Here is a 230686-nt window from a genome sequence, read left to right as displayed (position 1 = left end):
TGCAAATCACCTACGATCCGGCTGTTGTAAGCTATGACGAACTGCTGGAAGTGTTCTGGAAAACCCATGACCCGACCACGCTGAACAGACAGGGCAATGACATCGGACCGCAGTACCGCTCCATCGTGCTCTACCACGATGACGAGCAGCGCGAAAAAGCCGAAAGATACCTGAAAGAGCTCGATGCCTCCGGTGCCTTCAATGACCCGATCGTGACCACCATCGAGCCATTGCAGGAATTCTACCCGGCCGAGGACTATCATAAGAACTACTTCAACACCCACGGCCACGAGCCTTACTGCAGCTTTGTGATTCGGCCGAAAGTTGACAAGTTCAGAAAGGTGTTTGCCGACAAACTGAAGCCCGGAGCGGTTAAGTAAGATAAGATGCTACAAACAAAAAGCGTCAGCTACCCCGAAAGGTGGCTGACGCTTTTTGTTTGCGGTACAGCTAAATCTACCCCTGCAACTGCACCCACTGCTGGGCAATAATCGTCTTGGCATCGGCAAAGCTTTCTGCCAGAAGCTCATCACGGGTATAGCTTACTAATTCAATGTGCTCGTGTTCATCATCCTTCCCACCGCCCTCGGCATGCTGGTGCGACACTTCAGCGTAATACAGCAGCACTTTCTCGGTAGTGCCACCCGGCGATGAGTAAAAGGTATGCAGATGCTGCAGGCCGTCTACGCTGTAGCCGATCTCTTCCTCTATTTCGCGGGCAATGCTGGTTTCCGGGCGCTCGCCTTCGTCCACCATACCTGCCACCACTTCCACCAACTCCGATTCAGAACCAACGCGAAACTGTCGGGTCAGGATGTAACGCTGTTTTTCTGTGTCATACACCATGGCAGCCACAGCCGTGCCCCGGTCAAATTGCTCCCGCGTGAAGGTATGGCCATTCTGGGCAACGGTCAGTTTATAAATCTTGAAGTAGCCGTCGTAGGCTGTTTCTCGCTTTTTGATTTCCATAAGGGCGAATATAGGCAAAGCCAGGGTATAGCCTGCCATCAGGTATAGGTTAATGTTAGTTGTTACAGTTCGTTGTTCCGGAAGGCAGCTTTCTGCGTGCGCTCCGTCAGGCCGGACATGGAAAGCGGCGTCTCACTTTCGTATCCCTTCTTGGCACGCTGCTCTCCGGTCGGTCCGGGCAACATGCGGTTAAGCACAGCAAATACATCGGTCGTGGTTTCCGGTGAGAGCCCGTGAATGAAGGCGCCGATCTTGGCGGGTATAGACGTCACCACTTCGGCGTCTCCATTCCGGCAGGCATCCAGAATCGACTTGGCCGAATCCTCTGCACTGATGGAAGTGAGCGGGCTTGAGTCGACGATCTTAAACAGTGTGTATTCTTCTTCGTGCTGCCCTTTGACGTTGGCATGACGCGGGCTGCCGGTCTGCATCAGGCCCGGCGATGCACAGGTAACGGTGATATTATACTGCTTTAGTTCAGCACGCAATCCTTCCGATAAACCGACCAGGGCGAACTTGCTCGCACTGTAAGGCACCAGGTGCGGTACGCCTAGTTTTCCGCCAATGGAAGCAATGTTGAGAATACGTCCGCCTCCTCGGGCTTTCATGGAAGGCAGCACGGCCAGCGTGGTATAAAGGGGTCCCCAGAAATGTGTCTGCATGGCCTCCTCAAAGTCTTTAATGGTCATCTCCTCCAGTGGCCCTGCCGTGATGATGCCCGCATTGTTGATCAGCACATCGATCTGCCCGAACTCCTGCTGTACCCGTTCGATCATCTGCTCTACCTGCGCCTGCTGTGTTACATCGCAGGGGAGCACCATCACATCGGCCCCATTGCCTGCCAGCTCCATGCGGGCGTCCTCCAACTGCATTTCGTCGCGGGAGCACAGTACCAGCCGGGCTCCTTCTTTAGCCAGTTGGCGCCCCATCACAAAGCCCAGTCCACGGGCGCCGCCCGTTATCAGCACCGTCTTGTTTCGGAAGCTGTAGGCATTCAGTTTGCGGTTAATGGCACGGGCTGCAAGCAAAGCGCCTGCTCCGGCCGCCAGCCGCCACAGGTTTCTTTTTTGTTCTGTTTTCATAGCATTGTAGGTATAGCAAATGTAGCCGGACACCGCCTTAAAGTAGCGCATCTGGCTTTTTTGTCTACGGGAAGGCAGGTGTTGTAGGTTCGAGGACTGGGATCAGACAAATAAGGCGAGGCTTATTTTTTCTTTTTAAAGGGGTTTACGCCCTGCCGCTTGCTGGTGAACACCTCGTTCTTGGGCATCGGGGTGTACATCAGTTTAACAGATACCACGCCATAGTGATCTTTGGTGTTCTCTACACGGGTCACGTTGTCGAGGTAGTCTGTAGTCGTAAGTTGATACATTACCTCGGGGGCCACGCTGAACTGATCGGAAAAACGGAAGCGTATACCTCCACCAAACGGAATTACCCCGGCTATGGCCGGATATGAACGAAGGCGGTCGTAGGTGATATCAGAGTTGGGGGCTCTGTTAGTAGGATAAGAGCTGGGGGTATAGTACACAAAACCCACCCCACCTTTTACAAAAGGGACGGCAAAGCGCTTACGGGTAGAGCGGTAGTTGTTGGAACCGGCGTAACTGTCCATCAGATTGTACACCAGCATCCCGGACACCTCAATCACCCTCGACTCAAAAGTGATATTGTCCTGATAAGTTTTCTCAGAGGCTCCCAGTTTAAGATATTCCACTTCCCCACTAAATGACCAGAATGGATTGTACTTGAACAAGGCTCCTATGCTGAAAGCGGGTCCAATGTCATTGCACCCGAAGCTGCCGCATATGTCGCTTTTCACTGCGGTAAATCCTATGCCAGCCTGAATGACCAATCCGCGCTCCGGCATCTTGCTTACACCCATGCGGCGAATAGCACTATCCTGCGCCTGGGCGGTAGTGCAAACTGTAAGGGCGATCGAAAATAGTGATAGAAGGAAGTATCTGCTCCTGCTCATGCTTTAGACAGGTTTCTCAATTAAGGTTTGGGTGGCTTGCAGCTTATATATGGGCTGTGTTGGGCCTGCTCCCCCTATCTACGCAAGGCTAAAAGAAAGGATCATTAAAATTTATGAATACATTATGATATAGCCATGATAATATAATCCGGGCTATACCTTCCTTTGTTGTGCAACCTGTTGAATTGGTGACAGCTGCTGTTAATAAGATTCAGTGGTTGAAGCACTTGCGCGAAGAGATGGACGTTTTTTGTTCAGCAACTGAACAAAATCGATTACAAGTGCGGCCGCATCCGGATAAAAGGTGGGGTTGATATTTTCATACACATCCGTCGGTTTGTGGTAATGCGGATGGTCCTCAACGCCAAAATAGATGAATGGGATCTGGCGCTTGTGGAATTGGTAATGATCCGATTGCCTGGTCCAGTCATCCTGACCTTGCTCAGGCCGGTCGTGGCCTGTTAGCAACCTGGCCAGCGGCCTCGCTTTAACCTGCTGCAGCAGCGGTAACAGAGCCGGATAATGGTAAGTGCCACTGGCGTAAATCTCGCCCTTGTTGTTGAGGCTGAGCATGTCCATGTTCACATTTAGCTGAATCAGGTCAAGCGCAAGCGGAGGGTTCTCCAAAAAGGCATTGGCGCCCTGCAAACCAAGTTCTTCGCCATCGAGTGCGGCGAAGATCAAGGTATAGTGAGGCTTGTTTTTCTTGAAATAAGCGGCAGCGGCCAACAGCGCTCCCACGCCAGAGGCATTGTCGTCGGCTCCATTATAGATCTCGCCCTTACGTACGCCCACATGATCGTAGTGCGCCGTCAGAACGATCGTTTTGTCTGTTTTGCCAGGTATAAAGCCGATCAGGTTCACGGCTGCTTCTACTACAACTCCCCTACCCTCCAGGCGGAAGGTATGGCGGTAGCTGTTGTTATAAGCCTGTAGCCCGATTTCGTTGAAACGCTTCTCAATGTACTCCTGCGCCATCCGGTTGCCCTCCGTACCGCTTAAGCGGCCCGCCATTGAATCGGCGGACAGTACCTGCACGTCGCGCAGCAGCACCTGTGGATCGAGCACCTTTTTTTGAGCTAATGCGGATACCTGCAGTGCACAGACAAATAGAAAGATTAAGGAGAGGTGGCGTTTCATAGGTTTCATTTAGGGCGAATTTACTATAAAATTGCAAGTCCGCCCCTAAAATATTAGTTGTTCAGGACAGGCCAGGAAATCCAGCTTTTCTGTCGTGCTGCTGTTCTCTTCTGCTGCTCGGCCACACGGCGCTCTACCTCCTGGGTATAGCTTCCGTCTTTCTCAAAAACCTCGCCTTTCAGCACCCATCCTGTTTTCACGTAGTCCTGTACTCTGTTTACGAGTGCCTGTAGGTCTTTTGCTTCAATTACGTCGAATTCCATGTTCGTTCCTGTTTTAATGGTCTTACAAATGGTTGTCAGATGTGATTTTAACAAGGAGCGTGCCACTTACGTTCATCAGCTGCAAATGTTACAATAATTTTAAAACAAACTACATTTCTGCCTCCAAAGGCCTCAGAATGCCCTCTAATCCTCTTAAAACCAAAACGGACCGGTCAGCAGACCGGTCCGTTTTGAAATATTAACTAATTGTATTCTAATTTTTTACGTTTATAAAAGCTGGCACTTCTACCGGGCCTACCGATGTTTGAATGGTCGGTTTGATTTGCAGTACCACATCCGGTCGGTTGGTGCCGTCGCTTTGAGAGAGCATGGTCACAAGGCGCAGCAGGTTGTTATACCCAGGTTTGCCATTCTCTTCAGCAATAAGTATAGGGGTGCGCACATTCAGGGTGTTGAGTCCATGCCGCAGCTCCACAGGCTCGTCTACCATGCCGCTCAGCGTTTGCTTGCCATCCAGCAGCAACTGCCATTTCAGTTTCGTCACGGTCATACTGCGATCCTGATTGCCTTCGTCAAGTTCCACATTGAGCCCCAGGCTGGAGTAAGCGGACAGGTTGTTATCGGAGAAAGCCGAAAGAAGCAAGGCCGCCTCACTGAATGAGAAATCCTCCGGCCGCTTCTTGTTCAGCACATTCACACCATTGAGTTTCACTTCATTTATACCTGACAGGCTATACTTTGCCTCCTTAAAAGCATCCACGTCGCTTTTGGTGCTGCACGAAAATGCCAGCAGGGCTATTCCCAGCAGTAGGGTGAAAGGAAATAGATTTGTCTTTTTGATCATATGCTTTATACTGCCCAGCGCTTTCGTAATTTGCCTAGGCCTGAAATGGTTGAGTTAAAAGTATGATTCTCCGGGTAGTACGCATCTCCGTTTCCAGAGATCGTATCAGTCGTTAATTGTAAATTCGTGGAAGCATTCCATTACCAAAATCAGTGGTTTTCAAATTCGCATTCAGCCTCCCAGGAGCTGCAAGTTAACTAATCCTGCTACAACCGCATTAAAACTGCCTGCTTTCACTACTCCATGCTTTGTGCATATTACTGCTTTTTAGCTGAAATGCCCTACCCGCTGCCCACGCTGGTTAACGAGCACCCCATCGTCTGTTACAAACAGGCCCTGCAGGTACTCACTCTCAAAGTAAAAAGGATAATCGCGGTTATTGGTGCGGGCCAGCTTGCCGATGATGCGGGCACCGCGTTCAGTCATGTGCACCAGTTGCAGACGTGTAGTCAGGAAGAACTGCTCATCAGGGGCATTGTTGAACACTACTTTGCGCAGCACCAACTGGCTGTCCAGCCGCTGCGAGGCCGCACTGGTTCTGGTCGGCTGCTGCCTCACCTGCTCCCTTGCCTGTTGCGGTGGCTGACTGTTGCTTGCCATAGGCTGTCGCTCGCGCTGTTGTCCGTTCGCGCTGGCCAGTAGTTGGGCGTCGGCATTGCTCCAGCCCCTGCTGATGGCCGCCAGCCGATAGCTGCGTCCCGGATGTGTGGCAGAGCTTCTTTCTTCAGACAGCACCTGTATGGCAGCCTGTGCTTCCTGCAGACTAGCGCCCATCTTGCGGAGCACAAAGCCTGAAAACTCATCGGCCTCCAGTTCATCGGCGTGGTTGCTGCCCTGCCGGGATAAGGTATGGCCGTTCAGGTGATGCCCGATCTCGTGCGCCAAAATGCTCACGCCCGCCCAGTCGGTATGCACGGCGTTGTTAATAGCATCCAGAAAATGTTCGTCGTACAGGATATAACGCTTGCCATTGTGGATCACAGCAGCGGCATTTTCAATGTTGGCGGAGCGTACCTCAAAACGCGGTTTCAGTCCAATCACATCGATGATCTCACCGATCACGTCACGTGGGGCGGCTTTGGCAGCCGTATACATTTCCGGACCAGGTACTGCTTCTGCCACAGCCACAAAAAGCGGTGTCAGGGCCAGCAACAGGGCCAGGCAATTCTTTTTCAATCGATTCATGTTGTTTCCCTTTCTGTAGATGGATGAACGCAGCATATCCAGAACGAAAAATGGAAGAAAGCTGGTATAGCCTTCAATGCAAGTACTTTGCCAGAATTAAGCTTTCCGGTCTTTCAGCGCACGCACTTCTACCTTATCTGAAGAACGCCATCACACCTGCCGGTTTGCTAACCGTGATAAAGGCTGGAGATTCGATGTTCCCTACCGGTGTTTTGAGCGTAGGCTTGATCTTAAGCTTAACCCGCTCCCTTATGTCCGCCTGCTGCCCCAGAAGCGTGATCAGTCTCGATAAACCAGTATAGTTTGGCATGTTCCCATCAGCGGCCAACCCGACAGGTGTGGCGATCGGCAGTTGATTCAGTCCTTCGTGCAGCACCATGGTTTCATCAATGGTACCGGTCAGCGCTTCCTCGCCGTCTACTTCCAGCAGCCACCTCAGGCGCGTGATGGTCAGGCTTCGCTCGTTTTCACCTGGTTCCAGCATATCTACATGTAGTGCCAGGACAGCACTCACCTCCAGCGAGTTACTGGTTACGGCTGTCAATAGACTGTCGCGCTCTTCATTCGAAAAGCCGCTCCGCTCCTGTATGCGCTGCTCTACATCGATGCCGTTGAGCTTTATGCCCCTCACACTATGCAGGCTATATTTTGCTTCCGTAAATGCTTTGATATCCTGTGCCTGCCTGCAGGATACACCCGCCAGCAACAGGGTCAACAGTAAAGCCACGTTCCATAATATATTCATTTCTAACCATTTGTTATCTATACCACTATGCAAATAACGCACCATCCGGCACTAACTGTTTCAGGTATAGTCTTAAAAAAAACAGGTATAGCTAACCGCTATACCTGCTCTTGGTGTGTGTGTCATTGCTGAGTACCTGATCAGGTTGCTCCGAGCGGCTGGTGGTGCTTATGTTTTTCCTCGCCGGTTTCCATGTAGCGTTTGAAGTAGCGCAGGTCCTTCTCCACCATGTTTTTGAGCATTGGGTTGATCATTTTGGCCGCTAGGCCTCCAACAGATCCGGCTGGCGGACTGTATGAAATAATCGCCTGCACAATGGTGCCATGGCCGTCAGGCGAATCTGAGAAGCGCACCTCACCGGCATTGTCGATGTCGGAGTTTGGCAGGGAGCGCCAGGCAATCAGCTCGTTTTCTTTTTCATGGATGATATCCGCATCCCAGGAAATAGTGCCGATGCCCCCTGGAATTTTGGCCACCCAGTGGGAGCGCTGCGGACCATTGGACTGCACGCTTTCGAGGTGTTCCATAAACTTAGGCAGGTTCTCGAGCATGCGCCAGAACTGGTATACCTCCGTGCGGGGCCGCTCAACGGTGATGGTCTTGATGATGTCCACCGAAATGTCTTCGTTCTCTGCCGTATCGCGCCCGATCATCTGGTTGATTGGGCAAAAGCCGGTAAAGCCTCTAAAGAGTAATGCACCGCCTGCTAAGGCTGTGAGTATGCCGGAAGTGCCGGATTGCCGCAATCCGACGAGTGCCAGCGCAGCACCTCCCACAGCGGAAAGCACCCGCTCCGGCCGGCTTACATTTATGTGGCTCGACCCGGAAGCCGGCGGGAATATATGCTCCGTGTGCAGCATTTTAGAGTAATTGGTGTTGTATGTATCCATAGCTTATTGGTTTTGTTCTATTTCGTTTTAATGGATACGTTGGTTAGGGCTATTATAGTTGCTAAGCCCGGTTTTTAGTAGGTCCAGGACTTGCCATTCGCCGTAAAAGCAAAAGGGGCAGCCTTTAGAGGCTGCCCCTTCCCTATACCTTCAGCAGGTTAGATAACTAGGCTGATTATTTTCCGAACAAATAAGCGACAGAAACACCGAGCACACGGTTTCTGGATTTGCTTTCGCCAGATTCCACCTCATAAAGGCTGGTCAGACCTAATCCGTAACGAATGTCCAGGTTAAGAGCGCCTGCGCCCAGGTTGTATCCTAAGCCCACGCCAAAGCTTGCGCCTAGTTCCACTCTGTTGTCTTCGTCCTCAAACTCATAGCTATCACTGGCTTCAGTACCTCCGTACTTCATAGAGCTTTTGCCACTCATCAAATAACCTGCAGTTGGACCACCGGTTACAAAACCTTGCAACTGTTCAGAGCCGAAGGTGATTTTTGCTAAAACAGGCACCTCAATGTAGTTGCTAGTTCCTTTGATGTAGGCATCATTGTCACCGATTTTGAAGCCTTTTTGTATAAAAAGTAATTCTGGCTGAATGGAGAGCAGCTCACCTACAGCAAAATTGGCCACTGCACCAACCTGCAAACCTGGTGTATACTTCAGTTCATCTTCCAGTTCGTCTCCGTCTCCATCCGATAAGCTAATTTTTGAGAAGGTAGCTCCTATACGGGGGCCAAAAGAAACAGATTGTGCCATTGAAGTAAATGCCATGCCTATAGCAAACAGCATCGTAAACAAAAATTTGATTTTCATAAAAGTGGTTTGGTTAAAATGTGCGCAAAACACACCATAAATATTCAAAATACAAAATATAACCCAAAACTAATGTTTATCCATTGACCGTAATCTATTGAGCTCATATTCATTATTCCTCAGCTTCAGTTTGTAAGAAAGTAGCTTGCACAAAAAAGCCCCGGCTTTCCGCCGGGGCTTATCTATACCTGTACCAGGTATATCTTATTTAAACTTTCCTTTCAGCATGGCCAGTTTTGCCGCAAAATCATTGGCTGGCTCCTCTTCGCGCTTGGCACCGGCTTTCTTGCCACCACCGCCTGCTGGTCGGGCTGCGGCAGGATCGCCTTTCATGCTCAGGGAGATGCGCTTTCGCGGCACGTCCACTTCCAGCACCGTCACGTCAACCTTCTGCCCTACCTTCACCACATCGTGCGGGTTCGTTACGAAGCGGTCAGACAAGTGGCTCACGTGTACCAGACCGTCCTGGTGCACCCCAATGTCCACAAATGCACCGAAGGCGGTGATGTTTGTCACAAGGCCAGGTAGTTTCATGCCCTCGCGCAGGTCTTTCATTTCGTTGATACCTTCCGTAAAGCTAAAGGCCTCAAACGTCTGCCGTGGGTCACGACCCGGCTTGGCAAGTTCGCTGATGATATCCTGAAGGGTTGGCAAACCAACAGTATCGGTCACGTAATTTTTGAGGTTGATCTGCTTGCGCAGTTCGTCTTTCTGCATCAGGTCCTGCACGGTTACGCCCAGGTCTTTGGCCATCTGCTCCACGATCGGGTAGCTTTCCGGGTGCACAGCCGAGGCGTCGAGTGGGTTTTTAGCATCGCGGATGCGAAGGAAACCTGCCGCCTGCTCAAAAGCCTTATCACCCAGACGCGGTACTTTCTTCAGCTCAGTACGCGTACGGAACGGTCCGTTCTGATTTCTATACTCCACGATGTTCTGGGCGAGCGATGGGCCCAAGCCAGAAACGTAGGTCAACAATTGCTTGCTAGCGGTGTTCACTTCCACACCCACGGCGTTCACGCAGCTCATCACCACATCGTCGAGCGAATGTTTCAGGGCGGACTGGTCCACATCGTGCTGGTACTGGCCTACGCCGATGGATTTCGGGTCGATCTTCACCAGTTCGGCCAGCGGGTCCATTAAGCGGCGACCGATGGAAACAGCGCCACGCACCGTCACATCCTGATCCGGGAATTCCTCCCGGGCTACGTCTGAAGCAGAATAAATAGAGGCACCGCTTTCGTTCACCATCACTACCTGCACTGAAGCTGGCAGTTTCAGGCTCTTCACGAAGGCTTCCGTTTCGCGACTGGCGGTACCGTTGCCGATAGCAATGGCCTCCACCTCAAAACGGGTTACCATATACCTGACCGCTTGGGCAGCTTCACTTTCCTTGTGCTGACCCGTGTGCGGGTAAATCGTTTCGTTGTGCAGCAGTTTGCCTTGCTTATCGAGCACCACCGACTTCACACCGGTTCTGAAGCCCGGGTCAAGCGCCAGCACGGTTTTCTGACCAAGCGGCGAAGAAAGAAGCAACTGGCGCAGGTTATCGGCGAATACGCGGATCGCTTCTTCATCAGCACGCTTCTTAGAGGTAAGACGCACTTCGGTTTCCATGCTCAACTTGAGCATGCGCTTGTAGCAGTCCCTGGCGGCTAGCTTCACCTGTTGCGCAGCGGCGTTGTTGCCCTTCACAAACATGCGTTCCAGTCTTTCAAGCGCCTCTTCCTCGTCCGGCTGGGCACTGAGCAGCAGTACCATTTCGGTTTCGCCACGGCGCATGGCCAGAATGCGGTGCGAAGGCGCTTTCTCGATCGGTTCTTCCCACTCAAAATAGTCTTTGAACTTCTGGCCTTCTTCCTCCTTGCCCATCATCACACGGCTTTTGAAGGTGCCCTTCTTCTCGAAAAGCTGACGCATGGTGGCACGCGCCTCGGCATTCTCGTTCATCCACTCGGCCATAATGTCGCGGGCACCGGCCAGGGCCTCTTCCGCGTCTTTTACCTCTTTTTCTTCCGAGATAAAATTGGCGGCCTCGGCAGCTACATCAAAATTCTCCTGCTCAAACAGGCGCTGGGCCAAAGGCTCCAGTCCTTTTTCGCGGGCAATGGTGGCGCGGGTGCGGCGCTTCGGCTTGTAAGGCAGGTAAATGTCTTCGAGTACGGCCATGGTTTCGGCGGCCATGATGCGCGCCTCCAGTTCCGGCGTCAGCTTTTCCTGGTCGCGGATGGATTTCAGGATGCTTTCGCGGCGTTTGTCGAGCTCGCGCAGCTGCTCCAGGCGGTCGCGCACGGCAGCAACCTGCACTTCGTCGAGCGAGCCGGTGGCCTCTTTTCGGTAACGGGAGATGAAAGGCACGGTGGCGCCTTCGTCCAACAAGGTTGCCGTGGCCTCCACCTGCTTGATGGTGATGGAAAGCTCGGTGGCGATCTTGATTAGGTGGTCAACATTTAATTCCATGTATTTGGGTAAAGAGTAATCTGACTATATGGCGGGAAAGCGCGCAGGGAAGGTATAAACGCAGCCCTGCCTGATTCAACCGCACATTTTCTCAGTCTTGAGGTATACCTCCCAGCCTAAGGAACGTCAAATTTAAACGATATTGCCTGAAAGCGAAACATCTGAGGCCTGTAAATTGACCAATGCTCCTAAGAGGCTGTCAGACTGTTTGCTAAATATTTTTATAACTTCGTAGGCTTGAGATTCCGGAAACACGATAAAATCAGCCTGTGGGCGCTGCTGAGCCTGTTGCTCTGCGCGATGCAGAGCTGCGTGGTGCAGCGCATCGACCATACACCCTATGCGCAAACGGACTATTACCGCCACACCTTACAGGCGCTCGAAGAGCAGCCTGCTGTTACCAGTAAAGAAGATTCGCTGCAGGTTGGCTGGGCCAAAGTAAACATCACCCCGCCTATAGGTACACCTCTGGCTGGTTACGGCAAACGCAAAGGACTCAGGTATAGCACCGTGCACGACTCGGTATGGGTGCGCACGTTCGCATTTGACAACGGGCAGGCAGAAGTCATTTTTGTGGCGCTGGACATGCTCATCACCCCTATGAAGGTAGCTGCTGCGCTCGAGAAAGAATACGCAGCACTTGGTTTGAGCCCCGGGCATGTATACCTGAGCGCCACGCATACACACAGTAGTTTCGGAGGCTGGGGACAGAGGCTGGTAGGCCGACTCATGGCAGGCAGGTATAGCAAGCAACTGGTACAGCAGACCACCGCCCAGATTGTGCAGAGTATACAACTGGCCAGGCAAAACAAGCAGCCCTCCCGACTTGGCTATGGTATAGCCTACGCGCCTCAGCTGGTTCGCAACCGACTGACAGGTTCTTTGGTAGGCAGAGATACAACCATCCGCTTCTTCAAGATCGAACAATCTTCCGGCAAAACGGCCCTACTTGTCACCTTTGCCGCCCATCCCACCATCCTGCCGTCCATGGACCCGGTGCTTTCCCGTGACTACCCGGGAGAACTCGTGGACCAGCTGGAAAAAAGCGTGGACTTTGGTGCTTTTGCGGCCGGTGCGGTGGGTAGCCAGGCTGTGGTGGCACCGCATGGCGAAAGCTATGAGAGCACGGCTGCTGTGGGGGAGGCGCTGGCAGCAGCCATACTGGAGCAGGCGCCGGCCGTTGAAATGAAGTCCACCGCCCGACTCGGCTTTGCCAGGCACCCCTTGCTGCTGCCCAAGCCGCAGTGGCGCCTGAATACCAACTATCGTTTTGCTCCCTTCCTGTTTCACTGGCTATTCGGCAAGTACCCTACTTATATGAGTAGTATGCAGTTGGGCGAGGCAATCCTGCTGGGCGTCCCGGCCGATTACTCGGGCGAGCTCCTACCCGCTCTCGAGCGACAAGGCCAGCCTGTCATCGTGACGGGGTTCAACGGTGGGTACATCGGCTACATAACACCCGACCAGCACTATTATCTGAGGAAGTACGAAACCCGGGCCATGAACTTTTACGGTCCGCAGTCCGGAAGCTATCTGACGGAGATTTTAAGCCGGATTATGCGTCAATACAAGCTGTCACAGCCTAAGTAGCCTGCCATTGATTATACACTCCATCGTGTATGCTGTACTGGTTAGTTTTTTATTTATATACCTGTCCAGCCAAATAAATACAATATACCGTTTCCATATAACCTATATTCATATCATTGTATTTAAATAGTTATAAACAAAAGGCATGGTATGCTGGTTTAACATAGTACAAGGCCTTCATACCTTAATTGTGTTACTTAAATCTTTGATAATGGAAACGTATTTGCCAGATATGGCTAGTCTACTCTTTTTTGCAACCTTTGCCATCTACTCCTTATTGGTCGTTTTTATGCTGGTGTGGACGTACCACGACGCAGAAAGCCGTGGTGTGATGGGTTGGGTTATAGTCATTCCGACTTTCATGACCGGAACCCTGTTGGGAGTTATTCTTTGGCTGATATTCAGACCGGCACCGAAACCAGAACCTGTATGGGTGAGGGTGCAGGAGTAAGTGATGGGATGATGTTAAGTTAAACAGCAGCCGGGTATTGTACCTGGCTGTTTTCATTTTATCCGTACCTCAGGGCACTAATCTGCGTTTTTTAGACTATCAACCGGATTAAGTTCGTTAATTTGCAGTATAGTCTAATGAACGTATGAAGGCAATTCGCTTACTCCTATACCTGTCGCTGCTCGGGGCTTCTTTGTGGCTCAGTTCCTGCAACGACTGCGAAACAACAGTGGCCCAGTTTGAGAACGGCGACAGCAACTGGACCGTGTACAACAGAGACGATTCTCTCCTGATGGTAGACAGTAACACACCGGATACTGTTCGCGTGTTTCTGAACACCCGCATTAACGCCGATCCTATACCTGGTGATGGCTTCGGTCCGGCCGATGTGTGCATTGAGCAGTACTACACCCGCCGCACCAGCGTGATGCAGCATAGCGCCCGACGCTATCCGGCCTTAACGGTTGTAGCCGTGCGCATGCCCGACTCCATCCGCGTGAGCCTGGTGGTGGCCGGCAAAACCGAACTCCGCATCCCGAACATCGACACCCCGGATCACGCGACTTACCAACTCGAAAGTGAGACCTACCGGGATGTATACGATGTCGTAAACCCGGACAGTAGCGCAACTGGTGTGAGCCGCATTCTGTTCAACCGCGAGTTTGGCTTTCTGCAGGTTGCCTATCTGAACAAGCGCACACTTACGCGAACTACCCGCCAACCTTAAGTAACCTGAAAAATATCAACTGTTATTTTTGCACCGGCTTGCAACGCTCCGCCACCAAAACGACTCTTACCAGTAGGTATAGCCATACCTAAGACATAGGAACAATTTACCATTACAAACAAATTCACCCCAATGAAACACAGTATTAAACTAGCAGGCGCACTTATGCTGGCAACCCTGCTTTTTACCTCTTGCAAAGATTGCGAAACTACAACCACCCAGTTTGACGAAAAGGATGTTGAATGGCTTGTTTACGACCGGGGCGACTCCACCCAATTCCTGAATGAGGCAGGCGATACCCTGACGTATACCAACACAGCGTTAATTGCGGAACAGGTGCCGGGGGAAGGATACAACATTTCTGACAATTGCATCGGCCATTTTGATGTACAGGCCTACAGCGTGATGGAGGATGTTGCCAGAAACAGCAACAGCACCAACAAAAACCCAGGCCTTGCCACCTATTTCCTGAAGCGTGAAAACAGCCTGGATGTGTCGGTGGCCGTGGATGGACGCGGAGAGTACAAACTAAACCTTGCCCAGCCTACCTACCCTTCTGTGGAGGTGAACGATGCGCTTTATACCGATGTGTACGAAGTGATAAACAACGACGCCAGCAAGGCGACCAATGTGAAGCGCATTCTGTTTAACAAGCAGCGCGGCTTCCTGAGCGTGGAGTTCTACAACGACAAAAAGTTGGAACTGCTCCCTTAATCAAAGGCTAAAACATAGCAAAGGCCCGGTGCGAACAACACCGGGCCTTTGCATTTAAAGGTTTATAAAACTTAGGCGTACTGGGCTACGCTATCGTGATTGATGTCGTATAATACATCCAGTACCTGCTGCACGTGCTCGGCTGGCTTGGACAGCGAGTTGAACACGTACTGCACATCTCCCTTCTTGTCGATCACGTAGAGGGAGCGGCCCGGCATGATACCGAACTTGCGTGGCACCCCATACAAATTCCGGATCTGGGCATCGCAATCGCTCAACAGCGTAAAAGGCAGGCGGTACATCCGCTCAAAGCGCTTGTGGGCGTCTGCCTTGTCGTAACTGATGCACACGATCTCGGTTTCCAGTTCCTGAAACGTGTCGTAGTGATCCCTGAACTCACAGGCTTGTTTGGTACAGTCAGTCGAACTGTCCTTCGGGTAGAAGTACAGCACCACATTTTTCTTTTTCAACAACTCGTAAAGTCGGAAAAAGCCGCCATCCAAACGCTGCAATTCAAAATCAGGGGCCTTATCTCCAATCTTAACTACATCTTTACCCATAATAAAAAAAAGTGCTATCCTCTAAAAGCCTTCCGTCTGCCGAAAGGTTCAATTTGCAAAGGTAATACACTTAGTACCACAAAAGCCATACCTGAGACTCAATAGCTTAGCAGAATATTTTTGCACAAATTTGCAGCATGCCCCGAATCAGCGTTATCATACCCGCCTACAACGAAGAGAAATCTATTTCACACGTTATCAACGACATACCTGCCGAACTAGTGCGGGAAGTGATCGTGGTGAACAACAATTCCTCGGACGACACCCCAAAAGTTGCCCACGCAGCCGGCGCCACCGTGCTCGACGAGCCCCGGCCCGGGTATGGCAATGCTTGCCTCAAAGGTATAGCCTACCTCGCATCTAAGCCGGTGCATGAGCAACCTGAAATTGTTGTTTTCCTCGATGGCGACTACTCGGACTACCCCAGTGAGTTGCCGCAGGTAGTGCAGCCCATTCTGGAGGGGAGGGCGGATCTGGTGATCGGTTCGAGGGTATTGGGCCAGCGGGAAGCAGGTGCCCTGATGTCCCAGCAGATCTTCGGCAACTGGCTCGCCACTACCCTGCTGCGTTGGCTCTATGGCGTCCGGTATACCGATCTGGGGCCTTTCCGGGCCATTCGGTTCAGCACCCTGCAGCAGCTGGGCATGCGCGACCGCAACTATGGCTGGACGGTGGAGATGCAGGCACGGGCGGCCAGGCAAAAGATCCGGTATGCGGAAGTGCCCGTAAACTACCGCAAGCGCATTGGCGTGTCGAAAGTGTCTGGTACAGTCAAGGGCTCCGTGTTGGCAGGGTATAAGATTATATTGACTATATTTAAGCTCCTGTAGCCTTAACCAGAGCAGCCGCATGACATTCCCCCAGCTTCTTCTTGTTGCCGTGTACGGTCTTTGCCTGGCCTTTATTTTCTGCTACAGCCTGGTGCAACTGCACCTCACCTACCTCTACTGGACCCGCCGGAGAACTTTGCCGGAGGTTATACCTGACGATAGCTATGCCTGGCCGGCCGTAACGGTGCAACTCCCCCTCTATAACGAGCGCTATGTGGTGGAACGCCTGATCGACGCCGTGGCCGCCCTCGACTACCCCCGCCACCTGCTGCAGATCCAACTCCTCGATGACTCGACAGACGATACCAGTGAACTGATCCGGCAAAAGATGGCCCACTATGCTGGCATCGGCCTGCGCCTGGAGCACGTGCGGCGACCTGACCGCAGCGGCTACAAAGCGGGCGCCCTGCAGTATGGCCTGCAGCAGGCTACAGGGGAGTTCATTGCCATATTCGATGCCGACTTCGTTCCAAATACCGACTTTCTGAAGCGCACGATACCTGCTTTTACAAATGACCGGGTAGGTGTGGTTCAAACCCGCTGGGGCCACCTGAACCAGGGCTATTCGCTGCTCACCCGTCTCCAGGCCTTCGGACTCGATGCCCACTTTACCATAGAACAGGTGGGTCGCAACAACGGCGGGCACTTTATCAACTTCAACGGCACAGCCGGGGTATGGCGCAAAAGCTGCATCGTGGACGCCGGCGGTTGGCAGTCCGACACGCTCACCGAAGACCTGGACCTGAGTTACCGCGCGCAGCTGCGTGGCTGGCACTTCCGTTACCTGCAGGATGTCACAGCCCCCGCCGAACTGCCCGCCGCCATGGGCGCGCTCAAGTCGCAGCAGTACCGCTGGACCAAAGGCGCTGCCGAGACTGCCCGCAAGCATCTGGGCAAAGTACTGCGAGCACCTATGCCTTTTACCACTCGCCTGCATGCCATTTTCCACTTGCTCAACAGTGGTATTTTTGTGTGCGTGTTGCTCACAGCACTGCTCAGCCTCCCCATGCTATACCTGAAACACAGTGTGCCGGGGCTGGAACTGCTTTTTGCCATGGGCTCATTGCTGATCGTCAGTCTGCTGGCTTTACTGGCTTTTTACTGGACTTCGATTTATCAGCAAACAGGCTCTTTCAAACAGACTGCTCAGCACTTTATACCTGAGTTTTTCCTGTTTCTATCCCTCTCGATGGGGATGTCGCTTCACAATACAGTGGCGGTGCTGGAAGGCTACCTGGGCCGTAAAACGCCCTTCATTCGAACACCCAAGTACAACCTGCAGCACCGCCGTGATTCCTGGCGCCAGCACACCTATACCATCACGAGCCTCCATCCGGTTACTTTGCTGGAAGGGCTGCTGACAGTTTATTTCGGATACGGCATCCTGGTGGGATTTCAATTGCAGGATTACGGACTGCTGCCTTTCCATGTGATGCTGACACTCGGTTTTGGCTCCGTTTTCGTATACTCGCTCAACCATAGCCGTCGCGCATGACCCTTGCCCGAAAGCATATAGCAACTTATGCCCTACTGGGGATATCGGCCCTGGTATACCTGGCGCTGGGCTACGCGACGCCCCGCGAGAACTTCACGCAGCTGCTTCTGCTCACTTTGCTAGCGTTTGGCATCTACGCCTATGTCACGAACCAGAAGCTGAACGTATGGCACGGCATCGGAGCCGGGCTGATTTTCAGGCTGCTGTTCCTTTTTGCCATACCTGCGCTGTCCGACGACTACTTCCGATTTGTATGGGATGGACGGTTGCTGCTGGCCGGTGAGAACCCTTACCTATACCTGCCGGCTCAGTTTATGGGCGAAGAAGCGAAAGCTATACCTGGCCTCACGGCCGAACTGTTTTTGCAACTCAATTCCCCGCACTATTACTCGCTATACCCACCGGTGCTGCAGGGCGTCTTCTGGCTGGCGGCGGCACTTTCGCCTGAAAGCCTGACCGGAAGCATCCTGGTGATGCGGTTGGTCATTCTGGCCGCCGAGGCAGGCTCTATTTTGCTTTTGCTGCGCCTCCTGCGGCGTATGGCCCTGCCTGACCGCTACGTGCACGTCTACGCCCTCAACCCCTTGGTGATACTCGAGCTGACGGGCAACCTGCACATGGAGGCACTGCTGATCTTCTTCCTGCTGCTCTTTTTGTACCAGCTCCACTACCAGCGCCACTTCATCGCAGCGGTGCCTTTTGCCCTGGCTGTTGGCAGTAAGCTTTTGCCGCTGATGTTCCTGCCTGTTGTGTGGCGCAAGCTGGGCTTGAATCGCTTTGCCGGGTTTGTAGTAGTAATGGCAGTTGTTTTGTTGCTGCTTTTTCTGCCACTCATCTCACTGGAAGTTTTGCACAACATCTGGCAAAGCATCGACCTGTACTTCCAGCGGTTTGAGTTCAATGCCAGTGTCTACTACCTGCTCCGCTGGCTGGGTTACCTCCTAACAGGCTACAACCAGATTGCCGTGATCGGTCCTTTGCTTTCCGTGGCAGCACTTGTCGTTATTTTGTCGATGGCGGCGGTGAAAAAGCTGGGCTCGGTACGCCGACTGGCCGGCTACATGGCGGCGGCCCTGACTGTATACTTGCTGCTGGCCACTACCGTGCATCCCTGGTACATCACCACGCTGGTGGCTCTCACCACGCTTAGCCACTTCCGTTATGCCATTGTCTGGAGTTGCTTGGCTATTTTCAGCTACTCCGCTTACCGCACCAGCGCCTATACCGAGAACCTGTGGCTTGTGGCCCTGGAGTATACCTTGGTCGGCATTTGGCTGCTGGCCGAGCTATACCTGTATCGCCAACAGAAAAAGCACGCCAATTTGCCCCGGCAAAGTGTCGCTCAACCTACATGATCCGCATACCTGTAAGCCTAGCTGCAACGATGAAAAACCTCTGTCAATCCCTGCTGAATATGTTACGCGAAAGAATTAAGATATCCTTGTTAGCCGGTCTGCTGCTCTCTTTTGGTATGCTCTCTTGCCAGCGTCCCGACAGCCCGGAGCGAAAGACAGAGGATGAAAAAGTCGCTACTTTTCCTACCAAAAAACAACAAAGCTATACCTCTCAAACACTGGAAGTACACAAAATAGCAGAGCAGGTATACCAGCACTTATCCTTTCTGGAAACCCAAAGCTTCGGCAAGGTACCCTGCAACGGGATGGTGGTGATCGATCAGCAGGAGGCCATCATTTTTGACACACCGACAACAGACCAAGCCTCACTGGAGTTGATCGACTGGGTGGAAAAAAGCTTGGGATGCAAGGTAAAGGCGGTTGTCGCCACACACTTTCATGAGGACTGCCTGGGCGGATTGCAGGCCTTCCAGCAGCGGGGTGTACATACCTACGCCAGCCACAGGACCATTGCCCTGGCCAAAGCCAACCACACTGCGGTTCCGGCATATAGCTTTGATACAGAGCTATATCTAGAGGTCGGAAATGAAAAAGTGCAGGTTCTATACCCTGGCAAAGGACACACGCACGACAATGTAGTCGGCTACTTTCCCAAGGCGGAAGCTATGTTTGGCGGCTGCCTGATCAAAGAGTTGGGAGCTGGCAAAGGCAACCTGGCCGATGCTGACACGGTCGCATGGTCACAGACAGTGGCAGAGCTGAAGGCCTCTTATCCGCGTGTAAAGTATGTTATTCCGGGACACGGCAAAGTGGGCGGGCCAGAGTTACTTGACTATACTATTCGTCTGTTTGAGTAACGAATCTGTGGCAATATTTCAAATTTCTTCCAAGGGTCGAATTACACACAAACTTCTTAAGCAGCAAGCATATCCCCTACTCCTCCCCAATATCCCTTAAAGGCTCTGTCAGGAAATCATTAAAGGGCTTCACAGCTTTAAAACCCTCCAGCAGGGTGTTCATGAATTCTTTGCTGAGCACTACTTTGTCGGGTAGCGGCATGGTGGCGTTCCAGCTTTTGAAGCGGAGGTACCCGATGGCGGGATTGTCTTTGTCGTAGCCTTTCGGTGTGGTTTTGAGCTGCTCACCCTGTATACCGCCGAAACGGTTTTTAAAATCAGGTTCCTGGATGATGCGCTCCAGTCCGTCGAGGTTGTAGTCGATCTCCTGGCGCACGGCTTTCAGGTAGTTGGCGGGCGGCATCCACAGACCTCCGGCCAGGAAGGAATTGTTGTTGGCGGCCAGGTGCAGGTAATAGCCCGGCAAAATGGACTTGCGGCCCCCTTCGGCTACATAGGCCCCGAAGTGGTCTTTGTAAGGCCGTTTGTCGTTGGAGAAGCGCACGTCGCGGTAAATGCGGAACACCAGGTCCTTGCCCTTCTGCCCAATCGCCACGGGTTCAAAAAGCGCCATCTCTTCGAGCATGTCATCCAGAAAATCCAGGTAGTTTTTGCGGGCGGCATCGTAGCGCTTCTTGTTTTCCTGAAACCACTCGCGGTTATTGTTCTGTGTCAGATCGGCCAGAAAGGCCAGCGTGCTTTTGTCTATCGTTGTTGCCATGGGCTGTTTTGTCTTGCTTTTAGCAATGCTTTGGGCTTTATACTGTCTGTCAGCAGGCTTTGTTTGTGGCCTTGCCAGATAAGGCAATTTATACCTTTCCGGTGAGCGAACCAATCGATGCTGCCAGAAGTTAGAACAGCCCGTAAATCACTTTAATTTAAGCAATTGCGTACATCTAAATACCACCGCTTTCCCAACAAACATGGCACGCCTGTTACTTCCGATTTTGCTGTTTCTGTACGCCCTGCCAGGTATAGCCGGCGACTCTACGGAGGTATGGCTCCTCGTGCCGGATCAAAAACAGCAACTCCGCCAGGCCATTGCCCAGTACGAGGATCTGAGCAACCGCACCTGGCATACTTTCCCCGGCAAGCTGCTGCTCCGCCCCGGCGACACCAGTCGCTATACCCCGGATTTGCGCGCCAACCTATTGCTGACCGGTGACCTGACCAGCACGGGTACCACTGAAAACACAACGCATTATACCCGGCAGCTGGCAGCGGCGGTTGCACAGTTTCAGGCAAGGCACGCACTCAAAGCCGACAGTATTGTAGGCCCCCTCACCGTGGCTGCGCTCAACGTCTCGCCCCTCCAGCGACTGCGGCAGCTGCAAAACAGTCTGAACCGCTGGGAAGCCTTCAGCCGCGACCTGCCACAGCCTTACCTCATCGTCAACGTACCGGACTATACCTTGCGGCTGATCGACCAAAACAGCGTACGGCTGCACATGCGCACTATTGTAGGCAAACCAGAACTGCCTACCATCGTCAACCACACCAAGCTGCATACCATCGTTTTCAACCCGTATTGGTACATCCCCAACTCCATTGCCTCCAAAGAGATTTTGCCTATCCTCAAACGTAGCCCCGGCTACCTGGCCAAACGGGATATGGAGCTCTTCAAGTCCACTGCCTTGGGCGGGTGGCAGAAGATCAGTCCCTGGAGCGTAGACTGGAGCGCTGTGACAGCCGCTAATTTCGATTACCGGATCGTACAGGTAACGGGCCAGCACAACGAGCTGGGGTTGATGAAGTTCCTGTTCGACACCCGCGTAAGCCAGTACCTGCACGACACCAAAGACAGACACCTGTTCGCACTCGGGCGGCGGGCCTTCAGCCATGGTTGCATCCGCTTGCAAAACCCCGAGGATCTGGCGCTATACCTGCTGCAGGAGCGGAGCGGCCTCTCGGACAAACGCATCGAAAAAGTGCTGGCATCGGACAAAGACGAGCAGTTCATCCGGCTCAAAAATCCCGTGCCCCTGATCATTGTATACCTGACGGCGTGGGCCGATGAGTTTTCGGTCATCCAGTTTCGGGAAGATATCTATGGCTATGACAAGCTGGAGGAAGTGGGGCTGGGGCAATGAGTTTTAGCTCAGTTCCGGCCAGTTTTCCTGCAGGTCTTCGAGCTTGTCTACATCCGACAGGTAGGGCAACAAGGTATGGCTAAGGTGCAGGCGCTCTATGTCGGCGATGGTGTCGGGAAAGACGTGCTCGGTGCTCCAGCGTTTGTCCTGAAAAAAATCTCGGTATAGGCGTTTCATGCCGAGCAGGTAATAGCCGCCGTCCAATGCCGGCCCGATCACGACTTCGTGCGTCTTAAGATCCTCAAAAGCCTGGCTGATGATCTCAGAACTAAGTTGCGGACAGTCGCTCCCGATGATAACCACCGAGGTATAGCCCTCCGCAAAAGCCGCTTCAAAAGCCTTTCTCATCTTCTCGCCCAGATCGCCTTCTGGGTGCTGAACCTTCTTTTGGTAGTGCTGTGCGGCCCAAAGGTCGTCTTGCTCCACCTTTTCAGAATAGTATACTACTTTGTCCAGGGGCAGGTGCTGGGTGATGTCGCGGGTATGACGGAGCAGGTGCAGGTAAATGTCGAGCGCCGTTTCAGGGCCCACACTGGCTGCTAAGCGGGTTTTCACCTTGCCCAGCTCCGGATTGCGGACAAAGAGCATCAAGAGGTTTTTCTCAGTCATATACTTTCTCTCCTTCGCGCAGCCATATACCCCAGGCACGGGTATAGCCATGCACTTTTGTTGTTTGGCCCTGCTCGTCATACACAGGCAGCCCCTGGTTTACCCACTCAAACAGGCCCCCATGCAGGTTATGCACGTTGGTATAGCCGGCTTCCTTTAACTTATCCCCTATCTTTTCGCTGCGGTAGCCAACAGCGCAGTACACCACAATATGCGTATTTGAGGGTACGTCTTTCAAGTCAGAAAGGTCAAAGTCTTTATAGCCCACATACCTGGCCTCGGGCAGGTGGCTCACCTCGTATTCATCTTTGCTGCGGGTGTCTAGGAGCAGTGGGGCTATACCTTGCTTTAGCTGTTGCTGCACTTGCACTACTGAAATCGTATCGACGTTGTGGCTGTACAGCTGCCGGAGCACCAGGTCATAAGCTTTGCCACCGGACTGTTTGCAGGCTGACAGCAGCAGGCAGAAAGATATAGTCAGGTATAGCCGATGATGCCAGGTAAAGCGCATAGGCGGATCAGGTAGTGGAACCGCCGCAGCTGGAACCGGCACCGGCCGTGCAGCCGTAGCAATGCTGGTTCAGCATGATCTGCCGCCCATCAAGCTGCGTCAGGTCAAAGTCGTGGATGTGCTGCGGTGTGCCGGGCTGTACCTTCAACTCGAGCATCTGGTTGAAGTCGCAGTCATACAAGGCGCCATCCCAACCCACCGAAATGGTGTTGCGGCACATCACATTGGCGGCAGCCGCCGGGTTGAAGGCTGTCACCAGCTTTTCCATGTAGCTGCTGTAATTGCCGCTCTCTACCAAGTAGTCGAGGTAGCGGCTGATCGGCAGGTTGGTAATGCAGAAGAGGTTGTTGAACGCAATGTCGTAACCACTCTTCAATCGCCGCTTAAACTCTGCCTCCAGAGATTTCTGACCCGCAGGCAGAAAAGCACCCGACGGGTTGTAGACCAGGTTCAGTTCCAGGCCGCTTCCCTCCTGCCCGTAGCCCACCTTGTTGAGCATCTGGAGTGCCTTGATGGATTTCTCGAACACACCGTCGCCGCGCTGGGCATCGGTTCTGGAAGCCGAGAAATATGGTAAAGAGGACACCACCTGCACCCGGTGTTTCTTGAAAAACTCCGGCAGGTCGTAGTATTTGGGATTGGCCAGGATGATGGTGAGGTTGCAGCGCACAATGACTTGCCGCCCCATCGCCGACAGTCGCTCCACAAACCAGCGGAAATCAGGGTTCATTTCTGGCGCACCGCCTGTCAGGTCCACGGTCGTGAGCTGCGGGGATTTGGCCAGGACATCGAGGCAGAGCTGCATCGTGTCGCGGGTCATGATCTCTTTGCGGTCCGGACCGGCGTCTACGTGGCAGTGGCGACAGGTCTGGTTGCACATTTTGCCCACATTCACTTGTAAAATGGTGGTGCCGGTGGGCCGCAGCGGGTACAGCTGATGCTCCAGCAACTTGGCTCCGAAGAGTGGGAAATCGCCTTCCTCCGTTCCTGCATGCTGCAGCACCTCCAGTTGGAAAGCCGGGTTGGCAAACTGGTGCTGCTGCGCCTTCAGCGATTTAACAGGTATAGGCATGGGCTACATGGTCAGGTCCTTGATCTTGTTCATCATCTGCACACCGTGCACCAACGCAGCACCTCCTTTTATGGCGGCGGCCACGTGCACGGCTTCCATCATCTGGTTTTCGTCGGCTCCTTTTTCGAGGCAGTTGGAGGTATAGGCGTCGATGCAGTAAGGGCACTGCACGGCATGTGACACGGCCAGGGCGATCAGGGCTTTTTCGCGCTCGGTCAAGGCGCCTTCTTTGAAAACCTCGCCGTAGTAATCGAAAAACTTGCGGCCCATCTCTGGCTGCAGCTCACTAATGTTCCCGAATTTCTTCAGGTCTGCCGGATTGTAATACGTATTTTCCATAGAAGTATAAAGTCTTATTTGCCTTAAAGGTAACAAGAAACCACAGACTCCTGTTTGGTTAGCTCAGAATAGCGCTCAGTTGCCTGTGCAGATGATGGTATACGGGGAGAATGTTTAGTTGGAGTGACAGGTCGGCTCCACTGCCTGCTTCGGTTTTTTCATCGAGTACCGTCAGGTTACCCATACTGGCCTGCATGCGGTAGCCATAAAGCACTAGTTCGTTCAGCAGTTCGTCGGTTTGCCAGTTAAGCATGGCCAGCGCCTCGGGGTCGAAGCTGTCGATGTGGAGGCCTACCAGGTATGCGCCGCCTTTTGTGCCCGGCCCTACAACCATACGCCCGGTGCTGAGTGCCTCCTGGGCCAGCAAAAGGTCAGTCGGGTTCAGGTCTACGCAATCGGCCCCGATGCAGATAACCCGCTGGTAGCCCATGGAGTAAACTTCCTGAAAGGCATTGGCCAGGCGCTCTCCAAAATTACTTCCCTCCTGCCGCTCCGGATAAATAACCACCAACGGAATACCGGAGCCCTTTGCCACAAACAAAGTATGCTGCAACAGCAGATCGGCCGCTTGCTGGTTCAGCTCGGGGCCCTGTTCCTCTGTGAACGTCTTATAGCGGACCTGCTGCTCAGGGGTCTGGGCAAACAGCAAAATAACTGTATCGTTTTGGGGCGTATTCAAGGGGGAAAATTTAAAAATCCAGAGCCTGCCTGTTAGCATAAAAGTCTTTTGGTGCTCTAAGAGCAGGCAATTTAGCAAGAAACACTATATATAAAAGGGAATATTTGCGATTGAAGTAACAAAATCCGCAAAATCCCGCAAATATAACTTTGGCAACACTTTATTTAACCGTTTTTTTACTCAGTTATTGCATTCATCAGCACAAATACTCCGACCTCCGTATATTTACAGCACATCCCAAGACACAAAATACATGGCCATACAAACAGTAAACCCCGCAACCAACGAAGTCATCAAAACCTTTGATGCGCATACTGCCGATCAGGTAGAACAGAAACTGAAAGCAGCCGATGAAGCTTTTAAGCAATGGAAAACCACCCGTTTTGAGGAAAGAGCCGGACTGATGAACCGCTGCGCCCAGATACTGGAGCAGGAAGCCGAAAAGTACGGACGCATCATCACGCTGGAGATGGGCAAACCGCTAAAGGACTCCATTGCCGAAGTGCAGAAGTGCGCCAAGGTGTGCCGCTACTATGCCGAGAATGCCGCTGATTTCCTCAAAGACGAAGAGGTTAAATCCGGAGCCAGCCGCAGCCTGATCGCCTACGAACCGCTGGGTGTGGTGCTGGCCGTCATGCCCTGGAATTTCCCGTTCTGGCAGGTATTCCGTTTTCTGGCCCCTGCCCTGATGGCGGGAAACGTGGGCGTGCTCAAACATGCCTCCAACGTGCCGCAGTGCGCCCTGGCCATTGAAGAGATCATCCACAAAGCCGGTTTCCCGAAGGATGTGTTCCATGCCTTGCTGGTAGAATCGAAGGCTGTGGATGCGATCATCGAAAACCCAATTGTAAAAGCCGTTACCCTGACAGGAAGCGAAGGTGCGGGCTCTAAAGTGGCTGAAAAAGCAGGCAGTGAGATCAAAAAAACGGTGCTTGAACTGGGTGGCAGCGACCCTTTTATCATATTGGAGGATGCGGACCTGGAGGAGGCTACTTCTGTTGCCGTTAAATCCCGGATGGTGAACACTGGCCAGAGCTGCATAGCTGCCAAGCGTTTCATCGTGCTCGAAGGTATAGCCGATGCTTTTCTGGAAAAGATGAAAGAGAAGATGCAAGCCCTCCGCACCGGCGACCCGCTTACCGATAATTGCAACTACGGTCCGCTGGCCCGTAAGGACCTGGCTGAGGAACTGGAGGAACAGGTGCAGCAGTCCGTCAAAAAAGGCGCTCAGGTAGTGCTCGAAGGCGGCCGTGAAGGCAAAGACTCCGCCTACTTCAAACCGATGATTATCCGGGATCCAAAGCCAGGCTCCCCTGCTTACGAAGACGAGCTGTTCGGCCCGGTTGCCATCGTGTTTGTGGTGAAGGACGAGGCGGAAGCTATCCGGATAGCCAACGACCATCGGTATGGTTTGGCTGGCACCGTCTTCACCGGTGACAAGGAGCGCGGTCTGCGCATAGCCCGGCAGGTTGAGACCGGCGCTATGTTCGTCAACGCCATGGTCGCCTCCTCTCCCGAAATGCCTTTCGGCGGCATCAAAAAATCAGGCTACGGCCGCGAGCTCTCTTACATCGGCATCCGTGAATTCACGAACCAGAAAAGTATTTGGGTGGGGTGAGAATGAGATGAGTGAGTTAGTGATTGAGTGATTTTAAAATTGTTGAATTGTTGATGGTTAAATTGTTTGATGCACGATTAACATGCTCGTGCGCCTGGTACCGTCAACTTAGGAGATTAGAAGAAGCTGATTCGGGTAGATATCCGAATATAAACTGTTGCGGGTCTCCAGACCCGCGTATATAGGCACACGGAGATGTGGACATCCTCAACAGTTGGGGGTAGGAGCCCTCTATAAAGCTTCGGGACATGGATGTCCCGAAGAGCATTTGGATGACAAACGTGCACCAGAAAGTAATGGCCACAACGCTTATACCTTGAAAAGGTAGTGGTAGAAAATCCCCTCTTGCGAGGGGCAGAGGTGGGTTAACCTTGCACCCAACAATTTAACCATCAACAATTAAATATACCCTACCACCTTATAAACCACATACCCGGTTACTTCGTGGATAAGGCGGTGCCAAAGCCGAAAGGCGTCGGGGTTTGGTATAAGCAGTTCATCAGGGGTGTAGCGGATTTCGGAGGTATAGAAGTCTGTCGGGAAAACGTCGGTGGCTATACCTGCTTTATCGAAACAGGCTTTAGAGCGGCGCATGTGGAAGGCGGATGTCACGAGCAGGCGGCGCTCCAGCTCGGGGTGCTTTTGTAGCAGATCGCCCGTGAAAATAGCATTTTGATAGGTATTGTCGCTGCGGGTTTCAATGATGATGTCGGCTTGCGGCACACCCGCCAGCAGCAGAATTTCCTGCAGCATCTCCGCTTCCGGTCGGCGGTCCAGGGCAACTGTGCCTATACCTCCCGTGATCAAAAACTTTTCCACCTTGCCCATGCGGTAAAGTTTGAGCGGATGCAAAAAACGATCGGCCCCTTTGTTGGTATGCACCCGGTCATCGGCAAAACCAATGGCCTGGGTCACCCCTGTCAGGATAATGGCTACATCGTATTTTTCCACCTGATCCAGCGGCACAGCTTCCAGTTCCCAGGCACGCATAGCAACGTTCGCCAGAAAAGGATTGGAGAAGACCAGCAAAAGCACCGTGGCTGAAACCAACATGATACGCCGCCACTTAGGTGATCGTAGGAAAATAGCCAGCAGGAGCAATACCGCAATCCAGATGATGGGCATCAGGAAGTACTGCAGCAGCTTGGAGAGCACAAAAAACATAGTGGTTACAGGTATAGCAGAAGCCGCAAAGGTATAAAAGATGGGCTATGCTTGCTGTCAAATTTTGTCAAAAGTCTTCCTGACACTAGGCATATGCTGAAGGGATGTTGAATTGAGTATGATTAAGCGGTTGTAGCATTTAGCAGCACATCAGGTATAGGATCATAATGTGCTGCTTAAATTTATTTGCATGAGATACCTTTGGGCAAGTTGACACGCTGCCTTTTATCAAAAGAACCGACGGAACACCCACAGCAGCAGCGAGAGCAGAATGCTCACCAGGATCATACTCGTGATGGGCATGTAAAACCTGAAATTCTCCCGCTCCACCCGAATGTCTCCGGGCAGGTTGCCGAACCAGCCCAACTTATCGCCCGCCAGCCAAACGATCAGCCCGATGACCACAATTACGATTCCAATGATAATAATGTATTTCCCAAATGGCTGCATAGTTTCTAAGATATAGAAGGCAATGGTAGTATTTACGACAAAGCTAGTGTAGGGATTTAGAGGCTAAAAGCGTAAATTTGAATGTTAGAGTCACCCTAAAATTTCCCTATACCTTGAAAGTCTGCATTGCTGAGAAACCGAGTGTCGCCCGTGAAATAGCCAACGTAATTGGTGCCAAAACCAGGAAGGACGGCTATTACGAAGGCAATGGCTATCAGGTAACGTGGACCTTCGGTCACTTCTGCACCCTGCGTGAACCCGACGACTATCGTCCCGAGTGGAAGCGCTGGAGCCTCTACGACCTGCCCATGCTGCCCGAAAGGTATGGCATCAAGCTGATGCAGGACAAAGGCGTGGTGCAGCAGTTCAACATCATCAAAAAGCTCCTTGACAATGCCGAGGAAGTGATCAACTGCGGTGACGCCGGGCAAGAAGGGGAAGTAATCCAACGCTGGGTGCTCACGGAGGCCAACTATCGCAAACCTTTCAAGCGCCTCTGGATCTCCTCGCTCACCGAGGATGCCATCCGGCAGGGATTTGCCCGGCTGCGCGAGGGCTCCGAGTTCGACTCGCTTTACCAGGCCGGTAAAAGCCGCGCCATCGGCGACTGGCTACTGGGCTTGAATGCCACAAGGCTTTTCACGCTCAAGTATGCGCAGGGCCGGCAAACGCTCTCTATTGGCCGTGTGCAGACCCCTACCCTTGCCATGATCGTGAACCGCCATCACGAGATTGCCAACTTTGTGCCGCAGGCTTACTGGGAACTCAAGACCGTATACCGCGACACGACCTTTTCGAGCACCAACGGACGTTTCCACAAAGAGGAAGAAGGCCAGCAGATACTGGAGGCCATCCAAAAGGATGAGCTTACTATCACCGACATCGAGACCAAGAAAGGTACCGAGAGTCCGCCTAAGCTCTTTGACCTGACCTCGCTGCAGATCGAGTGCAACAACAAGTTGAGCATGTCGGCCGACGAAACGCTCAAAACCATCCAGAGCCTCTACGAGAAAAAGGTGGTTTCGTACCCGCGTGTAGACACCGTGTTTCTGCCGGACGACATTTACCCTAAAATTCCGGGCATTCTGCAAGGGCTGAGCGGCTATCAGAGCGAAGTAGCACCTTTGCTGCAGAGCAAGATCCGGAAGAGCAAAAAGGTATTCAACAACAACAAAGTAACCGACCACCACGCCATTATACCCACTGGCGCACAAGCCATTCTGTATGGCCGTGAGGCGGATGTATACGACATCATCACACGCCGCTTTCTGGCCGCTTTCTACCCGGACTGTATCGTGAGCAACACCACAGTGATGGCGGAGTCGGCAGGCTATACCTTCCGGGTGCGGGGCAAGCAGATTCTGGAGCCGGGCTGGCGTGTGCTCTATGGCACTGAGGACGTAAAAACAGACAGCCCTACCGGCAAAGACAACAAAGAAGAAGAGGAAACAGCCGGCATACTGCCCAATTTCGAGAAAGGCGAACACGGCCCGCATGCGCCGTTACTCGATAAAAAATGGACGAACCCGCCCAAGGAATATACCGAGGCAACCTTGCTGCGTGCCATGGAAACAGCCGGCCGCCAGATAGATGACGAGGAACTCAAAGAGGCACTGAAGGAAAACGGCATCGGCCGACCTTCCACCCGAGCCGCGATCATCGAAACGCTGTTCAAGCGCCAGTACATCCGCAAAGACAAAAAGAAAATTATTCCCACCCAGATGGGCATCGACCTGATCGGTGTGATCCGGAACCAGACCCTGAAGTCGGCGGAGATGACCGGTCAGTGGGAACGCAAGCTGCGCCAGATTGAAGGCGGTTCTTTTAAAGCAGAGGCTTTTCTTCAGGAGCTACAGGAGTTTGTGGTGAGCCTGGTGCAGGAGGTGAAGTACGACAAAGCCACCGTGACCATGGAGGCGCAGCCAGAGCCCAACCCTGCCAAGAGCGGGCCTGCCAAAGCTGGCAAAGAAAAACCTGCCCCTAAAAAGCCAAAGGCCGCCGCTGCAGAGGTTGCTATACCTGGCAAAGGTTTCGGCGCTTGCCCTGCCTGTGGCGAAGGCCATATTCTGAAAGGCTCCAAAGCTTACGGCTGCATTCGCTTTAAAGAAGGCTGCCGGTTTTTGATTCCGTTTGAGCAGCAGGGCAAAACCCTCACCGATAAACAGATCACAGCCTTGCTCAGCAAAGGCAAGACGCCAGTGATCAAGGGTTTTAAAGACGAGCAGGGCAACAGTTTTGATGCCAGCCTGAAACTGGACAACAACAAACAGGTGGTACTGGAGAAAGCGGAGAAAGCCCCGGAGGCAGATCCCTTCGCAACCTGTCCACGGTGCCGGCAGGGCAGCATGCTCAAAGGCAAAACAGCTTACGGCTGCAGCCGTTTTAGGGAGGGCTGCCAATTTGTGGTACCCTTCGAGATGGGCGGCAAACAGCTCAACGAAAAGCAGATCGGCACCTTGCTCACCAAAGGCAAAACAGGCAAGATCAAAGGCTTTACCTCGGCCAAGACCGGCAACAGTTTCGATGCGGCCCTGACCATCAACGATAACTGGCAAGTCGTATACCTGCTGAACTAGCCCGCACCATAGTTCATGGCGTAGCCAGCAGGTATAGTCCTTACTTTACAGAGAAGATCACCTCGTTAGTCGCAACATTCGTTCGGAAGTCAGTGGCATTGATCGTCAAGGTATAGTCACCTTGTGGCATATCGTTCGCATTGAGCAGCGTATCGAATTCGAGTATCTTTTTATCAGGCAAAGTCGTGAAGTTGATGTAATCTGCATCGCCGCCAACAGCCCGCACACGCACCTGTAACTCCTTTACTTTGTCTTTGTCAGAAGCCGTCAGCTTTACACGGAGTCCGGACGATACAGAAAGCTTTTGATTATTAGAAGGGTTCCGGATCGTCAGCGCAGGCTTTGAACCATCCGGCTGCAGGCTCCCATCCTCAAACACATCTTCACAGGCTGTCAATGAGACAACCATCACCGCTGAGGCCAGCAATTTTGTAAATTTCATAAAGTAGTAACTAGAAAAAAATAAGCTAAAGGCCTGCAATTTACTAAATCAATGTAATTTACAAAAATCAAAAAAATTAAAATTATACAATTGTCAAAATAAAGACCACTCAATCTCCAATATCACAACCAGGCATAGCCATCTAAATTTCAACGACATAAATCAGCCTACCTCCGCAAGGCTAAAACAGCTTGCTATATATAATTCAAAATTAACTATATAAGCGAGCAATAAATATAAACATTTAAATACAATTTTAGGCTTTACCGATTCTGTTCATATGCTGTGTTATGCCCCTGGTATTGAGATACCTACCTTTCTATCGATTTCTTAAATAACTTATAAGCACTATGCCCGTAAAAAATACCGGCGCACCTTTTTAAGGGATGCTTTAATTTGTTCTTTTTTTAAAACCTAAAAATTTAACTAAAGCTATGAGAAGCTATGAAAATTCGGGTTCAAACCCATTCAATGACAACTATAGGACTGAGAGCAGAGGCTCCGGCAGAAATTACTATTCAGGAGAGTACGATCCAACCAGCCGACTTAGAGGCTCTTACGGTAGCGGATCTTCGGGTTCTTCCCGTTCGGGTGACTTCGGTAGCGGCCGCGACAGCTACTCTTCTTCCGGTTATGGTGGCACTTCCACATATGGCCGATCAGCTGGTTCCAACTACGGTTCCGGTTCATCTTATGGCTCCGGCTCAAACTATGGATCCGGCTCCTCTAACTACGGCTCAGGCTCAAACCGCCGCTACGGTAGCAGCGGACGTGATGCCTGGGATCGCGGATCGGACGAAGTAAAGTCATGGTTCGGCGACGATGATGCAGAACGCAGAAGAAGAATGGACGACATGCGTGACCGTGGCAGCGATAGCTATCGCTCAAACCGTGGCTACAGTGGTTCATCTAACTACGGCGGATCTAATTATGGTTCAGGCTACGGTTCTTCCGGCAACTATGGATCAGGTTCGTCTAACTACGGATCTGGCTACGGCTCATCGGGCAACTACGGTTCAGGATCGTCTAACTACGGATCATCTTCCAACTATGGCACCGGATCTGGCAACTATGGTTCTGGCTCCTCTAATTACGGCTCAGGCTATGGCAGCGGTAGCAGCTATGGATCTTCTAACTACGGAAGCAGCCGTGGCTCCAGCGACTGGGACCGCGATAGAGACAATGACAGAGGTTTCTTTGACCGTGCCGGTGATGAAGTAAGATCATGGTTCGGCGATGAAGAAGCAGAGCGCAGAAGAAGAATGGACGAAATGCGCGACAGGGATCATGACAGTGACTACAACAGCCGCTACAGATCGCATACTAGCTACGGTAACACCTACAGTGGTCCTCCGTACTCTTATGGATCATCTTCCCGCAGAGACTACGAATGGTAGAATTAAGGCAGTGGTTTATCAGCTACTTGCCTGATTTATACCTTTTCAGGATAAGAAAAGCCCGGTCAGTATTGGCCGGGCTTTTTGCATGAGAAAAATAGTACAATTTATATATTTCCTCCATTGACCTGTTTTCTGCTTCTCAGTAATTTCACCCCAATTAAACCAACCCCTAAAAACAGGTATTTCCTATGAAAAGACTCTTACTGGTTCTGTGCTGCGTGGCACTCATGTCAGGCACTGGTTTTGCTCAACAGTTGGGCTTTAAAGGTGGTGCGACCTACACAACGTTTACCGGCGCCGACACCGACAATTACAAATATCGGGTTGGGTACACAGGCGGTATATTCCTGCAAAAGCACATCAACAACCTGATGGGTCTGCAGTTGGAAGCCCTGTACACCTCCAAAGGCGCCCGTCGCGAAATCTACTCTGGCAGCAACCTGCAGACAGCCGAGGTGTTCAAGCTCAACTACATCGACATTCCGGTGCTGTTCCATGTATCGGCCAGTGGTGTGTTCTTTGACCTGGGGCCGCAGGTGTCCTTCATCTACAACGCCAGCCATGTACACGAGGCACACTCCAGCAGTGGCGATAAGATCGTGACAACCAGGCATAATATCACAGACAACCCTTATACGGTCGACTTTGCTTATGTAGGCTCCGTAGGATACCGCGCTACCAATGGACTGGGGCTTGAAGTGCGCTATACCGGCGGCCTCAAAAAGATAGATGACGAAGGTGCATTCGTTAACCGCGAGCGACGCAATGCCGGCTTCAGCCTCATGCTGAGCTATCTGCTCGGCGGTCGCTAACACTCCCCATCATGTATATCCTAAAGCCCTCTTTAACGGAGGGCTTTTTTATTGCTTCAACTACCTGGGACAGGTATAGAGCGGCCCATGTCGTTGCACACTGCTATACCTGTACATCGCCTTCCTGGCCAACCCTAAAACACAAAACCCTCACAATTGCGAGGGTTTCGTCCGATATAGATGAATCGGTAGGTATAGGTAGTAGTTGTCTCTTTGTTATTCTCAGGAAGCTTACAGCAGGCCGTAAATGTGCTCATAGCGCTTCATACTATTCTGCTGCTCCATTACATTCAGATCCCTCAGGAGGCCTTCCTTCAGATCGTAAACCAGGCCATACAGCTTAGGTGGATCTTCCGTTTGCATGGCGTTCTGTATGATCGAGGTCTTGGACAGGTTCAGCACCTGCTCTGTAATGTTCAGCTCCACCAGGCGACGATGGCGCTGGTCCTCATCCTCTATGCTCATCAGTTCCTGCTCGTGCAGGCGTATCACATCCTTGATGTTGCGCAGCCAGTTATCAAGCAGGCCAAACTGTTTGTTGCTGGCCGCCGCCGCGACACCGCCGCAGCCATAGTGGCCGCAAACGATGATATCCTTTACTTTAAGCACCTCCACGGCATACTGCAGCACCGAGAGTAGGTTCATATCGGTATGCACCACCATGTTGGCGATATTGCGGTGCACGAAAATCTCGCCCGGGCCTGTGCCTGTTACTTCATTTATAGGAATGCGACTGTCTGAGCATCCTATGTACAGGTAACGGGGCTTCTGCCCCATGGCCAGCTTGCTGAAGTAGTCTTTGTCTTCGATGAGCTTTCGCTCCACCCACTTTTTATTATTCTCAAATATTTTCTCCATAGTTATTTATTTCTAGTGCATATCCAGCACCTGTACTTCTTCTATATTTAACACTTCTACAAATATACCACGCTCGTGGGCTGTTTCCTTAAAAGCCTGTATCGCTTCCAGCACATCGTAGTCTATGAACTCTGAGTTAGCCCCGTCAATAATCACATGGCTGTCATTCGGCAATCTCTCGAGGGTCAGCACAATGCTGGCTTTGTTCAGGAAAGATACGTGTTCGCTGAGCTTAATGCGGATCGTTTCCTTATCGCGGTGTTCTTCCTTGTGGAAGAAGTAAGGCGACTTGTAGTTCGCTTTCAGGATGTAGAAGATGCCAACTGCCAGGCCGATCAGGATACCAACCAGCAGGTCAGTGAACAGGATGGCAACAATTGTTACCACAAACGGGATAAACTGCTCGTGTCCCAATTTAAGCTGTCCCTTGAAAAGAGTTGGCTTTGTGAGCTTATAACCCACCATCAGGAGTACGGCTGCCAGTGCAGAAAGCGGCACCTGGTTCAGGAAACCGGCCAGGAACAGCACAGCCAGCAGCAAGAACACACCATGGATAAAGGCTGACATTTTCGTTTTACCACCCGCCGCAATGTTGGCTGAGCTTCGCACGATCACGGCCGTCATCGGAATACCGCCCAGCATACCTGCAATGATGTTGCCTACTCCCTGCGCCTTCAATTCGCGGTTGTTGGGCGTACGGCGCTTGTGCGGGTCGAGCTTATCGACAGCTTCCACACTAAGCAAGGACTCCAGACTGGCAATGATGGCAATGGTAAAGGCCACCACATAAAGCGAGGGGTTTGTCAGCTGCTCAAAGGCGGGGAACCGGAGTTCATTCTGAAGCGCTCCCACACTCGAGATCTCTGGCAGCTTTACCAAATGAGAGCCTGCTATGGCCAACTCAGGGAAATAATTGATGAACAAATAGTTAATACCGACAGAACCAACCACCACGATCAGGGCGCCCGGCACCAATTTGAACAATTTTATACGCTTCATAAACGGCTGTTCCCACAGGATCAGCACTGCCATCGAAATAATACCAACAATCAGTGCGCCCAGCTGTATGGCACCAAAAGCGTGGAATATTTCAGAGAAAGTATTGCGGCCATCTGGCTGGAAGAAGTTCATTTCACCGAAGAAATCATCATCTGCTCCCATGAAATGCGGAATCTGCTTCAGGATCAGGATCAAACCAATAGCGGCCAGCATTCCTTTAATAACGGAGGAAGGGAAATAAAGGCCAATGACACCGGCTTTAAGAAAGCCCAGCGCCACCTGCAATACGCCTGCCAGTACAACAGCCAGCAAAAAGGCCTCATACGACTGCAGGGTTTCAATACCATTCAGCACGATTACGGTAAGGCCGGCTGCAGGGCCACTCACACTCAGGTGCGAACCACTGAGCCAGGATACGACTAAACCGCCTACCACGCCAGTTACAATACCGGCAAAAAGTGGCGCGCCCGAAGCAAGTGAAATACCTAAGCAGAGGGGAAGGGCAACAAGGAAAACAACGAGGCCAGCCGGCAAGTCCTTGCCGAGGCTAGCCATGTAGTTTGGCTTTAAAGAAGAGTCTTTCATAAAGTAGATGATGTAAGAGAAGGAGGAGGTTCCAACTCACATCCCTGCGCCAGCCAAAAGACTAGCAGCAGGAACATAAGTCAGATTACTCACCTTATGCTCACAAATGTACGGGGGAGGTATTAAGGTGAAATTAAAACTAAATTAAAAACGAATTAAAATGTGTTTTTTGCTGAAATTAATCCGATGGCCTGGGGGAGCCGCAACGTCACAATCGTCCCTTCGTCTACACGGGAATCTATGGAAATAGAGCCTTTGTGAAGTTTTATGATACTTTCAGTCAGCGGTAACCCGATGCCGTGCCCCGTAATATTGCGCACGTTGTTCGCCCTGAAAAATGGCACAAACACATGTCTCAGGTCATGCGGGGCAATGCCCACTCCCTTGTCTGTTACCTGTAGCACCACCTCCCGTCGGTCAGCCGAAAGCCGCACGGTGCTGTACTCTCCTTTGGGTGAGAACTTGGCCGCGTTTTCCAGCACATTAACAATCGCGATCAACAGTAAGGCATCGTTGCCTTTTACAATCAGGCGGTCTTCGTCATCAGGCAGGTTGTCAAAATCAATGTCAAACAGCGCACCCGGATGCCGCTTTAGCGCCTGCTCATGCGCCATCCACAGCAACTCATCAAAGCGCAGATGCGCGAGCTTTATTTTAGAGGTATCTACACTGGCCTGCGCAATTTGCAGCAAGCCGTTTGAAAGCTCAGCCAACAAACGGGCATCTTCGAGGGTGGAAGCTAGCACCCGTTGGTACTCTTCTTTCTCACGGGGTTTCATCAGGGCCACTTCCAGCTCGCCGATCATGGCAGTGAGCGGGGTGCGCAGTTCGTGGGAGGCGTTCGACACAAAGGTGCTTTGCATCTCAAAAGCCATCTCCAGGCGGTCCAGCATTTTATTGAAGGTCTGGGACAGGTGCGACAGTTCATCTTTGCCATCTGCATTGCTCAGGCGCAGGTGCAGGTCCGAGGCACTGATCTTCTCCACCTCGCCCACTACTTTGGTGATGGGGCGCAAAGCTTCGCGCGAAAATGCCCAGCCAGCCAGCAACACCACTACCATTGAGCCCAAAAAACCGACGATCAGGATAATTTTGAGATGCTGGAGTTTGCGCAGACTGTAGGCGTCTACAGAAGAGGAAAACACGATAAATTCGCCCTCATTGTCTTTGTAAAGCATCCCCACCACCTGGCGCTCTTCCTGTGTGTATTGCACCATACCTTCCTGCCGCACGCGTTCCAGCATATCAGGAGCCACCTCCAGTTGTCCGTCTCCGTCAGAGAAATGCAGGCTGCCATCCTGCCTGTAAATGCTCACCTTCTCAAAAGGAAGCTCCTGGTAATAGCGGATCTGATTGCTGCGACGGGCTTTTCCGCTTACTTCGTCTGCCTCCAACACATGGGCAGCCGTGTCGTAGGCGCGTCCTTCGATGCGTTTGAAAAAATCATCCTGCCGGTAAATCGAGGTGAAATAGTAGATCACCAGCGAAAAAAGGATCAGGATGAGGGCGAATATACCTGCAAACTGCAGGGTCAGTTTATTCCGGATGGTCATGCGTCGTCCTCCTTGAGCACATAGCCCATTCCCACCAGGGTATGGATCAGCTTACCAGGAAAGCCTTTGTCTATTTTCTTGCGCAGAAAATTGATGTACACATCAATTACATTACTGCCGGTGTCGAAGGAGGTCTCCCAGACGTTCTCCGTGATATCAATGCGGGAAACCACGCGCCCCCTGTTGCGAAGCAGGTAGTGCAGCAGGGCAAACTCCCGGGCAGTGAGATTGATGGGTTTCCCCCCCCGGGTCACAGTCTTGCTGCCCAGGTCCATCTCCAGGTCCGCGATCGAGAGCTTTTCCCCTCCCCCGTTGTCGCCCGACCGGCGGGTGAGGGCGCGGAGACGGGCCAGCAGTTCCTTAAATTCAAAGGGCTTGGTGAGGTAGTCGTCGGCTCCTGCGTCCAATCCGGTGATCTTGTCGTCGGTGGAGCCGAGCGCGGTAAGCATCAGGATGGGAACCTGCGATTTTTTCTTCCGGACAGCCTGGCATACCTCCAACCCGCTCATGTGCGGCAGTATGATGTCCAGTATAACCAGGTCGTACTCGTTTTGCAGCGCCATCTTCAAGCCAAAATTGCCGTCATAGGCCTGGTCCACTTCATAGGATTGCTCTTCCAGTCCTTTTTTGATAAAGGAAGCTACTTTGGGTTCGTCTTCTACCAGCAGTATTCTCATAATCCTGTCACTATTTACGTTTTTGCCCGCACAAGATACAATTTCTGCAGAACTGAGCCGTCCGCTAGTTTGCAGATGCGCCAAGATCTGTCTATTTTAGATGAAGAAAAGCACTTTATGGCACACGATCATCACCATCACGGAGGCCACGGCCATCAGCATCACCACGGAGGCGACAACATCAAGGTGGCTTTTTTCCTCAACCTGGGCTTTACCGTGATCGAGGTGTTTGGTGGGCTTTGGATCAACAGCATGGCCATCCTGTCAGATGCGCTGCACGACTTCGGCGACTCCCTTTCACTGGGTCTGGCCTGGTATTTTGCGCACCTATCAAGCAGGGGCAGCGATCAGCACTTCTCTTACGGGTATAAGCGTTTTTCGCTGCTTGGTGCGGTCATCAACTCAGTGGTGCTGCTGCTTGGCTCAGGTGTTGTGCTTTGGGTATCAATCCCGCGTCTGTTTAATCCGGAACCTGTGCATGCCCCCGGTATGATCGGCTTTGCCATCCTGGGTGTGCTGGTAAACGGATTCGCTGCCCTGCGCCTAAACAAAGGGGACTCGTTGAACGAACGCGTGGCGATGCTGCATCTGTTGGAGGATGTGCTGGGCTGGGCAGCTGTGCTGGTGGGGGGTATTCTGCTCTATTTTTTCGACTGGCCTATCATTGATCCCCTGCTTTCGGTGCTCATCACCGGTTTCATCCTCTACAATGTAGTGCGCAACCTGCGAAAAGGCCTCCAGATTCTACTGCAGGGCACTCCTTCCAACATCAGTCTGCAGGAGGTGCGCCGACGCCTGGAGCTACTCCCCGAAGTGCGCTCCGTACACGACCTGCACCTGTGGACACTGGACGGCATCAGCCATGTGCTGACCATGCACGCCGTTGTAGGAGATAACCTGAATCTGGAAGAGGCGCACGAAGTCAAACAGCGCATACGCAACGCCATGCAGGACGCGCAGATAGACCACGTAACGGTAGAGTTGGAAATGCCGGGGCAGGAATGCAGCCAGGAGCACTGCACACCGGATCTCTCTAATTCTGGTTAAGCTGCACCGCCTGGCGAACCAGGTCACTAAAATATTCTTCGTCTATGTCTTCGAGCGTGCGCAGTTTGATGTGCGGCAGTTGGCCGTTGCGGCTTACCAGGCGCCTGTGTGTGTCCGAAAGCTCTTTTCCGCGAAAGAAACCGAAGTGCAGTCCGCTGCGGGAGGAGGCAAAGTAGCAAACGGGACCGTAAAAGAAATAGCAGGGATTTTCCCAGCGCACACACTCTTCCAGGTGGGCAGCCGTCTGGTTGATGATCTGGCGTACTGCTTGCGCTAACAGCTGTTTCTCAGGAGTTAATTTGTCGATGTACTCATCGACCTGGTTGGTGGATATCTTGCTTCTCATACAGGGTATGTATTGGCCTGCGTGGCCTGAGCCGTTAATTTACAGCTAAATATACATATCTTTTAATATTGAAGCAAAAAATATGATGGGGCAGTTTAGGGGTTGCGACTTACCTTTACCTGTTCTCAGTTGCTGGCAGACGCTTAAGCCAATCGTTTACAACCATTTATACCTTGGTGCAGGCCTATACCATTTCCAGGTGCTGCAGCAGCCTTCCTTCAAGTTCGTCGAGCTGGCAAAAGCCGCTGGCGAGCAACTCGGGCCCCATGCCGCCTTCCAAGTACACGCTCGGGAGATTCTTAACACCCAGCATCTCCACAAACTCAAACTCCTTCTCAGTCGCGTCGTTGATCTCATCGGCCTCGAACAAGGTATAGAACAGGTTTTCCTGAATGCCAAAAGGGCGAACCACATGGGCCAGCACCTGCGGGTCTGCCAGGTTAAGGCCATCGGCGTAGAAAGCGGAGTGCAGCGCCCGGAGCACTTCGAGCGTGAGAGCAGGCCTCAGCCGGCGCACCACGTGCAGGGCGCGGCAGGCAGGCTCTGTGTCGTACACAAAACCTTCCTGCAGGAAAAGTCCATAGTTGAAGGGCAGACTGGTACGCTCCTGCACCCGGTGCCAGCTCACGGCTAGTCGCTCCTTTTGCTCCCGCGAAATAGGCTCCCGGGCATAAGGATTGAGACCACCGGCTATAACCTCGACAGTCAGCCGCCCGTGCCACAAAGCGCGCAAACGGCGGATCACGTGCGTGAAACCGTAGCACCAGGCGCACATCGGGTCTGTTACATATAGCAATACCGGGTTATAAGGACTATTGACCATAGGCATATTATACATTTCCTTAGAGGTTGTACCCCAATGCAGGTTGTTAGGTTCAGGTATAGATCATCTTTACGGTCATACCGCCGTCCACCACCAAATGCTGTCCCGTAATAAAACCGGCGTTCTCAGAACATAGAAAAAGCGCTGCTCCAGCTATATCCTGCGGCTCCCCTACCCGGCCAACCGGGTGCTGCTCTTTATCCTCACGTGTATGCTGCGGTTCGTAGCGTTCGCGTTCTTTTTGCCAGGGACCCGTCTCAATCCAGCCCGGCGCAATGGCATTGACCCGGATGCGATCCGGTGCCAGGCTCACGGCCAGGGAATGCGTGAGCGCCTCGAGTCCGCCTTTGGAGGCTGAGTAGGCAAAAGTATCCGGCTCCGACATGAAAGCGCGCGTGCTCGTGATGTTGAGGATGGCTGGATGTTTTGCTTTGCGCAGCAGCGGCAGGGCATATTTAGCACAGAGCATCGGTCCGCGCAGGTTCACAGCCAGTATCCTGTCAAACTCCGACATCAGCATTTCTTCCAGCTTGCCAGCAAAAGGATCGGCTATACCTGCGTTGTTCACCAACACATCCAGACGGCCATGTTTCTCCTGCACTTTCTCCATCAGGGCAGCTACTTCATGCTCGGCGCTTACGTCGCCAGGTATAAAGATAGCCTTCAGCTTCTGGTCCTGCAAGCGCTGTAAGGCTTCACGCCCAGCTTCCTCGTCGGCGTCTGTGAGTACAACCTGAGCGCCCGCCTGCCCGAAGGCCTGTGCCATACCTAAGCCTATACCTTGCGCACCGCCGGTAACCAGCACGACTTTGTCTTTGTAATCCCCTGTGGCCATATATCCTTTTATGATCTTATACCTGCTTACACCTAACAGCAAACCCGCTGCCGGCCGGTGCTATACCTGTCCTGCAGCGGGTCTGCTTTGCGGTGCCTCTCGGCTTATCTTTTCTCGAGTTGGCGCTTGAGTTTTTCCTCTACGTTTTTGAGCAATTCATACCAGTTGTCGCCGCTGTCTTCCGCGAAAGCATCGTTGCCAGGTATACCCACGCGCATGCTCAGTTTCTTGCTATCTGTAGCATGGTTGGCCTCTTCTTTAAAATACACGTCCACGGAGTCAATCTTCTTGGCGTGGCGCTTTAGTTTGGTGATGGCATTGCGGATATGCTGCTGCACGTCATCCGAAATGGAAATGTCTACAGCCTGTACATCAATCTTGATTCCTTCGAAATTCTCTGTATAATTCATGTTCTATCTTGTATGTATTTTCTGGTTGTGGAAAGCCTTTAATATGGAATCCCAATGCTGAATTTAAACGGAGGCAAGACATTAAAGTTTACCAGCTTAAACCCGCCTTCAGAAGCAACATAGCATCCGTCCGGTTCGTTTTTATGCATATTCACCCAATGCTAACCGTTATGCAAAACTTACCTATCAACTGGCTGACAGAAGGATTGCTTGACTTTGAATACAAGAAATATCGTTTGCTGGCCTACCTCCAGGCTGTTCGCTCCGAATTCGGGCAGCAGCGCCTCTACCCTGTTTTTTCTGACCTGATCATGCACTACCGCCACCTGCAGCAAGTGCGGGAGCACAAGAAACTAGTGTACGAATCCTTTCCGCAGCAAATCACCCGCGCCGACTTTGAGAAGCTGGAACTGGTATATGAAAAGATCGTGGAGGACGATGAAACCATGGCCCAGATCGAAGAGGTGATCCAGTATGCCGCACCGCTTTTCACGGAAGCCGTGAGCGAGGGCAAGGAGCTGTATGACTTCATCGAACGCCACCTTGAGATCAACCCGGTCGGTATTACGCCGATGTACTTCAACGAGGGCTACCTTTTCCTCGACGCCTTTCCGGGCAAGGAAACTCAGGTATACGTGTACCGCATCACCGTTTTTGAAAATACCTACGAGAAGTACCGGGGCATCAACACCCAACTACTGCGCACGGTGCGCCGCGGCCTGGCCCAGACTTACGAAAACCTGAAGGTAGAGCTGGTCAAAGAAAACCAGGAACTGCCCAACCCCGCCACCTTTGTAGTGGTCGCCAAAGTACCCTGTCCGCTCGACAGCGCGCTGTTGCCCATCGCCAAGCGCTCGCTGGTGAAGTATGTGACGCACCTCGCCGCCTGAGCCTGACTTGGTGTATAGGGTATAAATGTATACCTTAGGACCTCAGAAAACCAAAAGACCAACATGGAGATCAACCTCACCCGCGTAGACCAGGACTATCATTTTGAAGCCAGAGGCGCTGCCAATGTAGCCATTAACATAGATGCCAACCCCGAGATCGGGGGTCACAACCAGGGTGCCCGCCCAATGGAGTTGATGCTCATGGGCCTGGGTGGCTGCAGCGCCATCGATATCATCAGCATCCTTAAAAAGCAGCGCCAGCCGATCGAAAGCTTTGACATCAACGTGAAGGCCGAGCGCCAGAAGGTACAGGAGTTCAACCTGTTCAGCACCATCCACATTCACTTCAAGTTAGGGGGCCAGCTGGACGAGGACAAAGTGCGCCGTGCGGTTGAGCTATCGCTGGAGAAGTACTGCTCTGTGGCCGCTATCCTGTACAAGACTGCCACGATCACGCATTCTTTTGAGATAGTGTAGCTCTTCATACCTTATAAACAGAACGGGCCTTTTCTTCAAATCTGTGGGAAGGCCCGTTCCGCTTTGAGAATATCAGCAGCCGCTATACCTTCGACAGTGCCTGCTGCACATCCGCTACCACATCATCCACGTTTTCCAACCCGACCGATATGCGTACCAGCCCGGGCGTGATGCCGGTCGCCTGACGCTCCGCCTCGGTCAGTTTGGAGTGGGTGGTAGAGGCCGGGTGCGTGACAATGGTGCGGGTGTCGCCAAGGTTGGCGCTGATGCTCACCATGCGCAGATTGTCCAGGAAACGCTTTGCCGCCTCGTATCCGCCTTTCACGGCAATGGTCACAATGCCACCACCCCTTCTCATTTGCTTTCTGGCCAGTTCGTACTGCGGGAAAGATTTCAGGAAAGGGTAGCGCACCTGCTCCAGTGCAGGGTTCCCTTCCAACGCTTCTGCAAGTTGCAGGGCATTATCACAGTGCTTTTCCACCCGCAGCTGCAGCGTTTCCAGGCTCTTGGACAGCACCCAGGCATTGAAGGCCGACATGGCCGGCCCCGTATGGCGGGAGAAGAAGCGGATTTCCGCGATCAGGTCTTTACGTCCGACGGCTATACCTCCCAGCACCCGTCCCTGCCCGTCGATGTACTTGGTGGCAGAATGCACCACGATGTCGGCGCCGTAGTCCACGGGGTTTTGTAGGATCGGGGTGGCAAAGCAGTTGTCAACGATCAGCACCAGGTTGTGCCTACGCTTCAGTTCGCCCAGCCACTCCAGGTCGATCAGTTCCAGCCCGGGGTTAGAGGGCGTTTCAATCAGGATCACCTTGGTGGCGGGAGTAATGAGCCGCTCCCATCCGTCCGGGTCGGCCACATCGGCATAGGAGTATGAAATGCCCCACTTGGGAAGCACTTTGGACAGCAGTTGGTGGGTGGACCCGAACACCGCACGTCCGGCCAGCACGTGGTCGCCCGCCTGCAGCAGGGCCGCCAGGCTGGAGAAAATAGCCCCCATGCCGGAAGCAAAGGCAACGCCTTCTTCTGCTTTCTCGAGGTGGCACATTTTGGCCAGCAGTTCGTCTACATTGGGGTTGGAATAGCGGGAGTACACATTCCCCTCCTCTTCCTCGGCAAATACGGCGCGGGCCTGTTCGGCGCTCTCAAACACAAAACTGGAGGTAAGGTAAAGCGGCACCGAGTGCTCCCGGTGGTGCGATCTGTCGGCCTGTAGCCGGATCGCGTTGGTTTCGTTGTGAATGGACATGTATGTAATAATTTTATATTTCCCTTTTCTTGGGCAGGAATTGGCACCTTTCTATGCAGATGGTTGCCAGAGGATCACAGAGCCTGTTCTCTCACCTCTTCTTTATAAAAATTTGCCTGGGCAGGAATAATTATGCCGCTAAAATAAGGCGGATATCTGAGAATGCACAACTTCAGGTATAATTAAGTCTACTAAGCCGCCCCTGCTAAAGCATCTTTTCTGTTTCGCTCAAGCGAACGCCCATTTCCCTCCACCAACCTCCCCTATTTCCCGACGAAAGGCTAATAGGCTATATCAGGCTATTCATATAGAAATGCGGCGCCTTGGTATATTCTGTTTTCAGGACTCAGAAACTAGCTTTTCCTTTACTGAAGTAAGTTATTACAGAAGAACGGATACATGAATAAAGCACATTTACACCAACTCGAAAAAACTATGAAAAAGAGCCTGCTGCTTGCCCTGTTGGGGTTGAGCACCGTGCCGGCTCTCGCACAGGCGCCGCAGGCTGCCCCGCAGCAAGCTGCCACAGGTATGGCCGCGCCACGTGGCAACGCTACCATCGTCGGTATCGTGCAGGACGCTGATACCAAGAAGCCAGTGGAGTTCGCGACCGTTGCCCTGATCAGCCTGGCTACGGGCAAACCGATCGACGGGGCGATGGCTGATGACAAGGGTCGCTTTACCATCAGCAAGGTGGGCGTTGGCAAATACAGACTGCAGGTGAGCTTCCTGGGCTATCAGCAGAAACTGGTGGAGGATGTGACGGTGACATCTGACAACGCCAGTGTAAACGTGGGTGCAGTTGCCATTGCCTCTGATGCCAAAAAGCTAAGCGAAGTAGTGATCACAGGTGAAAAACCTTTGGTAGAAGAGAAAATTGACCGCACAGTGTACAACGCCGAAAAGGATATCACCAACTCAGGTGGCAACGCAGCCGATGTGTTACAGAAAGTGCCTTCGCTGGCGCTGGATAGCGACGGCAACGTGCAGCTGCGTGGCAGCTCCAACGTGCGCGTGCTCATCAACAACAAGCCATCGGCTATCATGGCGGGCAGCGTGGCCGATGCCCTCAAACAGATCCCGGCCGACCAGATCAAGTCGGTGGAAGTGATCACCAGCCCTTCGGCCAAGTATGACGCGGAAGGCACAGCTGGTATCATCAACATCATCACCAAAAAAGACGGTGGTCTGCATGGTGTGACCGGTTCGGTGGCGGCTACAGCCGGTACCCGTGGTAGCAATGCCAACGCCAGCCTCAACATCCGTCGCGGCAAGCTGGGCATCAACGGCACCTTTGGCGGCAACATGTTCTACAACCACGGCAACATGAGCAACACCATCTTCGCCGGGAACACCACCAGCTTCCAGTATGGCAAGACCCGCATCAATGGCAAGTTCATGAACGCACTGGTAGGCTTCGACTACGACCTCACGCCAAAGAACAACATATCGGGCAGCATCCGCAGCAATGGCGGTACTTTCAAAATGGAAAACGACCAGGAGGTGACCAGCCGCGAGGAAAACACCCTGATCCAGGACTTCCGCAACGAGATCCGCAACCGCAACCAGCGCATCGGTACCGATTATAACCTCGACTACACGCGCACGTTCAGCAAGCCGGGACAGGAACTCGCGCTCCTGTCGCTTTACTCGGTAACCAACACCGACAACGACATTCGCCAGGACTACCTCAATGAAGGCAACGATCCTTATCTGCTGAAGCGCAACCTGAACGAAGGCGCCAACAAGGAGCTGACGTTCCAGGCAGACTATACCCATCCGTTCGCCAACAAGACCATGCTGGAGCTGGGTGCCAAGTCCATTTTCCGCGATGTGGAAAGCGATGCCCTGTATCGCGACATCTTCAACTCCGGAAATGAAACCCGCCGCACCGATGCCTTCTTTTACGAGCAGGATGTGTACGCTACTTATATGACCTACGGCTTCATGCTGAAGAAGAAACTGAACGTGAAGATGGGCGGCCGTTACGAGTTTACCGACATACAGGCCGACCTGCAGGGAGACAACGACTACAGCCTGGACTACGACAACTTTATACCGAGCGTGGCTTTGTCTTATAACCTGAAGCAGAAGCACACCTTCCGCGCCAACTTCACGCAGCGTATCCAGCGTCCGTCGCTCTTCTACCTGAACCCCTACGTGCAGGAGCAAACTTCCAACACCCGCGTGCAGGGTAACCCGAACCTCGACGCTGAACTGACCGATTTGTTCGAGCTGGGCTACAGCACCTTCTTCAAAACCACCTCACTCAGCGTGACCGGTTACATGCGTCAGACAGATAATGCCATCGAAACAGTGGCGACCATCGATCGGGAGACAGACGCCAACGGCCTGCCGGTGGATGTTACCACCCTGACCTTCGACAACATTGCCAAAAACAAAACCTATGGCGTAAGCTTGTTCGGAAACACCAAGCCGACCAACAACTGGACGATTGGTGGTAGCTCTAACTTCTATTATGTAGACCTGAACGGCAAGTATGCCAGCAACAGCGGTTGGATGTACAACATCAACGCCAACTCATCCTATACCTTCGGAAAGGGAATTACGGCACAGTTTAACGGTGGCTTCAACTCCCGTCGCATTCAGTTGCTGGGTGAGTTCGCAGCCTTCTCATACCATACCATCGCTATCAAGAAAGAGCTGTTCGACAAGAAAGGTGGCATTAGCCTTGGCCTGGATAATCCATTCAGAGAGAGCATGCGCATGCGCAACGACGTGCGGGTGGAGGAATCGCCCACCAACCCAAGAGCCTATACCCAGGAGATCCGAATCAACAACTTCAACCGTGGTGTGCGTGTGAGCTTCGACTACCGTTTTGGTAAGATGGACCAGCAGCGTGCGCCAAAGCGTAAGCGCTCAATCCGCAACGACGACGCCAAGCAGGGCGATAGCAACGGCATGAACTAAAGATCAAAACCCAAAACCCCTGACCAGCAAAAAGCCCTCCTGACAGGAGGGCTTTTTGTTTAGGCTTTATATTGGGAGAGCCACTGAACGGCTTCCTCTTTGCTCGTGAACATGCGGGTGGGGTTCTTCGGCTTGTTCACGTGTATGTAAATATTAGCCGCCATTTTCACCATCGGCGAACTCACCAGAATTGCACTGGCTGTAACACCAACGTTACCTTCGTTGGCCAGGTAGTCACGCGCCTCTTTGGTAGAGTGCTTCACTTGAGTGATGTCAAATAGGCTGGGGTATACCTGCTCGCCAATGTAGTTTATGCGGTCCTGCACGCACTCACGGGCTTTCTCAATATCCAGCTCTTTTGTCTCCTTATAAATGCAATACAAGATTCCCTCCTTTAAATAAAGTTCGAGGCAATCTGTTTTAATAGGACTCTTTTCGTATTCTTTGTCGAAATTTGCCATTCAAATTTGAATTCGATCTATCGTTCGCATGTTAAGCCCTATCAACTATGCGAACCTGGCAAAACACATGGCAAAGATACGACATAATAATATTATAGATACGGTGGACTCCGTACTTTCTGTTTCCAAGAAAAAGGGAATCATCCACCTGCATGCTGAAGACCAAAGCCTTAGTGGTCAGCACTTAACACTGCATGGCAAGCAGGTGCTGCATTTCGGCACCTGTGGCTACCTAGGGCTGGAGCACCACCCGCAGGTGAAGCGCGGCGCCATCGAGGCCATCGAGCGTTATGGTACGCAGTTTCCTATGTCGCGCACTTACATTTCCAACCCTCTGTACAGCGAACTCGAGAAGCTGATCAAGCAGATGTACAACGCACCGGTCGTGATCTCCAAGAACTGTACGCTTTCGCACCTCACCGTTATTCCCAGCATTATCCGGCAGTCTGACCTGGTTATACTTGACCACCAGGTGCATGCCAGCGTGCAGGAGGCGGTTAAGAAATTGCTGAGCCAGGGCGTAACCGTAGAAATGGTGCGCCATAACAACCTGGAGATGCTCGAAGACCGCATCAAAAAGCAGCGCGGCAAGTTTGAGCGCATCTGGTACATGGCCGACAGCGTGTACTCCATGTACGGCGACTTTGCCCCGATCCAAGAACTGATAGCATTGGCGGAGAAATACGAACAGCTATACCTGTATGTAGACGATGCCCATGGCGCCAGCTGGGCTGGCAAAAACGGCACAGGCTATGCCATGAGCCAGATGCCGGAAGGCCTGTACCGCAAAATGATCCTGACCGCTAACCTGGGCAAAGCCTTTGGCGCCTGCGGCGGCTTGTCGCTTTTCCCTAATGAGGAGTGGTATAACAGGGTCAACAACTTTGGCGGACCGCTTACTTTCTCGGTGCAAATAGAGCCCGCAACCCTAGGTGCCGCCATCGCCTCTGCCAAAATTCACCTGAGCGACGATATCTATACCTACCAGCAGGAGCTTCAACGCAAGATAGCCTATTTCAACACCCTGCTCAAGCAAACGGATTTGCCCTTGGTGCATGAAAGCGAGAGCCCGATCTTCTATATCGGCACGGGCACCATGGAGATGGGCAACCACCTGGTGCAGGCTTTGTTGCAGGACGGTGTATACGTGAACCTGGCTACTTTCCCGGCGGTGCCTGCCAAGAACATTGGCGTGCGCATTACGATCTCGCTCACCAATTCGGACGAGGACATAGCCGAACTGGTACGCAAACTACAGCTGCACTTCCACCTGGCTTTGGCTGCCACCAACCAGACGCAGGAAAACATCCGCAAGGCTTTTAAAATGCCCGCACTGGCGCAGTCAGTCTCGCCGGCCGCAGCACCAACAGCCCCTTCCACCGCCATTAGCTTGCAGCGCTATACCTCCATCACTCAAATCGAGGCGGCACAGTGGAACAAATACCTCGGCCACCGGGCGATGTTCGACTGGGAAGGCATGCGCTTTCTGGAAGAATCCTTCAGCAACAACCCGGAGAAAGAGAACAACTGGGCATTCCGGTACTATACTGTACAGGACCCGCAGGGTAACGTGGTACTGATGACGTTCGCGGCCATCGCCCTGCTGAAGGAAGACATGTTTTCGCAGGCGTCTATCTCCAAAGCATTGGAACGCGAACGAGAGGCGAACCCCTACTACCTCACCACCACTGGCATCGTGCTGGGCAGCTTGTTCACCGAGGGCAACCACCTATACCTGGACCGCAGCAGCCCCTCCTGGAAAGAGGCGCTGAAGGCCCTGCTGACAGAACTCAACAAAGAGCAGGAAACGAGCCAGGCCAGCAGCATCCTGCTCCGCGACCTCGATGACATGGACCCGGAACTGGACGAGTTTATGGTGGAGCAGGACTTTGTGAAAATGCTCCTGCCCGAGTCATGCGTGGTCGAGGACCTGAACTGGACGGATGAGGAGGGCTTCCGAAAAACACTCAGCAAGAAAGGCCGCGAGAACTTCGTGCAGAAGATCAAACGCAACGAGCACTTTTATGAAGTGGTGGTGAAAGACCAGCTTGCCGTTGATGAACTGCAGTATGCCATGGCCTTGTTCCGCAATGTGAAGGGTAACAACTTTGCCATCAACAACTTTTTATTTCCCGAGAAGATGTTTCAGCTCCTCAACGAGAGCAAGAGCTGGGAATTTGTCGTACTCTATATAAAAGAAGAGTTCTCGATCAGCCGCAAACCGGTGTCGGTAGCCTTCTGCCATAAAAATGCGGCGAATGTGTACAGCTTTATGCTGATTGGGATGGATTATGACTACCTGATGACCTACGGTGTGTACAGGCAGACGCTCTATCAGGTGATAAAGCGCGCCAATGCCCTGCAATGCACCCAGGTGAACATGGGAATATCGGCCACCATCGAAAAAAAGAAAGTAGGCGCAACACCTTACCCGAAAGTCGGTTATTATCAGAGCAAAGATAACTTTGCCATGGAAATGATGGGGGCTACCTTTGCCGTCGAAAAAGAATAGCACCACACCGCTACAAGCGGTGCAAAAATAAAACGAGTGAAAGTACTGAAAGACAGAATAGAGGAGATCATGATACTGATCACCGAGGTTGCCAACGGAAACTTCGACTACCAGATCGAAACCTCCGATACAGGTGACGAAATGGATGCCGTGATCGCTGGTATTAACATGCTGGGGCAGGAGCTCAAGAGTTCTACCGTGTCCAGGGATTTCATGCAGAGCATTTACCGGGGTGTGGTGGATATGCTGCTTATTCTTAACCCAGACTTTACGATCAGGTCGGTCAATGAATCTGTGGAAGAGGCGCTGGGCTACCGGCAGGATGAACTGCGCGGCAAGCACCTTTCTATTCTGCTCACCAGCGAAGATGTACCAAAAATGGTGTCGCTGATGGAACAGTGCCGCTCACAGGACAAGTGCCTGAACAAGGAATTGCTTTTCAAGACAAAGCAGCACGGCGAGATTCCGGTTTCCTGTTCCTTCTCTCACATCCGCGACAGCCATCAGGAGATTGACGGCGTGATGATCGTCGCGAAAGACATCACTGAGCTAAAGCAAAACGAAAAGGCGCTGCGCAAGGCTAAACGCAAGGCAGAGGAGGCGAACGAGGCAAAGAGCAATTTTCTATCCAGCATGAGCCACGAGATCAGGACACCGCTCAATGGCATCATGGGTTTTACAGACCTGCTATTGAACACCGGCCTGACCGACACGCAGAAACAGTACATCAACCTGATCAAAACATCGGGCACCACCCTCACCAAACTGCTCAATGACATACTGGACCTGCACCGGGTCGAACAAAACAAGATATACCTGGAGGCCATTCCGTTCGAGTTGCGGGAAGGGCTGGAAGGCAGCCTGAGACCCTACCGGCACCTAGCCGAGACCAAAGGGCTGAAGTTCTCCTGTTCTTTTGACGCTTCCGTGCCGCAGTGGGCGATCGGTGACCCGACCCGCATCAGCCAGGTTGTGGTCAACCTTGTGAGCAATGCCATTAAGTTTACCGAAGAAGGCAGCATCGACGTCCTGTTCAAGTCGGAGCAGTTGCCTGAAGATGAATTCCTCCTTTACTGCTCGGTGAGCGATACCGGCATCGGTATACCTGCCGGGAAGCAGAAGATGGTGTTTGACTCCTTCACCCAGTCCGACCAGTCCACCTCCCGCAAATACGGCGGCTCAGGCCTTGGGCTGGCCATCAGTAAGAAACTGGCCCGGCTGCTACAGGGCGACCTGCAAGTGATCAGTCCGCTGCCCGGTCAGCAGAAAGGCTCTTTGTTCTGGTTCACCATCCGGCTGAAGCACATGCAGACCAGACAGCCTGCGCAGCAAGAGGTAGCAGACGACAGCAACTACCGCGTGCCCGAAGGCAAGCACCTGCTGATCGTTGATGACAACGAAATCAATGTGATGCTGCTCCAGACGGTACTCGAAAATCATGGGGCACAGGTCACCACAGCCTTTAGCGGACAGGAAGCCATTGACCTGGTGCATGCCCAGCACTTCGATCTGATCTTCATGGACGTGCAGATGCCCGGCATCAGCGGATTAGAAGCCGCCCGTATCCTGCGGCAGGAAAAATACGACACCCCGATCATCGCCTTTTCGGCCAGCGCCTACAGCACCGACATTGAGAACAGCCTGGCCTCGGGCATGAACGATTACCTCTGCAAACCTTTTGAGCAAAGCGACCTGCTCGGGCTGCTCAGGAAGTGGGTGTAGCCGCTGTTTTAAACGACTGCCCTGTTTCATCCGTATATCACGGTATAAGTTTTGTTTAATTTTAAGTCTAAAATACGATGCACGAAGCAGAATATAGAACCAGAGGAAACTGGAATGAAATGAAAGGCAAGATCAAGCAGCAGTACGGCGACCTGACCGACGACGACCTGACCTATAACGAAGGCAAGGAGGATGAGTGGCTCGGAAAGCTGCAGCAGAAAACCGGCAAGGCAAAGGGCGAGCTCAAAAGATGGATCGACTCATTGTAGGCTGGTAGCCTTTAAACAAGTAAAAACACCCCGCTCAGGCTACGGCCTGATGCGGGGTGTTTTTTTATAACTGCACAAATACGCATTATGTTATAACAATATTGCTTTTATATTAATTAAATATATCCTATATTCAACAAAACTAACCTATTCACACCTTTAAACACACTAGTTGAATTATGGGAAAAAATCTACTATCCATCATTTTGCCGCTTTTAATGCTCTGGTCCGCCAGCGCGGCTGCCCAGGATAGGGCAGTAAGCGGTAGAGTGACAGAAGCCTCGACGGGCAATGGCCTGCCCGGGGTAAGTGTCGCTGTCAAAGGCACCACGATTGGCATCGCCACCGATGCCCAGGGCAATTACCAACTCCGGGTACCTGAGGCCAATGCCACACTCGTTTTCCGCTTTCTGGGCTATACCACCCAGGAGGTAGCAGTGGGCAACCAAAGCACGATCAACGTAAGCTTACAAACCGACACCCGTCAACTCGATGAAGTAGTGGTAACGGCGCTGGGTATTGAGCGAAGCGAGCGCTCCCTGGGCTACGCCACGCAGCAGGTACAGGGCGAGAACCTGACTTTAACCAAAGAGCAGAACGTGCTGGGATCGCTATCCGGTAAAGTGGCTGGCGTGCAGGTGACGGGCTCTTCCGGCGCCAGCATGGGCGGTACCCAGAAGATCAAGATACGCGGTGTGAACTCCATTACCGGCGGCGACCAGCCCCTGATCGTGGTAGACGGCACTCCCATCTCCAACGCCAACTTTGCCGGTGCTGACCAGGCTGACTACGGTAACCTGGCACAGGACATTAACCCGGAGGATATTGAGTCGATCAACGTGCTGAAAGGCCCGGCGGCTTCTGCCCTCTACGGCATCCGCGGCCAGTACGGCGTGATCATGATCACGACTAAGAAGGGCCAGAAAGGACCGAAAAAGGTAGGCGTACAGATCAACTCCGCTTTCTCAGTGGAAAGAGCAGCCAACTTTATGCCGATGCAGAACCTATATGGTGGCGGTTCCAGCCAGACCTGGCGTACGCTTCCGAATGGCGATAAGTATGTGGACGTGTCGGTGGATGAGAGTTGGGGACCAAAGATGGACGGCACACCCGTTCGCCAGATCTTCAGCTTCTACCCACAGGACCCGGAATACGGCCAGCTGACGCCTTTCGTACCGCATCCCAACAACATACAGGACTACTACGAAACAGGCTATAACCTGAACAATGGTGTGACCATCACAGGTGGGAACGAGAACAGTACCTTCCGCCTGAGTGTGAACGACACCCGGCTGGAGGGCGTGGAGCCGAACACTTTCCTCAACAGAAACAACGTGGGCGTGAGCGGCAGCCTGGACCTCTCCAGGAAGCTGACGGTTTCCACCAACATTAACTATGCCCGCAACAATGCCCAGCGTCCTTCGCAAGGCTCGGAATACGGCGCCCGCTACATGGTGCAGTGGTTCCAGCGTAACGTGGACATGAAGCGCATGAAGAACTACCGCTACGCCGACGGCACTTTCCTGAACTGGAACCTGCGCCGCCCGAGCACCACGACAGGTGAGGTAACCAATTTCAACCCGCTGTACTGGAACAACCCTTACTTCGAGGCGTACGAAAACATCAGCAACGACAACCGTGAGCGTGTATTCGGAGACGTGGGTCTGACTTACCAGGTCCTGCCTTCACTGAAACTGAGCGGCTTTGTGCGCAACGACAGCTATACCCAGAACATCGAGTCACGCCAGGCTTTCGGCGGCAGAAGAGTGCCTTCCTTCAGCACAGGCAAGTACCAGGGTCGCGAAACTAACTACGAGTTGCTGGCGCAGTACAACAAAGAGTTCGGTGACTTCTCGCTCAACGTGAACGCCGGCGGCAACATTTTCGACACCCGCTATACCTACCTGTCTATGGCTTCGGTAGGCGGACTGGCTACGCCGGGCTTCTACCACATCGATGGCTCTATTGACCGTCCGAGCACGAACCAGTATTTGCGCCGCAAGCAGATCCGCAGTATGTTCGGTATGGCTTCTGTCGGGTATAAGGACACCTACTTTATCGATGCCTCTTTGCGTAACGACATCTCCTCTGCCCTGCCGCCAGATAACAACTCATACTGGTACCCATCCGTATCGGGTAGCATGGTATTCAGTGAGTTGATCGACTGGTCACCGCTGTCATTTGGTAAGATCCGCGCCAGCTACGCACAGGCAGGTTCCGACCTGTCGCCTTACGAAACCTCTCCGTACTATACCGTGGGCACTGTGTATGCAGGTGCTACAAACGTAAACACCCTGTCCGTTCCGGACAACCTGAACAACCCGTTCGTAAGACCATCCTTCTCGCATTCGTACGAGGCCGGTTTGGATGTGCGCTTCCTCAACGGTCGTGTAGGTTTGGACGTGACCCTGTACCAGCAGAAGAACAGAGACCAGATCCTGCGTCTGCCAGTTTCAGGTACCAGCGGGTATAGCTCCACCACCATCAACGCCGGTCTGATTCAGAACAAAGGTATAGAGGTCGCTTTATCCGGCACACCTGTTCAGTCGAGCAGCTTCACCTGGAACACTGTTTTCAACGCAAGCCGCAACCGCAACATGGTGGTAGAACTGCATCCGGAGATCGACGTGCTGACGCACTACTCCACCACCTACTCTTCTGTTACCTCTTACCTCAACTCCTATGAAGGCCAGCCTTTCGGTAGCCTCGTAGGCCAGGCTTACCAGCGCGACCCGGCCACCGGCCAGAAGCTGATCGGCGCCAACGGCATGCCGCTCTGGACAGACGCTACCCACAACTTCGGCAGTGTACAGCCTGACCTGACAGGTGGCTGGCAGAACAGCTTCCGCATCTGGAAGTTCGATCTCTCTGCCATGATCGATTACCAGTTCGGCGGACAGTTCTTCAGCCGCTCTAAAATGCTGGCCGTGCGTACCGGGCAGGACCCGATCACGGTGGCGACCAACGACCGCGGCGCTAACGTGCGCGACCCGCTGGAAGCAGGCGGTGGTGTGAAAGTAGAAGGTATTTACGCGCCGGGCACGATCGTGGGCGGTGTGGATGTGGGCGGTCAGCCGGCCTCTAACTACGTGAGCGCCCAGTCTTACTACAACACGGTAGTAGGCCGTCGCGTGTACGAAGAGTGGCTCTATGACGCTTCTTACATCAAGCTGCGCGAACTGCGCCTGGGCTATACCCTAGACAAGTCGATGATGGGCCGCCTGCCGTTCCAGAGCGTGGGTGTTGCCCTGATCTCCCGTAACGTGGCACAACTGTGGCAGAAAGCTCCGGAGGGCATCGACCCATCCGAGATCTCAACCGGTTCCCAGTCCATCAGCTGGTACGAGTCTGGTATGACCAACTCGGTGCGCTCTTACGGCATTAACCTAAACATTACTTTATAAGGAAGATGAGAATGAAGAAAATATATGCAGTGCTTTTGTCGTGCTTTCTGCTGGCAAGCTGCGATAAGTTTGACGAGGACATCAATTTGAACCCGAATCAGCCCAGTACCGCCTCGGGTACGCAGCTGATTGCCAATGCGGCGCTTTCGCTGTCTAGTCTGAGCGCCTCCCCTTCGGCCCAGTTTCATGCCCAGTACCTGTCCGAGACCCAGTATCCGGGTGCCTCTCTCTATCCGGATGGTGGTACCAGCTTTTACTGGATCTACCAGGGACCACTCATGAACCTGGAAACCGTGCTGACCACGGCTACCCTGAGCGCAACCGAAGGCCCGGTGAATAACCAGCTGGCAGTGGCCAAGATCCTGAAGGCTTACTACTTCTGGCATGTGACCGACCGTTGGGGCGATGTGCCTTACAGTGAGGCCCTGAAAGGTGCCGAAAACTTCACGCCGAAGTATGACACCCAGGAGTCGATCTACAACAACCTGTTCACTTTGCTGGAGCAGGCCAACAGCGAGATCACGGCCGGCAACATCTCCAACGACATCGTGTACAACGGGGATGTTAACAAGTGGAAGCGCCTCGGCAACACCATCCGGATGCTGATGGCCCTGCGCCTGTCAGAGGTAGACCCAGCCAAAGGGGCCGCAGAGTTCAACAAGGCCCTGGAAGCCGGTATTATGACCTCCAATGCCGACAACCTGGTGTTCCGTCACCTGGCCGACGCCAACAACCAGAACTACTGGTTTGGACAGGTATCGAACCAGAACCGCGAGTGGTGGGCTTTGACCGAAACGCTCGTAAACGAGCTGAAGCCGGTAAACGACCCAAGGCTGCAGGTATACGGCGCTCCAGCCCGTACATCCGGTGAGTACAGAGGCTTACCTTATGGCACCGTGGAAGGTCTGCCAAACGTGACCAACTACTCGCTGCTGGGCCAGGCCCTCTGGAAGCAGGACGCACACATACAGCTGGTAACTTACGCGCAGGCCCTGTTTGCCAAAGCAGAAGCCGCCAAGCGTGGCTGGATTGCCGGTGGCGATGCAGAAGCCGAGAGCAATTACAACAAAGCCATCGAGCAGTCGCTGGTGCAGTGGACGGGTAGCGCAGCCGGTGCTTCGTCCCTGTTGAGCCAGGAAGGCATTGCCTACGACCCGGCCAACGCCATCGAGCAGATTGCGACGCAGCGCTGGGTGCACCTGTTCATGCACGGCTACGAGGCCTGGGCTGAGTGGCGCCGCACTGGCTACCCAAACAACCTGGTGCAGCCAGACGGCAAAGCAGTACCCCTCCGCAACAGCTACCCGGCTAACGAATCCTTCAACAACGCCGCCAGCTACAACGAGGCCGTACAACGCCAGTTCGGCGGACAGGACAACCTCTATGGCCGCGTGTGGTGGGATAAGTAAGATTTTGTTTAGTTGAGTGTTAAATAAAACGCCGCTCTCCGAAAGGAGGCGGCGTTTTTTAGTTTTGGGGGGTGGGGAATTTGCTCGGGGTAGCTGCTGCGACGTTACAATGTAACGTCGCAGCAGCTACCCCTCAATACCCTTGGACAAAAGATTATCAAGATATATACCTTCTATCAAGCATAATTAAAGCTATGCTGGTTAAAGCGTTCACAAAAAATCGATGTTCACGCTCCGTGAACAGAACAAAAAAGTGAACAGTGACAGTTGCTGCTCAAACACCAAATACATCTATCATAAATCAGTAGCTAGGTCAAACACCTTTCGGTACGCCTGCTCCATTCTTTCGATTTCATCGTCGGTTAGCTTGGCAAAGTCTTTTCTCCGGCGCTTCGGAAAACTGCCTTTGTTCTGGTGCAGAAGCAGGATCATCAGATTCAGCTCCTTGTCGGGCATGTCCACAATTTGCTGCAGCTCCCTTTTTGCCTCGTCATAGCGCTGAATAAAGGCTAGTTCCTGCGGTATATCATCGGTAATTGTCGACTGTATCGTGTGGGCAAGAAAAATAGTTTGGTCCGTCAGATCCGGGTAGCGGAAATACCCCTCCACTTCGTTCTTGTTGATCACCTCCAGTTCTCCAGAGGCTGTTTTGGTGTACTGTACCAGCCTCATCAAAGGTATGGAGTAATTTTCAAGTGTTTTGTTGTAGTCGCGCATGTGGCTAAGCATGTGAGCTGATACTGGAATGATCAGCCCATCCGGCACCACTCTGTCCCTTACGAGCATGTCATGAATCAGAAAACGCTGCAGCCTGCCGTTGCCGTCTTCGAATGGATGTATAAAAACAAACCCAAATGAAATGACAGTTGCTCTTACCAAAGCGGAAGTTCCCTCCGATTTGGTGGCGGTTTCTTTCAGACCTTCCATCAGTGAAAGCACAAACTCCGGTGGTGGACAGATGAAATGAATCATTTCCACGCAGTTTGGGAGTGTTTGCCCGATGTAGTTCTGAAAGTCACGGTAACCGGAAGCAGCAAACCGGGGATCGACAATGGCATTTTGCAGTTGCGTCAGGTTCTCCTCGCCCAACAAATGTTCGCTTGGCTCCCTGCCGGCATGGCTGAGCAGCGCTATAAAACGCTCCATTCTTTCGGGCGGGGGCTTCTCTTTTTCGATTTCATAGGAAGAGCGGGTTTCCTTACTATACAGGTAATGTATCGCTCTGCTGAATGTATCCAGGTCGTAACTTTCTTTTAACTGGGCTACTTGCTGCCTCAGGTCATGTTGTAGCACATCCGCCAGCGCACTTGTCTTTCGTACGATGGGGCAAAAAGCAGCCGTACCCAGCAAATTGTTGTTGATGCGCCATTTCTGGACTTTTACCGCCTTGCCTGTAAAGTATTTACCCTCTTCCAGCAGGTCAACATAATTTCCCCCCACCGCTACAGCAAGCACTACTTGCCTACCGGTTAGGAATTCGTACAGAAAACCGATCTTTCGGGCATACTTACCTGTTGGGGAGGTTGCTACATAGTTTACTATTTCCTCTTCAGAGACGAGCACAAAAACAGCCTGCAGGAAAGCGAGATGGAGGTCATCGTACTTTAAAGAGAACTCCAGGTGCGCCATTACTGTGTTGGAAGCCGGAACATATTTCGGACCATACACCTGGTTCACCTCCCCGCTTGGGGTCAGCTCCAACCTGGCGTTCTGTCCGATATATGAACGGTGCGTCAGTACAAAGCGCGTCAATTTAAAGTGCTCCTGCAGCCACAGGCTACCGACTGTTTGTAATTTCATCTATCTCCTATATGTAAACTGATTAAAATTACTGTAAAATAGTTAAAAGGTATTAAATTAACAGTAAAACATTTAAAAATTAGGTATGGGGGTCATTAAATAGATTAGACTTACCGTAAAATGAATACAATTAGCAATGGCCACTGCAAAACAAATACATTATAGGTGAAACAGGCGGAGAAGCTTCATTAAAAAGAACTGATGCCAATATTCCGAAGAGAAGATGTGTCATTGATACTAAAGATGTGCGTATTTACACTATCTCCAAAGCAATCTTGCCTTTAGAAGCTTGTATGCAAATCGTATGCGAACAAAAAAAGCACCTATCTCTCTGCGAGATAAGTGCTTGATTTTCTGTGGGCCCACCTGGAATCGAACCAGGCACCTACTGATTATGAGTCAGTTGCTCTAACCGAATGAGCTATAGGCCCGTTCCCTTAAAAGAATGTGCTTCCTTTGATTTGGGAGTGCAATTCTACATATTTGTAGGGACAATTTCAAATACCAGACCAAAAAATTTCGTGGACCTGACTAGCGTTAAAAACATCATCTTCGACCTCGGCGGGGTCATCATCAACATAGATTACTTTAAAAGCATACGCGAGCTGGAGCAGTACTGCACCGCAGGCCATACCATCGAGTACAGCCAACGTGCACAGTCTCACCTATTTGACCTCTTCGAGACCGGTAACAGCAGCCCCGGGGAGTTTCGCCAGCACCTGCGCGAAGCCTACCACCTCGACGCCACCGATGAGCAAATCGACGATGCCTGGAATGCCATGTTACTCGACATTCCGGCCGAAAGAATTGAGTTGCTGCGCGAGCTGGGCAAAAAATACCGCATCTTCTTGCTCAGCAATACCAACGCCATCCACATGAAGCGCTTCAACGAGATGGTGGCCCACAGCTTTACCATGCCGAGCCTCGACTCGCTGTTTGAGCAGGCCTACTACTCGCACCTGATCGGGCAACGCAAGCCCGACGCCATCGTGTTTGAGCAGATACTGGAGCAGAACGAGCTGAAGCGCGAAGAGACGCTCTTCATCGACGACAGCATCCAGCACATCGAAAGTGCCCGAAAAGTGGGCCTGCAGACGCTCTTCCTGGAGCCGCCGCTCACCATCAACCAGGTGTTTGAGGATGCAGTTTCCTAAGCAGCAAAACAGGTATAGCCTGCACCTGCTGCTCTTTGTGCTCACCCTGATCACGACGACTATTGCCGGGGCCGAGTGGCGCTTCGGCAAGCTGTTCTTCTGGGGGCCGGAGGGCTTTTCGTGGACGGGTACTTTTACCTGGGCCGAGTTGGCGGCGGGGCTATACTTCTCTATACCTTTCCTGGGTGTGCTCACTGTGCATGAGTTCGGGCACTACTTCACAGCCAAGCATTACCGCACCAACGTCTCGCTACCCTACTATATTCCGCTGTGGTTTGGCATCACGTCCACCATCGGCACGATGGGCGCTTTCATCCGGATCAGGGGCCGCATCTTTTCCAGGCAGCAGTTCTACGACATCGGCATTGCCGGCCCGCTGGCCGGTTTTGTGGTGGCGATCCCTTTGCTATGGTACGGTTTTACGCACCTGCCCGACCCGGATTTCATCTTCACCATTCACCCGGAGTACCAGCAGTTCGGGCAAGACTATGTCCGGTATGTGTACCAGGGCGAAGGCAACTTCTCGCTCGGCAAGAACCTGCTTTTCCTGTTCTTTGAAAGGTATGTGGCGGACCCGGCGCTGGTGCCCAATGCTTATGAAGTGATCCATTACCCGTTGCTTTTTGCGGGTTACCTGGCCCTGTTCTTCACGGCGCTCAACTTACTCCCCATCGGTCAGTTGGACGGTGGACACGTGCTCTATGGCCTGATCGGGTATAAGCGCTTCAACCAGCTTTCGCCGATCTTTTTCACGCTCTTCATTGTGTATGCAGGTATGGGGATGATCTCGCCGCACCGCGAGCCCCTCTGGGACGACAGCCTTTTGGTTGTACTGGCCCCTTTCGTGTTCTTCGCCTTCCGGGGCATTTTGCACGACAACCGCCGTGGTCTGATGGCTGCGTTGGGGATGTTACTCTTGCAGTACAGCCTGGCCGAGACCTTCCCGGAGCTGACAAACTACATCTGGGCATGGCCGATGTATGTACTTTACCTGTTCTTCGTGCTTGAGCCCGCCACCCCAAAACTGCGCTTCACCGCCTACCTGGTGCTGATCGTAATGGTGGTGCAAGTCGGCATCGCCTGGCTATACCCTGCCGCCGACGGCTACAGTGGCTGGTTGGTGTTCGGACTTCTGCTCTCGCGGCTGATGGGCATCTTCCATCCTTCGTGTCCAAACGAAGCGCCACTTACGCCAGCTCGTAAAGTGCTGGGGATACTGGCTTTTGTGATTTTCCTGCTCTGCTTTAGCCCGACGCCGTTTGTGATTGGGTAAATGCCTGAATCACGATTTGCAGGATTTTAAAAGAAGTTCCCTACCCCCAGGATTAACAGGATTCTCACAGATGATTAGCATCCTTCTGCCCCTCCCGAAACAAGTCCGGGATCTTCGACTTCGAAGGGGGACTTTCTGAAACTGCTTTCCGGTCTGTCATCCTGGAAGGATCTTGGTTGCAGAGGGTTAAGGCATTTGCTATAACCTGCCCCTCTCTTTCATAGAGGCCCCTACCCCCAGAGGGGACTTTCAGCCCCTACCAATTGGGAGGTATAAGTTTCGTAGCTGTAGCAGTTTCTTTGCAGTACCGGGTCCAACCACCCCTGCCCCTCCTTGTCTAAGGCGGGGAACCGGTAACTGCCAATTTACAGGTATAAGCGCTGTAGTTTCCTCTATTATACACCATTGTCAGGTATAACAAGGCTTACTTGCACCTCAGCTACAAAGCAGATTACTTTAGTCCGGTGCACCACCGACGATTTTGTGTTGGGGGTGAAGGGGTCCCCCTGTCAAGAGCGGTCAGGGAGTGGGGGGAGGGGCCCTCGATTTTCATCAAGGAAAAAAGTGAGGCCCGCCCGGACAGGGCAAGCTATAATACAACACTAGTTGCTATACCTGCAACAGCAGCAGCTACGCCAGTTGCAAACTGGCTCCATGTGCCACCACAAGTTGTGCTAAAGCTAAACTTGCGGTATGTTGAGCTATACCTGCAAAACCGCAACTTTACTAGAATATCACTTAATAGAAAAAGGGGCCAGAGGCCCCTCTATAGTAGACACGAGCGAAGACGCTCGAGCTATACTCTTATACCTTAACCTTGGTACCCAGTAATACCACCAAGCAAATTTCTTACTTGCTTAAACCCCTGCTGCTGCAGGAAAGCTTTGGCAGAGGCAGACCGCATACCGGACTTGCAGTGCACGATCACCTCCAGGTCTTTGTAGTCTTCAATGTCGTCGAGGCGCTGCGGCAGCGCTCCCAGTGGGATGTTTTGTGCACCCTCAATTCTGCTTTCCTGGTGCTCCCAGTCTTCGCGAACGTCGATGATGATGGGCGTTTCGCCCTTGGCGAGTCTTTCCTTGAGTTCCTCGGCCGTGATGTCAGTTGTAATCATAATTTTAGTAGGATGCGTTTGGTAGTGAATGTATGATGGTCGGTTTCAATTCGGATGTTGTATAAGCCCGGTGAAAGTCTTGGGAGGCGCACGGGCTCCTGCCAGGCTGTTGCTTTATGACGCAGAATTTCCCGCCCGGTTGCGTCGTAGAGCGAAAAAGAACGGTAAGGACCTGAGAAATTAAGAATACCGGTATTGGGGTTCGGGTATACCTTAAAGCTTGCTTCAAGCGCCTCTTCTTCCAGACCCAGTGCCTGGCCCGCCATCACAGGGCGCAGCATGACGGCGCCTGCATTGACGGAGTCCTGTTGCCAGCCACTTACCACCGTATTGTAGAACAAGCGGCCAGTGGCTCCGGCGTTTCGGTCAAAGCCAATATTGAGGTATAGGGTAGCTGGCTGACTGAAGCCAACATAAAAAGTACCCTCAACCGGAACAGGCTGGTTCAGCTCCACTTCATAGAAGGTATTGAGCCCTTCATTTTGCTGCACCGGAAAGGATTGTTCATGCAGGGTACGGCCCGGACGTCCGTTGTCGTCGGCCCAGATGCGGAAGACGATGGATAGGTTGTTATGCTGCACACCCACCTGCGGAAAATGCACCCGGAAGGCGCGTACCTGGTCTGCTGTTGCCAACTCGAAGCGCTGCGCCACCTGGGTATTGCCGTAGGTATAGAGACTGCTGTAACCGGCTTCGGCTGTGCCATCGTCCAGGGCAAAGTAATCGTTGAAAGTGGTGCGTTGCAGGGTGCTGTCGTTGGCACGTTGGCGGACGTTCTGTTCTTTGGTGTCGAGCCAGAAACCGTGCTCTAGCACAAAGTTCTCCGGATTTAGGTTGAGGTTGCTGATGCGGGGTGTTGCGGTAATGGGGCGCTGCCGTGCCTGTCCAGGTATAAGGCCTTCTTCACGCAGAAAGGTATCGGTTGGTGCTGTACCGAACTGCCGTATAAAGGCACTCCAGGCGATGGCACCGGGCAGGTCGCCGAGGTTATTCAGGCTGGCAGAAATCTCGTCGCGTAGGTATAGCTCAGGATTGGCCAGAAACTGACGGGCGGGCACCGCACTGTAGTTCATTAATGGTGATACGCTCTCGCTGATGCCGATGTCGCGGGTAGTGTTCTGGCCACGTCGTCGGTTGCGGTCCAGCTCCACATAGTCCAGGTTCCAGACGTCGCGCATGGCGTTGCGGGTACCTTCGCTTCGGAAGCGGAACTGAAATTCGTTGTGCAGAAAACGCTGCTCCCGCACGGCCACCCAAGCCTGCGCAAACTCCGTTACCAGTCCGGGTGCGGCCTGCTGCCATACCTGTACCCAATTACCGTCGGCATCTTTGAACTCCAGACGCAAGAAGCGCGGGTTGTTATTGTTTCGCTCCGGCGCACTCCCCTGCCCTCCTGACTGCCAGTAGAAACTCAGGTATACAGAGTCAGCCGGCGTGAGTGCTCCTAATCGGATAGGCTGAGACGTAAGTGTATCGGTTGGGCCGGCAAGGCTGCTGCCATAGGGGTTGCCCTGTGCATTGAGTCCGTCGAATGTGACGACGTTGCGTGTGAGTGGCCGTAGGGCAAACCGGTTGTTTACATACGTGCCGCCATTGATCCAGTAGGCCGGATCGGGTGTGATGGTGGTGCCGGAAAAATCGTCGAAAAACGGCAGGGAGAGCGGGTCGTTCTCTGTGCGGAGTTGGAATGGGCTGTCGACAGGTATACGCTGCGGGTCCTGTTGCAAGGGCATCAGCACGCCTTGAGCTGAAGCAAAGGAGCCACAGCAAAGCAGTACGATTGTAAACAGAAACTGTCTTATACCCATACCTTGATCTATATGAAAGACGTCCGCCACTGTGAGCGGCGGGCGCATCTTTTAGTCTATACCTTGCACAGGCTCTTCGCCGGCTACCCAGAGGTCCACCAACTCGCCTGTTCGTATCTTGGCCTTCACATCGGCGATCGGACGCTGACGGACAATCGTACCGTCCGGCTTACCGCTGCCTGGCACATAAATGATGTTACCCAACTGAAGTTTCTGCCCTACCAACAGCACCGAAGCCTCGTCGAGCGGCATGCCTACCACATCCGGCACCTCAAACTCGGTATTACCCAGTCCGTCGCCCACATGCAGGTCTACCACAGCTCCTTTTGGCACCTCGTCCCCTGGCCGCACTTCTTTGCCATTCACAAACTGCTTCAGCACGGCACCATGCTGCAGGTCAGGCACGTTCGTAATCTTGCCCCGACGCAGGTTATAGCTTTTCAGGATAAGCTCCGCATTTTTCACCGAACCGTCGATCAGCTTGGGCATCTTGATCATCGGTGGGTTTTTCATGTTGATGCTAACGTAGATCTTGCGGTTCTCCTTTACTTTGGAGCCCGGTGAAGGGTCTTGTGTCAGGATCTCGAAAGGCTTGTACTCCGGGTGATAGCTGGAGTCGTTTACGAAATAGCGCAGGTTCTGTTCTTCCAGAAATGCCTCCGCATCCGGCAGCTGCATACCTGTGATCTTCGGCACCGAAATCGTCTCGCCATGGTTGGTAGCCGACGGCAGGTATAGGTAGAAGAATCCGAAGATCAACCCGGCCACGATCACTCCCATCAAAGCCAGGTGCACCAGCACCCCCACAAATGAATTCGTCTTTAACATTTATTTTATTGTTGATTGTTTGCCCCTGCAGGGCCTTTGTTGATTGTTTATTGTTGTTTGTGCACGATTGTCATCCCCATGCCCCCTTGGGGACTTTCCTACTGATATCAGCATACAGGTATTGCGTGCTAGTTACCGTACCTTGGTATTCACACTGATTGAATACACCCCTGCCCCCCGCAAGAGGGGAATTACACAGGAGATATTCCCCTCTTGCGGGGGGCAGGGGTGTATAATATGATCAGCTTAACCTCCCTTCAACCAGGATCCTTTCAGGATGACAGAGAAAAATAAAAAGTCTAAATCATCCCCATTTGAAGTCGAAGTTCCCGGACTTGTTTCGGGAGGGGCAGGGGGATGATTTTCCACGTTCCCCTTTAAATCTCAAACTCCTAAACTCTTCAACTCCCCAACTTACACATTCCTCGACTTATACCCCTGCAGTTCCTTCGCCCGCTCGTTTCGTTCCACCCCGAAAGTGAGGATGCGGTCGATGAACTCGTAGGGTTTGTAGCCGTTGATGGCGGTCTGGTGGAAGATGCAGGTGGCCGGGGTCATACCTGGTAGCGAGTTCACCTCGATGATGATGGTCTCCACCTCGTCATTCTCCAGCACGCGCACAAAGGCGTCGATACGGGCGTAGCCTTCGATGTTCAGTATCTGGGCCACACGCTTCAGGTCTTCTTTCACCTGGTCCGATATCTTCTGACGGCGCTCCGGGTCCTGTGCATAGCGGGCCGGGGTGATGTTCTGCCCCTCCCCTGCCAAAAACTTCTCTTCCAGCGACAGTACTTCACCCTCGGCCAGTGCCTCCGAAGCTTCAAATACCTCGTACGCCACGGTGCCGTCTGGCGCATACGTGGTCAGCAAACCACCGGTGATCTCCAGGAAATGCTTCGCGCCGTTTCGGCTGATAAGCGTTTCCACCAGGTAGCCCTGCTTGTTCGGGAATTCTTCTTTGAAGCCGAGCGAAAGTGTTCTGGCGCATTCTGCATCGAGTTCCTCCATCTCACGGAAGATCAGGGTCGTAAAAGCGTCCAGCTCCGCGCGGTTCTTGATTTTTTTCACAGCCGAGCTACAGCCATCATCAGCCGGCTTGGCAATGAACGGATAACGGAACTCGCTTTCAAGGCTCTGATAGAAAGCCTCTTTGTCTTTCAGCCAGTCTTCTTTCCAGGCCATGCGGTGATGTGCCACCGGCACACCATGTTTGGCGAGGATTTCGTTGGTATCGTACTTGTTGATCGTGATCTGCGAAGAGCTGATGCCCGAGCCGTTGTAAGGTATAGACAGCTTCTCCAGTTCCTGCTGCAGGGCACCGTCCTCACCCGGACGACCGTGCAGGGCGATGAACACCGCATCGACCATGTTCTGCAGTTGGCTGTACGTCAGGCGACTCGGCTCATCCAGACTCTTGCCCGTGTACTTGCGCGTAATGCCTTCGGCTTCGCTGATGATCTCCTGCAGCACCGGGTGCGGTTTGCCGCCCTCCTCAAAGTGATGTATTTTCTCTTTGATGTCGTCGGCATTGTCCTTGAGCATGATGTTAATCGGAATGCTGTACAGACGATGGGCCTCGTTGCTACCCGTTAGGAAGATCGGCAGCGGCTCGTATTTGGTTGAAGAAGAAAGCTTCTCGTAAATGTTACGTCCGCTCTCTACCGAAATATGTCTTTCAGAAGAATAACCACCCATGATCACCCCTACCCGGACTTTGTCGTGGCGGTGGGCGTTCTCCTCACGGATGGCTTCGTCCAGCTTTTTCAATAATTTTGTCAGCATCACGGTATCCTTTCCGGACTTCAGGCGCTCGGCCACCGAAGTACGAATGATATAAGTCAGGAACTGCGATGGGTTCAGACCAATCTCAGCCGCCTGGTGGAAGAAGAACGACGACGGCAGCATGCCTGAGGTCGTGTTCGGGTCGTTCAGGAAGATGTTGCCTTCCTCGGTGATGAAGCCGTCGAGGCGGGCGTATACGTTGAAGCCCAGATCGATGAACAACTTGCTGCAAGCCTTGCGGATTTCCTGAATCTGCTCACTTGGCAGGTTGATCGGTGTGATCTTGCGGGCAAGACCCGGCAGGTACTTCGAACGATAATCAAACACCTCACTGCCTTTCACAATTTCGGTTGGCGGCAAGGCAATTGGCTGACCAGCCTCGTCCTGCACCACGATGCAGGAGAACTCACGCCCTTTGATGAAAGCTTCCACCAGCACCTGCTGCTCATGCTCGACACTGGTCAGCACGATGGTCTCAGTATCGGTAGTAGTAAAGGTATGGTTGATGTGGTTCAACAGTTCTTCCGGGTGGTACAGGATGGTGCCATCTTCGAGCACGACTGGCATGCCGATGCCCTCGCGGATGTCCACGAGCTGCTTCATGCTGCCCAACTGTTTCTCCTCACCCAGCGCCTGCCATTGTGCCTTGTAAATATTCTTGGTAAAGAAACTGCGGTCCATACCCTGCTCGAACAGGTCATAATTATGCTCCTTCACGATGGAGACACCTATAGAAGAACCCTGATGCGGCGCCTTCAATACCAGCGGCAGTCCCAAATCCGCTACCAGCGACTCGAACAGCTGCTCACGGTTCTCCTGCTTTTTCCAGTCGGCGTATTGCACCTTGCGGTAATCCGGCGTCGGGAAGCCGTGCTGCTTGAGCATTTCCTTCTGCGCCGCCTTGTCTATACCGATGGCTGAAGGCAAGATGCCGGAGCCAGAATAAGGTATATGGTACCACTCGAGTAAACCCTGAATGCTACCGTCCTCGCCGTATGGTCCGTGCAGGGCCAGAAAGGCGAAGTCGAAGTGATTCTTAAATTCATGCGGCAACAGGCGCTTGCCCGCTTTTGCAATGATTCGGTCCTGCTCCTCGATGCTCAGCTCGCCCAGCGACTCCAGGTAGATCTGCAGTCCGTGCTCACTCTCTGGCAGGGCCTCCACCGGTGGGTAGAAGTCGCGGATGGTGCCTTTGTAGATGTACTGCCAGTCCAGCAAGATGAAATTGCCGAGGCTGTCGGCAAACACCGGAACGGCATCGAAAAGGGCTTTATCAAGGTTATCGTACACGGTGCGGCCACCTGCGAAAGAGATCTCACGCTCACGGGACGGTCCGCCAAATATTATTCCTACTCTCATGGTATGCAAAGGTAACAAATACACGCAGTATTTTAAGGGGCAAAAGATACAGGATGCTTTTGGAATTACATAGCAAAATCGGGATTTATGATGTCTTGTATAATCATAACGGTTGGGATGGCGAGGAAATTCAATGTTTAACCAGGGGATGGGGTTATTTGAAATGCTGCATCTGGTCTTGCTAGTGTAGTTGCTGTTTGTTGCAATCAGTAACTTACTTTGTTTTATAGCTTGGCTTGGCCAGCCGGGCCCTACTTTTTTTCTTGATAAAAAAAGTAGGCAAAAAAATCAAGACTCCCCAAACTCGCTGATCGCTCAAACAGTGGGTATTCGTTTCGTGCATCTAGCTAATGTGATCTGTTTCATTGCCTGCGTGCGAGTTAGTCTTGAGATGCGTGCCAGTGATATTTACCAGAAACTACAAGGCCTATACTTGCCAATTGGCAGCGGCAGAAGCTCCCCTCTTTAGTTAAGGAGGGGTAGGGGTGGTTGGATCCGGAATATGTAGCAGAAACTACAGCGCTGATACCTGTGAAAAGGCGGTAACAGTAATTCACCTCTGTGGGGCAGGGGTGGGTTAATCATAAACAAACTCCCTCTCCACTGTTTGAGTGTCGGAGTCAACAGGCATCTGAGAAAATCCTGTTAATCCTTAAATCCTCAAAATCCTGATTCAGACAAATACCCTTTTTCCTATATTTGTACAACCATTTAAGCATACCGGAAACAAAAACTCCGCAAAAACGAAAAACGAGTAAGACTAACGAAAAAGACAAGTACATGAGAACTGTAGACGCGTATAACTTTGCCGGCAAGAAAGCTTTGGTCCGGGTGGACTTCAACGTGCCACTGGATGCTGACTACCGCATCACCGACGACACCCGCATCCGTGCGGCCGTGCCGACTATCCAGAAAATATTGGACGACGGCGGTGCGGTCATCCTGATGTCCCACCTCGGTCGCCCGAAAGCCGGACCGGAGGAGAAATACTCGTTGCGCCACTTAGTGGGCCGTCTTTCCCAGGAATTCAACACCACGGTTAAATTTGCCGAAGACTGTGTAGGCCCTGAGGCTGCTCAACTGGCGCAAGACCTGCAGCCAGGCGAAATCCTGCTGCTCGAAAACCTGCGCTTCCACAAAGCTGAGGAAAAAGGCGATACGGAATTCGCAAGAGAACTCTCCACACTGGGCGATGTGTATGTGAACGACGCCTTTGGCACCGCGCACCGCGAGCACGCCTCTACAGCGGTGATCGCACGCTACTTCCCGAACGACAAAGTGATGGGCTATGTGATGCACGCCGAACTCGACAACGCCCGCCGTGTGATGGACAATGCCGAGCGCCCATACACAGCCATTATGGGTGGTGCCAAGATTTCGGATAAGATCCTGATCATTGAAAAACTGATGGACCGCGTGGACAACCTGCTGATCGGCGGTGGCATGAGCTATACCTTCGTGAAGGCAGACGGCGGACAGATCGGTTCTTCTCTGGTAGAAGAAGATAAAGTGGAGTTGGCCAGCCGCCTCATAGCAATGGCCAGAGAAAAAGGCGTGAACCTGATGATCCCGGTTGACTCGATCATCGCCGATGAGTTCAGCAACGACGCCAACGTGGATACAGCACTCAGCCACCACATCAAACCGCTGTGGATGGGCCTCGACATCGGACCGAACGCCCGCGAAATGTACGCTGACGTGATCCGCAACTCGAAGACTATTCTGTGGAACGGCCCAATGGGCGTGTTTGAAATGTCGAACTTCTCTGTAGGTACCGAAGCTGTGGCTGAAGCGGTGGTAGATGCCACTCGCCGCGGTGCTTACTCGCTGATTGGCGGTGGTGATTCGGCTGCTGCTGTAAACCAGCTCGGCTATGCTGACCGTGTGTCGTACGTGTCGACTGGCGGCGGTGCACTGCTGGAGTACATGGAAGGCAAAACGCTTCCGGGTGTAGCTGCTATCGAGCGTGATGATTATTAATCAGAGAAGGTAAAGGTATAGCGCACCGTCCCCCTTGTAAAGGCAGTGTGCTTCATTCTACTTTTTTGTCATCCTGAAAGGATCTTGGTAATGAGGGCTCCTACCCCCGCAAGTTGCATCGGCTTAACCTCCGGGGAAGGCTGCCTTATTTTAACTAGGTTTCTTAACAAAATGGCAGTAAGCTTGAGCTTGTTTTATTAGAATGAAGCGACCCTTCTCCCAAGAGTGGCAAGGGAATGACAACCGTGCACTTCATAAACAAGCCTATACAAATCCCCCGCTGCTATTCAGTAGCGGGGGATTTTACTAAACTGCATATAGTGCCAGTACCTATCATCCACTCAGTTTTTACACAAACCTATATCTGTTCTAACCGGTATTTTTTAAGCTCTGAAAACCGGAAGCATTCTTTAAGAGCCAGAGACTAAACATGAAGATTTATACCCTGTTGCTGGCGTTACTGCTGGCATTTCCTTTTACGGCATCAGCACAAACGACGGAAGGAAATCTGCCGCTGTTCAATTTAAAACGCGGTGTTGGCTTCGTTACACCCGATAGTGCCTACTCGATCAATATGCGCTTCCGAGTACAGAGCCGGGCCATCTACAACTCGATCTCAGAGAACGATTTTGGGGTGTCGGAATATGAAATGCGGGTGCGCCGCCTGCGTCTGCGCTTCGAGGGTTTTATGTACTCGCCCAAGCTGACCTACAACATCCAGCTCTCGTTCTCGCGCGGCGACATGGACTGGAGTATGAACGATCAATCCAACATTAACACCAGCCCCAATGTGGTGCGCGATGCCGTGGTATACTATAAACCAAACGACAGATGGCAGTTCGCCTTCGGGCAGACTAAACTGCCAGGCAACCGACAGCGTGTGGTCTCTTCTGGAGACCAGCAGTTCATCGACCGCTCCATCGTAAACATCGGCTTTAACGTGGACCGTGACTTTGGTTTTCAAGCGGTTTACAACAACGACATCGGTACCTTCCACTACATGCTCAAAGGAGCCCTGACAGCCGGTGAGGGTCGTAACGTGTTCTCAACAGACAAAGGCCTGGCCTATACCGGGCGGGTGGAGCTCCTCCCATTTGGTAAATTCACTAACGGAGGCGACTACTTTGAAGGCGACCTGGAGCGCGAACCAACACCGAAACTCTCGCTGGCGGGTGGCATGAGCCATAACGAACAGGCTCGCCGAACAGGTGGTCAGATTGGCCGTGACCTATACGAGCAAACCGACATACAAACCTACATCTTCGACGGTCTGCTCAAGTATAGGGGTATGGCGCTGTATGCTGAATACATGTCCCGCGAAGCCGACAACCCGGTAACGTTTAATGCTGCAGGGCAGCAACGCCATGTCTTAACCGGTCACGGACAGAACTACCAGCTGAGCTACATCTTCCCGAGCAACGTAGAACTGGCCGGTCGGTACTCGCGTGTCACGCCGAATAGCGAAGTACGCGCTTTTGAGAATACAGAAGAAGCTTACCTGTTGGGCGTAACCAAATACCTGCGTGCGCACCGCCTGAAGGTGCAGGGCAATGCAGGTTACCATTCCCAAAACCCATTCCTGCCCGTGAACAACGATTACCACTGGACGGCCGGCGTACAAATTGAACTCGGCATATAGACCGCGAACAGGTATAGCGGCCTTCGGCTAATTAAATTGCGTATTCATGATAATGTGCGGAACTTGCAGCCCTTATAAAGCGCGTATGGAAGAACAGAAAAACAACCCCCTTCATGGCAAAACACTCGAGCGCATCCTGGTGCAGCTCGTAGACTACTATGGCTGGGATGAATTGGGGTATAAGATCAATGTCAACAGTTTCAACATCAACCCGAGCATCAACTCCAGTTTGAAGTTTTTGCGCAAGACACCCTGGGCCCGACAAAAGGTAGAAGACTTGTATATCAGAACTTTTGCCAACAAATAGAAGCCCCTCAACAGACCAAACATGAAAGACTACAAAAAATACTTTATAGTGCCGGCCGACCCCGAAGAGGTATACGCGGCTCTTACCAACCCCAACACCATACAGCTCTGGTCAGGCGATCCGGCTGAGATGTCGACGGAACCGGGCTCGGAGTTCTCGCTTTTTGAGGGCAACATTGTGGGCAAGAACCTGGAGTTTGAGGAAGGCAAGATGCTGGTACAACAGTGGTATTTCGGTGAGCAGGAGCCTAAATCCATCGTCACCATCAAGTTGCACCCGCACAAGCACGGCACCTCAGCCGAACTGCGTCACCTCAACATACCTGACGAGGACTACGACGACATCGTGGAAGGCTGGAACGAGGCATATTTCGGTGCTTTGATCGAGTTTTACGAGGACGAGTTTTAGAGACTTATGCAGAAGTCGTCCTCCATCTCCCTCCTCCTGTCACTCGGCCTCTTGCTGCTCATGCAGTGTAGTCCGAAAGCTGATCAAAGTATGACCACGGCGGCTCCTTTTGAAATAGAGGAGACAACCATTGCCGACATTCACCAGGCTATCAAGGACGGCACCTGTAGCTGCGAGCAGTTGGTGACAACTTACCTGCAGCGCATCGAAACCTACGATCAGCCCACGCGGCTCAATGCCATTGTGGTCACCAACCAGGAGGCCATTGCTACGGCTCGGGCAATGGACCGCGAATACCAGCGCACGAAGAAGCTCCGACGGCTGCACTGCATCCCCCTTATCGTAAAAGACAATTACAACACCATCGGTCTGCAGACGGCGGCGGGCTCTGCGGCCATGGCAGGCTTTATACCTGAAACGGATGCCTACCAGGTGCGCGTGTTGAAGGAGGCCGGCGCCATTGTGCTGGCAAAGTCCAACATGGCTGAGTGGGCCTTCAGCCCGATGGTCTCGATCAGCTCCCTTGCAGGAGAAACGCTGAACCCTTACAACCTGGAGCACGTGCCGGCTGGCTCCAGTGGCGGAACCGCCGCAGCCGTAGCCACCAACATGGGCACCGTCGGCCTGGGCACCGATACGGGCAACTCCATCCGCGGCCCATCCTCTCACAATGCCTTGGTGGGCATCCGCTCTACTCTTGGCCTGACCAGTCGCCACGGCATTGTGCCGCTTTATTTGCGCAACGATGTGGGCGGCCCCATGGCGCGCACCGTCGAAGATGCTACCCGGATTCTGGAAGTGATTGCCGGCTATGACTCAAATGATTCGATCACCCGCTACAGTCAGGGAAAAGTGCCTCAGAACTATACCCAGTTTCTGGACAGGGACGGGCTGAAGGGCGCCCGTATCGGCGTGCTGCGCACCCTCAGTGACAAAGATCCCAACCCGCAGGTGAAAGCGCTGTTTGAACAGGCAATCGCCGATCTGGAAAGACTCGGCGCAGTGATCGTAGATCCAGTAGAAGTAGCGAACTTTGATAGCCTGCGAAAAGACCAGTGGTGCGATGTTTTTCAGGAAGATATCAATGCTTATTTAGCCGCTCAGGGAGAGAAGGTACCTGTTAAGAACTTGCAGGAAATTGTGGCTTCAGGTAAGTATTCGCCCTACATCGAGGCGAATTTAAAGCACTTCCTGGAGAACCAGCAAGATCAGGACAACCCGCAGCATACCTGCTCCGACCCTTTTAACGATCCGAAGAGAATTGCTTTCCGGGAGGCCATTGAGCGGGCCATGGACAAACACGAGTTGGGTGCCATCGTTTACCCGACCTGGAACCACCCACCTGCCCGTGTCGGCGACTTCAAAGGCTATAAAGGCGACAACAGCCAGATCATAGCACCGCATACCGGCCAGCCGGCCATTACCGTGCCCATGGGCTATACTTATAACAACTTACCGGCTGGTCTGCAGTTCCTGGGTCGCATGTTCGATGAGCCTATCCTGATCCGCTATACCTACTCCTACGAGCAGGGCACCCGGCACAGGAAGCCGCCGCTTAAATTCAGCAGGAAGGCAGGGGTTGCCGAATAAAAGCATCAAAATAAGAAGGTATGTTGACGTATAGATTTGCTGTCCTTCAGCTCCTTCTTTTCAAACCATTAATTTAATCGAATACTAGCCCTTCGTGTAATATGAGCTTTTTAGAGGTGTCCGGAATAAGTGTGCAGGAGGAAGGGAATACTGTTTTAGATAATATCAGCTTTCAGCAGGGCGAGTACGAGAAAATAGCCATTGCCGGGGAGACTGGTTCGGGTAAAAGCACCCTGCTGCAGACCATTGCCGGACTGGTACAGCCCAGTGCTGGGCAGATTACTTTCGAGGGCAAACGCGTGATCGGTCCGCACGATAAGCTGGTGCCGGGCCAAGAAGGAATTGCCTACCTGTCGCAGCACTACGATCTGCCCCAGTTTTTGCGTGTGGAGCAGGTGCTGCGCTACGCCAACACGCTGCAGGGCGACGATGCCGAAATGCTGTACGAGGTATGCCGCATCAGTCATCTCAAGCAGCGCAGAACCAACCAGCTTTCAGGTGGGGAACGCCAGCGTATTGCCCTAGCCCGGCTGCTCAGCACCTGGCCAGACCTGCTGCTGCTCGACGAGCCCTACTCTAACCTTGACAAAGGCCACAAGGAATTACTGAAAGAGGTCATTCACGATATTACCGAGCGGCTCGCCATCACCTGTATCCTCATCTCCCACGACCCGCACGACACCCTTTCCTGGGCTGACCGCATCCTGGTGATCGAAGGAGGTCGGATTGTGCAGCAAGGCACCCCCGAACAGGTATACCGCCACCCGGTGGATGCGTATACCGCCGGCCTGTTTGGCAGCTACAACCTGATACCAGCTGATGTAGCCTCGGGATTCGCAGGCAAGTTAGGTATAGACACCCCTGGCCGTAACCTGCTGGTGCGCCCGGAGCATTTCAATTTCGTGAGCAAAGCATCCGGTCCCCTAGCTGGCACCGTTCAAAAGGTTACCTTTAATGGCGGCTACTACGATGTGGAGGTACAGCTATCGGGCATCAGCGTGACAGTTAGAACACAGGCTATACCTCCCGCTACAGGCGAGAAGGTATACCTTACAGTTCAGGCTGGGGCTATCACTGTGTTATAACGTTTTTTTTTCTCTTCGAGCGCTAAATACACCTAATCCACCATATTCCCGTTCGACATTTCCCGTTCGCGCAGCACCCGCGCCGTGACGAGCAATTGCCCTACATGGCGCATGCTGTGTTCGGCGGCGTGAAAGAGTAGTCCCATCACTGTGGACTCCACTTGTGCCCGCCCTACCCTTCTGGATTCGGTCAGGGTGCTTTCGTCGGTCTGCCGCAACTGTTCCATGACCTTGTCCACCTGCTCGTTAAACTTCTGCACCAGGGTCTCGGACTGCTTGTCCTGCCCAACCGGTTTGCCTTCGGCATACAAATAGGCCAATTGCTGCTCGTTCAATTGTTCACCGCGGGCATAGGTAAAGAGGCGCTCCAGAATGCCGGTGAGGTGCTGCAGGTGGTAGCCAACCGAGGCCACGCCGGCAGGCCGTTCCCAGAGAAGTTCGTCCGGAAAATCCTGCATAAAACTTCCGACTTCTTCGCGTGCCTGTAGCAGCGCATGGGCGACCGGTTGCAGCATAGCGGGCACATCCGGCAGCGGTCCGCGCAGCCAGACTTCGAGGTTTTTGGTTTGTGTCATAAGTTGAAGGGCTTGTATATGAGCGATGTACGCAATCAAGAGATAAAGAGCCTATCTATTTCAATTTTTCAGGCTAAAGCGACTCGGTGCGTTTGCTCGAATTTCGGTTTGCACCATACACGGATTATCCCTAATATGCAGGCATCCTATTATTAACCCATACTTAACTGATATGCCAGCTTACATTATTGTAGACATAGACGTAACGAATGCCGCCACTTACGAGGAGTACAAAAAACTAACGCCGGGCTCCCTGCAGCCTTATAACGGCAAGTTTATCGTGCGTGGCGGTGCCGTATCGCCGCTCGAAGGCGACTGGAGCCCTACTCGTATCGTGGTGCTCGAATTCCCGACCATGGAGCAAGCCAAAGCCTGGTGGTCGTCTGATGAATATGCCCCAGCCAAAGCCCTGCGTCAGAGTGCTTCCAGCAGCCGCATGATCGCAGTAGAAGGCTTTGAAGGCTAGTTTGTAAAGTCTGAGTCGCGCGTCGTGGTTTTAGGTTGGAGGGCCCAGCTGTTCTTCTCCACTCCCGAAACAGGTCACGCGACTCAACTTCTTCAACTCCTGCACGTTCAGCAAAGGAAAAGCGTATGAAAAACCGCAGCACCATTGCTTTGCTCTTTCTGTTCGCAGGTATAGTGGCCTGCAACTCGCCGCAACAGGACCGGGAAGAAGACAAGGCCGGGACAGTAACAGCTTTGTCTGCAGAGCAGTTGGAACAGTATCGGCAGCAGGGGCGCTCCATTACCAAAACCAGTTTTGACACGCTGAGCCACAACCTGATGCGGGCCATGCAGCAAGGCGGCCCCCTGAATGCGCTGCAGTTCTGCAACATAGAGGCTTATCCGCTTACAGATTCCCTTTCCGCACAATTCGACGCCCACATCCGACGCACCTCGGCGCAGTACCGCAACCCGGATAACAAGCCCGATGCCCAAGAAGAAGCATTACTCACCGCATTTTCCAACTGGAAAGAACAGGGTCGTGACTTGAGTCAGGCTGACACGCTGGTGATGCTGGCGGATGATCAGGTGCTTTTTGCGAAACCGATCCTGCTGCAGCCGCAATGCCAGGCCTGCCACGGCGTGCCAGGCGAAACGCTCACCAAAGAATTGCAAGCCGAAATACAGAAGCTATACCCCGAAGACCGGGCCACCGGCTTCAGACCGGGTGACCTGCGGGGCATGTGGGCCATCCGCTTCCAAAACTAAACGCTATAATTTATTTTTATCCCGCTGGTTCAGGTAGCCGAGTGCTTCCTGCACTGATATGAGATCATTTTGGTCGTGGTAGCAGCGGATGCGCTCCATTTCGCCGGCGATGAGTCCGGCACGGGTATCTTCTACTTTGCCCTGTGAGTGCGTTACTTCCTCCTGCCAGGGCATCGCCTTGCCGGGCAGGCTGTATAGGTATATCTCCGGGTACTCCCGAAGAGCTGCAGTGATAGCCGTCATAAAAGCACGGGGCTGTTGGAAGGGAGCTGCCGTCACGGCCAGGCTTTTGTAGCCCTGCTCCTTCGCATAACGCACCGCCGATGTCGCCTCGATCAGGGTATGCAGCATGTCAGTATTGGCGGGTACAGGCGGAACAGGTATAAGCTGCTCCTCACCTATTCCGAGTTTCCTCATTTCCTTTTGCCATACCTCAAATCCGGGGTAGCCGCTCATGGCTTTGGTGCCGAGGCAGAGCACTTTGTGAGTACGGCCGCTCTGCAAAAACTGATGGGCTGTTTTAAAGGCTGCCTGTTGGTTGTCTTCGGTTTGACCGAACAAAAACAAGCCGTCTACCGGCTCGTCAGGTATGGTATCGCACAGTGTGCGAATGATGAGTTCTTCTATCATAGCTCCGCTTATACGCAACAGAAATGCGCAAGGTATATACCCGCAAAATTGCCTAATTTTGTGCATGATCAAAAAATTCCTGTTCCCACTCACCCTTCTTTTATTTAGCAGCACCTCCGCCATGAGTCAAAGCAAACCTGAAACACCTGCCGTTATAAAACCGGTAGAGCTGCAGCTGAAAGGCTACAACAGCCGCGACATCGACCTGTTTGCCAGTGCCTTCAGCGACACCGTGAAGGTATACCGCCAGCCCGGCGTGCTCACCTACCAGGGCCGCGATGAACTGCACAAGCGCTACGGGGCCATGTTTGCCAGCACCCCGGATCTGCACTGCGAGATCGTGAACCGCATTGTAGCAGGCGACGTGGTGATAGACCAGGAGAAGGTGCAGCGCAAAAAAGGGGAGCCGCGCACCGACGCCATCGCCGTATACCGCGTAAAGGATGGCTTGATCATAGAGGTAACTTTTATACCGCCTTACAATACCCAATAAATGACGAACCAGATAGACAGCATCATATTTGACCTGGACGGCACCCTGTGGGACGCTGCTGAAACGGTGGCCAAAGCCTGGAAAGCTGCCCGGGAGAAAGTTGATTTTGAAATACAGGAAATCACACCTGACAAGATTCGCTCCATTGCGGGCACACAGCATAACCTGATCTTCGACATGCTTTTCCCGCACCTGAACCAGGCGCAGCGCCAGGAGCTGATGGAAGTGAGTGGCCAGGAAGAGATGGCCCACATCCGGAAACACGGTGGCGACCTGTACGAGGGATTGGAGGAAACGCTGGAGTACCTGCACAACAAGTACAAGCTCTTTATCGTGAGCAATTGCCAGGACGGCTACATTGAGGCATTTCTGGAGCGGCACGACCTGGGCAGGTATTTCGGTGACTTCGAGTGCTCCGGACGCACCGGTGACTCAAAGGCCATCAACCTCAAAGCCATTGTGGAGCGGAACAACCTGCAGTCTCCGGTGTATGTGGGCGACACGCCCGGCGACCTGGAGGCAAGCCAGGTAGCGGGCGTACCGTTTATACATGCCGGCTACGGTTACCGGGAGGTGAGTGAGTACGAGCACCGCCTAGAGCGCATCAGCGACCTGACCACGCTTTTCTAACTGTTCCGCTATGATCTTCGAAGCCCAGCCGGATGATATTGATGAACTCTACGAGCTCTGGCGCCTGTTGCTTGATATGCAACAGGCCTACCACGTTGTGTTCAGGTATAAGCCGGGCAGTGAGCAGGCTTTGAAGGCAGAACTCCTCAACCGCCTCAAAGACAAAAGCACGAGGGTGTTTGTGTACGAGTCTGATGAAGTCTGGGCAGGTATGCTGGTGGCCAGTCTGCGGCCGGGCTCGGCAGGTTTCAAGCTTTCCAGCAAAGGCTACATTGGCGAAACGGTGGTGCGTGCGGAATTTCGCGGCAAAGGGATCGGCAAGGAATTGTTCGAGGCCGCCCGCAAATGGCTAAGCGATCAGGGCGCCGATCACCTCGAGCTACAGGTGTCGGTACACAACCCGGGCGGCATTCGCTTCTGGGAGTCACTGGGTTTTACGCCCTCTACGCAACACATGGTACTGCCGCTACAGCAACCCGGAAATTCAAAAAAAACGAAGTGAAAATTGTGAACAGAAGTCAGGAGACTGCGTAATTCTATACAGGCAGCATCCCATTCTGCATTTCCTTAACAGCTTCTATTTACGAGTATCATGGTTGTCTCTTTACGCGTCCTGGCGCCTTTTCTGGTGTTTTTGTTACTGCTCACGAGCGGCTGCGACAAAGAAAATGATACAGCACCTCCACTTGCTGATTCGAATGTGTATACCAAAGAGATTGCCTTCAAGATCTTCACAGAAACAGATTACAGTGAGGCGCGCTGGCAGCATTCTAAAATGAACCTAAACCTCAAGCTGCGCCGCATCAGCACCGCCCTGCCCAAAGAAGAAATCGTGTTTGACACCACCTTCGGCTGGATGCCCTTTCAGGAACTTCCGCTCAAGGATGCCCCCCTGCAGCTGAAAAAACAACTGCAGGAGGTGCACAAAGCACAGGACAGGCTCATGTTGGATGTGACTAAGGTCGTTTCCATTAACGGGTACGAAACAGTGTTCCAGCACGAGCAGACACTTGACCACAACAAACCCCAGGAAACCGTTGAAGTGAAGCTGTAGCCTGCGCTTACGTTAAGGACGCAGTTCGTATACCTTGTCGTACCAGGTTTCTGCCACTTTGCGGAAAAGTGAAAACCCAGCTGCCGTGGCTGCTTTCTGCAGTTCGTGCTCGTGTCCGTCAATGCCGCGCTCTACCCGGTAAACGTGCTCAGACCCTCCAGGTATAATTCTGGTAGAACGCAGGCGCTGGTATTGCTCTTCACTGACGATGTTGCTGTCCTTTGCCTCTGCAACCACTAACACGCCATCCGTTTTCAGCACCTGTCTGCATTCGGCCAACACATCCTGCAAATTGGCTCCCATGTGGTGCGCACTTTCGATCAGCGTGATCAGGTCGTACTGGTAGGCGTATACCTGTTCCTTTGTAGCCCACTCGAAGTGTGCGTTGGGAATGTGCTTCTGTTTGGCCAGCAGATTGGCCCGCTCGACAGAAGAAATATACCTGTCGAAACCAAGGAAGGTCGAATTGGGAAACACGCGTGCCATCACCAGCGTGGAAGCTCCGTGGCGACCATTACTCAGGTCTGCTACCAGTATGCCCGCCTCCAGTTTTTCAGGCAAACCCTGTACACCCGGTATCCAGCTGTGCAGGAGACTGGACAGGTATTCCTCGCTGAAAAACCTGCTCGATCCATCCGCAGGCAGCAGGCCCCGTCCTTTCACATGATTGCCTGCCACAGATGGTGCCACCTCCAAAGGCTTTCCGTTCGCTTTCATAAAGCGGTTGCCTACATAATAAGGGCTGGTTGGATCCGTCAGGGCAATGGCATGGGCCTCAGGCAGGCAGAAGGTATCAGCTTCCGGCTCGTGCACCAGGTAGCCGTCTGCAGCCAGACTGTCAGCCCAGTGCTTCACCAGTCTGATACTGGCTCCGGAGTTTCGGGCAATCTGGCCTACCGTCATCGGTCCGGCGTCGGCCATCGCTTTGTAAAGCCCCAATTGGCTGCCCAGGAAAGACATTCTTACACGCTCTGCAGCACTCAGGTCGTTCAGAACGTGGTGGGCAAAATCCTCTACCCTTTCTGGTCGGCCTCTTTTTCGTTGAATTGTATTCTCTTTCATTGTAGTAGTGTTTTGTGTGATGATAACAGCCTAAAATTAAAGCACTTACCACAAAGAGTATTGTATAAATTTCGGAATAATTTGTGCAGACTAGAAGCTCTTGCGAATTTCCAGCGGTGTCTGGCCGGTTTTGCGCTTCATGAAGTGGCTGAAGTGGGATTGATCCTCAAAATGAAGCGTGTAGGCGATCTCGGCCATGCTCATTTCTGTGTTACTGAGCAGCACACGGGCCTCCTGCAGCAGTCGGCTGTGTATCATCTCGTGAGGGGATTTGCCGGTGGTGCTTTTCACGACATCAGACAGGTGCTTGGGCGTGATGTTGAGCAAACTGGCGTACTGTTGTACCTCGTGCATTTCGCGGAAATGCTCATCCACCAGATGCTTATAGGCGCTTGTCAACTGCACGGCGCGGGTAGCCTTCTCTTTGATGTACACGGTATACCTGGCTTTGTAGCAATCGCGGATAAGCAGCAGCAGGATGTGGATGTAGTCGCGGAGCAACTGCATTTTTTCCCTTGAGTGGCCGCTGTGTACCTCCAGTATATTCTCGAAGGAGCGCTGCACCAGGTTGCTTTCGTTTGCGGTGAGGCTGATGACGTGCTCAGCTTCCAGATCGAAGAAAGGAAATTGCTCTGATAAGGTACCCTGCATGACGGGCTCTAAGAATGCCGTTGTAAACTCTATGCAGAAGCCCTTGCAGCCTCTGATATTGGTAGAGGCATAGAGTACATTGGCCGGAACAATCACCAGATCGTGCGGCATGAGCCAGCGGTGTTTGTCGTCAAGACGTATATCGTGCAGGCCATCGAGGAGGAGGTAAATCAGGTTAAAGTTTCTTCGCAAGGCTGGAATCCCCAGCTTTGGGTCAACATATTGGTGCCTTTCCTCCATACGTCCCGGCAATAACTGTAGGCCCGGATCATAGATGTGTTTATCGTGGTTTATTTTTCTTTCAAAGGCAGCAATTGTATCAAAGGTCAATATTTCATTTCTGGGCACAAATTTACTTTTAAACTTCCCTACATACCCTTCTGCGTCTGTTTCCCCCGTATTGCAAAGGATGCTTTCACTGCAAGAAGTTATTTGATATCACTTGAGTTGGTTAATCCCAAAACTTGCAGGGTTTCTCTACTTACTACAACAAGATATCACCCAAAAAAGTATCACTTTTTAAGCATTTAATTAAAATATATAACCTGTTTTGGGTAAACCCTATCGTAGCACTGATGTAGGGCTGCCTGTCATAAGTTAACAAAACCTATAGCGTGCCGGGAAGAAAAATTATTGGATTAAAATATGGCCAGAACAAGCCAGCCCAATGCGCCTGCCAGTGCACCAGCCAGTAGTGTAGGCAGCATGTTGGCGGCCATAATCGCCTTGTAGTTCTGAATATTCGCCACAGAAGCCGCTGCGATGATGTTGAACAAACAGATGGCGTTGCCCAATCCGGCGCCGCTCAGCTGGAGCGCCAGCACCACCTGGGGGTTGAGATTCAAAACCGTGGCCGTTTCCAGTTGCGAGGCCCCAAACACGACGTTGGAAATGGTGGTGCTGCCCGTGATAAAGGCACCCATGATGCCCACAAAAGGAGAGACAAAAACATACAAAGGCCCCAGACCGCTCAGCATTTCAGAAATATACCGCACCATGGAGGGTTGTGTGACACCCGAGTGGATCATCAACTGAGCGATGGCAATAGAGGGGAAAAGCACCACAAACACGGCCAGCATCTTTTTTAGCGGCCCGGCCAGGTAAAGCGACTTGCTTCGGTACAGCACCGCTACTCCCAAACCCACTGCCGCAAAAGGCAGCAAAGGCGAAGCAAGCGGTCTGATCGCAGCCCGAATGCCGGTATCGAACATATCTTCGAAAGCCAACTCCCAGCCTAGCCAGCCTTTTAAAACCGGTGAGAGACGGGGCAGCAGTAGCAGGATTGCCAGGAGCGCATAAGGCAGCCAGGGCTTCAGGTTGACCTGGACACCTTTCTGTTTCAGGTATAGCACGGAGAGCCCCAGCATGGTCAGGGCAGCCACCACAGTCGCCAGCTCGGCAGCCAGCCAGGCCAGCAACAAAAAGGGAATAGCCATGAACAGGTATAGCGACAACACTTGCCTGCGATGCTGCAGCTCACCATGGCTGTGCGCCACCATCCGGAAGACCAGCCACAGAATCAGCAGCCCGACGAGCACCGTTATACCTGCTGCCATCCACGCAATTTGGCGCACATCGGCATCAGACAGTCCCAACGGTATTTGCAGGCCGGTAATCAAGGGTGTGCCTACCGCTCCGAATATGGCAAACAGTCCGTCGAAGAGCAGTACCACCGCCACAGATAGCACGGCTTCAAAACCAAGGGCTACCAGTATCAGCGGCACAATGGCGCCTGGCGTACCGAACCCAGCCACGCCCTCAAAGAAAGCCGTGAGCCCGATGGCCAGCAAAAAGAAGCGGATCTCTTTGGATGGATGCAGCTGATCGAGAGAGTGGGTCATCTGGGTGATCAGCCCATTTTCAGACATCATGTTGTACAGAAAAGTCGCGCCCAGCACGATCATCAGGATGTTGATGGTAGTGAGCAGCGATGCCCCCATCACCGCCATAAAGTGCGCAGCCGTGGCACCCCAATAGAAGAAAAGCCCTGTGGTGACGGCTGCTCCCACCAGCACCGCTACCTTCACTCCTCTGGTGAGGGAGAGCACAACCAACAGCAAAATAGGCAGCAGGGCAAGTAAGTAGGGCATTTCGAGGATGTGTTGGAAGGTATAACCAGGTATAGGTATAATTTAGGCCTTTACTTCATTTTCCAGCTTTCGCCCCTGCTCAAAGTCTTCGATATTCTGGAGCGTAACGCTAGCGATGCTGTTAAGGGCGTTGCTGGTGAAGAAAGCCTGATGCCCTGTGATGAGCACGTTGTTGAACGAGAGCAGCCGCATGAACACATCGTCCTGTATTACGCGATCCGACAGGTCCTCAAAGAACAGATCGGCTTCCTCCTCGTACACATCGATGCCCAGGTATTTGATGTGACCACTTTTGAGACCGGCGATGACCGCCTTGGTATCGACAAGCGCTCCCCGGCTGGTATTGATGAGCATCACGCCCGGCTTCATTTGGGCGATGGTTTGTTTATTGATAATATGGTGCGTTTGCGGGGTGAGTGGACAGTGCAGGGAGATGATGTCGGAGTTGGCATAGAGGGTGGCCAGGTCTGAGAACTCAATACCGATCTCGTCAAACTCATCCCGTTTTTCAATGTCATAGCCCAACACCCGACAGCCGAAGCCTTTCAAGATCTTTGCCGTCACCAAACCGATCTTTCCGAGTCCGATCAGGCCGACAGTTTTGCCGTTCAGGTCGAAGCCCATCAAGCCGTTTAGCGCAAAGTTACCTTCCTTCACACGGTTGTAGGCGCGGTGGGTTTTGCGGTTGAGTGTCAGGATAAGTGCCAGGGTATGTTCGGCCACGGAGTAGGGCGAGTAAGCCGGCACCCGCACTACTTTCATTCCAAGAGCAGCGGCCGCCTCGAGGTCGACGTTGTTGAAGCCGGCGCAGCGCAGGGCGATCAGCTTTACGCCCTGTTCGGCCAACAGTCGCAGCACTTCCGAATTGGCCGTGTCGTTTACGAATATGCAAACCGCTTCGTATCCTTTTGCCAGCACAGCAGTATTCTTGTTGAGCGGTACTTCGAGGTAGCTGAGTTTGTGCTGGTGGGTAGCGTTGGCGGTATTGAAAAAAGTGCTGTCGTATACCTTGGAGCTGAAAAAGAGGACGTTCATAGCGAGGCGGTTTTGGTGATCAGGTATAGGGCTATACGCAAAACCTCCGGTCAGTTATACCTGTTCCGCCGCCAGGTATAGCTTGCCGTTCTCGCCATATTTCACGATGCCGGTGTCAACCAGTTCGCGTAACAGCTCGGTCACGGTCTCGGAATGCTTGGCTTCAAACTGTTGCACAAGTTCTTTTGGCAGAAGACTTTTGGTCTGCACTACTTGTAGTAGTTGCTGCCGCAAGGCCTGTTGCTCGTGTCCCTCACGCTCCTTTTTGCGCTGCGCCAGGCAGTAATCGCAAATGCGGCAGCTCTTGTCACTGACTTCGGCAAAGTATTCCAGCAGCAACTGCGTGCGGCAGCGGTTGGTGGTCTCTACATAATGCGCCATTTCTTTGGCCTGCTTTAAGGCACGGTCGCGCAGCTGCTCCAGCTTTTTGTGATTGAGCGGCAGGTTGGCGGCATCCAGGCGAGGCGCCGTAAAAACCAGTTGCGGTGCATCATGTTGTGGCTCGTACACCAGCACCTGTAGTTTGTGCAGATACTCAAGCTTGCGGCGCACTTCCTGTTCCGGCTTCTTGAGCTGCTCGGCCAGTTTGCGTTCCGATATCTTTACAAAGCCTGTAAAAGCCTCGCCGCCATACATACGCAGGATCAAACGTAGCAGGGCATCGTGCTCAGCATTGGCTACCTGAAACTCATAAAGCGCTATGTTGTCAAGCAGCAGGTATAGCCGCGACGGACTGTAATAAGCCTCATTGAGTTGCACGTAGCCTTCCCCTTCCAGCCGTTTGATGGCGTGGTGGGTTTCGAGTGCAGACAGTTTATAATTCTTGGATAAGGCAGCCAGGTCGAAATCGAAGCTGCCCATGAAGCCGCTGCCCACCGCGATCTGGTAGTAGTTGGCCAGGCACTGGTATACCCGCCGGATCAATTCCAGTGGTGGATGCGCCTCCTTCACTTTCTGCAGCAGGTCTTTGGTGTCGCTCGGGCCGTAAAGCAGGGTGGCATAGGCGTACTTTTCGTCACGCCCCGCACGGCCTGCCTCCTGGTAATAGGCCTCCAGGCTTTCAGGCAGATCAAGATGCACGACCAGCCGTACATCCGGTTTGTCGATGCCCATCCCGAAGGCATTGGTTGCCACGATTACCCGTACTTTGTCTTCGATCCAGGCCTGCTGTGTCTTGTTGCGCTCTTCAAACTTGAGGCCGGCATGGTAGGCCGCTGCAGGTATACGCCGGCTCTGCAGGAACCGGGCTATCTCAACCGTCTGCCGGCGGCTGCGCACATACACGATGGACTGCCCCGGCATGCGGTTCAGGATCTCGAGCAGGCGTCCCACTTTGTCTTCGGTGTAGAGGCAGGAGTACGACAGATTGGCCCGTGCAAAGCTCTTGACATAAACGTTCTGCTTTTTGAAAGCCAGCTTCTCCTGTATATCGACGCGCACCTGCTCGGTGGCCGTGGCCGTGAGGGCCAGCACAGGTATAGCCGGCAGCGTTTCGCGCAGGGCGGCCAGTTCCAGGTAGGGCGGCCGGAAATCGTAGCCCCATTGCGAGATACAGTGCGCCTCGTCCACGGCCAGCAAGCTTACTTTCATCCGCTTCACCCGCTCCTGAAACAGCTCAGTCTGCAAACGCTCAGGCGACAGGTATAGAAACTTGACGTTGCCATACACGCAATTGTCCATCGCAATGTCGATCTCGCGCCGGTTCATACCCGAGAAGATGGCCACGGCAGGTATACCGCGCTTTTTGAGCTGTTCCACCTGGTCCTTCATCAGCGCGATCAGCGGCGTGATCACCAGGCAAATCCCCTCCATGGCCATAGCCGGCACCTGAAAGCAGATCGACTTACCTCCACCCGTTGGCAGTAGCGCCAGCGTGTCCTGCCCTGCCAGGACCGAACGGATAATGTCCTCCTGCAAAGGCCTGAACTGGTCATAGCCCCAATAGGTGCGCAATATGTGGTGAATGTCCTGCAAGGATGCGTGTTTTACAAAGGCGAAGATAAGGTATATCGGCTAAACTAACTGCCAGTCATTCCTGAGAAAAAGCACGCCGAAGGTATACAAAAAAACCTGCCTCTTTCGAGGCAGGTTTTTAATAGTAGATTGTTGTTGTATTAAGCGGCAGCAGACTGACCATCTTCTCGGTCTTCGATCACCTTCTTCAGCTTCTCGATCGCCTGCGCGGCACGCTCTTCGTCAAATCTATTAATGTTGAGTAACATCTTAGTCTTCTCCTGGCGCGTGATCACCGGGTTGTTCAGCAGACGGATAATCTCCTCTTTCTGCTTGGCCGATGCATAACGCACACCAGCCGTGGCCGGCTCAGCATCCGCAGCGGCGGCTTCAGCAGCCGCTGTAGCCGGAGCAGCCTTCATGGTCGCCTTCTTCTCCGTAGGAACAGCTGGCTTGGCAGACGAATCATTACCTGCATAGTCCATCTCCTCTACCGGAGTCGGCTCGTAACCGGCTGCCCGGATAATCCAGGCCAGAATGTTGCGGTACGCCTTACCAATGGCACGGGTCTGCGCCATCGAGGCGATCGCGAACTCCTGGTAGTACTTCTTGCCCTGCTCTTTGTTGGAGCAGATCGCAAAGCCAGCACCCACCACCTGCTGACTGCGCAGATCGAGCAGGTTTACCTTCGCCTGGTACTTGATCTCGTCGTCGGTGCTGATGTTCACAACATGCTCTACCACCGGCAAGATACCCAGACGGGAACCGGCATACTGCCAGCCTTCCACGTTCACGTACTCTTTACCTTGTATGTTTTGATATAACCTGTTCTCTTTTATAAACTTAGCCAGGTCAACAGCTAAGTGAAGCGTCTCATCAGATTTCGCTATATCATAGCTCTCTACCTTCGGCTTCCTCTCCACTTTTGTCTCTTTATTCACTTGACTCATATCTTCGTTAGTTTTCATGTATTAGTACATATATCAAACATACCTGCTCCTGAAATGGTGCAAAAAATAACAAAAAATATGCATTGCAAATCGCTGATTATCAGCTATTTGTAAATTTTTTTCAGGAAAATATGTTCCCCGCTTCATTTGCCTCCGATTTAGCACAGAAAAGCAAAGGGGGGATATATTGTACGTGAAAATTACAATTGAGATAAGCGCGTGGAATTTGGAATTTGATTTCGAGGGAAGGCATTAGAGAAAAGCCAGCCAAATCTGGCCAGGTATTGCTCACAAAAGAATGATGTAGGTATAGCTTAGGCTTTTACCTCCTGCACGATCAGGCCGTCTTTCATGATTAGCTTGCGGTCGGCCATGGTGGCCAGTTGTTCGTTGTGCGTCACGATCACAAAGGTCTGGTTGAATTCGTCGCGCAGCTTGAAGAAGATCTCGTGCAGTTCCTGTGCGTTGTGCGAGTCCAGGTTACCGCTGGGCTCGTCAGCAAAGATGATGCGGGGCGAGTTGATCAGGGCGCGTGCCACAGCCGTGCGCTGCTGCTCACCACCCGACATCTCCGAAGGCTTGTGGTGCATGCGGTGCCCCAGGTTTAGCATGCTGAGCAACTCGGCGGCACGCTCGGTTACTTCCAGCTCCGGACGACCGGCCAGAAAGCCGGGCAGACACGCGTTTTCGAGGGCCGTGAACTCCGGTAGCAGGTTGTGAAACTGAAAGATAAAGCCAATATGCCGGTTGCGGAAACGCGCCAGTTCAGACGCATTGAGGCGGGAAATGTTCTTATCATCAAAAAGCACATCGCCGGTATCGGCGGAGTCGAGCGTACCCAGAATGTGCAGCAGTGTGCTTTTGCCAGCGCCCGAAGCGCCTACAATGGAAACAACTTCGCCGGCATGGATGGTGAGGTCTATACCTTTGAGCACTTCCAATGAACCGTATTTCTTGTGAACGTTAACGACTTGCAGCACGATCTGGCGGTAATGTGTTTGACAATGAATTATCTGTCAAAGCTACAAAACAAAAGTATAAGTGAGGTACCTGCCGTCCAAAATTTAGCAGTGCCCTCAGCTCCGTGCCAGCCCATCGGGAACAGGGTTAACTTCTGTCATAACAAAGATGCCTTGTGTTTACGTGTCTAGTTGCAGTACTCGATTTTCACATCAGGGGTATCGTCTTCCATATTATTATTACTTGGGTAAATAACGAATACTCCATTCCCATAATCCCATGTGTGCAGGCTATAACCGGAAGACTCAGCCAGGTATACAACGGGCTCCCACTCGTTGGAATTGTCTCTTTTTATGTAGACCTTTTGAATCTGGCTGTTTGCTGGAAGGTTTGAATAGAAATTGTAAATATCGATCTCCATGATCCAGGAATAGTCCCAGACAAGATCTTTGAAAATAAATTCCTTTGGATCAGAGCATGCGGGCACTTCTTTCGGAACAATGATTGTAACTGTCACCGTATCTTTTGCAGACAGCTTATCCGCATCGGTCACAATCAACTCAAAATCATAATTGCCAGCCGCAGTAAGCCCACTTGCATGAGCTTTGACATTTGAAAAGTGTTCTTGCGAAATTTTGACTGCGGAAGGTCCTGCAATTAATCTCCACTGATAAGAGACAATGTTACGATCCAGGTCTGTGCTGGCACTGCCGTTTAAAATGTAATCTTTATACGGGTGATAGATGGTTGTATCATTGCCGGCACGTGCAATTGGAGCAATGGGTTGGGGTGGAATGTCAGGGGAAACAGCACCTTCTTCTTTGTTACATGCAACGCATAGCAGGAGGAGTGTAAAAATTAGATTTCTGGACGAACAGAGGTGCCTTTTCATGCCCTTATTTGTGAAACTATTGTTTTGTCATATACCTTCCATTTTTAAATACAAACCATTCGTTTTCAGATCTGTAAACCTTCTATTGCTATTACGATTAGATGTACGAAATCCATATTAACTTAGAGCATCAAGTACTTGGTTAATTTGGTAAAACCATTGCAATCTGAGGTGAAGTCACAGAACCTTATACCTGATAAAAGGCCAGACCGGATATCTGGTTTAAGAAACCTCGTAAATACTCTTTGCATCATTCCCTTTACAACATTATCTGTAGATCAAGGTTCTGTTTGCCAAAGCCATAAGACAATGCTACACACCGACACAGGCCGCTTAGAAAACAAGTCCTGCTCGCAGGACTTGTTTGAAACATCAGCTCTCTACCTCTGCGCTTCCACCTTCCTGCACCGTGACTCCTTCTTCTTCCTTCTTGCTCTCCAACACGTCTTTTACATACAGTTCGTTTATCACGACAATCAGCACAGCCAGGATGGGGGCCGCCATCAACAGTCCTAATCCGCCCTGTAGTATACCCAGCAGCACCTGAAAGAAGAGTAGCAAGGCAGGAGGCAGATCCACCGTTTTCTGGAATATTATCGGGGTGATGACGTAAGACTCCACCATTTGAATGCCACCGTACACGATGATGACAAGGAGCGCCATATCGGGACCTACCGTAAGCCCGACCAGCACGGCAGGTATACCTGCTAACCAGGGTCCGATGTTCGGTATAAACGCCAGAAAAAAGGCGATCAGGCCAAGTGCTAAAGCCAGCGGCAGGCCGATGATCGTATACGCCAGGGCCGTGCTGACACCAATGATCGCCATGGCTGACAACATACCCAGTAGCCACATTTTCAAGGTATAGTAGCATTTGTGCAGCACTTCCAATATCCGGGTGCGCCGGTGCTCGGGAAAGAGCTTCACAAAGCCGTGGGTGTAGAGTGTCGGGTTTGATGCAAAGAATAGCGCCGTGATCACCACAATGAAAAAGTCAGCCAGAAGGCTCAGCGTAGATGAAAAAGCGCCCGTAACGCGTTGCAACAGCTCCTTTTGCTCAGGCATCATCCGGTTGTAGTCTTCGGGCAGCTGCTCTACTAACCGGCGGCCCCAGTTATACTGGCTCAGCCACTCCTGCAAACTGCTGAAAGCCTGTGGGATTGTTTCGCGCATTTCACCGGCTTGTTCATAAACAGTAGGCGCTACCAGCATAAAGGCCCCTATTAACAGGCCAAAAACCAGCAGCGTTACCAGCAACAGGCTCAGCCAGCGTTTCAGGCCAAGATGCCCCACCACCCAGTCTGTAAGTCCGCAAAACAGCACAGCCAGCAGAATACCGGCAAACACCAACAGGAAGAAGTAAGTCGCCTCGATCAGCAGGTAAAACCCAGAGACAATCAGCAACACGATAAAAGCGGCCAGCGCCACGCGTTTGGCAAATGAAAGTTTTGGAAGCATCGTCCGCTTTTTTATAAGTTCAGTTATAACGCTCGAATTGCCTATACTTACTGCAAACTACCTTTTACAGTTACTCTTCCTGCGCACGGTCAACAGAATGCCAGTATCTGACGGGCTGCCACGACGGAGATAAGCAGAAAGGCGCTGGTGGCGAAAGCCCAATATTTTAAAAACCTATTACTTGAATTTAAGCCGATAAAGGCTTACTTTCGTGCGTCCAATAAAACTGAAAGCATGAACATACACGAATATCAGGCTAAAGAGATTCTGAAAAGCTACGGCGTTCGCATACAGGAAGGCATCGTGGCGGAAACGCCAGACCAGGCTGTAAAAGCGGCTATGAAACTGACCGAAGAAACCGGCACAGGCTGGCACGTGATCAAAGCGCAAATTCATGCGGGTGGCCGTGGTAAAGGCGGTGGCGTAAAGCTGGCCAAAAACCTGGATCAGGTGAAGCAGATCGCTAACGACATCCTGGGTATGACGCTGGTAACGCACCAAACTGGTCCTGAAGGCAAACTGGTACAGAAAGTACTCGTAGCGCAGGACGTATACTACCCTGGCGAGTCTGATCCGAAGGAGTACTACCTGAGCATCCTGCTGGACCGCGCCAAAGGCCGCAACGTGATCATGGCATCTACTGAAGGTGGTATGGACATCGAGGAAGTGGCTGAGAAAACGCCTGAGAAAATCATCAAAGAGTGGATTGACCCGGCTGTAGGGCTGCGTCCGTTCCAGGCCAACAAAATTGCCTTCGCATTTGGTTTGCAGGGTGAAGCTTTCAAGGAAATGGTGAAATTCATCACCAACCTCTACAGAGCTTATGTTGACACCGACTCTTCTATGTTCGAGATCAACCCGGTACTGAAGACTTCTGACAACAAAATTCTGGCAGTAGACGCCAAAGTGGACCTGGACGACAACGCCCTGTTCCGTCACAAAAACCTGGCTGCCCTGCGCGATACTTCAGAAGAAGATCCGTTGGAAGTAGAGGCAAGCGAGTCGAACCTGAACTACGTGAAGCTGGATGGCAACGTAGGCTGTATGGTAAACGGTGCCGGTCTTGCGATGGCTACCATGGATATCATCAAGCTTTCTGGCGGCGAGCCTGCTAACTTCCTGGACGTAGGGGGTGGGGCAAACGCACAGACGGTTGAGGCTGGTTTCCGCATCATCCTGAAAGACCCGAACGTGAAAGCTATCCTGATCAACATCTTTGGCGGTATCGTTCGTTGCGACCGTGTTGCCAACGGTGTAGTGGAGGCTTACAAGAACATCGGCGACATCAACGTGCCAATCATTGTTCGTCTGCAAGGAACAAACGCCGAAGAAGGCGCCCGCATCATCGACGAGTCTGGCCTGAAGGTATACTCTGCTGTAGCGCTGAAAGAAGCCGCTGAGAAAGTGAAGCAGGTATTGGCTGAAGTAGGAGCTTAATCCGAGCAACATATATAAGCAAAAGGGGCTGCCAGTGATGGCAGCCCCTTTTGTTTATACAATCTCTAACTCCACATTGATGTTGCCCCGCGTGCCGACCGAGTAAGGACACACCTCATGCGCTTCGTCCACGAGTTCTTTTGCTTTATCCTTTTCAAGTCCCTGCAAGTGTACTTCCAACTTCACGCCCAAGCCATACTTTCCGTCCTCTGACTTGAGTAAGTCCACGTGCGCCTTTACAGTAGACTCCGGATTTAACCGGATATGCTGCTTACCAGCCACTAACAGCAAGGCGCTCTGAAAACAGGCCGCATACCCTGCCGCAAACAGCTGCTCTGGATTAGACTTCCCCTTCTCCCCTCCCAGACCCTCAGGCAATGAGAGTGGCATATCAATCACGCCATCTGATGATGTAACATGGCCTCTGCGGCCTCCTGTGGCAGTAACCTCTGCCGTATACACTGTTTCCATAGCTTCCTGATTTCGTTTGCTTGATTTGAAATATTATTTATTAACTCTCAAATTCTTCTTATTGTTTTAGGTATGAAGCAATTAAGAGTGCATTATACATTAATACCTGCCCGCTATACCTTTCTGAATTATAAATATCGATACTAAAATTTCCTTTTTAGCGCATTGTTTCTATTTTTGCAACACGATAAGCACCCGTAGTTCAATTGGATAGAATATCGGATTTCGGCTCCGAGGGTTAGGGGTTCGAATCCTCTCGGGTGCACCAGTACAATTTCAAGCGCTAGCTACTGCAAAGTGGTTAGCGCTTTTTTATTGCTCCATTGCCATGTATCAGCCATTTCATCATATGTCACCTTCATTATCTCACAGTACCTTAAGCCGGGGCAAAGGATGGACAAAACCGCTGTGACCAAAAGAAGACTGTCTCACTATCTTAGCCAGATATCTTGTCAAGTTCACTAGACTGCTGAACAAGCACGGGATATAACCGAAAACTGTAAACTGAACCCAAGGGAACATAAGGGGCTGCTGCTGACCTGTTGTAAGAATTGCATAGGAGCAGCGCTGAGCATTCACCTCGTGGCAGAGGAGGCTGAGTCATGAGTACGTGCCTGTTTTGTTACCAGCCACTGTCAGAAGGGGACGCAAACTTCCACCTGAGGTGTATCAAAAAACTCTTCGGCTAGGCTACTCCTCCTACCCTGCCATACACCGAAACGCAGCTGGAGGAACTGGCAGAGCAGATGGTCCGCAGCCAGATCGCAGTGACCGGCGTGCAGTCCAAGCTATCGCTGGAGCCGGCCCCCGGCATGAGAGAAGGAGATAGAGCTGGTGTACAACGACTGGTACCAGCGAAAGGACAAAATGCAGGTACTTCAGAAGTTTGAACGGCGGTAAACCGACTCACCTGCCTGCACACAGACGAATTACACGTATTCTTTGTGAGAGCCGTGTTAGATCTTGAGGAATTGTCCTGATGATGGCGCTAACGCAAAAGCGTTTCTTTCACATAGTCATAACTTTGTTTGATGCTTTCAAAGGGATCCATGGAGGCGGTAAAGTTCTCTTGCTCCACAAAGATACGCTCCACACCTGACTGTTGCGCCTGTTCGAAAATGGTTGCATAGTTTATACTGCCGCTACCAATTTCCGTGTTCAGGATTGGGGTGTTTTTATCCATATCCTTCACATGCCACATCACAAAGCGCCCCGGATGCTGCCTGAAATAAGCAAGCGGGTCCTGTGCGCCCCGCACAAACCAATACAGGTCGGCCTCGAATTTCACCAGCTCCGGGTCGGTTTCTTTCAGCAGTATGTCATACCCGGTGGTATCGCCGAAACGCTGGAACTCAAAATCGTGGTTATGGTAAGCGAGTTGCAGGTTCGAGGCCTGGCATAGTTCGCCTGCTTTGTTCAGCTTCTCGGCAATGGCTTTGTACGCATCGGCACCTTTCCGCACCTCTTCCCCTAGGTAGGGCACTGTAATGTAGTCTTGCCCAAGCTCTCTTCCAGCATCAATATAGGTTTTCACCTGGTCCGTGTTTCCAGTGGCGGCATACTGGCCAAAATCGTAATGGCCGCTGCTGGAGGTCAGGTTGTTGGCATTTAGCAACTCCCGGAACGCCTTGGGATGCAAGCCCCAAAAACCGTTTTCTTTTGAGTAGCCATAGGTTTCCACGTCACGGTAACCAGCCCTGGCCACCTTCCCTATCACGCCTTTCACATCGCTGCCGATTACCTCACGCAAGGTATAGAGCTGCAGGCCAATCGCGTCAAGAGTGGCCCGTGTGTTGCCTGTCACTGCTTCGCCAGAGGCATCTGCTATACCTGTTGCTTCATCGGTGCGCTGTTCGGGGGAGCTGCACGAGATTGCCGCCGGGGTCAGCACAAATCCTGCAGAGAGCATTCCCAGCTGCTGCAAAAAAGAGCGCCTGTTTTTCATGGTCTTATTTTGAAGTGAAGATTACGTTTTGCCTCCATACTGCGGCTATACCTTTGTTAAACATCACAAATCTGGATGGACTGTTTCAAGGAAGCCAGTTTGTCGGAGCGTGTCGGAATAAACTCCTGCGCTACGTAGCCTTTAAATCCGGTATCGCGGATGGCCCGCATGATAGCCGGATAATTTAGCTCCTGCGTCTCGTCTATCTCATTACGCCCCGGCACGCCGGCGGTATGGTAATGGGCAATATACTGATGGTTGTCGCGGATTGTCCGGATAATGTCGCCCTCGTCAATCTGCATGTGGTAGATATCGTAGAGCAGCCGGAAATTGTCGGAACCCAGCCGCTTGACCAACTCTACCCCCCAGGAAGTACGGCTGCACATATAATCTTTGTGGTCAACCCTGCTGTTGAGCAGCTCCATCACCAGTACGACCTTGTGCTTTTCGGCGAGCGGCAGAATTTTTCGCAGCCCTTCCACCGCATGCTGCAGGCCACTTTCGTCATCCATTCCGTTGCGGTTGCCACTAAAGCAAATCAGGTTCGTATACCCGGCCTTAGCCACCATCGGAATCATGTCCGAGTAGTTTTTGATGAGCGTGGCATGGTGCTGCGTATTGTTCCAGCCTTCTGTCAGGCTTATCTCAGCGCCATTGCACATCGTTGATTCCAGTCCATGCTGCTTTAGCACAGGCCAGTCTTTCGGACCAACCAGGTCTATTCCCCGGATGCCCATTTCTTTTGCCGCCTTGCAGAGCTCGTCTACGGTGAGGTCGCTAAAACACCAGCGGCTGACAGCATGGTTGATGTTTCCTTTCAGCTGCGTATTTCCTGCCGGTTGCTGGGCACAGGCTGTTATGGCTGGCAGCAGGCCAGCTGTTGTAAGCGCGGCAGTTCCGGCAACAATACCTTTCAGTGCGGTTCTTCTTTGTTTCTCAAATGACATGATAGTATCAGGTATAGCTAGGGTAGTTTTCCGACGGCTGGGGCTGCTTCGGCTTCCGGCGTAAGGGGGTTGCTGATTGGCTGCGCCGTGTTTCTATCTTTAAAAAACAGCACAAACAGCAGGAGCACTACCCCGGCAATAGCCGCAGGTATAAGCCAAATCGTTCTCCAGTCGTGGCCGCCTGAAGGGAGTTGGTACGCATCTACGATCACACCCGAAAGCAAAGAGCCGATAAGCATACCTACGCCATAGGTGGCCAGTGTAATCAGCCCCTGGGCAGAACTCTTAAAACGCTCACCAGCCAGGTTGTCGGTATAGATCTGCCCGGTCACGAAAAAGAAGTCGTAGCAGATGCCGTGCAGCACGATGCCGCCTATCAGCATCCAGTAGCCGCTTTCCACATCGCCGAAGGCAAACAGCACATAGCGCAGCACCCAGGCCAGCATGCCAATTGCCAGCATTTTCTTCACACCCAGCCTGATAAAGAAAAAGGGCATCAGCAGCATGAATAACAATTCCGAAATCTGCCCGAGCGATTGCTTGCCCGCAGCCGCCTCCATACCTACTTCGTTTAGGAAGGGGTTGGTAAAGCCATAATAGAATGCGAGCGGCACACAGATAGCCACCGACGACAGGAAGAAAAGCAGGTAAGAACGGTTCTTTAATATACCAATAGCATCGAGCCCCACCAAATCGGCAAACGTTGTTTTCTCCCCTTTCTTAACCGGCGGTGTGGAGGGCAGGGTAAAGCTGAACAAGCCCAGCAGCACCGAGGCTAAAGCAGCCATCTTAAAAGTCAGATCCAGTTGATTGGTCTGCTCCCAGTTCAGCCATCCAATGGTGAGGCCGGCCACTACCCAACCCAGCGTACCCAGCACCCGGATCGGAGGAAATTCTTTGCTGGGGTCCTTCATCTGGCGAAACGAGATGGAATTGACCAACGCTAATGTGGGCATATAAACAATCATGTAGACCAGGATAAACGGATAGAAGCTGTCGAAGTCTGCCACGACCGATGCCTGCCAGAGCAGCCCCGCGCCTATCAGGTGAAGTATACCCAGAATGCGCTGCGCCGGAAAGAACTTATCGGCTATTAGCCCGATGAAGAAGGGCGCCGCAATGGCCCCGATGGACTGCGTCAGGAATGCCATACCTACCTGCGTGCCGGATGTTTCGAGGTTGGCCAGCAGGTAGGTACCCAACGTAACAAACCATGCGCCCCAGATAAAAAACTCCAGGAACATCATGACCGATAATTTGATGCGGGTGAGTGAATGCATAAGGGAAGCGTTACATGATAAGGTTGAAACAATGGCAACCCCGGCAAACACTCGCCAAGGTATAGGTCTATTAGTTACAGTCTTTTAATCCGGATATTGCGGAACCACACATCGTCTCCGTGGTCTTGCAGGGCTATTTTGCCGGATTTGAACGCACCAAAGTCCGGCATATCCTTAAACTTACTTCCGGCTATCAGCTTTCGCCAGTTGTCGTCCCACATGGTAGTACTAACCACCTTCGTGCCGTTGAGGTAAAACTCCAGCTGACCCTGGTTGCTGATAATCTCGACTGCGTTCCACTCTCCTGCCGGCTTCACTGTTTCCGGGCTGCTGGCTATCAGGTCGTAAAGGTCGCCGGCGCGGTGTGTCTTTATCTTGGCATCCGGGTGGCCCTCATTGTCCAGTACCTGCATTTCGGGTCCGGTATGCCAGGCATATTCGTATTTAGCCGGATCTTCCTGCACATAAATCATGATGCCGCTATTGCCGTTGCGGGCGATGCGCCATTCGAGCTGCAGGTGAAAGTTGTCAAATTTCTGTGCCGTCACGATATCACCGCCCTCGCTGGTCTGCCAGTCTTTCTTGCTGGAGGCGTCGAGGCGCAGCGTACCGTCCTCTACTTTCCAGGCCTTGCCAATGCTGTCTTTGCCGTAGGTATGCCAGCCTTGCGTGGTCTTGCCGTCGAACAGGTTTTCCCAGCCTTCTTCTACAGGGGTGGCCTGTGCCTGCGTGTTTTCATTTTCGGTGGTAGCCATGTCGTTTTCTGATTGCGGGGACTGGCAGGACACCAGCACGGTGCTTAGGATTATACCAAGGAGAATGTTGCGTAGCATAGTTGTTTTTTATCGAAGGGATACAATGTAACGGGCCATTTCACGGGCGTCTTCTCTGCTGATGTTTGGGTGTGCCGCCATCGGGATCTCACCCCATACACCGGCACCGCCCTCTATTATCTTACTTGCCAGGTAGTCTATGTTTTTATCAGTGGCCTCATACTTGCGGGCTACTTCGGTATAGGAAGGCCCCACCAGCTTTTCGTCTACCCTGTGGCATGCCATGCAGTCAGACTGGGCAATCAGTTTTTCGCCTTTCACGGTGCTTTGGGTTGAAGTTGCGCCAGCCGTGCGGTCTGTGCCGATGTTCATGATACTTGTGTCTACTTCCGGCTGCCGGATGGCGGCGTTTACAGCCGCTGCTGCAGTAGAGTCTACTTCTGAATTCCCAATCTGCCTATCTTCTGTTGTGGTAGACTCGTCTCCGCTATTGCAGGCTGCCAGCAAAGCGCAGCATCCTAAAAGCATAATCATGTTTTTCATCTTGGTAGTCTTATTTTGGTAATTGCTATACCTTAAAATCAGTCCATTTTTTATCGGATTTCCCGGAGGCGATTACATTTTTGATAAAAGCCATTCCGCGTACACCCTCTTCTATACTTGGGTAATCCTGCCATTCTTTTTGTGGCTTCTCCCCTTCCATTTCTGCTTTGATGCACAAGGCGAAGTTCCGGTACAGGTTAGCGAATGCCTCCAGATAACCTTCCGGGTGACCGGCCGGTGTGCGGGCATTGTGTTGGGCGTAGGAACTAACGTAACCAGTGCCGGTGCGCCATAACTCGGTAGGGCGGTCCAGCCATTTTACTTGTAGCGTGTTAGCGTCTGCGTGCTGCCAGTCTACGCTGCCATGCTCCCCGTACACCCGTATGCGGAGGTTGTTTTCTTCCCCGGCCGCCACTTGCGTTGCTATCAGCACACCGCTGGCCCCATTGTCAAAGCGCAGCAGCACGGCGCCGTCATCGTCGAGTTTCCGGCCTTTTACCACAATGTTGATGTCAGCACAGAGTTGCGTTACCTGCAGCCCGCTGACGTACTCTGCCAGATTAAAAGCATGTGTGCCGATATCGCCCATGGATCCTGCTATACCGCTTTGGCTGGGGTCTGTGCGCCAGGATGCCTGCTTGTTGTCGCCCCCTTCCTCAAACCGGCTCAGCCAGCCTTGCGGGTACTCTACATACACCTTCCGGATGTTGCCTAACTTGCCGGAGGCCACCAGTTGGCGCGCCTCTTTTACCATGGGGTAGCCGGTATAGGTATGCGTCAGGCAAAACAACCTACCAGACTGGTCGGCTATGCTGCGCAGCTCAAGGGCCTCCTGCAGTGAGAAGGTCATGGGTTTGTCGAGCACCACATGGAAGCCATGCTCCAGCGCCATACGGGCCGGTTCGAAATGCAGGTGGTTGGGGGTGACGATGCTGATGACCTGCACGCGCTCATCTTCCGGCAACTGCGCCTCCTGCCGGAACAGTTCCTGGTACGAATCATACACCCGGTCTGGTGACAGGCCGAGCGAGGCACCGCAGGCACGGGATTTCTCGGGGTTGCTGCTAAAAGCGCCGCACACCAGTTCGTAAGCGCCGTCCAGTTGCGCCGCGATGCGGTGTACCGCCCCGATGAAAGCTCCCTTGCCCCCACCTATCATCCCTAAGCGTAATTTTTTATGCATATGTTCTGAATCTTTCAGGTATAGCTTAACCCGCTATACCTGGTGATGCTATTGTATACCTGTGCGCAAACAAAAAATCAAATCAGGTGGCCCAGGCCCGGTCTCCTTTTTTATAGTCCATGCAACCGTCGTATTTACCGGGTGTTTCGATGTAGCGCAGCGCCTGTGTAGCCCCGACTTCCGACGAGAAGAAACCGAGCATGGTGAGCTCTTTCATCATCCGGAAATAATGGCTCGGCTCCTCCGGCTGCTTGCTTGCCATGTACGCTTTCTGCTCCTCGTCAAGCTCCCGGAGCAGCGTAGTGCGCTGGCCAGTGTCCAGCTTCAGGAAACCTTTGTTAAATTTCTTTTCGCTTGCTTCGTCCAGTTTTTTGAGGCCATCCAGAAACACCTGCTGGTCTTCTTTCTTGTAACAGTCCTGCACCATAACGGCCATAAAGGCCCCCACGTTGGCAGCCTTGGCGCCCGGTGTGCTGGTCGCAGGCAGAATGGTCTCGCCTACTTCATCTAAAAAGATTACTTGGGCTTCGTCAAACAAGTCGTTTACCCTGGCAGGTTTGGAGGTGCAGGACACCAGCAGTTCGGCGCTGACGAGTGTTCCGCCCAGCACCCAGCCTACGGCGGCTATCGCTTCTCTTCTATTCATAAGGTATACGGGTTACAGGTTCTGTTTTTTCAATTCGCTCACGGCATGATCAACAGCGCGCGCGGTTAGGGCCATATAAGTCAACGATGGGTTCTGACAACCGCCGGAGGTCATGGCGGCACCGTCTGTCACATAGACGTTTTTGGCGTCCCATACCTGGTTCCATTCATTCAGCACCGATGTCTTGGGGTCTCTTCCCATGCGGGCTGTTCCCATCTCGTGTATACCCTGCCCCACGGCATAGCCGGCATTGAAGATTTTCACATCCTTTATGCCGGCGTTTTCCAGTATCTCCTTGGCGTCTTCCCCCATGTCCTTGCGCATCTTCAGTTCGTTTTCCTTCAACTCGCAATCGATATCAAGCACGGGCAACCCCCACTTATCCTTTTTGCTGTGGTTGAGGCTGACTTTGTTTTCATGATAAGGCAGGATTTCGCCAAAGGCGGTGATGCCCATTGACCAGTCGCCCGGCTCGCAGAGCGCATCTTTCAGGTCGCCCCCGATGCTCATTTCGGCAATTTCGCGGCCCCAGCCGCTGCGTCCCGCGCCGCCCTGGTAGCCGAATCCCCGGATGTAGTCCCGCTTGTCGCCGTTAACGTTTCGGAACCGCGGAATATAAATTCCGTTGGGGCGCCGGCCGAAGTAATATTTGTCATCGTACCCTTCGGCTCTGCCAGAGGCACCCACCCGAAAATGGTGATCCATCAGGTTATGACCCAAAACGCCGCTGCTACTTCCCAAGCCGCCTTCCCATACATCGGTGGCGGAGTTCATCAGCACCCAGGTAGAGTTGAGGGTCGACGCATTCAGGAACACGATTTTGGCGAAATATTCGTAGGTCTGATTTGTTTCCGCATCCAACACTTCCACCCCTTTTGCTTTGCGGGTATCTTTGTCGTACAGAATCCTGGTCACGATAGAGAAAGGGCGAAGGGTGAGGTTACCCGTGGCCATGGCGGCCGGAAGCGTGGAGGACTGCGTGCTGAAGTAAGAGCCGAACGGGCAGCCCAGCCAGCATTTGCTGCGGTACTGGCAATTGGCTCTGTTCTGGGTAGGCTGCGTGATGTTCGCCACCCGACCAATAATCATGTGGCGTTCCCCTTTGTAGTGTGCTTTGATGCGTGCTGCCACGTCTTTCTCGACACAGTTCATTTCCATAGGAGGCATAAATTCGCCATCCGGCAAATGCGGTATACCTTCCTTGGAACCACTGATGCCAGCAAACTTCTCCACATAGCTATACCATGGGGCAATATCTTTGTAGCGGATGGGCCAGTCCACGGCTATACCTTCTTTGGCATTGGCCTCGAAGTCAATCTCGGCCAGGCGGTAACTTTGCCTGCCCCACATGAGCGAGCGGCCGCCTACCTGGTAGCCACGGAACCAATCGAAGCGCTTGGTTTCGGTATAGGGGCTTTCCTGCTCGTTTACCCAGAAATCGAGGTTGGTTTCGTTGAGAGGGTAGTCGCGTTTGAGCACCGGGTAATTTTCAATCATCTCCTGTGTGCGGCCTCCTCTGTGCGGAAAGTCCCAGGGGTGCTTCTGGGCATTCACGTAATCCTTCACGTGTTCTATGTTTCTGCCGCGCTCCAGCATAATTGTTTTTAAGCCTTTCTCAGTGAGTTCTTTGGCAGCCCAGCCACCCGAGATTCCCGACCCTATAACAATTGCGTCATACACATTATCAGCCATATCAAGATATAATTACCAGTGTTGAAGGTTAAAGTGGAAATCTGGTTCCTTCTGAGTAAAAGTATCCGGAAATGGGTTTAAAACATATTTAAACACCAATAACCAGGTTTAAAAACAGTCTGGAGGTACCAGTAAGCAAGCGTAATGAATAACTAATATTATCCTTTTAAGACAGAAAAGCAAACATTATCGACTATTAAACAGGTATATAGGTATAAAGAGTTACTAACGTATATCTAGCCTGCCAGCTCCCGCATGGTCATGACCGGAATGTCCTTGTTGGACGGTTGCTTCAATTCCTGAAAACCTGTTGCGTCGTACTGGTAACCGTTCTCTGTCAGGGGCCATAGCATCGGGGCCAGGTATAAGGTGGCAGCTTTAAAGCCCTGTAAGATGGCTCCCATATTGCCAGTGCCTTTGGAGAGAGCCGCTTCGTTTTCAATTTCGAAGGGGCCAGTAAAATCTACCTCTTTGAGTGCGCTCACGAAGGCGCGCCAGTCCATACTGTCTGAGCCTCCAAAGCCGGGCAGCATGGCTTCGTAGTTGTGTCGGTCCCACTCGTGGCGGCAGGTGGGCACTCCTGCACGCCGGGCCAACTCCCCATCTACCAACTGCATCGGGTACATGTTACCCCAGTACACGTTGTTGCCGTTGCGCGTAGCTTTTACGTGAATGCGGTGCAGTCGCTTTACATCAGTATGTAGGATTACCTCAACCGGGTCTACGTGTTGCCAGACGTCGTGCGATGGGTCGTAGATTTCGCCGTGCGCGCTGCTCGGAATCATCTCGTACATCAGCTTTCGCGCGGCCAGCACGCCTGTCAGGTTATTAAACGTGGAGGTATAACCAGCAGAACGCCAACCCTCCATCGGGCAGTTCTCATATAGAACAGTCACGCCCAGGTCTTCGGCATACCGGATGATGGGACTGAAAATGCGGGCGTACTCGTCCAGATTTTTCTGAAAGCCGTTTTCCTGGTTACCAAGCTCATGGTTATAGCCGACAAATGTACCTACCTTTACATCGTTCTCGTTGCCCCCCAGCAGGTGAGCCATCCGGATAAGGCGCAGCAAATGGTTTTGGTTTCGGACACGCTGTTCCGGGTCGCCCCCAATCAGGTTGTCAAAAGCGCCAAGGGAAAGGCGGAGGCGGGCCCGGTTAAATTTGTCGAGCAGGGCGCTGGCCTCTTTCGGCCCGAAGTGCTCATAGTCCAGGTGGGTTGCCACGAAGTCGTCGCGGGTACCGTCTTTGCGGAATACACAAACATCCAGGCCTTGCACACCTATTTCGGCCGCCCTGTCCAGAATTTCATCTAAATTCAGCTGGTCAAAGGCTGAGGTCATCATCCAAATTTGATTATTCATAAGCATGCTGCCGCTTTAGGATTTACAGGATATTTGCTGAGTGGCTTCCCATGATACATACTAGCCATAGAAACACAGACAAATAATTAGAACGCAATGTGATAATAAGTTATAAGATTCTGGTTACAGCTCCAAATCAGCCGCATATTATATTGTATCGCTATTCAGCTTGGATGTCGCACGCATCAAGATTCTGCTCACCCCAGATACAACTTATACCTACACTCAGGCGAGAGGCCAAATGCTTTCGATCGGCTTGATATCTTTCCTGTACAGTTCCCTGCCTTTAGGTGCTGATGGCTATTTTTCACACTTCTTTTTCTGAAAATTAGTGGACAACCATAATTGACTCAGCGAATATAACATGCGTAAATCATCCACAAAATGATTCAAAATTCGTACTCCCGAGAGCACCAATACAATTTAAAGCGCCAGCTACTGCAAAAGTGGTTGGCGCTTTTTTGCTTGGTGAGCCCTTCTATAGAAAGAAACTGTTAATTGAAGAGATAGCGAGTGCAATCACATAGACCAGGATCAACCATCTAAAAAGCACTTTTCTGCTAATAAGCCGCTTTAAAAACGGATAAAACAGAAAATACGCAAAGCCTATGATGATCAGAATGTAGAGGAGCGCTTTTAACAATTTTAGATGTAATTTTATTCGATCGCAGCGGGAGCGACCGGGATTAGCTTGGATAGGCAAAGTTATAAAATTGGTCTGCCAATCCCTACCTCCGGGTGCTATCTTCTATTCGTACAGCCTGTTACAAAGTGAGATTTTTATACTTATGCAAGAAAACACCGTGGATAAACAACATGACCTGCTCCGTGTGCTCACGCTAAAAGATGCGGTGGGCGTTGGTCTGGGCGCCATCATTGGGGCAGGTATATTTGTCGTGACTGGTGTTGCGGCTGGTTTGGCTGGTCCGGCCTTTCTGCTCGGTTTGCTATTTGCAGGTATAATTGCGGCCTTCAACGCACTATCGTCTGCACAGCTGGCTGCCGTATACCCACACTCCGGTGGCACTTACGAGTATGGCTACCGGCTCCTAAACCCCACGCTCGGTTTCTCTGCAGGATGGATGTTTCTGATCAGCAAGCTGTCGGCAGCGGGTGTTGTCGCCATTGGTTTTGGCAGCTACTTCTACCAGCTTATCCCTGTCTTTTCTGCTCTGGCCCTCTCTGTGCTGGCCGTGCTCGTGCTTACTATTGCCAACTACTTCGGCATCAAAAAAGCTGGTGTGCTTAATCTTGCTATTGTTTCGGTAACACTTATTTCGCTGCTATCCCTGGTGTTTAGCGGCATACCTGCTGTCAAACAAGAAAACTTTCAGCCCTTTGCTCCCTTTGGTATGGCAGGTGTAGCGGAAGCTTCGGCTTTGCTGTTTTTCGCTTTTACGGGGTATGCCCGCATTGCCACACTGGCTGAGGAAGTCCGGGAACCTCACAAAACGATTCCGCGTGCGGTCATCATTACCATCGTTTCGGCCATTGTGCTGTATGCAGCCGTTTCGCTGGTAGCCGTCGGCGTGATCGGCACGGACCGAATGGCAGATAGCAAATCGCCTTTGCAGGTTGTGGCGGAGGCACTAAGCACGCCCGCGATCCGGACTGTGATCACGATCGGAGCATCTACTGCCATGCTTGGGGTGCTCCTGAGTCAGATTTTGGGAATAAGCCGCATGATGCTGGCCATGGGAAGGCGACATGATCTACCACCGGTGTTTGAGCAAATACACCGCCGCTTCCGGGTACCGCATGTAGGTATTCTCCTGACGGGCACAATCATTCTGCTTCTGACCTTGGCGGGTTCTTTCGAATTCATCCTGCGTTCGGCCTCCTTCACGATCTTGCTATATTACAGCATCACCAACATAGCTGCTTTAAAGCAACCGAATTCGGAGCAGCTCTACGGAAAGATCATACCAACTCTGGGTCTTATCGGCTGCCTGGCCATGTCTGTATCACTACCACTACAGGTAATGCTCTCCGGACTTGGATTGCTGGCGATTGGATTCGTACTGCGTTTGCTGTTTCATAAGGTATACGGCAAGTAACTTTCCCCAAACTCCTTAAACTAAACAGGTATCAAACCTGAAACAATTTGCGGTATAGATACAGGCCTGGTCTTGCTATGAAACAACGTTTTTGCTATGTTGCAGAAAATTTCCGGGGTGTAGCGTAGCCTGGTATCGCGCCAGCATGGGGTGCTGGAGGTCGTGGGTTCGAATCCCGCCACTCCGACAGAAAAGGGCCTTTACAATTTGTGGAGGCCCTTCTTTATTGAAGCTGAAGTGACACTAAATGACACAGGTTTTTTAGGCAAAGCAGCGCCTATGAACACCATAAGTTACCCTCACTCTTTTCAGACACATCTAGTGAACCTTTTTATACCGCCACTCTTGTAGAATTCCCAGGCAAGCCTATCCTAATTCACCTATTTCTTCCTATATTCATTCTCTTAAAGTAAGAGATAACCACACTCTACACATAGCGCAGCTAGTGGGAGCAGGCACTCCTACTATACACTAGTTAGCATCAATTTTGACATCAACACTATTAAACAAGACTACTGCTCTATGAAAATAATCAACAACGAACAGTTGCCTGCCGCAAATGGACATTACAGCACAGCCATAATCTCCAATAATCTTTTGTTTGTTTCTGGCCAATTACCTGTTTCAACAGATGGAACACACCATCATGACGAACCTTTTGAAAGTCAATTTGAAGTAGTTTTTGAAAATATCATTCAAATACTGCACGCTTCAGGTACGGTCAAGGAGAAGATAGTTAAAGTTACAGCCTATATTTCCGATGTCAACTTATGGCCGGAGTTCAATAAACTTTATGCTTCTTTTATGGGAGACCATAAGCCGGTAAGGACCGTGGTACCCGTGCCGGCATTACATTATGGTTACCAACTAGAAGTAGAAATAATAGCAGAAATTTAGGAATGAAAAATCAATTGGTCGAAGTACAGGAAAGGATAAACCCATACATCCATCGAACACCCGTTCTGACATCCAAATTATTAAATGAAATAGCAGGCTGTGAGCTGTTCTTTAAATGCGAGAACTTCCAGCGTATGGGTGCTTTCAAAATGCGCGGAGCAGTAAATGCTATTATGCAACTGACTGATGAGCAAAAACAGAAAGGTGTGGTGACGCATTCATCCGGAAACTTTGCCCAGGCATTGGCGCTTGCCGCTAAAAGTCTGGGAATAGCCGCCTATGTCGTGATGCCTTCCACAGCGCCCACCGTAAAAAAGAATGCAGTGAAAGGGTATGGTGGCATTGTAGTGGAGTGCGCCCCGACAAATGAAGCGAGAGAAGCATATTCTAATCGGCTGGTAGCGGAAAAAGGTTTGACTTTTATCCATCCTTCCAACGATTTGAATGTCATTCTAGGACAAGGAACTGCAGCCATGGAACTGCTTGAGGATTATCCTGATATTAGCTGTATCTATACTCCTGTGGGAGGAGGGGGTTTGGTGGCAGGCACCATTCTGGCAGCGGAAAATTTTTCGAAAAAAGTAAAAGTCGTAGGAGCAGAACCCGCTCTTGTAGATGACGCTTACCGCTCCTTGGTTTCAAATAAAATTGAAACGCACGATAATAAACCCACCATTGCAGATGGACTTAAAACGCAGTTAGGAGACGTTAATTTCCCAATCATTAAAAAAGGGATTGACCATATTGTTCTTGTAGAGGAAGACGAGATAATAGAAGCAATGCGTTTGATTTGGGAGAGAATGAAAATTGTAATAGAACCCTCCAGTGCTGTTGCATTCGCAGGATTATTAAAGGAAAAAGGAACATTGAAAAATCAAAAGGTGGGAATTATACTCTCGGGTGGTAATGTAGATGTTCAAAAATTACCGTTTTAATAAATCATGGGTGCTAACCGTTAAAAATCACCTTGCCTCAGTATCTGCGTCAGCTACAGGCAAAACATTGAAATTCTACCAGAAACTTTCTCTTAACCAACGCTTTTAAGACACTTTAACATAGGTGGTTTTTGCGTTCGAATCCCACCTCTTCAACAACAAAAGAGACCTAACATCTTGCTGTAAGGCCTCTTTTGGCTAAGTATCATCTTCACTTAAGTTGGGATCTCCCCTACCAACTGCTCTATACCTTTTTCTATTTGTTCGCGCAGCTTTTCGGGTTTATCCGAGATAACCCGCTCTGCCGTGCCCTGCCACACCAACTCGTTCTGCACAGGGTCTACCAAGTGCACCGAAACCGTGCCTACGCTATAGCGGCCTACTTCAACTTTTTTGCTCTGCCAGGTATAGCGACGCTGACCAATGTAGCGGGGCGGATCAGAAATGATATCGGTTTCTCTCGTCTGCACCTGCCTGTCCACTACAATGCCCAGGTTAATCAGCAAGTCGGCCTGTTCCTCAGACGGGGCCTGCCTAAGTCCGCGTTGCTCTAACTGGCGGGTAAGCTCCTGTTTCAAGAAGTGCACATGTCCCTGGTAGTCGGGCCCCGCATTCTCTACATCGGATTTCACCTCCATAAAGGCAAACTGACGATACGTGCTCAGGGCAAAGCCGGGTGCTGGCTCAGATTGAATGCTTGTAGCAGGAGTACAAGCCGATAACAGTAAAAGCAACAGAAAAGCAGTACTACACAACAGATTTCTCATTTCCGAAAGTCCTTGGTCTTTACATAAAATAAATTGTATATACGTAAGCGGTAATCCGGGATGTATGCTTTGGTTGCAATTTTTATACCTAACTTAGCACATGTCCTACTACAGGATACAATCTGCGATGTAAAATTTGTGCATCGTCTAAACCATACGTCTATAAGCTACGTTCTGCCCTACCATGAACACCACTGCACAAGTACTAGAAAAAAACAAAGAGCGCATCCTCGAAAAGTGGATGCAGAACCAACTGTCGGATGCCTCCCTCCGCGATGACCTGATGACGAATGATGAATTACAGCGTCAATCGAAAGAGATGTTGGACGGCCTGCTGCGAGCTGTAGCCAAAGGAAATTACAACAATATTTACGACACCGAGTTTGAGCAGGTAACTGACACACTTCGCGACATTTCCATTACCCGGGCCAGACAAGGTTTTAGCCCGCGCGAAACCGGCGCTTATGTGCTGAGCCTGAAGCAGTCCGTGATTGAGGTATTGGTTGAACAGCGGAAGGATGACACAAGCATGCTCTACCAGGAGATTATGCAGCTTAATAATCTGCTCGACAACCTGAGCATCCTCACCTTCGAAACCTTCATCAAAGGTCGTGAAGAGGTAATCCTCCGCCAAACAGATGAAATAAGCGAAATATCCACGCCAGTGATCCGGGTGTGGGACGGCATACTTGCCCTGCCTATTATCGGAACGCTGGATAGTGCCCGCACACAGGTTGTGATGGAAAACCTGCTGCAGGAGATCGTAAACACAGGTAGTAACATCGCCATTCTGGACATCTCAGGCGTACCTGCCGTGGACTCGCTGGTAGCACAGCACCTGATCAAAACCGTTAGTGCCACCCGCCTGATGGGCGCCGAGTGTATTATCAGTGGTATTCGGGCCGAGATCGCGCAAACCATTGTGCACCTGGGCATCGACCTATCCAATATCAAAACTAAGGCCAGTCTGGCCAGTGCACTGCACCTGGCCTTCAGCATGACTAATCTGGAGGTGCGCCGCACAGAGCGACACAAGGGCCCAAAATTAATGCGCTAGTACGATGGAGAGGATACCGATTTTAAAGATGGGGCCTTTTCTGCTGGTTACCATTCAGATAGACCTCTACGACAGGCTCGCCCTGACCCTGGAGAACGACCTGATCAACATGGTGAGTCAGACCGGAGCGCGGGGCGTATTGATTGATATTTCCACGGTAAGTATCGTAGATTCATTTATGGGCCGCATTTTAGGCAACATTGCCTCTATGTCGCGCATAATGGATGCCGAAACCGTAGTAGTTGGAATGCAGCCCGCTGTGGCTATTACACTTGTGGAGCTCGGCCTAACCCTGCAAGGTGTATACACTGCCCTGAATGTAGAAAAGGGTATGGAGTTACTTAACAATAAACTAGGCGATAACCTGGAACTAGACGACGAAGAGGAGGAAGACCAGGATGATCGTAATGACTAAAGACACGATGGAGATCGTGCGCGAACAGGATGTGGTACCCTTCCGCAACCGCGTGCGCGAATTTGGCACCCGTATAGGTATGAGTCTGGTGAACCAGACCAAGCTGATCACGGCAGCGAGCGAACTGGTGCGCAACATGCTCAAGTACGCCAGCGGGGGCAAGGTCATACTCGAAGTGATCAGCCTCAATGCCAAAACCGGCATCAGGCTGACCTTTAAAGACGAAGGTCCAGGTATAGCGGATATTGCCCTGGCCATGCGCGATGGCTTCTCTACTGGCAGAAGCCTTGGTCTTGGTCTGCCCGGCGCCAAACGATTAGTCAATGAATTTGACCTCAAGAGTAATCCGGGAGAAGGCACCACCGTAACTGTCATCCACTGGAAACATGGACGTTAACCAACATCACCGCTTCGCAGTCCCCGATCGGAGCTACGCGAGTCTCACAAAAAAAGACATTACACGCCTTGCCGAGAGTTTTGCCCTGTCGGAGGGAGCCGTGGGCAAAATCAACATCATTGTGTCGGAAATGCTCACCAATCTGGAGAAGCACACGGCGCATGGTGGCGAGCTGCTGGTGAAGGCCATCGGTAAACCCATTAAAGGTATAGAGATCATCAGTCTCGACAACGGCCCCGGCATGGCCGATCCTGAGCGTATGCTGGAGGATGGCGTATCGACCTTCGGCTCAGCTGGCGAAGGCCTCGGCGCTATCAAGCGGCAGTCGGATGTTTTCGATCTTTACTCTCAACCGCAGGTAGGCACAGTCATCGTGACCCGGGTGTACAAGCCAGGTAAGTCTATACCTGCAGCAAGGCGCTATGAAATTGGCAGCATCATGGTTCCCAAGCCAAAAGAGGTGGACTGTGGCGACGGTTATGCCATCATTCACCACGAAAGGGGCGCCTACCTGTTGGCCTTGGATGGACTTGGGCACGGCACGCACGCCCAGGAGGCGGCGCAACTGGCGGTCAAGACTTTTTGCGAAAACCCGGTACCTGATCCGGCTTTGGCACTGCAAACCATACACAATGGCATACGCCGTACACGGGGCGCAGTAGGCTTTGCTGCCAGCATCGACATCACGCAGAACAAATTCACGTACTGTGGCATTGGCAACATTGCCGGAAAACTTTTCTCTATGGAAAGTCCGCTGGGCAACATGTCTTACAAGAATGTGATTTCTTACAATGGGATACTCGGGCACAATGTGCCGGGCACTTTCAACAACCAAAGCCTGGACTGGAACCGTAACAAGTTGCTCATTGTGCACAGCGATGGACTGAAATCGCGCTGGGACCTGAGCCGCTACCCGAATCTGCACCGCCACCCGCCCACCACCATCGCGGCGGTTCTTTACAAAGACCATAGTCGCCAGACAGATGACACGCTCGTACTTGTATGCAAAGCTAAACAGTAGTCCATGCCCAGGAGTCTTCTCAAAATAAACATTGCAAACGAGCTGGACGTGGTGCTGGCTTACAGACGGGCTATGCAGCTGTCTGAAAAAACAGGTATGGCGCAGGCTAGTCAAACCAAGTTCGCAACGGCCGTGTCAGAGATATGCCGCAACGTGGTAGAGCATGTAGGCAATGGTACCATTCAGTTTGGCATTGTGCAGGAGAGCGGCCACAACTACCTGGAGGCCACGGTATCGGACCGCGGGCGGGGCATCGGAAACCTCGATCATATTTATGATAGGGCCAGGTATGCCAGCAGCGCTACAGCACGTGGCATGGGCATTGTCAACTCCCGCAAGCTCGTCGATTTCTTTGAGATCAGGACTGAGCATGAACAGGGCACTGCCGTGACCCTCCGCAAGCGTATACCTACACAGTCGCCTGTCGTGACCAAGAGTCTGAAAGAAGTCTGGCTGCAGGAATTTAACGATGAAGAAGGCATATCGCCGTATGCGGAGATCAAAAAGCAGAACATGCAGCAGCTCGAACTGCTCGAGAAGCTGCGGCTGCGCAACCTGGAGGCAGAGCAGCAACTACAGGAAATCAGGAGGCTGAACCTGCAACTCCAGCATTCCAACTTCGAGATACAGACGCTTTCAGAAGAACGGGAACGCCGCAACCTGGAGCTCCAGAAAGTGAACGCAGACCTGGACGCCTTTGCACATACCGTTTCGCACGATCTGCGGTCGCCCCTGCAAAACATCGGCGGCATCATCAACTTCCTTGAAAACAGTCTGCAAACCGGAAATAACGAAGACGCGGCTTCTCTCCTGCCGATGCTGCGGGAGCAGGCCAGCAAGATGGACAAACTCATAACAGGTATACTGGCCTATTCGCTTGCCGGTCACCACAGCCTGCACCGTCAGATCGTGTCCGTTCGGGTTGTACTGCAAAAAGTGCTGGAGTCGCTCTATATACCGGCGTCATTCAGAATAATATTGCCGGATGACATGCCTACCCTCTACACCCAGGAGATTTACTTTTACCAGATCTTCAGTAACCTGCTTGGCAACGCGGTAAAGTACCATGACAGGCCGGAAGAGGCCGTGATTGAAGTAGCATTCAGTTTTGAGTCTGACCATATCTTGTTTACAGTGCAGGACAATGGCCCGGGTATAGCCCCTGAAGACCAGGAGCAGATCTTCAGTAAATACGAAGCGCTTGGACACAACCTAACACGGTCCGACAGTTCGGGCCTGGGCCTTGCCATTGTGAAACGCATACTCGAAGAAAAGCATGGGGATGTGTGGGTAGAGTCGGCAGGGCGTGGCACCCGTTTCGTGTTTTCGTGGCCCGCCAGTGAGGTTGTAACCGAATCAGAAGAGGGTGAATAACAGCAAAGCCTGTATACCTTGCAGCGTACAGGCTTTGTTGTTTATAGTATGGCTTTCACTAGTTTTTGCGTTTCTGGAAAAACTCGGCCAGTATCTCTTTCACATCGTGGTTAGTGAGCGCTTTGGAGAAGTGTTTCTTCACTTTTTTGAAGCTCTTGATGCGCTCCAGGTCATAAAAACTCGCCGAGGAAGTTAGCATCAGAATGATCACATGGTCACCGGCATCCAGGCCTTTTCGCTGGTATTCCTCCAGAAACTCAAAGCCGTCCATCATGGGCATCTTGATATCCAGAAAAATAAGGTCAGGACATTTGAAAGCATCATCAGGCTTTTCGCCACAGGCTTTACTCAGATAGTCAATTGCTTCTCTACCGTTTTTCAGCACCAGGATTTCCTTGGATACCTTCATATCGGTCAACAAGCGTTTGTTCAGATAATTTGTGGTATCATCGTCGTCTACCAACAGCACTAGGTCAAGCATTTCGGATGCTTCCTTCATAGTTAGTTTTTTATCTCTCCTAAATCAACGGTAAGGTACAATCTACACTCCCGGATGATTTTCTACCCGGTTGAGCCACTAACATATCGTAAACAAGTAATGTTCAATATTGCGACTCTTTGTGTACTATATTGCAGTATTACGAAAGCGACATAGAACATGCTGTACAATAGCGCCGCAAAAGTACACTTTTGATTGTAAAGATTAAAGCTAATTCAGCGGTTACCTCATATAAGTTTTTCAGGCAACCATACCTCCCCTGACCTTTACGCCGCTTTTCTTATTCTTATTCTTCTTTTTGCTTTTGCCCCGCCACATTACAATGCCTGTCACCCATAGCATGGCCGGCGCCAGTCCCAGACAGAACCAGAGGACACGCGTAACCCAGCCTCCTATTTCCCCAAAGTGTATCGGCACGAACCAATTGCGGGTAAGCTGCCTGCCTATTGGAGCCGTATTCGGATTGTAATCATACACGGTAGCGCCGGAGTATTGGTCCAGGTATACCATCGGGCGGTTCTGCGGGCCAGCCTCCAGATCGGATGAGGCCAGGTAGGTCAGGTTGAGCGTTGCCACACTATCGGGGGCCATGACAAGGGTACGCCTCACGTATCCGGGGTATAAGGCATCCATCCGGTCGAGTGCCTGGTACACAGAGAGCGGTGCTGTTCTTGCCTGATAGGAAGACTGCAGTAACTTGACGTAAGGTGTCGGTTCCTTTGCCAGCGTAAGCTTATCAACAATGTTTTGGGTCTGCTCCTGAAAGCCAAAATATGCTCCGGTAATGGCGGCCAGAAACAGCGGTATGCTAAAGTAGAATCCAAACACATTGTGCAGGTCAAAATTCCTGCGCTTGAACGATGCATTGGGTTTGAGGCGCAAACGCTCTTTCAACTGCCGCCGCTTGCGAGGAAACCACAGGTATAGCCCCGTCGAGAGCAGCACAAAGGCCAGCAGAAGCGCACTTGTTCCCGTGATCAGGGCACCGGTATCTCCTACAGTCAGGTGGCGGTGCAAATCCAGCACTGTATCCATGACACCCCGCCGCTTCTCGAGCTGCCCTACATAGTCACCCGTTGCTGCATCAAAAAAGTGAAATTTCTTACTGCCTTTCACTTTGACAATGTAATTCTCCAACTCACGCACCGGGAAAAAGATACTGGTCACCTGGCCTCCAAACTGCTCTTCGGCATTTTTTACGACAAGGCGCACATCCACAGGGGCAGCTTCCGGCTCAGAGCTTTTGTAGTGCTCAGGGTATAGCGCCACCGTCAGTTCGGGCTGAAACACATAGAGCGAGCCCGTTAAGCCCATAAAGGCTAGCACGGCGCCCGCCGTCAGGCCGACCCAGAGATGTAACTGAAGAAGTAACTTGCGCATATACCCTAACTTTAAATCGGCGGCACTGCCCCTGTCAGGACAATGCCGCCGATACTATTTATCTCTGATCTGCTTTCTTAAAATCTAACTCCTACGGTACCCTGCACCGTAGTAGGCGCACCCGGCATGATCACGGTTACGGACTGTGAGCCTTCGTAGTACTTCACGTTGGTCAGGTTCTTGACGTTCAGGGCCGCATGGAAGCGCTTGCTGTTGTAGAACATGGTCGCATCGTAGCGTGTGTAGCCTGGCAACATAAAGCTGTTGGCGTCATCTACCGGACGATCCTCTACATACGTAAAGCCTCCGCCAATACCCAGGCCCTTCAGCAAGCCATACTGCAGTTCGTAAGTTGTCCAGAGGCTGCTGTTGTTATACCCCACCCCTCTGAAGCGGCGGCCTACAGTGCGTTTTGGATCGTCTCCACTCAGCGCATCCTTTGTCACGCGGGCGTCGGTATAGGTATAGGTGGCGATCACATTCAGGCCAGGCAGCACCTCCCCTGTGATATCGGTTTCTATACCTTTGCTCTGTACCTCACCTAGCTGTACACTGGCGCCGCTCTGTGTCGGGTGGGGAACCACCACATTCTGGCGCGTGATATCGAAGTAAGCAGCCGTCAGGTTCACGCGATCGTTCAGCAAACCGATTTTTGTACCGGCTTCATACTGCACCGAAGTGATAGGTTTAAAGGCTTCGCCCTCCAGCGTCTGTCCTATACCTGGCTGGAAGCCCTTGGAGTAGTTGGCGTATACCGAAACCGGTCCGTATACCTCATACAGCACACCCAGTCTTGGGTTAAAGGCCTTGTTACTTTGCCTGGTCGTTTCGTCTTTCATGCGGTTCTCTTTCTCCTGTTCCCAGAAGTCATAGCGGCCGCCCAGCAGCACTTTCAGGCGCTGGTTAATCGTGATGAAGTCCTGCAGGTAGAAGCCCAGCACATCCACACGGTCCTGGTAGTCCTGTGAGTAAGCGAGCAGCGAATAATCCTTTGGTTTAGGGTTATACTGCGGATTCGGGATGTCGAACACGTCGTAAGGAGCACGCTTCACCCAGATATCGAATATCGAACGCGAAATCTCTATACCTCCCACGGCCTTGTGCTCTACTAGTGCACCGGTGTTGAAATTGGCGTACAGTTCGTTCTGAGTCGCGATGTTGCGGTCATAGGTATCCTGGTCCTGGTGCTGGCGGTTGATGCGGAACGAACCATCCTTCAGGACAGTAGTTTGCTCCACCACGTCGCGCGTTTCGGTGGCGTAGTTGTAGTTGAAAGCATGGCGGAAGCTCAATGCCTCTGAGAATTTGTGCTGCAGGTTGTACTGCGCCATGCGGTTGGTGAACTCACCTGTATTGCCGGGCTCGATCACCACACGGCTTCTTGATACGGGAGCAATCTGGCCGTTGACCGAGAAGATACCGCGGTCGGATGGCTGGTCGTGGTTCAGGAACTCGGTCTCCACGGTCAGGGAGGTCTTATCGGAGAAATCGTAAGTGATGGCCGGGGCCACGAAAACACGCTTGGTCTTCACGAAATCGCGGTAGCTGTCGGCGCGCTCGTACACGGCGTTCAGTCTGTATTTAAAAGTCTTGCTCTCGTTAAAAGCACCACCCAGGTCTATGGAAGGCCGTACCAGGCCGAAGTTATTGGCCGTGATCTGGATATCCTGGAAGGTATGGGCTGTTGGTTTTTTGGTAGAGATGTTCACCATCCCACCCGGGTCGCTCACGCCGTACAGCACAGAGGCCGGGCCTTTCATCACTTCGATCTGCTGGATGTTGGCGCTCTCGCGGTAGGTGCGCACCGTGTTACGGAATCCGTTTTTGAACACGCTCTGCATATCCGTCCGGAAACCTCGGATCTGGAAAATGTCTGAACGACCGCCAAAGCCCGTCTCCATGCTTACACCACTCACATTGCGCATAGCGTCCTCCAGGCGCAGCACCTGCAACTGGTCCATGGCACGGCGTGACACTACCTGCACGGACTGGGGCACCGATTTGATGGGCGCCTCCATCTTGGTGGCAGTGGTAGCGGTGCGCTGCAGGTACTCCCCGCTGCGGTGGGCCGTCACCTGCACCTCGCCAAGCGAATGCGACGACGCAGACAGGTCCACATTTACAAATGAGGCCTTCCCTCCTGCTATCTCCAGCAGCTGCTTTTGAAGGGTGTACCCTATACCTGAAGCAACCAACGTATAGTTACCCACCGGTATACTCTTAATCAGAAATTTCCCTTCATCGTCTGTGGTAGAGCCGTAAGAAGTGCCCTCCAGCCCTACACTGATGCCGGCTATACCTTCGCCTCTTTCGGATTGGATGCGGCCTTCAATGCGGCCCGTGGTTTGTGCAAATACCTGTTGTGCCAGCAGCACAAGGGTACATACGATGGTGATTGCGCGTTGCATGTATCTTTAATTAGATCAATTCTAAAAAGTGATGCAAAAGTAAGCACCATATCCATAACAGAAAAGAGTAATTTAGATATCTTCTAAATAAGTGACAAAAATCATCGATAGCCAGTCAACACCTGCATACATACATCCTTTTCAGCCCTTTTTGAGTATTTAGAGTGATGCCTGCCAATAGCAAGCGGTATCGCTCAACATTGAAACAGAACCAAAGATATGGATACTTACAACCTGAAACCCGAACACATGCGTGCACCCAATAACCTCACTCGCGCGGAAATAGAGAAAAGCCTGGAAGAGCTTGACAGCAAAATAAAAACCCTGAAGGCACGCGCAAACGCCACCGCCGCGGACTCAAACCATACCTACCACGAGCATGTTGCCGCGCTGGAGGCCAAACGCGAACTGATCGCCAACAAACTAGGCGACCAGGAAGACAGCCAAAGCAAGTGGCAGGGCCTGAAGGACGGCCTCGACAACCTGAAAAAGGACATGGACAACCTGTTCAAATAAACAGAAAGCCCCGGCGCTAGGTATAGCACCGGGGCTTTCTGTTTCTATTCCATCTGCTGACTAGCCTGCCACAGGCTCACGGAAGCCTACCCAGGTAAAGCGCTTGATCACATACTCGGGGTTTGTGAACGAGGCGTTACCGGCAGGGTTACCGCCCGTCACGTGGAAATCAGAGAAAGCTGCATTCTGGTTCACATAAATGCCGCCCGTCAGATTAAAGCTCACCGGAGTGCCCGCCAGGCTCATCTCATCCATAATCTTCTCTTTAGTCTCTTCATCCGTGGTATAGGCACCGCAGGAGATGGCGCCGTAGTTCATAGCCATCTCTTTTGCCAGTTCGATTGACTGGTCTGTGTCCTTAGTTTTGATAACAAGGGCGATCGGGCCAAACAGTTCGCGGCTGAAGCTCTCTTTCTCCGTTGCGTCCACTTCGTAAATCACCGGGGAGCAGGTGCGGGCATTTTCGAACATCGGGTTGCTGATGTCGCAGGTGCTCAGCACTTCTCTGCCTTTTACGCTGGCTGCTTCTTTCACACGCTCCGCTGTGGCTGGGTTCTGGATAGCCCCTAGTATGTGCGGTCCGGCTTTCGGGTTGTTTACCAGGCCTGTTACGGCATCGGTCAGTTTCTTCACTACCTCATCATACGGAAGCATCTCTTCGCCAACCTTCACACCGGTTTCAGGCACGAAGAAGTTCTGGGGAGCCGTACACATTTGTCCGGAGTACAGGCTAAGCGAGAATGCCAGGTTCTGGGCTACTTTGTCGATGTCCTGCACCGAATCCAGGATGATCGAGTTCACACCCGTTTTCTCTGTGAAAGTCACTTTGCCTGGCAGGCTTTCCACATAGTTACCGAACTCTGTGCCGCCTGTGTAGTCGATCAGTTTTACCTTCGGGTTCTCGGCCAGTTCTTTGGTGATGAGGCGATCGTCCGCGTCTACACCCAACTGGCAGATGTAGGGGCTCAGGCCGTTTTCCACCAGCACCTTCTGCACCTCTGCCACTACAATGGCGATTGGCAACACCGCTTTCGGGTGCGGCTTCACGATAACCGGGTTGCCGGTAACAAGGCTTGCATACATGCCCGGCACCGTGTTCCAGGTCGGGAAGGTAGAGCAGCCGATCACCAGGCCTATACCTTTCGGCACGGCACGCCAGCTCTTGTTCAGTTTGAGGTTATACTTGCCCATTGGCTTCTCCCACTCCATGTGCTCCGGAAAGCGGGTCTGCTCTTCGTAACCTGCCGCGATCGCCTCCAGCGCCCGGTCGGCCGCATGCGGGCCCGACGCCTGGAACGACATCATATAGGCCTGGCCTGTGGTGTGCATTGTAGCGTAGGCAATCTCGAAGAACCTGGTTTTCATGCGCTCCAACGACTCTACCAGAATGGCAGCGCGGTCAACTGGTTTCACCTTGCGCCACTGATGGAAAGCCTCATCAGCACGCTCCACCAGCGTTTCTGCACTAAAATAAGGGTACTTTATACCTAGTGGCCGCTGCTCGTAAGGAGATTCTTCCTGACCTGCCCAATTTTCAGCGCTATCATGCACTAATTCTGTGAACTTGTTGTTAAGATGCTGCTTATACTTCTCACGCCCTTCTTTATCAGCAGTTTCGCCATAAATGTCAGGCATTGGGTTTTCGGGATATTGGGCAAAAAAACGACGCTCGTGCAAGGCCTTCACAGCGTTTTCTAGAATGGGAAGATGTTTATTTTTCAAATCCGAGGTCATAGTATTTATTTTATATAATTAAACACATATATTAGAATCAATTGTTGGAAAGTTACGTATTTTTTTATTAAGCACGGGAAGCATCTTTAAATTTCGCCGTGCTGTATGCACTTTACTCTATACCTCTTTCTGCTTACGTGAGGTTGTATCCACCTAATAGTTTAATATGATTTAAATGTTTACCCCAGGGCCAGTGGTTTACCACTGCATACTTTCTTTTCTGTGTATAGTCCTGAGTTCGGTCCTGTTGGCTGCGCAGCATCTACCCGCACCATCAGGTATAGGAACAACGACTAAACCACATACCGTTGTCTACAAGCTCAAGCCACAGTCCGGCAACCAGCTGCGCATGGCCAACGGAAACCCCATGCAAAAAGCCTTGCAAAAGGTAGGAGCCAAATCAGTAGAGCAGAAGTTCCCGGGTAAAGCCCCCGCTCCTTTCGCCCGGAAAGCCCGTGTGGACCTCTCGCTTATCTACGAGCTGAAATACGACCCTTCGCACAACCTGGAAGCTGTGCAACAAGCCCTGCTGGCAACCGGCATGGTGGAGTATGTAGAGCCGCTCTACGAACGGGTGCCCCTTTACCAACCCAACGACCCCGCCTCCGACTCCACTAAAACCTCGCAGGCTTACCTGAGAAACATACAGGCTTACGGCGGTTGGGCTGTGCAAAAAGGGGACACCAACATCATAATAGGTATTCTAGACACAGGATTCAGGCTTACGCACGAGGACATTCGACAAAAAATTAAATATAATTACGACGATCCTATTGACGGTATTGATAATGACGGAGACGGACTTATTGATAATTTCTTCGGGTGGGATTTTGCAGACCGAGATAATAACCCAGATGATGACAGCCCTTACCGTGGGCATGGGGTGGGTGTAGCCGGGGCAGCGATCGGTCATGCCGACAATGGAGTAGGCATTGCAGGAGTAGGTTTTAACACCAAATTTTTGCCAGTCAAGGTTTTCCCTTCTACTGATTATGGCAGCTTCGGCGGGTACGAAGCCATTGTATACGCTGCTGACAAGGGTTGTAGTATCATTAACCTGTCATGGGGTGGTGAAGGATCCTCTAAGTTTGAACAGGACATCATCAATTATGCTGCCCTTGATCGAGATGTGGTCATTGTAGCTGCATGCGGTAATACCAACGCAAAAGTTAATATTTATCCTGCCGCTTATGAGAATGTACTCTCGGTAGGAGGGACCAACAACGATGTAAAAACCAGTGGCCAAACCTGGAATTACAAGGTGGATGTAACTGCTCCCAGTTCTGGTATTTATACTACTGCTGTCTCAAGAGATGATGCTTATAGCAGAGGATATGGCACATCTTATGCTTCTCCTCAAGTAGCAGGTGCTGCTGCTCTGGTGCGTTCTCATTTGCCTCACCTAAACGCTGTTCAGGTAATAGAGAGGCTGAGAGCTACCTCAGATAATATCTATCACCTGTCTGGTAATGCACCTTACAACGAACTACTTGGCAGAGGCCGCCTCAACGTGAAGAGAGCACTTCGGGATACCCAGGCCAAATCAGTGCGCTGTACTTCTTTCAGTGTCGTTGACAACAAAGTGGCCCAGATCGGCGATACGCTGCTTATCCACCTCAGTGTGATGAACTACCTCGACCCTACTACTGCTCTGAAATTAACTCTCACCTCAACCTCCCCTTTTATCAAGGTCCTGGATGACAACGAACTCAACATCGGTGCCATGGGCACGCTGGCGTCAAGCAATAATCACAGCAAGCCGTTTCGGTTTGTGGTGCTCCCTGATGCGCCCCACAATGCCCAGGCAACTTTCAGGGTCGGATTTACAGATGGGGCTTATGAGGACTTTCAATACTTCCAGCTACCTGTTAATCCTGATTACCTGACCCTGACGGCTAATAACCTGCACATCACCCTGAACAGCAAAGGCAACCTCGGGTACAATGGCTATAATTTCGGCCAGGGCATCGGCATTACATACAAGGGCAGCACTTCCCTGGTTTTTGAAGGTGGATTATTAGTTGCCACCGCCCCAGACCGTGTGTCGGATAACGTGCGTAACGCGAGTTGGCAAACGGACAATGACTTTGTAGCCGTTAACGCCGCCCGGCTGCGGCACAACACAGGCGAGGCAGACCAGGAGATCAGTGGCGTGATGCGCGACAAATTCCCGGCCCCTGCCCAGGCAGGTGTGCAGGTGAGTTACAAAGGTATGGCCTGGAGCGATTCGTCCGACGCAGACTATGTCATTTTAGAGTACCGCATCCGCAATGTCACCCCCGATACGATCGAAACCCTGCATGCCGGGCTGTTCGCCGACTGGAATATAACAGACGCCTACCTCAATGTGGCCGACTGGGACGAAACGCTGCAAATGGGCTATGTGTATAACATGGGACAGGCCTCGCCTTATGCCGGTATCAGTCTGCTTTCCGTTACCCCTCCTTCCTATTACGCGATCGATAACCTGTCTGGAGGCTCCTCTACTTTTGCGATTGCGGACGGCTTTAGCACGCAGGAGAAATACAGGGCGCTGTCGGGTGGCGTGGCCAGAACAAAGGCATGGGGCAGCGGCTATGGCAATGATGTGGCCCATGTTGTCGGCACTACGGCCAGCAGACTAGCACCGGGTCAGAGCCAGATGGTTTCGTTTGCCATTGTAGCCGGTGACGACCTGGAACAGCTCAGACAGAACGCCAGGGCTGCCCTCACTAAATATCAGGTCATGAAAGCCGGCCCCGCCCCTTTGGCCATCAATGACACCGTCTGTGTTGGGTCCTCGGTGAGTCTGGCCCCACAAGGTGGAGTGCGTTTTAAGTTTTACGCTGACGAGGCCAAAACAAAGCTCTTGGGTACTGGCAACAACTTCAAGCTCGCCGCACTCGACACAAGCACCGTCCTGTACGTTTGCAATGCCGACTCGTTATTCGACAGTCCACTGGTACCCTTCCGGATCGAAGTGGCCAACTCTCCAGTAGCCGGTTTCAGCATTGTGCAGCAGAAGGAAGCATTGGAGCCCAACAAGAGCGTTGACTTCCGCAATGAAAGCGAGCACGGCAACAGCTGGCAATGGGATTTCGGCAATGGCGCCACTTCCACGGAACAGCACCCCAGCTATACCTATGAGCTGCCTGGCACTTACAATGTGTCCCTAATTGTGTCGAATGCCTACAACTGTAATGAAGACACCGTCACGCAGCGGATAGAAATAAAGCAAAGCGGAACGGTAATTCCGCCACTGGACGCTCCTCAACAGTTTCAGGTATACCCGAATCCGGCTGTGTATGAACTACACGTTGCCATGCCAGCGGCTGATGCCGCACTGACCCTGTTTATGACAGACGCCATGGGCCGACGGGTTAGTCCGAAGCTAAGCAGCCGCTTGCCGCACAAGGCTATCTTTGACCTGAGCGGCCTGGCAGAAGGGCTTTACATTGTGCAGCTTACCTACGAAGACAATACCAATACGAGCCGCCTGCTGATCATCAGGCCATAGTCGGAAAATTCACGCGAGCTATACCCTGACAAAAGTAAATCTGCATTCAAACAAAAACGCCCCACTCTTTCGAGTGGGGCGTTTCTATTAATTGGCAGCTTATACTAATTAAGCGTTAGTAGACTGCTTGCTCTGCAAACGGATCAGGTTAAGTGCTGAACCAGCCTTGAACCACTCGATCTGACCTTCGTTGTAGGTATGGTTTACCATGAAAGCATCCTGCGAACCGTCTTTGTGCGTAAGCACTACTTTCAGCGGCTGGCCCGGCGTGAAGTTTTCAAGACCCAGGATATCGATGGTGTCTTTTTCTTCAATCAGGTCATAATCGGCCTTGTTGGCAAATGTAAGCGCCAGCATACCTTGCTTCTTCAGGTTAGTTTCGTGGATACGTGCGAATGACTTCACGATAACGGCACGAACACCCAGGAAGCGCGGCTCCATGGCAGCGTGCTCACGAGATGAACCCTCACCATAGTTCTCGTCACCTACTACCACAGTACCGACACTGGCAGCTTTATAAGTGCGGGCAGTTGCAGGCACGGTGTCATAGCCACGCGTCATATCGTTGTATACCTTGTTGGCTTCGCCATTGAAGGCGTTGATAGCACCAATCAGCATGTTGTTGGAAATGTTATCCAGGTGACCACGGTACTTCAACCACGGACCAGCCATGGAAATGTGGTCAGTCGTACACTTGCCCTGTGCTTTGATCAAAAGCTTCATACCTTTCAGGTCGGTGCCTTCCCATGGCTTAAAGCCTTCCAGCAACTGCAGACGGTCAGACTTCGGATCCACCACAACCTCTACGCTGCTGCCGTCTTCCGCTGGGGCTACGTAGCCTGCGTCTTCTACGGCAAAGCCTTGTGGTGGAAGCTCTATACCTCTTGGCTCATCGAGCATTACTTCTTCACCATCCGAGTTGATCAGTTTGTCAACCAGTGGGTTGAAAGTCAGGTCACCGGCAATGGCGAAAGCCGTTACGATTTCTGGCGAAGCCACGAACGCGTGCGTGTTCGGGTTACCGTCGTTACGCTTGGCAAAGTTCCGGTTGAATGATGTGATGATAGAGTTTTTGCGGGTAGGGTCGTCTGTGTGACGCGCCCACTGTCCGATGCACGGTCCGCAGGCGTTTGCCAGTACCACGCCGCCCATCTGAGCGAAGGTATCCAACAAGCCGTCACGAGCTGTGGTGAAGCGCACGAGTTCAGAACCTGGCGTGATGGTGAACTCCGCCTGTGCAACCAGTTTCTTGGATATAGCCTGCTCAGCGATAGAAGCCGAACGGGTAAGGTCTTCATAAGAAGAGTTTGTACAAGAACCAATCAGACCTACTTCCAGTTTAGCTGGCCAGTTATGCTCTTTTACAACAGCGGCGAACTGAGAAATTGGCCAGGCAGCATCCGGCGTGAACGGGCCGTTTACGTGTGGCTCCAGCGTAGACAGGTCGATCTCGATCAATTGATCGTAGAAAGCAGCTGGGTCAGCGTATACCTCGTCGTCGGCGCGCAGGTATGCTGCTACCTCGTCGGCCATTTCCACCACTTCGTCGCGGTTGGTGGCGCGCAGGTAGGCACGCATGCTGTCGTCGTAAGAGAACACCGAAGTGGTTGCACCGATTTCAGCACCCATGTTACAGATCGTGCCTTTACCCGTGCAAGACATAGACTCAGCACCTTCGCCGAAGTACTCCACGATCGCGCCTGTACCACCTTTTACGGTCAGGATACCAGCCACTTTCAGGATCACGTCTTTTGGTGAAGTCCAGCCACTCATTTTGCCGGTCAGTTTTACACCGATCACTTTCGGGAACTTCAGCTCCCAGGCCATACCGGCCATTACGTCTACGGCATCAGCACCACCAACGCCGATCGCTACCATACCCAGACCACCAGCGTTTGGTGTGTGGGAGTCCGTACCGATCATCATACCGCCTGGGAAGGCGTAGTTTTCCAGCACCACCTGGTGGATGATGCCCGCACCTGGCTTCCAGAAGCCGATGCCATATTTGTTTGATACGGAGGCAAGGAAATCATATACCTCTTTGTTTTCGCTGTAAGCGTCCTGCAAGTCCTGGTCAGCACCCACACGGGCCTGAATGAGGTGGTCGCAATGTACGGTAGAAGGCACGGCTACCTGAGGCTTTCCAGCCTGCATGAACTGAAGCAAGGCCATCTGTGCCGTTGCGTCCTGCATAGCTACCCTGTCCGGAGCAAAGTCCACATAGGTCTTGCCGCGCTCAAAAGACTGTGTCGCGTTGCCATCGTAGAGGTGCGCGTACAAGATTTTCTCTGTCAGGGTAAGCGGTCTGCCTACTGCGTTACGGGCAGCATTCACTCGCTCGGCCATCCCGGCATATACTGCCTTGATCATTCCTAAATCAAATGCCATAGTTTTGCTATTGTTATTATTTTTAATGCTTCGTTGTGAAGTTTACAAATGTACGAAATATGCGTGTTTTAGCACAACATTAGCCTCGATGAATATAACATTTCCACCGCTGTCTGTGCTATTCACTCCCATGTTTCGTATTTAACGATTCCTTCTCGTAATTTTGCCGTATGATACGCACCTATTTTAATACCCCGACAAGGCTGATTTTGTTGTTGGCTTTGTCTCTCACACAGCTATTAACTTCTTGTGGCTCTATGACATCTACTGATAACACCATCAAACCGGGGCCGTGGCGCGTTGTGCTGCAGGCACAAGGCCAGGAGATTCCATTTATCATGGAAGCCGAGGAACAGAACGGCAACACCGTGCTATACCTGGTGAATGCTGATGAGCGTATTTTGGTGGATGAGTTTCACCAGGAGGGTGACTCACTCAGAATCCGACTGCACATTTTCGACGCCGACCTGATTGCCAAGGTAGAGGGCGACAAGATGGCTGGCCGCTTCACCCGCAACGACCTGACCAAGCCCTACTCTGTTCCCTTCACAGCCGAGCATGGCAAGACCAACCGCTTCAAGGAAAATCCCGCTCCAGCCACCTTTGACTATACAGGTAAATGGGAAGTGAATTTCACCAAGAAGGACGGCAACACCTACCCGGCTATCGGTGTGTTTGAGCAAAAGGACAATCACGTAACCGGCACGTTCATCACGCAGACCGGCGATTACCGCTACCTGGAAGGACAGGTGGAAGGCAACGAGTTGAAACTGTCTACTTTTGACGGCAACCACGACTACCTGTTCACAGCCACACCAGCAGCGGACAGCACACTTAAAGGCGAGTACTTTGCCGGCCTCTACGACTATGAAACTTGGACCGCCAAACGCAACGAAAACGCTCAACTGGCCAATGCCAACGAACTGACTTTCCTGAAGCCAGGCTACGAGTCGCTGGAGTTTACATTCCCTAACCTGGAAGGAAAAAAGGTGTCGCTGTCGGATGAGAAATACAAAGGCAAGGTGGTGCTGGTGCAGCTGCTGGGCTCCTGGTGCCCGAACTGTATGGATGAAACCCAGTTTCTGGCGCCCTACTATGCCAAGAACAAAGACCGTGGCCTTGAGATCATCGGCCTTGGTTTTGAGCGCACCAAAGGCTACGAACAAGCCGTGCCACGTCTAACCAAAATGAAGGATCGCTTTGATATCGAGTACGATCTGCTTTATGCTGGTCCGGCCGATAAGGAAGCTGCTGCTCAGGCTTTGCCAGCGCTCAACCACGTTCTCTCCTTCCCTACTACTATCTTCATAGACCGCCAGGGCAAAGTGCGCAAGATCCACACCGGTTTCTCGGGTCCTGGCACCGGCCAATACTACGAGGCCTGGTTAGCGGACTTTAACAAAACGATGGACGAGCTGCTGGCTGAGAAGATTTAATTGTTGATTGTTAATTGCTGATTGTTTAATGATCAGCAGGTATAGCGAAGGCCGCTACTGGTGAAGTAGCGGCCTTTCTATTTTTAGATTTCTACCTGGCAGTATCTCTGTCTAGCCTTTTCATTACCCTTGATTTTCCATAGAGTAATTTCACAGTTTTCCCTCCTGCTGTAGGTCTGTGTTTACTCAGGTTTCCTAAGCCGCACAATCCTGAATGTGCCTCCAAAAGCAGCTGGTTCTTTGAGCTCTACTTGCAGTGAGGTATGGCTGACGATGTCGCCAATGCTGCGGTTCACATCCGAAAAAAGCGTGCTGGCAGCCTGGTTGAAGAGGCGTCGCAGCAGCGAAGGTTGCTGACCATCCGGCAGAAATTTATCGAACACCATAACGGTGCCGCCCGGCTTCAGCACCCGCTCCACTTCGCGTATACATGCCACGGGATCAGGTATAACCGCAATAATCAGGTGCAGGATGACGGCATCGAAACTGTTATCAGAGTAACTGAGTTGCTGACCGTCCATCATGTGGGCATTGACAGGTATAGCCAAGCGTTCCGCACGCGCTTTTAGTTTGGTGATCATGCCGGGTGTAATGTCGTTGGCGGTGATGTGGGTATGGCCTTGCAGGTAGGGCAGGTCGAGGCCGGTACCGGCCCCGACGATCAAGATAGCATCGTTCGGTTTGGCTTGCAGCAGCTCAATGGAGCGCTGGCGGTACTTGCGGAAAATGCGATCGGCAATCAGGTCATAAATTGGCAGGTATACCGTGTAGCGCAGCCGGTTCCAGGCGTTTGTGTTGAGACTCATTTTTCATAGGTTATTTTGTGCTCCCAAAATTACCTACGCTCCTGCCTTCTAAGCTTACATTTTTCACTCCAAAGTTTACAGATATTTTCGCTCCAGGTAAAGGTATAGCAGGTAAAACAGCGATTAATATTTGTCATCCAGACTGGCGGGAGCCATCTGAGGTCTTAAGGCTGTAGCCTCCAGTTTTCTCACTAGCGTTCGAAATAACAAAAGAGTCACGAGTCAGATCCGTCTCTGCCAGTCAGGTATAGGTATAGCTGATACTACAGACATTCGTGAGAAAGTACGCGTATCGCGAGGTTAAAACAATTTAACCATCAACAATTCAACAATTTATTTTTCCCTCTCGATGGTATAAGCAATAAGTTGCTCCAGGGAGGTGCGGGATGGGGAGGCGGGGAAGGTATGGAGAATGGCGAGTGCCTCAGCGTGGTACTGGTTCATGGCCTCAATGGTGTATTGGATACCGCCGGAGGTTTTCACGTAGTCGATCACCTGCTGCACACGCTTGTTGTCGCCGTTGTTGTTCTTTACATTGTAGATCACACGTCGTCGGGTCATCCAGTCGGCTTCGCGCAAGGCGTGGATCAGTGGCAGGGTCATCTTCTTTTCCTTGATGTCGATGCCTACGGGCTTGCCAATCTCAGCAGTGCCGTAGTCGAACAAATCGTCTTTTATCTGAAACGCGATACCCACTTTCTCGCCAAACAAACGGGCCTTCTCGATGTCCTCTTTCGAAGCGCCAGCTGAGGCGGCGCCAACGGCGCAACAGGAAGCAATAAGCGAAGCGGTCTTTTGGCGTATGATGTCGAAATACACTGACTCATCAATGTCCAGGCGGCGGGCTTTCTCGATCTGCAGCAGCTCCCCTTCGCTCATTTCCTTCACGGCATTCGACACGATCTTGAGCAACTCGTAATCATCGTTTTGCAGGGAGAGCAGCAGGCCTTTGGAGAGCAGGTAATCACCTACCAGCACGGCAATTTTGTTTTTCCAGAGGGCGTTTACAGAGAAGAAACCGCGGCGGTAATTGGCCTCGTCCACCACATCGTCGTGCACGAGGGTGGCTGTGTGCAGCAGCTCGATCAGAGCGGCCCCGCGGTAGGTAGCATCACCGATGGCGTCGCCGCGGAAAAGCTTGGCCATGAAGAACACGAACATCGGCCGCATCTGCTTGCCTTTGCGCTTCACGATATAGCCCATGATCTTATCGAGCAGCAGTACCTTGGACTTCATCGAAGTCCTGAACTTTTTCTCGAACAGCTCCATCTCCTGGGCAATGGGCGCTTGTATTTCCTTTAGGCTAATGCTCATGTGATATTCCGCAATATTACTAGGTGTGGGGGTCGTTTCCAAACAAGTATAGCAATATCAGCGTTTAAATAATCTAAGTTTAGCTCGGTGGTATACTTTGCCAACAGCACAGCCTCGTGCTGGTTTGCCGCTTGCTTAAAATAACTATATTGCCTTCTGATCACACAGCACATCTCACCATGGCAGACACACTCAAAGTAGACTTCGTGGTATACCCGGAGCACGAGCGTCCTTTCACCGCTGACGCCACCTATAACCAGGACGGCAACAAAAAGCCGCTCGTACTCTATACCCACGGTTTCAAAGGCTTCAAGGATTGGGGACATTTCAACCTGCTGGCAGAATACTTCGCAAGTCAAGGCTTTGTGTTCATCAAGTTCAACTTCTCGCACAACGGCACCAGCATCGACAACGATTCGGACCTGCACGACATGGAAGCTTTTGGGCGCAATAACTTCAGCATTGAGTTGGAAGACCTCAAGTCGCTTATCGATCTGGTGCACGACGAAGAGGGACCACTTCCCCAGAATGAATTGGACCTGAACCGCATTTACCTGATTGGACACAGCCGCGGCGGCGGATCCGTTATACTCAAGGCCGCTGAAGACACCCGCGTACGGGCCCTGGCCACCTGGGCTGCCGTGAATAATTTTGACCAGCGCTGGGACGAGCTGGAAAAGGAATCCTGGAAAAAAGAAGGTGTGCAGTGGGTGACGAATGCCCGCACAGGTATACGCATGCCGCTCTACTACCAGATCGTGGAGGATTATCTGGCCAATGTGGAGCGACTCGAAATTCCGAAAGTGATCCAAAAAATGCAACAGCCCCTGCTGATCCTGCATGGTGAAGAAGACGAAACCCTGCCCGTGCAAATGGCCCACGACCTGCATACCTGGAAGCCGGATGCCGAACTGCACCTGTTACCAGGCGCCGATCATTCTTTTGGAGGACAGCACCCCTACGAACAGGAAGTTTTGCCCACAGCAGCCAAAGCCGCAGCCGACCTCAGCATCGCCTTTTTCAACAAACATGCCTAAGCTATACCTGCTCCTGGGCGGCAACCTCGGTGACCGCCCGCTATACCTGTCCCAGGCCCGCGAACGTATTGCCGCCCAAATTGGCCCGATCGTGCAAAGCTCCTCCCTTTACGAAACCGCCGCCTGGGGTAATACCGACCAACCCGCTTTCCTGAACCAGGTACTGGAGGTGCAGACCGCACTAAGTCCCGAGCAGGTGCTGCAAGGTATAAACCAGATCGAGCTGGATTTAGGGCGCATCCGTCACGAGCACTGGGGCGCCCGCGTCATCGACATCGACATCTTGTTCTACGACCAGCTGGCCATGCAGACGCAGCGCCTGACCATTCCTCACCCGCAGCTGCACCTGCGCCGGTTCACACTCCTGCCGCTAAGCGAGATCGCACCGCAGCTGCTACACCCGGTGCTGAACCAGCCGGTAATACAGCTCCTACAGGATTGCCCTGATAAACTCCCCGTTCACCCCTACATTTCGGCTGCAGACTAAGGGCATGTAACATGGCTGTGATTTTTTCTAAAAATACCTTACTTTAAGCCTTGGCTAAGCCGTAAAAACAAAATTTTACTTATATTGTGAGTTGACTATACTTAGGAAGTATACGTGATCTGATGCGTCTGTTTTACGCCTCTCCCAAACAGCATATGAACGACCTGCTCACCATCATCACCAATGAAAAGAAAAGCCTTTTGCGGGGCTTTCTGGTTGTGTTTATACTGGTCCTTCCCTTTACATTTATACCTGCCCTTTTCAGGCAGCGTTTGCCCATGGAAACGTTTAGCCAGCAAATACCGGAAAAAGCCCTTGTTGCGGCCTTTGTAGCGTTGGGCGTCATTATCCTGCTGCTGCTAAACAACTACGAGAAGCTCCTGAAGAAAAAGCGACTGTACGACTTCCCTGCTTTCACGTCGCTTCATTTTAATGGGGCTGTTGAAGGATACAATGCCATCGTGAAGGAGATCTCGACCTACTTGTTCGGCAAAGTTGGCGATTATTTTTTCAGGGTAAATATCATCAACCCGAAGCAGCAAAATGTTCAGATCGAGCTCTCGCCACTTATCTACATAGGCCAAAACCAGGCGTTACTGGACCGGCTTATGCAAGAGCTTCATTTAAAAGAGAACCTATACCTGTCGCGTGTGATCAGCCTTCCGGAACAGCAGCTGCAGCAAAGCGATATCATCAAAAACGAGCTCCTGAAACTATCGGACGAGTTAAGCCAAATGGGAGTGATCCCAATGGCCGTGGACGAGAATGGTCGGTAGTGTATACCTAGGTGCCGTCATTGAAAGAAAGCTCATAAAAAAAGACCATTGCAGCCGAGGCCGCAATGGTCTTTTTAAATTATACCTGGAGCATTATACCACAGAGCTTACCTCCGCTGTGCGTTCGATCTTTTTCACGAGTCCCTGCAACACTTTACCCGGGCCGCACTCTACAAAGTGCGTAGCGCCATCGGCCACCATCTGCTGTACCGATTGGGTCCATCGCACAGGTGCGGTCAGCTGGCTGATCAGGTTTTGCTTGATCTCTTCCGGATCGGTATGCGGCATGGCGTCTACGTTCTGGTAGATCGGGCAAATGCCCTGGCTGAAGGTCGTTTCGTTGATGGCCTTGGCCAGTTCCACTTCTGCCGGCTTCATGAGCGGCGAGTGGAAAGCACCACCTACTGGTAGTGGCAGGGCGCGTTTGGCACCGGCTTCCTTCATTTTCTCACAGGCAATCTCTATACCTTTGTTAGAACCGGAGATCACCAACTGACCAGGGCAGTTGTAGTTAGCAGCCACTACCACTTCCCCTTCTACGGCGGCACACACCTCTTCTACTTTCGCATCTTCCAGGCCAAGAATAGCAGCCATAGTGGATGGGTTGGCTTCGCAGGCCGCCTGCATCGCCATTGCTCTTTTATACACCAGTCTCAGGCCGTCCTCAAAACTCAATACTTTGCTGGCTACCAAGGCAGAAAACTCGCCAAGCGAGTGACCGGCTACCATATCGGGGTTGAATTCCTGTGCAACAGCGGCCTGCGCCACTGAGTGCAGGAAAATGGCTGGCTGTGTTACTCTGGTCTGCTTCAGCTCCTCATCCGTGCCACTGAACATGATCTCTGTAATGTTGAACCCCAGGATCTCGTTTGCTTTGTCAAACAGCTGACGCGCTGTCTCGTGCTGCTCATACAGGTCCTTGCCCATACCCACAAACTGAGAACCCTGTCCCGGGAAAACGTATGCCTTTTTCATTCTTTATTGTTGAGTGTTTATTGTCAATTGTTAAATTGATAAATTATTGATGGTTAAATTGTTAAACAGGTAAAAAACCAGGTGTATACTGCGAGGCCCGATCTATACCTGACCTGTGCCTATACCCGCCGACCTCTTTAAGTTTTCAGGTATAGCCAACGTTCACCACTGTCTATACCTGTTCTCACCTATACCTGTCTCCAAAGTATAGAATCCAACAACACAGCCAATAACCGTTCAGCCAGGCAAAGTCCCAACAACCATTTAACCATCAACAATTTAACAATTTAATAAGCCACAAACCGGGCCCTTTCTTCGGGGCTGGGCAGCATGCAGGCTTCGTTACGGCCGGCGATGCGGTAGCGGTGTTTCGCGATGAAGCGGTACACAAAATCGCGGAAAGATAAGGGAATAAACCTAAAATAGTAAAGCACCGACCACGGAAAATTGAGATGGCGGGCAATGCGAAGGGCGGCTTCTGACTCGGTGTAGAGCTGGCCGTTTTCAAAGAAAAGAATGGAATCGGGCAGTGGATCAGGTATAAGCTGCTGCGGCACGAGCTGCTCCACCAATCCGGACTGCAAGGCAGCAAAATACAGGTTTTGCTGCTTGTTATACTTCAAGACGATCTGAATGCTGGCCTGGCAAAAGCCGCAGGTGCCATCGTAAAACACGATGGGCAAACCCTGCAGCCGGACCAGTTCCTCTTTTGTCATTAGCGTACTATTTCTACCCAGCCTTTGTACTTACTGCGGCTGCGGTTCGGTTCAATGGATATAAACTCCACCTCGGCCTCGTAATAGTAAACCCCATCCGTGAGGCGCTTACCATCGTTATCGGTGCCCGGCCAGTTGATATACGCATCTGCACTGCTTTCGTATACCTTTACACCCCATCGGTTGAATACCTTAAAGGTTGTGGAACGTATAAACGCGGCCCTCGGATCTGGCTTGAACACATCATTTTTGCCGTCAGCGTTTGGTGTGATGATGTTCGGCAACTCGAAGAAGAAGCAGTTGTCCTTACACTCTTCGTTGCTCGGCTCGCTCTCCTCCCCTGTCATGCTGGTGGCCGTCACGTAATAGCAGGCTGCAAATGACTCCAGCCCGGTATGGGTATAGGTGGTTTCTTTGGTGGTAGCGATGGCGCGGTATTCCGTCTCGCCCGGCCCTCTGAAGTATACCGTATAGAAGTCGATCTCGTCTGTGCACCCGTCTCCGATCTTCGGCACCCAGTTCAGCACATTCTGGTAAGGCGGCCGGGTTGGGTTTGCAAAGAAGGCCTCACAGTTCAGCACATCCAGGGTCAGCTCCGGCGGACAGATAACGAGCGGTAATTCCACACATACTTCCTGGCTCAGGTTCTGCAGTGGCTCCGGCAGTCCATCTATCTGATAAGTGCCCTGGGTGCGCACCACGTAACAGTAAGTTTGCCCACGCTCCAATGGCGCCGCGGCAGTGCCCATGTCCACGAAAGTACCGCTGCTAGCCGATGCCGTTACGCTTCCAACCTGAACCAGTTCACCTTCTACTACCCTGAAAATCTGGTGCTCGAGCACTTCATTTCGCCATGGCACATTATAAGTCCAGTTGAGCGACACAGCCAGTTCATCGCCCGTACTCTGGGCCTCAGCTGCCAGTCGCACGCTGGAGGCCGAAGTCGAATCGCGCAGTACATTCGGTGTTGGGCCGCCCGGTGCACGCGTACTGTAAAACTCAAGTTTATACCGGTAGGCGTTTGCCTCGGTATTCAGCCCGCTGTTCACATATACCGTATCGCTCAGTCTGCGTGAGGAGAACACCTGCTGATAAGCCCCTCCCGACTCCTGCCCTACTTTGCGGTATAGCCTGTACTCAAACGGAGGATTCAGGCGCTCAATGCCTGCGCCAGGCTGCGTCCAGCGAACGGTGATCTGCCCATTGGTTGCATCGGTGCGGTCCACTGTTACATTCGTAATGTAAGGTATGTCACGCTCCAGCACGACACAGGCCTCCAACGATGCTATACTTTGTCCGCCGGCAGGTCTTGGGAACTCTGCATAAATTACATAGCAATACTCTGCCCCGGCGGTTAGTCCTTGGCCGTTGTTATTGTCTAAAAACTCCGTTGCTTCCTTGCCTACTTCGCCGATCAGTACAAAACCCGTACTGGCAGGAACACCGGTTTCGCAAGGCCCTGGTCGCCAGCCCGATGGCCCCTCCCGCCTGTAAATGCGGATGGTAGAGGCATTCTGGCAGATGTAGCTGTCCCAGGTCAGGCGAACAGAACGGTCTTCGCCAGTGGCCAGCAGGTTCTGCGGAGCCGGACCGATGACCGTGATGCGGTAAGGCTGCAAGTCAGCCAGTTGCCTGGAAGGTGGAGGCGGGTTATCTTCAGCTCTGAAAATTAGTTGGTATGGGTTAGCGCGCACATCGTTGCAGGAAGTGTTCCATACCAATTGCCCGGCGGCGCGCCCCGGTTGGTTGACAGTCCCTCTGAAAGTAGCCGGAGGCAGTATGCCACCCGTACCCGGTACCGTTAGATTGATCAAATGGCCATCCGGGTCGGTAGCCGTGATGGTGGTGCGCAGCGTTTCGCCAGCCACGATACAGGTGTCACGGGGCACCAGCACCGGTGGGCGGTTGCGGGCATCGACTACCAGGATCTGCATGTCGCGCACGACCGTGCTGATCAGCACAGGGGCAGCTCCTGTTGTACGCCATTCCTCTACCACAAAGGCCACGTTATATTCTCCCAGTCGGCAGGGGGCATCCCAGGTGAGTTGCCCGGTAATGGGGTCGAGGGTAAAAGTCGAAGGTCCGGTGTTAGTGGAGTTGCGGCAGTTATCAACTGTATGCGGATCGCGGTAGCCGGGCACGTTGGTGATCGTGCCGGTTTGCTGGTTGCGGTGCTGCGGCTGTATCAGGCGGTAGGCAAGGCTGTCGCCGTCAGCATCGATCGCTCCCGGGTTATGCACCCAACGCTCACCGGCAGTTGCTTCATCAATTGGGGCCACCTGCAGTATGGGTGTACTATTCAGGCCCCGGAGCGGGTTAATCGATATCGTCGTGGAGATGGCAAAGGTCAGCTGATCGGTTGGGGCGGCCATGTTCAGGATCCCCCCGTTCCGGTTCTCACCTACCCATGTTACGGTATAGGTACCGTTGGCCGGAAAGGTATACTCCCACTCAAAAACCTCGCGGTCTACATCTGGTTTAATGTTTGTTACGGACAGGCGTTCTACCCGAACTGTCTGCCCATCCCCCATCGTGATGAACACAAAGGGGTCATCGGCTGTGGAGGAGGTTTTGGTGTACATCACCATGGTGAAAAAGAACTTTCGGGGGTTCGGATTAGGGCCAGTGTCCCGACGGGCGGTGATGTCCCCTGCCCGGATGTGAGTAGCCTGCGCCTCGTTCGCATATCCCAACAACAACATCAATACCAACAGCACAAGGCGGCCAGGCAAGCAACAGCTCAAGCGTAAACTATTTGGCATAAGCGTAGAGTTAGATTTGGCGCTGAACAAAGGTAAAATGAAAACTGAATTTTTACCTTTTTATTATCAACAAAAGCGAGAAAAGTAGGTTTATAATATATGGTTTTCAGTCCTACGCATTGCAATTTAGATTGATTCAAAATATGCTATTTAATTGTTTTATACAGGCTCCGCTTGTACCTTTGGGCATTAAAAAGCATTCATTACTTAACCTTCTAACAAATACAGATGAATTGGTTTACTAAAACGTTTTCCAGTACAATCGGCCGCAAACTCATCATGTCTATCACAGGTCTTTTCCTGTGCTCTTTCCTGGTGGTGCACCTGGTAGGTAACCTCACGCTCTTCTACCAGGACGGTGGCGATGCCTTTAATACCTACTCCCATTTTATGGCTAACAATCCGGTTATCCGTACAATGGAAATAGTGCTGGTACTCGGATTCTTGTTCCACATCTACGACGCCATTGTGCTGACCCGCCGCAACAAGGCCGCGCGCCCTGTCGGTTACGCAGAGAATCACCCTCAGGAAAACTCTAACTGGTCTTCACGTAACATGGGTCTGCTGGGCACTATTATCCTTATTTTCCTGCTCGTACACTTATGGAATTTCTTTGTGCCGGCTCGCTTTGGTGAGTTAGAGGGTGTTCCGAATAAGGAGTATTTGAACCTGTACAGTGAAGTGGCCTATGCGTTTAAGAACCCGATCTACGTAGCCCTCTATGTTATCTCGATGGTCGCTTTGGCTTTCCACCTGATCCATGGTTTTCAGAGTGCTTTCCAGTCGCTTGGCCTTACGCACAGAAAATACACGCCGTTCATCAAGACGTTTGGCGTTGCTTTCTCTGTCCTCATCAGCCTGGGTTTCGCGATTATTCCGCTCTACTTCTTTTTCTTCGTTAACATGTAATTTAAGCTAGTAAAGTTACTATGATATTAGATTCAAGAATCCCCGAAGGGCCTTTGGCTGAGAAGTGGGACAAGCATAAATTCAATGTGAAGCTGGTGAACCCAGCCAATAAACGCAAATACGACATTATTGTAGTAGGTACTGGCCTTGCCGGTGCTTCTGCCGCTGCCACACTCGGCGAACTGGGCTATAACGTGAAGGCGTTCTGTTTCCAGGACTCCCCACGCCGTGCGCACTCGATCGCTGCACAGGGTGGTATCAACGCCGCTAAAAACTACCAAAACGACGGCGACTCGATCTTCCGTCTGTTCTACGACACCATTAAAGGTGGTGACTACCGCGCACGTGAGGCTAACGTGTATCGCCTGGCGCAGGTGTCAGTTGACATCATTGACCAGTGCGTGGCGCAGGGTGTTCCTTTCGCCCGTGAATACGGCGGATTGCTGGCCAACCGTTCATTCGGTGGTGCGCAGGTATCGCGTACGTTCTACGCCCGTGGCCAAACCGGACAGCAGTTGTTGCTGGGTGCATACTCTGCCCTGAACCGTCAGATTGCCTACGGTAAGGTGAAGATGTTCCCACGCACCGAAATGCTGGACCTGGTCATGGTGGACGGCAAAGCCCGCGGTATCGTGGTACGTAACCTGATCACAGGTAAAGTGGAATCGCACAGCGCACACGCTGTGGTGCTGGCAACAGGCGGTTATGGCAACGTATTCTTCCTTTCTACCAACGCAATGGGCTCTAACGCTACAGCAGCCTGGAGAGCGCACAAGAAAGGTGCTTTGTTCGCCAACCCTTGCTTCACCCAGATTCACCCTACCTGTATACCAGTATCCGGAGAGTACCAGTCCAAACTGACGCTGATGTCAGAATCGCTGCGTAACGACGGACGTGTGTGGGTACCTAAAACGGTTGAAATTGCCCAGCGTCTGCGCAAGGGTGAGATTTCGGTGAACGACATAAAAGAAGAAGACCGCGACTACTACCTGGAGCGTAAGTATCCTGCTTTCGGTAACCTGGTGCCACGCGACGTGGCTTCGCGTAACGCGAAACTGATGTGTGACGAGGGACGTGGCGTGGGTTCTTCTGGCCTGGCCGTATACCTGGACTTCGCTGACGCCATCAAGCGTGAAGGCCAGCCTGCGATCGCAGCCAAGTATGGTAACCTGTTCGAGATGTATGCCAAGATCACGGATGAGAACCCGTACGAAAAGCCAATGCGCATCTACCCTGCCGTACACTATACAATGGGTGGCCTGTGGGTAGATTACAACCTGATGACCAACATACCGGGTCTGTACGCAACGGGCGAGTGTAACTTCTCTGACCACGGTGCTAACCGCCTCGGTGCTTCGGCACTGATGCAGGGTCTGGCAGACGGCTACTTTGTGATACCTTACACGATCGGTGACTACCTGGCGCAAACGCCTTACGATAAAGTGAGCGTAGACCACCCTGCCTTTAAAGAAGCTGAGCAGAACGTGAAAGCCACGACAGACCGTCTTCTTTCTATTAAAGGAAACCGCACGGTGGATGACTTCCACAAGGCGCTTGGACTGATCATGTGGGACTATTGCGGTATGGCCCGTAATGCTGAAGGCCTTCAGTTTGCCAAGCAGGAAATCCGCAAGCTGCGCGACGAGTTCTGGCAGAACGTGAAAGTGACGGGTGTTAACGAAGAACTAAACCAGACACTGGAGAAAGCGCACCGCGTGGCTGACTTCCTGGAACTGGGCGAGCTGATGGTAGACGACGCTCTGCACAGAAACGAGTCTTGTGGCGGTCACTTCCGCGAGGAATACCAGACGCCGGAGAACGAAGCCCTGCGTGACGATGAGAACTTTGCCTATGTGGCAGCCTGGGAGTATGCCGGCACCAGCGGGCAGCCGATCCTGCATAAGGAAGAGCTGAAGTTCGAAAACGTGAAGCTGACGCAACGTAGCTACAAGTAATGATTAATTAATAATTAGGAATGAGTAATAGGCCTAGCAAAGGGCAATTAGAAATTCTTAATTCATGATTCTTAATTCGTAATTGATAAAGAAATGGCTGGAAGTAATCCAAATGCTAAACCAATGGACCTCACATTGAAGATTTGGCGCCAAAAAGATAAAAACTCTGCAGGTCAGCTGGTAACCTACCCACTTAAGAACATATCCCCGGATATGTCTTTCCTGGAGATGCTGGACGTGCTGAACGAAGAACTACTGGTAGCAGGTCAGGAGCCTGTTGCCTTCGACCACGACTGCCGAGAAGGTATATGCGGTATGTGCAGCTTGTTCATCAACGGCCGTGCACACGGTCCGGAGCGTGGCACCACCACGTGCCAGTTGCACATGCGTCACTTCAACCACGGCGATACCATCACGATCGAACCTTGGAGAGCGGCCGCATTCCCGGTACACAAAGACCTGATCGTAGACCGTTCTGCCTTTGACCGCATTCAACAGGCGGGTGGTTACGTGTCTGTGAACACAGGCGGCGTGCCAGACGCAAACGAGATTGCTATACCTAAGACAATCGCTGACAAGGCGTTTGACGCAGCTACCTGTATTGGTTGTGGCGCTTGCGTAGCGGCTTGCAAAAACGCCTCTGCCATGCTGTTCGTGAGCGCGAAGGTATCGCAGCTGGCCATGCTGCCTCAGGGCAAAGTAGAAGCTAAAACACGCGTTGAGAACATGGTGGCTCAGATGGACGTGGAAGGCTTTGGTGCCTGCTCTAACATAGGTGCTTGTGCTGCTGAGTGCCCTGTAGGCATTTCGCTGGATAACATTGCCATGATGAACCGTGAGTACCTGGGCGCAAAGGCTACCTCCGACAACGTATAGTTAACCTGATTCTACTAAGCTTTAAAGGCGAGACAGGAAACTGTTCTCGCCTTTTGCTTTTATATTCGCACAATTATTCTGATATCCACATCAACTTGCAAACAGTAGCAACTGGCGGCTGTTTATACGAAAACACCTACATCCAACCATGATCACCATTATAACGGGCACAAACAGACCATCCTCCAACTCCAGAGCCGTAGCTAACCTATATGCCAGACTGTTGGATGAACGCCGGATAGAAAGCCAGATACTGGACCTGGCCGACCTCCCCGCCGACTTTACGACTACCGCTCTCTACGACAACATAGGCACAAACCAGACCTTTAATGAACTAAGCGCTGTTATTGGTGATTCAGAAAAGTTTGTGTTCATCGTACCAGAATACAACGGATCTTTCCCTGGCGTGCTGAAGGCTTTTATAGACGGCCTCTCCTATCCGAACACTTTTCGCAACAAGAAGGCGGCCCTGGTAGGTTTGTCTTCTGGCGTACAAGGCAGCGGTCTGGCCATGAGTCACCTGACGGATATCTTTAATTACCTGGGGATGCACGTGTTGGCACTTAAGCCCCGACTCGCCCAGATCGAGAAAAATTTTGATGGTACTGCCATCACAAACGAGCTATACCTGGAGTTACTGAATCAGCAGATTGATCAGTTTATCCATTTCTAAGTGCATAGCTATACCTAATATTGAGCTACAAATGCACTACCATCTTTTACTCGTAGTACTGGTTAATCTGGCAGTTGTTGTTACGCTGGTTTACAAGGTATGGACTGGCAATGACAAGGCTCCAGTCCTATTTATAATTCGGCTATACCCTGCTTCTAATCGCAAACCTGGCTCTCTGGACTATACTTAAGGCCTTGCGACTGCCTGCATCTAGCATATACCTGCATGCTGTAAAGCTCCTGATACTTCTGCTTATACCTACTATTGTGGTTTCAAGCCTATTCTAGTCAAGCTGTGGAAGCACAGGTTAGAAAATTATGATTTTTTGTGAAGGCTAGGTATTTTAAGGATGCAGGTATAGGTATTGAACAAGTAAGGTCTAAAGCAAAAGAGCCCGCAATAGTTGCGGGCTCTTTACATTATTAGAAAACAGGATAAATGATTAGTCTACATTGTCATGCAGGAAACGGTTGTCGCCCAGTATCTCGTTGTCATCGTTCAGGTTGAAACGGGATATGTTGCGCTCGGAAGAGTGCGCCACTGAATCCAGAGCCACGTTGCGGCGCAGGTAAGCCGGCACATCCATTTTTTCTTTCATCGCTTCGCTCGTCGTCATATCAGTGCTCAGCATTTTCAGGCGCTCACGGCGCTCAATGGCTTTTTGCCTCATCAGCTCACGCTCAGCTTCCACGCGCTTGGCTTCCCGAGTCGCATAGTCTTCCTGCTGCTGCGCACCAGATCCGTTGCCGAACTCCTGTGTAGCAGAGCCCTCCAGGTTAAAAACGCGACGCTGCGGTTGCTGTGCTGGCTGCTGTGGCTGAGGCGCCTGTGGCTGCTGGTACTGCTGTTGCTGCGGGGCCTGTGGCTGAACAGGTTGTTGCGGCTGCTCCACCATCGGACGGCGAATCTCGAACTGCTGCTGCACAGGCTGCGGCGGCTGAGGTGTAGCGACAGGCGCTACCACAGGCTCAGGCACGAAGTTCACCATTTTAGGCTGCTCCGGCTTGGCTGGCTCAGCTACCTCAATTTTTTTTTGGCTCTCCAGGTCAAAGACTGTTTTTTTTGGCTCGATGATCGCTTCAGCAGTGCTGGCGAAACCAGTGGCGATTACCGTCACGCGGATGCTCTGACCCAGCGAAGAGTCGATACCGTGACCAAAAATTACCTCTGCCTCCTGGCCGGCTTTGTCCTGGATGTATTCAGTGATCTCAGTCAACTCATCCATTTCCAGTTCAGCCTGGTCACCAGACATAATAGAAAGAAGGATTTTCTGAGCACCGTGAATATCGGTGTTGTTTAGCAATGGAGAAGAAAGCGCCTCTTCAGCAGCTCGGAGCGCACGCCCCTCGCCTTCTGTCGTTGCAGAACCCATCACTGCAGCTCCAGAATCTTTCATAACCGTTTTCACGTCTTCGAAGTCGACGTTGATCTCGGCTGTAACGGTAATGATTTCAGCAATAGATTTAGCGGCTGTGGTCAGCACGTTGTCGGCCTTCGCGAAAGCCTCACGGATCGCCAGGTTACCGAACATCTCACGCAGCTTGTCATTGAGGATAACGAGTATCGTGTCGCAGTTTTCGCTCAGTTCTTTGATACCGTTTTCAGCGGCGATCTTTTTCTTTCTGCCTTCGAAAGCAAATGGTGCCGTTACGATACCTACCGTTAAGATACCCAGTTCTTTCGCAACTTTAGCAATAACAGGAGCCGCACCAGTACCAGTACCACCGCCCATACCGGCTGTGATAAACACCATTTTAGTATCGTTGCTGAGTAGCTCACGTATTTCTTCCTTGCTTTCGAGGGCGGCGTGCTTTCCTTTTTCAGGGTTGGCTCCGGCTCCCAGACCTTCAGTCAGGTTCAGGCCAATCTGGAGTCTGTTGGGCACACTGCTGCTTTTCAAGGCCTGCATATCCGTGTTGCAAATCACAAACTCTACGTCCTTGATACCTTGGCCGTACATGAAGTTCACCGCGTTGCTGCCTCCACCTCCGACGCCAATCACCTTGATGATGGACTTGCCGCTTGCCGGCAGGTCAAAACTGTACATTGATGTCATGCTAAAATCTCCTGCTATTATGGGTTTCTAATAATTATGCTTCTAACTAATCGATATCGTCCGACAAAAGTCCTTTGAGTCTGTCGAGCAATCTCTTGCTGCTGCCTTCTTTGTTGGCAGTTTTGGTTACTACTTTATTGTATACTTCCTGTTGCTGCACTTCCACATGCTTCTCCTCGCGCTGGTCAAGCGACTGATAGCCGGCCAGCACCAGGCCAACGCCTGTTGCGTGCATCGGGCTCTTCACCGCATCGATCTTCGACTTGCCCAGGTGCTCGTTCGGGTAGCCAATGCGGGTATCCATGCCGGTGATGTACTCTACCAACTGCACCAGGTTCTGGAGCTGAGCGCCGCCACCTGTGATCACGATACCTGCCGCCAGGCTGTTGCTATACCCTGAGCGAACAATCTCTGAGTAGATCAGCTCTACGATCTCTTCCATTCTCGCCTCAATGATATAGGCCAGGTTCTTCAAAGAGATTTCCTTTGGCGTACGATCACGCAGGCCAGGTATGGAAACGATCTCGTTATCGGAAGCCTCGTCAGCAATCGCCTTGCCAAACTTCACTTTCAGCTGCTCCGCCTGGTTCTGCATCACCATGCAGCCCTGTTTGATGTCAGACGTGATGATATTACCACCGAAAGGAAGAACTGCCGTATGGCGGATAATATTGTCTTTGAAGATAGCAAGATCAGTCGTACCGCCGCCAATGTCCACCAGTGCCACGCCTGCTTCCTTCTCCTCATCGCTGAGCACCGACATGCTTGAGGCAAGCGGCTCCAGGATCAGGTTGTCAATTTCCAGTCCGGCACGGGCAATGCATTTGTTGATGTTGCTGATCGCGTTGGATTGTGCGGTGATGATGTGGAAGTTGCCCTCCAGACGCACACCCGACATACCTACCGGATCAGTAATCCCTTCTTCATAGTCCACCTTGTACTCCTGCGGCATCACGTGGATGATCTCGCTGCCAGGAGGAGTCACCAAGCGGTACATGTCGTTTGTCAGACGATTCACATCGTCCACCGTAATCTCATCGTCGGTCATCTGACGCGTGATGCTGCCATTGTGCTGCAGGCTCTTGATGTGCTGGCCGGCAATGCCCACGTTCACTACCTTGATGTTGATGCTCGCCTGATCTTCGGCCTGCTGAACTGCTTTCCTGATCGCCTCCACAGTTTTGTCGATATTGCTGACAATACCGCGCACCACCCCTTCCGAGATGGCTTTGCCCATCCCAAGAATTTCCAGCTTTCCATACTCATTCTTCCGACCAACAAGTGCGCAAACTTTGGTTGTGCCGATGTCCAAGCCTACTACAATTTTGTCGTTCTGCATATGCTGTATATGTTATTCACAAATTATCTGATCTTCGTATTCCACATTGACTCTCTTATATTTATCCCAGCCCATCACGGGTAGTACTTCTTTATAAAAGACCATCAACTTCTTAAATTTCTGTTCCGCTTCGTCCGGTTTTCCAAACTCAATGGTGTGCTCCCCTACCTGTGGCAGGAAAGATATTCGGCCCTTCTCATCGATATGCATCTGGGCTAACTGGGCTTTCCAAAACTGATCGGTTTCAATGAAACGCAGCAAGGAAAGATAGGCCTGGCCTGTAGAGTCCTGAAAGAAATCCCGGCCGAACGGTCTGCTGGACTGGGTCTTCGTAATAGGTATGACACGAGCGGTGTATCTTTCGGAAAGGGGCAGCATATTACCCTCTGCGTCGATGTAGACATCCTGATCTGGTCGTATAATTCTAGCTATAGGCCTGTTTTGCTTTATGCTTACTTGTATGTTGCCGTCCAATGCTTTGAACACCTCTGCCTCTTTCACAAAGCTGTGCGCTTCAATGCGCTTCTCCAGGTTCTTGAGGTCGATCTGCTGGTTGGGCAAACCTTCCAGTTTTCGCTCTCCCTCCCGGGTTAAAAGGTCTCTTACTTCCTCTTCCCCAATAAAGTAATTATTGTACTCATTATCAATTGTTATTGACACTTTCTCACACTTTTTTTCATTTTGGCGAGAGGAAGCGAACCCTGCAAGTGCAGCGATGGTAACCACGCTACAACATGCAAAAATTAAAGATTTTATTTTACTATTCAAGCCCATATCAGTTATTTTCTAAAATATTTTTTATAGGCTTCACTAATGTATCGATATCACCGGCTCCCACTGTTGCAAGAACCTCAAAATCAGCATTCTCTGCTAAATAGGCCGCCACGGCCTCTTTATGCAAAAGTATTTTTTTCGGGCCGCTTACAAGGCCTAAAATCATTTCTGAAGTTACGCCTTCAATTGGCTTTTCCCGTGCTGGGTAGATGTCCAACAATATAAGTTCGTCGGCGGCACTCAGGCTTTGTGCAAATTCAGTTGCAAAGTCACGCGTGCGGCTGTACAAATGCGGCTGAAACACCACCGTCAGCTTTTTGTCCGGGTAAATGGCACGCAAAGATGTCATGAACGCATCGATCTCTTTCGGGTGATGCGCATAGTCGTCGATGTATACCTTGCCCTGCCCTTCATACACGATTTCAAAGCGACGTTTCACACCTCTGTAAGTCGCCAGCGCATCACGCAGTTTGTCTGCTGACACGCCCATGATCTGGCCCGCTATCAGTGCGGCCAGCGCATTCTCCACATTGTGGTATCCGGGCAAAGCCAGCTTCAGACGGGCTATGTTACCGAAGGGTGTATCAGCGTCAAAACAGAAGCTGTACCCCTGTATCTCAAGCTGTTGCACATGGCTCTCACCTTCGCTCAGGCTGTAACGGATCACCCGCACGCCGTCCTGCACTTTTTCCAATAGCCGCGGATCGGTGGCGCTTTGTAAAATCAGGTAGCCGCCGGGCTTCACCTGACTGATGAACCTCTGAAAGGTCCTGATCAGTTCCTCTTTGTCACCATAAATATCCAGGTGATCGGGATCAGCTGAAGTCACGATGGCAATGTCCGGGTATAGCGTCAGGAAAGAGCGGTCGTACTCGTCGGCTTCTACCACGATCGTCTCCTGATCAGAAGTTCCTCTGCCGATCAAAAGGTTCGAGTTCAGGTTGGTGGCTATACCTCCCAAGAAAGCGGAACAGTCCACGCCGCCTTCGTGCAGCAAGTGCGTCACAATGGAGGAAGTCGTCGTTTTGCCATGCGTTCCTGCCACAGCCACGGTATAGGCCGAGCCTGTGATAATGCCCAGCACCTCCGAGCGCTTTTTGATGGTATAGCCTTGCTCCTTCAGGTAAGCCCACTCGGTGTGCTCGGCAGGTATAGCCGGCGTGAGCACCACTAAAGTTGCGGCCTTGTTCTCCAGTATCTCTTTCGGTAACAGGTTCACATCGTCTTCATAATGTACCCGGATGCCCTCCTGCTCCAGTGCCTCGGTGAGCGGGGTGCGCGTTTTGTCGTAACCCCATACCGGAAGCTTCCGCGCATTGAACCAGCGGGCGATGGCACTCATGCCGATGCCGCCGATGCCAAGGAAATAGATATAGCTATAATCTTCCAGTCTCACTTGATCAACTTTAACAGTTCGTTTACAATATCGACAGCGGCATTTGGCCGCGCCAGTTTCAGTATGTTCTGCGACAGACGGTGCTGCTCTGCCTCGTTGCCGGCCAGTTCCAAGGCAGCAGGTATAAGCTGTTGCTGTGCATCGGCGTCGCGCACCAACAGGGCGGCCTCCTCCTGCACCAGCGACATGGCGTTTTTAGTCTGGTGGTCTTCGGCCACGTTCGGCGAAGGCACCAGTATACTTGGCTTCCCGGCCAGGCACAGCTCCGAGATCGAAAGCGCCCCGGCCCTGGATACCACCACATCGGCGGCGGCATAGGCCAGATCCATCTGCCGGATGAAATCGAAGGCGTGTATACCTGCGTTGGCAAATGGCTTTTCGAGTTCCTGCGCCTGCGGATAAAATGCTCTGCCCGTCTGCCAGATCAGTTGGTAGCCAGCATCTGCGATTTGCTGCAGCCCTGCGGCTATACTTTGGTTTATCGTGCTGGCGCCCAGGCTTCCGCCTATCACCAGGATAGTTTTCTTTTCAGAAGTCAGTCCGAAGTGCAGCAAGGCCTCACGGCGCTTGCCTTCGAGCTCCATAATATCTTTCCGAACCGGGTTACCCGTCAGCACCAGCTTATCAGCCGGGAAGAAGGCGTCCATGTTGTTGTAAGCCACGCAGATCTTCTGCACCCGCTTTGCCAACAGTTTGTTCGTGATACCGGCATAGGAATTCTGCTCCTGAACCAGCGCCGGTATACCTTGCTTGGTTGCCGCGTACAACAGCGGACCACTCGCATAGCCACCCACGCCCACCACCGCATCCGGCTTAAAATCACGGATGATCTTGTTCGACATCCGGATACTGGAGATCACTTTCCAGGGGAAAGAGAGGTTGTCCAGTGTGAGGCGGCGCTGCAGTCCGCTGATCCAGAGACCGACGATCTTATAGCCCGCTTCCGGCACGCGTGTCATTTCCATACGCCCGATCGCTCCCACAAACAGGATCTCCGCATCAGGTTGCACCACCTTGATCTGGTTAGCAATGGCAATGGCCGGGTAAATGTGCCCGCCGGTGCCGCCACCGCTGATGATGAAGCGATATGGACGCTGCGGATTAGGCATTGGCCGTCACTTTAGCAGTTGAACTAAATGACTCTTCTCCTTTCACGGTACGGCTCACGCTCAGGATGATCCCGATCGAAATACCCGTAAAGATCAGGGAGGTTCCCCCCATACTCAGGAGCGGCAGCGGCAGACCCGTGATCGGACCAAGCCCAACGGCTACGCCCATGTTGATCATACCTTGCAGCACCAGACTGAAACTCAGACCAGCCGCCAGCAAACCGCCGAAGGCACCGTTACTTTTCGTGACCGTGACCAATCCCCGGTAGAGCAAGGCCAGGTATAGGAACAGCACCAGGGCACCGCCCAACAAACCGTATTCTTCTAATATGATTGCGTAGATAAAATCCGAGTAAGGGTGCGGCAGAATATCGCGCTGGTCGCTGTTGCCAGGACCCTTGCCCACCACGCCGCCTGTAGCGATCGCGATGTAGGACTGCTCGAGCTGGAAAGCGGTTTCGGATTCATCGAAAAAGGCCTCTACCCTGCTGATGGCCGTACCCAGACGCTGACCCGCTGCCAGGCCAATACCACCCAACATGGCACCCGCTATCACAAAAACTGCCAGCGATTTCATCGGCACGCGACCGATAAACATCAGTAACAGACTTGTAAGGAACAGCAACACTGCTGTGGAGGTATTCGTCAAGGCGATCAGCGCACAGATAAAACCTGTCCAAGCGAAGATCGGCAACAAGTTGCGCTTCCAGTCATCAAAGCTGTTTTGCTTTTTCGAGAGCATACTGGCCAAGTAGGATATCAGGGCCAGTTTCGCCAAATCCGAAGGCTGGAAGGTCTGGTTAATGACCGGGATAGTGATCCAGCGGGACGCCTCGTTGATGTTCGAGCCGAAGAAGAAGGTATAGAGCAACAGCGGCACAGACAGAATAAGCGCCACCAGTGATAGTCGGGAATAGTAGCGGTAATCGATCTTGTGGGCCAGCCACATAAAGGCCAAACCGATGAAGATCAGGGAAGAGTGCTTGAAGAGGAAGTACTCCGTGTTACCGTCTTTTTGCTTGTACGCCAAGGTACCGGTAGCCGAATAAACGACTGCCATGCTGATAAGCGAGAACATCAGCACGATGCCCCAAAGCACCGCGTCCCCTTTCAGGTTCCGCTGCAACCACTGCTTGATCATAATACCTTTGGCTAAAAATTAAAAATCTTACTTTTTCAAAACTATCTTCTCCACGGCCTCCTTGAAGCGCTGCCCCCGGTGCTCGTAATTGTTGAACAAATCGAAACTCGCACAGGCCGGCGACAATAGCACCACATCACCCGGTGTCGACAGCAAGCGGCCCATCCGCACCGCATACTCCATCGAAGTTGTTTCCACCACCACTGGTACAATGCGCCCGAATGCCTGCTTCAACTTGTCATTGTCTTTGCCCAGACACACCAGCACTTTCACCTTTTCCTTGGCCAGTTCGGTCAGCACACTGTAGTCGTTGCCTTTGTCCACGCCGCCCGCGATCCAGATGATCGGCTGCTTTATACCCTCCAAGGCATAATACACCGCTTCCACATTGGTCGCTTTCGAGTCGTTGATGTAGGTGACTTCCTTTGAAACCGTGATCACCTGTAAGCGGTGCTCGGCATTCTCGAACGTCTCCAGACCCTTTTCAATCTGGCTGTCGGCTACGCCCATCAGCTTGGCGACCGCTACAGCGGCCATGGTGTTGTACTGGTTGTGCTTGCCGATCAGGGCAGAGCGTGAAGCGTCAATGTCGCCTTCAAAGAACTTGACGTTGACTTTTACATGCGTCCCTTCACATAGTACTTTCGTACCTGCCGCTCCTTGGAGCGAGAATGGGATTGTGGTTCCGCCAAAAGCCGCAGAATCGAACGCATTACGGATAATATCATCATCGTTGTTGTAGATAAAGTAGTCCGCGCCGCTCATGTTCTGCGCAATGCGCAACTTGGAGGCGGCGTACTTGTTTAAGTCATAGCCATACCGGTCGAGGTGGTCTGGCGTAATATTTAACAGTACTCCAATATGTGCTTTGAACTGGTACATGTTGTCAAGCTGAAAACTGCTCAGCTCCACCACATAGTACTCGTGCTTGTTATCAATTACCTTTTCGGCCAAGCTCTCACCAATATTACCGGCAAGGCCCACATTTACACCTGCGCTCTTCAGCAAGTGGTAGGTTAGCAAGGTGGTTGTGGTCTTACCATTGGTACCCGTGATGCAGATGAACTTCGCGTCGGTATACCTGCCGGCAAACTCTATCTCCGAAATGATTGAAATCTCCCGCTTGATAGCCTCCTGAATGATGGCCGCCTTGTCAGGTATACCAGGGCTTTTGACGATCTCGTTAGCCTCCAGTATGCGCTCGAAGGTATGGGTGCCTTCTTCGTAAGGTATAGCCGCTGTTGCCAGCTTGGCTTTGTATACCTCTTTGATCTGGCCCATGTCCGAAACAAACACGTCAAGCCCCTTCGCCTTGGCCAGCAATGCTGCCCCTACGCCACTTTCTCCCGCTCCGAGTATCGCTAGTTTCATGTTCCTATCGCAGTTTCAGGGTTGCCAATGTCAAAATTGCCAGCATAATGCCCACAATCCAAAAGCGCGAAACGATCTTGGATTCATGGTAGCCGTTTTTCTGGTAGTGGTGGTGCAGCGGCGACATCTTAAAGATGCGTCGGCCCTCCCCATACTTCTTCTTTGTATACTTGAAGTAGCTCACCTGCAGCATAACCGATAGGTTCTCGATCAGGAAAATGCCGCAAAGGATAGGTATAAGCAATTCCTTGCGCACGATCAGGGCCATCACCGCGATAATACCGCCGATAGCCAAGCTGCCCGTGTCGCCCATGAACACTTGGGCCGGATAGGAGTTATACCACAGGAAGCCCACACAGGCTCCCACAAAGGCCAGCGCAAAAATGGTTAGCTCACCCGAGTTGGGGATGAACATGATGTCCAGATAGTCCGCGAAAATGGTGTTACCGGATACCCATGCAAAGATCGCCAGCGTGAGGCCGATGATGGCTGAGGTACCAGCTGCCAGACCGTCGATTCCGTCGGTGATGTTGGCGCCGTTGGATACGGCTGTGATCACCAGAATCACGAAGGGGATGTACAGGTAGCACGACCAGTCTGCGAAAAGCGGACCGGCAAAAGAGAACAGATTGCAGTAATCGAGCTCGTTATTTTTGCGGAAAGGAATGGTTGTAATCATGGACTTGATGTCCACCCACTTGCTCGTGGCGTTCACGGCGGAGGTAGAGCCATCGGTGAAAATGTACTGTCTTACGACAACATCGTCACTAAAGTATAGAGTCAAACCCACAATAATTCCTAAGCCAATCTGACCCAGCACCTTAAATTTTCCGGCCAGTCCCTCTTTGTTCTTTTTGAACACTTTGATGTAGTCATCCAGAAAGCCGATCAGCCCCAGCCAGATCGTCGAAACGATCATCAACAGGACGTAAATATTGTCCAGACGGGCAAAGAGAAGCGTTGGCACCAGGATAGCCAGCAGGATAATCAGACCGCCCATGGTCGGGGTGCCTTTCTTCTCCATCTGGCCTTCCAGACCCAGGTCGCGGATGCTCTCGCCTACTTGTTTGCGCTGCAGCATTTTTATCAAGCGGCCGCCAAAAATCATTGCAATCAGTAGTGAGGTAAGCGTTGCCATACCTGCCCTGAAGGAGATGTATTGAAATACACCCGCCCCCAAAAGGTCGTATTCACGGTCAAGGTATGTAAAGAGATGGTAGAGCATTTAATCTATCGTCTGTTCCTGTTTCGTTTGTTTTCTATGGCTTATTTACCAAGCTGTTGCAGCGACTCCTGCAGTACCTGTTTATCGTCGAAGGGATACTTTACCCCCTTTATCTCCTGATAAGTCTCGTGCCCTTTGCCCGCCACCAGAATGATATCGTCTTTGCCGGCCAGCATGCAGGCTGTGCGAATCGCCTCTCTCCTATCCAGCACACTCAGGGTCTTCTTGAAGTCCAGCGGCTTTACACCTTTTTGCATGTCTTCAAGGATAGCCTGCGGCTCTTCAAAGCGTGGATTGTCGGACGTCAGTATTACCTTGTCGCTCAGGCGGCAGGCGATGTCAGCCATCACCGGGCGCTTGGTCGCGTCGCGGTTGCCGCCACAGCCGACTATTGTTATCACCTTCTGCAATGGCGTCCGGATCTGTTGTATTGTGTTTAGGACATTCTCCAGTGCGTCCGGCGTGTGAGCGTAGTCCACTATACCTGTAATTTGCTCGTTATCAGACACAATGTAATCAAAGCGACCTGCTGCCGTATTCAGACTCGAAAGTACTGTTAGGGCTTCTATCGGATCTTCGTCCAGCAAAACCGCCACGCCATAGGCACCCAGCAGATTATAAGCGTTGAAAGCCCCGATCAGCTTGGCCCAAATCTCGTGTCCGTCTATCTCCAGATGCAGCCCTTGCAACGTGTTGTCGATCAGGCGTGCTTTGAAATCGGTTATCTTGCGGAGCGAGAAGTAGCGCACATCGGCTTTGGTGTTCTGCACCATCACCGGACCACGCTTGTCGTCGGCGTTGATCAGCGCAAAAGCCCTCGCTGGCAGCATATCAAAGAAAGATTTCTTAGCCTTGATGTACTCGTCAAATGTGCCGTGGTAATCCAGGTGGTCGTGCGTGATGTTGGTGAACACGCCGCCGGCAAAAGTTATACCTGCCACACGCTGCTGCACCATGGCATGCGAACTCACCTCCATAAAGGCGTAAGCGCAACCTGCCTTCACCATCTTGTCCAGCAAGGCATTCAGCGACACGGCGTCCGGTGTGGTATGCGTCGACGGGATTACCTCCTCGTCGATCTGGTTCTGCACCGTGGAGATCATCCCTACATGGTAGCCCAGTTCACGGAACAGCTTGTGCAGCAAAGTCACTGAGGTGGTCTTGCCGTTGGTGCCCGTCACGCCCACCAGTTTCAGTTTCCTGGACGGATGGCCGTAAAACGAAGAAGCCATCAAACCCAGGGCCTGACCGCTATTTTTAACTTTGATATAAGTGACGTCACCTGCCAATTCCGCCGGTAACTCTTCGCAAACGATGGCATTGGCCTTCGCCTCCGCGGCTTTCGCTATGAAGGTGTGCCCATCTACCTGCACGCCGCGCATGGCCACAAACAGCACCCCTTCGCGTACCTGGCGCGAGTCAAACGTGATCGACTCGACCTGTACATTCAGCGGGCCGTGGCTTTCCAGCACGGTAACGTCTTTCAATATGTCCTGCAATAGCTGCATTAGCTCAGTACAATCGTAATTTTAGTTTCTTTGTTTATTTCAGTTCCCGGCTGAACCGATTGTTTTTGCACGCGCTTGCCCATACCTTCCACACTCACTTTCAAGTGCTGGTTTCCTAGAATGAACAGCGCATCGCGCAACGTCATACCCGTCACGTCCGGCACCTGGCCTCCTCTTACTGGGTGTGGCTCAAACTTTAGTGAGCGCATTTGCGGCGTCACACGCACCCACTCGTCGTCGTTTGTTGCCGTGGAGTGGTTGCTGACACCGATCTTGTTCAGGATCAAGCTCAGGTCATCGAAACTGCCAGCTTTTACCTGTGGCAAACTGTCTTTGTTCGGCGTTACGCGGGCGCGCAGCGGCTGGTGCATGGCCAGGTCGCGGGCATAAGCCTTGTCAGCCACTTCCTTAAACACCGGCGCGGCCACATCGCCGCCGTACACGTTCACCCCTCTCGGACTGTCGATGATCACAATGCAACTGTACTTCGGGTTGTCGGCCGGGAAATAACCAGCAAACGATGTCGAGTAGAGCTTCACGTACTTTCCGTCTTTTACCTTGCGGGCAGTTCCGGTTTTGCCGGCTACTTTATAGTCGGCACTGCGGAGATTCTTGGCGGTACCATTCTGAACCACACCTTCGAGCATGGCCCGTACCTTTTTGATGGTCTCCTCCGATGCAATGCGCTCGTTCAGTACACGTGTCTGAAAGGTCTGTACCACCTGATCAGCGCGACGGATCTCTTTCACAATAATCGGCTGTACCTTCACACCATTGTTCGCCACGGCATTGTAAAGCGCCAGCGTCTGCAGCGGGGCCAGCTTCATCTCGTAGCCGATCGACATGGAAGTGAGCGTAGTGCCATACCATGTTCTGTCGCTCGTATTCTTGATGTAAGGTCTCGCTTCGCCGTCCATCTGGAAACCCAGTGTGCTACTCAGACCGAACTTGTGCAGGTAGTCCACAAAAGCCTGCTGGTTGTCACCAAAGTTGTCCTGAATCAGCTTTGCTACTCCAATGTTGGATGACTTCTCAAACACCTCCTGTGCTGTGATCTTACCGTAACCGCCAATTTTCACGTCGGTCATGGTCGTGTTTTTAATGCGGTATCGGCCGTCACCGGTATCCACCGTATCAGTCAGCTGCACATTGGAGTGCTCAAACAAGGCCAGCATCGAAGCCAGCTTAAAGGTAGAACCCGGCTCCGTACGTCCCTGGTTACCAACCGCATAGTTGTAGTCTTCAATGTAACCACCCTTGGTTTTGCCCAGGTTGGCCATCGCCTTGATTTCGCCTGTCTTCACCTCCATCAGAATCACGCAACCGTAGTCGGCGTTCTTCTCCACCAGGGCTTTGTAGAGCGCATTCTCCGCTACGTCCTGCAGGTTGATGTCGATGGTTGTCTTGATGTCGTAACCGTTCTGCGGCGCCACTTCCGTGCCGTCGTAGATCGGTTTGTTGCCGCCTGCTATTCGCTCAAAAAGTGCCTCTCCATCGGTTCCCGCCAATTCGCCGTTGAAGCTGAACTCCAGACCGGCGCCGTTCTTATCCTCGTTTATAAAACCGATCGTACGCTCGGCCAGCATCCCGAAGGGCTTGAAGCGCTTCTCCACTTTCTCGAAGATCACGCCGCCCTTGTTCTTGCCAGCCCGGAAGATCGGCCAGCTCGCCATCATCTTCTTCTCCTGGTAGTTGATCTGACGGCTGTTGAGTCGTATATACCTTCTTCCGGCATGCCGCGCATTTTTGATCTTGCGGCGGTAGTGCTCCGGCGACTGGTCTTTGTAAAAGCGCGAGAGCAGCATGGCCAGCGAATCTATACCCGAATTGAAGGTTTCTGCCTGGGCAATGGCCGGGTCAAAGGCCACACGGTAAAACGGCAACGACGTGGCCAATATGCTCTCGTTGTCGGAGTAGATATTGCCACGGGTAGCCGGCACCGGCTGGTAGCGGATGCGGCGCTCTTTCGATATCTGCTTCCACTTGGTACCGTCCAGCACTTGTATCTGCACAATCTTGTACACGATTGCACAGGCAAACAGGCAGACCAGCAAAAACACGATCCGTACACGCAGTACGATTTCCTTTTTAATATTCATCTGCCGCTACTTCAACTTGATAAGGTGGAGATGAACTTTCAACCAACCCTAGCGGGGCCACGTTGCGGGCCACTTCAGACTGCTTGCTGGCGCCCATATAATCAGACTTCAGGGTGGTGTAATCCGCTCTGAGGTCTTCGGTCTCTACTTTGATCTTAGCTATTTTGCGGATGGTCTTCTCGGCATAGTGGGTGTTGCCGATGTAGAAGAGCGTAATGCCTGTTAGGAAAAGCACGTGCGGGAGGTACTTGGTTGGCACGCCCTCCTGAAACAGAAAATCAACGTTGGTGTATTTGTCCAGCCACTTGAACAGGCTGAACCCTTTCTTTCTAGCCTTTACCTCCGGCTTTGCCTCTTCCTCGTGCTTCACGCGCAGCGTGTTGCCCTTGGGCGCGGCAGCTGTCTTAGTCATAAGGTTAGGAGCCATAGTTAAGTTTAGGTTACTACACTGTTGTTAATTTTATTTCTGCATTCGCTATCTCTTCTCTGCGATTCTTAGTTTGGCGCTGCGTGAGCGGCTGTTCTCTAGCAACTCCTGCTCGGAGGCTGTGATCGGCTTGCGGCTAACGGCGTCGAGCGGTTTTTTCTCGTTGCCGAACAGGTCTTTCTCCACTTCGCCGAAGAACTTGCCTTTGGCGATGAAGTTCTTCACCAGCCGGTCTTCGAGCGAGTGGTAAGACATCACCACCAATCTTCCGCCAGGCTTGAGCACTTCAGCCGCCTGCTCCAGCATTTCCTCGAGCGCCTTCAGCTCGTCGTTTACTTCTATGCGAAGCGCCTGAAACACTTGCGCCAAATATTTGTTCTCCTTTCCACGGGGGGTACAGGAGCTGATGGCTTGTTTAAACTCCCCGATCGTCTCGATCGGTTGGCGGGCTCTCTGCGACACGATCACACCAGCCAGCGTCTTGGCGTTTTTCACTTCGCCATAAATCCCGAAGATCTTGTGCAGCTGCTCCTGGCTGTAGGTGTTCACTACCTCGCTTGCCGGTATACCTGTCTCCGGGTCCATGCGCATATCCAGCGGTCCGTCGAAACGGGTGGAGAAACCTCTTTCGGCTTCGTCAAATTGGTGCGACGATACGCCCAAATCAGCCAGAATGCCATCCACTTCTTTCACGCGGTACAGGCGCAGGTACTTTTTCAGGTCCCGGAAATTGGCGCGCACAAACGTGAAAGCCGCGCTGTCGATCTTCTTCGACTGCTCCTCGGCGTCGCGGTCCTGGTCAAACGAGTAAAGCTGACCTGTTGTCAGTTTGCTCGCGATTACCCTGGAGTGCCCGCCGCCTCCAAATGTCACATCCACATACACGCCATCTGGTTTGATGGCCAGTGCGTCGATGCATTCCTGCAGCATGACCGGTCTGTGGTACTCCATTAAATCAAAGGCGCTTCCGCCGGTTTATCCCCTAAAAACTTCTCGGCCAGTTGCGAGAAACTCTGCTGGTCCTTGATCAGGAAGTCCTCATACCTGTCCGGGTTCCAGATCTCGACACGGTTGCCCAGACCTACCACAATCGCCTCCTTCTCCAGATCGGCGAAGCGTGCCATGGTACGAGGCACAATGAAGCGACCCGTGCCGTCCAGTTCGATCTCCGTGTTGCCGCGGAAGAAGTTGCGCTGAAACTGGCGGTACTCCTCGTTAAACTCGTTCAAACCCGCCACCTTGTCGTAAATCGTCTTCCACTCGGATTTCGGGTAGAGCACAAGGCAAGGTTCGAAGCCTCTTGTCAGCACGACATGATTGCCAGACGCCTCCGGCAGGTTGGTTTTTATCTTTGCAGGTAAAACCAGCCTCCCCTTCGGATCGATCTTGCATTCGTATTCGCCAGACAGGAAGTTCATGTATATGACAGTTGAGTCCGTATAGTTTTCGGAGTATACAAATGTAACGATTCACCAAAAGACCGCAACCACAATCTCCCACTTTTTACCACTTTGTGGATAAATTATGGTTATCCACCCCACTTATCCACATTATCCACATTTCGGACCTTCATTTTGCGGATAAGTTTATTTGCAGAAAATATCACCTTTCGTTAATATACGAGAGACTGTATATTATAATATACTGAAAATCAATTAATTAATACCATAAATAGGTGTAGCTAGTACACGTCGCATCATGTTTTCAGCAAAAGTGGGACAAAGTGGAGAATGTGGGACAAAGTGGGGGGCTATCCCGCGAGTGGATAAAGTTTGTGGTAAAAGTGGGAGGTTTATCCGTATATTTGTGATGTGAATCAGACCATCCGCCATACGGTTACATTGCTGCTGACCTTAAGCATTTTAATGGGCTCTTTTGGCGTGGCCTTGAGCGAACAGCTTTGCTTGATGACCGGCCTAAAGATGACGGCCGCGCAGGAGCAAGCGGATGGTTGCTGTCAAGCACCTGACACACAGGATAATCAAGAACAGAAGGCCGCTGAAGACGACTGTTGCACAACGGAGCTTTCTTTCGAAAAGCTGGAACCGGTTTCTTCTATTAAAAGCCTCTCATTAGAGGTTCCGGTATTCTTTGCGGCTGCATTCACGCCACTTTTTACCACCTGGGCACCGGCAGTAGCCACTGACCAGCGCATCCTCACCTATTCCGACAGCTCTCCACCGCTGTACGGACGCCAACTGCTGCATTCCCTGCACATCTTGATCGTCTAGACTCTCAGTTTGCCCCAACGGCAAGGCGCTAAGCCTGTGTCTATACCTGCATTCTGAAAATTTAAGCGATTACGATTTATGTGTTTCACCATACCTGCGCGGCAATTCTACCGGATCTTCGGGACGCTCGCACTCTTTATAAGCATCCTATACCCTGCCGCTGCCCAGCGGTTGTCCGGCAAAGTGGTAGACAAGACCAACAATTCCCCTTTGATCGGGGTCAGCGCTGTCTGGAGGGGCACCACAAAAGGCACCTCCACGGATGCAGCCGGCAACTTCACACTGCAACTGGCAGATGCCGCTACCTCCGAAATAATTGTCTCCTACCTGGGCTACAAGGCCGACACCATCGATGTGAGCGGCAAAACCGCTGTCACTGTCGCGCTGACCTCCACGGGCTCTCTTAAAGAGGTCGTGGTGGAAGGACAACAGACGCGCTACTCCGCCCTTACACCTACCAACTCCCAGATCATCACGAACCGCGACCTGGAGAAGTCCGCTTGCTGTAACCTGGCGGAAAGCTTTGAGACCAATGCCTCGGTGGAAGTCACAACGACCGACGCGGTATCGGGTGCCAAACAGATCCAGATGCTGGGGCTGGACGGGTCCTATACCTTGCTCACCACCGACAACGTACCCGCCCTGCGCGGCCTCTCTACCCCCTACCGCCTCAACTACCTGTCCGGCACTTACATCGAGTCGATTGATATTATTAAAGGGATGGGCTCGGTGCTCAACGGCTACGAATCGATTTCGGGACAAGTGAACGTAAAGCTGCGGGATCCTGAAAAAACCGAACGCCTATACCTGAACCTGTATGGTAACAGTCTGGCTAAGTTTGATGCCAACCTGAACGTGTCGGCGCAAGTGAGTCCGAAGTGGAGCACGCTCCTGATGCTACACAGCGACCACCTGGGCAACCGCGTGGACCGCAACAAGGACGGCTTCATGGACCTGGCGCTGGGCACGCACCATAACGTTTATAATAAGTGGAAGTATAAGCATGGCGACACCTGGGTATCGGAGTTTGGCTTTAACGCCCTGCGCGAGACAAAGCTGGGCGGGCAGATGGACTACACAAAAGGCGAGCCCGTGAGCCCGACTCAACGTTACGGAACGGAGTCCGAGACAGACCGCCTGTCCTTCTACAACAAGACATCCTACACCTTCCCGGGCAAGCCGTACCAGAGCTTGGGTTTCATCTCCTCAGGCGTGCACCACAAGTTCAGCTCCCTCTATGGCCGCCGCCACTACAACGGAGAGCAGAACACCGGCGACCTTCGTTTTATCTTCCAGTCTATCATCGGGCACACCGGCCATACCTATAAAGTAGGTGCCAGCTTTTTGTATGATGACTATACCGAGCGACTGGAGCAAACCAGGTTGGCACGTACCGAGCGTGTGCCAGGTATTTTTGCGGAATACATCTTCAACAACGCGGAGAACCTGACCATTGTGGCCGGCGCCCGCACCGACTTGCATAACCTCTATGGCACAGTATTCACCCCGCGTTTGAATGTAAAGTATGACCTCACGCCCAACACTATTTTCCGCGTGGCGACAGGCAAGGGCTTCCGGGTCGCCAACCCGATTGCAGAAAACACGGCTGCTTTGGTCAGCAATCGTGTCTTTGCGTTCCGGGAAACCTTGGAACCAGAAAAGGCCTGGAACCTGGGCGGTTCCTTTACGCAGTACTTTGAGTTGGGCGGACGACCGGGCGCTTTCATCACCGACTACTACTATACCACGTTCCAGAACCAGGTGGTGGCCGACATGTACAGCAGCGCCAACCAGGTGGAGTTTTACAACCTGCAGGGCCGCTCCTTCTCCCGCAGCTTCCAGGCGGAGCTGCAGTACGAGGTGCTGAAAGGCTTTGACGTGAAGACGGCCTATAAGTACTTCGACGTGCAGACTACCTACAACGGCAGCCTGCAACAGCGACCGATGATTCCGCAGCACCGCTTCTTTGTGAACCTCGGCTTTGCCACGCCATTCGACAAGTGGCGCGCCGACCTGACGACGCAGTACTTCGGGCAGATGCCACTGGCTTACATGGAAGACCACAGTGGTGCAGCAAATGTACGGAAGTCGGATGCTTTCTATACTTTGAATGGGCAGGTATCCCGAGCCTTTAAGCGCTGGGAGCTTTATGTGGGCGGCGAGAACCTGTTGAACTTCCGACAGCCGGACGCTATCAGGGGAGCTGACAATCCCTTCGGCGCTGATTTCGACGCCAGCATGGTGTGGGGACCGATCACCGGCAGAGTTATTTATGCAGGTATCCGCTTTAAGATTGAGTAACGGCACATCCTTTGCACAACTACACCAGCTTCAGTATAAAAAATCATTATCATATATTTAACCTTAAACAATAGTAATTCACATTATGAAAATCTTCAGAAACCTTAGTTTAGCACTCGTGATGTTCTTTGCTACGCTCAGCGCACAAGCTCAAAATGGCAATGAGAAAACCATCCAGATCAAAACCTCGGCTGTGTGTGGTATGTGCAAGAAGAGCCTTGAAAAAACCATGGCCTACGAGAAAGGCGTTAAAAAATCAAACCTGGATGTGGATTCCAAAATGCTGACTGTGTCCTATGATCCGAAGAAGACCAATGAAGACAAGATCCGCAAGGCTGTGAACGACACAGGCTACGATGCAGACGACAAACCAGCCACGCCGCGTGCCTACAACAAACTGGACGATTGCTGCCGCAAGGATTCTAAAATGCACTAAGGCGCTTATACCTCAAAAACAGAAAAAGGTAGCTGATTTATTTCGGCTACCCTTTTGCTTTGTACAACTGCCACCACGGCAGGTATGGTTTGTCGTGGTGCTCGTAGTGGTAGCCAAAGAAGTAGCAGCTCACAAAGGCCCACACATGGTTTTTGGACTGCGTGCCGGACTTATGTCGGTTATCTGGAGCATGTTCACCGCGGTGCGGCAGGTAGGTACCAAAGTAGAATAGCTGGAATGTAGCCAGTATAGCCGGCACCATCCAGAACATGATGACATTCTCAATCGGGAAAAACAGCTGCAGCACATTATAGGTAATGGCCATCAGCACGATCTGCCACCAGGTGATGTAGTTCTTGAGAAAGCTATAGTACCAGGGCCAGAAGGAACCGTGATGGTAGTCCGGGTCTTCCTCAGTGGCGACATGCCTGTGGTGTTGGTGATGCTTTGGCAAAAGTCGCGGGTACCAGTTATAGGCAAAGAGAAAAGCGGTAACAGTGCCGATAAAGCGATTTAGTTTGGGTCGACCGGGAGCCACCACGCCGTGCATGGCGTCGTGGGCGGTGATAAACAGGCCCGTGTACAGGTGCATCTGCAACAACAGGAACAGGTAGGGCAGCGGCGAAGCGAAGTCAACTGGGAAGCGCAGCAGGTATGCAAGCAAGCCAAACCAGCACGACACGATGATGGCGGCGATGGCTATTCCTCTGTTATCTCGTTTGATTGTTTTCGCCATTAGATTTTTGAAACGGCTGTACCTTGCCAATACTTATACCTGAACCATCCATGTGTCAGAAAGTTCAGTTTATACTATACCTGCCTAGATTCTAAGCTTAATATCACCTATTTCCCTCGGCATATTTTAAAATGGCTACAACTGCAGTATCTCTGCCTAGGCCTGCAATCACTCAGACTTTTATTCCTATTATACCTTAGGCTATACCTTATACTGCTTCCCGCAGCAGAATATCGCGCACCTCCTCCATCAGCCACATCGGCGTTGAAGTTGCGCCGCATATACCTACTTTGTCGCCATCAGCAAACCACTCAGGTTGCAGCTCTTCTACCTTTGACACAAAGTACGTGGCAGGGTTGGTATCTTTGCATACCTGGTAGAGCACTTTGCCATTACTCGACTTGGTGCCCGACACGAAGATAATCTTATCGAATTGAGCGGCAAACTTCCGAAGGTCTTTGTCTCGGTTCGATACCTGTCGGCAGATGGTGTCGTTGGCGTCTACTTCGTAGCCTTTTTGCTCGAGTGTGCCTTTTATATTGTAGAAACTGTTGGTGCTCTTGGTCGTCTGGCTGTAGAGCGTGATTTTCGACGGCAGTTCGTGCTGCATCAGCTCATCCAGATTTTCAAAAACGACTGCCTTGTTGCTCGTCTGCCCTAACAGGCCCATCACTTCGGCATGCCCGTGCTTGCCGTAGATAAAAATGCGCTCGTCTTTGTCATACGACGTCTTGATGCGGTTCTGCAGTTTGAGCACCACCGGACAGGAAGCGTCTATCAAAGTCAGGTTATTCTGCATGGCGATGTGATAGGTAGCAGGCGGTTCGCCGTGCGCACGGATCAAAACAGCCTCTTCCCGTAGCTCCCTCAGCTGGTCGTGATCGATAATGCGCAGGCCCCGCTTCTGCAGGCGCTCCACCTCCACGTCGTTGTGCACGATATCACCCAGGCAATAGAGATACCCTTGCTCGTCGAGCAGGTCTTCGGCCATCTGGATGGCATAGACCACGCCGAAGCAAAAGCCTGAGTTAGAATCGATCGTGACTTGAAGGTTTCGCATATTCCTTTATACAGCCAAGGGTTGATAATGTTTAACAGCGAAGCGCTGTTTTAAGCCTTCGTATATCGAAATCGTAAGTAAAAGCATCAACATCGAGTACATGGTGTCCTCCACCGGTATAGACACAATGCGCAAACTTAGGTTGTGACTGTTGTTATACCACACGATCGGCAAATAGGTCAGTACGCCGTTCACGAGCAGGAATGGCACAAGATGCACGATGTAGGCCAGATAGAAACGACCCAGCCGCTGTGTGTTAAAAAAGTAGTAATGCACCCCCAGCATCACTGCCAGCAAGGTGAAGGTGATGGAAGTATAGAGTTTCTCGAGATTGAAAACCGCCAGAAGCAAAAGCACAGGTATAAGTGCAAAGGTTATCGCTTTGGTATAAGGCTGCAACAGGTCTTTGGTGATGTACGCGTTCAGGCATTCATAGATGAACACACAGGCGTAGGGCACTGTGATGAAGAAAAGCACCTCTTCAAGCGGCAAATTGAAGAGGTAGATGCCTACCAGGTATTCCGGATTAAAGCCCCATATACCTGCCTGCGTGAAGAGCTCGTCCCAGATCATGAACAGTACTGCGTTGATGACGATGGCCGGCCACAGGCAGGGCCAGTTCTTATAAAAAGCCACTTTCTTGTCGAAAGAGAGCAACAAGGGAAACAGAATGGTGAAAATGTTCAGGTACAGGTAGAGTGGCATCGGGTTTTAAATCGGTATGCGTTTAAGTCTTTGCTTTTCTTGTTCAGTGCAATGGTCCTTCGTCAGCATGAATGCGCGAATATCCCGGGCCATATCATGAGAGAGGCCCGACTTCGGGTGTCGCTCCAGACCGGCGATGATCTTGGCTTTGTCCTCCTGCAGGTTTTTGCTCATGTTCAAGTAGCGTGGCACGTAGTGCTCTACTGTGAAACGCAAAAACCGTATTTCGGGGCTCGTGGCGTCTAGCTGTACCGCCTCTTCAAATATCGCAGAGGAATTCTGCAGATGTTTCATCTTCATATAAGGGTTCCAGACGTGTTTGGCCATGATGGCCTCCGAAACCGCCTTATAGGCTAGCACCACGGGATTATTGTCCTCGTAGTTGCTCATCAGCTTATGGAAATCGCGCCCAACCTTGCTGTCTTTGCTGGCCTCCAAAAACTGCACGCGTAGCTGCGACAATTTATAATCACTGGATTTGTCGGCCAGTGCCGTAAAACAAAACAAGAGTAATGCGGAAAGTAATGCTAAGCTATTCTTCACGATTTTTAAATGGCGTTAAGTTGGTACCTGACGTAGGAGCCCAAAAGTAAGGCAAACTTTGTGTTATCAGGTACTCTTACGCGCTCATTTAAGATATGGGTTGCCGGCAGCCCTTTGATTTTCCGGAAAAGCTTCTGGTAATAGACGTAGGCAAGGTATACGCCCATACGTGCCGAACGGGGCAAAGCCAGTATACCGGCATAGGCATCTTCAAAGTCTTTGGCAATGTCGGCCTCTATCTGCGCTTTGCATACATTGTTAAAGGTATGGATGTCCACGGCCGGAAAGTATACTCTGCCACGGTCCTTAAAATCACTCTGCATGTCGCGCAGGAAGTTCACCTTTTGGAAGGCCGCACCCAGACTGCAGGCCGGCTTCTTGAGTCGCTCATACTGCTCTTCATCTCCCTCGCAGAATACCTTCAGACACATCAGCCCCACTACTTCGGCCGAGCCATAAATGTACTCTTTATACAAGGCCGGGTCGTACACATGATCATCCAGATCCATGGCCATGCTCTTTAGAAAAGCCTCGATGTAGGCTCGGTCAATCTTATATTCGTTCACCACACACTGGAAAGCGTGCAGCACCGGATTCAGGCTGATGCCTTGCTCAATGGCCTCGTAAGTCTGTCGGCTGAACTCGTCAAGCAGCTTGCGCTTATCGAAGTCGTGGAAGGTGTCTACGATCTCGTCGGCGCAGCGCACAAAACCGTAGATGGCATAAATCGGATCATGAAATTTGCGATGCAGCGTCCTGATGCCGAGCGTAAAGGAGGTGCTGTACGCCTCGGTAATCAGCTTGCTGCACTTCAGGCAGGTGTCTTTAAATAAATCCATAGTCTTACTCGGGCGTTAATTGCTCACTGGTAATCGCTGACCCGGAGCCAACGCATAATCTTTCGCCACTTCCTTTGCCACGACCTGCCCCGAGATAAGGGAAGGCGGCACCCCCGGCCCCGGCACAGTCAACTGACCGGTATAGTACAGGTTCTTCACTTTTTTACTTTTCAGGCTCGGTTTCAACAGAGCTGTTTGCATCAGCGTGTTGGCCAGGCCATAGGCATTGCCTTTAAAGGCGTTGTAATCAGCTATAAAATCGCGGTGGGCGTAATTGCGCCTGAACACCACGGCACTGCGCACGTCCTGTTTGGTCAGGTGCTCCAGCCGGTCCATGATCAGGTTATAATAGCGCTCCCGCAACTCCTCAGTATCTTCTAAGTCTGGAGCCACTGGCATCAGCACAAAAAGGTTTTCACAGCCTTCCGGCGCCACGCTGGCATCTGTCACACTCGGCGCAGACACATAGAACAGCGGCTTGGCAGGCCACTTCGGGTCGGTATAGATCTCGTGCGCATGCGGACCGAAATCTTCGTCGAAGAACAGGTTGTGGTGGCGCAGGTTTTCAAGCTTCTTGCTTATGCCCAGGTAGAAGATCAGGCAAGAAGGCGCCATCACCCGTTTATCCCAATATCTGTCAGTGTAGGTTTGATAAGCCGGAGCCAATAGGTTCTTCTCCACATGATGGTAATCGGCGCTGCCTACCACCACATCAGCCTCAAAATTACCAGTTGCGGTGCGTACGTGCCGGGCTATACCTTGCTCCACTTCTATTTCCTGCACATCCTGATTGTAGAGGAAAGCAACACCCTTCTCCTCGGCCAGCTGCACCATCCCTTCGATGATTTTGTACATACCCCCCATCGGGTACCACGTCCCGAGACTGATATCGGCATAGTTCATCAAACTATAGAGTGCCGGAGTGTTTTGCGGCAGCGCTCCGAGAAACAGCACCGGAAACTCCATCAGTTTGATAATCTTTTCATGTGAGAAGAAGCGGCGAATGTGGGTGTGTATGGATTGAAAAACATCCATGCGAAGCACATCCAGCAACAGGCGCAGGCTCATAAACTCGCTCAACGAGCGGCCAGGTTTGTATACCAGTTGGTTTATACCTACTTCGTATTTGTAAGCGGCCTGTTCCAGAAACTTGTCGAGTCGAGTGGCACTACCCGTCTCCCATTGCTCAAACAAGGCTTTCAGTTCATCTAGTGACGCGGGAAGATCTACAAAGTCATCTTCACCGAACACCACAGTATAAGAAGGGTCGAGGCGCACAAGGTCATAGTAATCGGATACGCTTTTGCCAAACTTGTTGAAGTACGACTCAAACACGTCGGGCATCCAGTACCAGCTCGGGCCCATGTCAAAGGTATAGCCATCGGCCTCGAAGCTGCGGGCGCGACCGCCAGGCGTGGCATTCTTCTCGAGCACCGTCACTTCATACCCTTGATCAGCCAGGCTAGTGGCAGCCGAAAGGCCCGAGAAGCCGGCACCGATCACGATTACTTTTTTTGACTTCATCTAGAAATTTACTAAAAAATCTGGTTTAAGTTGTAGCTAATCGCCATAAACCTGCAGCATCTTCTTCAATTCCTTGCGGGCGATGTGAATGCGGTTCTTCACTGTTCCGACCGGAATATTCAGTTTTTCAGCAATTTCTAAGTATTTGTAACCGATGTAGTACATCATAAAAGGGGTGCGGTGCTCTTCATTTAATTTTGCGATGGCCGCTTTTATATCACTCATCACGAAAGCGGCTGTGCCTTTGTTAACCGTCACAAAGCTGTCGTCTGTGTTGAGATATTGGAGATACTCCGAGCTGTCGATGTTACTGCTGCGCTTGGTTATCTTGTTGTAGTTATTGATAAACGTGTTGCGCATGATCGTGTAAAGCCATGCCTTCAGATTAGTACCGGCGTTAAACTTCTCGCGGTTTGAGAGTGCTTTAAGCAAGGTTTCCTGCACCAGGTCTTTGGCATCGTCCGCATTGCGGGTAAGGTTCATGGCTACCGGCTTCAACGAACCAACTGCCAACTGAATATGATTGGAAAATTCTACTGCCGTCATAATGTTTAACTTTTAACTTGAATAACTAAACAATTATACGGCGTTATTAAATTTAAGTCAAGTTTTGTTTAATATTTTTTCGGTTAAGTTAAACAATATAAGCTATATATAAAATTTGATTTTTGAACTTTAGGCATCAAAAAAGGCCAAACCCAATTGGATTTGACCTTTTTTGTTGAACTATCCCTATTTCGGTGAGCTGTTTAACTTCTAGCTATTTTTTTTCAACACCGCCTCAAAATCGGCAATGCAACTCAGGCGTTGTGTGTTTTTTGGGAAGTTTAGGAAACTATGCTGCGCCTGGTAGCCATAAAAATAGATCTGTGCCTCCGGAAATGTGAACGCCACCCGCTCAATATACTCCTGTACAAATTCACGTTCGGGCACTATCGTGAGCACCGTGCAGATAATGGCAGGCTTCAGTTGCTCATAGGTTCGCTTTAAATCTTCGAAAGGCAGGTTTTGACCCAGGTAGATCACCTGGTAGTGGTGTGCCCGTATCAGGTAATTCATAAAAAGCAGCGCAATCTCATGCAGTTCGCCTTCTGGTAGGTATAGCAGGTAGGTAGGCGCGTCTTCTGTACGCTTCACCACTTGCCCGTCTATGGCTACAATCAATTTCTGACGCACCAGGTTGCTTACAAAGTGCTCGTGCGCAGGACTGATGTTATTGGTCTGCCACAAAATGCCAATCTTATGAAGGAAAGGGTATAACACTTGCAGCATGGCATCCTGGAAGCCCAGTTGTAGAGTCACGGTAGAGAAAGACTTATCGAAACGCTCCTCGTCCATATCAATCATGGCTGTCACCATGTTGTTGATGTGGTGCGAAAGCGTTGTGTTCTCATGCTCGGCCAGTTGCTGCACCGTCAGCTTCAGCTGCTCGGGGCTCATTTTAGCAATTTTAGAGATCTTATACCCTTGCTCATTGAGAAGCGAGATGTTCAGAAGTGTTTTTAAATCAGCATCGCTGTAGTAGCGGATGTTGGTGTCGGTGCGCTGAGGGCATAGCACATGATAGCGCTGCTCCCAAATGCGGATCGTGTGAGCTTTGATACCTGACAGGTGTTCTAGCTCTTTGATGGTGTATTGCGCCACGTCTGTTTCCCTTGTTGTCGTTTCTGTAAAATTGAGTATGCGGACCTGAAGTACCTTGGCGCCACCCACAGCATGCCATAAGACTCAGAGCCATCACGGCCCGTGTGCTTATGATGCACTTTATGCGCCATGTTTAAGGCTTTTAGGTAAACATTAGACGTATTACCAAAAAGCTTGATGCGCCTATGGATGAAAACATCGTGTATCAGGAAATAAGCCACACCATAAAGCGTAATGCCTGCGCCTATCCAGAACCTATAGTCAATGGGCTCGCTGCCGAAGACAAAGAACAACATGGCTAGCGTTCCATAATAGGCAAAAAACAGGTCATTCCACTCAAAGGCGTACTTATGATGCGTATGATGGGATTTGTGCAGGAACCACAGAAAACCGTGCAGCACATATTTGTGCATGGCCCAGGCCACACCTTCCATTGCTACAAAAGTAATCAACATGATTCCAAGGCCCATCAGCATACTCATCAAACAACAAGTTTAACAAATGGTTTTGAAAGTTTAACAGAAATCTACCAGGTTAAGGCCTGTTTATTTAGGAAAGCGTCGATTCCGCGCTGGCAGTCTTCACTGCCTCGGGCTACGGCATTCATTTCCGCCGCATACTGCAGACCATCTTCCAGGGACATCTCCTGCACACGGGCAATCATTTCTTTGGTCACCTCCATGCTCTGGCGGGAGTTCTCTTTGCAGAGCTTCTGGGCGAAACCGAACACCTTGCTTTCCAGTTCTTCGGCAGGCACCACGTAATTCACCAATCCGTAAGCTTGTGCTTCTTCGGCAGAAATCAGATCGCCGGTAAGCAAGAGCTGCTTGGCGCGGGCCTCCCCTATTTTGCGCAGCAGAAATACCTTTACGATGGCAGGTATAAAACCAATCTTCACCTCAGTATAGCCAAACTTGGCTTCCGGCACTGTAAAGGCAAAGTCGCAGATTGCCGCCAGTCCGCAGCCACCCGCTATGGCATGGCCGTGCACCTGGGCGATCACCACCTTCTTCAAGGTATAGATCAGGCGGAAGAGCTCCATTAAGTGAGTGGAGTCAGCCAGGTTGTCATGGTAGTCGTATTGCTGCAGGCGCTGCAGGTACTCGAGGTCGGCGCCGGCGCAGAACACCTTGCCCTCGGCGCGCAGTACGATCACTTTGCAGGTTTCATCGTCCTCGGCGGCAGCAAAGGCGCGCTTCAGCTCCGTTACCATTTCAGCATTCAGAGCATTGCGCTTTTCTGATCTGGTTAGGGTGATGTACCCCACACGCTCCTTTACTTCGTAGTGTACGAAATCCATGGTTTGCGTGATCGAGGGTTGTGTTGTATCAGTCATGGTAGTGTCTTCTAAATTTTGGTTGCATGTACCGGCAAGCCGGTTTCAAGTATACGCGTGTAAATTGGTAATGCTCGAAAAAGATAAGCAAAATCAGTGAATGTCGCAGCAAAATGGGCATAAAATCTTAAACATACGTCGAGGCATTTTCACTTATCTGTACTTGCTTTACTACACATGTATAGAGCTCCCGGTCAGGCGAAACACTCCCACTGTTGATTTTGGCCCAACTCAATCATGCCAACTTCGTAAAAATTACTTGCTAACGAACGTTAGGTTGTTTACATTTGTTGTTAGCTATATAAGAAGTATACATTGAGCAGGAAAGAACAGATAGAGCAAACGGCGACGGCCTTATTTAAGCGCAGAGGTTTTTCGGCTACGTCCATGCGCGATTTAGCCAATGCCTTAGGTATAGAGGCGGCCAGCATTTACTCCCACATCCGTTCTAAGGAAGAGATTCTGCAGCGGGTGTGCTTCCGAATGGCGGATGAATTTTTCGGGGCGATTGAAGCTGTGAAAGACGAGAACGCCAGTGCTACGGAGCAATTGAAACGTGCCATCTCGGCCCACGTGCAGGTGCTCACCCGTAACACGGAGGCCTCTGCGGTTTTTTTGCAGGAGTGGCGTCACTTAAGTGAGCCTCACCACACGGAATTCCTGGCTCTGCGCGACCGGTATGAAAACTATTTCCGCGAGATCATCCGCCTAGGTATAGCCAGCGGAGAATTTCAGGTGCCGGACGAGAAGTTTGCCGTGCTCACCATACTTTCTGGCCTCAACTGGATTCATACCTGGTACAAGCCGGAGGGAAAGATGAAACCAGCGGAGATTGCCGAGAACCTGTCGGCCATGCTGCTGAGTGGATTAAAGAAGAACCTTAACTAGTTTACTATACCTAACCCTAGCCAGACTGTCCCACCTTAACAGTCTGGCGCCTTTTACTGAACCTTAAAACTGAAAATATTATGTACGGAGGAGGAAACGTTTTTGAAGCTACCAAATTCGACGACCTGCAGACCGAAGACCCTGCAAAGCTGGCCGAATTTGAAGCGCGCATCGCCCGTGGCGAGAAGATAGAGCCGAACGACTGGATGCCGCAACTTTACCGCAAGCAGCTGATTCGCATGATCGAACAGCACGCGCACTCTGAGATCATCGGCGCACTGCCGGAAGGTACATGGATCACCCGTGCCCCAGGCTTCCGCCGCAAAATGGCCCAGATGGCCAAGGTGCAAGATGAGGTAGGACACGCACAGTTGCTATACTCTGCCGCCGAGACCTTGGGCAAAACACGCGAGCAAATGCTGACTGACCTGATCAATGGCAAGAGCAAGTACTCGAACGTGTTCAACTACCCGGCCTTTACCTGGGCAGATTCCAATATCATTTCCTGGCTGATTGACGCAGGCGCGATCGTGAACCAGATGGCCAATGCCAAAGGTTCTTACGGTCCTTACTCCCGTGCTTTGGAGCGTATCTGCGCCGAGGAGGCTTTCCACCTGAAGTACGGCCACGACGCCGTAGTGCACATGGCAACCGGTTCCCCGAAGCAGCGCGAAATGATCCAGGCAGCCCTCAACCGCTGGTGGCCGCCGATCATGACGTTCTTCGGTCCGTCGGACAAAATGAGCACGCATACCGAAACACTCATGCGCTGGAAAGTGAAGATGGCTTCGAATGACGAGTGCCGTCAGCAGTTCCTCGACATGTATGTGCCGAAGATTTGGGAACTAGGCCTGACTGTGCCGGATCCGAACCTGAAGAAGAACATGGAAACGGGCCAGTGGGAATACACCGAGCCGGACTGGGATGAGTTCAAGCGCGTGATCAACGGTGATGGCCCGTGCAACGCTGAGCGCCTTGCCGTTCGCCGCACCGCCGAAGAGCGTGGTGCCTGGGTGCGCAGAGCCCTCCTCAACCCGAAAGCAAAATATGTGAAGCCATTGGCGTAGCCAGTGGAAGTTAAAAGTTGAGAGTTATGAGTTCAAAGTGGTTTCCCATTCAACTCTTAACTCTTAACTCATAACTCTTAACTAACAAAACTATGTCTCTGACATCTTTAGACCCAAGAGTAACCCGACTGAACCTGCCGGAAGGTGAGGTGCCAGCCATTGAGCCGAAGCCGGAGCTGGACCAGTTTGAAACATACGAGGCCTTCCACCAAAAGAAAGAAGGTGCTGCCCATACTTATGTAGGCCCTGTTCATGCCCCCAACGAGGATGTGGCCTTTCTGTTTGCCAAAGAACAGTACAGCCGCCGTTTTGCCTGTGTGGGACTGTGGATCGCTCGCACCGAGCACATTCAGGTAACCCCTTATGTAGGCGATGGTGAGAATGTGTACGACATGATGCGTATGGAAGAGCCAACAGACCGTAGCGAACAGCCGGAAGCCTACGAAATTTTCCATCTCAAAAAACGTGGGAAAGCCCATACGCACGCTGGCCGTGTGATGGCGACTTCCTATCAGGAAGCTTTGCAGGAAGCACGTAAGCTATTCGGCGAGAAAGGCCCGATCGTGAACGTGTGGGTGGTGAAGTCGAAGCATGTGCTGCAGTCAGCGGAAGAGGACAAGGACATGTGGACTACCATACCTGATAAGAAGTACCGCGAAGCCATCGCCTACAAAGTGATGGACAAAATCACAAAGTATAAAGAAGAACACAAAACCACTGCCTCCTAATGAACGAGCTAGCGATAAAAGACCTGTTATATAAACTGGCCGACGACCAACTGATACTTGGCCACCGCAACTCTGAGTGGACCGGCTTCGGCCCGATCCTAGAGGAGGACATTGCTTTCTCGTCAATGGCGCAGGACAAGATCGGCCACAGCCTGGCTTTCTACACCTTGCTGCAGGAGCTCGGCGAAGCCGATCCGGATACGGTGGCCTTCACCCGCAACTCCAATCAATTCCACAACAGCCAACTGGTGGAGTTGCCGAATGGCGAGTACGACTTCAGCCTGATCCGCCACTTCCTGTACGACAATGCAGAAATAATTCGCTTTGAAATGCTGAGCCAGTCGAGCTACGAACCGATAGCCAAAGTTGCCACTAAGCTGAAAGGCGAAGTGAAATACCATGTGCTGCACGCCAACACTTGGATCAAGAAATTAGGCTCGTCTACAGAAGAAGCCATCCTGCGTCTGCAGACTTCCCTGAATGAAGCTTTGCCTTACGCACTGGGCATGTTTGAACCGTCTAAGTACGAGCAAGAACTGATCGAGGCTGCTGTATATGCTGGCGAGGAAGCCGTGAAAGCCGAATGGCTGAAGCGCATACAGGCGGTGATCGAAAAGACAGATCTGAAACTGACTGACCTCGCTACGATAGAGCCAAAACTAGGAGGCCGCTATGGCGAGCACACCGAGCACCTGCAACCGCTACTTGACGAGATGGCCGAGGTGTTCAAGATCGATCCGACGGCGGAGTGGTAAAAAATATAATGGAGTTGACGAAAGAAAACATATTGGCCCTGTTGGAGGAGGTGAAAGACCCTGAGATACCAGTGTTATCGCTGGTAGATCTAGGGGTGATCACGGGTGCGGAGATTTCTGACCAAGGCCACGTGACAGTGAACATGACACCCACCTTTGCCGGTTGCCCTGCCATGGACTACATGAAGAAGGACGTGGAGCGTACCTTGGAGAAGCATGGCATTACTGATCATACCGTCATTATGTCTTTCGACAAACCATGGGACAGCAACAAGATTTCTGAGAAAGGAAGGAAGCACTTGAAAGAGTTCGGTCTAGCACCGCCACCCAAGTACGACCTGATTCTGGACCTAGACATACTGGAGCACGTAAAGTGCCCTTATTGTGATAGTGAGAACACAGATATGCGTACGCCCTTCGGTCCGACACTTTGCCGTTCCATGCACTACTGCAATGACTGCCGGCAGATGTTTGAGCAATTTAAGCCGTTGTAGAAGCCCCTTGATAAGAAAATGAAAAATGCCTGTTGTTTCCAACAGGCATTTTTTCTGAATCGCTACACCTACTCCACCCTCGCAAAAACAGCAATTTCCATGCCGCCTAACATCAATTTTAACCGCTCCTCACTTACGCTATACCTTAGTTCTCCATCCCTTAACACCTCCAAAAACTGATTTTCTAACTCCATACTCGGACATGCCATTCTTGTGCTGGCGAGGGGCCCAAAATTGATTCTATCGCCTATTGGCTCGAGTGTGCCTGTAATTCTGTTGCAACCTGCACTGCCTGACACCCTGCCTTCGGCTAATGCTATAATCAGAGATGGTTGGTTTCGGTCGAAATCTTTCGGGTTAATCGTCTTTCCTTGTAACTCTACTAAATTCCAAGTGCCATTTAACCGCGAGTCGCGGAGGTACATGCCGCAGCCTTTGTATTCCATGTCGTCTTTCAGCACCGTCACGGTATAAGGAAGCTCACGGCCTGACATGGTATTGACACAGGTATCTTTCATCAGTCGAATTTCCAGGTTACCCGTTACAGTCTGAACTCTGTAGACTGTACCTTCCCCTGTTTCAGGTTTTTCGGCGATAGGTATAGGCGTAAGCACACTACCATCTTCCTCATCCAGCAGCTTGAACTCAATCATTTTTTCCAGGTCAATTTCCAACGACCAAAACGGTTCGTTGCCGATGGCTGCAAAGTCTATCCCGCGCTCGTACTTCTCGCGCCAAAGGCTAGGGTTGTCCTCTGGTTCATCCGGATTTTTCTGACGCAGGCGGTAGGCGTCAGCAAGTTCTGATTCGATACGATTTCCGTCGCCATCCAGCATCACCAGCGCTTCGCCGTCTATGAGAAACTGATTATTGCCCTTGCCTTGTTTGTTGAGCTGTACCCTGCCATTACCCACACCCCATGTGCCCGTTTGCACGAACGGCGTTGCACTACGGCCCTGGTAGACCATCCGCTCCCGAAAGGTGCTATCTGCGTTAAGGTCTAAGGTATAGCCTATGCCTGGGCAGTCGGCGCAGGGGATGGTGCCCACCCATGTACCCACAGCCGCCCGCGCGACCTCAGCATTCGACATGGGCGCGTTCGACTGCGAGACAGAAGTTGGCGCAGTGGAACAGGCTGCTGCGATACACAACGAGAGAATCCCAATGGGAAGCAATAGTTTAAGCAGGTCCATTTTCTTTTGAACAGGTATAGGAATCTCTACGATAAAGGTCTTGATACAGGTACTCGGAGTTCCAGAAATCGGAACGAACGAGAAACTATACCTGCCAAGCCGCTGACAGCAACAGAATATATATACCAAAGCCCCGCCACTACACTGGGTAATGGCGGGGCTTCTGCACAGGTATAGCTATACCTTATATGTTGGCCATTTCGCCTTTCACGAAGTCTACTAGACTCTTGATGTATTCGGTACTGAAATCGAATTTGATGCCGGCGGCTTCGTATACCTCGCCAATCGATACGGTATAGCCCAGACTGAGGGCCCGCTTGTAAGCGGCCAGTCCTTCGGAAGGATTCTCTTTGTAGTTCTTCCAAACGGCAATAGCACCAAGTTGGGCCATAGCATACTCTACATAGTAGAACGGCACCTCATAGATGTGCAACTGTTTCTGCCAGATGAACGGTTTGTACTTCTCGAGTCCGCTCCAGTTTACCTCCAGGTGGTTGAAACGCTCAAAAATATTGAGCCACTCCTGGTGGCGTTCTTCCTGTTTGTGCTCTGGATGTTCATACAACCAGTGCTGAAACTTGTCCACAGTGGCTACCCACGGAAATGTCTCGAGCACACTTTCCAGGTGCGTCCGTTTGGCGCGGCGCAACTCGTCTTCGTCGCTGAAGAAAGTGTCCCAGTAATCCATTGAGATCAGTTCCATGGACATGGAGGCTAGCTCGGCTACTTCTGACGGTGGGTGTTTGAAAGCGCTCAGGGTCAGGTCGCGGGTTAGGAACGAGTGCACGGCATGGCCGCCTTCGTGCAGCATCGTAATCACATCGCGCAGGCTCGAGGTGGCATTCATGAAAATGAACGGCACGCCAATCTCGTCCAGCGGATAGTTATACCCGCCCGGGGCTTTTCCTTTTCTGGATTCCAGATCCAGATGGCCCATCTCGCGCATGGTAGCCAGACAGTCGCCCAGGTACGTATCGAGGTTGTAGAAAACCTGTATAGTTTTCTCCAGCAGCTCTTCTCCTGACTTAAATGGTTCCAGCGGTACTCTTCCGCTCGGGTCTACATCCAGGTCCCAGGGGCGAAGGTCGGCTATACCTAGCTTCTCTTTGCGCTCACGGTCTATACCTGTCAGCAAAGGTACGATGGTTTCCTCTATGGATTGGTGGAAATCAAAGCAATCCTGTGGGGTATAGTCGAAGCGGCCCATGGCAGCGAACATGTAGTCGCGGTAGTTGTTGAAGTCGGCGTTTTGGGCTACCTGTGTGCGCAGTTTCAACAGCTCGTCGAACAGGTCATCGAGTTTCTGACGGTCGTGAGAACGGCGTTCCTGTATGGCACGCCAGGCTCCTTCACGTACTGCACGCTCGTTGCGCTTGAGGCGGTCGGCGGCACGCTGCAGAGTCATCTCCTCCCCGTCCAGCGTCACGGTCATGGCGCCTGTTATGGCAGCGTACTGTTGCTGTTTGGTGCTGATGTCGGTGTTGAGCGGAATGTTCTCCTCGCGGAAAATCTCCAGCGCACGCTCCACACCGCGCAGGTAAATGCGGTATTTGTCCTTGTCGAGCCCGTTCACATAAGGCGAGTGCATGAGCTTCAGGTTTAGCTCGTGGTCGTAGGGGGCGATCTGGGGTTCTATCTCTGAGACGAAATACTGGAAAGCCTTTGTGATGTCCTCGTTCTGGGTGTCGCAGGTCATGCGGATGTATCGCCAGCCCAGGTCTTCGGAGAGCACGCTCTCCAACTCGCTGCGGTCTTTCATCCACTTCTCCAACTCCTCTACCGAAGTGATAGGACGGCTTTTCAGTTCTTCAAAATATGGTTGTATGGTCTCCCAAGTATCTATTTTAAAGTCTTCGGACAGGTAAACCCGTTTCTTTCGTTCGGGTACTTGTATCATAGCTTCTGTTTTACTCATAGATGGTTCTGTATAAGAAAAGGTAATATAGACACTTCTCCTGAAAGTGCAAAAAAAAGCTGCACTATATATGCAAAATATAGTGCAGCTAAAATGAAGTTATAACAGTTATTTTTATCCTATTTCGATGACCACATTGGCCGTCAATGGATGACCCACGCAGTTCAGTACGTAGCCTTCATCCAGTTCAGCGTCAGAAAGGCCTTCGCGTTCGTCCAAATGCACTTTTCCGCTCAGGCATTTGCCACGGCAGGCGGTGCACAAACCAGCCTGACAAGAGTACGGCAGATCCACGTCCTGATCGAGGGCAGCTTCCAAAATAGTCTGGTCCGGCTCTACCACTACGCTGTACTCGGCTCCTTCGTAAATGATGGTCACGGTCTGGGTCGTAATCTCTCCATCGTCGTCTGAAGAAGAAACGTCGCCATGGTGCTCCTGCTCCTGTTGCTCCACCAGTTTGTTGCTCACAAAGCTCTCCCGGAAAATGCGATCGGCAGGTACGTGCAGCATGTTCAGCGCCTTGCGTACCTCATCCATCATCCCCTCAGGTCCGCACATGTAGTAGAGCGCATCCACCGACTTGGCTAGCTGCCGGCGCTCGAGTATTTTCAGTATCACGCTCTGGTTCATGCGGCCGCGATAGTCACAGGCATGCTTGGGCTGACTGTAAATGTAATCCACGCGCAAGCGCTCTGGGTTCGCATCCTGTAGTTCCTGCAACTGTTGCTTGAAGATAACAGAGTCCTCGTCGCGGTTGCCATAAAGCAACGTCACCTTCGTGTTAGGCTCATCGCGCAAGGTTGCTCTGAGCATCGACATCAGCGGGGTAATGCCGCTGCCGGCCCCAAAAAGGATGATATGACGGCTTTTGTCAGCTTCCGGCACAAGGTTGAAATTACCGAGCGGCTCCATCACTTCTATCTCCTGCCCAACTTGCAGATTATCAAGCAAATAATTGGAAACCAGACCGCCTTCTACACGTTTAACAGTTACTGACAGGCGACTGCCCTCGTTCGGGGCGCAACACAATGAGTAAGAACGGCGGACTTTCTTTCCGTCAATCGGGAGGATAAGTGTCAGGAACTGCCCTGCCTTGAATGGAATCGGTTTTTTATCGGGATGTTCTAAATGTATCGTTATCGCGTCTGAAGTTTCGCGGGTTATCTCCACGACTTTCAGCATGAAATAAGGGCTACTCATATCGTTTTTATACTAGTCTTTTAGGGGGAAACATGGTTTCAAACTGAAAGTTACGACAATCTGACCTGTTCAGTGAAAATTTCGGTGAATTTTTAAAACCGAATTCCTGAATCACGTATTATAACCAAATCATTAACAGAAAGAACGCTGAATGAAAAAAAAACTGCACATTTGTAACATAGTACATACAAGTGCTGTAGTCGGGTAATAACCAACCCCCGCATTCCGTTCTTTACCATACAATTACTGAAAACACCAATGCTCTACAAACTAACTCTCAAAAACTGTGAAAAAACCGTAGTGGTGGACGACCGCACCTACGAGTACATTCAAAACAATGCTTACCTGCAGCAAATTGATTTTTTGAAGCACCTGCGCATTCACTCTAACGGTTACGCCTTCTTCCAGAAGAACTGGCCGCTGAAAAACGGCAAGTACCGCAACGAAACCATTTACCTGCACAAAATGATTGGCGAACAGCTGATCGAGAAGCCGGAAAGTAATATTAAGCTTTACGTGCACTTCAAGAACGGCAACAAGCTCGACTGTCGCCTCGAAAACCTGGAATGGGCCCCACTTTGCAAGATTGTGCGCAACACAGCAAAAACGGAGAACAAACTGGGCGTACGAGGGGTGCACAAAGAGGCACAGAAATACCGTGCCATCATTCACCACAACAAGCAACGCATCAACCTCGGCACGTTCGACACGCTGCAGGAAGCGGCTCAGGCTTACAGCAAGAAGTCCGAAGAGCTTTTTGGCAAGACCAAAAGCCTGAAGACACTCTCCAAGTATGTGGAAGAAGTAGCATAATTCTTCTTATACTTGCGTGGCGGCACATCCCCCGCCTTAATCACACATGCTGAATACTGAAAAGAAACTTAGCGATATTCTAAGACGGCACACTGTTGCTTTTGGGCCCGTACTTGATGCGGACCTGAACAGCGACCAAGTGTGCCGTCTTGATTTTACGGCAGCTAACCAGCTGTTGCAGCAAACCGACCTGCGCGACACCGAGGCTTTTAACGAGGCGGTGAACCGAATGCTCCAGCAACAAAACGCCACCATTGGCGTGGGTGGCTACATGGAGAACCGTTTCATTTACCGTCGCAGTCAGCACTTCGACATGGCCGAAGAGAGCCGCGACCTGCACTTGGGTGTAGACGTGTGGCTACCCGCCGGCACCGCCGTGTTTACCCCGCTCGACGGCAAAGTGCACAGCTTCGCCGACAACGCCAACTTCGGCGACTATGGCCCCACCATTATTCTGGAACATGAATTGGAAGGCGTGACATTCTATACCTTGTACGGTCACTTAAACATTGCTTGTCTGGAAGGGCTATCGGTTGTGAAGCAATTTCGAAAGGGCGATAAGATTGCTGAAGTAGGTCCCTACCCCGAGAATGGCGACTGGCCTCCGCACCTACACTTTCAGGTAATGTGCTCAATGGACGGAAAACAGGGTGATTATCCGGGCGTAGCCAGATTATCGGAACAGGCGGTGTATGAAGGCCTTTGCCCAAACCCTAATCTGATTTTGAACTGCAGACATTTGCCCTAGTTTTGCCTTTACACCAAAAATTGACCAAATTTGAACTCTGGTACCTTCGCATAGGTGCCAGAGTTTTTCTTTTTAACACAAACCTAACCCCATGTTTGACCTTTTTAATTTCGAAGCCTATAGCGCTAACATCACCAATTTTGTGATGGTGTACGGCATGCGCCTGGTAGCCGCCATCATCACGCTTTTGGTTGGCCTTTGGGTGATCAATTGGCTTAACCGTATGGTGTTTAACCTGATGGTGAAGAAGGATGTGGACGTCTCGCTGCGTCCGTTCCTGAAGAGCGTGCTGGCCGTTGCCATGCGTGTGCTCTTAATCATTTTGGTAATTGCGCAGTTGGGTGTTGAAATGACTTCGTTCATTGCTATACTCGGTTCGGCTGGTCTAGCCATCGGTCTGGCCTTGCAGGGTAGCCTTTCTAACTTTGCTGGTGGTGTGCTCATTCTCACGATCAAGCCTTTCCGCGTAGGCGACTACATCGAAGCACAGGGACAGGGAGGTACTGTAGACATGATCAATATCTTCAACACTGTGTTGAAAACACCCGATAACAAAACGATTTTTATACCTAACGGTCCGCTGGCGAACAGTGTGGTGGTGAACTATACCATCGAGAAAACCCGTCGTGTGGAGTTGAAGTTTGTGGTATCGGTGAACAACGACATCGGCAAAGTGCGTCAGATTCTGCAGGACCTGATACAAGCCGACGAGCGTGTACTGCCCGAGCCAGCGCCTGTGATTGTAGTAACCGAATTTGCGGAGCACTCGCTGACGTTGAGCGTACGCACCTGGGTGAACAAAGAGAATTACTGGGCCTTTTTCTGGGACATGAACGAACGCGCCAAGTCCGCCTTTGAAGAGCAAGGTATACAAATGCCTGTGCCGCGCAGAGAGATGGTGGGTAGTGCCAGTAATGGGCAAGCTCCTAAGGCAGTGGCGCAGTTATAGGTATAGAGTCTAACGAAATGGGAAAGGCGGCTCAGGTATGGGCCGCCTTTTTTTTATTTTTGGATCTAGAAGTTTTCTCTGTTTACTAATAATAATTTAAGCTCCTGCGCCCAAGAGGTATTAGGCCTAAGCGCTTTATCTTCTACCACTTCCATACCCTTTTTCAATTCTTCGTACTGCTTATCTGTAAAGTTTGCATCAAGAAAGGCGTCTTCACCATTGACTCCAATGACATCTTCAACAAAGCTCTTGTACAGCGTTAGAAACTGAAACAATTCAACTACTGAAGAGTTCATAAATGTTGAACTAAAGTCCTCTTCATGGTTCAAGACAACGACCTGACAATCATTCTTAATGTCTATACATATTGGATTACCAGCACCGTCAGTACCTATGCTTAAAAAGTACTTGTGGCCAACTTCTCCCGTTTCATAGGTGTCGAACACGCTCCTCAGCTCCTTTTCTAAATCCCCTACAAATGACAGGTACGGTGCAACTGATGTTGGTAGTCCGACATTTGATAAAAAATCTGTTGTCTCTTGATTTAATCCTTTACTAGTAAGGTCATGGACATCAAATCTGAATAAATCCTCAGATTTCCAATCTTTCATCAACTCTTTATAATCCATGGTTTGTATACTACCTCCACCTAATCAAACTTAATCGCCCGCACGGGTTTAATGCGCGCCACCATGGCGGCAGGTATAAGGATGGCGAGCATGGTCATTACTAGGGTAATTACGTTGAGGGCGATGATGATCCCGAAGTTCCAGCTGATGGGAACGGTATCCATGTAGTAGTTTTCGGGGTCGAGTGGGATGACCTTGAAATAGTACTGGATGACGCAGAAACCCAGGCCGATAACGTTACCCCACAGCATACCTTTGAGCGTCAGACTGAGGCCGCGGAAGTAGAAGATTTGCCGTATCTGGGCGTCAGTGGCCCCAATGGCTTTGAGCACGCCAATCATGCTGATGCGCTCGATAATCATGATAAACACCGTGGACACCATGTTGAACGTCGCCACGAAAATAATCAGCACCAGAAAGATGACCACGTTCTTGCGCAACAGCTGCAGCCAGTCGAAAAGCTGGGCATGGCGGTCGGTTATTTTTTCAAGCTGCAAGTCGTAGTTCATCTGGTCGAACACCTGGTCAGCCACCACATCTATCTGGTTGAAATCCTTGAGCAAAATCTCCACACCGCCCACCAATGTATCGGGCCAGTTGTTGAGCTCGCGAATAAGCTGCAAATCACCGATAACGAATACCTCGTCAAACTCCTCCAGACCTGTGTTGAACACGCCCGCCACTTTCAGTTTTCGGGCTCGCGGCGGATTCTGGATGAAATAGAAAATCGCCTCGTCGCCCACTTTCAGGCGGAGTTTGTTGGCAATTTTCCGACTAAGCATGACGTCTTTAGACGAAGCCGTGTCGGTGAAACTCACTACGCCGCCCTCATCTAAATTGGCCTGCATGGCGGTCATATCGTAATCGGGTCCCACTCCTTTCATCACTACGCCCAGCACTTCGTCTTCGGTTTTGATGATGGCCGTTTTGCGGGCGAAGCCCTGAATGTGTTGTATACCCGCTATTTCTTCGGTGCTGTTTATACCTGTGGCCGTGCTGATGGGAGCGCCCTCGAACGAATTGTTGGTATCGTACTTGCTGATTTGCAGGTGCGCCCCGAAGCTGAAGATCTTGTTCCGTATCTCGTCACGGAAGCCTTCCAGAATCGCAAACGACACAATCATGATGGCAATGCCTGCAGCTATGCTTATAATTGCTATTTTTGTCACAGACGTGGTGAAAGAACCAGCCTGTACTTCGGAAATCTTATCAGATATGAATTTGGATACGTTCACTCGATTGCGTCTAAACTGCCTTAAAGATAGGTATGAATTTTGACTTAGAGCCTGTTAAAGTTTCGTTTTTGTGAGCGAATCTCCAAACAAGGCCCCGAAAAATTAACCATGATGACACAACCACTTGCTATACTTTGCAGCGCCTTGATGCTTAGCTTCAACAGCTGCGCACCGAAACAAGCGCCAGCCACTTCTGCCGAGCAAAACGCTCCAGCCACCGAAGAAACCACCCAAGCCCCTGCCCAGAATCCACTGGCCTTGGGTGCCGAGCAACTCGACCGCTACCTCAAGCACCTCGAGGGCAAGCGTGTAGGTATGGTCGTGAACCAGACTTCGATGGTGGGCAACACCCACCTCGTGGATACGCTGATTAGCCGCGGCGTGCAAGTAACGACTATTTTTGCGCCAGAGCATGGTTTCCGTGGCGAAGCCGACGCTGGAGCGCACATCAAAGATGCGAAAGACACCAAAACGGGCCTGCCGATTATCTCGCTTTACGGCAGCAACAAGAAGCCGTCGAAAGCGCAAATGCAGAACCTCGACGTACTGGTGTTCGACATTCAGGACGTGGGAACGCGCTTCTATACCTACATCAGCACGATGCACTACGCCATGGAAGCCTGCGCCGAAAACGGCAAATCCATGCTCGTACTCGACCGCCCGAACCCGAACGGCCATTATGTAGATGGGCCTGTTTTGGAGATGGAGCATAAGTCCTTTGTGGGCATGCACCCGATTCCGATTGTGCACGGCCTCACGGTGGGTGAACTGGCTGAGATGATTAACGGCGAGAAATGGCTCGAGGGCGGCAGAAGCTGCGACCTGACCGTGATTAAGATGGAGAACTACGACCACACCATGGCCTACGACCTGCCTGTGCGTCCCTCTCCGAATTTGCCGAATGCCCAGTCCATTGCGTTATACCCATCCATCTGTTTCTTTGAGGGAACGAACGTGAGCGTGGGCCGTGGTACACCTACGCCTTTTCAGGTGATTGGCTCTCCGTTTTATCAGAAGAAAGACTACTCCTTTACCCCTGTGAGCACCCCAGGCGCCACTGACCCGCCGCACAAAGGCGTGAAGTGCTACGGCATGGACCTGACTGATGTATCGCATGCACAGCCTTTTACTTTGAAGTACCTGTTGGAGATGTACAACAACTCGTCGAACAAAGACAAGTTCTTCAACAACTTCTTCGAGAAGCTGGCGGGTACTTCGGAGCTGCGCAAGCAAGTGATTGCTGGCAAAACCGAAACGGAGATAAGAGCCAGCTGGGAGCCAAACTTGTCGGACTACAAAGTGCTCCGCAAAAACTATTTGCTATACCCTGATTTTGAATAGAACCATGCCCGAATTGCGAATCGTGTTTATGGGTACACCCGACTTTGCGGTGCCTACCCTGCAAGCACTCGTCGAACATAACTATAATGTAGTAGCCGTGGTTACGGCACCCGACAAACCAGCGGGACGCGGACAGAAGATACAGCAATCGCCTGTAAAGGAGTACGCCGTGTCGCAGGGTATACCTGTGCTGCAGCCGACCAACCTGAAGTCAGAGGCTTTTCTGGAAGAACTGCGCAGTTACAAGGCCAACCTGCAGATCATCGTGGCTTTCCGCATGCTGCCCGAAGCGGTGTGGGCTATGCCCGAGTTGGGTTCTTTCAACATACATGGGTCCTTACTACCCCAATACCGAGGCGCGGCGCCTATCAACTGGGCCATCATCAACGGCGAGAAAGAAACGGGTGTGACATCCTTTTTCCTGAAGCACGAAATCGACACAGGCGACCTGATTTTCCAGGACCGCGTGCCGATTTTAGAAGAAGACGACTTTGGCAGCATGTACGAAAAGTTGAAATACACAGGCGCCGAGCTGGCCGTTCGCACGGTGCAGGCCATCGAGCGCGGCGACGTGCAGCCACAGCCGCAGCAAACGTCTGCAGAGACGAAGCATGCTCCGAAAATATTCAAAGAAACCTGCGAAATCAACTGGAATCAGCCAGCCCATCAGGTACGCGATTTCATCCGTGGCCTCTCCCCTTACCCTGCCGCTTGGACACGTTTTGACGGCAAAACCTTTAAGATTTTCAAGACAGTAGTGCTGGATAATACCACCTATACCTTAGCTCCGGGCCAGCTTAAAACTGACGACAAAACCTACCTGCACGTGCAAACTGCCGATGGAGCTCTTTCTATTTTAGACCTCCAGATGGAAGGCAAAAAGCGCATGCCAGTGCAGGATTTACTGCGGGGCTATACCTTTAAAACAGAGCAAGTATGATCGCCATCGTCGTTGCTATAGCCGAGAATAATGTCATCGGGAAAGATAACCAGCTCATCTGGCACCTACCCGCCGACCTACGCCACTTCAAACAAAAGACCATGGGCCACCCGATGATTATGGGCCGTAAAACGTTTGAGTCAATCGGCAAACCCCTCCCTGGCCGCACCACTATCATCGTGACGCGACAGGAAGATTACCAAGCCGAAGGTTGTGTTGTAGCGAACTCTGTGGAAGAAGCTATTGCAAAAGGTAAAGAGCTGGACAGCGAGCAAGTGAGCATTGTAGGAGGCGCTGAAATCTATAAACAGGCGCTGCCTTATGTGGATACGCTATACCTGACGGAGGTGCACCACGCTTTTGATGGTGATACTTTCTTCCCTGAGTTAAAAGATGAGGAGTGGCAGGAAGTAATCGCAGAAAGCCATGAGCCAGACGAGAAGAACAAGTATGCCTATACCTTTAAGGAGCTACGCCGCAAGGTATAGCCGCAAGGTATAGCCGCAAGGTATAGCCGCAAGGTATAGCCGCAAGGTATAGCCGCAAGGTATAGCCGCAAGGTATAGCCGCAAGGTATAGCCGCAAGGTATAGCCGCAAAAAGGAGCGCTTTCAGGCGCTCCTTTTTTATTTATGGTGTATTGTTTGGGTTGACTTATCGCAGGATATAAATCTTGCCGTAACCATTCACGAAGCCCTTATCACCTTTTTTCCAGATGTGCTTCATTTCTTCGATATCTTTCGGCATAACCACTCGGTACAGGTATACACCATTGGCCAGTTTGTCGCCGTATGTATCCGTTCCATCCCAGGCATATTCCGTCTTATTGTTACCAATGCGGATCGGCCCAATTTCCTCCCGCATAATCTCCTTTACAATTTTGCCTGTCACCGTCATGATCTGGATTTTAAACTGATCCGGAATCACGCCACCAGTTAAGGTAAATATAAACTGTGTCTTGGAAGAGAATGGGTTCGGGTATGGGTAAAAGTTCGTGATTTTTGATTCGTTTTCTACTTCGAAGTTGATTTTGTAAGAAGAAGCACCAGAAAATTTGCCCGTTGCATCTTTCCCATTTACTGTGAGAGTATAGATCCCATTCTCTAAACGTTCTGGTTTATATTCAAAACGAAAATCATTTTTTTCGTCAGCAGGACTTATACGAAGTTCACTTGGCTTAGCCTCTTTTATAACATCATATTGACCCTGAATATTAGGTCCCTCTAGATAAACCTCCATTGCATCAGCATTCTCAAGGTAAACATGCTTGTTTTCGTCTTTCATGGTAATACTGATAAGCGGACTTGGTGCCACCAGTTCCCCATCCATGATATGCACCCCGTCGAAAGCCACATCCATTATTGGGTGCAGTTTGGACTTCACCCCGAAGTTAATTTCGTAAATGTTATTCTGGTACTGCTGCTCAGGTTGTAACTGGGGATTCACATACATCAATAATCGATAATTACCGTCTAAGTCAGAAGTTGACATCGTGTAATTGAATGTTGCTGTTTTGTTTCCCTCTAATGCCTCAATCTTGAATCGTGACACACGCGGCTCTACCCCGTCACCCGTTAACGTTACTTCTACTGTAATGGAATCCCTAAATGCATAAGGCGTCACATTTTGGAAAGCCATCGGCATTTCAATACGTCCACGATTTGCTTGTTGCACTATCAACTCCTCGCTCACTTCAACCAAGTCAGGCCTTATAACCCCTTCAGGTGCCGCTTCATAATATACCATCCACTGCCTAAGCTGAGGGGCCGTTCGGTCTTCTGTATCAGTCAGTGTCGCTGATAGCTGTAAGTTAGGATACTGGTCAGCACTTAAATTGCTTAAGTCGAAAGACTTAGTCGTAATATTATCGTTAAGCAATTCGCGCTGTCCTTGCGCATTAATCCCAAACAGACTCAACTTATAACTATCGTTGCCTGCCTTATACTTTTCGATGTTATGATGTAGACTTTTCCAGCTTATGGCTGGACCAATTGTGGTAGAGGTCACAAACCCTTCTTGTAATTTAGATTGCAGTGTAGTCCTAATAAAGATTTCCTGACTCGTGGGTAATATATTAGTATCATTGGGGTTAGCTGTGGCTTCCAGAGCAGTAGTAGCACCTTTTTTCCCAATAATAGCAAAAGGATAGCCATTCTTTACATCATTATTGGGAATCAAAATTGATCCAATGCTACCGAATGCAGATTTAAGTTCTGGTGAAAATATTTCAAAAGGCACTCTATTCATGCTAATTGCTAACACATAGTTCCCTTCAGGAATACCTTCTAGGAATCGCTGCATATTTGCTCTAACAGTGGGGTTATTCAAATCCCCAAACTGATACATATCTGGTATCCAAGAACAGCCCTTAAATCCTGGCACTACAGTTCTTTCCAATGTTTCCTTATCAAGCATGAAGAAGTACATACGTGGTGCTGAGGAAGCTTCAAAATTGCCGCATGCGTTATGTGATGCCACTGTTCCATTTATAAAAATACCAAATGGTGGCTGCCCATACCTTACGTCCCCACCTACTGTTCGAATCTCAATATTTGCATACAGTGGATCAAATTCCCAATTACCAGACTCTTTCCCAATCCTTGCACCACCAAACTCAGACTCTTTAAACTGCCCTTGATGACTTTGCGACCATCCTCCATTAGTTTCAGGTATATACCTGAAAGAGCTCTCTACCCATACTGTATCCTCTCCTTTAGCATAACTTTCAAAACGAGCTCTCCAGTAGAAAACCGTACTATCCCCCGTATTCTGTTGAATAGGAAGTGTTACTTCCCAAGAAGGAATAACCCCAGCAGCAGCAGTGTGGGATTTCTTAAGGGTAGAAGAAAAAGTTGTGGTAGTATCAAGCTCAAAGTATACGCCTTTAGGTTCTGCACGCATTTGAGTTGATTGCACAATAAGATTTACATTATTGCTATTTACAATAGCGTAATTATTAGGAGCTAAAATCGAGATTCCTGATTTAGGAAGAAAGTGTTGCACTTGAAGTAGATTGTTACTTTCATTGAGTTCTGCAATTTGATCTGTAGCATCCAATTTAATTTCAAACCTATTCATCCCTGATGCAGTAGTATCAGTATTTGGTAATATGAGTTCTAATTGATCACTATTGTAAATAGGCTTTACTTTAATAACATGAGGTTCTAATGCTGCACCATTAGGGATAGTTCGTTTAACAGATACATTTATAGAATCTAGGATTGCTTTCCCATAATTCACAGCATTTACTTTGAGTACCAGCGGGTTCGAATAAGAAATAGCATTGTCCCCTTTATTATCCTTTAAGGAATAGGTTGGGTTATTAAAAGCATAATCTGGCTTACTAGGTGCGTAAGGTCTGATAGCGGGATCGCTTTGAAGCACCATCTGGGTCATCGTAGCAACATATTGTAGATTGGAAGAACCTGTAGCTGAATATCGTTTAACAGCTTCTTGCTGGATTTCACCAATTGTACCTCCATAAAACTTTTCATCCTTAAAAGCTACTTGGTGGTAATGGAGAGAGTACTCATAAAGAGGCCTGTCACCCCCTGTATGAGCGTGAGCAATGAATGAAATTGCTCCTCTATCTGGTGTAAGTAACCAGTCTTCTCCAAAAGATTTAAAATTATAGATAAAAGCATCTCCGGTTCCACAACCATTCATTAAAATAACTGGATATTTTCCCTTATTTCGATAACCATAAACATTTTGTGATACAAAGCCAATTTCAAGGTCACTTGTTGAAGCTGAACTATGCCCAAAAAATGTTATCATGGACAAACCGGCATTTACTTCTGTTGATACATTGACAAGGTCTTGAACGGCACTCACTCCCTGTCGGTATTTACCTATTATATTAGCTCCTAAAAATGGTCCCTCAGCAATGCTTTTATAATCATCTAACCAACCTTTTAATTGTCTTATTTGGGGGTCTGTACTTCCTCCACCAAGGTGTAGAATATTCTTACGCCATGCTAGCCCTTCAGGGAGAGCTTCGTATTCTTTGACTTTATTAAGATAATCAATAATTGCCTCTGGTTTTGTTACTGGTAAACGTCCTGTAGGAACACGGGGTTCATGCTTATTATTTCTAAAATCAGCAGTAAAGAAAACATCCGAAGATGGAAACATGCCTGTAGGTACCAAATCTACCTCAAATGCTTTACTATATCTTAAACCAACGTGGTAAAGGCTAGCTCTACTGCTTTTATCGACATTTCTAAAGTCCGACGAAGCATACTTCATCCCTTTACCAATAATGAAAAGGTGCTTTTGACGACTAGAAATCATCATATAAGCCATGAATTTACGTACAGCATTTGAGGAATACTCCCCATAGTGGAATTGGTCCACAATTTGGTCCATATGGACTAGCAAGGTATCATACCCCCCTCCTTGAACTGATGCTCTATAGGAAGTATACTCAATGGGACCTGACCTCATCGAGCCCGACACTGGTTTCATCAATCTCTTGTTTGTAAGCACAATGTAATTGTGAGCATCTGGGCTGATTTGTCTAAAAGTAACTTTATCAACTTTACCTCTCGGTTTTAAAGGAGATGATGAGTTTGCAAGCAAGATTTTTCGGCTTTTACCTTGTGTATTGATTACAAACCCTTTAGACTGCCCTATAGTGTAGCCTTCAATTTTTATTATATCGTTAGGATTTGTAACATCTAAAGAAACTAATGAAGTATTGTTATTAGCAAATTCAAAATAAGGATCATTAACACGCGATGAATCAGTATAATAAAACATTGAGCTACCATTATAGATAGTTCTCTGGGGGAAAGTTACTGTTGCGTATGAAAAAGCTATCAGATTTCGTTTGTCTTCATCTCCACTTTGATGAGGTGGGAGAGGATCTGGAACTGCCCGAAGTGTTATTTTATTTTGAGAATATATTTCGGAAAATTCAAGTATAGTTTGCCCCTTTATATAACCAGCCCCTGTTTTAGAAAATTCTAATAAGGTTCTAACACCTCCAGCAGGCAATACTAAGTTAATTTTGCCTTTATGGGTAATTGGAGAAGAGCTGCTTACAGTATTAATTGTGTATTCCAATTGTGGCTTTGGTCCACTATCTGCAACATTAACAATAGAGTTTATATCATAATCAGTCGATACATGTCTAGCGGAAGACACATATCCCTCTCCCTCATCCATCCATGACAACAAAGCATCTCCATGATATTTTCCGCTATTATATGCTTGCGTAAAGAATCGAGTCACCTTCTGCAAATGATACGGCTCCGGAGTCTTCCCCACCGGCGAAGGATTCACCTGCTGCATACGCTTACCCCCTGCAGGATTCACTGTTAGAAAATAGGCAGCAGTATCAGTATAAAGACTATAGAGTTGGTGCGGCTGATGCGCTGGGTTCTTGTACAGATCCTGATCCAGCCTACCGTCGTTGCGCTCGCCGTAGAATTCGATAAAGTCTTCTCTATCCAATCGACCATCGGCTTCACCGGCTATGTGAATAGCGACTTCTTTGCCTCTTCTGAAAAGCTGGAAGTGCTGTGGGTTGGTATCGGCCAGGCCAAGACTGTCCAGAAAGCCGTGGCTGAGGCGGTGGAGGCCTGTGTTTACTACCTTAAGTTTATAGTAGGTTTTGTTGTAGTCAATCCATTCGTTGCCGTAGGGCGTGGGCGACTGTGCTTGCGTAGCTGCCTGCAGGCCGAGCACAAGCACGCTAACGAGTAAAAACTGCTGGAAGAGTCTGTTTATTTTCATCGGCTGTAAAACTTGAAACCGTATGTTTTTAATTGAAAGAATAACCTAAGGAAATGATAATGGAGTAAAGCCCCGCAGCGTTGGCCGTGTTGCCGTCGCGTCCGTTGATGCTCGACATCGCCAGGTCGATGTTCAATCCATTATTCTCAAAGCCTACTCCAAAATTTGGTTGCACCTTTGAGGACATGCCCCCGTCAAAATTCCGGAATTGCTGATAGTTGTTTATACCTCCGCGCACAAACACAGTTTGGGCATAGGCAAGCTCCATCCCCACACGCGGGTCCACGGAGGCAAAGTCTGACTTGAGGAGCACGTTGCGCCTACCATCGAAAGTGAAGTCAACGTCAGTGGCCAGTATACCTGTGATTTTGTCAGAGAAAGTGAAGTTCTTAGCCGCTCCCAACACCAAACGTGGCAACGTCAGCTCTGCTGTGCTTTCGGGGAGGTCGTTGCCGGTTTGCTGGTAAGTGGCTTCCAGCGCCTCTACGTTGTGCGTCCAGGCAGTGAAGGTAGTGGTCACGTCTTTAGCCATGACTCCAAACTGCCAAGTGCCGCGGCGCAGTTGGGCGCCTGCATCAAAACCGAAACCCCATGCATTAGCGAACTCTCCCACGTTACGGTAGATGATCTTCGCGTTCACACCCAGTGTTAGCCCCTGTATCAAATTACTTTTACGCGCATAGGAAAGGAGCATGGCATAGTCTGCCACTGAAAAAAAGCGAATGCTATCGTATTGGATGTAGCCATACTCGTTTTGCAGGCGACGGGTGTCCACAATGTCATCGACGCCAAGGCGGATAACCGAAACGGCCAGCACACTGCTGGAGTCGATGGGCATGGCAAAACTGCCGAAGTCGTTTTTGGCTATGCCTGCAAAAAGCTCCGAGTGCATCAGGGCGATGTTATACTTGTTCTGCAACTGCACAAGGCCAGCCGGGTTCCAGAAGCCAGCCGTGGCATCATCGGCAAAGGCGACCTGCACGTTGCCCATGCCGAGCGCACGGGCTCCCACGCCAATGTTCAAAAACTCGTTACTGTACTTCGGCGTGGACACCTGCGCCTGCACAGCCCCACTCACAAAACACAACAAGACAATAAGTATAGAAAGGGTAAATCTGTTCATAGGCACAGGTATACTGTAGCTTCAGGGGTCTTTAAAAGAATTTATTCGCTCGGTCTTAAAAAAAATTTAACGCTCTCCAGGTATGGCAATTTGCCTCCTAACACTTCAGAAACTGAATTAGTTGACTTTATGCGACATTTTTTCGCATTCAAAAATAATCATTTTTATCCACAATTAACTGCCACTTAAACCCTTTGGAAAAAGTTTCGTAATTATTTTTAAACAGTACCTTGTTTTACATAGTACCTTTTAATAACTTTGCTTCAACATTAAACGGAATCATCATGAAAGTAGAAAACACACAAGTGCAGATGAGGAAGGGAATTCTGGAATTCTGCATACTGGAGATTATCTCTCGTGGTGAGGTATATGCGTCCGATATGTTGGAGGAGCTAACAGCTGCCAAGATGATAGTAGTGGAGGGCACCCTTTACCCCCTCCTTACTCGCCTCAAGAACGCGGGGCTTCTCGACTATAGTTGGGTCGAATCTACCTCTGGGCCACCCCGCAAGTACTACACGCTTACCGAGACCGGACGCACATTCCTGGACCAGCTCCGGGACACATGGGGCGAACTGGTAGCTTCCACCGAATTCATCATCCATAACAAGAAAGCGCAGCAATTATGAAAAAGAACATAAATATCAACCTGCAAGGCATCATCTTCCACATCGAGGAGGATGGGTATGAGCAACTGAGCCGCTATCTTACCTCTATCCGCAACTACTTTTCGAGCTACGAAGGGCACGAGGAGATTGTAGCCGATATCGAGGCACGCATTGCGGAGATCTTTTCAACGCGCCTTTCTCCAGGCAAACAAGTGATCACGCTAGAAGATGTGCAGGCTCTGATTGCGCAGATGGGTGAAGTGACTGATTTCGAGATACTCGAGCCGATGGAAGAGGAAATGCCGCACGCAAGACAAGCATACAGCACTGGTGCTCCTGAGCCTGAGTTTGCTGATGCCGGAGGTGCCGCCGCAGCTGCGGCAGCAACTGCAGCCCGACCAAGACGCCTGTACCGCGATGTGAGCCGCAAAGTTGTAAGTGGTGTATCGGCAGGTATAGCCAATTACCTGAATGTAGATCCAGTATGGATTCGCCTTATTTTCGTGTTCCTGGTAATCGGCACCCCAGTCACCGAGGGTATCTCAGGTTCTTTTGGCCTGATTCTCTACATTATCCTCTGGATTGCGCTGCCTGTGAACTACTCTTTGCCTGAAATTACGGTGAAAAAGCTGTTCCGCGACCCCGACGACAAGAAACTAGCGGGTGTGGCAAGTGGTATCGCGAAGTATTTCGGTGTGGATGTAGCCGTTGTTCGCATCCTGTTTCTGGCCCTGATTTTTGCGGGTGGCTTTGGTATACTGGCCTACATTATCCTCTGGGTAGCGGTCCCGGAGGCGGCCAGCCTAACCGAACGTATGCAAATGCAGGGAAACCCCGTTACGCTGGCCAGTATTGAGCACACGCTCAAGGAAAACCTGAATATGAAAGACCAAAACGGAGAGGAAAGCACTGCCGCCAAAGTACTGTTACTGCCTTTTCGCATCATCTCGCAGGTGATCAACTGGCTGGGCCGTGGCCTGGGACCTATACTTGGTGTCTTAATTACATTGATCAGAGTAGCTGCAGGTGTCACCCTATTGGTTATTTCACTTGGCCTGACAGTGGCGCTTTTCACATCTTTGTTTGTGACGCTAGGTATAGTAGATGGTGATTCGGCCTTCATGATGGGTGATTTTCCGGCCTCCGTGCTTCTGGAGGGCTTTCCCCGGCTCGGACTGGTGGCAGGTTTTTTTGTAGGCCTTATACCTATACTGTTCCTGATCCTGCTTGCCATTGGCTTGTTGGCGAAACGCTTCTTTATGCGCCCATTGGTTGGCTGGTCATTGTTCGGCATCTGGCTGATCAGTTTGTTCACCATGATCGCCTTTATTGCGGCGCACGCTGAGAACTTCCGTCGCTCAGGCGAAGTAGTGACTTCGCAATCCTTCCCGGTGGGTCCATACCCTACTATCACGCTGGACGGGTATAACACGAACTCTTCGCATGAAAACCGCATTTACTTTGATGTGCAGGGCCACAGCGGCTCCAACCTGGAAGTGCAACAACGCCTGCAGGCCAAGGGCAAAACCGAAGCTGAAGCACAGCAGAACGCCCGCATGGTAACCTACCGCGTGGTGCAGACCGACTCTACGATCCGTTTCGATGACGGCTTTGAGTTTGCTTCCGGGGCGGCTTACCGCAAGCAGCGCATGGACGTGACGTTGATGATTCCGCAGGACAAGCAACTGCGCATGACCAACAACTTCCTGCGCATGGTGCCGAGCAGTGCTTTTGAAGAAGAGTATAGCCGTGAGAAAACCCTGCGTAACCTTTGGCAGGTAAAAGGCAACCTACTTGCCTGCATCACCTGCGCCTCTGACACGCTCGACGTAGCTGACAGCGATTTCACTTACAATGCCGCTGCTACCATGGGCGCTGGCGGAAGTGTGCTGATGAACGAGGCTGAGTACAGCTCGAACAAACAGACCTACGACTTCAGCGACTTCGATGCGATTACGGTGAACGGTGCATACCACGTGCAGATTACGCAAGGCAGTGCCTACAGCGTAACAGCCAGTGGCGACGCCGATGACCTGAAAAAAATGGAAATCAGGAAGAACGGAAACGAACTGGTGATCGAGCACGAAGACCGCACCATTAAGCTGTTCGAAAGACAGAAAACGGTGTTGATCCAGATTACAGCGCCAGACCTCCGCAGCATCGACCTGAGCGGTGCCATCAAAGCGGATATCGGGCACATTAAGTCAAACAATCTCAATCTCGGCTTGACGGGTGCTACGCAGGCTTTTGTGGATGTGAATGTGAGCCGTTTGAAAGCCGATATCGCAGGAGCTTCTAAAAGCACTTTTACAGGTCGCGCCGATAACGTGGACATGGATATTGCAGGCGCTAGTAAACTGGACGCCAGCAGACTAGTCGCTAATACGGTAGAGATAGAGGCGGTCGGTGCTTGTTCTGCGGATGTGCATGCCACCAACACGTTGCGTGCCGATGCAGCGGGCGCTAGCAAGGTACGTTACAAAGGCAATCCAAGCAATGTCGTGACCGATGTTGCCGGTGCCAGTAAGGTGTCTAGGCTGTAATAAGTTTACAAGAAAAAGGGATAGGCCGTTTGGCCTATCCCTTTCCTATACCTGCTCTTAGTACAAAATAAAACTTTATACCAAATTGCAGGTTCTATACCTGAGTGATTTGTTTGTTTAGTTGTTTGGTGAGTTTACCTGGCGAAGTCCCAATTCTTCCCCTTTCTTGAGGAGGAATGCGAAGGCTTCGCCAAACTCGTTTTTAACGGTCCCTTCCAATATTGCCTCCGTCAAGGCCTCTTTCAGCTCCCCCACTGTTTTAGACGGCTTTAAGTCGAACGTCTCCATGATGATCTCACCAGTAATTACGGGCTGGAAGTTGCGTAGTTTGTCACTCTCCTCTACCTCTACCAGTCGCTTCTCCACCTTATCGAAGTTCTGCAGGTAACGCTTCACCTTGGTGTCGTTTTTGGAAGTGATGTCGGCACGGCAAAGTTTCATCAACGCGTCAATATCGTCACCCGTTTCAAACAGGAGTCTGCGTATAGCCGAATCAGTTACAGTATCTTTCACCAGTGCGATGGGCCGCAAATGCAGTCGAACCAATTTCTGCACGAATTTCATGTGTTCGTTTAGCGGCAGTTTCAGGTATTTGAACAGCTTGGGCACCATGCGGGCGCCTCGCTCCTCGTGTCCGTGAAAGGTCCAGCCTACTTTTTCATGGTAGCGCTTGGTGTCAGGCTTCGCAATGTCATGCAAGATGGCGGACCAGCGTAGCCACAGGTCTTCCGACACTTCTGCCACATTGTCGAGCACCTGCAGGGTATGGTAGAAGTTATCTTTGTGCGAGTTACCTTTCACCGTCTCTACACCCTGCAATTCTGCCATTTTCGGGAAGATCAGTTGCAATAGGCCTGATGCAAAAAGCAATTTAAAGCCATAGGATGGCTTCGGAGAAAGCACAATCTTGTTAAGTTCGTCGGTGATGCGCTCCTGCGACACGATCTTGATGCGCTCCTTGTTATCGATGATAGCATCGAAGGTCTCGGGGGCAATATCGAAATTGAGCTGGGAGGCAAAGCGGATGGCGCGCATCATGCGTAGCGGGTCGTCGGAGAACGTGATGCCTGGCTCCAGCGGCGTGCGGATAATCTTGCGCTTCATGTCTTTAATGCCATCAAAGCGGTCGATCAGCTGCCCGTAGCTGCCCTCGTTCAGGCTTATACCTAAGGCGTTGATGGTGAAGTCGCGTCGTTTCAGGTCGTCTTCCAGCGTACCCGTCTCAACCTCAGGCTTGCGGGAGTGCTCCACATAAGACTCTTTTCGGGCGCCTACAAATTCCACTTCCCACTCACCCGAACGTAGCATAGCCGTCCCGAAATGTTTGAATACCGACACTTTGGGCTTGTGCGGCAGCTTATGCGACACGCGCTCGGCCAACTCGATGCCATTGCCCACGCACACCACGTCAATATCTTTAGAGGGTCTTTTCAGAACCAAGTCACGCACAAAGCCGCCTATCACGTAAGCGTCTACGCCTACTTCGGCAGCGGCAGCGGCCACGGTATCGAATATGGGGTGCTCTGGTAATTTTATCGTATCCATTCAAAAAAATCAAAACCTCGGGCAATGCAGAACCGCAGGCCCGAGGCACAAAAATAAAGAGATAAATTCAGAGCGTGGGTAAAATTTGGTGTGGGGCTCTGGTTGAAACAGGTAAAATAAACATCTCCATACCTGTTATACCCTGTAGTTATACTTTATAAAATGCACTCTCAAACTGAGGCAACTTGCTTTTGTAGTTCATTAACTATTGATTCTCATTCAACCCTACCTCCTAAGTAGAAATCAATTTCAACTTTTTCATTTGGTAATAATGTTAGGTCTTTTATCGATTCGGTAAATTCATCCGCGCCAAAATCTTCTTTGCAATAAATGGTAAATATTCCGGCAGGTATTTTTAAAATGTAAAGCCCATTCAAGTTCGATTGAGTGCTTTTTGATAGCTTATCAACCCATATTCTGGCATCCGCCATTGGTGAAAGAGTATCGATAGCACTAACCACTTTTCCATAAATCAAGACGGAGTCAGCCAACGAATTATCAATTTCTCTACTATTGATTCTGAACTTCCCTTTGTAATCAATTACTTCTCTGCACGACTCTATTGCTAAAAGTATGCACACTAAGGCCGCTGAAACCAAAATAAACCTCACGGTCTCATTCGATGACGTTTTTTCCAAGAAATTCATACAGTTTTTATTTTTCACTCCATCAAGCTTTCTGATATATCGCAATAGATTGTTGCTGGTGCAGTCATCTTAGTCGATTAATTGCTCAAATAATAATTTTTCACCAGTTGAAGCGAGCAGTGGCTCTTCGCTATACCTACACCTTACTCCCTGATTACCGTTTGCTTCCCGCTTTCATCAATTTTAATAATACGCGAAGGTCGCGCTTCCACGTCTTCATCCTGCCTCCACTGCACCACATAATCAACCCGCTCCTTTATGGTATCAGATACCTCAGAAAAAGCTTTAGGTGCAGGTTCTCCGCTCACATTGGCCGAGGTAGACACTAGCGGACGACCGATTTGCTGCATCAGGCGGTGGCAGAACTCATCTTTGGCGATGCGCATACCAATGCTGCCGTCTTCAGCAATCAGTTCCTGGGGCAGGTTCTGGGCCCCTGACAGCACAAAGGTCGTAGGTCGCTCCTGTGCGTTGACCAACTCTTCAAAATCCTCTGGCAAATCACGCACGTAGCGGCGCAGCATTTCCACATCGCTTACCAGCACGATCATCGACTTGGACTCCTCCCGCTCCTTTATCTTAAAAATCTTCTTAACAGCCTGGGCATTTTCGGCGTCACAGCCAATGCCCCAAACCGTATCGGTCGGGTATAAAATGACGTTGCCAACCAGCAACTCATCTTCTGCCGCCTGTACCGCTTTCAGTAAGTGATTCATTTTTTTGATGGTTAAATTGTTTAATTGTTAAATGGTTGTTTCTCTAAGAGTTTACACCCAAACAGAAATAATAGCTGAGTTCAACAATTCAACAATGCAGCCATTCAACAATTTACCTAATCTCCTGCGTCAGTTCTACCAACACCCCGTTGGCGCTTTTAGGGTGCACGAAGCACACCAGCTTGTTATCGGCACCTTTTTTGGGTGTTTCGTTCAGAAGTATGAAGCCTTCTCCTCTCAGTCTGTCCATTTCAGCAAGTATATCTTCCACTTCAAAGGCAATATGATGTATACCTTCACCGCGCTTTTCGATGAATTTGCTGATGGCACTATCGGGTGTGGTACCCTCTAAAAGCTCTATTTTAGTGCCACCTACCTTGAAGAAAGAGGTGTTTACTGCCTCTGACTCCACAAACTCTGTTTTATAGGGCTCTACGCCCAGCAGTTTAAAATACAGGGCATTTGCCGCACTGAAATTTTTAACCGCTATACCTATATGTTCTACGTTTACCATTTTCAATTTGTAATTAGTCTAAGTAACCTTTTTTTGTTAATTTTGCAGGGAATTCAAAACTAATAATTTCTCACAACTGTTATTACAACAGTACAAAAAGAGATAAAAAATAGTGATATGCTAACATTCCCGATATACTTAGACAACAACGCCACTACACCGCTTGACCCGCGCGTGCTGGAGGCCATGATGCCGTACTTCACTGGCAAGTTTGGCAACGCCGCTTCCCGCAATCACGCGTTCGGCTGGCATGCCGAAGAGGCTGTTGACTATGCCCGTGAGCAAATCGCCTCACTCATCAACTGTTCACCAAAAGAAATCATCTTCACTTCTGGCGCTACCGAGTCTGACAACCTGGCGATCAAAGGCGTGTTTGAGATGTATGCATCTAAAGGTAACCACATTATCACGGCAACTACCGAGCACAAAGCGGTGCTGGATACCTGCAAGCACATCGAGAAAATCGGTGGCAAAGTAACGTACCTGCCAGTAAACGCAGAGGGTCTTATTGACTTGAAGCAACTGGAGGAGTCGATTACCGACAAGACCATCCTGATCTCGATCATGTATGGCAACAACGAAGTGGGTGTAATTCAGCCGATTCGTGAGATTTCTGCCATTGCCAAAAAGCGCGGTGTGCTGTTCTTTACAGACGCAACGCAGGCGGTGGGCAAGATTCCTGTAGACGTAGAGGCTGACGGCATTGACCTGATGGCTTTCTCTGGTCACAAAATGTACGGACCGAAAGGTGTTGGTGCCTTGTATGTGCGTCGCAAGAACCCACGTGTGAAAGTTACTGCCCAGATGGACGGTGGCGGACACGAGCGCGGTATGCGCTCTGGTACACTGAACGTGCCGGGTATCGTTGGTCTGGGTAAGGCCTGTGAGATTGCCAAGCAGGATATGGAAAAAGATACTGCTCGTCTTTCAGCCATGCGCGACAGATTAGAGAAAGAGCTTCTGACCATCGAGGAGTCTTATGTGAATGGTTCACGTGAGCATCGTCTGCCGCATGTAACGAACATCTCCTTCAAATATGTAGAGGGTGAAGGCCTGATGATGGGCGTGAAAGACATCGCCGTTTCTTCGGGTTCTGCCTGTACATCAGCATCTTTAGAACCTTCTTACGTGTTAAAAGCGTTAGGACTAAGTGACGACCTGGCACACTCTTCGTTGCGCTTCGGTTTGAGCCGCTTCACAACTGAAGAGGAAATCGACTATGCCATCAACCACACGAAAGAGGCTGTTGCCAAACTGCGCGAGATGTCGCCACTTTGGGAGATGTTTAAAGAAGGTATCGACCTGAACTCAATTGAGTGGGCAGACCACTAAGATTTAATTAATAATGTATAATGAGGAATGAATAATTGCTCGGTATATATTAATCATTAATCATTAACTAATCAGTAATTATAAATAGCTATGGCTTATTCAGATAAAGTAATCGACCATTATAACAACCCACGCAACGTTGGTACGCTTGACAAAGCGAAGAACAACGTGGGTACTGGCCTTGTAGGTGCGCCTGAGTGCGGTGACGTAATGCGTCTCCAGATTGAAGTGGACGAAAACCAGATCATCACCGACGCGAAGTTCAAGACCTTCGGTTGTGGTTCTGCGATCGCTTCTTCATCGCTGGCTACCGAGTGGCTGAAAGGCAAGTCTGTTGATGAGGCACTGTCCATCGACAACATGGACATTGTAGAAGAACTGGCTTTGCCTCCTGTGAAGATCCACTGCTCTGTGCTGGCCGAAGACGCAATTAAGTCTGCCATCAACGACTACAGAGTAAAGAACGGCCTTCCAGCATTGGAAATGCCGAAGTCTCACCACTAAGACCTGGACTCACGCATGGAGTCAACGACCGAGGTGCACGTTGAGAGTGCACGCATTCAAAAGCAGATTGAAAACCACTTAGGCTTAAGTGGCGACAGTCTGCTTTTCGAATTCAGAAAGCTGGACAACAAAGTGCGTCTGGACCTGATTACGGTGAACCCGCGCCACCACCAGTCGTTCCTCTTCCACACAGAAGTAGGATACGATAAGGTAGACGTGCTCCGTAAAATGCTGGACTACGTGCAAAGTTACAAGGAAAAAGAGAGCCCCTATACCGTGCAGTGGATGGCCCGTGGTGACAAGGAGTTGAATACTTCCTACTTCCGGGCGCGTAATATGTACGAGGCACTCGACAAGTTATACTTTGGCCGGGACATGAACACAATCACTGTTTTCAGTGTGGTGCTGAATCCGGTATCTTAAAGAAAGAATCGTTATGATAACAGTATCAGATAAAGCAAAAGAGAAAGTATTGAAGCTGAAGCAGGATGCCCAGCTCGACGATACGTTTCGCCTGCGCGCATCTGTAGCCGGAGGCGGTTGTTCCGGGCTTTCCTATAACCTCGACTTCGACGACGAGGTGAAGCCAATGGACCAGGAGTTCGAAGATAAAGGCATCAAGGTAGTGGTAGACATGAAGAGTTTCCTATACCTGGCCGGTACTGAACTCGACTTTTCAGACGGTTTGAATGGTAAGGGATTCTACTTCAACAACCCGAACGCCTCCCGTACCTGCGGTTGCGGCGACAGCTTCTCCGTTTAAAAGACAGCAGCTTATACAGAGCAAAAGAGCCCGCTATTAGTAGCGGGCTCTTTTGCTTTTCTATCTATGCCGTAGCTACTCTTCAGGTATAGCTACTTCTTCAGAAATCTTAGCGACTGCCTCTCCCCCATTTCATTCGAGAGAACCAAGGTATAATTGCCATGCCCTAGACGGCTAACATTCAACGAGTGGGTATAGCCTTTCAGACTTTGCCGAAGTACGATGCGCCCCATCTTGTCATACACAGCAGCATCGTAGGTTACGTGAGCAAGCGGCAACTCTACCTTTAATTCCTGTTGAGCAAGTGTCGGGTATGCTGTGGCTACCTTGGCCTGCTGGTTCGAAACTGCGATTATATTGGTATAGGTATAAGTCAAGTCTTCGTCAACTTGCTTCAGTCTGTAGTAGGATGTGCCTAAGAGTGGCTCCCGGTCGTGAAAGGTATAGTGTGTGGTCAAACTCGTAGTACCTTGTGAATTCACAATGCCTAATGTTGTAAAATGCTTTGCGTCAGCGCTTCGCTCTACTTCAAAGTGTCGGCTATCCTGCTCCGAAGCTGTTGTCCAGTTCAGCTCAACTGCTTTGGCTACTACCCGGGCAGTAAACTTAGTAAGCTCAACTGGAAGCGGGATATAATCAGGTTCGAAATTCCAGGTGACTTTCACGTCATCGATCGCCAGTCCGTGGTCCTGGTGCAACTCGTCGGGGTCATACCAGCGCAGCATGACGTAGTAGCCGTCAGGTATCACTTCGGGTAAGGTATAGGTGAACTCTTTTCGATTTACAGGTGCGTTACCGTCAATATTCCCCGTATTTCTAAGGGCCGGACTATTAAATTGCATTGATGGTACAGTAGTCCAGCCAAGTGTATTGAGACTAACGGTCAAGTTGAAATAAGAAGGGTACTCGGCTATAGCGTAGCTGAATAACAACCGTTGCACATCAGTATTGGCGCTGCCCACGCGCCATTGTTCTGCTATGTAGGCTATATCTAGCTCAGTAATTGTTCTTCCAGATGTATTTTGCAGGAGCAGATTATACGTTACTTCTCCTGATTTTGCAGCGGTTATAGCACCAAGTGCCCTCTCGGAAGAACCATTATGACCATAACTGAATAATGCACCTGTATTGGAAGAACCATTATTTACCAGCATTGCATAGCTAGCAGTAGAGCTATATACTGCCCAACCATCTGGCAAGAAAATATTCGTGCCCAGTTGATAGTCGCCTGAGACTGAAGGAAGCGTATTAAAATCCTGGGCATAAGTCGTTACGAACCTCCCCATCTCTATTGCTTGTCCTCGAGCGGGCATCATAGAACCAACTGCAATCCACAGGACTCCCAGCACCGCTAAATTTGCGGCATGGGCAATGTTCATTTTCATATTAATGACTAAAAGTAAAGTTATAAATATCTATAGTAAAACTATGTTATTAAAAAATATTTATACTAACTCTTAACCATATACCTAAAGTTCAAAAAGGGTAGGAAATATTTGGAAAATTCAAACAATGTTCAAACAACGGAATAATCAAAACCATCACACTGATTATCAGTTGATAGAGCCTTACTAGCGACGGCTAAAAGTAAGACTAGGGAGAGTGAAATGTAGTAAACAGAGAAGTTTGGCCACTTGTAAAAGGTATAAAGAAGATACTGCTTCTACCCCTCCCTACTCACAATCTGATTCAGATTAGCCGTTTTGAAATGCTGGTATACCCTTAGCACAATGGCAAGTGCCACGGCAGCTTCTGCAGCTGCGACCAGGATAACGAAGAGTGAAAATAATTGACCCTGCATCAATTGGGGGTCGTGACGGCTGAAGGCAACCAAATTGAGGTTGGCTGCATTAAAGATCAACTCTATACCCATCAGCACCACCACCGCATGTCGCTTGGTAATGACAGCCAAGACGCCGATCGTAAACAGGGCAGCGCTCAGCAGTAGGATATGTTCGAGGGGTATCTGAGTCAGCATTATACTTTCTGTTTGTCAGTGGCGATGTAGGCAGCTCCTATAAGCGCAATAAGCAGCAGCAAAGAGGCTATTTCGAAAGGCAGCACAAAGTCGGTCATCAGTTTTATACCAATCATCTGCACCGTGCTCTTTTGCCCAGCCAGTACATTAGTATCAGCCTGTTGGATCCATGGAAGCGAACTGAAACCAACCTTCCAAATGGTATAACTTAACCCGATCAACGTGAGCATAGAGATCGTAATGCCCCATCCAACATTCACATTTTCTGACATCACGGACTTATCGTGCACACGGCTGCTGAGCATGATGCCGAAGAGGATCAGCACGAGCACACCACCTACGTATACCATCAGTTGCGTGACGGCTACAAAATCGGCGAAGAGCAGCACATAGATAGCAGCAACGCTTAAGAGGGTGAGCAGCAGCGAGAAACCGGCGTATAGCAGATTACGCGTCAACACCATATAGGCTCCCGATAGTACAGCTACCGCTGCGAAAATGTAAAAAAGCATTTATTCGGTTCCGGTTTTTAGTTACGGCTTAATTGGTAAAAGCGAACAACAACATGTTTCCTCCCTAACGAATGTATCCAACCTTTCAGCAATCTAACGATTTTATTTATTGCTGCTTTCGGGCGGCGAGTGCGGCTGCTTTGGCTGCGGCCATTTCTTCTTGTTGCTTGGCCAGAAGCTGTTTTTTCTCCTCCGCCTGCTCAGGCGTCAGGTCCGTGAAGTGGTAGATCATGTTCTTAATGTCTACTTCAGCAAAGTCGTACACAGGCGTCATGGTCAGGCAGTCGGTTGGGCAGACCGTGGTGCAAAGGCCGCAGTAGCAGCACTTGGCCATGTCAATATCAAACACGGGAGCATAAAGGCGCTTTTTGGTGCCGTCTGAAGTCATCCCGATCTCCTCAGTTGCCTTCACCGATTCGATGGTGATGCAGTTGACAGGACAAATTTTGGCACAAAGGTCGCACACAATGCAATCGTCTATCTCGTTGTGCAAACGGTAGCGGCCATTCTCCGGAACAGGTATAGCCTCGTAGGGGTAAGTAAGCGTTACGAGTCCCTCTGGCTGCTTAAAGTAGTTCTCGTCCATCACCGGCACAGGCGCACGTCGCTTATCGGCATTTCGGAAATGCCGCCAGGTCAGCCTCAAGCCACTCAGCAGCGACTTCACTACTTCCCAGAATCCGGTTTTATGTGTAACAGACGATTTTTTCATATTATTTGTGTCTGAATAAGCTAGAAGCCAATTTGATACTTCCCAGAAGGAATTAGCAACCTAATTTTCAACACTTTACTCTTTCTTACGCTTAAACTCCTACACTTTCTGATATCTAAACTTACACCATTAGCAGCCGCCAGATACCTGCCAGCAGCACAATGACTAAAGCTACAGGCGTAAGCACTTTCCAGCACAGGTACATCAACTGGTCTACACGCAAACGCGGGTACGTCCAGCGGATCTGCAATTGCAGGAACAGCAGTACAAAGGTTTTGCTGAGCAGCCAGAAGCCACCCCACAGTATACCTGACAGCTCCCCTACCGTGCCGGTTGTCCAGTTGGCCAACTTCAGCGTGGTCAGGTTCGGCAGCGGTGTATTCCAACTCCCCAGAAAGAGGATAACGGCCACCAGACTGACCAAAACCATCATGCTGTACTCTGCCAGAAACAGGATTGCAAACCGGAAGCCTGAGTACTCCACGTGAAAACCCGCCACCAGTTCCGATTCTGCTTCTGGTATATCAAACGGTGCACGGTTACTCTCGGCCAGCGATGCGATAAAATAGATCACAAAAGCGACCAGCAAAAGCGGCGCGCGGAAAATATTCCAGGTTGTGATGCCGCCTATGTTCGTGGTATTTATACCTAAGGCTTCGATACCGAAGAGCCAGTTCTTTTCAAACTCAAGTCCGGGGAAACGGTTGAGCAGGACACCTTGCTGGTAGCTGATCTCCTGAAAATCGAGTGACTGGCAGATCATTACAACAGATAGAATGGCCAATCCGGCCGGTATTTCATATGATACAATTTGCGCCACGGAGCGCATGGCACCCAGCATGGCGTACTTGTTATTGGAGCCCCAGCCGGCCATAAGCAAGCCCACCACATCCAGTGAAATGATGGCCAACAGATAAAAAACGCCAATGCCTATACCTGCAGGTATAAGATCCGGCGTGAAAGGGATAACGGCAAAGCCTGCGAACACTGCGGCAAAGATGAGAATAGGTGCCAGCTTAAAAAGCTTTTTGTCAGCGGCGGCCGGCACGATGTCTTCTTTCTGCAGCAGCTTCAGCACATCCAGCACCGACTGCAGGGAGCCGTAAGGTCCGGCTTCGGTTGGCCCCATACGGTCTTGCATAAAAGCAGCCACCTTACGCTCCGCATACGCCAACACAATGACGATACCCAGCAGTAGCATAAGTGTCAGCAAAAAGGCAAGCATAGGCAATCAGGGTTTAGGAACGCGCAAAGGTAGTTTTTAATCTGCTAATGTGCTAAACGCACCGTCCGGTTAAATGCCATTAGCGGCTGTCAGGATGATCGGCTCTCCGTCTGTTATCAGGATCGTGTGTTCATGCTGTGCAACGTAAGCTCCCACATCCGCCAGCAGTGTCCAACCGTCGCCTTGCTCATGCACATAGCTTCCTTTGGTTGAGATGAAAGTTTCTACGGCTACCACGGTGTTTTTCCGAAACCTGCGGGTCTCGTGCTTGTCATAGAAACAAGGTATCTCGTGGGGCTCTTCGTGCAGACTACGCCCTACGCCATGACCAACCAGATTCTTGATTACTTTGAAGCCATTCTTCTTTGCTTCTGTTTCTATAACACGGCCTATTTCAGCTATTTTTACACCGCCTTTTATTTCCTGCAGTGCCTTGTGCAGTGCTCTAACAGAAGTATCCACTAGCTTGCCCAGGCTGTTGATGTCCTCTCCCAGGATAAAAGAGCCACCATTATCGGCGTAATAGCCATCGAGCTCAGCAGACACATCAATGTTCACCAGGTCACCATCTTTCAGCACTGTTTTATCAGACGGTATACCGTGTGCAGCCTCGTTATTGATGCTGATACAGGTATAGCCGGGAAAATCGTAGGTGATCTTCGGTGCCGACTGCGCCCTGTAAGACTGCAGGATACTATAACCAAATTCGTCCAGTTCCTTCGTCGTCATACCGGGCTTGGCATGCTCGCGCATTTGTTTGAGGGTAAGCGCCACGGCTTCGCTCACCTTTTTTATACCTACCAGATCCTCTTCTGATTCTATTGACATCGCTATACCTTTCTCAACTTGAATAAAACACTATCCCTCCACCAAATGGGGCACAAACTGCGAAAGGTTGGTGATGATGCCTTTCTCGCGGCGGAAACCGATGGCAGCCCCTTCGCCTGACCAAAACACCCCGGCCTGGTACTGGTAGCCTTTGGTGTCTTCTGGCAGTTCGCACCAGCGTTGGTATACCTGCTGCTGCTTATCGTACTCACCCCGAACTTTTGTCACACGTCCACGGTCCATTACCTCCACGCTCTGTCCTTCACGCCCGAAGTACGGTTTCTTGATGTACTTACCCGTCAACGGCTCGATATCGGCCTCCAGCAAAAGCGGGTGGTATGGGAAAGCCTTCCAGAGCCAGGCCAGCATGCCTTTGCTTTGAAACAACAAGGTATAGGCAGGGTTGGCGATGGTAATGGTGCGAGAGCGGGCCAGCAAGGTCAGAGTTTGCAAGAGTTCGGGCTCTTCCCAGACAATCTGCTCCCAGGGCAGGAGCTTGAACAGGAACGGAAAGTGGCGCCACTGCTCCGACTCTACCTGCGCCCAAACGCCTTTTTCTTCGCCTTCTGTTGAGAAGCTTACCTCTTCGATCGGGCAAAGGTGGGCATCGAAACCCGCTTCATTAGCGGCTTGCGTAATAACGGAGCAGTTAGCCTCGTCCTCGGCGCTAGCCCCGATATAAGTAACCAGTAAGGCAGGCGCTAAGTCTTCATTTCGCTCACGCCATACCCTGAGCTGCTCTACCAAAGCTTCGTACAGACCAGAATACTGCAAAGCATCATGCTTACCAGCTGCAGCCAGACTTGCCCACTGCACCACGGCAGTTTCAGGTATAGAGGTGGCAGTATCGGCATTAAACTCCAACATCTTGGGTCCATCCGGTGTCATGGCCAGGTCAAATCGGCCATACAGATGCACCTGCCGCTCGTCGTTCCAGGAGAGGCGCACCAGTTGCCAAAGGTTTTCCGGTATACCCAGCACTTTCAGGAAAGCATCCGGAAGATCATTCGGAATGGCCTGTGCCATCATGGTATAGAGGGAGCTGGCGGCATCGAGCAGCTCCTCGGCTTCCTCTTCCGTGATGACGACCGCTTCGCCGGGCACATAATTGGCGCAGCCGTCTTCCACGCACCACTCCCAGCCCAGACCGCGCACTGCCTTCTCCACATCCCCTTTATGGGGTTTCACCTGTATGCTTGTCTTCGAATTTTCTGACATGAAATGCTTTGAACTAAAAGGTTGAAACGCGAAAGAAGGTATCGGCACAAGCATAGCGGCTTATACAGATACCTTCAGAATAAGGTATAACACCTTCGAAACAAGCCGTTATACCTGCAAAATGTTTATACCTCCGGGAGGTCCTGCTTGTCTTATCTGCTTAGGCTCCCGCTCCGCTGCTGCGCCCACGGAAGTAGCCACGCTGGCCTGAGCGCGGCGCGGTAGACTGCTGACGATACGTTTGCACGTTCTGACGCCAGGCGGCCGTGTTATTCATTACAGCAGGGTTAGCGTAGTAAGCAGGTCTAGGTGACATCATGCGGCCCGCCATAAAGCCCATGGCGCTCCACCACAATACGTTGCCCATACCGAAACCGCCTTGATTGTACTGCTGCTGATTGTTGGCAATATCACGCATCTGATTTTCGAGCGCCAGCCCTTGCAGCGTGTCCACGCGGCCGTCGTTGTACTTCAAAATGGCCATGTTCTGGCCCGGCGCTGTAGTGCGCTCATCGGTGATCTTCCACTGGTCGGGTGCTTCTTCAGTCAGTTCCGTTACGACCCCATCCGGCACTGGCACCTCTGTGCCGGCATTCCATTCATCGTTGGTTTGCGTATTGGAGTCACAGCTGGTCAACCCCATTGTAGCGGCGGCCGCTACAATAAAGGCATTGCGCTTAAAGTCCCCTATGGTCAAATATCGCTTTTTCATAAGATTTTCTCGGTTGCAGTATAAAGGTACTCATTTTACGGGATTTTTGGAAGGATGGGGTTTGGGTTTGCTTGTTGAATTACTGAATGGTTAAATTGCTGGGTGCACGATTGACCTACTCCTCCAGAGAGCAGAGCCGTTTGACTCTACTGTTTTGTCATCCTGAAAGGATCTTGGTAGCAAATGGTATTGGCTCAACCTTCCCGGGCTAAGGGCCCTCTATTTTAACCAAGTTTCTTAACTGAATGACGGTAAATTTGGGTGTGCCTCCTTAGATTGAAACCATTTTCTCAGAAGGTATTAACTTACACGCTTGCAAGAATTGCAAATGGATACAGACTTCAACAACTCTATGGTTTAACGTCGCTACATTATAACTCTCTAACTCCTAAACTCTAAAACTCCCAAACTTCCCCTACTCCCACAGCGGGTAATGCTCCAGGTGCACTTTCCGTTTAAAAAAGATGCGGGTGCTTTCTTCAAATGACCTGGTAAAATCCGACACATAGAAGGCATGGTCGCTTAGCAGCTCCTCTGAAACCAGGTCATTGGTTTCCAAAAACCTGCGGACGTGTTTTGCCACGATCTGGCTGGCGTCGAGCACATCCACTTTGCCTTGGTAGTAATTTTCGATCTGTTTCTTGATGAGCGGATAGTGCGTGCAACCCAGTATCAGTGCCTCTATACCTTGCAGTTCGTGGGCCGACAGGTAAGTGTGAATCACATTCTCAGAGATGGAATCATTGAAGAAGCCCTCTTCGATCATAGCGGCGAGCAACGGCGTGGCGTAAGATTTCAGCGTAATTTCCAGATCCAGTGCATCGATCTTTTTGAGGTACACATTCGAGTTGACTGTTTGCTTCGTGCCGATAAGCCCAATGGTTTTGCCCGCGTAGGTCTTGCCAATATGCTCCACCACCGGATCGATTACATTGAGCACACGGGCCTTACTGCCCACGTATTCCTTCACGAGTTCGTAAGCAGCTGCAGAGGCCGAGTTGCAGGCTATCAAAATCACTTTACAATGTTGGCGGAGCAGCAAATCACATATCTTAACGGCGTAGGCCTGTATCGCGGCGGTTGACTTATCTCCATAAGGCAAGTGGGCTGTGTCGCCGAAGTATACCAGCCGTTCATTGGGCAACTCCGCCACAATCGCTTGGGCTACTGTAAGTCCGCCAATACCACTGTCAAAAACCCCGATTGGGTATGTTCTTTTTCTTTCTCCCATAGGCGCTAAGTTATGCTAAAAACAACTAAATAAGATGTTCACCATGATTTTAAGATCATTCACTTATTTTAATGCTTGCATTGAATTTTTCAAACTTATTATTGAGTTGTAAATCAGCGTAGGGACTGATTTAAAATAGATAAATATTATTTTTACAATATATTTTTTAAAATAATTTTAATCATTTATATTTAACTACCTTATACTAAAGTGAATACCAATATTCACCTTTAGCTACCACAAGCAGCACCACGTTGGCTTTATCAACAGAGCAGATAAAGCAGATTATCCACCCCTCAGCCTAACCCTTATGCCAACAGCTATCACAGACTCTGCATTTATCATTTCGACCGCTTCACCAGTTGTGAAACGCGCTCCTCTGTATGGTAGTTTTATTAGTCGCTTTGTAGCGTTCCTTATCGATACGACCATACTCGTGTTCTGGTATTCGATCATCCTTTACTCTATGGCTGAGCACTCAATGCAATTCAATACATGGAAGCAGGTGGTGTACAATGGCGGTATAAGCTTACTTGAGTTTGAGGCGGTGCTGCAGCTGTTCTTCTACAGCCTGTATTTCCCTGTGCTACACTGGCTCTACTATACCCTGCTGGAGGCTTCACCGAAGCAGGCAACCGTTGGCAAGTTTACCTTAGGCCTGAAAGTGACGGACCTACGCGGCAAGCGCATTTCTTTCCTGCAGGCAAATGTGCGCTATTTTTCCCGTATCCTTTCAGCGCTGCCACTCCTGCTGGGCTTTCTGCTCATACAGTTCACCCGCCGCAGGCAGTCACTGCACGATTACGTGGCCCGCACCCTGGTAATGACGGACCAATAAATTGCACTATTTTTTCACTATATACCCAACACCCCTTTTATCCGAACGTATATTATACCTTGTAAAACAACAAGAAAGGAGGCAATGATGCGTTTTATCCCAACCCGTTTTCATGGAATACTGGACTATTTATATGGTGTTTTACTCATCGCATCGCCCTGGCTGTTTGACTTTGCCGCCGGTGGTGCCGAAACGTGGGTACCTGTTGTAATTGGTGCGATTGTGCTTATGCAAACGATCTTGACGGACTTCGAAATGGGTCTGGTGAAAAAGATCCCGATGCAGACGCACTTGATGCTTGACTTTGGTATAGGCGTTATCCTGGCGCTATCACCATGGCTGTTTGGCTTTGCTGACCGCGTTTATACGCCACACCTGATCTTCGGTGTATTCTCGATACTGGCTTCGCTGACGACACACCGTACGCCAAGCAGGGCTTACAAGACGAATGCAGTACACGAAGATCCTTTAAGATAAACCACATAAACCATGTGTAACGCAACAGGCTGACTCCATCAGGTCAGCCTGTTTTATTTTGCCTGCTCCATAGCGCAGAAATGCCTAAATTTGCCTTATGAATTACCTATCCGCAGATAATATATCGAAAAGCTTTGGCGAACGCTGGCTTTTCAAAAACCTGAATTTTGGCCTCAGCCAGGGGCAGCGTGTAGCGCTAGTAGGCGTGAACGGCTCCGGCAAAACCACCCTGCTGAATGTGCTGGCAGGCAAACTGCCCCCCGATGAAGGCAGCGTGAGCGTGCGCAAAGAAGTCACGATCGGTTTCCTGGGCCAGAACCCTGAGTTTGACGAGGAACTGACCGTACAGCAAACCATTTTTGGCGGACAGGGCGAAGTGCTCGATACTATACGCGACTATGAAGTGGCCATCTCTCACCCTGACACCAGCGCGGAGGTCATGCAGCAACTGATGGAGCGCATGGACGAACTGCAGGCCTGGGATTTTGAGATCAAAGTAAAGCAGATCCTCTCCAAACTAGGTATACACAACCTGGAGCAGCAGATCAAGCACCTTTCAGGTGGGCAGCGCAAGCGCGTAGCCATGGCGCGTGTGCTGATCGAAGAACCCAGCATGCTGATCCTGGATGAGCCTACCAACCACCTGGACCTGGATACCATTGAGTGGCTCGAAGGCCTGCTCTCCACGCAGAACACCTCGCTGCTGATGGTGACGCACGACCGTTACTTCCTCGACAAAGTGGCCAACGAAATAGCCGAGCTCGACAACGGCGAACTCTATACCTACAAAGGCAACTACAGCTATTTTGTGGAGAAAAAGGCCTCCCGCGAGGAGATGGCTGCAGCGGAAACTGAAAAGGCGCGCAACCTGATGCGCAAAGAACTCGACTGGATTCGTCGTCAGCCAAAGGCCCGCGGCACCAAAGCCAAGTACAGAGTAGACGCCTTTGAGGAACTGAAAGAAAAAGCGGCCAAAAAAACAGCAGGTCCACAACTGGAGCTCTCCGTCAAGACCACGCGTCAGGGCGGCAAAATCATCGAGGTAGATCATATTTCGAAATCATTTGGCAACAAGAAGATCGTAGATGATTTTTCTTATGTGTTCAAGAAGAAAGACCGCATCGGTGTGGTGGGCCCGAACGGTGCAGGCAAGTCTACTTTCCTGAACATGCTCACGGGCAAACTGCAGCCTGACAGCGGCACCATCGACGCTGGCCAGACTACTGTGTTCGGTTACTATACCCAGGACGAGTTGACCTTTAAGGAAGACCAGCGCGTAATCGACATTGTGAAGGAAATCGCTGAAGTGGTGGAGATGGCCAATGGCGAGGTAATCACGGCAAGTCAGTTCCTACAGCACTTCCAGTTTGCACCGCCGCAGCAGTATACCTTTGTGAGCAAGCTGAGCGGTGGCGAGAAGCGCCGTCTGCAGTTGCTGCGCGTGCTGATCAAGAACCCCAACTTCCTGATCCTCGACGAGCCTACCAATGACCTCGACATCATCACGCTCAACATACTCGAAGACTTCCTGCTTAACTTCGGTGGCTGTCTGCTGATGGTATCGCACGACCGCTACTTTATGGACCGGCTGGTGGAGCACCTGTTTGTATTCGAAGGCGAAGGCAAGATTCGCAACTTCCCGGGCAACTATACCGACTACCGCGAGTGGCTCAAGGAGCAGGAAAAAGTAGTGCAGGAGCCAAAACCAGCAGCTCCCGTTATGGAACAGAAACAGGAAAAGCCGGAAGGAAAGCGCAAACCGACCTATCAGGAGAAAAAAGAGTTTGAAGAGCTGGAAAAGGAAATGCCACGACTGGAGTCCCGCAGAACAGAGCTGATAGAAACCATGAACGCTGGCACCTCTACTGATCACGCACAGCTAAGCACCTGGGCCAAAGAACTGGAGCAGCTGAACGAGCAACTGGAAGAGATGGAAATGCGCTGGCTCGAGCTATCCGAAATCATGTAAAGTATATGATAACGCTATACCTTAAAACCGCCGGAGCAGCCTGTCTGTTTCGGCGGTTTCATTTCAAGCCCCTCACCGTTACGTACGCTTTCTCGTTGCGCTCACCCACCTTCACGATCTCACGCTCAAACTTGCGCGGGTGGTTAATGATCTCGTAAAAACTATCCAGGTAACTGAGCGACTGCCGCAAACCTGCTTTACTCAGGGGCTCACACTGCCTGTATACCGCATAGATCGGGGTACGATAGGAGTTAAAGGTATTAACCACTTCACGGTGCACATTTTCCGGAAAACTGTAGGCCCGATATAGGCGCTGCTTTACTGAATTTAGACCCAGTTCAGGCGGAGGGGAAGCATAAGGCGTTCCGACTATACCTGCGTAGTCGAAGTCGAAAGGCACGGGGGTGGGCGCAGAGAGGGAGTCGGGTGCCAGCAGGTCGATGTTGTGGCGGTAGGGCACCGACCAGTCGGTGTTGCCGATCATGTACTGAAAGAGTGCCAGCCGGGCCATGGCTTTTTGTTCCATGTGGTCCATCCCTATGACCCTTTTGCCAGGTATAAGCTTCATGTTGGTACGCTTGGCCATGGCCTTGTCATCCTCAATCAGAAAGGCATAACGTACTTCCTCCTTTCTCCTTCCGGTACTGTCTTCGTAAGTTACCTGGCACAAACGCACCCGAAAGCTCTCTTCCGCCAGAATGTTGTACACCTTATACACGAGGTACTCTCGCAGCACAAATTCATCACCGATGCAGTGTGTCACCAGTTTCAGTTTGTTCTGCCCTTCGAAAATAGAGCCTTTTGGCATCTTCTTTCGGATCAGGTTGAGCATGAGCGGCGGAAAACGGCAGACGTTGGCATCACGACGACGGTTCCCCCGCACCATAACCCGAAGTGGCATATGCACCGCAGTTCCGGCACCGTCGGCATAAGAAAGTGTGGCTGTGTGATACTGTCTTTCATCGCCACGGTCTTTTAGCAGCCGCTGGTAGTTCACCACCAGCGTAAACTTCAGCACTGAGTCCTCCGAAAACAGATCCTTTGGTTTAGCTGATTGCCTGTTTTGCCGTTCGGTTGTGCTTAGTTGCTCAATTGGATATACCGGCGCTTGCCCCTGCAAAGGCAGGTATAGCACCATGGCAAACACCAACGGGTATAACCGCCACTTGAAGCCATCAAAAATCTGGGAAATTGCCATTGGACAAGAGAAAAGATGATGCTGCCCGTAGCACTAAGAATCAAATAAAAGCCATACCCTGAAAGCTCAATTCAGGTATAGGCATCAGGGAACAGGTACGGTTGCGGCTGGCAACCTGCGCAAACTGCGACGTGTAAACAGTTCAGTCATAAGTGTACCTTCCGATTGCGGAAAAGCCATACCTAGCATCGGAGCCACTGTTGCCGAAATATCCACCAGGGTATGCGTTGTTTCCACGAACCCGCCTTTCCGGAAGTCAGGGCCCAGCGCCAGCAGGCTGATACGCCGGCAGCCCTCGCAATCGTCGCCGTGGTCTATCCAGCCGTTCTCCACCGTATCCAGGTGACGGCCGTGGTCCGTGGTGATCAGTAGAGTCGTTTTTTTACGGTAGTGGCTGTCTTTTTGCAGAAAATCCCAGAGTTGCCTGGCGTAGCGGTCGCCACGGGCGATACCGCGCAGGTAGTGCTCCCAGTTGCCGGCATGGGCATAGCCATCGGGCTCCATGAAGTTGATCAGCATCAGGTTAGGCCGGTGGGTTTTCAGCACGTTCAATACCTCTACCAAAGTCAGCGAGTCGGCCCGGTAACCACTGCCGGGTCCGCTGACGCCGCAGTTGAGCGAGGGCAGTGCCTGGCCTTGCCAGTCAGGGTGCAGGGTGTTGCCCAGGATATCCAGCTTGTCTTTGCTCGACACGATCCAGGCGGCGGTGGCGGGTTTACCTGTCTGCTTGAGCCAGAGCTGTAAGAAAGAAGGATTAGCGGGGAGTTCGGTGCCGTAGTTATCGATGGGCTGGTTTATACCTGTCGTGATGGCGGTATGGCCGGAGTTGGTGTAGGTATAGCCCTCGTTGCGAAAGTTGTTGCAAAAGGTGCCCTGCGGCATCAGGCTTTGCGACATGTTGGGAATAATACCCGGCACAGCTCCCCAGGTTTCAGAATAGCGTACCCCGTCGATCACCAGGATAATCACATTTTCAGAATGCAAACCACCGGCTCCTCCCCCTACATCAGATGCGGCGCAGGAACTGAGCAGCGCTGTAACTGACAAAATCAGCAACATTCGCTGCCAACCTGTTTGCCACTGCTTCAAAAAACCCGGGAGCGCACCCATATCTGACACAAATAAAAGAACATAAAATCCTATACCTTGGTATACGATTCCTGCGGAACTTCAGGCACACAGCTAGGAAAACCTCATATATTCGAAAAACTCATCAGCATAATTTGCGTTTACGCTCAAGAATACTCTAATTGCGAACATCAAAAGATAAATGCATACACCAGCAGCCATAGCGACCCTCCCTTTGCCTTTGCCACTCGGCACTGTGCTGCTGCATGCTATTTCCACTGATTGCTATCGTGCCGCTTATTATTGCTACGGTTATTATTACCGCTGCTCTACTGCGCTCTCTCAGGCAATCAGACGACTCATAAACCGCACTTAAACAGGAAAAGCCCCCGGCATACCTGAACTGATACAACTGAAGCAGAGCTTTCGCTCTGCTTTTTTCATTTTATACCTAATCCAAAAATTTAAAACAAAGCCATACGCTAGCCATGAACCTGACACAAAACTACAGCAGCTACACTTCCGAGAACCACCAGGTATGGGCCATCCTCTACGATCGCCAGTTGCGCAACCTTCCCGACAAGGCTATACCTGAGTTTCTGGAGGGGCTGGAGAAAGTCGGCTTTAGCCGCGACCGCATTCCTGATTTCAACGAGATCAATCAAAAACTCAAGCCCCTGACCGGATTTGAAGTGGTGGCTGCCCCCGGCATTGTCGACGATGCCCTTTTCTTTCAGCTGATCGCCAGCAAGCGCTTTCCGGCCACGGTGTGGGTGCGCCGCATGGACCAGCTCGACTACCTCGAGGAGCCCGATATGTTTCATGACGTGTTTGGCCATGTGCCCTTGCTTACCATACCCGTATACTGCGAGTTTCTGGCTAAGCTGTCCGAACTGGCCCTCAACCACCTCGACCGCCCTGACATCATTGACCGCCTCACGCGCATCTACTGGTATACCATTGAATTCGGTTTGTTTCGAAAGCCGGGCCAAAAAGCCAAGATCTATGGTGCCGGCATTTTGTCATCCGTAGGCGAAAGTAACCTGTCTGTTTCAGACGAAAGCGTGAAGTTTGACTTTGATGTAAACTACATCCTGGATACGCCTTATATAAAAGAGACTTTCCAGAGCCAGTACTTCTGTATCCAGAGCTTTGAGCAGTTGCTCCATAGCCTGCCGGCCATAGAGGCTGCCCTACACAAGCTACGCACCCAGGATACCCTGGCCACTACGGCTTAACCTAAAATAAACCCCGCCTGCAAAAGGTATGGATTACCCATTGCAGGCGGGGTTATTAAGTTATACCTGTCAGGCTAGTGCGTGAGCTCGTGGCTGACCATAAAGCCCAACTTGCGCGGCCTCGACAGCTGGGAGTTTTCGAGCTTCTGCTTATAGGTGATGCGTTCAATATCCGACACATCCTGCCCCATCAGGTCATTATTGACAGCTGCGATCATGGCACTCTCCACGATCAGGCGCAGCATGTCGTCGCTGATTACGTTGCGGGCAATGCGGTCGTACGGCAAATCCATCTGCTTCACCCCCTCTATCACGAAGTGGTTTTCGATGTTGATCAACATGCGGCCAACCAGGTAGCCCGGGTCGTCGAGGCGGTTGTATTTGATGGTGTCGGCCATGAAGTTGTAAGCCATGATGTGCCCGAAAAAGCGACGGCGGAAGTCCTCGTCTACATAATCGTTACGCATGATCTCGTAGTCATCCGGGAAAGTAACAATGTTAGAGTGCATTACGAATACGAGTAAATCGCCTGAGAATTTAATTTGAAACTCCAGGTCGCTAATGGCCTTATACTCGATTACCACATCGGCATTGTGCGTGGTGATCCGGTTGGTCAGCTCGTCCACAATTTCCTGGGAGAGCTCCTTCATGCGTGTAAATGTTTGGTAGGTGTTGCGGTAAATTGCCTGCTTGGTGGCCGATTTTTGCTGCAAGCCCTGTATTATATCGTCGAGTCTATCTTTCATACTTGTGTTTCTTTCGGGTGCTGTATTTTTTACTCTAATCCTTTAGAAATGGTTTTTCAGCTCAATTTCTGGCTTGCCAGCCGACTACAAACCAGTCTGGTTGCTGATGCATAAGTACTCGTCTTACTCGCCAGGGTTTCCAAGCATGTCCAGTATCTGGGCCTGGTGCTGTGCAAAGGCTGGTGGAGGCGCTACTTCATCTGCTTTCGTACCCTCTACCACAAATGCTACCTGCCTGATGCCCCTCGGGCCATTGGGCTGATTAAGCAACATGCGCCCGGCCTGCGGCTGTTCAAAAACTTCAGGCACACTGTTAACTGCGCCTGCCGGCACATGCAGTCTGTGCAACTCCCGCAGTAACCCATCGCGCTCAAACTGACTAACCAGCTGTCTCAGTTGTTCATTTACCGCATTCCGGTGCCGCACTCTTGCGCTGTTGGTGGCAAAGCTAGGGTTATCGGCCAGGGCAGCATCTCCCAGCACCTGGCACAGGCGCCTGAATTGCCGGTCGTCGCCAATGGCGAGCACGAGCTGGCGGCCGTCCCGGCAAGCGAAAACACTGCCATAAGGTACAATATTGGGATGCTCCGACCCCATACGCTGCGGACTATGCCCCGCCACCAGGTAGTTCGTCCCCTGATTGGCCAGCGCCGAAACGGCTGCATCAAAGAGCGAAACCTGCACATAATTTCCCTGGCCAGTGCGTTCACGCTGCAACAGAGCCGTCAGGAGGCCCTCCTTCAACTGGTGCGCTGCCAGTATATCCATCAGGGCCACGGGCATTTTAGTGGGAGGACCGTCCGGAGAACCGTTCATGTACATGAACCCGCTCTCTGCCTGGATCACGGCATCGTAGCCTGCCCGCTGGTCTTCCAGCCCGTAGCCGGTGATATGCCCATAGACGAGTCTTGGGTTGAGCAGAGTTAAGGTTTGGTAGTCTACCTGCAGTTTCTCGGCGTCCCCGGGCTTGTAACTGGCAATAACCACATCTGCATTGGCAGCCAATTTGTGCACAACCTCCAGGGCTGGTAGCTGCGAAATATCCAGCCCGATGGAGAGCTTTCCCCAATTAGCAGCCGAAAAGTACGCTGACACCTTATCGCTCCCCTGCTCTCCTGCCAGTTTCCAGGTGCGCGTTACATCGCCTCCGGTCATGGCATTTTCCAGCTTCACCACCGTAGCGCCCAGCTCTGCAAAAAACTGCCCCACACTCGGTCCTGCCAGCACACTGGCCAGTTCAAGTACCAGCATATCTTTAAAAACAGGTTCTGCCATTGTCATTAGGTATAAGGTATTGTGCGCACCACTGCCTCAGGCTACAGCGCTGAAAACAAAGCTACCAAAAAGGGTATAAAAAAAGCAGCCCTTCCGAAGAAGAGCTGCCAGTATGTTTTCGCTATGATTTATAATTAGGTTCCGATCAGGAGGTGTGCTATATCAAAATAAAGATAGCATTGATGATGTTTACACCCAGTAGAAGATAGAAGTTCGGAGATTCTTGTATAGCTTTTTTCATTTTAATTTTAAATAAATCTTTCTTTTATATGTTTTAAGATGATTGATTATATCACTTTGAGCTTGTTTACGCCTTGCTTTTACAAATGTTACGGCGTTAATATAAAAAAATCTATGTAAATAAAATTAAATATAATTTAAGTACTATAATGTAAAAAAGTATTCTTTATTTTCACTAAAATTTAAAGCATTACCTCTATATAGCGTTTTTTTAATGCTTTGAACTTTTCGAATGCCGTGTCAACTTTTTAAATGTATTGTTATATTCTCTGCTGATTGACGATGCAATATTAATATAATTTTCAATATAAATAACATCAACTTTTAAATTTTTCTCAAATAAGGTATAAAAATCGTATCTTTACCCCTATAAATGCGGTTTAAAGGCCGCTAGGCCATAAAAATAATTTTAAGGAGATAACTTTGGATTTTCATTCATTCAACCTTCACGAAGACGTGATCACCGGAATTGAGTCGATGGGCTACAACACCCCGACCCCGGTACAGCAACAGGCGATTCCGCTTATACTAGAGCAAAAGGATATTATTGCCTGCGCGCAGACAGGTACTGGCAAGACAGCCGCCTACCTGTTGCCGCTGATCGATCGTATTTCGCACGCTAACTACGACTTCACCAGCACCCTTATACTGGTTCCTACCCGCGAGCTGGCAAAACAGATAGATGAACAGGTGGAAGGCCTGGGTTATTTTGCCCCGGTAAGTTCTATCGCCATCTATGGTGGCAGCAAAGGCGATGAGTGGGAGCAGCAGAAGCGCGCCCTCACCGGCGGTGCTGATATTATCATTGCCACGCCAGGCCGACTGATGTCGCATATGGCACTGGGCTACGTAAGGCTGGATCAACTTAAGTACCTGGTGCTCGACGAGGCTGACAAGATGCTGGACATGGGCTTTATGGATGATATCCTGAAGATAGTGCGCGCACTGCCTGCCCAGCGCCAGACGCTCCTCTTCTCGGCCACCATGCCAAAGAAGATTCGCGATTTGTCACAGCAGATCCTGCAGCAGCCCGCTGAGATCAACCTGGCTATTTCGAAGCCGGCAGAAGGTATAGACCAGCGCCTATACCTGACCTACGATAACCAGAAGCTTCCTTTGCTGGAGCACTTGATCCGCGAATTGGAGGTGTCAAACATGATCATCTTCACGTCCCGCAAGTCGAATGTAAACCAGATCGTGCGCTCGCTGCGCAAAATGGGCTTTGAGGCCGAGGGCATTATGTCAGACTTGACGCAGGAAGAGCGTGAGAAGGCACTACAAGGTTTTAAGAACAAGAAGTACCAGATACTGGTAGCTACCGACATTCTCTCCAGAGGTATAGACATCGACAGCCTGAGCCATGTGGTGAACTTTGACATGCCGCAGGATGCCGAAGACTACGTGCACCGTGTGGGCCGTACGGCCCGGGCTGCCTCTACAGGTATGGCCATCACGTTTGTGAACGAGAACGACATGTACCGGGTGCGCAAGGTAGAGCAGCTCATAGAGCGCGACCTGCCGAAACTGCCGCTTCCGGAGGGCTTTGGCCCGGCTCCGGTTTTCGATCCGACACGCCGTGATTTTGGCCGCGGAGGCAAGGGCGGCGGAAGAACCAGTGGTGGCAGACAGGGCGGCGGCCAGCGTTCCGGCGCAGGTGGCGGCGGAGATCGCAACCGACGCAGAGGACCAAAGCCGGAAGGCACTGCCCCGCGACCTGACGGAAACAGCCGCCCGATAAAAGCAGCCTCTCCGCAGCCTAGAGCGGAGCAAGGCGCTCCGAGAGCCGAGGGGCAGGAAGGCGACCAGAAACCAAACCGCAATCGCAACAGGAACCGAAATCGCAAAAAGCCGGGTAATACAAACCCGCAGAACAGCAACCCGCCGGTTCCGCAAGACAATAAGTAAAGAGAAAGGCCACTCCTAGCGGGGTGGCCTTTCTCTTTAACAGGAGTCATACCTGTTTAACAGTACCCCAACTCCAACTAATGCTAATTTGCGGCTTTGTAGATACCAACCCCTATTTTCATCTATAGAAAAGGCGGCTTTATATAATATTTGCAGATTAATATATATTATTTTATACCTTTCTAATCAATACTGAAACTCTCCACAGCATTTACTGTCAGTTTAAGCTAAAACGAAGTGTAGAGAAGGGTTTTTGCAGCCTGCCGGTACTGATAGTGTTACCCAAACAATTCTACTTCAAAATGAAACAAACTTTACTCCTGGCACTCCTCTGGTGCCTGGCTTGCACGGCTTTTGCCCAATCCCCAACACCGACAGGCACCATCAAAGGTATCGTAACCGACTCCACAACGCAGGCTGCCTTGGACTATGTGACAGTAGTAGTGCAGGAGGCAGGAAAAAACCAGGCTATCAAAAGTACTTTCACAAAAGACAATGGATCTTTTGAACTCACGGGCCTTGAACTGAAGCAGTATCAACTGGTGCTCTCCTATGTAGGCTACAAGCCCAAAGTGCTGCCACTCCCGGCCTTTACCGGCACTACCATCGACTTAGGTAAACTCTCGCTTGCCTCATCGGCAAAGCAACTGAAGGAAGTGCAGGTCGTGACAGAGAAGCTGCTGGTAGAGCAGGACATCGACAAGATAACCTATAACGTGGATGCCGACCCCGAAAGTCAGACCATGACGGCTCTGGACATGCTGCGTAAGGTACCGCTGCTGAGTCTGGATGCAGAAGACAACATTAAACTGAACGGTAACAGCAACTACCGCGTGCTTGTTAACGGCAAAACCTCCTCGCTCTTTGTGCGCAGCCCAAAAGATGTGTTCAGAAGCATGCCGGCCAGCACCATCAAAAGCATCGAAGTGATCACCAACCCGCCGTCGAAGTACGAGGCTGAAGGAGTGGGCGGCATCATCAACATCATCACGCATAAGAAGAACATTGGCGGGTATAACGGCTCGGTGCATGCACAGGCCTCCAGCCCCAGAGGCTCTAACTTTGGTGGCTACCTGACGGCGAAGGCTGGCAAGGCAGGCTTTTCGGGTTACTTTGGGACTGGCACTTATAACAGTCCTGCCAATAGCAACAACCTGTACAGAGAAGACAAAATACGCCAAACCGTACTAGAGCAGATGGGTGAAAGCCGCAACGATAACACCTACCAGTATGCCAGCGGGGAGTTCAGCTTTGAAATGGACACGCTCAACCTGTTCACCGCTAATTTCGGCATGAACCTGAACACAGGCAACAACCTCCTGACCCAGCGTGTCGACCTTTACAACGCTGACGGAGCGCTGACGCAGGCCTATACCCGTCTGAACAACGGCGATTTCAGATGGAAGGGCAGCGACTTCGGGGCAGACTACCAGCGCACGTTCAAGAAAAGCAAAGACCAGTTGTTCACGCTTTCCTACCGACTCAGTAACAGCGTCAATGGTAGCGGCTCAGATTTCATACTAGCCCCTGTGCTCAACTTCAATGGTCAGATAAGCCAGACGGATAACGAAGGTAGCTCCGTGGAGCATACTATGCAAGCTGACTATGTGCAGCCGATCAAAAAGCACACGCTTGAACTGGGTGTGAAAACGATCTTCCGACTGAACAGCAGCGACTACTTCTACAGCAATCAGAACCCTGAAACGGGCAACTTTGTAATCGACCCGAACCTGAGCAATAACTTTGAGTACCGCCAGGACATCTACGCGGCCTATACCTCGCTGAGTCTCAAAAAAGGCGACTGGGGTTTGAAAACCGGTGCTCGCCTGGAAGAAACCAAGCTTGACGCCAACTTCAAGTCATCGGGCACAGTGGCTACTCCAGACTATTTCAACCTGATCCCAAACATCACCCTGTCGCGCAAGTTGAAGGGAACAAGCACCATGCGTCTGTCCTATACCCAGCGCATTGAACGGCCGAGCCTTTACTACCTCAACCCGTACGTAAACCAGATCGACCCACTCAACATCAGCTACGGCAACCCGAAGCTGGATCCGGCCACGAACAATGTGTTTAACCTGGCTTACAGCACCTTCGTGAAAGGGACGTCTGTCAATGCGAGCATCTTCCACAACTTCACCAACAACTCTATCCAGAGCTACACCACGCTTGGAACTGATACAGTGGCCCGCACCACTTACGGCAACATAGGCCGCAACCAGACATACGGGCTGTCTTTGAGCGGTAATACCACGCTGTTCAAAAACCTGAGCATCAACCTAAACTCTACGGCCAATTATGTGAAGCTGACCAGCGTCATTGACGGCTTGCCTCAGAACAACGAGGGCTTCACTTACAATGTATTCGGCTACTCGAGCTACCGCTTCGAGAAAGGCTGGCGTGCCAGTGGTAACATTGGCTACTACTCTTCACGCATCCTGTTGCAGGGTCGCTCCGCCGGGTATGTCTGGAACAGTATTTCGGTGAACAAACAGTTCCTGAAAGACAACAAGGCGACGATCAGCTTTTCGGTGAACAGCCCGTTTCAGAAGAACCGCCGTGCCCTGAACGAGATCAACGACCCACGCTTCACCCAGAACCAGGAGAATATCTTTTTAATGCGCCGCTACAGTCTAGGCTTTAACTACCGCTTCGGTAAGCTAAAGGGAGATATTGCCCGCAAGAAACGCGGTATCAAAAACGACGACGTGAAAGCTGGAGAGCAGCAAGGCGGCGGCGCCAATTAAGAATTTGTTAGGTTAGCTCCGGGAGTCGCTCTATGAGGTGACTCCTGGTCTTATCTTACATACCCCAACAGCAGAGCCACACGCTCAAACCAAATAACACATTGAGCGTCGAGCATTCCTAGCCAAACCTGCGCTTTTGCACGTTTAAGTACTCATCACTTTAAACGAAAGTTGTTATGCGCATCCTCTACATTTTCCCGCATCCCGATGATGAATCCTTTGGCCCGGCGCCGGTGATGTGGCAGCAGCTGGAGCAAGGCCACCAGGTATACTTGCTCACCCTTACCCGGGGAGGCGCTACCAAGGTGCGGCACGAACTGGGGCTGAGTGTAGAAGAAATGGGAGATGTCAGGTATAGGGAGATGCTGGCTGTGGAGCGGGTGCTGGAGCTGACCGGTATGACGGTGCTCGACCTGCCCGATAATGGCCTGGCTGAGATGGATCCACGGGAAATAGAGCGTGTAGTGAAAGCGCACATTCGTCAGCTAGAGCCGCAGTTGATTGTGTCGTACCCGGTGCATGGGGTGAGCGGCTTTCACGACCACCTGGTAATGCACGCGGTCATTAAACGTGTTTTCCTGGAACTGAAAGATGGTGGTGCCGATTACCTGAAAAGACTGGCCTTTCTGACCCTACCCAACAAAACAGAACAACCGTTGCAGCAAGGTACTTTTGTGATGAAGCACAGCAGCCCAGACTTGATCGACTGCGAAGTGAAATTGCGCCCGGAGGACATTGAGATACTGAAAAAAGCGCTGAGCTGCTACAAAACGTATCAGGATGTGATCAAGCAGGCAAATGTGGTAGAGTCGATCGGCGACACCGTATACTTTGAGATTTACCGGGAGGAACACGAGCCTCCCCTGGCAAACCTGACCGACAAGCTGTAGCTATTAGACGAAAGAGTTCCGGACGAATGCATCCCGGACCAGGAATGCATTGCAGCTTCGGCAGAGTTTCTCGGAAAAAACAGGTATAGGTTACCTCCGGAACAGGTATAGCTGAAGGCTGTCGGTGAATTACTGTATTGCAAAACTCGGCGTATACCCATAACTTGTTGCTATACCTGAGAAATACCCCATGAAAGCGCTACTTCTTATTGACATCCAGAACGATTTTTTGCCCGGTGGCGCACTTGCTGTGCCGGAAGGCGACCTGATCATCCCTATCGTCAACCAACTGCAGCCGGAGTTTGATCTGGTGGTGGCCACGCAGGATTGGCATCCGGCCTCCCACAAAAGCTTTGCCTCCAACCACGAAGGAAAGAGTCCTTTCGAAATGACAGAGCTGCTTGGGTTGCCGCAGGTGCTCTGGCCGGACCACTGCCAACAGGGCACACCCGGAGCAAACCTGGCGCCTGCTCTTGAAGCAAATAAAATAGAAGCGATTTTCCGGAAAGGGACCAACCCCGAGATCGACAGTTACAGCGGCTTCTATGACAACGGACGGCTTAAGTCGACAGGACTGGCGGACTACCTTCGCGGCAAAGGCGTAAGGCAGCTATACCTGTCCGGCCTGGCTGCCGACTATTGTGTGTACTACTCTGCTGTAGACGCGCTGCAGGAAGGGTTCGACACCTTTGTCATAGAAGATACTATTCGCGCTATCAGTCAGGAAGGCTATGCGGCTGCACGAGCGGACATATTGGAAAAAGGCGGCAGGATCATCCAGAGCAGTGCCTTGGCAATGCGCGATTAGCCTACCACCTGGCCTATACCGAAGAGCAGCACAAAGAGCATGGTCGTGATAGCCATTTGCTTCAGGTATGGGTCGAGTTCAGCGGAAGTTTGCTTCTGCCATACCTTCACACCATTTACAATCACCAGCGGCACCGCCAGTAAAAACAAAAACTGCCATACGCTGTAGAAGTTTAGCAGCACATAAGCCACAGCACTTATCACGCCGCCGGCCAAAAGCATGAGGTGGTACATACGGGCGCGTTTCGGACCGAGCCGCACAGGTATAGAGCGTTTGCCCGCCAGCACATCCGATTTAATGTCACGGATGTTGTTCACGTTGAGCACCGCCATCGAGAAAAAACCGCAGACCATGGCCGGCAATACCATCAAAACTGGCAGCGACTGCGCCTGCAGAAAAAAAGTACCCAGCACGCCAACCAGACCAAAGAACACAAACACAAAGATATCGCCCAAACCAGCATAGCCATAGGGATTGGAACCCGCTGTGTAGTTGATGGCTGCCCAGATAGAGGCCAACCCCAGCCCCAGAAAGATCAGAAACAGGTATAACCCCTCCGTTCCGAAAGCCACCCAGAGCAGCAACAATCCCGTCACCAACGACAGCAGACTGAACACCGCCATGCCTTTCTTCATGTGCTCGGCCTTGATGTGCCCCGCCTGCACCGCCCGCTGCGGTCCCTCGCGGTGCACGCTATCAGCTCCGTGTATAGAGTCGCCATAGTCGTTGGCCAGGTTGGAGAGTATCTGCAGAAACAGGGTCGTTAGCACACAGAGGAGAACGACTGTGGCATTAAAGGCATCGTAGGCAGCGGCCATAAAGCCGCCCATCCCGATGCAGGAAAAAGCCAGCGGCAAGGTGCGCGGCCTAAAAGCGGAAATCCAGGCCTTTACCAAGCCTGGATTCTGCGGAATGTGTTGTGTTGTATTCAAGGTATTTCTCTAAAATCAGGTTTCGCTATACCTGTCACATTACTTCTGAATCGCCGCCAGGATCTCCTCTCCCATCGGCTTCACTTTGGATGGATAAAAAGCAACCACCTTTCCATTCTCGTCGATCAGGTATTTGCTGAAGTTCCAGCTCGGCTCGTCGTTGTTCGGGCTGTTTTTCGCCAGCCACTGGTACAGCGGGTGCTGATCGTCGCCTTTCACCGATACCTTCTCCATCATCTGGAAAGTCACACCGTAATTCTTCTGGCAGAAGGCCGCGATCTCTTCTTCTGAGCCTGGCTCTTGTCCGCCGAAATTGTTAGCCGGGAATCCCAGGATCACCACTTTGTCGCCATGTGTTTCGTGCAGCTTTTGCAGGTCGGCGTACTGCGGGGTATAGCCGCACTCCGAAGCCGTGTTCACCACCAGCACTTTCTTGCCCTTGTACTTTGATAAATCGATTTCCTTCCCTTCCAGGCTTTCTACTTTGAAAGAATAAAAATTGGAGCTCTGCGCCGTTTGGGATGCTTGTGTTTCCATGGTGTTTGTCGTCGTATCAGTTGCTGGGTTGCTTGTGTTAGAACCACCTGAACAGGCAGTTGCTATACCTAGTACAAGGCCAGCGGTTAAAAGTTGTGCGGTGCGCTTCATGTTTTTTTTTGCTTAAGGTATACGTATATGCGGCTTAACCGAAAAATCTTGTATTTGTTTCTACTCACTATGGCGCGAGCGTCCTTACTATACCTTACATCCGCTCTGGCACCTCAATCCCCAGCAGGCTCATGCTCTTGCGCACGAAGCGGGCTACCATGGCTGACAAAGCGATGCGGAAGTTACGGGCCTGCTCGTCCGTTTCGTTGAAGATGGAGATCTCCTGGTAAAAACGGTTGTAAGACTTGGCCAGTTCGTAGGCGTAGTTGGCGATCACGGACGGAGCGTATAATTTGCCTGCTTCCTGCACCACTTCCGGATAGCCTACCAGCAGCGTGATCACATCCTGCTCTGCTTCGTGCAGGTTGTTGAAGTCGCTAAAGGCAGTTGCATCTACGGCTATACCCATTTCAGTAGCCTTGCGCAGAATAGCCGAGATACGGGCGTGCGTATACTGCACAAACGGACCGGTGTTGCCACGGAAGTCGATGGACTCCTGCGGATTGAAGAGCATGCGCTTCTTCGGGTCCACTTTAAGCAGGAAGTACTTCAGGGCGCCCATTGCCAGGGTATGGTACAGCTTCTGCGCTTCTTCCGGCGTGAAACCTTCTATCTTACCCAATTCCTCAGTTTGCTGACGCGCTGTGTCGATCATCTCCTGCACCAGTTCGTCTGCGTCTACCACGGTCCCTTCACGGGATTTCATTTTACCCGAAGGCAGATCCACCATGCCGTAGGACAGGTGATAGATGCCCTCGGCGTACGGCTTGCCCAGTTTCTTGAGCACCGCTTTCAGTACCTGGAAGTGGTAGTTCTGCTCGTCGGCAACTACGTAGATGGACTGATCGTACGGGAAGTCATTGTGCTTCAATTCGGCTGTACCCATGTCCTGGGTGATGTATACTGAAGTGCCGTCAGATCGAAGCAACAGCTTCTCGTCCAATCCTTCGTCGGTCAGGTCCACCCACACAGAACCGTCCGGCTTTTTGAAGAACACGCCTTTCTGCAGTCCTTCTTCCACGCGCTCTTTTCCTAAGGTATAGGTCTCAGATTCGTAGTAAAATTTATCGAAATCAACACCGATGTTGCGGTACGTGGCATCGAAGCCTTCATACACCCAACCGTTCATGGTTTTCCAAAGCGATACTACTTCCTCATCGCCCTGCTCCCATTTCTGAAGCATCGTTTGCGCTTCCAAGATCAAAGGAGCCTTTTTCTTGGCTTCCTCTTTTTCCATACCACCAGCTACCAGCTCGTCGATCTGCTCTTTGTAAGCCTTGTCGAACAGCACGTAGTACTTACCGGCCAGGTGATCGCCCTTGATACCGCTGCTTTGCGGTGTTTCGCCGTTGCCCATTTTCTGGTATGCCAGCATCGACTTGCAAATATGGATGCCTCGGTCGTTCACCAGGTTGGCTTTCATCACATTATGGCCATTGGCTTTCATGATCTCCGACACGGAGTAGCCCAGGAAGTTATTGCGCAGGTGGCCAAGGTGGAGCGGCTTGTTCGTGTTTGGCGAAGAGTACTCCACCATTACTTTTTTGCCGGAATCGGCTGCCTGGCCGTGGCTCGGGTTGGTCATCAGCTCGCGGAACAGGCGTACCCATACCTCCTCCTCTATCTCCAGGTTCAGGAAGCCCTTCACCACGTTGTAGCCTTTCACCTCGGGGGCGTGCTCTTTTAGGTAGGCGCCAAGCGCCTCTCCAATTTGCTCAGGCCCTTTGCCGGCCTGCTTGGTGTAGGGGAAGGTAACGAACGTGAAGCTGCCGGCGAACTCTTTGCGGGTAGGCTGCAGGCTAATGGAAGAAGCGTCAACGGTAAGGCCGAACGAAGCCTCTAATGCTTGGCTGATGCGCTGGCTGATGGCGTATTGAAGTTGCATTAAGTAGATTAATGTATAGCTGTTTTGTTAAATTCTCGGTGTAAAATGGCGTCAGTGGCGGTCTCCAGTATGTCGAAGGCGTTCTCGGCCATGGTGTTTTCGGTGTCGAGCGTCGGGTTGATCTCGGTCATCTCGTAGCACACAATGCGTGGGTCCTGCAGCAGGTGGTAGTTGAGCACCTTGGCTTCCTCCACGGTCAGGCCAATCGCAACCGGGGTGCCCGTTCCTTTAGAGAACTTCGAGTCGAGGCTGTCCACATCGAACGACACATAAATAATATCGCAATCTTGCAGCCGCTCCAGTGTCTCGGCAGCTACCTTCTCTGGCCCCTTCTGGCTAAGTTCGGCATAGGTGAAGTTTTTAATGCCGTGCTTCTCAATCAGGTAGTCTTCCGGCTCTTCGGTGTCGCGCACCACAATGTATACCAGGTGCTCTGGCTTGAGTTTCGGACCGTCATAGCCCAGCTTCTTAAGCGAGTTCCAGAAGAATACCGTTTCCGGTGCCGGGTCATTGATCTGACGGTCGAGGTTGTCGAAGTTCAGGGCCATGGCCAGCGGCATGCCGTGCACATTGCCCGAAGGTGAGGTATACGGTGAGTGAATGTCGGCGTGTGCGTCTATCCAGATCACACCCAATGTTTTGTCGGGGTAGGCGGCTTTTATACCTGCTATGGTACCGTGCGCGTTGGAGTGATCGCCTGACAGCACCAGCGGAAACATGTCGAGCTCTAGTGTTTGCTCTACGGCATTGGCAATATTTTTCTGAACGGTCAGGATGCTGTCGATGCGGTGCGCATTCGGAAACACATCCTTGTCGAATAAAGTGTAGTTGAGGTCAGGTACGCTGATAGAGTTGAAACGCTTGAAATAATCGCAGCCCTTGTCCCAGCAGGCTACCCGTAATGCGTCTATTCCCATGTTGGCTCCGCGCGTGCCTGCGCCGAGTTCTGAGCGTACTTCTATCAGTTTAATCTTTTTCATAGGCAAATTGGTAGTCTCCTATAGTTCTATGTAACCTCGCTTACAAAAGTTTACTCTCCTGCTCTGTCAACACCCGCTCCAAAGCGGGATTTTTCCGCCATGGCCCGGTGGCAAGGTATAAGCCCTGGTGCAAGAAAGGTCTGACTTCGCAGGGTGATGACAGTCGTGCACGAAAATCTTCGTGTCGAAAATTATTTTCCCGCTATAAAGAGCGTGATTGAAATAATTAACTGAACGATTCTTATAATTTAAACAAAGTTTTTGCAAAGATGGTAAATAACGAACAATATTGCATGTTTTCTTAAGCCCACAAGCACCAGAATGGATAAATACACCGACCTGATTCACCAGACTTTTGATTTTCCTACAGACGAATTTACCGTGGAGAACAACGAGTTGTTTTTCAATGGCATTCCGCTCATGGAACTCATCGAACAATATGGCACTCCATTAAAATTAACATACCTGCCCAAGATTAGTTCGCAGATCCAGAAGGCAAAACGTCTTTTCAACGACGCTATCCAGAAGCTGGAGTACCAGGGCACTTATACCTACTGCTACTGCACCAAGGCCTCGCATTTCTCTTTTGTAATGGAGGAGGCGCTCAAAAACGACATCCACATCGAAACCTCTTCTGGTTACGATATGCAGATCGTCAAGGCGCTTTACAAAAAGGGCAAAATCAACAAAAACACCTATATCGTTTGCAACGGATTTAAGCGCCAGCGCTACCGCCAGTGGATCACGGAGTTCATCAACGACGGCTTTGTGAACTGTATGCCGATACTCGACCACATAGGCGAGATTGAGTACTACAAGGAGCACGTAAACGTGAAGACCAAGGTAGGCATGCGCCTCGCGTCTGATGAAGAGCCGAAGTTCCAGTTCTATACCTCCCGCCTGGGTGTACGCTACAACGACGTGATCGACCTGTATGAGCAGCAGATCAAGCCGGACGATCGCTTCGAGCTGAAGATGTTGCATTACTTTATCAACACAGGTATAAAGGACACTTCTTATTACTGGTCAGAATTGAGCCGCTTTGTGCACAAGTACTGCGAACTCAAGAAGGTATGCCCGGAGCTCGATACCATCGACATTGGCGGGGGCTTCCCGATCAAGACCTCTATTCAGGCGGACTACAACTACCAGTACATGACCGAGGAGATCCTGCGCACGATCAAGCGCATCTGCAAGGAGGAGGGTGTGCCTGAGCCAAACATCTTCACGGAGTTCGGCATCTTTACAGTGGGCGAAAGTGCGGCCAACATCTACTCTATCCTGGATGAGAAGCTGCAGAACGACAAGGAACTATGGTACATGATTGATGGTTCGTTCATCACGAATCTGCCGGACGCCTGGGCGCTGAACCAGCGCTGGCCGCTTTTGGCAATCAACCATTGGGATAAAGAGTACCGTAAGATACAGCTCGGTGGCATGACCTGCGACAGTCAGGATTACTACAACTCAGAGATGCACTCGTTCCAGGTGTTCCTGCCGAAAGCACCGAAAGACAAACCTTTGTACATCGGTTTCTTCCACACGGGCGCCTACCAGGAACAGCTGAGTGGGTATGGTGGCATTAAGCACTGCCTCATTCCGTCGCCGCAGCACATTTTGGTTGACAAGCAGGAAGACGGCACGCTCAAGAGCTGGCAATTTGCGCCGGAACAGAGCTATGAGTCGATGCTGAACATATTGGGATACGAAATATAACAACAGACGCGTTTATTTTTCGTACAGAGTTTTGCATTTATAGTAAAAATTGTATTTTTGGTTTACCATCGTTTATTTAAATATTTTACCATGAAGAAATTAGCAGCATTCGGCGCATTCATCCTGGCACTGGGTATGACTTCCTGCAAGACATACTGCCCAGCCTACAACTTTGCCAGCGTTGAGGTGTCCGAGCAGAACGCCCCAGCAACTGAGCTTGTGAAGGAAACTGAAGTAATCAAGGGCTAATCTGGAAAGATCGGATCGCCTGATGAAATAAAAAAAACCGGCCTTGGAGCCGGTTTTTTTTTGTTTTTATACCTTCATCAAACTGTGATACCAACTGCACTTCCGCGCCTTTTAGTTACCAAAAGACCAGCCAGATAAGCCATCGGCAAATAAGCTCCAGCCAGGTCAAGCACCGTGAACCACATGGGCGAAGGCAACATCAGTACGCTGGCTATACCTCCTACCAGAAAGAAAACGCCTATACCTAGCGCAAACTTCATTTTGTGAGTGGCTGCCACCATTGCAGCGACCAATGCGCCCACCAGCGTGCCCAAGGCATGCGCTAAAAAAGGCATCAGAAAATGCTTCGGCTCAAACAGGTGCATACCTGCCGACAGTCCTTCCGCTGTGGTGGTATCGACTCCGGCTGGCGGCGGAATAACGACGCCGCTCAACATAATGATGCTCATGTTGACAACACTGCCAACTACAACACCGGCTACAACGGCTAAAATGTTTCTCAGGATTGGCTTCATCTTGCTTCCTATGATTGGTTTAGGGGAAATAACTATTTAACTGAGGGCAGTATCGGTTCATCTACTCTGAGTTCAAACAGCAGAAGCTCCTCTGCTTCGTTGGACAACTGCACCGTTTTGCTAAATTTCAGGCCCAGTTTCTCTAGCAGTCTTTGTGAGCTCACATTGTCTTTTGACGTGATTGCCTTCATCTGGGAAATGCCGAACTCCTCAATGCCAGCACGCTTTACCTCCAGGGCAGCCTCAAACGCATAGCCCTGTTTTTCGTGCTGCGGCAGAAAGGCAAAACCAATGTCAATACCTTCGAGCCCTTCCCGATCGTAAAGTCCGCAAACACCCAGCTTCTCTTTGTCTGTCTTCCGGATGACCGTGTAGTTCGCATACCCCAGTCGCTCCAATTGGGTGGTTACTTTATTGCGTATATAAGTAGCAGCCTCCTCCACTGAGTGCACATTCCTGTCTCCTATGTACCTGATCCAACTCGGGCTATTGAGTAGCCTCAACATAAAAGCAGCATCCCCTTCCGAAGTTGGTATAAGCAGCAGACGCTCGGTTTCAAATGATTTGTATTGGGTCATAAGGTCTTCGTGTAAGTGACTGCCTACATTAATTAGCAGATGGTGCGGGCTTGAATGTTGCCTGCGCGATATCAGAAGTCTGCTCTTTTAATTTTTTGACTAACTCAAAGCCCAAATCCCACTTGCCATATCCGGACTTGCCTTCTATATGTCCTGCATTTTCTAACTCCACTAACGCACTGCCCCAGTTTCTCGCGAATAATCTGGCTCTTTGGATATCTACGACGTGGTCGTTTGTGCTTGCCACTACTATGGTAGGGAATGGCAACCTGGCTTCGGGCATCGGGCTAAAACCGGTGATATACTTCGGATAGCCTGGCCTGTCCACGTCACTTGGTGCTATAAACAGAGCGCCTTTGATTTGATGTCCATACCTCTCAAACCACTTCATGATTGTAACGCAGCCGACACTATGGCCAATTAAAACAAGCTGCGCGTGGTCAAATCCACTCAGGGCTTCTTCTATTCTGCTTATCCACGTCTCACAATTTGGGTTCTCCCAATCCTCCTGCACTACCCTGAAAAACTGATTTGGGTGTTCTCTCTCCCAGATCGTCTGCCAATGATCTTCTCCAGAGTTATGCAGGCCAGGTATGTTTATGTTCATTTTATCTAGGGTTTGTTAACGTGTTGGCTATAAGGCGGTGCAGCTAAATTATAGGTGCGCTGAGAGGGGTGGTTCTTATTTATAATTCTTTATACTTACTCCAAAAATCATAATTTAAGCTGTGTATACCTTCGCTTATAATAATTAAGGGGTAATCATTGATAGCTTCATGGGCTAAGAATATTCGCTCATGAAATTTTAAGGACAATCGGGCCATAAATCCGATTACTTTATTATAGTCAACGGTATTACTGATTTGCTTTGGATTAAAATCAAATTGCCAATTCTTATTCTGATAGATATAAAACCTGATTTTGTCTATCTGAAAGCTGTCAGCTTGGCCAGGGATTTCAGCCAGTTTTATTCCATACGTTTGGTCAATAAAGCTAACTAACTCGTTGTGCTGGTGCAGAGAATAATTTTCAATCATTATTTGCTTCCAGTCACCTCGATATTCAAATAGTATGGACTCTTTTATTTTATCCCAATTTTCCATTTATACATCACTCAAAGATCTGGTTATGGTGTGTCCATGCACTATCGATGTGGTTAGCTTTATTAGTTTTTTTAAGTAAATGAGATATAATACCAGTTGCCTTTAACATTGGACAAACCTGTTATTTGATAGCCATTCAGTCTATAGTTCTCCTGTTTATAGAGTTCTTCCAAATCTGAAGGAGTAATATAGGCTAATCCGTACCCATTGTCGATGAAGCGACTAAAAATAAAGAGTGTAAGAGGCTGTTTTGATTTTATTTAGTTAGTTTGTTAAGCATGATGTGAATCATGGCCACTTTTATCATTGTCTCAGACGATTTGGTGGAGTACTCA

Annotated in this window: 210 protein-coding genes, 3 tRNA genes and 1 riboswitch (1 of these 214 cut by a window edge); of the genes, 88 read left to right on the top strand and 125 right to left on the bottom strand. The window is 51.1% G+C overall.

What is annotated here, in order from left to right; translation table 11 throughout:
• A protein-coding gene (gene msrA / locus C8E01_RS10020; RefSeq protein WP_116543217.1) for a peptide-methionine (S)-S-oxide reductase MsrA crosses the window boundary here: on the top strand, window positions 1–380 show its 3' portion. It extends 163 nt beyond the left edge of the window; 380 of the gene's 543 nt are visible here — the last part of the coding sequence; its start codon lies off the left edge, out of view; the stop codon is at window positions 378–380.
• Window positions 381–456: 76 nt separating this feature from the next.
• Here msrA and C8E01_RS10015 read toward each other — a convergent pair whose 3' ends face one another.
• From C8E01_RS10015 to C8E01_RS09965, 11 genes are all read right to left on the bottom strand, one after another.
• Window positions 457–1008: an NUDIX domain-containing protein gene (locus C8E01_RS10015; RefSeq protein WP_243409517.1), complete on the bottom strand. Its 552-nt coding sequence runs from the start codon at window positions 1006–1008 to the stop codon at window positions 457–459.
• A gap of 23 nt (window positions 1009–1031) precedes the next feature.
• Window positions 1032–2051, bottom strand: coding sequence for an SDR family NAD(P)-dependent oxidoreductase (locus C8E01_RS10010; RefSeq protein WP_116543333.1), 1020 nt, complete (start codon window positions 2049–2051; stop codon window positions 1032–1034).
• Between the two features lie 122 nt (window positions 2052–2173).
• Entirely contained in the window at window positions 2174–2947 is a 774-nt protein-coding gene (locus tag C8E01_RS10005) for an outer membrane beta-barrel protein (RefSeq protein ID WP_243409516.1), read from the bottom strand.
• A gap of 201 nt (window positions 2948–3148) precedes the next feature.
• Window positions 3149–4087 (bottom strand): M28 family peptidase, encoded by a 939-nt coding sequence (locus C8E01_RS10000; protein WP_116543216.1) that lies wholly within the window; start codon window positions 4085–4087, stop codon window positions 3149–3151.
• Window positions 4088–4140: 53 nt separating this feature from the next.
• Window positions 4141–4350, bottom strand: coding sequence for a DUF1737 domain-containing protein (locus tag C8E01_RS09995; protein ID WP_116543215.1), 210 nt, complete (start codon window positions 4348–4350; stop codon window positions 4141–4143).
• A 214-nt stretch (window positions 4351–4564) separates the two neighbouring features.
• The gene (locus tag C8E01_RS09990; protein ID WP_116543214.1) at window positions 4565–5155 is read right to left on the bottom strand and encodes a hypothetical protein; all 591 of its coding nucleotides are present in this window, start codon (window positions 5153–5155) and stop codon (window positions 4565–4567) included.
• A 267-nt stretch (window positions 5156–5422) separates the two neighbouring features.
• Window positions 5423–6340, bottom strand: coding sequence for a membrane-binding protein (locus C8E01_RS09985; protein ID WP_116543331.1), 918 nt, complete (start codon window positions 6338–6340; stop codon window positions 5423–5425).
• Window positions 6341–6473: 133 nt separating this feature from the next.
• Window positions 6474–7085, bottom strand: a complete 612-nt coding sequence (locus C8E01_RS09980; protein ID WP_243409515.1) for a hypothetical protein — start codon at window positions 7083–7085, stop codon at window positions 6474–6476.
• A 140-nt stretch (window positions 7086–7225) separates the two neighbouring features.
• Complete coding sequence (locus C8E01_RS09975; protein WP_116543213.1) at window positions 7226–7975, bottom strand: YgaP-like transmembrane domain; 750 nt, start codon at window positions 7973–7975, stop codon at window positions 7226–7228.
• Window positions 7976–8150: 175 nt separating this feature from the next.
• Window positions 8151–8789: a porin family protein gene (locus tag C8E01_RS09970; RefSeq protein ID WP_116543212.1), complete on the bottom strand. Its 639-nt coding sequence runs from the start codon at window positions 8787–8789 to the stop codon at window positions 8151–8153.
• A gap of 204 nt (window positions 8790–8993) precedes the next feature.
• The gene (locus C8E01_RS09965; RefSeq protein ID WP_116543211.1) at window positions 8994–11246 is read right to left on the bottom strand and encodes a Tex family protein; all 2253 of its coding nucleotides are present in this window, start codon (window positions 11244–11246) and stop codon (window positions 8994–8996) included.
• 237 nt (window positions 11247–11483) lie between these two features.
• Between C8E01_RS09965 and C8E01_RS09960 the strand changes: the two genes are divergently transcribed.
• The 4 genes from C8E01_RS09960 (at window position 11484) to C8E01_RS09945 (ending at window position 14728) form a co-directional block, all read left to right on the top strand.
• Window positions 11484–12836, top strand: coding sequence for a neutral/alkaline non-lysosomal ceramidase N-terminal domain-containing protein (locus C8E01_RS09960; protein ID WP_116543210.1), 1353 nt, complete (start codon window positions 11484–11486; stop codon window positions 12834–12836).
• 232 nt (window positions 12837–13068) lie between these two features.
• Entirely contained in the window at window positions 13069–13287 is a 219-nt protein-coding gene (locus C8E01_RS09955; protein ID WP_243409514.1) for a hypothetical protein, read from the top strand.
• Between the two features lie 145 nt (window positions 13288–13432).
• Window positions 13433–14014, top strand: a complete 582-nt coding sequence (locus C8E01_RS09950) for a hypothetical protein (RefSeq protein WP_243409513.1) — start codon at window positions 13433–13435, stop codon at window positions 14012–14014.
• A gap of 132 nt (window positions 14015–14146) precedes the next feature.
• Window positions 14147–14728 (top strand): hypothetical protein, encoded by a 582-nt coding sequence (locus tag C8E01_RS09945; protein WP_243409512.1) that lies wholly within the window; start codon window positions 14147–14149, stop codon window positions 14726–14728.
• A 71-nt stretch (window positions 14729–14799) separates the two neighbouring features.
• Here the strand turns inward: C8E01_RS09945 and C8E01_RS09940 are convergent, their stop codons facing one another.
• Window positions 14800–15288: a peroxiredoxin gene (locus C8E01_RS09940; protein ID WP_116543209.1), complete on the bottom strand. Its 489-nt coding sequence runs from the start codon at window positions 15286–15288 to the stop codon at window positions 14800–14802.
• 137 nt (window positions 15289–15425) lie between these two features.
• Here C8E01_RS09940 and C8E01_RS09935 point away from each other — a divergent pair, with 137 nt between their 5' ends.
• From C8E01_RS09935 to bla, 4 genes are read left to right on the top strand one after another with little or no spacing between them, the layout of a single operon-like run.
• Window positions 15426–16118, top strand: a complete 693-nt coding sequence (locus C8E01_RS09935; protein ID WP_116543208.1) for a glycosyltransferase family 2 protein — start codon at window positions 15426–15428, stop codon at window positions 16116–16118.
• Between the two features lie 19 nt (window positions 16119–16137).
• The gene (locus tag C8E01_RS09930; protein WP_116543207.1) at window positions 16138–17613 is read left to right on the top strand and encodes a cellulose synthase family protein; all 1476 of its coding nucleotides are present in this window, start codon (window positions 16138–16140) and stop codon (window positions 17611–17613) included.
• A complete protein-coding gene (locus C8E01_RS09925) occupies window positions 17610–18968 on the top strand; it encodes a hypothetical protein (RefSeq protein ID WP_207774886.1) in 1359 nt (452 codons plus the stop codon). The genes C8E01_RS09930 and C8E01_RS09925 overlap by 4 nt, the downstream gene beginning before the upstream one ends.
• Before the next feature lie 59 nt (window positions 18969–19027).
• Window positions 19028–19825, top strand: coding sequence for a subclass B1 metallo-beta-lactamase (gene bla / locus C8E01_RS09920; RefSeq protein WP_243409511.1), 798 nt, complete (start codon window positions 19028–19030; stop codon window positions 19823–19825).
• 76 nt (window positions 19826–19901) lie between these two features.
• On the opposite strand, the gene C8E01_RS09915 is transcribed toward bla, so the two are convergent.
• Complete coding sequence (locus C8E01_RS09915) at window positions 19902–20585, bottom strand: DUF2461 domain-containing protein (RefSeq protein WP_116543325.1); 684 nt, start codon at window positions 20583–20585, stop codon at window positions 19902–19904.
• A gap of 202 nt (window positions 20586–20787) precedes the next feature.
• Between C8E01_RS09915 and C8E01_RS09910 the strand changes: the two genes are divergently transcribed.
• The gene (locus C8E01_RS09910; protein WP_116543206.1) at window positions 20788–21954 is read left to right on the top strand and encodes a L,D-transpeptidase family protein; all 1167 of its coding nucleotides are present in this window, start codon (window positions 20788–20790) and stop codon (window positions 21952–21954) included.
• 3 nt (window positions 21955–21957) lie between these two features.
• On the opposite strand, the gene C8E01_RS09905 is transcribed toward C8E01_RS09910, so the two are convergent.
• Genes C8E01_RS09905 through C8E01_RS09885 form a run of 5 tightly spaced genes read right to left on the bottom strand, consistent with a single transcriptional unit; the run spans window position 21958 to window position 25164 of the window.
• Entirely contained in the window at window positions 21958–22563 is a 606-nt protein-coding gene (locus tag C8E01_RS09905; protein ID WP_116543205.1) for a TIGR04282 family arsenosugar biosynthesis glycosyltransferase, read from the bottom strand.
• On the bottom strand, window positions 22556–23074 hold the full coding sequence (locus C8E01_RS09900; protein ID WP_116543204.1) for a rhodanese-like domain-containing protein: 519 nt from the start codon (window positions 23072–23074) through the stop codon (window positions 22556–22558). The genes C8E01_RS09905 and C8E01_RS09900 overlap by 8 nt, the downstream gene beginning before the upstream one ends.
• Before the next feature lie 7 nt (window positions 23075–23081).
• Window positions 23082–24146, bottom strand: a complete 1065-nt coding sequence (arsS, locus tag C8E01_RS09895) for an arsenosugar biosynthesis radical SAM (seleno)protein ArsS (protein ID WP_116543203.1) — start codon at window positions 24144–24146, stop codon at window positions 23082–23084.
• Between the two features lie 3 nt (window positions 24147–24149).
• Window positions 24150–24485 carry an arsenosugar biosynthesis-associated peroxidase-like protein gene (locus tag C8E01_RS09890; protein ID WP_116543202.1) on the bottom strand — a complete coding sequence of 112 codons (336 nt, stop codon included), beginning with the start codon at window positions 24483–24485 and terminating at the stop codon, window positions 24150–24152.
• Window positions 24486–24543: 58 nt separating this feature from the next.
• Window positions 24544–25164 (bottom strand): TIGR04282 family arsenosugar biosynthesis glycosyltransferase, encoded by a 621-nt coding sequence (locus C8E01_RS09885; RefSeq protein WP_165820610.1) that lies wholly within the window; start codon window positions 25162–25164, stop codon window positions 24544–24546.
• Window positions 25165–25417: 253 nt separating this feature from the next.
• Here C8E01_RS09885 and C8E01_RS09880 point away from each other — a divergent pair, with 253 nt between their 5' ends.
• A complete protein-coding gene (locus C8E01_RS09880; protein ID WP_116543200.1) occupies window positions 25418–26782 on the top strand; it encodes an NAD-dependent succinate-semialdehyde dehydrogenase in 1365 nt (454 codons plus the stop codon).
• A 399-nt stretch (window positions 26783–27181) separates the two neighbouring features.
• On the opposite strand, the gene C8E01_RS09875 is transcribed toward C8E01_RS09880, so the two are convergent.
• Window positions 27182–27946, bottom strand: a complete 765-nt coding sequence (locus tag C8E01_RS09875; RefSeq protein ID WP_116543199.1) for a YdcF family protein — start codon at window positions 27944–27946, stop codon at window positions 27182–27184.
• A 228-nt stretch (window positions 27947–28174) separates the two neighbouring features.
• A complete protein-coding gene (locus tag C8E01_RS09870) occupies window positions 28175–28396 on the bottom strand; it encodes a DUF2905 domain-containing protein (protein WP_116543198.1) in 222 nt (73 codons plus the stop codon).
• A 113-nt stretch (window positions 28397–28509) separates the two neighbouring features.
• Between C8E01_RS09870 and C8E01_RS09865 the strand changes: the two genes are divergently transcribed.
• Window positions 28510–30972: a type IA DNA topoisomerase gene (locus tag C8E01_RS09865; protein WP_116543197.1), complete on the top strand. Its 2463-nt coding sequence runs from the start codon at window positions 28510–28512 to the stop codon at window positions 30970–30972.
• A 40-nt stretch (window positions 30973–31012) separates the two neighbouring features.
• On the opposite strand, the gene C8E01_RS09860 is transcribed toward C8E01_RS09865, so the two are convergent.
• On the bottom strand, window positions 31013–31414 hold the full coding sequence (locus tag C8E01_RS09860) for an Ig-like domain-containing protein (protein WP_116543196.1): 402 nt from the start codon (window positions 31412–31414) through the stop codon (window positions 31013–31015).
• 434 nt (window positions 31415–31848) lie between these two features.
• Here C8E01_RS09860 and C8E01_RS09855 point away from each other — a divergent pair, with 434 nt between their 5' ends.
• Together C8E01_RS09855 and C8E01_RS09850 are read left to right on the top strand one after the other, a co-directional pair.
• Window positions 31849–32811, top strand: a complete 963-nt coding sequence (locus C8E01_RS09855; RefSeq protein WP_116543195.1) for an SWFGD domain-containing protein — start codon at window positions 31849–31851, stop codon at window positions 32809–32811.
• A gap of 191 nt (window positions 32812–33002) precedes the next feature.
• Entirely contained in the window at window positions 33003–33626 is a 624-nt protein-coding gene (locus C8E01_RS09850; RefSeq protein ID WP_116543194.1) for a porin family protein, read from the top strand.
• A gap of 231 nt (window positions 33627–33857) precedes the next feature.
• Here the strand turns inward: C8E01_RS09850 and C8E01_RS09845 are convergent, their stop codons facing one another.
• The 4 genes from C8E01_RS09845 to C8E01_RS09830 form a co-directional block, all read right to left on the bottom strand.
• A complete protein-coding gene (locus C8E01_RS09845; protein ID WP_116543193.1) occupies window positions 33858–34484 on the bottom strand; it encodes a carbonic anhydrase in 627 nt (208 codons plus the stop codon).
• 12 nt (window positions 34485–34496) lie between these two features.
• Window positions 34497–36038, bottom strand: coding sequence for a SulP family inorganic anion transporter (locus tag C8E01_RS09840; protein ID WP_243409510.1), 1542 nt, complete (start codon window positions 36036–36038; stop codon window positions 34497–34499).
• Between the two features lie 185 nt (window positions 36039–36223).
• Window positions 36224–37621, bottom strand: coding sequence for an ATP-binding protein (locus C8E01_RS09835; protein ID WP_116543191.1), 1398 nt, complete (start codon window positions 37619–37621; stop codon window positions 36224–36226).
• The gene (locus C8E01_RS09830; protein ID WP_116543190.1) at window positions 37618–38298 is read right to left on the bottom strand and encodes a response regulator transcription factor; all 681 of its coding nucleotides are present in this window, start codon (window positions 38296–38298) and stop codon (window positions 37618–37620) included. The genes C8E01_RS09835 and C8E01_RS09830 overlap by 4 nt, the downstream gene beginning before the upstream one ends.
• Before the next feature lie 117 nt (window positions 38299–38415).
• Here C8E01_RS09830 and C8E01_RS09825 point away from each other — a divergent pair, with 117 nt between their 5' ends.
• A complete protein-coding gene (locus tag C8E01_RS09825) occupies window positions 38416–39345 on the top strand; it encodes a cation diffusion facilitator family transporter (protein WP_116543324.1) in 930 nt (309 codons plus the stop codon).
• Here C8E01_RS09825 and C8E01_RS09820 read toward each other — a convergent pair.
• The 4 genes from C8E01_RS09820 to hpf all read right to left on the bottom strand — a co-directional run bounded on the left by C8E01_RS09820 (window position 39332) and on the right by hpf (window position 41759).
• On the bottom strand, window positions 39332–39691 hold the full coding sequence (locus tag C8E01_RS09820; RefSeq protein ID WP_116543189.1) for a DUF1801 domain-containing protein: 360 nt from the start codon (window positions 39689–39691) through the stop codon (window positions 39332–39334). The two genes, C8E01_RS09825 and C8E01_RS09820, sit on opposite strands and share 14 nt — an antisense overlap.
• Window positions 39692–39875: 184 nt before the next feature.
• Window positions 39876–40514 (bottom strand): DsbA family protein, encoded by a 639-nt coding sequence (locus tag C8E01_RS09815; protein WP_116543323.1) that lies wholly within the window; start codon window positions 40512–40514, stop codon window positions 39876–39878.
• Between the two features lie 52 nt (window positions 40515–40566).
• Window positions 40567–41349 (bottom strand): SDR family NAD(P)-dependent oxidoreductase, encoded by a 783-nt coding sequence (locus C8E01_RS09810; protein ID WP_116543322.1) that lies wholly within the window; start codon window positions 41347–41349, stop codon window positions 40567–40569.
• Window positions 41350–41453: 104 nt separating this feature from the next.
• Window positions 41454–41759, bottom strand: a complete 306-nt coding sequence (gene hpf, locus C8E01_RS09805) for a ribosome hibernation-promoting factor, HPF/YfiA family (RefSeq protein WP_116543188.1) — start codon at window positions 41757–41759, stop codon at window positions 41454–41456.
• A 170-nt stretch (window positions 41760–41929) separates the two neighbouring features.
• On the opposite strand from hpf, the gene C8E01_RS09800 reads away from it, so the two are divergent.
• The gene (locus tag C8E01_RS09800) at window positions 41930–42649 is read left to right on the top strand and encodes a hypothetical protein (protein WP_116543187.1); all 720 of its coding nucleotides are present in this window, start codon (window positions 41930–41932) and stop codon (window positions 42647–42649) included.
• Between the two features lie 63 nt (window positions 42650–42712).
• Window positions 42713–43126 carry an OsmC family protein gene (locus C8E01_RS09795; protein ID WP_116543186.1) on the top strand — a complete coding sequence of 138 codons (414 nt, stop codon included), beginning with the start codon at window positions 42713–42715 and terminating at the stop codon, window positions 43124–43126.
• 82 nt (window positions 43127–43208) lie between these two features.
• Here C8E01_RS09795 and C8E01_RS09790 read toward each other — a convergent pair whose 3' ends face one another.
• Window positions 43209–44378 carry a trans-sulfuration enzyme family protein gene (locus C8E01_RS09790; RefSeq protein ID WP_116543185.1) on the bottom strand — a complete coding sequence of 390 codons (1170 nt, stop codon included), beginning with the start codon at window positions 44376–44378 and terminating at the stop codon, window positions 43209–43211.
• A gap of 10 nt (window positions 44379–44388) precedes the next feature.
• Window positions 44389–44489: riboswitch (SAM riboswitch) on the bottom strand.
• 324 nt (window positions 44490–44813) lie between these two features.
• On the opposite strand from C8E01_RS09790, the gene C8E01_RS09785 reads away from it, so the two are divergent.
• Window positions 44814–47309 (top strand): TonB-dependent receptor domain-containing protein, encoded by a 2496-nt coding sequence (locus C8E01_RS09785; protein ID WP_116543184.1) that lies wholly within the window; start codon window positions 44814–44816, stop codon window positions 47307–47309.
• A 59-nt stretch (window positions 47310–47368) separates the two neighbouring features.
• Here C8E01_RS09785 and C8E01_RS09780 read toward each other — a convergent pair whose 3' ends face one another.
• Window positions 47369–47770 carry a DUF7793 family protein gene (locus tag C8E01_RS09780; protein WP_116543183.1) on the bottom strand — a complete coding sequence of 134 codons (402 nt, stop codon included), beginning with the start codon at window positions 47768–47770 and terminating at the stop codon, window positions 47369–47371.
• Between the two features lie 67 nt (window positions 47771–47837).
• Here C8E01_RS09780 and C8E01_RS09775 point away from each other — a divergent pair, with 67 nt between their 5' ends.
• From C8E01_RS09775 to C8E01_RS09755, 5 genes are all read left to right on the top strand, one after another.
• The gene (locus C8E01_RS09775; RefSeq protein WP_165820609.1) at window positions 47838–50282 is read left to right on the top strand and encodes a bifunctional aminotransferase class I/II-fold pyridoxal phosphate-dependent enzyme/GNAT family N-acetyltransferase; all 2445 of its coding nucleotides are present in this window, start codon (window positions 47838–47840) and stop codon (window positions 50280–50282) included.
• 36 nt (window positions 50283–50318) lie between these two features.
• The gene (locus C8E01_RS09770) at window positions 50319–52004 is read left to right on the top strand and encodes a PAS domain-containing hybrid sensor histidine kinase/response regulator (protein WP_116543181.1); all 1686 of its coding nucleotides are present in this window, start codon (window positions 50319–50321) and stop codon (window positions 52002–52004) included.
• Between the two features lie 77 nt (window positions 52005–52081).
• Window positions 52082–52273: a CsbD family protein gene (locus tag C8E01_RS09765; RefSeq protein WP_116543180.1), complete on the top strand. Its 192-nt coding sequence runs from the start codon at window positions 52082–52084 to the stop codon at window positions 52271–52273.
• 179 nt (window positions 52274–52452) lie between these two features.
• On the top strand, window positions 52453–55677 hold the full coding sequence (locus C8E01_RS09760; protein WP_116543179.1) for a SusC/RagA family TonB-linked outer membrane protein: 3225 nt from the start codon (window positions 52453–52455) through the stop codon (window positions 55675–55677).
• Window positions 55678–55688: 11 nt separating this feature from the next.
• Entirely contained in the window at window positions 55689–57086 is a 1398-nt protein-coding gene (locus tag C8E01_RS09755) for a SusD/RagB family nutrient-binding outer membrane lipoprotein (RefSeq protein WP_116543178.1), read from the top strand.
• A gap of 294 nt (window positions 57087–57380) precedes the next feature.
• Here C8E01_RS09755 and C8E01_RS09750 read toward each other — a convergent pair whose 3' ends face one another.
• Both C8E01_RS09750 and C8E01_RS09745 read right to left on the bottom strand, forming a co-directional pair.
• Entirely contained in the window at window positions 57381–58886 is a 1506-nt protein-coding gene (locus C8E01_RS09750) for a Fic family protein (RefSeq protein ID WP_116543177.1), read from the bottom strand.
• Window positions 58887–59243: 357 nt separating this feature from the next.
• Window positions 59244–59317 (bottom strand) — tRNA-Ile (locus C8E01_RS09745).
• Window positions 59318–59407: 90 nt separating this feature from the next.
• On the opposite strand from C8E01_RS09745, the gene C8E01_RS09740 reads away from it, so the two are divergent.
• Window positions 59408–60040 carry an HAD family hydrolase gene (locus C8E01_RS09740; RefSeq protein ID WP_116543176.1) on the top strand — a complete coding sequence of 211 codons (633 nt, stop codon included), beginning with the start codon at window positions 59408–59410 and terminating at the stop codon, window positions 60038–60040.
• Complete coding sequence (locus C8E01_RS09735; RefSeq protein ID WP_243409509.1) at window positions 60027–61313, top strand: site-2 protease family protein; 1287 nt, start codon at window positions 60027–60029, stop codon at window positions 61311–61313. Before C8E01_RS09740 ends, C8E01_RS09735 begins: the two co-directional genes overlap by 14 nt.
• A gap of 811 nt (window positions 61314–62124) precedes the next feature.
• On the opposite strand, the gene C8E01_RS09730 is transcribed toward C8E01_RS09735, so the two are convergent.
• The 4 genes from C8E01_RS09730 to C8E01_RS09715 form a co-directional block, all read right to left on the bottom strand.
• The gene (locus C8E01_RS09730; RefSeq protein ID WP_116543175.1) at window positions 62125–62427 is read right to left on the bottom strand and encodes a rhodanese-like domain-containing protein; all 303 of its coding nucleotides are present in this window, start codon (window positions 62425–62427) and stop codon (window positions 62125–62127) included.
• Window positions 62424–64235, bottom strand: coding sequence for a T9SS type A sorting domain-containing protein (locus C8E01_RS09725; protein WP_165820608.1), 1812 nt, complete (start codon window positions 64233–64235; stop codon window positions 62424–62426). Before C8E01_RS09725 ends, C8E01_RS09730 begins: the two co-directional genes overlap by 4 nt.
• A 51-nt stretch (window positions 64236–64286) precedes the next feature.
• Complete coding sequence (locus C8E01_RS09720) at window positions 64287–65063, bottom strand: PASTA domain-containing protein (RefSeq protein ID WP_116543173.1); 777 nt, start codon at window positions 65061–65063, stop codon at window positions 64287–64289.
• Between the two features lie 414 nt (window positions 65064–65477).
• Window positions 65478–68204 (bottom strand): D-alanine--D-alanine ligase family protein, encoded by a 2727-nt coding sequence (locus C8E01_RS09715; protein ID WP_116543172.1) that lies wholly within the window; start codon window positions 68202–68204, stop codon window positions 65478–65480.
• A gap of 780 nt (window positions 68205–68984) precedes the next feature.
• Here C8E01_RS09715 and C8E01_RS09710 point away from each other — a divergent pair.
• From C8E01_RS09710 to C8E01_RS09685, 6 genes are all read left to right on the top strand, one after another.
• Entirely contained in the window at window positions 68985–70184 is a 1200-nt protein-coding gene (locus C8E01_RS09710) for a phosphoglycerate kinase (RefSeq protein ID WP_116543320.1), read from the top strand.
• A 430-nt stretch (window positions 70185–70614) separates the two neighbouring features.
• Window positions 70615–71823, top strand: coding sequence for a porin (locus C8E01_RS09705; RefSeq protein WP_116543171.1), 1209 nt, complete (start codon window positions 70615–70617; stop codon window positions 71821–71823).
• Window positions 71824–71908: 85 nt separating this feature from the next.
• Complete coding sequence (locus C8E01_RS09700; protein WP_116543170.1) at window positions 71909–72130, top strand: VF530 family protein; 222 nt, start codon at window positions 71909–71911, stop codon at window positions 72128–72130.
• A gap of 21 nt (window positions 72131–72151) precedes the next feature.
• Window positions 72152–72538 (top strand): SRPBCC domain-containing protein, encoded by a 387-nt coding sequence (locus tag C8E01_RS09695; protein WP_116543169.1) that lies wholly within the window; start codon window positions 72152–72154, stop codon window positions 72536–72538.
• Between the two features lie 6 nt (window positions 72539–72544).
• Window positions 72545–74128, top strand: a complete 1584-nt coding sequence (locus C8E01_RS09690) for an amidase (protein ID WP_116543168.1) — start codon at window positions 72545–72547, stop codon at window positions 74126–74128.
• 101 nt (window positions 74129–74229) lie between these two features.
• Window positions 74230–75213 carry an ABC transporter ATP-binding protein gene (locus C8E01_RS09685; protein ID WP_116543167.1) on the top strand — a complete coding sequence of 328 codons (984 nt, stop codon included), beginning with the start codon at window positions 74230–74232 and terminating at the stop codon, window positions 75211–75213.
• 32 nt (window positions 75214–75245) lie between these two features.
• Here C8E01_RS09685 and C8E01_RS09680 read toward each other — a convergent pair whose 3' ends face one another.
• The gene (locus C8E01_RS09680) at window positions 75246–75788 is read right to left on the bottom strand and encodes a DinB family protein (RefSeq protein WP_116543166.1); all 543 of its coding nucleotides are present in this window, start codon (window positions 75786–75788) and stop codon (window positions 75246–75248) included.
• Window positions 75789–75960: 172 nt separating this feature from the next.
• On the opposite strand from C8E01_RS09680, the gene C8E01_RS09675 reads away from it, so the two are divergent.
• Together C8E01_RS09675 and C8E01_RS09670 are read left to right on the top strand one after the other, a co-directional pair.
• Window positions 75961–76254 carry a DUF1330 domain-containing protein gene (locus C8E01_RS09675; protein WP_116543165.1) on the top strand — a complete coding sequence of 98 codons (294 nt, stop codon included), beginning with the start codon at window positions 75961–75963 and terminating at the stop codon, window positions 76252–76254.
• Between the two features lie 125 nt (window positions 76255–76379).
• Entirely contained in the window at window positions 76380–77000 is a 621-nt protein-coding gene (locus C8E01_RS09670; RefSeq protein WP_116543164.1) for a Tll0287-like domain-containing protein, read from the top strand.
• 3 nt (window positions 77001–77003) lie between these two features.
• Here C8E01_RS09670 and C8E01_RS09665 read toward each other — a convergent pair whose 3' ends face one another.
• Window positions 77004–77630: a YdcF family protein gene (locus C8E01_RS09665; RefSeq protein ID WP_116543163.1), complete on the bottom strand. Its 627-nt coding sequence runs from the start codon at window positions 77628–77630 to the stop codon at window positions 77004–77006.
• 121 nt (window positions 77631–77751) lie between these two features.
• On the opposite strand from C8E01_RS09665, the gene C8E01_RS09660 reads away from it, so the two are divergent.
• The 4 genes from C8E01_RS09660 to C8E01_RS09645 all read left to right on the top strand — a co-directional run bounded on the left by C8E01_RS09660 (window position 77752) and on the right by C8E01_RS09645 (window position 79807).
• Window positions 77752–78123, top strand: a complete 372-nt coding sequence (locus C8E01_RS09660; RefSeq protein WP_243409508.1) for a nuclear transport factor 2 family protein — start codon at window positions 77752–77754, stop codon at window positions 78121–78123.
• Window positions 78124–78753, top strand: coding sequence for an HAD family hydrolase (locus tag C8E01_RS09655; protein WP_116543161.1), 630 nt, complete (start codon window positions 78124–78126; stop codon window positions 78751–78753).
• A 10-nt stretch (window positions 78754–78763) separates the two neighbouring features.
• Window positions 78764–79255 carry a GNAT family N-acetyltransferase gene (locus tag C8E01_RS09650; RefSeq protein WP_116543160.1) on the top strand — a complete coding sequence of 164 codons (492 nt, stop codon included), beginning with the start codon at window positions 78764–78766 and terminating at the stop codon, window positions 79253–79255.
• A 90-nt stretch (window positions 79256–79345) separates the two neighbouring features.
• A complete protein-coding gene (locus C8E01_RS09645) occupies window positions 79346–79807 on the top strand; it encodes a hypothetical protein (protein WP_116543159.1) in 462 nt (153 codons plus the stop codon).
• Between the two features lie 12 nt (window positions 79808–79819).
• Here the strand turns inward: C8E01_RS09645 and C8E01_RS09640 are convergent, their stop codons facing one another.
• The 9 genes from C8E01_RS09640 to C8E01_RS09600 all read right to left on the bottom strand — a co-directional run bounded on the left by C8E01_RS09640 (window position 79820) and on the right by C8E01_RS09600 (window position 90858).
• The gene (locus tag C8E01_RS09640; RefSeq protein WP_116543158.1) at window positions 79820–80869 is read right to left on the bottom strand and encodes a class I SAM-dependent methyltransferase; all 1050 of its coding nucleotides are present in this window, start codon (window positions 80867–80869) and stop codon (window positions 79820–79822) included.
• A 90-nt stretch (window positions 80870–80959) separates the two neighbouring features.
• Window positions 80960–81712, bottom strand: a complete 753-nt coding sequence (locus C8E01_RS09635) for a helix-turn-helix domain-containing protein (RefSeq protein ID WP_243409507.1) — start codon at window positions 81710–81712, stop codon at window positions 80960–80962.
• A gap of 446 nt (window positions 81713–82158) precedes the next feature.
• Window positions 82159–83610, bottom strand: coding sequence for an L-lactate permease (locus C8E01_RS09630; RefSeq protein ID WP_116543157.1), 1452 nt, complete (start codon window positions 83608–83610; stop codon window positions 82159–82161).
• 42 nt (window positions 83611–83652) lie between these two features.
• Window positions 83653–84645 carry a 2-hydroxyacid dehydrogenase gene (locus tag C8E01_RS09625; RefSeq protein WP_116543156.1) on the bottom strand — a complete coding sequence of 331 codons (993 nt, stop codon included), beginning with the start codon at window positions 84643–84645 and terminating at the stop codon, window positions 83653–83655.
• 54 nt (window positions 84646–84699) lie between these two features.
• The gene (locus C8E01_RS09620; protein ID WP_116543155.1) at window positions 84700–86619 is read right to left on the bottom strand and encodes a RecQ family ATP-dependent DNA helicase; all 1920 of its coding nucleotides are present in this window, start codon (window positions 86617–86619) and stop codon (window positions 84700–84702) included.
• Window positions 86620–86759: 140 nt separating this feature from the next.
• Window positions 86760–87566, bottom strand: a complete 807-nt coding sequence (locus tag C8E01_RS09615) for a hypothetical protein (protein WP_243409506.1) — start codon at window positions 87564–87566, stop codon at window positions 86760–86762.
• A gap of 296 nt (window positions 87567–87862) precedes the next feature.
• Window positions 87863–88528, bottom strand: coding sequence for an ABC transporter ATP-binding protein (locus tag C8E01_RS09610; RefSeq protein WP_116543154.1), 666 nt, complete (start codon window positions 88526–88528; stop codon window positions 87863–87865).
• A gap of 167 nt (window positions 88529–88695) precedes the next feature.
• Entirely contained in the window at window positions 88696–89400 is a 705-nt protein-coding gene (locus tag C8E01_RS09605) for a PKD domain-containing protein (protein ID WP_116543153.1), read from the bottom strand.
• Between the two features lie 372 nt (window positions 89401–89772).
• Complete coding sequence (locus tag C8E01_RS09600; protein ID WP_116543152.1) at window positions 89773–90858, bottom strand: AI-2E family transporter; 1086 nt, start codon at window positions 90856–90858, stop codon at window positions 89773–89775.
• Between the two features lie 234 nt (window positions 90859–91092).
• Between C8E01_RS09600 and sucC the strand changes: the two genes are divergently transcribed.
• Window positions 91093–92295: an ADP-forming succinate--CoA ligase subunit beta gene (sucC, locus tag C8E01_RS09595; RefSeq protein ID WP_116543151.1), complete on the top strand. Its 1203-nt coding sequence runs from the start codon at window positions 91093–91095 to the stop codon at window positions 92293–92295.
• A 54-nt stretch (window positions 92296–92349) separates the two neighbouring features.
• Here sucC and C8E01_RS09590 read toward each other — a convergent pair whose 3' ends face one another.
• Complete coding sequence (locus tag C8E01_RS09590) at window positions 92350–92766, bottom strand: organic hydroperoxide resistance protein (protein ID WP_116543150.1); 417 nt, start codon at window positions 92764–92766, stop codon at window positions 92350–92352.
• 191 nt (window positions 92767–92957) lie between these two features.
• On the opposite strand from C8E01_RS09590, the gene C8E01_RS09585 reads away from it, so the two are divergent.
• A tRNA-Arg gene (locus tag C8E01_RS09585) sits at window positions 92958–93034 on the top strand.
• A gap of 720 nt (window positions 93035–93754) precedes the next feature.
• Here the strand turns inward: C8E01_RS09585 and C8E01_RS09580 are convergent.
• The 9 genes from C8E01_RS09580 to C8E01_RS09540 all read right to left on the bottom strand — a co-directional run bounded on the left by C8E01_RS09580 (window position 93755) and on the right by C8E01_RS09540 (window position 103139).
• Window positions 93755–94711: a sugar phosphate isomerase/epimerase family protein gene (locus C8E01_RS09580; RefSeq protein ID WP_116543149.1), complete on the bottom strand. Its 957-nt coding sequence runs from the start codon at window positions 94709–94711 to the stop codon at window positions 93755–93757.
• 56 nt (window positions 94712–94767) lie between these two features.
• Window positions 94768–95658, bottom strand: coding sequence for a hydroxypyruvate isomerase family protein (locus C8E01_RS09575; RefSeq protein ID WP_116543148.1), 891 nt, complete (start codon window positions 95656–95658; stop codon window positions 94768–94770).
• A gap of 17 nt (window positions 95659–95675) precedes the next feature.
• Window positions 95676–96938, bottom strand: a complete 1263-nt coding sequence (locus C8E01_RS09570) for a nucleoside permease (protein WP_116543147.1) — start codon at window positions 96936–96938, stop codon at window positions 95676–95678.
• Between the two features lie 74 nt (window positions 96939–97012).
• The gene (locus C8E01_RS09565) at window positions 97013–97771 is read right to left on the bottom strand and encodes a 3-keto-disaccharide hydrolase (protein WP_116543146.1); all 759 of its coding nucleotides are present in this window, start codon (window positions 97769–97771) and stop codon (window positions 97013–97015) included.
• A gap of 9 nt (window positions 97772–97780) precedes the next feature.
• A complete protein-coding gene (locus C8E01_RS09560; protein WP_116543145.1) occupies window positions 97781–98254 on the bottom strand; it encodes a c-type cytochrome in 474 nt (157 codons plus the stop codon).
• Window positions 98255–98279: 25 nt separating this feature from the next.
• Window positions 98280–99437 carry a Gfo/Idh/MocA family protein gene (locus tag C8E01_RS09555; protein WP_207774885.1) on the bottom strand — a complete coding sequence of 386 codons (1158 nt, stop codon included), beginning with the start codon at window positions 99435–99437 and terminating at the stop codon, window positions 98280–98282.
• 82 nt (window positions 99438–99519) lie between these two features.
• Window positions 99520–100083, bottom strand: a complete 564-nt coding sequence (locus C8E01_RS09550) for a gluconate 2-dehydrogenase subunit 3 family protein (protein WP_116543143.1) — start codon at window positions 100081–100083, stop codon at window positions 99520–99522.
• A 12-nt stretch (window positions 100084–100095) separates the two neighbouring features.
• Window positions 100096–101775, bottom strand: coding sequence for a GMC oxidoreductase (locus tag C8E01_RS09545; RefSeq protein ID WP_116543142.1), 1680 nt, complete (start codon window positions 101773–101775; stop codon window positions 100096–100098).
• Between the two features lie 236 nt (window positions 101776–102011).
• A complete protein-coding gene (locus C8E01_RS09540) occupies window positions 102012–103139 on the bottom strand; it encodes a sugar phosphate isomerase/epimerase family protein (protein WP_116543141.1) in 1128 nt (375 codons plus the stop codon).
• A gap of 788 nt (window positions 103140–103927) precedes the next feature.
• Here C8E01_RS09540 and C8E01_RS09530 point away from each other — a divergent pair.
• From C8E01_RS09530 to C8E01_RS09515, 4 genes are all read left to right on the top strand, one after another.
• Window positions 103928–105196 carry an APC family permease gene (locus C8E01_RS09530; protein WP_116543139.1) on the top strand — a complete coding sequence of 423 codons (1269 nt, stop codon included), beginning with the start codon at window positions 103928–103930 and terminating at the stop codon, window positions 105194–105196.
• 113 nt (window positions 105197–105309) lie between these two features.
• Window positions 105310–105383 (top strand) — tRNA-Pro (locus C8E01_RS09525).
• Between the two features lie 335 nt (window positions 105384–105718).
• Window positions 105719–106093 carry a RidA family protein gene (locus C8E01_RS09520; protein ID WP_116543138.1) on the top strand — a complete coding sequence of 125 codons (375 nt, stop codon included), beginning with the start codon at window positions 105719–105721 and terminating at the stop codon, window positions 106091–106093.
• 2 nt (window positions 106094–106095) lie between these two features.
• Window positions 106096–107028: a threonine ammonia-lyase gene (locus tag C8E01_RS09515; protein ID WP_116543137.1), complete on the top strand. Its 933-nt coding sequence runs from the start codon at window positions 106096–106098 to the stop codon at window positions 107026–107028.
• 215 nt (window positions 107029–107243) lie between these two features.
• On the opposite strand, the gene C8E01_RS09510 is transcribed toward C8E01_RS09515, so the two are convergent.
• Complete coding sequence (locus C8E01_RS09510) at window positions 107244–107762, bottom strand: DUF4136 domain-containing protein (RefSeq protein WP_116543317.1); 519 nt, start codon at window positions 107760–107762, stop codon at window positions 107244–107246.
• Between the two features lie 217 nt (window positions 107763–107979).
• On the opposite strand from C8E01_RS09510, the gene C8E01_RS09505 reads away from it, so the two are divergent.
• From C8E01_RS09505 to C8E01_RS09485, 5 genes are read left to right on the top strand one after another with little or no spacing between them, the layout of a single operon-like run.
• Window positions 107980–108852 (top strand): STAS domain-containing protein, encoded by an 873-nt coding sequence (locus tag C8E01_RS09505; protein ID WP_116543136.1) that lies wholly within the window; start codon window positions 107980–107982, stop codon window positions 108850–108852.
• Window positions 108853–108856: 4 nt separating this feature from the next.
• Window positions 108857–109267, top strand: a complete 411-nt coding sequence (locus C8E01_RS09500) for an STAS domain-containing protein (RefSeq protein ID WP_116543135.1) — start codon at window positions 108857–108859, stop codon at window positions 109265–109267.
• Window positions 109260–109664, top strand: a complete 405-nt coding sequence (locus tag C8E01_RS09495) for an anti-sigma regulatory factor (protein WP_116543316.1) — start codon at window positions 109260–109262, stop codon at window positions 109662–109664. The genes C8E01_RS09500 and C8E01_RS09495 overlap by 8 nt, the downstream gene beginning before the upstream one ends.
• Complete coding sequence (locus tag C8E01_RS09490; RefSeq protein ID WP_116543134.1) at window positions 109654–110685, top strand: ATP-binding protein; 1032 nt, start codon at window positions 109654–109656, stop codon at window positions 110683–110685. Before C8E01_RS09495 ends, C8E01_RS09490 begins: the two co-directional genes overlap by 11 nt.
• A gap of 3 nt (window positions 110686–110688) precedes the next feature.
• Window positions 110689–112059: a sensor histidine kinase gene (locus C8E01_RS09485; RefSeq protein ID WP_116543133.1), complete on the top strand. Its 1371-nt coding sequence runs from the start codon at window positions 110689–110691 to the stop codon at window positions 112057–112059.
• 58 nt (window positions 112060–112117) lie between these two features.
• Here the strand turns inward: C8E01_RS09485 and C8E01_RS09480 are convergent, their stop codons facing one another.
• From C8E01_RS09480 to C8E01_RS09470, 3 genes are all read right to left on the bottom strand, one after another.
• A complete protein-coding gene (locus C8E01_RS09480; RefSeq protein WP_116543132.1) occupies window positions 112118–112558 on the bottom strand; it encodes a response regulator in 441 nt (146 codons plus the stop codon).
• Window positions 112559–112798: 240 nt separating this feature from the next.
• Window positions 112799–113938, bottom strand: a complete 1140-nt coding sequence (locus C8E01_RS09475; protein ID WP_116543131.1) for a PepSY-associated TM helix domain-containing protein — start codon at window positions 113936–113938, stop codon at window positions 112799–112801.
• A gap of 77 nt (window positions 113939–114015) precedes the next feature.
• Entirely contained in the window at window positions 114016–116346 is a 2331-nt protein-coding gene (locus C8E01_RS09470; RefSeq protein ID WP_116543130.1) for a TonB-dependent receptor, read from the bottom strand.
• Between the two features lie 219 nt (window positions 116347–116565).
• On the opposite strand from C8E01_RS09470, the gene C8E01_RS09465 reads away from it, so the two are divergent.
• Complete coding sequence (locus C8E01_RS09465; RefSeq protein ID WP_116543129.1) at window positions 116566–116862, top strand: sll1863 family stress response protein; 297 nt, start codon at window positions 116566–116568, stop codon at window positions 116860–116862.
• Window positions 116863–116922: 60 nt separating this feature from the next.
• On the opposite strand, the gene paaN is transcribed toward C8E01_RS09465, so the two are convergent.
• Window positions 116923–118596: a phenylacetic acid degradation protein PaaN gene (gene paaN / locus C8E01_RS09460; RefSeq protein WP_116543128.1), complete on the bottom strand. Its 1674-nt coding sequence runs from the start codon at window positions 118594–118596 to the stop codon at window positions 116923–116925.
• 247 nt (window positions 118597–118843) lie between these two features.
• Here paaN and C8E01_RS22105 point away from each other — a divergent pair, with 247 nt between their 5' ends.
• Window positions 118844–122092, top strand: coding sequence for a S8 family serine peptidase (locus C8E01_RS22105; RefSeq protein WP_317046901.1), 3249 nt, complete (start codon window positions 118844–118846; stop codon window positions 122090–122092).
• A gap of 108 nt (window positions 122093–122200) precedes the next feature.
• Here C8E01_RS22105 and C8E01_RS09450 read toward each other — a convergent pair whose 3' ends face one another.
• Complete coding sequence (locus C8E01_RS09450) at window positions 122201–124480, bottom strand: aconitate hydratase (RefSeq protein ID WP_116543126.1); 2280 nt, start codon at window positions 124478–124480, stop codon at window positions 122201–122203.
• A 257-nt stretch (window positions 124481–124737) separates the two neighbouring features.
• On the opposite strand from C8E01_RS09450, the gene C8E01_RS09445 reads away from it, so the two are divergent.
• The gene (locus C8E01_RS09445) at window positions 124738–125916 is read left to right on the top strand and encodes a peroxiredoxin family protein (protein WP_116543125.1); all 1179 of its coding nucleotides are present in this window, start codon (window positions 124738–124740) and stop codon (window positions 125914–125916) included.
• A 182-nt stretch (window positions 125917–126098) separates the two neighbouring features.
• On the opposite strand, the gene C8E01_RS09440 is transcribed toward C8E01_RS09445, so the two are convergent.
• Together C8E01_RS09440 and C8E01_RS09435 are read right to left on the bottom strand one after the other, a co-directional pair.
• Window positions 126099–126722 (bottom strand): class I SAM-dependent methyltransferase, encoded by a 624-nt coding sequence (locus C8E01_RS09440; protein ID WP_116543124.1) that lies wholly within the window; start codon window positions 126720–126722, stop codon window positions 126099–126101.
• 333 nt (window positions 126723–127055) lie between these two features.
• The gene (locus tag C8E01_RS09435) at window positions 127056–128036 is read right to left on the bottom strand and encodes a polyprenyl synthetase family protein (RefSeq protein ID WP_116543123.1); all 981 of its coding nucleotides are present in this window, start codon (window positions 128034–128036) and stop codon (window positions 127056–127058) included.
• A 179-nt stretch (window positions 128037–128215) separates the two neighbouring features.
• On the opposite strand from C8E01_RS09435, the gene C8E01_RS09430 reads away from it, so the two are divergent.
• From C8E01_RS09430 to C8E01_RS09420, 3 genes are all read left to right on the top strand, one after another.
• On the top strand, window positions 128216–129073 hold the full coding sequence (locus tag C8E01_RS09430) for an alpha/beta hydrolase family protein (protein ID WP_116543122.1): 858 nt from the start codon (window positions 128216–128218) through the stop codon (window positions 129071–129073).
• Window positions 129066–129560, top strand: coding sequence for a 2-amino-4-hydroxy-6-hydroxymethyldihydropteridine diphosphokinase (gene folK / locus C8E01_RS09425; protein ID WP_116543121.1), 495 nt, complete (start codon window positions 129066–129068; stop codon window positions 129558–129560). Before C8E01_RS09430 ends, folK begins: the two co-directional genes overlap by 8 nt.
• Before the next feature lie 122 nt (window positions 129561–129682).
• Window positions 129683–130336, top strand: a complete 654-nt coding sequence (locus tag C8E01_RS09420; protein WP_243409505.1) for a hypothetical protein — start codon at window positions 129683–129685, stop codon at window positions 130334–130336.
• 93 nt (window positions 130337–130429) lie between these two features.
• On the opposite strand, the gene fabD is transcribed toward C8E01_RS09420, so the two are convergent.
• The 3 genes from fabD to C8E01_RS09405 form a co-directional block, all read right to left on the bottom strand.
• Window positions 130430–131311: an ACP S-malonyltransferase gene (gene fabD, locus C8E01_RS09415; protein WP_116543120.1), complete on the bottom strand. Its 882-nt coding sequence runs from the start codon at window positions 131309–131311 to the stop codon at window positions 130430–130432.
• Window positions 131312–131598: 287 nt separating this feature from the next.
• The gene (locus C8E01_RS09410) at window positions 131599–132027 is read right to left on the bottom strand and encodes a thiol-disulfide oxidoreductase DCC family protein (RefSeq protein ID WP_116543119.1); all 429 of its coding nucleotides are present in this window, start codon (window positions 132025–132027) and stop codon (window positions 131599–131601) included.
• Window positions 132027–134759, bottom strand: a complete 2733-nt coding sequence (locus tag C8E01_RS09405) for a T9SS type B sorting domain-containing protein (protein ID WP_116543118.1) — start codon at window positions 134757–134759, stop codon at window positions 132027–132029. The genes C8E01_RS09410 and C8E01_RS09405 overlap by 1 nt, the downstream gene beginning before the upstream one ends.
• Window positions 134760–135017: 258 nt before the next feature.
• Here C8E01_RS09405 and C8E01_RS09400 point away from each other — a divergent pair, with 258 nt between their 5' ends.
• The 4 genes from C8E01_RS09400 (at window position 135018) to C8E01_RS09385 (ending at window position 139202) form a co-directional block, all read left to right on the top strand.
• On the top strand, window positions 135018–135698 hold the full coding sequence (locus C8E01_RS09400) for a succinate dehydrogenase cytochrome b subunit (protein WP_116543117.1): 681 nt from the start codon (window positions 135018–135020) through the stop codon (window positions 135696–135698).
• Between the two features lie 20 nt (window positions 135699–135718).
• The gene (locus C8E01_RS09395; protein WP_116543116.1) at window positions 135719–137653 is read left to right on the top strand and encodes a fumarate reductase/succinate dehydrogenase flavoprotein subunit; all 1935 of its coding nucleotides are present in this window, start codon (window positions 135719–135721) and stop codon (window positions 137651–137653) included.
• Between the two features lie 123 nt (window positions 137654–137776).
• Window positions 137777–138529: a succinate dehydrogenase/fumarate reductase iron-sulfur subunit gene (locus C8E01_RS09390; protein WP_116543115.1), complete on the top strand. Its 753-nt coding sequence runs from the start codon at window positions 137777–137779 to the stop codon at window positions 138527–138529.
• 148 nt (window positions 138530–138677) lie between these two features.
• Window positions 138678–139202, top strand: coding sequence for an NADPH-dependent FMN reductase (locus C8E01_RS09385; protein WP_116543114.1), 525 nt, complete (start codon window positions 138678–138680; stop codon window positions 139200–139202).
• 442 nt (window positions 139203–139644) lie between these two features.
• On the opposite strand, the gene ftsZ is transcribed toward C8E01_RS09385, so the two are convergent.
• The 13 genes from ftsZ to mraZ all read right to left on the bottom strand — a co-directional run bounded on the left by ftsZ (window position 139645) and on the right by mraZ (window position 155065).
• Window positions 139645–141258, bottom strand: coding sequence for a cell division protein FtsZ (gene ftsZ, locus C8E01_RS09380; protein WP_116543113.1), 1614 nt, complete (start codon window positions 141256–141258; stop codon window positions 139645–139647).
• Between the two features lie 46 nt (window positions 141259–141304).
• Complete coding sequence (gene ftsA / locus C8E01_RS09375; RefSeq protein WP_116543112.1) at window positions 141305–142597, bottom strand: cell division protein FtsA; 1293 nt, start codon at window positions 142595–142597, stop codon at window positions 141305–141307.
• A gap of 12 nt (window positions 142598–142609) precedes the next feature.
• Entirely contained in the window at window positions 142610–143257 is a 648-nt protein-coding gene (locus C8E01_RS09370) for a cell division protein FtsQ/DivIB (RefSeq protein ID WP_243409504.1), read from the bottom strand.
• A 115-nt stretch (window positions 143258–143372) separates the two neighbouring features.
• On the bottom strand, window positions 143373–144767 hold the full coding sequence (gene murC, locus C8E01_RS09365; RefSeq protein ID WP_116543110.1) for a UDP-N-acetylmuramate--L-alanine ligase: 1395 nt from the start codon (window positions 144765–144767) through the stop codon (window positions 143373–143375).
• Window positions 144764–145876 (bottom strand): undecaprenyldiphospho-muramoylpentapeptide beta-N-acetylglucosaminyltransferase, encoded by a 1113-nt coding sequence (gene murG / locus C8E01_RS09360; protein ID WP_116543109.1) that lies wholly within the window; start codon window positions 145874–145876, stop codon window positions 144764–144766. The genes murC and murG overlap by 4 nt, the downstream gene beginning before the upstream one ends.
• Window positions 145869–147017 carry an FtsW/RodA/SpoVE family cell cycle protein gene (locus tag C8E01_RS09355; protein ID WP_116543108.1) on the bottom strand — a complete coding sequence of 383 codons (1149 nt, stop codon included), beginning with the start codon at window positions 147015–147017 and terminating at the stop codon, window positions 145869–145871. Before C8E01_RS09355 ends, murG begins: the two co-directional genes overlap by 8 nt.
• A gap of 27 nt (window positions 147018–147044) precedes the next feature.
• Window positions 147045–148388 carry a UDP-N-acetylmuramoyl-L-alanine--D-glutamate ligase gene (gene murD / locus C8E01_RS09350; protein WP_116543107.1) on the bottom strand — a complete coding sequence of 448 codons (1344 nt, stop codon included), beginning with the start codon at window positions 148386–148388 and terminating at the stop codon, window positions 147045–147047.
• A 4-nt stretch (window positions 148389–148392) separates the two neighbouring features.
• Complete coding sequence (gene mraY / locus C8E01_RS09345) at window positions 148393–149613, bottom strand: phospho-N-acetylmuramoyl-pentapeptide-transferase (RefSeq protein WP_116543106.1); 1221 nt, start codon at window positions 149611–149613, stop codon at window positions 148393–148395.
• A 41-nt stretch (window positions 149614–149654) separates the two neighbouring features.
• Window positions 149655–151121 (bottom strand): UDP-N-acetylmuramoyl-L-alanyl-D-glutamate--2,6-diaminopimelate ligase, encoded by a 1467-nt coding sequence (locus C8E01_RS09340; protein WP_116543105.1) that lies wholly within the window; start codon window positions 151119–151121, stop codon window positions 149655–149657.
• Entirely contained in the window at window positions 151121–153220 is a 2100-nt protein-coding gene (locus tag C8E01_RS09335; protein WP_165820607.1) for a penicillin-binding protein, read from the bottom strand. The genes C8E01_RS09340 and C8E01_RS09335 overlap by 1 nt, the downstream gene beginning before the upstream one ends.
• Window positions 153210–153647 carry an FtsL-like putative cell division protein gene (locus tag C8E01_RS09330; protein WP_116543104.1) on the bottom strand — a complete coding sequence of 146 codons (438 nt, stop codon included), beginning with the start codon at window positions 153645–153647 and terminating at the stop codon, window positions 153210–153212. Before C8E01_RS09330 ends, C8E01_RS09335 begins: the two co-directional genes overlap by 11 nt.
• Window positions 153648–153695: 48 nt before the next feature.
• Window positions 153696–154598, bottom strand: a complete 903-nt coding sequence (gene rsmH / locus C8E01_RS09325) for a 16S rRNA (cytosine(1402)-N(4))-methyltransferase RsmH (protein WP_116543103.1) — start codon at window positions 154596–154598, stop codon at window positions 153696–153698.
• Window positions 154598–155065, bottom strand: coding sequence for a division/cell wall cluster transcriptional repressor MraZ (gene mraZ, locus C8E01_RS09320; RefSeq protein ID WP_116543102.1), 468 nt, complete (start codon window positions 155063–155065; stop codon window positions 154598–154600). Before mraZ ends, rsmH begins: the two co-directional genes overlap by 1 nt.
• 393 nt (window positions 155066–155458) lie before the next feature.
• Between mraZ and C8E01_RS09315 the strand changes: the two genes are divergently transcribed.
• The 3 genes from C8E01_RS09315 (at window position 155459) to C8E01_RS09305 (ending at window position 158615) form a co-directional block, all read left to right on the top strand.
• A complete protein-coding gene (locus tag C8E01_RS09315; RefSeq protein ID WP_243409503.1) occupies window positions 155459–155878 on the top strand; it encodes an HYC_CC_PP family protein in 420 nt (139 codons plus the stop codon).
• Window positions 155879–155956: 78 nt separating this feature from the next.
• Entirely contained in the window at window positions 155957–158179 is a 2223-nt protein-coding gene (locus tag C8E01_RS09310) for a TonB-dependent receptor (protein ID WP_116543101.1), read from the top strand.
• 85 nt (window positions 158180–158264) lie between these two features.
• Complete coding sequence (locus C8E01_RS09305) at window positions 158265–158615, top strand: heavy-metal-associated domain-containing protein (protein WP_243409502.1); 351 nt, start codon at window positions 158265–158267, stop codon at window positions 158613–158615.
• Between the two features lie 46 nt (window positions 158616–158661).
• On the opposite strand, the gene C8E01_RS09300 is transcribed toward C8E01_RS09305, so the two are convergent.
• The 10 genes from C8E01_RS09300 to C8E01_RS09255 all read right to left on the bottom strand — a co-directional run bounded on the left by C8E01_RS09300 (window position 158662) and on the right by C8E01_RS09255 (window position 166966).
• Window positions 158662–159351 carry a fatty acid desaturase gene (locus C8E01_RS09300; RefSeq protein WP_116543099.1) on the bottom strand — a complete coding sequence of 230 codons (690 nt, stop codon included), beginning with the start codon at window positions 159349–159351 and terminating at the stop codon, window positions 158662–158664.
• A 208-nt stretch (window positions 159352–159559) separates the two neighbouring features.
• Window positions 159560–160411, bottom strand: a complete 852-nt coding sequence (locus C8E01_RS09295) for a 4-hydroxy-3-methylbut-2-enyl diphosphate reductase (RefSeq protein WP_116543098.1) — start codon at window positions 160409–160411, stop codon at window positions 159560–159562.
• Window positions 160412–160417: 6 nt separating this feature from the next.
• Window positions 160418–161116 carry a lycopene cyclase domain-containing protein gene (locus C8E01_RS09290; RefSeq protein ID WP_116543097.1) on the bottom strand — a complete coding sequence of 233 codons (699 nt, stop codon included), beginning with the start codon at window positions 161114–161116 and terminating at the stop codon, window positions 160418–160420.
• A gap of 6 nt (window positions 161117–161122) precedes the next feature.
• Window positions 161123–161578, bottom strand: a complete 456-nt coding sequence (locus C8E01_RS09285) for a hypothetical protein (protein ID WP_243409501.1) — start codon at window positions 161576–161578, stop codon at window positions 161123–161125.
• A gap of 86 nt (window positions 161579–161664) precedes the next feature.
• Window positions 161665–162498 (bottom strand): phytoene/squalene synthase family protein, encoded by an 834-nt coding sequence (locus C8E01_RS09280; RefSeq protein ID WP_116543095.1) that lies wholly within the window; start codon window positions 162496–162498, stop codon window positions 161665–161667.
• A gap of 15 nt (window positions 162499–162513) precedes the next feature.
• Complete coding sequence (locus C8E01_RS09275) at window positions 162514–164022, bottom strand: phytoene desaturase family protein (RefSeq protein ID WP_116543094.1); 1509 nt, start codon at window positions 164020–164022, stop codon at window positions 162514–162516.
• 36 nt (window positions 164023–164058) lie between these two features.
• Entirely contained in the window at window positions 164059–164568 is a 510-nt protein-coding gene (locus C8E01_RS09270) for an RNA polymerase sigma factor (RefSeq protein WP_116543093.1), read from the bottom strand.
• Window positions 164569–164778: 210 nt separating this feature from the next.
• Window positions 164779–165666 carry a MerR family transcriptional regulator gene (locus C8E01_RS09265; protein ID WP_116543092.1) on the bottom strand — a complete coding sequence of 296 codons (888 nt, stop codon included), beginning with the start codon at window positions 165664–165666 and terminating at the stop codon, window positions 164779–164781.
• A complete protein-coding gene (locus C8E01_RS09260; protein ID WP_116543091.1) occupies window positions 165639–166148 on the bottom strand; it encodes a sterol desaturase family protein in 510 nt (169 codons plus the stop codon). Before C8E01_RS09260 ends, C8E01_RS09265 begins: the two co-directional genes overlap by 28 nt.
• 44 nt (window positions 166149–166192) lie before the next feature.
• The gene (locus tag C8E01_RS09255; RefSeq protein WP_116543090.1) at window positions 166193–166966 is read right to left on the bottom strand and encodes an enoyl-CoA hydratase/isomerase family protein; all 774 of its coding nucleotides are present in this window, start codon (window positions 166964–166966) and stop codon (window positions 166193–166195) included.
• A 351-nt stretch (window positions 166967–167317) separates the two neighbouring features.
• Here C8E01_RS09255 and C8E01_RS09250 point away from each other — a divergent pair, with 351 nt between their 5' ends.
• From C8E01_RS09250 to paaD, 5 genes are all read left to right on the top strand, one after another.
• Window positions 167318–167890 (top strand): TetR/AcrR family transcriptional regulator, encoded by a 573-nt coding sequence (locus tag C8E01_RS09250; protein ID WP_116543089.1) that lies wholly within the window; start codon window positions 167318–167320, stop codon window positions 167888–167890.
• 80 nt (window positions 167891–167970) lie between these two features.
• Window positions 167971–168957, top strand: a complete 987-nt coding sequence (gene paaA / locus C8E01_RS09245; RefSeq protein ID WP_116543088.1) for a 1,2-phenylacetyl-CoA epoxidase subunit PaaA — start codon at window positions 167971–167973, stop codon at window positions 168955–168957.
• Between the two features lie 92 nt (window positions 168958–169049).
• Window positions 169050–169685: a phenylacetic acid degradation b gene (locus C8E01_RS09240; protein ID WP_116543087.1), complete on the top strand. Its 636-nt coding sequence runs from the start codon at window positions 169050–169052 to the stop codon at window positions 169683–169685.
• Entirely contained in the window at window positions 169685–170440 is a 756-nt protein-coding gene (gene paaC, locus C8E01_RS09235; protein WP_116543086.1) for a 1,2-phenylacetyl-CoA epoxidase subunit PaaC, read from the top strand. Before C8E01_RS09240 ends, paaC begins: the two co-directional genes overlap by 1 nt.
• Before the next feature lie 8 nt (window positions 170441–170448).
• Window positions 170449–170934, top strand: coding sequence for a 1,2-phenylacetyl-CoA epoxidase subunit PaaD (gene paaD / locus C8E01_RS09230; RefSeq protein WP_116543085.1), 486 nt, complete (start codon window positions 170449–170451; stop codon window positions 170932–170934).
• Window positions 170935–171002: 68 nt separating this feature from the next.
• Here paaD and C8E01_RS09225 read toward each other — a convergent pair whose 3' ends face one another.
• The 3 genes from C8E01_RS09225 to C8E01_RS09215 all read right to left on the bottom strand — a co-directional run bounded on the left by C8E01_RS09225 (window position 171003) and on the right by C8E01_RS09215 (window position 175242).
• Window positions 171003–172127: a copper resistance protein NlpE N-terminal domain-containing protein gene (locus C8E01_RS09225; protein ID WP_116543084.1), complete on the bottom strand. Its 1125-nt coding sequence runs from the start codon at window positions 172125–172127 to the stop codon at window positions 171003–171005.
• A gap of 184 nt (window positions 172128–172311) precedes the next feature.
• Window positions 172312–174024: a M3 family oligoendopeptidase gene (locus C8E01_RS09220; RefSeq protein WP_243409500.1), complete on the bottom strand. Its 1713-nt coding sequence runs from the start codon at window positions 174022–174024 to the stop codon at window positions 172312–172314.
• 132 nt (window positions 174025–174156) lie between these two features.
• Window positions 174157–175242: a ferredoxin--NADP reductase gene (locus C8E01_RS09215; protein ID WP_116543082.1), complete on the bottom strand. Its 1086-nt coding sequence runs from the start codon at window positions 175240–175242 to the stop codon at window positions 174157–174159.
• 258 nt (window positions 175243–175500) lie between these two features.
• Between C8E01_RS09215 and C8E01_RS09210 the strand changes: the two genes are divergently transcribed.
• The 3 genes from C8E01_RS09210 (at window position 175501) to C8E01_RS09200 (ending at window position 177752) form a co-directional block, all read left to right on the top strand.
• Window positions 175501–176055, top strand: coding sequence for an HNH endonuclease (locus tag C8E01_RS09210; RefSeq protein ID WP_116543081.1), 555 nt, complete (start codon window positions 175501–175503; stop codon window positions 176053–176055).
• A 46-nt stretch (window positions 176056–176101) separates the two neighbouring features.
• Window positions 176102–176803 (top strand): peptidoglycan DD-metalloendopeptidase family protein, encoded by a 702-nt coding sequence (locus C8E01_RS09205; protein ID WP_116543080.1) that lies wholly within the window; start codon window positions 176102–176104, stop codon window positions 176801–176803.
• Window positions 176804–176894: 91 nt separating this feature from the next.
• A complete protein-coding gene (locus C8E01_RS09200) occupies window positions 176895–177752 on the top strand; it encodes a mechanosensitive ion channel family protein (protein WP_116543079.1) in 858 nt (285 codons plus the stop codon).
• Between the two features lie 65 nt (window positions 177753–177817).
• Here the strand turns inward: C8E01_RS09200 and C8E01_RS09195 are convergent, their stop codons facing one another.
• Window positions 177818–178381 carry an SUKH-4 family immunity protein gene (locus C8E01_RS09195; RefSeq protein ID WP_116543078.1) on the bottom strand — a complete coding sequence of 188 codons (564 nt, stop codon included), beginning with the start codon at window positions 178379–178381 and terminating at the stop codon, window positions 177818–177820.
• Window positions 178382–178401: 20 nt separating this feature from the next.
• Window positions 178402–179616: an ABC transporter permease gene (locus C8E01_RS09190; protein ID WP_116543077.1), complete on the bottom strand. Its 1215-nt coding sequence runs from the start codon at window positions 179614–179616 to the stop codon at window positions 178402–178404.
• Between the two features lie 111 nt (window positions 179617–179727).
• Here C8E01_RS09190 and C8E01_RS09185 point away from each other — a divergent pair, with 111 nt between their 5' ends.
• The 3 genes from C8E01_RS09185 to C8E01_RS09175 are packed head-to-tail and all read left to right on the top strand — an operon-like array spanning window position 179728 to window position 182385.
• Window positions 179728–180957 (top strand): exo-beta-N-acetylmuramidase NamZ family protein, encoded by a 1230-nt coding sequence (locus C8E01_RS09185; protein ID WP_207774888.1) that lies wholly within the window; start codon window positions 179728–179730, stop codon window positions 180955–180957.
• Between the two features lie 4 nt (window positions 180958–180961).
• Entirely contained in the window at window positions 180962–181897 is a 936-nt protein-coding gene (fmt, locus tag C8E01_RS09180; protein ID WP_116543075.1) for a methionyl-tRNA formyltransferase, read from the top strand.
• The gene (locus tag C8E01_RS09175) at window positions 181894–182385 is read left to right on the top strand and encodes a dihydrofolate reductase (protein WP_116543074.1); all 492 of its coding nucleotides are present in this window, start codon (window positions 181894–181896) and stop codon (window positions 182383–182385) included. The genes fmt and C8E01_RS09175 overlap by 4 nt, the downstream gene beginning before the upstream one ends.
• On the opposite strand, the gene C8E01_RS22060 is transcribed toward C8E01_RS09175, so the two are convergent.
• The 3 genes from C8E01_RS22060 to C8E01_RS09165 all read right to left on the bottom strand — a co-directional run bounded on the left by C8E01_RS22060 (window position 182360) and on the right by C8E01_RS09165 (window position 188758).
• Window positions 182360–182482, bottom strand: a complete 123-nt coding sequence (locus tag C8E01_RS22060; protein WP_262509641.1) for a hypothetical protein — start codon at window positions 182480–182482, stop codon at window positions 182360–182362. The genes C8E01_RS09175 and C8E01_RS22060 overlap by 26 nt on opposite strands.
• A gap of 68 nt (window positions 182483–182550) precedes the next feature.
• Window positions 182551–187635, bottom strand: coding sequence for a putative type IX secretion system sortase PorU2 (gene porU2 / locus C8E01_RS09170; RefSeq protein WP_116543073.1), 5085 nt, complete (start codon window positions 187633–187635; stop codon window positions 182551–182553).
• Between the two features lie 28 nt (window positions 187636–187663).
• On the bottom strand, window positions 187664–188758 hold the full coding sequence (locus C8E01_RS09165) for a putative type IX sorting system protein PorV2 (protein ID WP_243409499.1): 1095 nt from the start codon (window positions 188756–188758) through the stop codon (window positions 187664–187666).
• 284 nt (window positions 188759–189042) lie between these two features.
• On the opposite strand from C8E01_RS09165, the gene C8E01_RS09160 reads away from it, so the two are divergent.
• Both C8E01_RS09160 and C8E01_RS09155 read left to right on the top strand, forming a co-directional pair.
• Window positions 189043–189387: a PadR family transcriptional regulator gene (locus tag C8E01_RS09160; RefSeq protein WP_116543072.1), complete on the top strand. Its 345-nt coding sequence runs from the start codon at window positions 189043–189045 to the stop codon at window positions 189385–189387.
• Entirely contained in the window at window positions 189384–191909 is a 2526-nt protein-coding gene (locus C8E01_RS09155; protein ID WP_116543071.1) for a GIN domain-containing protein, read from the top strand. Before C8E01_RS09160 ends, C8E01_RS09155 begins: the two co-directional genes overlap by 4 nt.
• Before the next feature lie 117 nt (window positions 191910–192026).
• Here the strand turns inward: C8E01_RS09155 and C8E01_RS09150 are convergent, their stop codons facing one another.
• From C8E01_RS09150 to mce, 4 genes are all read right to left on the bottom strand, one after another.
• The gene (locus C8E01_RS09150) at window positions 192027–193454 is read right to left on the bottom strand and encodes a CCA tRNA nucleotidyltransferase (RefSeq protein WP_116543070.1); all 1428 of its coding nucleotides are present in this window, start codon (window positions 193452–193454) and stop codon (window positions 192027–192029) included.
• A 215-nt stretch (window positions 193455–193669) separates the two neighbouring features.
• Entirely contained in the window at window positions 193670–194101 is a 432-nt protein-coding gene (locus C8E01_RS09145) for a hypothetical protein (RefSeq protein ID WP_116543069.1), read from the bottom strand.
• Window positions 194102–194244: 143 nt separating this feature from the next.
• Complete coding sequence (locus C8E01_RS09140; RefSeq protein ID WP_116543068.1) at window positions 194245–194817, bottom strand: L-threonylcarbamoyladenylate synthase; 573 nt, start codon at window positions 194815–194817, stop codon at window positions 194245–194247.
• Between the two features lie 112 nt (window positions 194818–194929).
• Complete coding sequence (mce, locus tag C8E01_RS09135) at window positions 194930–195331, bottom strand: methylmalonyl-CoA epimerase (protein WP_116543067.1); 402 nt, start codon at window positions 195329–195331, stop codon at window positions 194930–194932.
• A gap of 117 nt (window positions 195332–195448) precedes the next feature.
• Between mce and C8E01_RS09130 the strand changes: the two genes are divergently transcribed.
• The 4 genes from C8E01_RS09130 (at window position 195449) to C8E01_RS09115 (ending at window position 197930) form a co-directional block, all read left to right on the top strand.
• Window positions 195449–196663 (top strand): IscS subfamily cysteine desulfurase, encoded by a 1215-nt coding sequence (locus C8E01_RS09130; protein ID WP_116543066.1) that lies wholly within the window; start codon window positions 195449–195451, stop codon window positions 196661–196663.
• Window positions 196664–196753: 90 nt separating this feature from the next.
• The gene (iscU, locus tag C8E01_RS09125; RefSeq protein ID WP_018478387.1) at window positions 196754–197167 is read left to right on the top strand and encodes a Fe-S cluster assembly scaffold IscU; all 414 of its coding nucleotides are present in this window, start codon (window positions 196754–196756) and stop codon (window positions 197165–197167) included.
• 15 nt (window positions 197168–197182) lie between these two features.
• Window positions 197183–197590: a hypothetical protein gene (locus tag C8E01_RS09120; protein ID WP_116543065.1), complete on the top strand. Its 408-nt coding sequence runs from the start codon at window positions 197183–197185 to the stop codon at window positions 197588–197590.
• A gap of 13 nt (window positions 197591–197603) precedes the next feature.
• Window positions 197604–197930, top strand: coding sequence for a HesB/IscA family protein (locus C8E01_RS09115; RefSeq protein WP_007656691.1), 327 nt, complete (start codon window positions 197604–197606; stop codon window positions 197928–197930).
• 92 nt (window positions 197931–198022) lie between these two features.
• Here the strand turns inward: C8E01_RS09115 and C8E01_RS21910 are convergent, their stop codons facing one another.
• The 9 genes from C8E01_RS21910 to murI form a co-directional block, all read right to left on the bottom strand.
• Window positions 198023–198772: a T9SS C-terminal target domain-containing protein gene (locus C8E01_RS21910; RefSeq protein WP_243409498.1), complete on the bottom strand. Its 750-nt coding sequence runs from the start codon at window positions 198770–198772 to the stop codon at window positions 198023–198025.
• An 821-nt stretch (window positions 198773–199593) separates the two neighbouring features.
• On the bottom strand, window positions 199594–199908 hold the full coding sequence (gene nuoK, locus C8E01_RS09105; protein WP_116543063.1) for an NADH-quinone oxidoreductase subunit NuoK: 315 nt from the start codon (window positions 199906–199908) through the stop codon (window positions 199594–199596).
• The gene (locus C8E01_RS09100; RefSeq protein ID WP_116543062.1) at window positions 199908–200420 is read right to left on the bottom strand and encodes an NADH-quinone oxidoreductase subunit J family protein; all 513 of its coding nucleotides are present in this window, start codon (window positions 200418–200420) and stop codon (window positions 199908–199910) included. The genes nuoK and C8E01_RS09100 overlap by 1 nt, the downstream gene beginning before the upstream one ends.
• Window positions 200421–200526: 106 nt before the next feature.
• Complete coding sequence (locus C8E01_RS09095; RefSeq protein WP_243409497.1) at window positions 200527–201132, bottom strand: NuoI/complex I 23 kDa subunit family protein; 606 nt, start codon at window positions 201130–201132, stop codon at window positions 200527–200529.
• Between the two features lie 121 nt (window positions 201133–201253).
• Window positions 201254–202357, bottom strand: a complete 1104-nt coding sequence (locus C8E01_RS09090; protein ID WP_116543061.1) for a complex I subunit 1/NuoH family protein — start codon at window positions 202355–202357, stop codon at window positions 201254–201256.
• A 69-nt stretch (window positions 202358–202426) separates the two neighbouring features.
• Window positions 202427–203185, bottom strand: a complete 759-nt coding sequence (map, locus tag C8E01_RS09085; RefSeq protein ID WP_116543060.1) for a type I methionyl aminopeptidase — start codon at window positions 203183–203185, stop codon at window positions 202427–202429.
• A 30-nt stretch (window positions 203186–203215) separates the two neighbouring features.
• Window positions 203216–204403, bottom strand: coding sequence for a glutathionylspermidine synthase family protein (locus C8E01_RS09080; RefSeq protein ID WP_116543310.1), 1188 nt, complete (start codon window positions 204401–204403; stop codon window positions 203216–203218).
• Window positions 204404–204563: 160 nt separating this feature from the next.
• Window positions 204564–205115 (bottom strand): hypothetical protein, encoded by a 552-nt coding sequence (locus C8E01_RS09075; protein ID WP_116543059.1) that lies wholly within the window; start codon window positions 205113–205115, stop codon window positions 204564–204566.
• 415 nt (window positions 205116–205530) lie between these two features.
• Complete coding sequence (gene murI / locus C8E01_RS09070; RefSeq protein ID WP_116543058.1) at window positions 205531–206346, bottom strand: glutamate racemase; 816 nt, start codon at window positions 206344–206346, stop codon at window positions 205531–205533.
• 310 nt (window positions 206347–206656) lie between these two features.
• Here murI and C8E01_RS09065 point away from each other — a divergent pair, with 310 nt between their 5' ends.
• From C8E01_RS09065 to C8E01_RS09055, 3 genes are all read left to right on the top strand, one after another.
• A complete protein-coding gene (locus tag C8E01_RS09065) occupies window positions 206657–207184 on the top strand; it encodes an RDD family protein (RefSeq protein ID WP_116543057.1) in 528 nt (175 codons plus the stop codon).
• 84 nt (window positions 207185–207268) lie between these two features.
• A complete protein-coding gene (locus C8E01_RS09060; RefSeq protein WP_243409496.1) occupies window positions 207269–207661 on the top strand; it encodes an SPW repeat domain-containing protein in 393 nt (130 codons plus the stop codon).
• A gap of 97 nt (window positions 207662–207758) precedes the next feature.
• Window positions 207759–209630 (top strand): ABC-F family ATP-binding cassette domain-containing protein, encoded by a 1872-nt coding sequence (locus C8E01_RS09055; protein WP_116543056.1) that lies wholly within the window; start codon window positions 207759–207761, stop codon window positions 209628–209630.
• 58 nt (window positions 209631–209688) lie between these two features.
• Here C8E01_RS09055 and C8E01_RS09050 read toward each other — a convergent pair whose 3' ends face one another.
• Window positions 209689–210828, bottom strand: a complete 1140-nt coding sequence (locus C8E01_RS09050; protein ID WP_243409495.1) for a hypothetical protein — start codon at window positions 210826–210828, stop codon at window positions 209689–209691.
• Between the two features lie 84 nt (window positions 210829–210912).
• Window positions 210913–211887 (bottom strand): alkaline phosphatase family protein, encoded by a 975-nt coding sequence (locus C8E01_RS09045; RefSeq protein ID WP_243409494.1) that lies wholly within the window; start codon window positions 211885–211887, stop codon window positions 210913–210915.
• Window positions 211888–212384: 497 nt separating this feature from the next.
• Here C8E01_RS09045 and C8E01_RS09040 point away from each other — a divergent pair, with 497 nt between their 5' ends.
• On the top strand, window positions 212385–213134 hold the full coding sequence (locus C8E01_RS09040; protein WP_116543055.1) for a phenylalanine 4-monooxygenase: 750 nt from the start codon (window positions 212385–212387) through the stop codon (window positions 213132–213134).
• A 74-nt stretch (window positions 213135–213208) separates the two neighbouring features.
• On the opposite strand, the gene C8E01_RS09035 is transcribed toward C8E01_RS09040, so the two are convergent.
• Together C8E01_RS09035 and C8E01_RS09030 are read right to left on the bottom strand one after the other, a co-directional pair.
• Window positions 213209–213880 (bottom strand): hypothetical protein, encoded by a 672-nt coding sequence (locus tag C8E01_RS09035; protein WP_116543054.1) that lies wholly within the window; start codon window positions 213878–213880, stop codon window positions 213209–213211.
• Window positions 213881–214003: 123 nt separating this feature from the next.
• Window positions 214004–215155, bottom strand: coding sequence for a CaiB/BaiF CoA transferase family protein (locus tag C8E01_RS09030; RefSeq protein WP_243409493.1), 1152 nt, complete (start codon window positions 215153–215155; stop codon window positions 214004–214006).
• A 717-nt stretch (window positions 215156–215872) separates the two neighbouring features.
• On the opposite strand from C8E01_RS09030, the gene C8E01_RS09025 reads away from it, so the two are divergent.
• The 4 genes from C8E01_RS09025 to pncA all read left to right on the top strand — a co-directional run bounded on the left by C8E01_RS09025 (window position 215873) and on the right by pncA (window position 221745).
• On the top strand, window positions 215873–217300 hold the full coding sequence (locus C8E01_RS09025; RefSeq protein WP_116543307.1) for a DEAD/DEAH box helicase: 1428 nt from the start codon (window positions 215873–215875) through the stop codon (window positions 217298–217300).
• Window positions 217301–217602: 302 nt separating this feature from the next.
• Window positions 217603–220047, top strand: a complete 2445-nt coding sequence (locus tag C8E01_RS09020) for a TonB-dependent receptor domain-containing protein (protein WP_116543052.1) — start codon at window positions 217603–217605, stop codon at window positions 220045–220047.
• 176 nt (window positions 220048–220223) lie between these two features.
• A complete protein-coding gene (locus C8E01_RS09015; RefSeq protein ID WP_116543051.1) occupies window positions 220224–220937 on the top strand; it encodes a PIG-L deacetylase family protein in 714 nt (237 codons plus the stop codon).
• A 190-nt stretch (window positions 220938–221127) separates the two neighbouring features.
• Window positions 221128–221745 (top strand): bifunctional nicotinamidase/pyrazinamidase, encoded by a 618-nt coding sequence (pncA, locus tag C8E01_RS09010; RefSeq protein ID WP_116543050.1) that lies wholly within the window; start codon window positions 221128–221130, stop codon window positions 221743–221745.
• On the opposite strand, the gene C8E01_RS09005 is transcribed toward pncA, so the two are convergent.
• From C8E01_RS09005 to rocF, 4 genes are all read right to left on the bottom strand, one after another.
• A complete protein-coding gene (locus C8E01_RS09005; RefSeq protein WP_116543049.1) occupies window positions 221742–222677 on the bottom strand; it encodes a 1,4-dihydroxy-2-naphthoate polyprenyltransferase in 936 nt (311 codons plus the stop codon). The genes pncA and C8E01_RS09005 overlap by 4 nt on opposite strands.
• Window positions 222678–222716: 39 nt before the next feature.
• Window positions 222717–223325: a glutathione peroxidase gene (locus tag C8E01_RS09000; RefSeq protein ID WP_116543048.1), complete on the bottom strand. Its 609-nt coding sequence runs from the start codon at window positions 223323–223325 to the stop codon at window positions 222717–222719.
• A 94-nt stretch (window positions 223326–223419) separates the two neighbouring features.
• Window positions 223420–225210 carry an arginine--tRNA ligase gene (gene argS / locus C8E01_RS08995; protein ID WP_116543047.1) on the bottom strand — a complete coding sequence of 597 codons (1791 nt, stop codon included), beginning with the start codon at window positions 225208–225210 and terminating at the stop codon, window positions 223420–223422.
• Between the two features lie 8 nt (window positions 225211–225218).
• Window positions 225219–226190, bottom strand: coding sequence for an arginase (rocF, locus tag C8E01_RS08990; protein ID WP_116543046.1), 972 nt, complete (start codon window positions 226188–226190; stop codon window positions 225219–225221).
• A 321-nt stretch (window positions 226191–226511) separates the two neighbouring features.
• Here rocF and C8E01_RS08985 point away from each other — a divergent pair, with 321 nt between their 5' ends.
• Window positions 226512–227906 carry a type III PLP-dependent enzyme domain-containing protein gene (locus C8E01_RS08985; protein ID WP_116543045.1) on the top strand — a complete coding sequence of 465 codons (1395 nt, stop codon included), beginning with the start codon at window positions 226512–226514 and terminating at the stop codon, window positions 227904–227906.
• A gap of 90 nt (window positions 227907–227996) precedes the next feature.
• On the top strand, window positions 227997–228155 hold the full coding sequence (locus C8E01_RS21625; protein WP_165820606.1) for a hypothetical protein: 159 nt from the start codon (window positions 227997–227999) through the stop codon (window positions 228153–228155).
• 77 nt (window positions 228156–228232) lie between these two features.
• Here the strand turns inward: C8E01_RS21625 and C8E01_RS08980 are convergent, their stop codons facing one another.
• The 4 genes from C8E01_RS08980 to C8E01_RS08965 form a co-directional block, all read right to left on the bottom strand.
• Window positions 228233–228670: a hypothetical protein gene (locus tag C8E01_RS08980; protein WP_116543044.1), complete on the bottom strand. Its 438-nt coding sequence runs from the start codon at window positions 228668–228670 to the stop codon at window positions 228233–228235.
• A 32-nt stretch (window positions 228671–228702) separates the two neighbouring features.
• Window positions 228703–229248 (bottom strand): GNAT family N-acetyltransferase, encoded by a 546-nt coding sequence (locus tag C8E01_RS08975; RefSeq protein WP_116543043.1) that lies wholly within the window; start codon window positions 229246–229248, stop codon window positions 228703–228705.
• A 28-nt stretch (window positions 229249–229276) separates the two neighbouring features.
• A complete protein-coding gene (locus tag C8E01_RS08970; RefSeq protein WP_116543042.1) occupies window positions 229277–229855 on the bottom strand; it encodes an RBBP9/YdeN family alpha/beta hydrolase in 579 nt (192 codons plus the stop codon).
• 79 nt (window positions 229856–229934) lie between these two features.
• Window positions 229935–230351: a hypothetical protein gene (locus C8E01_RS08965; RefSeq protein WP_116543041.1), complete on the bottom strand. Its 417-nt coding sequence runs from the start codon at window positions 230349–230351 to the stop codon at window positions 229935–229937.
• Window positions 230352–230686 lie beyond the last annotated feature (335 nt).

This window comes from Pontibacter virosus (genome assembly GCF_003096355.1).
GTDB lineage: Bacteria > Bacteroidota > Bacteroidia > Cytophagales > Hymenobacteraceae > Pontibacter > Pontibacter virosus.
This window is presented reverse-complemented; position numbering and strand designations above follow the sequence as displayed.

Coding starts and splice junctions, on each gene's coding strand:
- C8E01_RS10015 (WP_243409517.1), bottom strand. CDS start 1,008: ATGGCAGGCTATACCCTGGCTTTGCCTATATTCGCCCTTATGGAAATC.
- C8E01_RS10010 (WP_116543333.1), bottom strand. CDS start 2,051: ATGAAAACAGAACAAAAAAGAAACCTGTGGCGGCTGGCGGCCGGAGCA.
- C8E01_RS10005 (WP_243409516.1), bottom strand. CDS start 2,947: ATGAGCAGGAGCAGATACTTCCTTCTATCACTATTTTCGATCGCCCTT.
- C8E01_RS10000 (WP_116543216.1), bottom strand. CDS start 4,087: ATGAAACGCCACCTCTCCTTAATCTTTCTATTTGTCTGTGCACTGCAG.
- C8E01_RS09995 (WP_116543215.1), bottom strand. CDS start 4,350: ATGGAATTCGACGTAATTGAAGCAAAAGACCTACAGGCACTCGTAAAC.
- C8E01_RS09990 (WP_116543214.1), bottom strand. CDS start 5,155: ATGATCAAAAAGACAAATCTATTTCCTTTCACCCTACTGCTGGGAATA.
- C8E01_RS09985 (WP_116543331.1), bottom strand. CDS start 6,340: ATGAATCGATTGAAAAAGAATTGCCTGGCCCTGTTGCTGGCCCTGACA.
- C8E01_RS09980 (WP_243409515.1), bottom strand. CDS start 7,085: ATGAATATATTATGGAACGTGGCTTTACTGTTGACCCTGTTGCTGGCG.
- C8E01_RS09975 (WP_116543213.1), bottom strand. CDS start 7,975: ATGGATACATACAACACCAATTACTCTAAAATGCTGCACACGGAGCAT.
- C8E01_RS09970 (WP_116543212.1), bottom strand. CDS start 8,789: ATGAAAATCAAATTTTTGTTTACGATGCTGTTTGCTATAGGCATGGCA.
- C8E01_RS09965 (WP_116543211.1), bottom strand. CDS start 11,246: ATGGAATTAAATGTTGACCACCTAATCAAGATCGCCACCGAGCTTTCC.
- C8E01_RS09955 (WP_243409514.1), top strand. CDS start 13,069: ATGGCTAGTCTACTCTTTTTTGCAACCTTTGCCATCTACTCCTTATTG.
- C8E01_RS09950 (WP_243409513.1), top strand. CDS start 13,433: ATGAAGGCAATTCGCTTACTCCTATACCTGTCGCTGCTCGGGGCTTCT.
- C8E01_RS09945 (WP_243409512.1), top strand. CDS start 14,147: ATGAAACACAGTATTAAACTAGCAGGCGCACTTATGCTGGCAACCCTG.
- C8E01_RS09940 (WP_116543209.1), bottom strand. CDS start 15,288: ATGGGTAAAGATGTAGTTAAGATTGGAGATAAGGCCCCTGATTTTGAA.
- C8E01_RS09935 (WP_116543208.1), top strand. CDS start 15,426: ATGCCCCGAATCAGCGTTATCATACCCGCCTACAACGAAGAGAAATCT.
- C8E01_RS09930 (WP_116543207.1), top strand. CDS start 16,138: ATGACATTCCCCCAGCTTCTTCTTGTTGCCGTGTACGGTCTTTGCCTG.
- C8E01_RS09925 (WP_207774886.1), top strand. CDS start 17,610: ATGACCCTTGCCCGAAAGCATATAGCAACTTATGCCCTACTGGGGATA.
- bla (WP_243409511.1), top strand. CDS start 19,028: ATGTTACGCGAAAGAATTAAGATATCCTTGTTAGCCGGTCTGCTGCTC.
- C8E01_RS09915 (WP_116543325.1), bottom strand. CDS start 20,585: ATGGCAACAACGATAGACAAAAGCACGCTGGCCTTTCTGGCCGATCTG.
- C8E01_RS09910 (WP_116543206.1), top strand. CDS start 20,788: ATGGCACGCCTGTTACTTCCGATTTTGCTGTTTCTGTACGCCCTGCCA.
- C8E01_RS09905 (WP_116543205.1), bottom strand. CDS start 22,563: ATGACTGAGAAAAACCTCTTGATGCTCTTTGTCCGCAATCCGGAGCTG.
- C8E01_RS09900 (WP_116543204.1), bottom strand. CDS start 23,074: ATGCGCTTTACCTGGCATCATCGGCTATACCTGACTATATCTTTCTGC.
- arsS (WP_116543203.1), bottom strand. CDS start 24,146: ATGCCTATACCTGTTAAATCGCTGAAGGCGCAGCAGCACCAGTTTGCC.
- C8E01_RS09890 (WP_116543202.1), bottom strand. CDS start 24,485: ATGGAAAATACGTATTACAATCCGGCAGACCTGAAGAAATTCGGGAAC.
- C8E01_RS09880 (WP_116543200.1), top strand. CDS start 25,418: ATGGCCATACAAACAGTAAACCCCGCAACCAACGAAGTCATCAAAACC.
- C8E01_RS09875 (WP_116543199.1), bottom strand. CDS start 27,946: ATGTTTTTTGTGCTCTCCAAGCTGCTGCAGTACTTCCTGATGCCCATC.
- C8E01_RS09870 (WP_116543198.1), bottom strand. CDS start 28,396: ATGCAGCCATTTGGGAAATACATTATTATCATTGGAATCGTAATTGTG.
- C8E01_RS09860 (WP_116543196.1), bottom strand. CDS start 31,414: ATGAAATTTACAAAATTGCTGGCCTCAGCGGTGATGGTTGTCTCATTG.
- C8E01_RS09855 (WP_116543195.1), top strand. CDS start 31,849: ATGAGAAGCTATGAAAATTCGGGTTCAAACCCATTCAATGACAACTAT.
- C8E01_RS09850 (WP_116543194.1), top strand. CDS start 33,003: ATGAAAAGACTCTTACTGGTTCTGTGCTGCGTGGCACTCATGTCAGGC.
- C8E01_RS09845 (WP_116543193.1), bottom strand. CDS start 34,484: ATGGAGAAAATATTTGAGAATAATAAAAAGTGGGTGGAGCGAAAGCTC.
- C8E01_RS09840 (WP_243409510.1), bottom strand. CDS start 36,038: ATGGCTAGCCTCGGCAAGGACTTGCCGGCTGGCCTCGTTGTTTTCCTT.
- C8E01_RS09835 (WP_116543191.1), bottom strand. CDS start 37,621: ATGACCATCCGGAATAAACTGACCCTGCAGTTTGCAGGTATATTCGCC.
- C8E01_RS09830 (WP_116543190.1), bottom strand. CDS start 38,298: ATGAGAATACTGCTGGTAGAAGACGAACCCAAAGTAGCTTCCTTTATC.
- C8E01_RS09825 (WP_116543324.1), top strand. CDS start 38,416: ATGGCACACGATCATCACCATCACGGAGGCCACGGCCATCAGCATCAC.
- C8E01_RS09820 (WP_116543189.1), bottom strand. CDS start 39,691: ATGAGAAGCAAGATATCCACCAACCAGGTCGATGAGTACATCGACAAA.
- C8E01_RS09815 (WP_116543323.1), bottom strand. CDS start 40,514: ATGGTCAATAGTCCTTATAACCCGGTATTGCTATATGTAACAGACCCG.
- C8E01_RS09810 (WP_116543322.1), bottom strand. CDS start 41,349: ATGGCCACAGGGGATTACAAAGACAAAGTCGTGCTGGTTACCGGCGGT.
- hpf (WP_116543188.1), bottom strand. CDS start 41,759: ATGAATTATACAGAGAATTTCGAAGGAATCAAGATTGATGTACAGGCT.
- C8E01_RS09800 (WP_116543187.1), top strand. CDS start 41,930: ATGCAAAACTTACCTATCAACTGGCTGACAGAAGGATTGCTTGACTTT.
- C8E01_RS09795 (WP_116543186.1), top strand. CDS start 42,713: ATGGAGATCAACCTCACCCGCGTAGACCAGGACTATCATTTTGAAGCC.
- C8E01_RS09790 (WP_116543185.1), bottom strand. CDS start 44,378: ATGTCCATTCACAACGAAACCAACGCGATCCGGCTACAGGCCGACAGA.
- C8E01_RS09785 (WP_116543184.1), top strand. CDS start 44,814: ATGAAAAAGAGCCTGCTGCTTGCCCTGTTGGGGTTGAGCACCGTGCCG.
- C8E01_RS09780 (WP_116543183.1), bottom strand. CDS start 47,770: ATGGCAAATTTCGACAAAGAATACGAAAAGAGTCCTATTAAAACAGAT.
- C8E01_RS09775 (WP_165820609.1), top strand. CDS start 47,838: ATGGCAAAGATACGACATAATAATATTATAGATACGGTGGACTCCGTA.
- C8E01_RS09765 (WP_116543180.1), top strand. CDS start 52,082: ATGCACGAAGCAGAATATAGAACCAGAGGAAACTGGAATGAAATGAAA.
- C8E01_RS09760 (WP_116543179.1), top strand. CDS start 52,453: ATGGGAAAAAATCTACTATCCATCATTTTGCCGCTTTTAATGCTCTGG.
- C8E01_RS09755 (WP_116543178.1), top strand. CDS start 55,689: ATGAAGAAAATATATGCAGTGCTTTTGTCGTGCTTTCTGCTGGCAAGC.
- C8E01_RS09750 (WP_116543177.1), bottom strand. CDS start 58,886: ATGAAATTACAAACAGTCGGTAGCCTGTGGCTGCAGGAGCACTTTAAA.
- C8E01_RS09735 (WP_243409509.1), top strand. CDS start 60,027: ATGCAGTTTCCTAAGCAGCAAAACAGGTATAGCCTGCACCTGCTGCTC.
- C8E01_RS09730 (WP_116543175.1), bottom strand. CDS start 62,427: ATGATTACAACTGACATCACGGCCGAGGAACTCAAGGAAAGACTCGCC.
- C8E01_RS09725 (WP_165820608.1), bottom strand. CDS start 64,235: ATGGGTATAAGACAGTTTCTGTTTACAATCGTACTGCTTTGCTGTGGC.
- C8E01_RS09720 (WP_116543173.1), bottom strand. CDS start 65,063: ATGTTAAAGACGAATTCATTTGTGGGGGTGCTGGTGCACCTGGCTTTG.
- C8E01_RS09715 (WP_116543172.1), bottom strand. CDS start 68,204: ATGAGAGTAGGAATAATATTTGGCGGACCGTCCCGTGAGCGTGAGATC.
- C8E01_RS09710 (WP_116543320.1), top strand. CDS start 68,985: ATGAGAACTGTAGACGCGTATAACTTTGCCGGCAAGAAAGCTTTGGTC.
- C8E01_RS09705 (WP_116543171.1), top strand. CDS start 70,615: ATGAAGATTTATACCCTGTTGCTGGCGTTACTGCTGGCATTTCCTTTT.
- C8E01_RS09700 (WP_116543170.1), top strand. CDS start 71,909: ATGGAAGAACAGAAAAACAACCCCCTTCATGGCAAAACACTCGAGCGC.
- C8E01_RS09695 (WP_116543169.1), top strand. CDS start 72,152: ATGAAAGACTACAAAAAATACTTTATAGTGCCGGCCGACCCCGAAGAG.
- C8E01_RS09690 (WP_116543168.1), top strand. CDS start 72,545: ATGCAGAAGTCGTCCTCCATCTCCCTCCTCCTGTCACTCGGCCTCTTG.
- C8E01_RS09685 (WP_116543167.1), top strand. CDS start 74,230: ATGAGCTTTTTAGAGGTGTCCGGAATAAGTGTGCAGGAGGAAGGGAAT.
- C8E01_RS09680 (WP_116543166.1), bottom strand. CDS start 75,788: ATGACACAAACCAAAAACCTCGAAGTCTGGCTGCGCGGACCGCTGCCG.
- C8E01_RS09675 (WP_116543165.1), top strand. CDS start 75,961: ATGCCAGCTTACATTATTGTAGACATAGACGTAACGAATGCCGCCACT.
- C8E01_RS09670 (WP_116543164.1), top strand. CDS start 76,380: ATGAAAAACCGCAGCACCATTGCTTTGCTCTTTCTGTTCGCAGGTATA.
- C8E01_RS09665 (WP_116543163.1), bottom strand. CDS start 77,630: ATGATAGAAGAACTCATCATTCGCACACTGTGCGATACCATACCTGAC.
- C8E01_RS09660 (WP_243409508.1), top strand. CDS start 77,752: ATGAGTCAAAGCAAACCTGAAACACCTGCCGTTATAAAACCGGTAGAG.
- C8E01_RS09655 (WP_116543161.1), top strand. CDS start 78,124: ATGACGAACCAGATAGACAGCATCATATTTGACCTGGACGGCACCCTG.
- C8E01_RS09650 (WP_116543160.1), top strand. CDS start 78,764: ATGATCTTCGAAGCCCAGCCGGATGATATTGATGAACTCTACGAGCTC.
- C8E01_RS09645 (WP_116543159.1), top strand. CDS start 79,346: ATGGTTGTCTCTTTACGCGTCCTGGCGCCTTTTCTGGTGTTTTTGTTA.
- C8E01_RS09640 (WP_116543158.1), bottom strand. CDS start 80,869: ATGAAAGAGAATACAATTCAACGAAAAAGAGGCCGACCAGAAAGGGTA.
- C8E01_RS09630 (WP_116543157.1), bottom strand. CDS start 83,610: ATGCCCTACTTACTTGCCCTGCTGCCTATTTTGCTGTTGGTTGTGCTC.
- C8E01_RS09625 (WP_116543156.1), bottom strand. CDS start 84,645: ATGAACGTCCTCTTTTTCAGCTCCAAGGTATACGACAGCACTTTTTTC.
- C8E01_RS09615 (WP_243409506.1), bottom strand. CDS start 87,566: ATGAAAACTAACGAAGATATGAGTCAAGTGAATAAAGAGACAAAAGTG.
- C8E01_RS09605 (WP_116543153.1), bottom strand. CDS start 89,400: ATGAAAAGGCACCTCTGTTCGTCCAGAAATCTAATTTTTACACTCCTC.
- C8E01_RS09600 (WP_116543152.1), bottom strand. CDS start 90,858: ATGCTTCCAAAACTTTCATTTGCCAAACGCGTGGCGCTGGCCGCTTTT.
- sucC (WP_116543151.1), top strand. CDS start 91,093: ATGAACATACACGAATATCAGGCTAAAGAGATTCTGAAAAGCTACGGC.
- C8E01_RS09590 (WP_116543150.1), bottom strand. CDS start 92,766: ATGGAAACAGTGTATACGGCAGAGGTTACTGCCACAGGAGGCCGCAGA.
- C8E01_RS09580 (WP_116543149.1), bottom strand. CDS start 94,711: ATGAAAAACAGGCGCTCTTTTTTGCAGCAGCTGGGAATGCTCTCTGCA.
- C8E01_RS09575 (WP_116543148.1), bottom strand. CDS start 95,658: ATGTCATTTGAGAAACAAAGAAGAACCGCACTGAAAGGTATTGTTGCC.
- C8E01_RS09570 (WP_116543147.1), bottom strand. CDS start 96,938: ATGCATTCACTCACCCGCATCAAATTATCGGTCATGATGTTCCTGGAG.
- C8E01_RS09565 (WP_116543146.1), bottom strand. CDS start 97,771: ATGCTACGCAACATTCTCCTTGGTATAATCCTAAGCACCGTGCTGGTG.
- C8E01_RS09560 (WP_116543145.1), bottom strand. CDS start 98,254: ATGAAAAACATGATTATGCTTTTAGGATGCTGCGCTTTGCTGGCAGCC.
- C8E01_RS09555 (WP_207774885.1), bottom strand. CDS start 99,437: ATGCATAAAAAATTACGCTTAGGGATGATAGGTGGGGGCAAGGGAGCT.
- C8E01_RS09550 (WP_116543143.1), bottom strand. CDS start 100,083: ATGAATAGAAGAGAAGCGATAGCCGCCGTAGGCTGGGTGCTGGGCGGA.
- C8E01_RS09545 (WP_116543142.1), bottom strand. CDS start 101,775: ATGGCTGATAATGTGTATGACGCAATTGTTATAGGGTCGGGAATCTCG.
- C8E01_RS09540 (WP_116543141.1), bottom strand. CDS start 103,139: ATGAATAATCAAATTTGGATGATGACCTCAGCCTTTGACCAGCTGAAT.
- C8E01_RS09530 (WP_116543139.1), top strand. CDS start 103,928: ATGCAAGAAAACACCGTGGATAAACAACATGACCTGCTCCGTGTGCTC.
- C8E01_RS09520 (WP_116543138.1), top strand. CDS start 105,719: ATGAAAATAATCAACAACGAACAGTTGCCTGCCGCAAATGGACATTAC.
- C8E01_RS09515 (WP_116543137.1), top strand. CDS start 106,096: ATGAAAAATCAATTGGTCGAAGTACAGGAAAGGATAAACCCATACATC.
- C8E01_RS09505 (WP_116543136.1), top strand. CDS start 107,980: ATGAACACCACTGCACAAGTACTAGAAAAAAACAAAGAGCGCATCCTC.
- C8E01_RS09500 (WP_116543135.1), top strand. CDS start 108,857: ATGGAGAGGATACCGATTTTAAAGATGGGGCCTTTTCTGCTGGTTACC.
- C8E01_RS09495 (WP_116543316.1), top strand. CDS start 109,260: ATGACTAAAGACACGATGGAGATCGTGCGCGAACAGGATGTGGTACCC.
- C8E01_RS09490 (WP_116543134.1), top strand. CDS start 109,654: ATGGACGTTAACCAACATCACCGCTTCGCAGTCCCCGATCGGAGCTAC.
- C8E01_RS09485 (WP_116543133.1), top strand. CDS start 110,689: ATGCCCAGGAGTCTTCTCAAAATAAACATTGCAAACGAGCTGGACGTG.
- C8E01_RS09480 (WP_116543132.1), bottom strand. CDS start 112,558: ATGAAGGAAGCATCCGAAATGCTTGACCTAGTGCTGTTGGTAGACGAC.
- C8E01_RS09475 (WP_116543131.1), bottom strand. CDS start 113,938: ATGCGCAAGTTACTTCTTCAGTTACATCTCTGGGTCGGCCTGACGGCG.
- C8E01_RS09470 (WP_116543130.1), bottom strand. CDS start 116,346: ATGCAACGCGCAATCACCATCGTATGTACCCTTGTGCTGCTGGCACAA.
- C8E01_RS09465 (WP_116543129.1), top strand. CDS start 116,566: ATGGATACTTACAACCTGAAACCCGAACACATGCGTGCACCCAATAAC.
- paaN (WP_116543128.1), bottom strand. CDS start 118,596: ATGACCTCGGATTTGAAAAATAAACATCTTCCCATTCTAGAAAACGCT.
- C8E01_RS09450 (WP_116543126.1), bottom strand. CDS start 124,480: ATGGCATTTGATTTAGGAATGATCAAGGCAGTATATGCCGGGATGGCC.
- C8E01_RS09445 (WP_116543125.1), top strand. CDS start 124,738: ATGACATCTACTGATAACACCATCAAACCGGGGCCGTGGCGCGTTGTG.
- C8E01_RS09440 (WP_116543124.1), bottom strand. CDS start 126,722: ATGAGTCTCAACACAAACGCCTGGAACCGGCTGCGCTACACGGTATAC.
- C8E01_RS09435 (WP_116543123.1), bottom strand. CDS start 128,036: ATGAGCATTAGCCTAAAGGAAATACAAGCGCCCATTGCCCAGGAGATG.
- C8E01_RS09430 (WP_116543122.1), top strand. CDS start 128,216: ATGGCAGACACACTCAAAGTAGACTTCGTGGTATACCCGGAGCACGAG.
- folK (WP_116543121.1), top strand. CDS start 129,066: ATGCCTAAGCTATACCTGCTCCTGGGCGGCAACCTCGGTGACCGCCCG.
- C8E01_RS09420 (WP_243409505.1), top strand. CDS start 129,683: ATGCGTCTGTTTTACGCCTCTCCCAAACAGCATATGAACGACCTGCTC.
- fabD (WP_116543120.1), bottom strand. CDS start 131,311: ATGAAAAAGGCATACGTTTTCCCGGGACAGGGTTCTCAGTTTGTGGGT.
- C8E01_RS09410 (WP_116543119.1), bottom strand. CDS start 132,027: ATGACAAAAGAGGAACTGGTCCGGCTGCAGGGTTTGCCCATCGTGTTT.
- C8E01_RS09400 (WP_116543117.1), top strand. CDS start 135,018: ATGAATTGGTTTACTAAAACGTTTTCCAGTACAATCGGCCGCAAACTC.
- C8E01_RS09395 (WP_116543116.1), top strand. CDS start 135,719: ATGATATTAGATTCAAGAATCCCCGAAGGGCCTTTGGCTGAGAAGTGG.
- C8E01_RS09390 (WP_116543115.1), top strand. CDS start 137,777: ATGGACCTCACATTGAAGATTTGGCGCCAAAAAGATAAAAACTCTGCA.
- C8E01_RS09385 (WP_116543114.1), top strand. CDS start 138,678: ATGATCACCATTATAACGGGCACAAACAGACCATCCTCCAACTCCAGA.
- ftsZ (WP_116543113.1), bottom strand. CDS start 141,258: ATGACATCAATGTACAGTTTTGACCTGCCGGCAAGCGGCAAGTCCATC.
- ftsA (WP_116543112.1), bottom strand. CDS start 142,597: ATGCAGAACGACAAAATTGTAGTAGGCTTGGACATCGGCACAACCAAA.
- murG (WP_116543109.1), bottom strand. CDS start 145,876: ATGCCTAATCCGCAGCGTCCATATCGCTTCATCATCAGCGGTGGCGGC.
- C8E01_RS09355 (WP_116543108.1), bottom strand. CDS start 147,017: ATGATCAAGCAGTGGTTGCAGCGGAACCTGAAAGGGGACGCGGTGCTT.
- murD (WP_116543107.1), bottom strand. CDS start 148,388: ATGAAACTAGCGATACTCGGAGCGGGAGAAAGTGGCGTAGGGGCAGCA.
- mraY (WP_116543106.1), bottom strand. CDS start 149,613: ATGCTCTACCATCTCTTTACATACCTTGACCGTGAATACGACCTTTTG.
- C8E01_RS09340 (WP_116543105.1), bottom strand. CDS start 151,121: ATGCAGCTATTGCAGGACATATTGAAAGACGTTACCGTGCTGGAAAGC.
- C8E01_RS09335 (WP_165820607.1), bottom strand. CDS start 153,220: ATGAATATTAAAAAGGAAATCGTACTGCGTGTACGGATCGTGTTTTTG.
- C8E01_RS09330 (WP_116543104.1), bottom strand. CDS start 153,647: ATGGCTCCTAACCTTATGACTAAGACAGCTGCCGCGCCCAAGGGCAAC.
- rsmH (WP_116543103.1), bottom strand. CDS start 154,598: ATGGAGTACCACAGACCGGTCATGCTGCAGGAATGCATCGACGCACTG.
- mraZ (WP_116543102.1), bottom strand. CDS start 155,065: ATGAACTTCCTGTCTGGCGAATACGAATGCAAGATCGATCCGAAGGGG.
- C8E01_RS09310 (WP_116543101.1), top strand. CDS start 155,957: ATGTGTTTCACCATACCTGCGCGGCAATTCTACCGGATCTTCGGGACG.
- C8E01_RS09305 (WP_243409502.1), top strand. CDS start 158,265: ATGAAAATCTTCAGAAACCTTAGTTTAGCACTCGTGATGTTCTTTGCT.
- C8E01_RS09300 (WP_116543099.1), bottom strand. CDS start 159,351: ATGGCGAAAACAATCAAACGAGATAACAGAGGAATAGCCATCGCCGCC.
- C8E01_RS09295 (WP_116543098.1), bottom strand. CDS start 160,411: ATGCGAAACCTTCAAGTCACGATCGATTCTAACTCAGGCTTTTGCTTC.
- C8E01_RS09290 (WP_116543097.1), bottom strand. CDS start 161,116: ATGCCACTCTACCTGTACCTGAACATTTTCACCATTCTGTTTCCCTTG.
- C8E01_RS09280 (WP_116543095.1), bottom strand. CDS start 162,498: ATGGATTTATTTAAAGACACCTGCCTGAAGTGCAGCAAGCTGATTACC.
- C8E01_RS09275 (WP_116543094.1), bottom strand. CDS start 164,022: ATGAAGTCAAAAAAAGTAATCGTGATCGGTGCCGGCTTCTCGGGCCTT.
- C8E01_RS09270 (WP_116543093.1), bottom strand. CDS start 164,568: ATGACGGCAGTAGAATTTTCCAATCATATTCAGTTGGCAGTTGGTTCG.
- C8E01_RS09260 (WP_116543091.1), bottom strand. CDS start 166,148: ATGAGTATGCTGATGGGCCTTGGAATCATGTTGATTACTTTTGTAGCA.
- C8E01_RS09255 (WP_116543090.1), bottom strand. CDS start 166,966: ATGGATTTCGTACACTACGAAGTAAAGGAGCGTGTGGGGTACATCACC.
- paaA (WP_116543088.1), top strand. CDS start 167,971: ATGTACGGAGGAGGAAACGTTTTTGAAGCTACCAAATTCGACGACCTG.
- C8E01_RS09240 (WP_116543087.1), top strand. CDS start 169,050: ATGTCTCTGACATCTTTAGACCCAAGAGTAACCCGACTGAACCTGCCG.
- paaC (WP_116543086.1), top strand. CDS start 169,685: ATGAACGAGCTAGCGATAAAAGACCTGTTATATAAACTGGCCGACGAC.
- paaD (WP_116543085.1), top strand. CDS start 170,449: ATGGAGTTGACGAAAGAAAACATATTGGCCCTGTTGGAGGAGGTGAAA.
- C8E01_RS09225 (WP_116543084.1), bottom strand. CDS start 172,127: ATGGACCTGCTTAAACTATTGCTTCCCATTGGGATTCTCTCGTTGTGT.
- C8E01_RS09220 (WP_243409500.1), bottom strand. CDS start 174,024: ATGATACAAGTACCCGAACGAAAGAAACGGGTTTACCTGTCCGAAGAC.
- C8E01_RS09215 (WP_116543082.1), bottom strand. CDS start 175,242: ATGAGTAGCCCTTATTTCATGCTGAAAGTCGTGGAGATAACCCGCGAA.
- C8E01_RS09210 (WP_116543081.1), top strand. CDS start 175,501: ATGCTCTACAAACTAACTCTCAAAAACTGTGAAAAAACCGTAGTGGTG.
- C8E01_RS09205 (WP_116543080.1), top strand. CDS start 176,102: ATGCTGAATACTGAAAAGAAACTTAGCGATATTCTAAGACGGCACACT.
- C8E01_RS09200 (WP_116543079.1), top strand. CDS start 176,895: ATGTTTGACCTTTTTAATTTCGAAGCCTATAGCGCTAACATCACCAAT.
- C8E01_RS09195 (WP_116543078.1), bottom strand. CDS start 178,381: ATGGATTATAAAGAGTTGATGAAAGATTGGAAATCTGAGGATTTATTC.
- C8E01_RS09185 (WP_207774888.1), top strand. CDS start 179,728: ATGACACAACCACTTGCTATACTTTGCAGCGCCTTGATGCTTAGCTTC.
- fmt (WP_116543075.1), top strand. CDS start 180,962: ATGCCCGAATTGCGAATCGTGTTTATGGGTACACCCGACTTTGCGGTG.
- C8E01_RS09175 (WP_116543074.1), top strand. CDS start 181,894: ATGATCGCCATCGTCGTTGCTATAGCCGAGAATAATGTCATCGGGAAA.
- porU2 (WP_116543073.1), bottom strand. CDS start 187,635: ATGAAAATAAACAGACTCTTCCAGCAGTTTTTACTCGTTAGCGTGCTT.
- C8E01_RS09165 (WP_243409499.1), bottom strand. CDS start 188,758: ATGAACAGATTTACCCTTTCTATACTTATTGTCTTGTTGTGTTTTGTG.
- C8E01_RS09160 (WP_116543072.1), top strand. CDS start 189,043: ATGAAAGTAGAAAACACACAAGTGCAGATGAGGAAGGGAATTCTGGAA.
- C8E01_RS09155 (WP_116543071.1), top strand. CDS start 189,384: ATGAAAAAGAACATAAATATCAACCTGCAAGGCATCATCTTCCACATC.
- C8E01_RS09150 (WP_116543070.1), bottom strand. CDS start 193,454: ATGGATACGATAAAATTACCAGAGCACCCCATATTCGATACCGTGGCC.
- C8E01_RS09145 (WP_116543069.1), bottom strand. CDS start 194,101: ATGAATTTCTTGGAAAAAACGTCATCGAATGAGACCGTGAGGTTTATT.
- C8E01_RS09140 (WP_116543068.1), bottom strand. CDS start 194,817: ATGAATCACTTACTGAAAGCGGTACAGGCGGCAGAAGATGAGTTGCTG.
- mce (WP_116543067.1), bottom strand. CDS start 195,331: ATGGTAAACGTAGAACATATAGGTATAGCGGTTAAAAATTTCAGTGCG.
- C8E01_RS09130 (WP_116543066.1), top strand. CDS start 195,449: ATGCTAACATTCCCGATATACTTAGACAACAACGCCACTACACCGCTT.
- iscU (WP_018478387.1), top strand. CDS start 196,754: ATGGCTTATTCAGATAAAGTAATCGACCATTATAACAACCCACGCAAC.
- C8E01_RS09120 (WP_116543065.1), top strand. CDS start 197,183: ATGGAGTCAACGACCGAGGTGCACGTTGAGAGTGCACGCATTCAAAAG.
- C8E01_RS09115 (WP_007656691.1), top strand. CDS start 197,604: ATGATAACAGTATCAGATAAAGCAAAAGAGAAAGTATTGAAGCTGAAG.
- C8E01_RS21910 (WP_243409498.1), bottom strand. CDS start 198,772: ATGCAATTTAATAGTCCGGCCCTTAGAAATACGGGGAATATTGACGGT.
- nuoK (WP_116543063.1), bottom strand. CDS start 199,908: ATGCTGACTCAGATACCCCTCGAACATATCCTACTGCTGAGCGCTGCC.
- C8E01_RS09100 (WP_116543062.1), bottom strand. CDS start 200,420: ATGCTTTTTTACATTTTCGCAGCGGTAGCTGTACTATCGGGAGCCTAT.
- C8E01_RS09095 (WP_243409497.1), bottom strand. CDS start 201,132: ATGAAAAAATCGTCTGTTACACATAAAACCGGATTCTGGGAAGTAGTG.
- C8E01_RS09090 (WP_116543061.1), bottom strand. CDS start 202,357: ATGCTTGCCTTTTTGCTGACACTTATGCTACTGCTGGGTATCGTCATT.
- map (WP_116543060.1), bottom strand. CDS start 203,185: ATGTCAATAGAATCAGAAGAGGATCTGGTAGGTATAAAAAAGGTGAGC.
- C8E01_RS09080 (WP_116543310.1), bottom strand. CDS start 204,403: ATGTCAGAAAATTCGAAGACAAGCATACAGGTGAAACCCCATAAAGGG.
- C8E01_RS09075 (WP_116543059.1), bottom strand. CDS start 205,115: ATGAAAAAGCGATATTTGACCATAGGGGACTTTAAGCGCAATGCCTTT.
- murI (WP_116543058.1), bottom strand. CDS start 206,346: ATGGGAGAAAGAAAAAGAACATACCCAATCGGGGTTTTTGACAGTGGT.
- C8E01_RS09065 (WP_116543057.1), top strand. CDS start 206,657: ATGCCAACAGCTATCACAGACTCTGCATTTATCATTTCGACCGCTTCA.
- C8E01_RS09060 (WP_243409496.1), top strand. CDS start 207,269: ATGATGCGTTTTATCCCAACCCGTTTTCATGGAATACTGGACTATTTA.
- C8E01_RS09055 (WP_116543056.1), top strand. CDS start 207,759: ATGAATTACCTATCCGCAGATAATATATCGAAAAGCTTTGGCGAACGC.
- C8E01_RS09050 (WP_243409495.1), bottom strand. CDS start 210,828: ATGGCAATTTCCCAGATTTTTGATGGCTTCAAGTGGCGGTTATACCCG.
- C8E01_RS09045 (WP_243409494.1), bottom strand. CDS start 211,887: ATGTTGCTGATTTTGTCAGTTACAGCGCTGCTCAGTTCCTGCGCCGCA.
- C8E01_RS09040 (WP_116543055.1), top strand. CDS start 212,385: ATGAACCTGACACAAAACTACAGCAGCTACACTTCCGAGAACCACCAG.
- C8E01_RS09035 (WP_116543054.1), bottom strand. CDS start 213,880: ATGAAAGATAGACTCGACGATATAATACAGGGCTTGCAGCAAAAATCG.
- C8E01_RS09030 (WP_243409493.1), bottom strand. CDS start 215,155: ATGGCAGAACCTGTTTTTAAAGATATGCTGGTACTTGAACTGGCCAGT.
- C8E01_RS09025 (WP_116543307.1), top strand. CDS start 215,873: ATGGGCTACAACACCCCGACCCCGGTACAGCAACAGGCGATTCCGCTT.
- C8E01_RS09020 (WP_116543052.1), top strand. CDS start 217,603: ATGAAACAAACTTTACTCCTGGCACTCCTCTGGTGCCTGGCTTGCACG.
- C8E01_RS09015 (WP_116543051.1), top strand. CDS start 220,224: ATGCGCATCCTCTACATTTTCCCGCATCCCGATGATGAATCCTTTGGC.
- pncA (WP_116543050.1), top strand. CDS start 221,128: ATGAAAGCGCTACTTCTTATTGACATCCAGAACGATTTTTTGCCCGGT.
- C8E01_RS09000 (WP_116543048.1), bottom strand. CDS start 223,325: ATGAAGCGCACCGCACAACTTTTAACCGCTGGCCTTGTACTAGGTATA.
- argS (WP_116543047.1), bottom strand. CDS start 225,210: ATGCAACTTCAATACGCCATCAGCCAGCGCATCAGCCAAGCATTAGAG.
- rocF (WP_116543046.1), bottom strand. CDS start 226,190: ATGAAAAAGATTAAACTGATAGAAGTACGCTCAGAACTCGGCGCAGGC.
- C8E01_RS08985 (WP_116543045.1), top strand. CDS start 226,512: ATGGATAAATACACCGACCTGATTCACCAGACTTTTGATTTTCCTACA.
- C8E01_RS21625 (WP_165820606.1), top strand. CDS start 227,997: ATGAAGAAATTAGCAGCATTCGGCGCATTCATCCTGGCACTGGGTATG.
- C8E01_RS08980 (WP_116543044.1), bottom strand. CDS start 228,670: ATGAAGCCAATCCTGAGAAACATTTTAGCCGTTGTAGCCGGTGTTGTA.
- C8E01_RS08975 (WP_116543043.1), bottom strand. CDS start 229,248: ATGACCCAATACAAATCATTTGAAACCGAGCGTCTGCTGCTTATACCA.
- C8E01_RS08970 (WP_116543042.1), bottom strand. CDS start 229,855: ATGAACATAAACATACCTGGCCTGCATAACTCTGGAGAAGATCATTGG.
- C8E01_RS08965 (WP_116543041.1), bottom strand. CDS start 230,351: ATGGAAAATTGGGATAAAATAAAAGAGTCCATACTATTTGAATATCGA.